A 230686-nucleotide genomic window follows, 5' to 3' on the forward strand; every position below is an offset into this window, starting at 1 on the left:
CTGCCGTATAGGCAATGGCATCGATCTCGGTTGCCACACAACCGGCCTCATCCAGCACCTGGCGGATCAATGGCAGCATGCGCTTGACGTGATCGCGGCTGGCAAGCTCCGGCACCACGCCGCCATAGGCGCGATGCAGGTCGATCTGACTGAACAGTGCATCGGCCAAAAGCCCGCGTTCACTGTCGTATAGTGCGACTCCGGTTTCGTCGCAGGAGGTTTCAAGTCCCAGTACTAGCATGGGTTTGCGCCTTGTAGAGGCTGAATTCGAAGGCGCGCATAATAGTCGCCACTCCCCCTCCCGACTAGCGGTTTTCGATCAGAGGCTTTGCATTCCGGGCAATGAGGGGTTAACATCCGCAACCCTTAAAAACCGACGACCTCAGCCGCGAATTTTTTGCGACGAGAACGTTGATTCCCGGTAATGAAAGAAGGTAGCTCTGGATGCCAGCCGTCAAAGTAAAAGAGAACGAACCCTTCGACGTAGCTCTGCGTCGTTTCAAGCGCTCCTGCGAAAAAGCCGGTGTTCTGGCTGAAGTTCGTAGCCGCGAATTTTATGAGAAGCCAACTTCTGAGCGTAAGCGCAAAGCAGCAGCCGCTGTTAAGCGTCACGCTAAGAAAGTTCAGCGCGAACAGCGCCGCGCCGTTCGTCTGTACTAATACACAGACGTTCGTAGCAAGCTTCTGCCAAGCCCGGCCCTCAGCCGGGCTGTTGGCATTTGCGGATATCGCTTGATGCTTCACCGTCGACGCCGCACACGCGACCGAGACACTGCTTCACACGTCAGGGCTGGCTCTTTTGCCAGCGGTGCACGTCTCTTCTGACGAGCCTAACAAGGCTACTGACGAGCACACCTATTCTTCAAACAGACGATCAACCGTGTCGGCTGTGCCCATCGATGCGTTTCCGAGGCTGCCATTGGCCAAGACCGGACGCCCGGGCAACATTTCCATGCCGAAGACTGATCAGAAACTACCCTCAGTGAATATTCGGCAGATACACTTCCTGATGACCCATGCAGACGATGATGATCGAGCCCCCTATACGTGCGCTTGAACACCTCACGGGTCCTCATTTACACGCAGTGATGACGAGAACGCCATGGCCGGGCTGATTCCCCAGAGCTTTATTGACGACCTTCTGAACCGCACCGACATCGTCGATGTTGTCAGCTCACGCGTACAGCTGAAAAAAGCCGGCAAAAACTACACCGCCTGCTGCCCGTTCCATAAAGAAAAAACCCCATCCTTCAGCGTCAGCCCCGACAAGCAGTTCTATTACTGCTTCGGTTGCGGGGCGGGCGGGAATGCCCTGGGTTTCCTGATGGACCACGACAACCTGGACTTCCCCCAGGCTGTCGAGGACTTGGCTAAAGCCGCAGGAATGGAAGTGCCCCGCGAAGAAAGTGGCCGCCCGCACAAACCCCGGCAACCCACCGATTCGCCGCTGTACCCGCTGCTTACCGCTGCCGCCGACTTTTACCGCCAGGCACTCAAGAGCCATCCGCAGCGCAAGGCCGCTGTCGACTACCTCAAAGGCCGCGGCCTCACCGGCGAAATCGCTCGGGACTTCGGTCTCGGCTTCGCTCCGCCGGGCTGGGACAATCTGTATAAACACCTTAGCAACGACACCCTCCAGCAAAAGGCCATGATCGACGCCGGCCTGCTGGTGGAAAACGCCGAGACCGGCAAGCGCTATGACCGCTTCCGCGACCGCGTGATGTTCCCGATCCGCGACAGCCGTGGCCGCATCATCGCCTTTGGCGGCCGCGTGCTTGGTGATGACAAACCCAAGTACCTGAACTCCCCGGAGACCCCGGTGTTTCACAAAGGCCAGGAACTCTACGGCCTGTTCGAAGCGCGCAAGAACAACCGCAACCTCGACGAAATCATCGTGGTTGAGGGTTATATGGACGTGATCGCCCTGGCCCAACAAGGCCTGCGCAACGCGGTCGCGACCCTCGGCACCGCCACCAGCGAAGAACATCTGAAGCGCCTGTTCCGTGTCGTGCCCAGCGTGCTGTTTTGCTTCGACGGCGACCAGGCTGGCCGCAACGCCGCCTGGCGCGCGCTCGAAGCCACGCTGTCGAGCCTGCAGGATGGGCGTCGCGCACGCTTCCTGTTCCTGCCCGAAGGCGAAGACCCGGACACGCTGGTGCGCTCGGAAGGTACCGATGCGTTCCGTGCACGCATCAATCAACATGCACAGCCGCTGGCGGATTATTTTTTCCAGCAACTGACCGAAGAAGCCGACCCGCGCTCCCTGGAGGGCAAGGCCCATATGGCCACCCTTGCGGCGCCGCTGATCGACAAAGTCCCCGGCGCCAATTTGCGCACACTGATGCGCCAGCGCCTGCTGGAGATCACCGGTCTGAGCGGTGAAGCCGTCAGCCAGCTGGTGCACAGCGCCCCGCAAGAGGCGCCGCCAGCCTACGACCCCGGCATGGATTACGACGCCATGCCGGACTATGCCGACTTCCACCAACCTCAAGAGGCCTTCGCGCCCCAGCAGGAATGGACGCCAAAGAAGCCCGGCGCAGGTGGCAAGAAGTGGGATAAAAAGCCGTGGAGCAAAAGCGGCAAGCGCGGTGATCGCGATGAAGCCTACGCGCCACGCACGCCCGTAGCGGTGGAAGCCCCCACACTGATTGCACTGCGCACACTGATTCACCACCCACAATTGGCCGGCAAGGTTGAAAGTGCCGACCACTTTGCCAACGAGAGCAATACCTATGCTCAGGTGCTTATTGCACTAATCGAAGCCGTGCAGAAAAACCCTAAGCTAAACTCAATCCAGTTGATGGCTCGCTGGCATGGCACGGAACAGGGCCGTTTATTGCGGGCACTGGCGGAAAAGGAGTGGCTAATTGACGGCGACAACCTTGAACAACAGTTTTTAGACACCATTAATAGGTTATCCGCGGGTCAACACACTCAGACCCTCGACGAACTTATCAAGAGAGCAAGGCAGCCGGGATTATCGGCTGAAGAGCAAATTCAGATAGCAAAACAGATGCGCGACCTCTTAAAACAGAATGTTTACGCATCAAACCCGACCTCAGCTGGCGTGTGAGGTCATAGCTCGGGTATAATCCTCGGCTTGTTTTTTGCCCGCCAAGACCTTCAGTGGATAGGGTGTTATGTCCGGAAAAGCGCAACAGCAGTCTCGTATCAAAGAGTTGATACTTCTTGGTCGTGAGCAGGGTTACCTGACTTACGCGGAGGTCAACGACCACCTGCCTGAGGATATTTCAGATCCTGAGCAGGTGGAAGACATCATCCGCATGATTAACGACATGGGGATCAACGTATTCGAAACTGCGCCAGATAAGGATTCCCTTATGCTGGCCGACGCCGATACCGACGAAGCCGCCGCTGAAGAAGCTGCCGCCGCGTTGGCTGCGGTGGAGACCGATATCGGTCGCACGACAGACCCGGTGCGCATGTATATGCGCGAAATGGGTACCGTCGAGCTGCTGACACGCGAAGGCGAGATCGAAATCGCCAAGCGTATCGAAGAGGGCATCCGTGAAGTGATGGGCGCCATTGCGCACTTCCCTGGCACGGTTGACCACATTCTCTCCGAGTACACTCGCGTCACCACCGAAGGTGGCCGCCTGTCTGACGTCCTGAGCGGTTATATCGACCCGGACGACGGCATTGCGCCGCCTGCCGCCGAAGTACCGCCGCCTGTTGATGCGAAAGCCGCAAAAGCGGACGACGACTCCGACGACGACGAAGCTGAAAGCAGCGACGACGAAGAAGAAGCCGAAAGCGGTCCAGACCCGGTCATCGCGGCCCAGCGCTTCGGTGCGGTTTCCGATCAAATGGAAATCACCCGCAAGGCCCTGAAGAAGCACGGTCGTGGCAACAAGCAGGCGATTGCCGAGCTGGTGGCCCTGGCTGAGCTGTTCATGCCGATCAAGCTGGTGCCCAAGCAATTCGAAGGCCTGGTTGAGCGTGTTCGCAGCGCCCTTGAGCGTCTGCGTGCACAAGAGCGTGCGATCATGCAGCTCTGTGTGCGTGATGCGCGCATGCCGCGTACCGATTTCCTGCGCCAGTTCCCGGGCAACGAAGTTGACGAAAGCTGGAGCGACGCACTGGCCAAGGGCAAGGCGAAATACGCCGAAGCCATCGGTCGCCTGCAGCCCGATATCATCCGTTGCCAGCAGAAGCTGACCGCGCTTGAGACCGAAACCGGCCTGACCATTGCAGAAATCAAAGACATCAACCGTCGTATGTCGATCGGTGAGGCCAAGGCCCGCCGCGCGAAGAAAGAGATGGTTGAAGCGAACTTGCGTCTGGTGATCTCCATCGCCAAGAAGTACACCAACCGTGGCCTGCAATTCCTTGATCTGATCCAGGAAGGCAACATCGGCTTAATGAAGGCGGTGGACAAGTTCGAATACCGTCGCGGCTACAAGTTCTCGACTTATGCCACCTGGTGGATCCGTCAGGCGATCACTCGCTCGATCGCCGACCAGGCCCGCACCATCCGTATTCCGGTGCACATGATCGAGACCATCAACAAGCTCAACCGCATTTCCCGGCAGATGTTGCAGGAAATGGGTCGCGAACCGACCCCGGAAGAGCTGGGCGAACGCATGGAAATGCCTGAGGATAAAATCCGCAAGGTATTGAAGATCGCTAAAGAGCCGATCTCCATGGAAACGCCGATTGGTGATGACGAAGACTCCCATCTGGGTGACTTCATCGAAGACTCGACCATGCAGTCGCCAATCGATGTCGCCACTGTTGAGAGCTTGAAAGAAGCGACTCGCGACGTACTGTCCGGCCTCACTGCCCGTGAAGCCAAGGTACTGCGCATGCGTTTCGGCATCGACATGAATACCGACCACACCCTTGAGGAAGTCGGTAAGCAGTTTGACGTGACCCGTGAGCGGATCCGTCAGATCGAAGCCAAGGCGCTGCGCAAGTTGCGCCACCCGACGCGAAGCGAGCATCTGCGCTCCTTCCTCGACGAGTGATACCAGAACCCCCGGCCCAGGCCGGGGGTTTTGCTTTCTACCGATTGCTTTGCACAGATTAACTGCCGCGCACCACCCCGCCCTCGCAATGCCCGTCTACACTCGAGACATTCCCCGTGCCATAACGAGACCGTTATGCCCAGATTGCCGACCGTGATACTGCTGTCGCTGCTGACCTGGACCGCAACGGCTGGCGCGTTGACTCTTACGGATGATGAGCGTAGCTGGTTGGCGGACCATCAGGAGCTGCGCCTAGGCGTGGATGCGTCTTGGCCACCTTTTGAATATCGCGATGAAAATGGCCGATATCAGGGCTTGGCAGCCGATTACGTACGCCTGCTCCAGGACCGCCTGGGTGTGCGTATCAAACTGATCGAACCGGTTAACTGGACTGCGGTGCTTGAACAAGCCCGCAATAATCAGCTCGACCTGCTGCCTGGCATCATGTCCACCCCCGAACGCCAAAACTTCCTGGCGTTCACACGCCCCTATCTCGACTTTCCCATCGTCATCCTGGCCCATGAAGGCGGCGCGAAACCACGCAGCCTCAAGGATCTGTACGGGCTTAAAATTGCCGTGGTGGAAAACTACGCGCCCCATGAATTGCTCCGCACCCACCATCCGGACCTGAATCTGGTCGCCCTGCCCAACGTCAGTTCGACGCTGCAAGCCCTGGCCACCGATGAAGTGGATGCCGTGGTCGGCGACCTCGCCTCCAGCGTCTGGAGCCTGCGCCAACTCAAGCTCGACGGTTTATACGTCAGCGGCGAAACGCCCTACCGCTACCAACTGGCGATGGGTGTCCCGCGGGATGAAAAAATCCTGGTGGGCATCCTGGACAAAGTCCTCGCCGACCTCAGCTCAGCCGAAACGGATGCAATCCAGCAACATTGGGTCGGCAGCTTCACCGATCACCGCACCTTCTGGGCTGACTTGCTCACGTACGGCCTGCCAGCGGTGCTGCTATTGAGTACGGTGCTGGCCATCGTTATTCGGATCAATCGCCGGCTCAGTTCGGAAATTTCTCGCCGGGTCGCCCTTGAACAAGAACTGCGAAGCAGCGAGTACCACTATCGCGGCTTGGTGGAGAGCTTGTCCGCCATCGCCTGGGAAGCAAGCATCAGCGATTTCACCTACAGCTACGTGTCGCCCCATGCCGAAGACCTGCTCGGTTATCCCCGCGCCCATTGGCTGATTCCAGGCTTCTGGCGCAACATCATCCACCCCGCCGACCTGACCCGCGCCGAGGCCTATTGCTATCGGGAAACTCGTGCCAACCGTGATCACAGCATTGATTACCGGGTCATCACCGCTGATGGCCGCTGCCTGTGGGTACGTGACATTGTCAGCCTGATCGAACACGGCCACGAGCCAGTACTGCGCGGCCTGATGATCGACATCAGCGAAGCCAAGCGCACCGAGGAAGCCCTGCAACTGTCCGAGCAGAAATTTGCCTCGGTGTTTCAGCAGTGCCCAGACATCCTGGTGATTGCCCAGTTGTCTGATGGCTGCCTGCTGGAGGTCAACAAGGCATTCGAGGACCAGATTGGGCTGCGCGCCGACGAGGTGGTAGGCAAAACCGCCTCAGATCTGAATATATGGGGCATTCAGGGCGTCGGTCCGGATTTGCTGCAGCGGGTACAGACCACCAGTATCCGTAACCTGGAAATGTCCTTTCTGCGCAGCAATGGTCAGGCATTTACCGGGCTGATCTCAGCTGAGCCGTTCCAACTCGATACCACTGAAGCCCTGGTGGTGGTGGTGCGCGATATCACCGAGCTCAAGGAAACCCAACAGCAGCTGCAAACCTCCGAAGAGAAATTCGCCAAGGCATTCCATGCTTCCCCCGACGGTTTACTACTGAGTCGCCAAAGAGATGGCCTGCTGATTGAAGTGAACGAAGGTTTCAGCCACCTGACCGGTTTCACCAGCGCCTCCTCACTTGACCAATCAACCCTGGACCTAGGCATCTGGGTCGACCTCAACGAACGCAAACACATGCTGGAGTTGATGCAGCGCGACGGCTTTGTCCGCGATTTCATCTGTCATATCCGTCGTGCCGACGGCCAGATTCGCCTGTGCGAAGTGTCCAGCCGCCCACTGCCGATTGGCGACGAAGATTGCATGCTGACCATCGCCCGGGACATCACCGAACGCCAGTTGATGCAGGAAAAACTGCAGCAGGCCGCCACGGTGTTCGAAAGCACCGCCGAAGGCGTCTTGATCACCGACACACGGCAGAACATCAGCGCCGTCAACCGCGCCTTCACTGAGATAACCGGCTACAGCGAGGTTGAAGCCCTTGGCCATACCCCGCGCCTGCTCGCCTCCGGCCTGCATGACAGCGCGTTCTATGCGGCGATGTGGCACCAGTTGACGGCCCACGGTCATTGGCAAGGAGAGATCTCCAACCGCCGCAAGAACGGCGAGGTGTATCCGAGCTGGCTGACCATCAGCGCCGTGCGTAACCGCGAGCAATTGGTCACCCACTTCGTTGCCGTGTTCGCCGACATCTCCAGCCTCAAGCTGGCCCAGGCACGCCTGGATTATCAGGCCCACCACGACCCATTGACCGGCCTGCCCAACCGCACCCTGTTTGAAAACCGGCTGCAGGCCGCACTCAACGGCCAGCAGGAAAGTGGTAAACAGGGCGCGGTGTTGTTTCTCGACCTTGATCGCTTCAAACACATCAACGACAGCCTCGGCCACCCGGTCGGCGACCTGCTGCTCAAAGACATCGCCGTACGCCTCAAGGAGCAGTTGCGGGACGTAGACACCGTTGCTCGCTTGGGCGGCGACGAATTCATTATCCTGTTGCCCGGCTTGCAACAGGCCAGCGACGCCCAGCACTTGGCGAACAAACTGCTCGACTGTTTTACCCCGCCATTCCAAGCCGGCGAGCATGAGTTTTTTATCAGCGCCAGTATCGGCACCAGCCTGTATCCGCAAGACGGTACCGACGTCGCCACCCTGGTCAAAAATGCCGACGCCGCAATGTATCGCTCCAAGGCCAAGGGGCGTAACCGGGTCGAGCGCTATACCCGCGACCTGACTGCCCAAGCCAATGAACGCGTAGCGCTGGAGCACGAACTGCGCCGCGCCATCGAACGTGAAGAATTGAGCCTGTATTACCAACCCAAGCGCAACCTGGTCACCCAACAACTGATCGGCGCCGAAGCCTTGATCCGCTGGCACCACCCGACTCTGGGCGACGTCCCGCCCGAACACTTTATCGCCTTGGCCGAAGAGAACGGCATGATTCTGCAAATCGGCGACTGGGTACTGGAACAGGCCTGCCGGCAGCTGCACGCCTGGCAAGCGGCTTTCGAGGATTTCGGCCCCCTGTCGGTCAACCTCGCAGGCGCGCAACTGCGTCACCCCAACCTGCTGTCACGCATCGAACAACTGCTGCACGATTACCGCCTCGAACCCGGCTGCCTGCAACTGGAAATCACCGAAAACTTCATCATGAGCCAAGCCGAAGAAGCGCTCGCGGTGTTGCACCAACTCAAGCGCCTGGGCGTCCAATTGGCGATCGATGATTTCGGCACCGGCTACTCGTCCCTCAGCTACCTCAAGCGCCTGCCCCTGGACTTCCTCAAAATCGACCAATCCTTCGTGCGCGGCTTGCCCGACGACCCTCACGATGCAGCCATCGTGCGCGCCATCATCGCCCTCGGCCACAGCATGCAATTCACCATCATCGCCGAAGGCGTGGAGACTCCGGCGCAACAAGCATTCCTCGCAAGCGAGGGGTGTGAACAGATGCAAGGCTACATCGTCAGCCTGCCCCTGCCGCCGGAGCTTTTTGCCGCCAGCTTCCTTCGTACACGGCACAAGGATTTTTCGGATGGCACAGTGAACAAACCATCGCTATAATCCGCGACCTACTGAGGGCCTATAGCTCAGTTGGTTAGAGCAGGGGACTCATAATCCCTTGGTCGTAGGTTCGAGTCCTACTGGGCCCACCACACAAAAAAAGCCGCGCATTGCGCGGCTTTTGCGTATCTGGCATCACGGTTCTTTCAGCCAGGCCAAGCCTGTACCATGCTTGCTCATTGCCCCCGCACTGGAGCCCCCCCTTGCCCGCCCTAGACGAAATCGACCGCCAACTGATCGCCGCCCTGCAGCTCAACGCCCGTGAAAGCGTGGCCATGCTCGCCAGGCAGTTGGGCATCGCGCGCACCACCGTCACGTCGCGTCTGGCCCGCCTGGAGAAAACCCAGGTCATCACCGGTTACGGCGTGCGCCTGGGCCAGCGCGTTGCGGATGGGGGGTTGCAAGCTTATGTGGGCATTACCGTGCAACCCCGTTCGGGCAAAGAGGTGTTGCGCAGGCTGAGCGCCATGGCGCAAGTGCAGCAGTTGTGCGCGGTAAGTGGAGAGTTCGATTACGTGGCTTGGCTGCGCACCGATTCGCCAGAGCAACTGGACCAATTGCTGGACCAGATCGGCAGTGTTGACGGCGTGGAAAAAACCACCACCTCGATCATCCTCAGTAACAAATTGGATCGCGGACAACCAATCTGATCACTACCTTCGTCATATTGACTAAAACCAGTACAATCCGACGACACATTGCGTCTTATTAACGAGCGCAACGCTCCCTAAACTGGCTGCCATCTTTTCCTATACTCAACGGGCCCTCCTCCCGCCGAGCCGTCAGTAAGGTCAGCCATGAGCATTCCGTCCAGCACCCTCAGCAAGCCCAATCGCCACCCGGGCGACGGTAAGAAACCCATCACCATTTTCGGCCCGGACTTCCCGTTTGCCTTTGATGACTGGATCGAACACCCCGCCGGGCTGGGCAGTATTCCTGCGGCCAATCATGGCGCCGAAGTGGCGATCGTCGGCGCCGGGATCGCGGGCCTGGTTGCGGCCTACGAGCTGATGAAACTCGGGCTCAAGCCCGTTGTGTATGAAGCCTCGAAGATGGGTGGCCGCTTGCGCTCGCAGGCCTTTGAAGGCGCCGAAGGCATCATCGCCGAGTTGGGCGGCATGCGGTTCCCGGTATCGTCCACGGCGTTCTACCATTACGTGGACAAACTTGGACTGGAGACCAAGCCCTTTCCCAACCCGCTGACACCGGCGTCCGGCAGCACCGTGATCGATCTGGAAGGCCAGACTCACTATGCGCAAAAACTCTCCGATTTACCGGCACTGTTCCAGGAAGTCGCCGATGCCTGGGCCGACGCCTTGGAGGCCGGTTCGCAGTTCGGCGATATCCAGCAGGCAATCCGCGACCGCGACGTGCCACGGCTCAAGGAACTGTGGAACAAGCTCGTGCCGCTGTGGGATGACCGTACCTTCTACGACTTCGTCGCCACCTCCAAAGCCTTCGCCAAATTGTCCTTCCACCACCGCGAGGTGTTTGGCCAGGTCGGTTTCGGCACCGGCGGTTGGGACTCTGACTTTCCCAACTCCATGCTGGAAATCTTCCGTGTGGTAATGACCAACTGCGATGATCATCAACACCTGATCGTCGGTGGCGTGGCACAAGTGCCCATGGGCATCTGGCGCCATGTGCCAGAGCGCTGCGCCCATTGGCCGGCCGGCACCAGCCTGAGCTCGTTGCATAGAGGCGCACCACGGGCAGGCGTGAAGCGCATTGCCCACGCCGCCGATGGCCGCTTCGCCGTTACCGACAACTATGGCGACACCCGTGAATACGCAGCGGTGCTGACCACCTGCCAAAGCTGGTTGCTGACCACTCAGATCGAATGCGACGAAACCCTGTTCTCACAAAAAATGTGGATGGCCCTGGATCGCACTCGCTACATGCAGTCATCGAAAACCTTCGTGATGGTTGATCGCCCATTCTGGAAAGACAAAGACCCGCAAACCGGCCGCGACCTGATGAGCATGACCCTCACCGACCGCCTGACCCGGGGCACCTACCTGTTCGATAACGGTGACGACAAGCCGGGGGTGATCTGCCTGTCCTACTCGTGGATGAGCGACGCACTGAAGATGCTGCCCCAGCCTATCGACAAGCGGGTGAAACTGGCCCTCGATGCGCTGAAGAAGATCTACCCCAACGTTGATATCAAGGCGCGCATCATCGGCGACCCGATCACCGTGTCCTGGGAGGCCGATCCGCATTTCCTCGGGGCCTTCAAAGGCGCCTTGCCCGGTCACTATCGCTATAACCAGCGGATGTATGCGCACTTCATGCAGAAGGATATGCCCGCCGAACAACGCGGGATCTTCATCGCGGGTGATGATGTATCGTGGACGCCCGCCTGGGTCGAAGGCGCGGTACAAACCTCGCTCAACGCGGTATGGGGCATCATGAATCACTTCGGTGGCAGCACCCACCCGGAGAACCCAGGCCCAGGCGACGTATTCGATGAAATAGGGCCAATCGCCCTGGCAGAATAAGGAGTTAAGCATGCGTGTCGCCCTGTACCAATGCCCGCCGCTGCCGCTGGATGTGGCCGCTAACCTGCAGCGCCTGCATCAACTGGCCCATGAGGCACACGGCGCCGATGTGCTGGTGCTGCCAGAGATGTTTCTCAGCGGCTATAACATTGGCGCCGAAGCCGTTGGCGCACTGGCAGAGGCACAGGATGGGCCATCGGCGCAGGCGATTGCCGAACTGGCGCAAAGTGCCGGGCTGGCGATCCTGTATGGCTACCCGGAGCGGGCCGAAGACGGCCAGGTCTACAACGCCGTGCAGTTGATCGACGCCCAGGGCAAGCGCCTGTGCAACTACCGCAAGACCCACTTGTTTGGCGATCTTGACCACTCAATGTTCAGCGCCGGCCCCGATGATTTCCCGGTGGTGGAATTGAACGGGTGGAAGGTGGGCATGCTGATTTGCTACGACCTGGAGTTTCCGGAAAACACCCGGCGCCTGGCCCTCGCCGGTGCCGAACTGATTCTGGTGCCCACCGCTAATATGGTGCCGTTCGACTTCGTTGCCGACGTCACCGTGCGGGCGCGAGCCTTTGAAAACCAATGCTTCGTGGCCTATGCCAACTATTGCGGGCACGAAGGCGAGATTCACTACTGCGGGCAAAGCAGCATTGCCGCGCCGGACGGCCAGCGAATTGCCCAGGCCGGCCTGGATGAAGCCTTGATCGTCGGCACCCTGGATCGCCAATCTATTGTCGACGCCCGCGCCGCCAACCACTACCTGCAAGACCGTCGCGCCGAACTCTACGGCGCACTGCACAAGCCCTGACCCATTGGGTTTGCTAGCATAGGCACTTCCCACGCCTCGGAAGTGCCCATGCCTGCGCCGGTTCACCCTCATCCCCTTCACCTGACTCTCGCTAATGGCCTGCGGGTTTGCCTGCGCCATGCGCCACGCTTGAAGCGCTGCGCCGCCGTTTTACACGTGGCTGCCGGCAGCCATGACGTGCCATTGGCCTGGCCTGGCCTGGCGCATTTTCTTGAGCACTTGTTGTTTCTCGGTACCGAGCGTTTTCCAGCTGGCGAAGGGCTGATGGCCTACGTGCAGCGCCACGGTGGGCAGGTCAACGCCAGCACCCGTGAGCGCACCACCGAGTTCTTCTTTGAACTGCCGGTGCCGGTTTTTGCAGACGGGCTGGCGCGTTTGGCGGATATGCTGGCTCACCCGCGCCTGGCCCTCGACGATCAACAACGTGAACGCGAAGTGCTGGAGGCGGAGTTCATCGCCTGGTCCCAGGATGCCAAGGCCCAACAGCAAGTGGCGCTGCTGCAAGGCTTGGCGGCGGATCATCCCCTGCGCGGTTTTCATGCCGGCAACCGCGACAGCCTGCCGGTGGAAAGCGACGACTTTCAGCATGCCTTGCGAGGGTTCCATACACGCTTTTATCAAAGCGGGCAGATGACCCTGAGCCTCGCCGGTCCACAATCGCTGGCCGACCTGCAGGCCTTGGCCCAGCAGTTCAGTGACCAACTGACGCCCGGCCCATTGCACCCGCAGGCCGCTCCACCGGCCTTGATGCATGGCCCGGCGCGCCGTTATCAGCACGTCGCCGGCCAACACCTGCATCAGGTCATTACGTGTAACGCGCCACGGGAAGCGCTGGCGTTTCTCTGCACCTGGCTCAACGCCTCGGCCCCCGGCGGGTTGCTCGCTGAACTGCAAGCGCGACGACTGGCCACCGCGCTGCAGGCGTCCGTGCTGTACCAATTCGCGGATCAAGCCGTGCTGGATATAGACTTCACCCTCGCCAGCGAACGCGAACCGGCTACGCAGATTGAAGAGTTGCTGCACGACTGGCTGGGTTTCTTCGCACACAGCGACTGGACAGCGTTACGCGAAGAGTTCGCCTTGCTCAATGCTCGCCAGCAACAGGTCCAAGGCGCCCTGGCGTTGGCGCGCAACGATGCCCAAGACCTGTCGGAACAAGGCGTCGTAGCCCTCAAGGCCATACTCGATTCACTGCACCTGCCCGCCTCCCGGCACCCTTGGCAACTGCCGCCCAATAACCCCTTGCTTCGTGCGCCCGCCAAGGAAGAACGCGCTGGCCTGATTCGTGGCCAAACCAGCGCCCACCGTGGCTTGCGCACCTTTGCCCAGGATCGCTCACGGGGCCGACGGGAGCTGTCAGCGTTGACCTTCAGCCAGGCGTTGGCGGATGACACTGGCGAAGGCGCGCTGTACCTGCACTGGCGGTTTGACTCGGCGGTACCCAGCGGGCTGGAAAGTCTGTTGCGGCCGTTGCGCGAGCAGGCACGCCAGGCCGGCGTCGAGTTGTCTTGCGAAACCTGCGCCACGGATTGGCAGGTGAAGATGCACGGCCTCCACGAGCCCATGCCGGCGGTGCTCGAAGCGTTGGCGCGGTGTCTGAGTGACTCGGATGAACCTTTGCCACCGACCGCTCCCGTGCCGATGATCGCCATCCGGGAACTGCTCAAGGCGTTGCCCGCTTGCTGCGCGGGTGTTCAGCCCCAGCCTCAGGAGACGACAGCATCATGGGCTACCGCGCGCTGGCAGGCGCTGGGCGCAGGCCTGCCCCCCGCCTGTGAAGCCGCGATCAAAGCCGCAGCGGCCCGGTTGCCTGGGCAACCGGCAACTATGCCTTTCACACTTAAGGCCCTTGACGGACAAAAGCGCTGGCACGCAGTCAGCACCGAATCCAGCGAAGCAGCGCTACTACTATTTTGCCCAACGCCGACTCAATCTCTCGCCGATGAAGCCCACTGGCGGTTGCTCGGGCACGTGCTCCAGGGGCCGTTCTACCAGCGTTTGAGAGTCGAACTGCAAATCGGCTACGCCGTGTTCAGCGGCATCCGACAGATCAACGGCCAAACCGGCCTGCTGTTTGGGGTGCAATCGCCGAGCGCCTCCCTGGACGGCATCGTCCAACAGTTGCAGGCCTTCCTGGGGCAACTGCCGTCGTTGATCGAACGCAGCCCCGACTTGGGTAACCAGGCCCTCGCACAGCAGTTCGCGGCCCAGACGCTGCCCATCAACGAAGCTGCCGACTTGCTGTGGCATGCGCACCTGGCAGGTCATTCGTCGGGTTATCTGGATCAGCTTCAACAGTTGATCCAAGCGTGCACACGCGAGGATGTGCAGCGCGCCGCGCAACAACTCAATGACGCGGCAGGCGGCTGGCAATGCGTGGCCAACGGGCCGCGTATCAGCGACGACTGGCAAGCAGCGCCGTGATCATTGCCAACCCTGCAACAGGCTTTCTCCACCGAGACAGCGCTAACTTGAATAAAATTGCGTAACATTGCGCAGCAATATCTGAACATCTCCAACAGGAGGTGGACTATATGTATTACTTGGTAGTGAACGTCCCATCCCTTGATAGGAGTAAGAATATGACCTGGTCCAAACCTGCTTACACTGATCTGCGTATTGGTTTCGAAGTCACCATGTACTTCGCCAGCCGTTGATTGGCTGAGTGATACAACGCCTCGGTTCGCCCGGGGCGTTTTTGTTTTGAGCTGTGCTTGATGGAGCGATCATGTTTGTCCAGATTCTAGGTTCCGCCGCCGGCGGTGGCTTCCCTCAGTGGAACTGCAACTGCGTGAACTGCGCAGGTTTTCGCGATGGCAGCCTGCGGGCCCACGCGCGTACCCAGTCGTCCATCGCGATCTCCGACGATGGCGTGAATTGGGTGCTCTGCAATGCCTCGCCGGATATCCGCGCGCAACTCCAGGGCTTTGCGCCCATGCAACCGGGCCGCGCCCTGCGCGATACCGGCATCAGCGCAATCATCCTGATGGACAGCCAGATCGACCACACCACTGGCCTGCTGAGCCTGCGCGAAGGCTGCCCGCACCAGGTGTGGTGCACCGACATGGTCCACGAAGACCTGAGCACCGGTTTCCCGTTGTTCACCATGCTGACCCACTGGAACGGTGGCCTGGCCTGGAACCGCATCGAGTTGGACGCCAGCTTCACCATCCCGGCCTGCCCCAACCTGCGCTTCACCCCGCTGCCGTTGCGCAGCGCCGCACCGCCCTATTCGCCGCACCGTTTCGACCCGCACCCCGGTGACAACATTGGCCTGATCGTCGAAGACCTGCGCACCGGCGGCAAATTGTTCTACGCCCCGGGCCTGGGCAAGGTCGACGCACCGCTGCTGGACATCATGGCCGGCAGTGACTGCCTGCTGGTGGACGGCACGATGTGGGACGACGATGAAATGCAACGCCGTGGCGTCGGCACCCGCACCGGGCGTGAGATGGGCCACCTGGCACAGAACGGCCCCGGCGGCATGCTTGAAGTGCTCGAGCAACTGCCCAAACAGCGCAAAGTGCTTATCCACATCAACAACACCAACCCGATCCTCGATGAAGACTCCCCCGAGCGAGCGGAGCTGGTGCGGCGCAATGTCGAAGTGGCTTACGACGGCATGAGCATTGAATTGTAGGAGCGATCGAAATGACCGACACACCGTTGAGCAAGGCTGAGTTCGAAGCCGCCCTGCGCGCCAAGGGCGCCTTCTACCATATCCATCACCCCTACCATGTGGCGATGTACGAAGGCCGCGCCAGCCGTGAGCAGATCCAGGGCTGGGTCGCCAATCGCTTCTACTATCAAGTGAATATCCCGCTGAAAGACGCGGCGATCCTGGCCAACTGCCCAGACCGTGAAATCCGTCGCGAATGGATCCAGCGCCTGCTCGACCACGACGGCGCGCCCGGTGAAGACGGCGGTATCGAAGCCTGGCTGCGCCTGGGCCAGGCTGTGGGCCTGGACCCCGACCAACTGCGTTCCCAAGAGTTGGTGCTGCCCGGCGTACGCTTCGCCGTGGACGCCTATGTCAACTTCGCCCGCCGCGCCAGCTGGCAGGAAGCCGCCAGCAGCTCGCTGACCGAGCTGTTCGCGCCGCAAATCCACCAGTCGCGCCTCGACAGTTGGCCGCAGCACTACCCGTGGATCGACCCGGCCGGTTACGAGTACTTCCGCACCCGCCTGGGCCAGGCCCGGCGCGATGTGGAACACGGCTTGGCGATCACCCTGCAGCACTACACCACCCGCGAGGGGCAGGAGCGCATGCTGGACATTCTCCAGTTCAAACTGGACATCCTCTGGAGCATGCTGGACGCCATGAGCATGGCCTACGAACTCAAACGCCCGCCGTATCACAGCGTGACCGAACAGCGGGTATGGCATAAAGGGATTACCCTATGAGCTTTGATCGCAGCAAAAAACCGACCTGGCGCCAGGGCTATCGCTACCAGTACGAGCCTGCACAGAAAGGCCACGTGTTGCTCTACCCCGAAGGCATGATCAAGCTCAACGACAGCGCCGCATTGATCGGCGGCCTGATCGACGGCGAGCGCGACGTGGCGGCCATCATTGCCGAGCTGGACAAGCAGTTCCCCGGCGTACCGGAGCTGGGTGACGACATCGAGCAATTCATGGAGGTCGCCCGTGCTGAGCACTGGATCACCCTTGCCTGAAAAACCCGCCATCGGCCTACCGCTGTGGCTGCTGGCCGAGCTGACCTATCGCTGCCCGTTGCAGTGCCCGTATTGCTCCAACCCGCTGGATTTCGCCGAGCAGGGCAAGGAGTTGAGCACCGAACAATGGATCAAGGTATTTCGCGAAGCCCGTGAAATGGGTGCTGCGCAGCTGGGGTTTTCCGGCGGTGAGCCGCTGGTGCGCCAGGACTTGGCCGAACTGATCGGCGAGGCTCGCAAGCTGGGTTTCTACACCAACCTGATCACCTCTGGCATCGGCCTCACCGAACAAAAAATCAGCGACTTCAAGAAAGCCGGTCTGGACCATATCCAGATCAGCTTCCAGGCCAGTGACGAACAGGTGAACAACCTGCTGGCCGGCTCCAAAAAAGCCTTCGCGCAAAAACTGGAAATGGCCCGAGCCGTGAAAGCCCACGGCTACCCGATGGTGCTGAACTTCGTCACCCATCGGCACAATATCGACAAGATCGACCGCATCATCGAGCTGTGCATTGCGCTGGAAGCTGATTTCGTCGAGCTCGCCACTTGCCAGTTCTACGGCTGGGCACAGCTCAATCGCGTGGGTTTGCTGCCCACCCGCGAGCAATTGGTGCGCGCCGAACGCATCACCAATGAGTACCGCGCCAAACTGGAAGCCGAAGGCCACCCGTGCAAGCTGATCTTCGTGACACCGGATTATTACGAGGAGCGCCCCAAAGCGTGCATGAACGGCTGGGGCAGCATCTTCCTGACAGTCACACCCGACGGCACCGCCCTGCCTTGTCACGGCGCAAGGCAAATGCCCGTGCAGTTTCCCAATGTGCGCGACCACAGCATGCAGCACATCTGGTACGACTCGTTTGGCTTCAATCGCTTTCGTGGCTACGACTGGATGCCCGAGCCGTGCCGATCATGCGACGAAAAAGAAAAGGATTTCGGCGGCTGCCGTTGCCAGGCCTTCATGCTCACCGGTGACGCCAGCAACGCCGACCCGGTATGCAGCAAATCCGAGCAGCACGGCATCATCCTTCAGGCGCGGGAAGAAGCCGAACAGGCCACCCAGACCATCGAGCAACTGGCCTTTCGCAATGAGCGCAACTCAAGGCTCATTGCAAAAGGCTGAGCGCCTCAACGCTTGGCGATGATGTACACCGCGTGGATGATGCCCGGGAAGTAACCGCACAGGGTCAGCAGGATATTCAGCCAGAAGGCACCGCCGAAACCTACTTGTAGGAACACACCCAATGGCGGCAGCAGAATGGCGATGATGATACGAATGATGTCCATGGGTCAGCTCCAGAAAATCGGCTCGTGTGAGCCGTGTAGCTAATCGACCTTGGCGGTTCGTGAGGGTTCAGTGGATTCTGGCATTGGGCCATCTCAGGCCAGAATCTGCAGGCCATGTTTTTGCACGATACTCAATAACTTGAGCGCCATGCCACTGGGCCGCTTCTCTCCCGACTCCCATTTTTTGACGGTAGACGCGCTGGTGTTCAGGTAGCGGGCGAACACAGGTTGGCTGACATGGCTGCTTTCACGTAGTTGCTTGATCTGTTCGGCAGGGATTTGGTCTGGCATGGATAAGCACGCCTCATCATATTCTCGCAGAGTGGTTTTGCTGATGGCGCCGACAGCATGAAGTGCCTTGGCTGACTGGTGAATGGACTCAAACGCCTCGCTTTTATACTTCTTGGTCATGATGTATCTCCACAAACTCCTTGAGATCCAGCATTTGCTGAATCTGTGCTTCGTTTAACCTTTCATAAGTTTTGGCCAGTGATCGAAACCAAACAAGTTCGCTCTGCGTAATGTTGCCTTGATCCTTCTTCGCGAACAGCAACTGATAAACCCAATAGTGCCTACCCTTGGCCAATATGATTGAACGATGTCGATTTTGATTGAGGCGTTTTTTCCAGACACCACCGCCCAGATTATCTGCCTGCCCCCTCAGTATTTCGCCAAACGCCTCCCTCAACTCCGAATCGCAGATCCAGGCTTTGTTGGCCGCCTCGGCAAATCGCCGTGTTTTAAACAACCTGAGCTTCATGGAGGTCCCTTCCCAAAAACATACCACCCAGTGGTATAGATTAAAAGTCGAGCACACTGTGCCCCATCGGCGGTCCTTGCCGACGTCCGCTAAGAAACCACTGTTCCCAGGGAGGCTCAATCAACGTTTTCACACCAGAAATTACCCAGACAAAAAAAACGCCCCCAGCCAAAAGAATCAGGCTGGAGGCGCCGCGTATGCCGCGAGACGGTTCAGGAAACTGGGGTCAAACGGCGATGCCCTTGCGGCATTGCACTTGAGCGGTGCGCACCCGAGAAAAGGCGCGGGCAAGCCGCAGCAGCATTTCGTCGATGTGGGTTTTGCTGATGTTCAGCGCAGGGGTAAAGCGCAGGCAGTCAGGTTGTGAGGCAGTGAGAATCAGGCCTTCGTGCAGCGCGGCCTTGACCACTGCTGCGGCGCAATCGTCCGACAGTGTCAGGCCCCAAAGCAGCCCGTTGCCGCGCAAGGGCCCATGGTCGTAACGGTAGGCCAGCCGGGCAAGGCCTTCTGCCAGGTACAAGCCAGATTCACGTAGGTGCTCGAGAAAGCCGTTCTCCAATAGAGCGTCGAGTACGGCGATACCCGCAGATGCCATCAGTGCATTGCCGTGATGTGTACCGTCCAGCTCGCCCGGTTCGAAGCAACAGGCATTACCACGCGCCACCAGCGCCGCCAAGGGCACACCGCCGCCCAGGCCTTTGCCCAGGGCAATGATGTCGGCGCGCACGCCGTATTGCTGTTCGGCGAGCAGGCTGCCGCAGCGGCCGATACCGGTTTGCACTTCGTCGAAGATCAGCAGGATCCCGAGCTCACGACACAGGCGTTCGACGCCTTTGAGGTAATGTTCTGTCGCAGGGACGACACCGCCGCCGCTTTGTATCGGCTCCAGCATGATGGCGACGGTCTGCGCATCGACCGCTGCATGCAGGGCCGGCAGATCGTTAAACGGCACCTGGCTGAAACCTGGCAGCTGCGGTTCGAACCGGTTTTCGCAGGCCATGGCCGACGCCGACATCGCCCCAAGGCTCCGGCCGTGGCAGCCATTGCTTACCGTGAGGATGTGGTAAGCGCCGCCACGATGCAGCTGGCCCCACTTGCGTGCCAACTTGATGGCCGCTTCACAGGCTTCGGCACCCGTGTTGAGCAAGTAGGCCTGATCACTGCCGGTGTGGTGGCACAGACGGTCGACGAGGTCCAGTTGCGCGCGGTTGTGCAAACCCAGGCCAGGGTTGATCACGGTATGCATCTGTTCGGCAATGGCGTCGCGCACGGCCTGAGGACTGTGGCCCAGGCTGTTGGCGCCGCCGCCTTGACTGAAATCCAGATAGGCGCGGTCGTCAGCGTCCGAAAGCCAGGAGCCCTGCCCCTGCACAAACACCTGGGGCGGGCGCGCCACAGTGGGCATCAGGCACTGGCTGGAAACCTCTGCACGCGGGGCATGCACAAGCAGGTCATCCAGACTCGGCGCGAAGCGACGGAACAAGTTCACACTTCACCTCCGTTGGCAACCTGACCTTGGTCGATGCCGCCTGCCAATAAGGCCTTCAGATTTTTTGCGTTGCCTATGTAAACGCTATCAACAAAAACGCTGTTCATTGTCCGATCCGGCCCTGTAAGCCCTGCGAATAGGCGCTAGACTAGGCGCCTCGGGGGCCAGCGGCCATTTCGATTTTCCAGCTTTTTCGATAAGCAAACCTTATGGATTTCAAGCAGCTGCGTTATTTCGTCGCGGTGTATGAGGAAGGCCATGTAGGCCGTGCCGCGGAGCGTCTGTCGATCTCCCAGCCAGCGTTGTCGCAACAGATTCGCCAACTGGAACAGAACCTTGATGTAAGTCTGTTCGAACGTAGCAGCAAGCGTCTGCTGCCAACGCTGGCGGCGCACACTTTATACAACCACGCGTTGCCGCTCATTGATGGGATGCAGCAAGCCGTGGAGGCACTGCGCAACTTCAAGGGCCAGGCCATGCGCACCCTGGCCATCGGCGTGCTGCAAACCGTGCACACCAGCCTGGTACCGCAGATGCTTGAGCGCGTGCGCAAGGCCCAGCCCCATCTGGTGGTGCAGATCTACGAGCTGACCGGGCTTGAGATTGAGCGGCGGTTGCTCAATGGCTCACTCGATATCGGCATCAGCTACCTGCCACCCCGTCAGCCGGGCCTGCACGGCGTGTTGCTGTATGAAGACGAGCTGAAGGTGGTGATACCCGAAGATCATCCGTTGCGCGAGTTCAAGAAAGTCTCGCTCAAACAAGCCGCCGAATTACCGATGTTGCTGCTGGGGGAAGAGTTTCAGGTTCGGCAGATCTGGCAAGGCCAACTGTCCAACCTCGGGCGGCGTCCGCAAGTGCAGGCGGAACTCAATACCATGGTGGGCATTCTCGACAGCCTGCCTCACACCCGTTTGGCGACCGTGCTGCCTGGGCGGTCCCAGGATGAACACAACAGCAAGGCGCTGCTGTGGAAACCCTTGAGCGAGCCCAGGGTACCGCTGAAAGTAGGATTGGTATGCCGCGATGTGCAACGCCAGCAGGCGACGGTGGCGTTGCTGCGCACCCTGCTGGAAGACGTGATGAATGCCCCGTCGACAACCGCCTGACTTTTTCGCGGGCAAAAGAAAACCCCGCCGAAGCGGGGCTTTGCAGACTGTTTCCCTGACATCCATTTCACTCCGCCGTCCTGGCAGAATCCTACGTGTCCGTGTTGTTGCTTTGCGCTTCCTGCGCGACGTCCATGTGAAGTAGATTAGCCGTGGATCCAATGTGGCGATAGAGGACGATTAGCAGCACGTCATGTAAGAGAATGCTTACACGCCCTCCTCGCCCTTAAAACAGGGCTTCATCCATCAGGAACAGTGATTCGCTGCCGGCTTTTACCGATGCACTCAACGAGTGGATACGCGGCAACAGTCGGGCAAAGTAGAAACGCGCAGTTCCCAGTTTGCTGGCGTAGAAATCCTCTTCGCCTTCTTTGCCCAACGCCGCCTTGGCCATGCGCGCCCACATATAGGCATAGGCCATGTAGCCGAACGCATGCAGGTATTCCACCGAGGCCGCACCGATTTCATTGGCATTGCTCTTGGCGCGGTCCAGCACCCAGGCCGTCAACTCATCCAGGTTATCCACTGCCGCACTTAGCGGTTTGGTGAATTCGGCCAACTCAGGGCCCGATGCGGCGATGAACTGGCGGATCTCATCAGCGAACAAGGTATAGAACGCACCGCCGCTGCCAACGATCTTGCGGCCCATCAGATCCAGGGCCTGAATGCCGTTGGTGCCTTCGTAGATCTGAGTGATGCGCACGTCACGCACCAATTGCTCCTGGCCCCACTCGCGGATGTAACCGTGGCCACCAAACACCTGCTGGCCAAGTACGGTGGTTTCCAGGCCCAGGTCGGTGAGGAACGCCTTGGCCACCGGCGTCAGCAACGCCACCAGGTTATCGGCACGCTCGCGCGCCTGGGCATCGTCGCTGAACTTGGCGATGTCCAACTGCGTCGCCACGTAGGTGGAGAACGCCCGGCCGCCTTCGTTCGCCGCCTTCATGGTCAGCAACATGCGGCGGACATCCGGATGCACGATGATCGGGTCTGCCGGCTTGTCCTTGGCCTGCGCGCCCAGCGGGGAACGGCTCTGCAGACGGTCGCGGGCATATTCAATCGCGTTCTGATAGGACCGCTCACCCGACGCCAAGCCCTGAATGCCAACACCCAGGCGCTCATAGTTCATCATGGTGAACATCGCCGCCAAGCCACGGTTGGGCTCACCGACCAGGTAACCCACGGCTTCGTCGAAGTTCATCACACAGGTAGCGGAGGCCTGGATGCCCATCTTGTGTTCAATGGAGCCGCAATTTACCGGGTTACGCGCGCCCAGGCTGCCATCGGCATTTACCAGGAACTTCGGCACCAGAAACAGCGAGATGCCCTTGGGCCCGGCCGGTGCGTCCGGCAGTTTGGCCAGCACCAGGTGGATGATATTTTCGGTGAGGTCGTGCTCGCCACCGGTGATGAAGATCTTGGTGCCGCTGACCTTGTAGGAGCCGTCCGCCTGAGGCTCGGCCTTGGTGCGGATCATCCCCAGGTCGGTACCGGCATGGGCTTCCGTCAGGCACATGGAACCGGCCCACTCACCGGAATACATCTTCGGCAGGTAGGTGGCCTTGAGTTCTTCACTGGCGTGGGTGTTGATCGATACACAGGCGCCGGAGGTCAACATCGGGTACAGGCCGAAAGCCAGGCTCGACGAGTTGATCATCTCTTCAACCTGCGCCGACACGGCCTTGGGCATACCCATGCCGCCGTAGGTCGGGTCGCCGCCCACACCGACCCAGCCGCCTTCGGCGTAGGTGCTGTAGGCCTGGGGGAAACCGTCGGGAGTCGTCACGGCGCCGTCCGCCCAGTGGCAGCCTTGCTCATCGCCGCCGCGGCTGAGCGGGGCAATGGATTTGGCGGTGACCTTGCCCGCCTCTTCCAAAATCGCCTCGACGGTTTCGGCGTCAACGCTGTCTGCCAATGCCGGTAACTGGGCCCAAGTATCAGCGACCTCAAACACTTCGTTGAGGACGAAGCGCATATCACGCAACGGCGCTTTGTAATCAGCCATGGCAAACCTCGTGAGAACGTGAAAAGTAATTCGATAGGATCGGTTTTACAGACCCCGAGTGTACCCGAACAACTTTTCAGACACATAGGGTCCATTCGTGACCATTAAGTATTTATAAGTCACATACAAACCATTGTGGGAACGGGCTTGCTCGCTCCCACATTTTGACCCCGAGCAATCAGTGACCTCTAAAGTGCAAAGGCCTGCGCCGGTAAGCTCATCAGGCATTCGCTCCCCGCCTCCACCGCAGCACGGTGCATGGACGTACGCGGCAACAAGCGCTTGAAATAAAAGTCGCAGGTCGCAAGCTTCGCCTGGGCAAACCCTTCGTCATCCTGCGCGTGCGCCGCGATCGCCATGCGCAGCCACAGGTAGGCAAGGATGATGTAACCGCTGTACATCAGGTAATCCATCGCCGCCGCGCCCACTTCGTCAGGGTTTTTCATCGCTGCCGTGCCGACCTTCAGGGTCAGTTCGCCCCATTGCTGGTTCAGTTCATTGAGTTGCGCCACATGGGCCTTGAGTTGCGCATGCTCGGCATTGACCGCGCAGAACTTATGCACAATCTTGGTAAACCCACGCAGCAACTTGCCCTGGCTGCCCAGGACCTTGCGCCCAAGCAGGTCGAGGGCCTGGATGCCGTTGGTGCCTTCATAGATCGGCGCAATCCGTGCGTCACGGGCCAGTTGCTCCATGCCCCACTCTCGAATATAGCCATGGCCACCGAATACCTGCATGCCGTGGTTGGTCACCTCCAGGCCGGTTTCGGTCATGAAGGCTTTACAGATCGGCGTGAGGAAGGCTAACAGGTCCTCGGCTTCCTGGCGTTGGCCAGCGTCGCGGCCCAGGTGCGCGGTATCGAGCAGTTGCGCGGTGAAATAGGTCAACGCGCGGTTGCCCTCGTTGAAGGCTTTCATGGTCAGCAGCATGCGGCGTACATCGGCGTGTACGATGATCGGGTCGGCAGCTTTCTCCGGAGCCTTGGCGCCGGTGAGCGAACGCATTTGCAGGCGGTCGTTGGCATATTTGATCGCGCCCTGGAAGCTCGCCTCGCCGTTGCACAGGCCCTGCATGCCGGTGCCCAGGCGTGCGTGGTTCATCATGGTGAACATGCAGTTGAGGCCCTTGTTCGCCTCGCCAATCAAATAGCCTTTGGCGCCATCGAAATTCAACACGCAGGTGGCCGAGGCCTTGATGCCCATCTTGTGTTCGATGGAGCCGCAGTGCACCGCATTGCGCTCGCCGGAGTCGGCATGGAACTTGGGCACGATAAACAACGAAATGCCCTTGGTGCCCGCCGGCGCATCCGGCAGTTTGGCCAGCACCAGGTGGATGATATTGGCGCTCATGTCGTGCTCGCCGGCCGAGATGAAGATCTTGCTGCCGGTGACCGCGTAACTGCCGTCTGCCTGCGGTACGGCGCGGGTCTTGATCAAGCCCAGGTCGGTGCCGCAGTGGGCTTCGGTCAGGCACATGGTACCGGTCCATTCGCCGGCGGTGAGTTTGCTCAGGTAAGTGGCTTTCTGTTCGTCGGTGCCGTGGGCGTGGATGGCGGACATCGCACCGTGGGTCAGGCCAGGGTACATGCCCCAGGAGGTGTTGCTGGAACCGATCATCTCGCTCAGCACCAGGCCCAGGGAATGGGGCAGGCCCTGGCCGCCGTAGGCTGGGTCTGCCGCCACGCCGTGCCAGCCGCCTTCCACATACTGGGCAAAGGCTTGCTTGAAGCCTTTGGGCGTGGTCACCACGCCATTATCGAAATGGCAGCCCTCTTCATCGCCGCTGCGATTGAGCGGCGCGAGTACGTTTTCGCAGAACCTGGCGCCTTCTTCGAGGATCGCACTGACCATGTCCGGGCTGGCATCCGTGGCGCCCAGGGCCGCGTAGTGGCCGTGGAAATCGAATACGTTGTCGATCAGAAAGCGCATGTCGCGCAGGGGAGCTTTGTACTCAGGCATGGCAATGTCTCCGGCAGCAGATAGGGTTAACCTACTGCCGGCCATGGCCGTGGACAATCACTGTAGCGCTGCTGAATACAGCGCCATTACTCAACCGGCAGCACTCTCCATGCGCACCGCGCCACGGCGGGTTTGCCCGGCTGCGACCACACAGTTACGCCCCGCGCCCTTGGCGGTGTAAAGCGCCTGGTCGGCGGATTTGAGCACCTCGTCGGGGCTGCGTTGCTCGGCCTGGCGCTCGGCCACGCCGATGCTTACCGTCACCGACACGCTGGACGCGCCGCTGCCCGCACGGCGCTGGCGGCCTTGATGATCGTCCTGGGGGCGGTCCGGGTTGCGCAACTTGATGTCGTAGCTGGCGATGATCTCGCGGATCTCCTCCAGGTGCGGCATGCACTCATCCAGGGTCTTGCCGGCAAACACCACGGCAAACTCTTCACCGCCGTAACGGTAGGCCCGCCCGCCTCCATTGACCTTGGACAACTTGCTCGCCACCAGGCGCAGCACCTGGTCGCCCACGTCGTGGCCGTGGGTGTCATTGAAACGCTTGAAGTGATCGACGTCGCTCATCGCCAGCACATAGTTGCGACCTAGCCGCTGCATGCGCTCGTTGAGGGCACGGCGCCCCGGCAAGCCGGTGAGTTCATCACGGAACGCCATTTGATACGCCTCGTGCGCCACGCCCGCAGCGATCATCAGCATCACTTGGCTGCACATGATGTTGAGGGTGAACGGCAGGATGAAAGTTTGCGGCAACATCCAGAACATGCCCAGCAGCCCCACCAGTTGTGCGGCGTGCAGCGGGCGCGGCTGGTACCAGTATTGAGCGGCCAGGGTGAGAAAGCCGATCAGGAACATTGGGTACGAGAGTTGGATCAGGCTCATCCAGGCGCCATGCAGCAGCGGCCAGCGAATCTCCGCTAGCCAGCCCAGCAAGGCCTGGGGGAAGCTTTGTTCCAGGGCCAGCGCCACACTGCCCACCGCCAGCAGCACCGCGCAGCGGGCGACGAAGTCACGAAACAGATGGGTTTTTTCCTGCCACAGCGCATAAATGCTGAACAGCAAGGGCAACAGCAGGCAACACAGGTGGAACACCACCGCAGCGTCTTCACGCACGCGGCCATTGTCGCGGTAGAAGTCGGTCTGGGTGTCCAGCAGGAAATAGGCGACGTACACCGTGACCATCAGGAACAGTTCACGTTGGCGTCGATACACCGCGCAGTAAGCGCCACCGAGCAGCAGAACCAGGGTGGGCAGTACGTTGAACAGCGAGGTGAAGAAGACGCTGAGGTCCTTGACGTACGCAGCCGAGAGCCCGGCCAGCAACAGCAGCAGCGACGGTAGGAAATGGCTGAAACGTACAGCGGACACGCGTGACAAGGGTAAAACTCCGACCCGCAAACAAATAATGGCACTGTGCTTCTAGGCGGTCAGTTAAGCACAACCGACCGGGCATGTATCACATTGCCATCACTGTAACGGCAGCTCATCGCAATCCCTGAGTGCATTGCTGTGGTTTTTTAGACTCGCGCCTACACACGTACAAAAAAACCGCCGCGTCCCGAAGGAGGCGGCGGTTTTCAGAAGAACCCGGTAAGGCTTAGTAAGCCAGGCCGAAGTCTTCTTCTTTCATGTCCATCAGGTTGTTGGCGCCCGACAGCATGGTTGCCACGTGGGTGCGGGTACGCGGCAGGATGCGCTGGAAGTAGAAGCGCGCAGTCTGCAACTTGGCGGTGTAGAACGCCTCTTCGCTGGTGCCAGCGGCCAGTTTCTCGGCGGCCAGGCGTGCCATGTCGGCCCAGAAGTACGCCAGGCACGCGTAGCCGGAGTACATCAGGTAGTCCACCGAAGCAGCACCGACTTCTTCACGGTCTTTCATCGCGGCCATGCCGACCTTCATGGTCAACTCGCCCCACTCTTTATTCAGTGCCGCCAGCGGTGCCACGAACTCGTTAACCGCTTCGTTGCCTTCGTTGGCCTGGCAGAACTTGTGCACGATCTTGGTGAAACCCTTGAGCGCTTCGCCTTGGGTCATCAGCACTTTACGGCCGAGCAAGTCCAGCGCCTGGATACCGGTGGTGCCCTCGTACAGCATCGAAATGCGGCTGTCGCGAACGTTCTGCTCCATGCCCCACTCAGCGATAAAGCCGTGGCCACCGTAGATCTGCACGCCATGGTTGGCCGATTCAAAACCGACTTCGGTCATGAATGCCTTGGCGATCGGGGTCATGAAGGCCAGCAGGGCATCTGCCTGTTTCTTGGCTTCGTCGTCGGTACCGTACTTGACGATGTCCACTTGCTTGGCAGTGAAGTACACCATCGCACGGTTACCTTCGGCGAAGGCTTTCATGGTCAGCAGCATGCGGCGTACGTCAGGGTGCACGATGATCGGGTCAGCAGCTTTATCTGGCGCTTTCGGGCCGGTCAGGGAGCGCATTTGCAGGCGATCACGCGCATATTTCAAGCCGCCCTGGAAGCCGATCTCGGCGTGAGCCAGGCCTTGCAGCGCGGTGCCCAGCCGAGCGGTGTTCATAAAGGTGAACATGCAGTTCAGGCCTTTGTTCGCCGGGCCGATCAGGAAACCGGTGGCCGCGTCGAAGTTCATCACGCAGGTGGCGTTGCCGTGGATGCCCATCTTGTGTTCCAGGGAGCCACAGGTGACCGCGTTGCGCTCGCCCACCGAGCCATCGGCGTTGGGCAGGAACTTGGGCACGATAAACAGCGAGATGCCTTTGGTGCCAGCCGGTGCATCCGGCAGGCGGGCCAGTACGATGTGGACGATGTTGTCGGCCATGTCGTGTTCACCGGCCGAGATGAAGATCTTGGTACCGGAGACTTTGTAGGAACCGTCAGCCTGAGGCTCGGCCTTGGTGCGCAGCATGCCCAGGTCGGTGCCGCAGTGTGGCTCGGTCAGGCACATGGTGCCGGTCCATTCGCCCGACACCAGCTTGGTCAGGTAAGCGTCTTGCTGCTCGGGAGTGCCGTGCTCGGAAATGGTATTCATCGCGCCATGGGACAGGCCAGGGTACATGCCCCACGACCAGTTGGCTTCGCCGACCATTTCACTCACAGCCAGGCCCAGGGATTCCGGCAGGCCTTGGCCACCGTGCTCCACGTCGTGGGCCAGGCTTGGCCAGCCGCCTTCGACGAATTGTTTGTAGGCCTCTTTGAAACCCGCAGGGGTCTTAACGCCTGACTCACTCCAGGTACACCCTTCGATGTCGCCCACGCGGTTCAACGGTGCCAGTACTTGCTCACAGAACTTGGCGCCTTCTTCGAGGATGGCGTCGACCATGTCCGGGGTAGCGTCCTGGCAAGCCGGCAGGCTCTGATAGTGCGCTTCATAACCGAGCAGTTCGTCACGAACGAAGCGAATATCACGCAAGGGGGCCTTGTAGTCAGGCATAGCGATAAACCTCTGCTGATGTAACTGGGATGAACAACCGCGTGGATTTGTTATGGCGGTCAAACAGGTGTTTGAAACATACGTTTACCACCCAGGGTTGTCAAGCGTCGGCCAGATGCCGTTTGTCTTGACGCAGGTCAGCCAGGCACGACAAGGCCTGCGGCGGGATGCCTCATGATTTAAAGAAAGCAGAATGTCGCGGAACGACTGTGGGAGCTGGCTTGCCTGCGATGCAGACGCCAGGGTGTATCAGGCAGTACGCGTTGATGCTATCGCAGGCAAGCCAGCTCCCACAGAGAGGAGCGGGCAAGCGATAGAGAAGTTAAGCGTAGGTATCGATCAAGGTACCGAGCATTTCGTCCGAAGCCTTGGCGACTTTCGCCCCCAGCTCGACTTGAAACTTGCCCTGGGCCATTTCCACCATGTTGCTCGCCGAGTTGGACGCTTGGGCGCGGTCATTGGCTTGCAGACGGTCGCTTTGCGCGGCCGATGGCTGGGTGGTTCCGGCGCTGGCAATCTTGCCGGCCGCCTGGTCGACGCGGTTCTGCCCGGTCTGAATAGTGCTCAGGCCCGAATAAAACGCGCTGCTTCCAGAGATGTCCATGGCGTAAGCCTGCCTTTAGAGAATCGTGAAGCCCGATTGAACCAGACATCCTGGCAAAAGGCCCGTCAAAAACACTAATGGCATATTGCCTTAGTGATAGCCAAAATCAGTCAAGCAGGTCCAGTTCCAAGTACTCCGCCACAGCGGCAGCCCCGGCGTGCTTGAGTTTAGGCACTCGCCCCAGGCAAGGCGCGGGCAGGCGCTCAGCCAGGGTGGCGAGGTTTTCTTCCAGACGAGAGGTCTTGGGGTCGATGATATTTGCCACCCAGCCCGCCAGCGGCAAGCCATCCCGTGCGATGGCTTCGGCGGTGAGCAACGCGTGGCTGATGCACCCAAGGCGCACGCCTACCACCAGGATCACCGGCAGCTTGAGCGCCATGGCCAGGTCCGACAGGTTGGCCTGGTCGGCCAAGGGCACGCGCCAACCGCCTGCCCCTTCGATCAAGGTGAAGTCCGCGCCCCGTGCCAAGATCTGCTGCATCGGTTTGAGCAGCGATTGCACCGTGAGCCCGACGCCCGCCTCGCGCGCCGCCAGATGCGGCGCGATCGCTGGCTCGAAGGCCACCGGGTTGACCTCGGCATAACTGAGCGGCACGGAACACTCGGCCAGCAACGCCAACGCATCGGCATTGCGCAGGCCCTGGGCCGTCAGTTGGCAGCCCGACGCCACCGGCTTTCCGGCGGCCGTGCTTTTGCCGCAAAGCCTGGCCGCATGCAACAGGCCGGCGGCGATGGTGGTCTTGCCAACATCGGTGTCTGTACCGGTGATGAAGTAAGCGGCGCTCATAACGGTTTCTCCAGTACGGCATACACCACCTGGTACGTGGCGGGCAGGCCCTGGGCCTGGCGGAACTGCTCGTAGGCCTCTACCAGCGCGACAATCCGCGCACGGCCTGTCAACCCTCCCGGGCGGCCTGGGTTGAGGTTATGGGCGCCCAGTGCCTTGAGTTCATGGGTCAGGCTGCGCACATCCGGGTAATGCAATACGTGGGGCTTTCGCTCCAGGCTGATCACGCGCAAACCACTGGCCGCACACAGTTGCTGATAAGCCTCGAAGGTGCGGAAGCGATTGACGTGGACCAGGCCGTCCGCCGCCCGCCAACTCTCGCGCAACTCATCCAGGGTGCCTACGCACAGGCTGGCAAAGGCCAGCACGCCACCTGGTCGCAGCACACGCGTGGCTTCACTGAGTACCGCATCAAAATGGGCACACCACTGCACCGCGAGGCTGGAGAAGAACAGCTCGAAGCTGTCAGCTGCAAGCGGCAAGCGTTCTGCATCGCCGGCTATAAAGTGCGCAGCGCCACCCAGCGGACGCGCGTGGTTGAGCATGCCCTCGGCAATATCCAACGCCACACCTTGGCTGCCGGGCAAACGCTTGCCCAATACGCGGCTGAAGTAACCCGTGCCACAGCCCATGTCCAGCCAACGCCGGGGCACCAGGCCGTGCGGCAAGCGGCTGAGCAGTTCATGCCCGACCGCACGCTGCAACTCGGCCACGCTGTCGTAACTGGCCGCCGCACGGGAGAACGAGGCTGCGACCTGGCGCTTGTCCGGCAAGCCCCCAGGCAAGGGCGGGTGGGATAGGTCAGTCATCGACACACTCATGCAAAAAAGCCTGGATAGCCCCGGCTACTCCGTGAGGGTCTTCCAGAAGAAACGCGTGACCGGCCTGTTCAATCAGGCCGATTTCTACATCGGGGAGCAAGGCCAGCAGATCACTGGCGGCTTCGGCAGGCACCAACCCGTCCAGGCCGGCAAACAGGTGCAACTGCGGCCCGCGAAAAGCCTGCAAGGCCGCCCGCGTATCCAGTTGGGCCAGCAGCTCCAGGCCGGGCATCAAGACGCTGGGGGAGGTATTCGGCGCACCGCTGACCAACAACCGCGACAAGCCGCGCGGGTCTTCGGCACCCTTGGCGCACAACAGGCCAAAACGCTTGAGCGTGACCTGGGAGTCGGCGTGGCAGCCGGCCAGAAATGCATCGAAGGTTTCAGCAGGCATCCCATGGGGCCAGCCGTCATGGGCGACGAAACACGGGTTGCTCGCCAGGGTCAGCAAGCCGCAGCACCGCTCGCCACGGCGCGCCGCCAACTCGGACGCGAGCATGCCGCCCAGCGACCAGCCCCCGAGCCAGACATTGTCCGGCAGCGTCGCATCGAGTTCATCGAGCCACTCACCGAGTTCGCTGGCTTGCAGCGCCGGCAAGGGTTCGATCTGTACCTGCAAATGCTCGTTCAGGCCGTGCAGCGCAGCGGCCAACGGTTCCAGCGGGGACACACCCAGTCCCCAGCCCGGCAGCAATATCAGTCGATTACGCATGGCCGGGCTCCGAGGCGTCTAACAAGCGAAAACACGCTTGCAACCCATCTAACAATAGCTGCACCTGCGCCTCGCTGTGGGCCGCCGTCAATGTCACCCGTAGACGGGCACTGCCGGCGGGCACGGTCGGTGGGCGAATGGCAGTCACCATCAGGCCACGCTCGCGCAGCATCTGCGACAGGCGCAGTGCCCGGGCGCTGTCGCCAATCAGGATCGGTTGGATCGGCGTAAAGCTGTCCATCAAGCCCAGGCCGATCTGCTCGGCGCCATGACGGAACTGGCGGATCAACGCGTTGAGGTGCTCGCGTCGCCAATGTTCGCTGCGCAGCAGTTCCAGGCTTTTGAGGGTGGCGCAGGCCAGTGCCGGTGGTTGGCTGGTGGTGTAGATATACGGGCGGGCGAATTGGATCAGGCTCTCGATCAAGTCCTCACTGCCGGCCACGAAGGCCCCGGCGGTGCCGAACGCTTTGCCCAAGGTGCCAACCAGCACGGGCACGTCGTCCTGGCTCAAGCCGAAATGCTCGACGATACCGCCGCCATTGGCGCCCAGCGGGCCGAAGCCATGGGCGTCATCCACCATCAGCCAGGCACCTTTGGCCCGGGTTTCACGGGCCAGCGCGGGCAGGTCGGCGAGGTCGCCATCCATGCTGAACACACCGTCGGTGACCACCAAGGTATTGCCGGTGGCTTTCTCCAGGCGCTTGGCCAGGCTGCCTGCGTCGTTATGCAGGTAGCGGTTGAAACGCGCACCGGACAGCAAACCAGCATCCAGCAAGGACGCGTGGTTAAGCCGGTCTTCCAATACCGTATCGCCCTGCCCCACCAGCGCCGTGACCGCGCCGAGGTTGGCCATGTAGCCGGTGGTGAACAGCAAGGCACGCGGGCGACCGGTCAAGTCAGCCAGAGCTTCTTCCAGCTCATGGTGCGGTGTGGCGTGGCCCACCACCAAATGCGAAGCGCCACCGCCCACGCCCCAGCGGGACGCACCGGCGCGCCAGGCTTCGATCACTTGCGGGTGATTGGCAAGGCCCAGGTAATCGTTATTGCAGAAGGCCAACAACGGTTGCCCGTCCACCACCACATGCGGGCCTTGGGGGCTCTGCAGCAAGGGGCGCTGGCGGTAAAGATGGTCGGCACGGCGAACAGCGAGGCGCGCGGCGAGATCGAAAGACATGCTGGCCTCGATTTAACAGGTTCAACTCAATCCACTGGAGGAGCTGGAATGCATTCCAAAGGTGGTTACACCACAGCGTTGTAGAACTGCTCGCTGCTCTTTTGCTCCACCAACGCCTGCTCGATCGCCGCCTGGTGCACTTCATCGGCATGCTCTTCACGGGCTTCGGGCAGGATGCCCAGGCGTGCGAAGAGTTGCATGTCCTTGTCAGCCTGGGGGTTAGCGGTGGTCAGCAGTTTGTCGCCGTAGAAGATCGAGTTGGCGCCGGCAAAAAACGCCAGGGCCTGCATCTGCTCGTTCATGGCTTCGCGGCCGGCCGACAGGCGCACATGGGACTGCGGCATCAGGATGCGCGCCACCGCCAGCATACGGATGAAATCGAAGGGGTCGATGTCATCGGCGTTTTCCAACGGCGTGCCCGCTACCTTCACCAGCATGTTGATCGGCACCGACTCCGGATGCTCCGGCAGGTTGGCCAGTTGGATCAGCAAGTTGGCACGGTCGTCGAGGGACTCGCCCATGCCGAGGATACCGCCCGAGCAGATCTTCATCCCCGAATCACGCACATAGGCCAGGGTTTGCAGGCGCTCGCTGTAGGTGCGGGTGGTGATGATCGAGCCGTAGAACTCCGGCGAGGTGTCGAGGTTGTGGTTGTAGTAGTCAAGGCCGGCCTGGGCCAGCGCTTCGGTCTGGTCCTGGTCGAGGCGTCCGAGGGTCATGCAGGTTTCCAGGCCCATGGCCTTCACGCCTTTGACCATTTCCAGCACGTAGGGCATGTCTTTGGCCGACGGATGTTTCCATGCCGCACCCATGCAGAAACGCGTCGAACCGATGGCCTTGGCACGAGCGGCCTCCTCGAGGACCTTCTGCACCTCCATCAACTTCTCTTTTTCCAGGCCAGTGTTGTAGTGGCCCGACTGCGGACAATATTTGCAATCTTCCGGGCAGGCGCCGGTCTTGATCGACAGCAGGGTCGAGACCTGCACGCGGTTGGCGTCGAAATGCGCGCGGTGCACGGTCTGCGCCTGGAACAAAAGGTCGTTGAAGGGCTGCACGAACAGGGCTTTGACTTCAGCTAAAGACCAATCGTGACGCAGGGTGGCAGAGGTGCTGGCGCTCATGGGCGATTCCTTGATTATGCTTTGGCAAGCGCTGTGGGAAGGGCAATACCCACAGGCACGACACGGATGCTCGGCATATTTAAGGAAGATTCATGCACTGTCAACCTGAGCACAAACACCAAGTTTACATCTGGTTAAAAAGCATACAGACCTGTTTGATTTGCGATGAGTGCACCGACTCGGCCGAGGCCGTGTGCAACGCCTGCGAAACAGAATTGCCATGGCTGATGGAACAATGCGAGCGCTGCGCACTGCCCTTGCCCATGGATGGGTTGATCTGCGGCCAGTGCCAAAAACAGCCTCCGGCCTTTCACCAAGTGATCGCGCCATGGACCTATAGCTTTCCAGTGGACACCCTGATCAGCCGCTTCAAGCATCAGGCGCGTTGGCCGCTGGGGCATCTGTTGGCGCGCCTGCTGGGGCAGCACTTGCAGCATCGCTTCGATAACGCCGAACTGGAGCGCCCCGACTGCCTGCTGCCCGTGCCCATGGCGCGTAAACGCCTGCGCGAACGCGGCTTTAATCAAGCGTTGATGCTGGCCCGCTGGCTCAGTCACGCCTTCGACATTCCCTTTGATGAGCATGCGCTGTTGCGCCCCCATGAAACCGTGGCGCAGCAAGACCTCGATGCCAAGACCCGCAAACGCAACCTGCTCAACGCCTTCGCACTGGCCCCCGGCATCGGAGTTGCCGGGCAACATGTGGCGCTGGTAGACGACGTCCTCACCACCGGCGCCACCGCCCACAGCCTTGCGCGCTTGTTGATAAATGCCGGCGCACGCCAGGTGGACGTGTATTGCCTGGCCCGTACGCCCAAACCCGGCAGCTGACTTGACTCCCCTGCGCCAGCGCGGCAACGTCGGCGCATCTCACCCAAGCGTATCTGCCATGTCTGTGCCCAGCCCTCTCAGCCAACACATCATCCGCCGCCCCCAGCGTATTGCCTTGCTGGGGCATATCGCCGAGCAGGGCTCCATCACCCGTGCGGCCAAGAGTGCCGGGTTGAGTTACAAGGCCGCCTGGGACGCCATTGATGAGCTGAACAACCTGGCGCAAAAACCGCTGGTGCAACGCAGCGTCGGTGGCAAGGGCGGTGGCGGCGCCAAACTGACTCAGGAAGGCGAACGGGTCCTGCGCCTCTATCAGCGCCTGCAACTGCTTCAGGCCGAGATCCTTGGCTCGGACGAAGCGGCCAGCGACTTCAACCTGCTGGGCCGCTTGATGCTGCGCACCAGCGCGCGCAACCAATTGCACGGCCAGGTCAGCACCATAGAGAGCCATGGCCACAACGACATGATCCGCCTGCAATTGGCCGGCGGCCTGCACCTCGACGCACAGATCACCCACGACAGCACCCTGCGCCTGGAACTGCAGACCGGCGTGGAAGTAGTGGCCCTGATCAAGGCCGGGTGGCTTGAATTACTGGTGGACGGGCAAGCTGAAACACTTGGACACAATTGCCTGGAAGGCAGGATCGAGACCATTCTCGCCGCCGAAGACGGCCCCAGCGAGGTGCGTATTGCCCTGCCCAACGGCCAAGTGTTGTGCGCGCTGGCGCCGCCCGTCGCGCTCAAGGCCATTGATGCAGCGCAAGGCCAGCCGATCCGCGTGCAGTTTGCACCCAGCCATGTATTGCTTGGCACCCCGGTGTAACGGGCGCGCGTCTTCAAGCTGCAACAATTCGGTCACAAGCGCTGCTTAAGGTGTTTGCAAAAACCTTAAGGAGCCTGTGATGAGCCTATTAGAAGAAAACCAAGCCACCGACCTTGAACAGATGGTGGGCCTGACCCGCCGTCGCTTTATCGGCGCAGGCGCCCTGTGCGGCGCTGCGATGTTCCTCGGCGGTAACCTGCTGAGCCGCAGCGCCCTGGCCGTGAATGCCGCTTCCGCCAGCCCGCTGCTGGGGTTCACCAGCATCGCCGCCGCCACCAGCGACACCATCACCCTGCCACCGGGCTACAGTGCTTCGGTGTTGATCAGTTGGGGCCAGCCCCTGCACAAGAACGCCCCGGCTTTCGACCCGTCCGGCCATGGCACCGCCAAGGCTCAGGAACAACAGTTCGGCGACAACAACGACGGCATGAGCCTGTTTCCATTCCCCGGTGACGACAACCGCGCGCTGATGGCGATCAACAACGAATACACCAACTATCGCTACCTCTACGCCCACGGCGGCGCGCCACAATCGGCCGAAGACGTGCGCAAGGCCCTGGCCAGCGAAGGCGTGTCGGTGATCGAAGTACGCCGCAAGGGCGACACCTGGCAATTCGTCCAGGATTCACGCTACAACCGGCGCATCCACGGCAATTCGCCGATCCGTTTGAGTGGCCCTGCCGCCGGCCATGACTGGCTGAAAACCACCGCCGACAAGAGCGGCAAAAAAGTCCTCGGCACGTTCCAGAACTGCGCCAACGGCAAGACGCCGTGGGGCACCTACCTGACCTGCGAAGAAAACTTCACCGACTGCTTCGGCAGCAGCAACCCGCAGCAAACCTTCGACGCAGGGCAGAAGCGCTACGGCGTGGTGGCCGCCAGCAAGGACATCAACTGGCATCAGCACGACCCGCGCTTTGATATGGCCAAGAACCCCAACGAACTCAATCGCCATGGTTGGGTGGTGGAAATCGACCCGTTCGATCCGCAATCCACCCCGGTAAAACGCACGGCCTTGGGCCGCTTCAAGCACGAGAACGCGGCCCTCGCCGAAACCCGTGACGGCCGCGCCGTGGTGTACATGGGCGACGATGAACGCGGTGAATTCATCTACAAGTTCATCAGCCGCGATCAGATCAACCACAACAACCCGAAGGCCAACAAAGACCTGCTCGACCACGGCACCTTGTACGTGGCGATCTTCGACGCGGGCGACGGCAACGCCGACCATCCCAAGGGCAAAGGCCAGTGGGTCGAACTCACCCATGGCAAAAACGGCATTGACGCCAGCAGCGGTTTCGCTAACCAGGCCGAGGTGCTGATTCATGCGCGCCTGGCCGCCAGCGTGGTGAAAGCCACACGCATGGACCGCCCGGAATGGATCGTGGTCAGCCCTACCGATGGCCAGGTCTATTGCACCCTGACCAACAACGCCAAGCGCGGCGAAGAGGGCCAGCCGGCGGGCGGCCCCAACCCACGGGAGAAAAACGTCTACGGCCAGATCCTGCGCTGGAAAGCCGACGCCGATAACCACGGTGCCACGGACTTCACCTGGGACCTGTTCGTGGTGGCCGGCAACCCCGGCGTGCATGCCGGTAACCCCAAGGGCGGCTCGTCCAACATCAACCCGCAAAACATGTTCAACAGCCCCGACGGCCTGGGCTTCGACAAAGCCGGGCGCCTGTGGATCCTGACCGATGGCGACTACAGCAACGCCGGCGACTTTGCGGGCATGGGCAATAACCAGATGCTGTGCGCCGACCCGAGCACGGGTGAAATCCGTCGCTTCATGGTGGGGCCGGTGGCGTGTGAAGTGACGGGGATCAGCTTTTCGCCGGACCAGAAAACCTTGTTCGTGGGCATTCAGCACCCAGGGGAAACCGGTGGTTCGACCTGGCCGGAACACCTGCCCAATGGCAAACCCCGGTCTTCGGTGATGGCGATTCGGCGGGATGATGGCGGGATCGTAGGCGCCTGATAGACCGCTATCGCAGGCAAGCCAGCACCCACATTTCGATGTGTAAATACATGCCAGTGTGGGAGCTGGCTTGCCTGCGAAGGCGTCCGCACAGCCACCGGCTATCTATGCTGTTACCATACCCGGCCGGACGCGGCGCCCTGCTGCGCGCAGGAGTTCGCATGGCCCACCCGTTTGAAACACTCACCCCAGACCTGGTGCTCGACGCCGTCGAAAGCATCGGTTTCCTCAGCGACGCGCGGGTTCTGGCGCTCAACAGCTACGAAAACCGCGTGTACCAAGTGGGCATCGAAGACGCCGAACCGCTGATCGCCAAGTTCTATCGCCCCCAGCGCTGGACCAACGAGGCGATCCTGGAAGAACACCGCTTCACCTTCGAACTGGCCGAGTGCGATGTACCGGTGGTCGCCCCCTTGGTCCACAACGGCGAGAGCCTGTTCGAACATGCAGGTTTCCGCTTCACCCTGTTCCCCCGCCGTGGCGGCCGCGCGCCGGAGCCGGGCAACCTCGATCAGCTTTACCGGCTCGGGCAACTGCTGGGGCGTTTGCACGCGGTGGGCTCCACCCGCCCGTTCGAACACCGCGAAGCCCTGGGGGTGAAGAATTTCGGTCACGACTCCCTCACCACCTTGCTTGAAGGCAACTTCATTCCCAAAAGCCTGTTGCCGGCCTACGAGTCCGTGGCCCGCGACTTGCTCAAGCGTGTGGAAGAGGTTTACAAGGCCACGCCGCACAAGAACATCCGTATGCACGGTGACTGCCACCCCGGCAACATGATGTGCCGCGACGAGATGTTCCATATCGTCGACCTGGATGACTGCCGCATGGGCCCAGCGGTGCAAGACCTGTGGATGATGCTGGCTGGTGACCGCCAGGAATGCCTCGGCCAGCTCTCGGAGCTGATGGACGGCTATCAGGAATTCCACGACTTCGACCCGCGCGAACTGGCGCTGATCGAGCCGCTGCGCGCCCTGCGCTTGATGCACTACAGTGCCTGGCTCGCACGACGCTGGGACGACCCGGCGTTTCCCCATAGCTTTCCGTGGTTTGGCAGCGAACGGTATTGGGGTGACCAGGTGCTGGCGTTGCGCGAGCAACTGTCGGCGCTCAATGAAGAACCGCTGAAGCTCTTCTGACCTGGCCCTGCCTCCTGTGGGAGCTGGCTGTCCATGCTCGCCCCCACGCTCTGCGTGGGCGCGCATCCTGTGACGCTCCGCGTCACGATTTAAGAGCAGACGCAGAGCGTCCAAGGCGGCGTTACCACGCAGAGCGTGGGAACGAGCGTTGTCTGACAAATATCCTTACAATTGCACTTTGTTAGCTGCCTGAGCAAGGATTCTGCAATGCAAGCCGCCAACCCCCGCAAGGGGTACATCCTGGGCCTGAGCGCCTATGTCATCTGGGGTCTGTTCCCGCTCTACTTCAAAGCCATCGCCAGCGTGCCCGCCGCCGAGATCATCGTGCACCGCGTGTTGTGGTCGGCCCTGTTCGGTGGGCTGTTGCTGATGGTGTGGAAACATCCCGGCTGGTTTCGCGAACTGCGCGACAACCCCAAGCGCCTGGCGATCCTGGCCCTCAGCGGTTCGTTGATCGCCGCTAACTGGCTGACCTATGTGTGGTCGGTGAACACCGGGCGCATGCTTGAAGCGAGCCTGGGTTACTACATCAACCCGCTGGTGAATGTACTGCTGGGCATGCTGATCCTCGGCGAGCGCTTGCGCCGTTTGCAATGGGTAGCGGTGGGGTTGGCAGCGATAGGTGTGGCGCAGCAGGTGTGGCAAGTCGGTAGCCTGCCGTGGGTGTCGCTGGCGCTGGCGCTGACGTTCGGCTTCTACGGTTTGATCCGCAAGCAGGCGCCGGTCAAGGCGCTGCCAGGGCTGGTGGTGGAAACCTGGATGCTGGTACCCGTTGCCGTCGCCTGGTTGTTGTTCAACCCGACCGCCCACAGCGCGCAACTGGCGTTCTGGAGCACCTCAGAGGCCTGGTGGCTGGTGGCCGCAGGCCCGGTGACGCTGATTCCCCTGGTGTGCTTCAACGCCGCTGCACGGCATTTGCCCTACACCGCCCTGGGCTTTTTGCAGTATGTGGCGCCGACGCTGGTGTTGCTCGAAGCCGTGCTGTTGTTCGGTGAACACCTGGCGCCGAGCACCTTGGTCGCCTTCGCCTTTATCTGGGCCGGGTTGGTGGTGTACAGCCTGGATGCCTGGCTGACCGTGCGTAAACGCTGATCAAATAACGTACAAACCTCTACAAGCCACGGCTTTCGTGGCTTGTAGCGTTCGACCCCAAGGTTATCCACAACCTGATCCCCGCCATTTGTGCACAAGCCCTTGAAACTGCTCGTTTTTTGCTCAACTTGCGCAGAAGGCCGGCGGACGTGGCCTGGCGTCGGGTCTCTACAGGTTATCCACAGGCCCATGCAAGATTTCCCTGCATAACCTTGCGGATCGTTATTCCTCCTGACGCAACTCCACCATCAAGTCATCGGCCAAGGTTTCCAAAGCCTCTTGCAGGGTTTCCAGCGAAAGCGTGGCCGGCACTTGCAACAACGCCTCGGCGTTGAACAGCGGGTCACCGCTCATGGGCGCCGGGCGCACATCGGTGCTCAGGCGTTCCAGGTTGACGCCCTGCTGGCTCAGCAGCGCGGTGATCTCACGCACGATGCCCGAGCGGTCATTGCCCACCAGGGTCATCAGGATCGGCTTGGACGCCGATGCCTGGCCGCTGCTGCCCTCACCCACCAACACGCGAATGCCATGGGTGGATAAATCCTCCAATGCCCCCACCAATGCCTGGCGCTGCTCGCTCGGCACGCTGACCCGCAGGATCCCGGCAAACTGCCCGGCCATGTGCGCCATGCGGCTTTCCAGCCAGTTACCACCATGACTGGCAATGTTCTGCGCGATGCGTTCAACCAGGCCGGGTTTGTCGGCGGCGATAATAGTGAGTACAAGATGGTCCATGGCGCAGTCCCTCGGTTGGTTGATCCTCGATTATAGACATGCCGCGTTTATCCAGAAGGGACGCGTGATCGTCAACGTCCATCGCAGGCAAGCCAGCTCCCCCAGACAAATCGTGTACCATTTTTATATTTATCTGGAACAATCCAATAGTTTTTTGAGAACATCTGGTTCTCCGCTGTGACCGTACGACCAAAGTGGGTCGCTAAACGACGTATTTAGTCTAATTTTCACAACCGCAAGTCATCATGTAGTATGCCCAACCGTGCACTACATAATGAAAATCTGATAAAGCGCATAAGCTCCGCAGAGTGAGGCAAGCAATGACTGAACACGTTCAAGTCGGTGGCCTGCAGGTCGCCAAAGTCCTGTTCGACTTCGTGAACAACGAAGCCATTCCCGGTACCGGCATCACTGCCGACCAGTTCTGGGCCGGTGCCGACAAGGTCATCCATGACCTGGCCCCGAAGAACAAAGCCCTACTCGCCAAACGCGACGACTTCCAGGCGCGGATCGATACCTGGCACCAGACCCACGCCGGCCAGGCCCATGACCCGGTGGCCTACAAAGCCTTCCTGCAAGACATCGGCTACCTGTTGCCAGAAGCCGCAGACTTTGAGGCCTCGACCCAAAACGTCGATGATGAGATCGCACGCATGGCCGGCCCACAGCTGGTCGTGCCGGTGATGAACGCCCGCTTCGCCCTCAATGCCTCGAATGCGCGCTGGGGCTCGCTGTACGACGCGCTCTATGGCACCGACGCCATCAGCGAAGCCAACGGCGCCGAGAAGGGCAAGGGCTATAACAAAGTGCGTGGCGACAAGGTCATTGCCTTCGCCCGCGCTTTCCTCGACGAGGCCGCACCGCTCAGCGCCGGCAGCCATGTCGATTCCACCGGCTACAAAATCGTCGATGGCAAGCTGATCGTCAGCCTCAAAGGCGGCAGCAACAGCGGCCTGCGTGACGATGCCCAGTTGATCGGTTTCCAGGGCCCTGCGGCCGAGCCGATTGCGATCCTGCTCAAGCACAATGGCCTGCACTTCGAAATCCAGATCGACGCCAGCACCCCAGTCGGCCAAACCGACGCCGCAGGCGTCAAAGACGTGCTGATGGAAGCCGCGCTGACCACCATCATGGACTGCGAAGACTCTGTGGCCGCCGTCGACGCCGATGACAAAGTGGTGATCTACCGCAACTGGCTCGGCCTGATGAAGGGCGACCTGGCCGAAGAAGTGGCCAAGGGCGGCCAGACCTTCACCCGCACCATGAACCCTGACCGCGTCTACACCGGCGTGGATGGCAGCGACGTGACCCTGCACGGCCGTTCGCTGTTGTTCGTGCGCAACGTTGGCCACTTGATGACCATCGACGCGATCCTCGATAAAGACGGCAACGAAGTACCCGAAGGCATCCTCGACGGCCTGATCACCAGCCTGGCGGCGATCCACAGCCTCAACGGCAACAACACCCGCAAGAACAGCCGCACCGGTTCTGTGTACATCGTGAAACCGAAGATGCACGGCCCGGAAGAAGCCGCGTTCACCAACGAACTGTTCGGTCGCATCGAAGAGGTGCTGAACCTGGCGCGCAATACCCTCAAGGTCGGGATCATGGACGAGGAGCGCCGCACCACGGTCAACCTCAAGGCCTGCATCAAGGCGGCCAGCGAGCGTGTGGTGTTTATCAACACCGGTTTCCTCGACCGTACCGGCGATGAAATCCACACCTCCATGGAAGCCGGCGCGATGGTGCGCAAGGCGGCCATGAAGGCGGAAAAATGGATCGGCGCCTATGAGAACTGGAACGTCGATATCGGCCTGAGCACCGGCCTGCAAGGGCGTGCACAAATCGGTAAAGGCATGTGGGCCATGCCCGACCTGATGGCTTTGATGCTTGAGCAGAAAATCGCCCACCCGTTGGCCGGTGCCAACACCGCCTGGGTACCGTCGCCGACCGCTGCGGCCCTGCATGCGTTGCACTACCACAAGGTTGATGTGTTTGCCCGCCAGGCCGAACTGGCCAAGCGCGAGCGCGCTTCGGTGGACGATATCCTCACCATTCCTCTGGCCAGCAACACCGATTGGTCCGAAGAAGAGATCCGCAACGAACTGGACAACAACGCCCAGGGCATCCTCGGCTATGTGGTGCGTTGGATCGACCAGGGTGTGGGCTGCTCCAAGGTGCCGGACATCAACGATGTCGGCCTGATGGAAGACCGCGCCACCCTGCGCATTTCCAGCCAGCACATCGCCAACTGGCTGCGCCACGGCATCGTCAACGAAGCTCAAGTGATGGACAGCCTCAAGCGCATGGCGCCGGTGGTGGACCGCCAGAATGCCGGGGATGCGTTGTACCGCCCACTGGCTCCGGACTTCGACAGCAACATCGCGTTCCAGGCAGCGGTGGAGTTGGTGATTGAAGGGACCAAGCAGCCCAATGGCTATACCGAGCCGGTGTTGCATCGCAGGCGTCGGGAGTTCAAGGCCAAGAACGGCCTGTAATGGAAAAAAGCCCTGATCGAAGATCGGGGCTTTTTTATCAGGTGTGTCAGTTAGACCGCGTTGCCTGAATCGCAGGCAAGCCAGCTCCCACAGGGGGATGCATTTCAAATGTGGGAGCCGGGCTTGCCCGCGAAGAGGCCAGGCCAGTCACCCCACACTCAGGGCACCATCCCCAACTCCCGCTTTACCAACTTCGCCAACTTCACGCTATCAATCGGCTTGAGCAAGAAATCCACCACGCTCAAATGCATCGCATCAATCACATCCGGCGCTTCCGCGTCTCCAGACATGATGATGATCGGCAACGCCGCACGGGTGGACTCACGCACCTGGCGGATCAATTCCAGGCCATTGCTGGGCGCCATGCGCAGGTCGGTGATCAGCAAACCGATGGAACTGCTCGTCTTCAACAAATCCCACGCAGCCTCGCCACTTTCGGCAGTCATGCAGCGAATACCATCGAGCCCAAGGATTTCCGCCAGCAATTCACGCGCGTCCTTGTCGTCGTCCACGATCAAAACGCGTTGGGGGGGTAAATCGGGCTCCAGCATCACGGCGCTCAGCGCCTCGCGCTCGGCATCACTCAAAATATCGTGGTCGGACATACGTTTCTCAGCAGTTCTCATCAATCTCCCAGCACACTCGTCAGACATCTGCGGAAGGGCGAACAATGTGCACTTCGTCGGAAAGTTTGCCTAGTGGGCTTTCTACGGGTTTTGGACGATTGTCATGTAAGGTTTTTCCCTAGTTTTGCGCGGTATTCCTCGACCTAGACTTACGTCCAATGGGCACCCACTGCGCAGGAGTCGACCATGCAGCACGATAACGACAAAAACACTGCGGTCACTGTTATGAGTAAAGCTGATGCATTCGCACAGGCGGGTAAAACCGCTGTGTTGCAGAACATCCACGGCACCCTGCAATTCCTGCAACGCTTCCCGCCGTTCAACCAGATGGAACAGGCGCACCTGGCTTTCCTGGTGGAACAGTGCCAACTGCGTTTCTACGGCCCCGGCGACAGCATCCTCAAACCGTCGGGCGGCCCGGTCGAGCACTTTTATATCGTCAAGCAGGGGCGGGTCGTGGGTGAGCGGCCAGACTCGGCAGACACCACCTTTGAAATCGCCACCGGCGAATGCTTCCCCCTCGCCGCCTTGCTGGGTGAGCGCGCGACCCGTACAGAACACAAAGCCGCTGAAGACACCTTTTGCCTGCAATTGAACAAACCGGCCTTTATCAAGCTGTTCGCCCTGTCCAGCCCGTTTCGTGATTTCGCCTTGCGCGGGGTCAGCAGCCTGCTCGACCAGGTCAACCAGCAGGTACAGCAAAAAGCCGTGGAAACCCTCGGCACCCAATATTCCTTGAATACCCGCCTGGGTGAATTGGCCATGCGCCACCCGGTCACCTGCAGCCCGCACACACCGTTGCGCGAAGCGGTGACCTTGATGCACGAACAGCAAGTCGGCAGCATTGTGATCGTCAACGAACACAAGGCGCCCCTGGGCATCTTCACCCTGCGCGATCTGCGCCAGGTGGTCGCCGATGGCACCAGCGACTTCAGCCAGAGCATTGCCGGGCACATGACCCAGGCGCCGTTTTACTTGAGCCCGGAGCACAGCGCGTTCGACGCGGCCATCGCCATGACCGAACGGCATATCGCCCATGTGTGTCTGGTGCAAGACCAGCGCCTGTGTGGCGTGGTCTCCGAGCGTGACTTGTTTTCCTTGCAGCGTGTGGACCTGGTGCACCTGGCCCGCACCATCCGCAACGCGCCCCGGGTGGAAAACCTGGTGGCGATTCGCGGTGAAATCGGCCAGTTGGTAGAGCGCATGCTCGCCCATGGCGCCTCATCCACCCAGATCACCCATATCATTACGCTGCTCAACGACCACACCGTGTGCCGGGTGATCGAGCTGACCCTCGCGGAAAAAGGCGACCCCGGCGTGCCCTTCAGTTGGCTGTGTTTTGGCAGCGAAGGCCGCCGCGAACAAACGCTGTACACCGACCAGGACAACGGCATCCTGTTCGAGGCCAAGGACGCCGTCGAAGCCGCCGAAAGGCGTGAGCGCTTGCTACCGCTGGCGCAGCACATCAACCAAAGCCTGGCGCTGTGCGGCTTCAGCCTGTGCAAGGGCAATATCATGGCCGGCAACCCCGAGCTGTGCTTGTCCCGCGTGGAGTGGGCGCGGCGCTTCGGCGCGTTCATTCGTGAGGCGACGCCGGAAAACCTGCTGGGCTCAAGCATCTATTTTGACTTGCGCGTGGTGTGGGGCGAAGAGCGCGGTTGCGAGCAACTGCGCCAGGGCATTCTCGATCAGGTGGCGGATAACCGCTTGTTCCAACGCATGCTGGCCGAAAACGCGCTACTACGACGCCCGCCGGTAGGGCGTTTCCGCGAGTTCGTGCTGACCCGCAAAAATGGCGAAAAAGCCACCCTCGACCTCAAGGTGCAGGGCCTTACGCCTTTTGTAGACGGCGCGCGCCTGTTGGCCCTGGCCAATGGCATCCACGCCAACAACACCCTGGAACGCCTGCGCCAGTTGGTGGACAAGGCCGTGATCGAACCCCTGGATGGCGCCGCCTATGAAGAGGCCTACCACTTTATCCAGCAGACCCGCATGCAGCAGCACCAATTGCAGACCCGCGAGAACTTGCCCTATTCCAACCGCGTCGACCCCGACAGCCTCAACCACCTGGACCGGCGCATCCTGCGTGAGTCCCTGCGCCAGGCCCAACGCCTGCAAAGCAGCCTGAGCTTGCGGTATCAGCTGTGAGTTTGTTTGGCTGGCTGCGCGCCAAAAAGCCCGGGCTCAACCCCGCGCAACAGCAGCGCCTGGAGCAGTTACCCAAGCCCGCCGAACTGGGCAACGGCCCATTGCGCAGCCAGCGCTGGGTAGTGGTGGACCTGGAAACCAGCGGCCTGAACCTTCACCGCGACCAGGTGCTGTCCATCGGCGCCGTGGTCATCGAAGACGGTGCGGTGGATTTCTCCCAACTGTTCGAACGCACCCTGCAGCGCACCGACACCAAGCTCAGCCCCAGTGTGCTGATCCACGGGCTGGGGCCCAGTGCAATTGCCGCCGGCAGCGACCCGGCCGAGGCGTTGCTGGATTTCATGGCGTTCGTGGGCGACAGCCCTCTGCTGGCTTTTCATGCGCCGTTTGATCAACACATGCTGTGCCGGGCGCTCAAGGACAGCCTGGGGTATCGCCTGGCCCATCCATTCCTGGATGTGGCAGACCTGGCTCCGCTGTTGTGCCCTGAGGCGCATATCCGCGAGGCCGGGCTGGATGATTGGCTCAACCACTTCAGGCTACAGGCTGGCGAACGCCACCATGCCAGCGCCGATGCACTGGCGACGGCAGAGCTGATGCTGATCCTGTTCAGCCGTGCGCGGCAGCAACAGATAGACACGCCCCAGACGCTGCAAGAGCGTTTGGCCCAATGGAAACGGCGCAAACAGTCCCCTTCCCTTTAACGCTTCGCGCCCGACGCGGAGCATCGCGGGATGCATTCCCACGCCGAGCGTGGGAACGATCACCCGACAGACGCCAATTGCGCCCACCCCACGCCTCTGCGACAATCGCGAATAATTCTCGTTAGTTTAAACCTCTTGTTTATTCGGTGATGCCTTGTCGTCGGTCCAGACCCCACGCAGTGAGCTTGTTGGTGCGTTATATCGCGACCACCGTGGCTGGCTGTTGGCTTGGCTGCGACGCAACGTGGGGTGCCCAAGCCGCGCCGAAGACCTGAGCCAGGACACCTTCATGCGCCTGCTGGGCCGTGACGAGTTGCGCGAGCCCCGCGAACCGCGGGCGTTCCTGGTGGCCATCGCCAAGGGTTTGCTGTTCGACTATTTCCGACGTGCGGCCCTGGAACAGGCCTACCTCACCGAATTGATGCTGATCCCGGAAAGCGAACAGCCTTCGCCGGAAGCCCAGCAACTGATCCTCGAAGACCTCAAGGCCATCGACCGCCTGCTCGGCAAACTGTCGAGCAAGGCCCGCGCCGCGTTCCTCTATAACCGCCTCGACGGCCTGGGCCATGCCGAAATCGCCCAGCGCCTGGGCGTGTCGGTGCCCCGCGTGCGCCAATACCTGGCCCAGGGCATTCGCCAGTGCTACATCGCACTGTATGGCGAGCCGTCGTGACCGCGATCGGCTCCAAACCGGTGTCGTCGCGCGTGCTGGATGCCGCGATTGCCTGGCAACTGTCCCTCGACTCGGGCGACGGCAGCGCGGTGGAACAGGAAGAGTTCAGCAAGTGGCTGGCCAGTGATGAGGAACACGCCCGCGCCTGGCGCCAGTTGGGCATGCTCGACCAGCGTTTCAGCGTGGCCTCGGGCCCGGCTCGGGCGGCGCTGCTGCAGTCGCGCCACGGCATTCGCCAGCGCGTGCGCAAACTGGGCCGGGGCCTGGCCAGTATCGTGCTGGTGTGCGGCCTGGCGCTGTTTGCCGGTGAGCGTTACGTGCCTATTCACTATTGGCTGGCCGACCAGCGCACCGCCACCGGTGAACAGCGCACGCTGAAGCTGGCGGACGGCACGCGGATCAACCTCAACACCCACAGCGCCATTGATGTGCGCTTCGACGAAACACGCCGCTTGATCGTGTTGCAGGCAGGCGAAATTCTCGTCGAAACCGGCCACGACGATTCACGCCCTTTCTACGTGCAAACCCGCGACGGCAGCCTGCGGGCGCTGGGTACTCGGTTTATCGTCAAGCGCGAAGACGACGCTACGCGCCTGAGTGTGTTGCAGTCAGCCGTGGCCGCCCAGCCCGAGGCGTTGCACCACGAACAGGTGTTCAAGGCGGGCCAGCAGGTGCTGATGCGCAGCGACGGCCTTGGCCCGTTGCTGGCCGTCACCCCGGCCGCCGATGCCTGGACGCGCGGCATGCTGGTAGTGGACAACGCTCGGCTGGGGGATGTGATCGAGGAGTTGGCGCGCTATCGCACCGGCTACCTGGGGGTGGATAACAACGTGGCCGACCTGCGCATCACCGGCAGTTTCCCGCTGCATGACACCACGTTGGCATTAAATGCGCTGTTGCCGACTTTGCCGGTGCAGATCGAGCAGCACACGACGTGGTGGGTGACCGTCAAGGGTAAGCCTTAGGTCCTGCAGCGCCTGGGCGATTGCTATCGCAGGCAAGCCAGCTCCCACATTTCGAATTGCGAACACCTTCAACTGTGGGAGCTGGCTTGCCTGCGATGAGGCCCTCAAGCACACCTGCGAAAAATATTTTCACTCACCCCTATCACTTTTCGATTCTCGCTCGGCACCTAGGCAATTGAGAAATATTTCCATTCAGGAGCCGCCCTTATGTCCCGCACGCTAGACACCTTGTTGCGCCCCAGCCTGTTAGCCATGGCGATCGCCCTCAGCGCCCCGCTCGCCAGCACCCCGCTGATCGCCGCCGAACAAGCCTCCAGCGTGCGCGCCTATAACCTGCCCGCTGCGCCCCTGGCCACCACCCTGAACCAGATCGCCAGCCAGGCCGGCCTGGCGCTGACCCTCAACCCCGCACTCGCCGCCGGCAAGACCTCGGCACCGGTCAAAGGCCAGTTCGATGCGCAGGGCGCGTTGCGGGAAGCCTTGCGGGGGACGGGGTTGCAGTTGGAGCAGAGCAGTGCGGGCACTTACACCCTGATGCCGGTCCCGGAGGGCGTCGTTGCCTTGCCGACCACCAACATCACCGGCCAAGGCAGCTATGAAAGCGCTTGGGGGCCGGTGGAAGGATATGTAGCAAAGCGCACCGCCGCCGGCACCAAAACCGATACTGCGCTGGTCGAGGCACCACGCTCGATCTCGGTAGCCACCCGCGAGCAAATGCAGGACCGTAACGTGCAGAACCTCGACGATGCAGTCAAATACATGCCCGGTATTGTGTCTGCCAGCTACGGCAGCGACACCCGTTACGACTGGATGCGCGTACGCGGCTTCGAGCCGACGCAATTCCTCGATGGCCTGCCACTGCCCCGTGGCGTGTACGCCAACCCAAAAGCCGAAACCTGGAACCTCGACCGCCTCGCCCTGCTGCGCGGTCCGGCCTCGTCAGTCTATGGCCAGACCCCTCCGGGCGGCCTGCTGGATATGGTCAGCCGCCGCCCCAGCGCTGAATCGAGCCACGCCATCCAGATGCAATACGGCAGTGACAACCACCGCCAGATCAATTTCGAAAGCACTGGCAAGATCGATGATGAGGGCCAGTTTCTCTACAGCGTTGGCGGCGTGGTGCGCGATGCCGGTACCCAGGTCGATCACATCGACAACAAGCGGTACAACATCGCACCGAGCTTGACCTGGAATATCGACACCGATACCAAGTTGACCTTGCTGTCGCAGTTCACCCGCGACGATACCGGGGCGACCAGCCAGTTCCTGCCGATAGTCGGCACCAAGATCAAGTCGCCACTGGGTGACGTTTCGCATCATAAAAACCTGGGCGATCCGGACTACGAGTTCTACGACCGTACCTATTACGCACTCGGCTACGCATTCGAGCACCGCTTCAACGATACCTGGCAGTTCAAACAGAATCTGCGTTACACCAAATCAGAATTGTCGTTCCAACAATTGACCGTGGGCGCCTTTGCCTGGGCACCGGTCGACGCCGAAGGCAATATGGACCGTTCTTCGACCAACGTGGACGAGAACATCGGACAATTGGCGGTAGATAACAACTTTCAGGCCGACTTCTCCACCGGCGACGTCACCCACACCCTTCTACTCGGGCTTGACCACCAGCGTACCGATACCTCGTACCTGTCGATTTACGGACAGGCCGGACGAGTCAACATCTTCAACCCGGTCAACACCACGCCAGTTGAACGCCCCGCACGCTCCGGCGCTTTCTACGACTACAATCAGAAAACCGTCCAGACCGGCCTCTACGTCCAAGACCAGATGGCTCTTGATAACTGGCGCTTGACCCTGGGTGGCCGTGAAGACTGGGTGCACCAAGGCACTACGTACCTCAACAAAAACGACGCGACCAATACTGACCGCAGCAAGAATTTCAGCGGTAACGCGGCACTGAGCTATGTGTTCGACTCGGGCTTCGTACCGTATATCTCCTACGCCGAATCTTTCCAGCCGGCGAGCAACGCCAGCGCCTCTCCTACAGAATCCTATAAGCCCACCGAAGGCAAGCAGTGGGAATTGGGGATCAAGTACCAACCGCCGGGTTCGAACACGCTACTCAGTGCCGCGCTGTATGACCTGACCCAGAAGAACGTTCTGGTCAGCAGCTTCCAGTCCGGTGGTGTTTCTGTCACCGACCAGACCGGCGTAGTGAAAGTCAAAGGCCTGGAGCTGGAAGCCGTATCTGATGTGACCGAAAACCTCAAAGTGATCGCTGCCTACACGTTGGCCAAATCCGAAGTGCAAAAAGGCGAGTTCAAAGGCAACCGCCTGCAACTGATGCCTAACCAACAAGCGTCCTTGTGGACCGACTACACCTGGCACACCGGCGCGCTCGACGGTTTCGGTATCGGCTTCGGCGCCCGCTACACCGGCAACACCTACGGCGACCAGGCCAATACCTGGGCCGGCAAGGCCAACGCCTACACCGTCTTCGACGGCGCGCTGCACTATGACCTCGGCCGCCTGGACAACAGCCTCAAGGGCGCGTCGGTGAAAGTGAACGCGACCAACCTGTTCAACAAGGACTACATTTCCACCTGTGATGGCTCCTATTGCTACTTCGGCGACCAACGCAGCGTCGTCGCCAGCGCCACCTACCAGTGGTAATCAGCTGAGTTAACCACCAGGCCGCCCAACAGGGCGGCTTTGGTGCATCTGAAGGCTAGACAATGAAAAGCAAAACCATCCGCCGCTGGTCCTTCATCCACACCTGGACCAGCCTGATCTGCACCGTATTCCTGCTGCTGCTCGCCCTCACCGGCCTGCCGTTGGTGTTTCACCACGAGATCGACCACCTGCTGGGCAATGAACCCGAACTGGCGCAGATGCCTGCCGATACGCCCCGGCTCAACCTTGAGCAGCTTGTGGCTAAAGCCCAGGCCCATCGCCCCGGCGACGCCATGCAGTACCTTGCCTGGGACGAAGACGACAAGAACGGTGTGATCGCGATCATGGCCGCCACAGCCGGTACCGAGCCGAATTCGTCGCACACCTTCATGCTCGACGCCCGCACTGGCCAAGCAGTGGAAACCCCCGCAGCCAATGGCGGGCTGACCCTGTTCCTGCTGCGCCTGCATGTGGATATATTTGCCGGGTTGCCGGGCAAGTTGTTGCTGGCGTTCATGGGCCTTCTGTTTGTGCTGGCGATTATCTCGGGCACGGTGTTGTACCTGCCGTTCATGCGTCGCTTGAAGTTCGCCACGGTGCGCCAGGACAAGTCCACTCGCCTGCGCTGGCTCGACCTGCACAACCTGATCGGCGTGGTCACTTTGACCTGGGCGTTGGTGGTGGGGGTAACCGGCGTGATCAGCGCCTGCGCCGACCTGATCATCGCCGCCTGGCGCCAGGACAGCCTCAGCGCCATGATCGAACCTTACAAGAACGCCCCGCCGCTGACCCAACGCGCGCCCGCCACCGAGTTGTTGAGCATTGCCGCCAAGGCCGCTCCGGGTATGGAGCCAGACTTTATCGCCTTCCCCGGCACGCGTTTTTCCAGCGAACATCACTACGCCGTGTTCATGAAGGGCAGCACCCACCTGACCTCCCATTTGCTGACCCCGGTGCTGATCGACGCCAGCACCCTGGCCGTCACCGCCATCGCCGAACGGCCGTGGTACATGGATGCCATGGGCATGTCCCAACCCCTGCATTTCGGTGATTACGGCGGCATGCCAATGAAGGTCCTGTGGGCGGTGCTGGATGTGTTGACCATCATCGTGCTGGTGAGCGGCATTTACTTATGGATCGTACGGCGCAAGGCGGCCAAGGTATGAAGCCGCGGCAGTCGAATGTCTGGAAGGTCTTTGCCATACCGCTGGGGATCGGCCTGCTCAGTGCTGCCGGGTTGTTTGCGGCGTTGCTGGGCGATGGGTGGTGGGATTCGTTGAGTTGGATCGGGCTCGGGATACCGGCAATGATGGGGGTATGGGGGTTGGTTAAGCGGCGCGCCTGAGGTCGCTATCGCAGGCAGGCCAGCTCCCACATTCTGACCTGTGAACACAGTCCAATGTGGGAGCTGGCTTGCCTGCGATGAGGCCCGCAAAAACAACGCGGCCCCTCGCCAGGCACCGCACAACCCTCTAGGCTAGCCACACTTCACCTCGAGGAATGCCCATGTCCGCCCCCAGCATGACCTTGTTCCACAACCCCGCTTCGCCCTTCGTGCGTAAAGTGCGCGTGCTGCTGATCGAGACCGGCCAGCAGGATCGTGTGGCCCTGCACGCGTGCCTGCCCACTCCGGTCAACCCGGATGCCGAAGTGCTGCAAGGCAACCCCGTGGGCAAGATCCCGGCCCTGCGCCTGGCCGACGGCTCGGTATTGCACGACAGCCGGGTGATTCTCGATTACCTCGACCACCAGCATGTCGGCAACCCGCTGATCCCCCGCGACGGCTCGGCCCGCTGGCGGCGCCTGACCCTGGCCTCGATGGCTGACGGCATCATGGATGCCGCCGTGCTGGTACGTTACGAGACCGCCATGCGTCCGCCAGAAAAACACTGGGCTCCCTGGCTGGATGAACAGCGCAACAAGATCCGCCGCGCCCTCGCCGAGCTGGAGCGGGACGCCATTGCCGAACTGGCCAGCCACTTCGACGTCGCCGCCATCAGCGTGGCCTGTGCCCTGGGCTATATCGACTTTCGCCACCCGGATATTCAGTGGCGCTCGGACACTCCCAAGCTCGCCGCCTGGTACGCCGAAGTCAGCCAGCGGGCTTCGATGCAGCAGACCCAACCCCCGGTTTGACCAGCCCCCTGTAGGAGCGAGCTTGCTCGCGAAAATCGTCAACGATAACGCAGGTCATCTGGTTAAACGCGGGGTCCTTGCGTTCTTCGCGAGCAAGCTCGCTCCTACAGTGAGAGGCGGTGTGATTGAGGAAGTTGACCATCCTCGCTTTCATCCGCTGATCTTCGCGCAGCCCGATCATTGCACTTCCCCCACCTTACGCTTGCCCACCCCATACCAATCCAGTTTGCGCGTCAGCACCATCACCGTACCCAGCAGGCCAAACAGCAGCAGCGAGCCCATCAACAGTGCGTAATCCTCGGCACTGAGCAAGCCGTACAGCAAGCCATACAACGCCGCCAACCCTGCCGAAAACCCCAGGCCGTGGGCGACGCTGCGCAGCACATGGCACACGTAGAAGCCGATCAACACCACACAGGCGCTGGCCGATATCAGATAGGCCAGGGCAAAGCCCAGATGCTCGGACAACGACAACAGCAACAGATAGAAGAACGCCAGCGCCACGCCCACCAAGGCGTACTGAATCGGGTGCACCGCCAGACTCTTGAGCACTTCGAACAGAAAGAAACCAGCGAAGGTCAGGGCGATAAACAACAGCGCGTATTTGATCGCCCGGTCGCTCTTGAGGTATTGGTCTACCGGGTCGATGAAATTCACCCCGAAGCTGCGGTTGTTGAAGTCGTCACAACCCTGCCCGTCCAGGCAGTTCTGCAGGGCTTGTTCCAGGTTGGTGGAGAAGAAGGACGTCTGCCAGTTGGCGCTGAAGCCTTGGTCGGTAACTTCACGCTGAGCCGGCAGGAAGTTGCCGATAAAACTCGGGTGCGGCCAGTTGGACGCCAGTGATACCTGGCTGGTCTTGCCCACGGGCACCACTTGCAGTTGTTCGGTGCCTTGCAGGCGCAGGTCGAAGGCGAAGTCCAGCACGGCCGCTTTCTTGCCGTCTTGCGCAGGCAACGTCACATGTACGCCCTCACCCAGCCAGTCCACTTGCGAACCCGGCGAGAACTCCAGGCGCTGATCGCCCAGTTCCAGCTTCAACGCGTTTTCAATACCACGAATATCGCTGATCCCCACCGCCAGAAACGCCGGCTCAAAGCGGTAGTCGGCAAAGTCTTCGGTGATCCCCAACTGCGCCGGCAACTCGAAACGCCCGCTGATACGGTTGTCGGCATGGAACAGCCGCGCCTGGTAAATGCCGCGCGCACGCAGTTCGGTTTGCACTTTGCCGTCGAGCTCAAAACGGTCCGGCAGGAAATACAGACGACCGCGTTCTTCACGGGTTTCTTCGTAGCGCTTGTTGAGCTTCTCATTGAGCTTCCACTCGCGCACCGTCTTGCGAAACGGCACCACCATCACCGGCCCGGTGAGGCGCTGGGCAAAGCTTGAGCTGCGGGCAATGTCCATCAGTACGCCGTCGCGCAGTTGCTGACGGTCGCTGATGATGCCGTTGATCATCAACAATGGAATCAGCAACAGCAGGATCAGCAGCGCAATCGCGCCCAATTTGAAAAGCAGGTTGCGGTTCATGGGTCTCTCCCTGTTTTGAAGGGGAGAGTCTGCCCAGTCGGTATGGGGGATTTATGTGGGCAATGTGGAGACTGTGTGGAGATGCAGTACCGCTTGCACGCCGCCCGGTACGTTGCCGATCTGCAACGAGCCGCCGTGCAGCTTCATCACCTCCTCGACAAAGTTGAGCCCCAGGCCCGTACTTTTGCGCCCGCTGGCCGGGCGCGGCAGCGAGTAGAAACGCTCGCTCAGGCGCGGCAAGGCGTAGTCGGGAATCGCCTGCGCCTGGTTGAACAGGCTGACCTGCACCTCGTGATGCCGCACCAGCGCGCTGAACCTCAGCGTGCCGCCGGGTGGGGTGAAATCCAGAGCGTTGTCGAGCAGGTTGCCCAGGGCCTGGCGCAGCAGGAAAGGTTCGCCAAATACCCGCACATCGGGAGCGATGGCCTGCTCGACGTGCAAGCCGGCGCCTTCGACCCGCGCACATTGAGCCTTCAACACATCCTCAACCAGGGCTGCCAAAGAAATGCTCGACTGCTCTTCCAGACCTTGGCGCTGTTCCACCTGGGCCAGGTTCAACAGGCGCTCGATCAGCTGTTGCAGGCGCGCACTTTCGCTGTCGATATTGCCGACAAACCGCTGCTGCTGCTCACGGCTCATGTCGCCCTGCAACAGCTCCGCCGCACCTCGAATCGCCGCCAGCGGGCTCTTCAATTCATGGGTCAGCGTATGCACGTAGCGCTCTACGTAAGCCTTGCCTTCCAGCTGCGTGCGCATGTGTTCCACGGCGGTGGATAACTGCTTGAGCTCGCCGCCGCGATAATGCGGCAACTCGGCGCGGCGGCCCTCGCTCACGGCTTCGGCATAGGCGGTAAGGCGTCTGAGGGCCGCCGTCAGCCACCACGACAATAGCGCGCCCAACAGCAGCCCGAGGGTGACCAGCCCGGCGCCGTACCACAGCAGGCGCCGCTCGGTGCGATCCACGTAGGGTTGCAACGAGCTGTTGGGCTTGGCTACGGTGACCACGCCGATGATCTGCCCGTTGTCACGAATCGGCGCCCCCACGTGCATCACCGATGAGGTGGGGTCGTCTGCGTCGCTGCGGGTGGAGCGCGCACCGTATTCGCCGCGCAGGGTCAGGTACACGTCGTTCCATTTCGAATAGTCCTGGCCGACTGCTTCACCGCTGGAGTCGAGCAATACCCTGCCTGTGGCGTCGGTCACGTAGATGCGATGGTTGACCTGGTTTTTCGGCAGGCCCCAGATCGTCGCTCCTGGCTGGCGACTGCCATAAGCCTTGAGCAATTCGGGCCAATGGCTCTGGCCGAGGGTGCCGTTTTTAACGTCTGCACGCAGGATTTCAGCCAGCAGGTTGGCGGTGTCCACTAATGTTTCTTCGGTGGACTGGCGCACGCCGGGGCGGATTTCCTTCATCACGGTGTTGAGCACGAAGTAGCCGGTCAGGCCGATAAACAGCGCATACACCAGGAAAATCCGCAGCCCAAGGCGCATCAGCTGTGGCTCGGGCTGTAGCTATAGCCAAGGCCACGATGGGTCTGGATCGGCTCGGCATCCGCCGCCACACTCCTGAGCTTGCTGCGCAGGCTCTTGATATGGCTATCGATATTGCGCTCATAACCGGCATCAAAGGGTACGCCCACCGCATCCAGCAGTTGTTCGCGGCTGAACACGCGCTCGGGTTGGTCCAGCAGACTTTGCAGCAGGCGGAACTCATGACGCGTGAGGCTCAAGGGTTGGCCACGATAGAGAATCTGCATGCGTTCCAGATCCACTTGGAACAGGGTTGGCGCCACACCCGGGCCGACCCGCTTGAGTATCGCCCTGACCCGCGCCGCCACTTCCCGCGGGCTGAAAGGCTTGACCACATAATCGTCGGCACCGATCTCCAACCCCACCACCCGGTCGATCTCGGCATCCCGCGCACTGAGGAACATCACCGGCACTTCACTGAAGCGGCGCAATTGCTTGCAGGTTTCAAAGCCGGTGATGTCCGGCAGGCCGATGTCGAGGATGATCAGGTCAGCCGGGGTCTGGCGCTGATGGTCCAGCGCCGCCTGGCCGAGCGTCAGCCAGGTGGTGGTGAAGCCCTCGCCTTGCAGGGCAAAGATCAGCGTGTCGGCTATCGCCGCTTCGTCTTCGACAATCAGGATGTGCGGCATGGGTTCGATCAGCAGTCCGGTTTGTCGGCAGTGTAGCGACGTGCCGGGTTTACCGCAGCGCCAAATTCACGCAAGGCCTTGGCGCCGATCAGCAGCGGGTAGTTGAAGCTGCTGCGGTCGGTGAGGTTGACCTCGACGGTGCGCTTGACGTCGCCCAGGCACATCTCCAGATCGATCACCGGGCGCTTGGCCACGCTGGCTTCGTCCTTGTCATCGTCTTCGTCGGCGCGGCTCTTGATCTTGCTGATGCGCGACACCTTGTGCTCATAGACCTTGTTACCCGCGTCTTCACCGCCGAGGCGGAAGCGCACCCAGTCATCGCCGTCGCGCTGAAAGGTTTCGATGTCGCGCGCCGACAGCGAGGCGGTCAGCGCGCCGGTGTCCATCTTGGCCTTGAACGTCTGGCCGATCTCCGGCAACTGGATGTATTCGTAGCGACCGTAGAGCGTGGGCTCGGCCGCCATGACAGGGACGGCAACCAGAGCGAACGCAGCAAGGAGTAATTTCACGGCAGGATTTCCTCGAAAGAAGTGGGCGGAGTCTAGACCGCAAACACGGCACTTAGTTGGCTGAGCGAGCATATCGCGCACAGTGTGAAACATTCGTGCGGCATTTTGCGATTTGGCCTCTAGACTCACCTTGCTTATCATGGCCCGCCCACAGAATTCCAAGAGTTGCTTATGCGCCGCCTGCTCACCGGCTGTCTGGTTACACTGCTGCTGTTAGTCAACACGCTGATCCTGATCGGCCCCTTGATGGTCTTCGCCCTGCTCAAGCTGGTGGCGCCAGGGCGCTCGCGTGACTATGCCTCATGGGCGGTGATGTGGATCGCCGAAACCTGGGCCGAGATCGACAAGCTGATCTTCGCCGCGTGCATCCCCACCCAATGGGATATTCGCGGTGGCGAAGACCTGCGCGGCGATACCTCTTACCTGGTGATCAGCAACCACCAATCCTGGGTCGATATTCCCGCGCTGATCCAGGCATTGAACCGGCGCACGCCGTTCTTCAAGTTCTTCCTGAAAAAAGAACTGATCTGGGTGCCCTTCCTCGGCCTGGCCTGGTGGGCGCTGGATTACCCCTTCATGAAGCGCTACACCAAGGCATTCCTGGCCAAGCACCCGGAGCTGGCGGGGCAGGATCTGAAAATCACCAAAGAGGCCTGCGAGCTGTTCAAGCGCCAGCCGGTGACGGTGGTCAATTACCTGGAAGGCACGCGGTTCAGCGAGGCCAAGCGTGCGCAGCAAAGTTCACCCTTTACTCGACTACTCAAGCCCAAGGCAGGCGGCGTGGCGTTTGTGCTGGCAGCAATGGGTGAACAGCTGGACGCGGTACTCGACGTGACCGTGGCCTACCCACAACAAAAGATTCCAGGGTTCTGGGACCTGATCAGCGGCGCGGTGCCGAAGGTGATCGTGGATATCCGCACCCGCGAGCTGGACCCGGCGTTGTGGCAAGGGGATTACGAGAACGATCCGGCGTTTCGCCAGACCCTCCAGAACTGGGTCAACCAGCTCTGGAGGGAAAAGGACCGTCGAATTCACGAACTGCTGGAAAACAGTGGGGAGCAACGATGACCGCCTGGCCCCGCAAGATGCTACGAAACCTGACTATAGACAGCGGAAAGCGTGCTTTCGGGCAAGGCCGTTGAACAGAGCTGTCGCTGACCAAGCATTATCAATTCCACCCAGCACAATAGAACGAAGCCCAGGCGACAGATCTTCGTCATTTTTTTTGAAGCGACTCGCCGATGCTGTGTAGCTGTCAGAGTGAATCCCCATCTCTTCCAGGCGCGAGCGCAACGCTTGATCATCAGCGCCACTGCGTGAAAGAGGAGGCGGACTGAAATAGTTTTTGATGTCTGGAGTTTGTGTCCCGTTGATATTCAAAACGCCACCACTCATAGGTCATTAATGAAACCTTCCAAGGTCGTCGTAAACGAGACCTTGGAAGGTACCTTTATTGTGGTGTCTTGCTTCTTACGGTTCCCTACAACCTTGTGATATTTACCGGTATGACATTTCAGTCTTGCTCGTTATAAAAACGACCTTTGCGCAGGTAACTAGCTACCGGTTCCCCAGGCTTGAGCCAATTTGCCCAATACGGAGCTGCTGGCGCCCTCGCCGCCGAGGTATTTCAGGATTACCGGGGCAAACTGGCCGATCATGCCGCTGTCCATGCCCAAGGCGCTGAAGGCGGTGTTCAAGTCATTGGTGCTTTTCACATTGCCCAATAGGCCGTCCAGGCCGCTGGTCTTGCTGCCGCCGGTTTGGCCGAGCATCCCGCTCAGGGCACCGAGGCTGCCCAATGCGTTATTACCTGACAACTTGTCGAGACCCGGCACAGTGCTGCTCAACTGCGAGAAGTCGTTGCCGCTGAGTTTGTTCTTGGCCAGGCCCAGCATGGCGCCCGTGCCGCCCACCGCTTGCTCGGGGGTGATGTTCAGTTGCGAGGTCAAGGCCGTCAGCAGGTCGGCCGTCTCCGACGTAGGCGCGGCGGCAGCGGCCTTGTTGTTGCCACCCTGCATGCCGGAAATGGCGTTGGCTGCATCGCCAAGGCTGAAACCTGCTGCGAACACCGGGCCAGCGGCCACGGTCAACAGGCAGGACAGGGCAAAACCGCGTGAAATCTTCATCGAAACAACCTCTGGGTATAGGGGTAAAAGCAGGCGTTGGACTGGGTAACCCGTCGGTTGTTCCGGAGCCCCTCAGGAACCCATCGAGGATAAGCGGGTCCATGAACTGACTATAGAATTTGTCGAGAAGAGACTTATGACTGCGATCCAACCCCCAGTGATTGAGCACAAGCCTGCGTTCTGGAGCCGCCCTCGCCTGTTCATCGGCGCCTGCGTGGTGGTGGTTGCCGGTATCGGCGGCGCGCTCTACACCCAGGACAGCGTCAAATCCGCGGCGACATTGGTGACCACGACCCAACAGCCGGCCGCACAGATCATGGCCCACAAGGACTACCTGGAAGTAGAACCGATTGCCTCCACGGCACCAGCACCGGACCAGAGCCTTGAACTCTGGGCGATTCCCAAAGACGGCACACCGGTGTCCCTTGGACTGTTGCCGGAGGATGGCAAAGGCATCATCGGCCTGAACCCACGCCAACAGGAAACCATCAGCAAGCCGGTGGAATTGATGGTGAGCTCGGAAACCAAGGGTGGTTCGGTGAGCAAGCAGCCAACAGGCCCGACCGTCTACCAGGGTGCATTGGCCACTCGCTGATCGGGCCGCACACTCGTTTCAAACTGTGGGAGCGGGCTTGCCCGCGATTGCGGTGGGTCAGCGACATAGATGTCGACTGATTAGCCGCTATCGCGGGCAAGTCCGCTCCCACATTGGCTCATCAGTGCGTTGAAAATTGGCTCCAGGCAACGAATAAGGGCGACCCATGGGTCGCCCTTTTCATTTGGCCAATGCTTATGCAGCGCTGAACAACTTGTGCGGATCAATCACAAACTTCTTCGGCACACCCGCATCGAACTCGCCATACCCGCGTGGCGCATCATCCAGGCTGATCACCTGCACACCGACGATTTCGGCGATGTTGATACGGTCCCACATGATCGCCTGCATCAGTTGACGGTTGTACTTCATCACGGGCGTCTGCCCGGTATGGAAGCTGTGGGATTTAGCCCAGCCCAGACCAAAGCGGATGCTCAGGCTGCCCATTTTCGCGGCGGCATCGACCGCACCTGGATCTTCAGTCACGTACAGACCTGGGATACCGATCTTGCCCGCCACGCGCACCACGCCCATCAGCGAGTTGAGCACCGTGGCCGGGGCTTCGGCCTTGACGCCGTCGTGGCCGTGGCCGCGTGCTTCAAAGCCCACGCAGTCCACGGCGCAGTCCACCTCCGGCTCGCCGAGCAACGCGGCGATCTGTTCGTGCAGCGGGGTGTCAGTGGACAGGTCGACCACTTCAAAACCCTGGGCCTTGGCGTGGGCCAGACGGATCGAGTTGACGTCGCCGATGATCACCACCGCTGCACCCAGCAAGCGAGCGGAGGCGGCAGCCGCCAGACCCACCGGGCCGGCACCGGCGATATAGACAGTGCTGCCTGGGCCGACGCCGGCAGTAACAGCGCCGTGGTAGCCGGTGGGCAGGATGTCGGAGAGGCAGGTCAGGTCACGGATTTTCTCCATGGCCTTGTCGCGATCCGGCAGTTTCAGCAGGTTGAAGTCGGCGTACGGCACCAGCACGTACTCGGCCTGGCCACCGGTCCAGTCGCCCATGTCGACGTAGCCATAGGCACCACCGGCACGGGCCGGGTTGACGGTCAGGCACACGCCGGTGTGTTGTTCCTTGCACGAGCGGCAGCGCCCGCAAGCAACGTTGAACGGCACGGAGACCAGGTCACCGATTTTCAGGTTCTCTACGTCGCTGCCCTTCTCGATCACTTCACCGGTGATTTCATGCCCCAGCACCAGGCCGGTCTGGGCCGTGGTGCGGCCGCGCACCATGTGTTGGTCGGAGCCGCAGATGTTGGTGGAGACCACGCGCAGGATGACGCCGTGCTCAATCTTCCTGCCGCGCGGGTCCTGCATTTTGGGATAGTCGATTTTCTGTACTTCGACCTTGCCGTTGCCGAGATACACGACACCACGATTACCAGACATGCTTTCACCTCGCTGTTGTTTTTATGGAACTGCGTTGCCCTTGGGGCAGCGCGTTAAGTGCTCGGGTACAGATGCTGTTTCTTGTGTTGCTTGTAAGGGCCTCATCGCAGGCAAGCCAGCTCCCACCGTGGATCGGGTTCACACATCCAGGAATGTGGGAGCTGGCTTGCCTGCGACAGCGATCTAGAGAACGACGGTGCGATTGGCATTCAGGAACACCCGCCGCTCGATGTGATACCCCACCGCTCGCGCCAATGTGAGCCCTTCGATATCCCGCCCCTTGGCAATCAAATCTTCGGGATAGTGGCTGTGATCTACCACCTCCACGCCTTGGGCGATGATCGGCCCTTCATCCAGATCGTTGTTGATGTAATGCGCCGTTGCGCCCACCAATTTCACGCCCTTGTTGTACGCCTGGTGATAGGGCTTGGCGCCCTTGAAGCCCGGCAGCAACGAGTGGTGAATGTTGATGGCCCTGCCGTCCAGCTTGCGGCACAGCTCTGGTGACAGCACTTGCATGTAGCGCGCAAGGATGACCAATTCGGCGCCGGTGTCTTCAATCACCTGCCACACCTGACGTTCCTGGGACGGTTTATCGTTGGGGTCCAGTGGGAAATGGTAGTAGGGAATCTGGTGCCAGTCGGCCAACGGTTTGAGATCAGGGTGGTTGGACACCACCGCGACCACGTCCATCGACAATTGGCCGATGCGCTGGCGGTACAGCAGGTCGTTCAGGCAGTGATCGGCCTTGGAGACCATGATCACCACTTTGGGCCGGTAGTTCGGCGCCGTCAGTTCGAAGATCATGCCAAACGCTTCACCACGGGTCGCCAGACCTGCGCGAAAGGCTTGCTCGTCGAAACCGTCGGGCTGGCGGAACTCCACACGAATGAAAAACCGGCCAGAAAGGCGGTCATCGAACGAATGGTGCTCGGTGACGTAACAGCCCTGCTCGAACAGGTAGCGGGTGACCGCGTCCACCGTGCCGAGCACGCTGGGGCAGTCGGCGGTCAAAATCCATGTATCGGGTGCGCGGCTCATGGGTCACTCCTCAGGCTGATCGTTCCCACGCTTTGCGTGGGAATGCCGCCATGGACGCTCTGCGTCCGCTTTTGGGACGCGGGGCGTCCCGGTATGCATTCCCACGCGGAGCGTGGGAATGATCATCATGCGACAACGCTCAGGCCGAACTCAGCCGAGGCATCCTGCAACCACAACCACCAGTAATCCGAGAAGCTGCGACGGATCAGCAGTTCCCAGGTGTCTTCAGCCGTATGACGGATCACCAGTTGCGACTTGGCGAACACCGTACCCACGGCTTTGCCAACCGGAAAGTTGTTGGGGTGTACGTCGTAGCTGGTGGACTTCATCAGCACATCGCGCACGTTAGGGCCGCTCAGTTCAAGAATCTGCTGGCCGCCGCTGACGTTGACGATCTGAATATGCAGGTCGCCCAGGGCGGCACGCAGGTTCTGTTCGGCGGCGAATTCTTCACCGCTCGGCACGATCAACAGCCACTCGTCCGGGCCGAGCCACTGAAGGCTGGTTTCACCTTTGAAGACCACACTCAACGGGCCGGGCAGTTCAATGCCGACGGCCTTGTGTACGCCAGCGGCGAAGGCGGCGTCGTGGCCATCGCCACGGATAGTCAGGTGGCCGAGGAGTTTCTTTTCACGCACGGTCACGCCGGCATTCTTGCGGCCCTTGCCGACCAGGCTGGCGAGGTCGGCATGGTGCAGCGACGGCTCGGCCTTGGCGCCGGTGGTGGGGCGTTGTTGGTAAACATTGGCTGCTGTCATAAAGCACCTGTTCTGAATTCTGTTGATCGTTCCCACGCTCTGCGTGGGAATGCCGCCATGGACGCTCTGCGTCCGCCCTTGGGGCGCAGAGCGCCCCGGAATGCATTCCCACGCGGAGCGTGGGAACGATCAGGTGTCAGACGTTCTGCCGATCACCTTTGGGGTCAAAGAACACCGAAGACACAATCTCGGCTTCGATCACGCTGCCATCCGCTTGCGGCGAGAACACTCGCTCACCGATGCGCTTCAAGCCGCCCTTCACCACACCCATGGCAAACGAATAGCCCAGGGAGTTATGCGCATAACTTGAGGTAACGTGACCCACCATCTTCATCGGAATCGTCTGCTTCGGATCGAACACCAACTGCGCGCCTTCCGGCAGCCACACGTTCGGGTCGATCGGCTTGAGCCCCACCAACTGCTTGCGCTCTTCACGCACGCAGTCTTCACGGTTCATCCCGCGCCAGCCGATCCACGAGAACGGCTTGGTCCGGCCAACGCACCAGCCCATGTTCAGGTCGTCCGGGGTCATCGAGCCGTCGGTGTCTTGCCCGACGATGATGAAGCCCTTCTCGGCGCGCAGTACGTGCATGGTCTCGGTGCCGTACGGGGTCAGGTTGTACTGTTTGCCGGCCTCGACGATTTTTTCCAGCACGCCCATGGCGTAGTCGGCCTGCACGTTGACCTCATACGACAACTCACCGGTAAACGAGATACGGAACACCCGTGCCGGCACGCCACCCACAAGGCCTTCCTTCCAGGTCATGAACGGGAAGCCGTCCTTGTCCAGGTCGATGTCGGTGACTTCACTGAGCAGCTTGCGGCTGTTGGGGCCCGACAGGGTCATGGTTGCCCAATGGTCGGTGACCGAGGTGAAGTACACCTTGAGGTCCGGCCATTCGGTCTGCTGGTAGATTTCCAGCCACTGCAGCACGCGGGCGGCGCCGCCGGTGGTGGTGGTCATCAGGAAGTGGTTGTCGGCCAGACAGGCAGTGACGCCGTCGTCGAAGACCATGCCGTCTTCCTTGCACATCAGGCCGTAGCGCGCCTTGCCCACGTCGAGCTTGGTCCAGGCGTTGGTGTAGATACGGTTGAGGAACTCGCGGGCATCCGGGCCCTGAATGTCAATCTTGCCGAGGGTGGACGCGTCCAGCAGGCCGACGCTGTCACGCACCGCCAGGCATTCGCGCTTCACCGCGGCGTGCAGGTCTTCACCGTTGCGTGGGAAATACCATGGGCGTTTCCACTGGCCGACGTCCTCAAACTCGGCGCCGTTCTTCACGTGCCAGGCCTGCAGGGCGGTGTAGCGTACCGGCTCGAAGATATGCCCACAGTGACGGCCCGCTACGGCGCCGAACGTCACCGGCGTGTAGTTGGGACGGAACATGGTGGTGCCCATCTGCGGGATAGTCACGTTCAACGAACGGGCCGCGATGGCCAGGCCGTTGACGTTACCCAGCTTGCCCTGGTCGGTGCCGAAGCCCAGCGCGGTGTAGCGTTTGACGTGTTCCACCGACTCGAAACCTTCGCGGGTCGCGAGTTCGATGGCGGCCGCGGTGACGTCATTCTGAAGGTCGACAAATTGCTTCGGCGCCCGTGCAGTGGCTTTTTCGTGGGGCACCTGGAACAGCGCCAGGGTCGGTTCTTCCAGACGGCTCAAGGCTTTTGGCAGCGTGCCTTCAACCGGGGCAAAACCGGCTTCGCTGGCTGCACGCACGCCGCCTTCAAAGCCATCGGCGAGGGAATCGCCAAGGCCGTAGACACCGTTGATGCCGCCCACGCACACGCGTTTTTGCGGTGCTTCGCCGGGTACAAACCCGAGGATATCTTCACGCCAGGTCGGTTTGCCGCCCAGGTGCGAGGCCAGGTGCACCACCGGGCTGTAACCGCCGGAGCTGGCGACCAGGTCGCAGTCCAGCCACTCGCCGGGGCTGGTGACTTTGTGCGCCTTGACGTCGATGGCTGCCACACGGGCACCGGTCACGTGCTTACTGCCACGGGCCTCGATCACGGCGCTGCCGGTGAGGATGCGAATGCCTTTGGCGCGAGCTTCTTCAACCAGAGCCCCGCGTGGGTTGTGGCGCGCATCGGCCACCGCGACAACGGTGAGGCCCGCATCGAACCAATCCAGCGCAACGCGGTAGGCATGATCGTTGTTGGTCGACAGCAGCAGCTTTTTACCCGGTGCCACGCCGTAGCGACGCACGTAGGTAGACACCGCACCCGAGAGCATATTGCCCGGCACATCGTTGTTGCCGTACACCAGCGGACGCTCGCACGCACCGGTGGCCAGCACCACACGCTTGGCGCGTACGCGGTGAATACGCTGACGCACCACGCCAATCGGCGCACGGTCACCGAGATGGTCGGTGAGACGCTCGTGAATGGTCAGGAAGTTATGGTCGTGGTAACCGTTGACGGTGGCGCGGGGCAGCAGCACCACGTCCGGCAGGGCTTTCAATTCGGCAATGACGCCGGCAACCCATTCAGTGGCGGGCTTGCCGTCGAGGCTTTCGCGGGAATCGAGCAGCGAACCACCGAACTCTTCCTGCTCGTCGGCGATGATCACCCGAGCACCGCTGCGCGCAGCGGCCAGCGCAGCCGCAAGGCCCGCAGGGCCTGCGCCCACGACCAGCACGTCGCAATGACGGTTGAAGTTGTCGTAGGTGTCCGGGTCGTTCTCGGTGGGCGAGCGACCAAGGCCCGCCGCCTTGCGGATGTACTTCTCGTAGGTCATCCAGAACGATTGCGGGTACATGAACGTTTTGTAGTAGAAACCCGGCGGCATCAGCTTACCGCCGACCTTGCCGAGAATCCCCATCATGTCGTTGTTCACGCTCGGCCAGCCGTTGGTGCTGGTGGCGACCAAGCCCTGGTACAGCGCCTGTTGGGTGGCGCGCACGTTGGGGATCTGAGTGGCTTCGGTGGCGCCGATCTGCAGCACCGCGTTCGGCTCTTCGGCGCCGGCGGCAAAGATGCCCCGTGGGCGCGAATACTTGAAGCTGCGGCCAATGATGTCGACACCGTTGGCCAGCAGGGCGGCAGCCAGGGTGTCGCCTTCAAAGCCCTTGTAGCTCTGACCGTTGAACGCAAACGTCAGGACTTTATTACGGTCGATGCGGCCACCGTTGGACAGGCGATTGATCTGGCTCATACCTTCTCTCCAGAGGCCTTGGCGGTGAACTGAGGCTTCTCACCGATCTTGTAGGTTTCAAGAATTTCGTAGGTCACAGTGTCGCGGGTGGCGTTGAAATACTGGCGGCAACCGGCGGCATGGATCCACAGTTCGTGGTGCAGGCCGCGCGGGTTATCGCGAAAGAACATGTAGTCGCCCCACTGCTCGTCGGTGCAGGCATTCGGGTCCAGCGGGCGCGGGATGTGCGCTTGGCCGGACGCGTGGAATTCCTCTTCGGAGCGCAGTTCGCCACAGTGAGGACAGAAGATATGCAACATAGGGAATTTCTCCTGTTAGTGGGCGACGGCCGCAGCGCCGTGTTCGTCGATCAACGCACCGTTGTGGAAACGGTCGATGGAAAAAGGTGCGGCCAGTGGGTGCATTTCACCCTTGGCCAGGCTGGCGGCAAACACGTTGCCTGAGCCTGGGGTGGCCTTGAAGCCGCCCGTACCCCAACCGCAGTTGAAGAACATGTTCGGTACCGGGGTCTTGGAGATGATCGGGCAGGCATCCGGCGTGGTGTCGACGATGCCGCCCCACTGGCGGTTCATGCGCACCCGTGACAGCACCGGGAACATCTCGACGATGGCCTGGATGGTGTGCTCGATCACCGGGTACGAACCGCGCTGGCCGTAACCGTTGTAGCCGTCGATACCGGCGCCGATCACCAGGTCGCCCTTGTCGGATTGGCTGATGTAACCGTGCACGGCGTTAGACATGATCACGCTGTCGATAATCGGCTTGATCGGCTCCGACACCAGGGCTTGCAGCGGGTGGGATTCGATCGGCAGGCGGAAGCCCGCCAGCGAAGCCATGTGCCCGGAATTACCGGCAGTCACCACACCGACACGCTTGGCGCCGATAAAGCCCTTGTTGGTTTCCACGCCGATGCACACGCCGTTTTCCTTGCGGAACCCGATCACTTCGGTCTGCTGGATCAGGTCCACGCCCAAGGCATCGGCAGCACGGGCAAAGCCCCAGGCCACGGCATCGTGACGGGCCACGCCGCCGCGACGTTGCACGGTGGCGCCGAGCACCGGGTAGCGGGTGTTCTTCGAGCAATCCAGGTACGGAATCTCGTCGGCCACTTGCTGGGCATTCAGCAGCTCGCCGTCCACACCGTTGAGGCGGTTGGCACTCACGCGGCGCTCGGAATCACGGATGTCCTGCAGGGTGTGGCACAGGTTGTACACGCCACGCTGGGAGAACATCACGTTGTAGTTCAGGTCCTGGGACAAACCTTCCCAGAGTTTCATAGCGTGTTCGTACAGGTGCGCCGACTCGTCCCACAGGTAGTTGGAACGCACGATGGTGGTGTTGCGCGCGGTGTTACCGCCGCCCAGCCAGCCTTTCTCGACCACCGCCACGTTGGTGATGCCGTGTTCCTTGGCCAGGTAGTAGGCGGTCGCCAGACCATGCCCGCCGCCGCCGACGATCACTACGTCGTAGACCTTTTTAGGGGTCGGCGTGCGCCACATCTTCTGCCAGTTTTCGTGATGGCTGAGGGAGTGCTTGAAGAGGCCGAAGCCTGAGTAGCGTTGCATAGTCATTACTCCAAAACCGCGCTCAGCGATAAACCGGGAAATCAGCGCACAGGGCAGACACGTGCTTGGCCACGTTGGCCTCGACATCGGCGTCGCCGAGGTTGTCGAGGATGTCGCAGATCCAGCCGGCCAGCTCTACGCATTGCGGCACTTTGAAGCCACGGGTGGTCACCGCCGGGGTGCCGATGCGCAGGCCCGAGGTCACGAACGGCGACTGCGGGTCATTGGGCACCGCGTTTTTGTTGACGGTGATGTGGGCGCGACCCAGAGCGGCATCCGCCTCTTTGCCGGTGAGGCCTTGGCGGATCAGGCTGACCAGGAACAGGTGGTTGTCGGTGCCGCCGGAGACCACATCGTAGCCACGCTTGATGAACACTTCGGCCATGGCCTGAGCGTTATCGATCACTTGCTGCTGGTAAGCCTTGAAGCCGGGCTCCAGCGCTTCCTTGAAGCACACGGCCTTGCCAGCGATCACGTGCATCAGCGGGCCGCCCTGGGCGCCGGGGAATACCGCAGCGTTGAGTTTCTTTTCGATTTCTTCGTTGGCCTTGGCCAGGATCAGGCCGCCCCGTGGACCGCGCAGGGTTTTGTGGGTGGTGGTGGTGACCACGTCGGCGTAAGGCAGCGGGTTCGGGTACAGGCCAGCGGCAACCAGGCCGGCAACGTGGGCCATGTCGACGAACAGCAGCGCGCCTACCTTGTCGGCGATCTGACGAAAGCGTGGGAAATCCAGGGTCTTGGAGTAGGCCGAGAAACCCGCCACCACCATCTTCGGCTTGTGCTCGACCGCCAGGCGCTCGACTTCGTCGTAGTCGATCAGGCCGGTGTCGGTGTTGATGCCGTACTGCACCGCGTTATACAGCTTGCCCGAGGATGACACTTTGGCGCCGTGGGTCAGGTGACCGCCGTGGGCCAGGCTCATGCCCAGGATGGTGTCGCCGGCATTGATCAGCGCCAGGTACACGGCGCTGTTGGCGGAGGAACCGGAGTGCGGTTGCACGTTGGCGTAATCGGCACCGAACAGCTGCTTGGCGCGCTCGATGGCCAGGGCTTCGACCTTGTCCACATGCTCGCAGCCGCCGTAGTAGCGCTTGCCCGGGTAGCCTTCGGCGTATTTGTTGGTAAGGCCACTGCCTTGAGCTTCCATCACGCGCTTGCTGGTGTAGTTCTCCGACGCGATCAGCTCGATATGATCTTCCTGGCGCTGCTCCTCGGCATTCATCGCCGCCAGCAGTGCGTCGTCATATCCCTGGATCTGGTCTTGTTTGCTGAACATCGCGTCTCTCCCAGCCTTTCGTATTGTTGAGGCCCTCGCAGGGCCCTTTGATGCGATGGTAGGGCTGGCGCGTGCGGGCCAAATGCCTGCGCACGCCACGCAAAGGTGCGTTTACGACATGGACTCAAGAATGTGCAAACGCTTGTGTGCGAGCTGGCTTGCCTGCGATGGTATCGCTGCGGTGCAACTGGCAGACCAAGGTGTGTGCATCGCAGGCAAGCCAGCTCCCACAGGGGTTAGGCGATGATCTGGCGGATGAGTAGCAGCAGCAAGAAATGCAGTGGATATAAGGCATAGGCCCAACGCCGCATCGCTGGTGGCGAGACATTTTTGGCATGTCGCAACAAGACCAAACCCACCCATGGCGCAATCAGGCATGTTGCCAACCCCAACAGCGCCACCGGTGTGCCGCTATTCAGCAAAATCTGCCATTGGTTGGCGGCAACACAAACCAAGCCTGGAAGCACACTGAAATACCAAGGGCGACTGAACACCAGCAACATCGCCACAGGCAGCAACACACCGAAAAAACCGAACATCAAATGTGTCGCAAACGCCCCCGCGATACTGAGCGCTAACAGCGCTAATCCTCGATCAAAAAGCGCCTTTTGCTGCCAACCTCGGGCAACCAGCAAACCTAACACCAAAGTCGGCAGCACATTCAACGTATCGGCGTCCTCGATAAATAGCCGATATGGCACTTCGCTGATCACGCTGAACAACAGCAACCAACCCAAGTAGCGCCAATGGCCGGTCACTGGGACGTAACGGACACGATGCACATTGGCCGCAATCGCCAGGCAAAACCATGGAAACGCCAGACGCCCCGGCACGTATAGCCCATCCAGGCTCAGCCCCACATAGCGCAGATGATCGAGCACCATACTCAACAGCGCCAGCCACTTGAGCAGATCCAAAGCGCCATCTCGGACAGGTCCGACAGGCAAGGTGTGAGTACCGTGCATAATTCCCCAACGACTTTGCATTTACAGTGCGTGCGTGCCCCCGGCAATCTTGGGTAAAGTGCGCACCAACATCGACCACAGGAACGGGCCATGACCGACAAGAGCCAACAATTTGCCAGCGACAACTATTCCGGCATCTGCCCGGAAGCCTGGGCCGCCATGGAACAAGCCAACCAGGGCCATCAACGCGCCTACGGCGATGATGAATGGACCCACCGCGCCGCCGACGGTTTCCGCAATCTGTTCGAGACCGACTGCGAGGTGTTCTTCGCCTTCAACGGTACGGCTGCCAACTCCCTGGCGCTGTCCTCGTTGTGCCAGAGCTACCATAGCGTGATTTGCTCGGAAACCGCCCACGTCGAAACCGACGAATGCGGCGCGCCGGAGTTTTTCTCCAACGGCTCCAAACTGCTGGTTGCCCGTACCGAGAACGGCAAGCTGACCCCGGAGTCGATCCGCGAAATCGCCCTCAAGCGCCAGGATATCCATTATCCCAAGCCGCGCGTCGTGACCCTGACCCAGGCCACCGAAGTCGGCAGCGTGTACACCCCGGAAGAAATCCGCGCCATCAGCGCCACCTGCAAGGAACTGGGACTGAACCTGCACATGGACGGCGCACGCTTCGCCAATGCCTGTGCATTCCTGGGCTGCTCACCGGCCGACCTGACCTGGAAAGCCGGCGTCGACGTGCTGTGCTTTGGTGGTACCAAAAACGGCATGGCGGTAGGTGAAGCCATCCTGTTCTTCAATCACAAACTGGCTGAAGACTTTGACTACCGCTGCAAACAGGCCGGTCAGCTGGCGTCGAAAATGCGCTTCCTTTCTGCGCCATGGGTGGGCCTGCTGGAAAATGACGCGTGGCTCAAGCATGCACGCCACGCCAACCATTGCGCGCAATTGCTGAGCAGCCTGGTGTCGGATATTCCCGGCGTGGAATTGATGTTCCCGGTACAGGCCAACGGCGTGTTCCTGCAACTCTCGGAACCCGCGATTGCAGCGCTGACCGCCAAGGGCTGGCGCTTCTACACCTTCATCGGCAAAGGCGGTGCGCGCTTCATGTGTGCGTGGGATACCGAGGAAGAGCGTGTGAGGGAATTGGCTGCCGATATTCGGGAAGTAATGAACGCTTAACGTACGAATTCGGCCAGTTGGTACTGGCCGATTGCCGAGACTGTTTTTTGATATTTCCGACCGCTACGTAGCTCGCTTTCATTGTCTAGCCTCTTGTTACCCGCAAGGAAAACGCAGCGATAACTGCCGCCTTTCGGGTTTCATCGCCAGCCGAATAATCGGCCGCAAAGGCCCATCAATGGAGAGTTTTATCATGGAATATCAAAGTAATGGCAACACACTGCAAAGCGGCGGCGGCACTAGCACCACGGTCATAGACTGGGACGAGTTCAGGAAACACGCCAAGATCGGGGACACCATTCAGGAGCCCTCAAGGACGTTGACCATCTACGACAAAGCCTACGAATTGACAAACTCAGGCCAGCACTTCGTTGTTCATATCTATGCCCAATAACTGTTAACGCCTAAGCGCCGCGTCGCAGATTCATGGCCTGCGACGCGACGCTGAATCATGATCGTTCCCGCGCTCCGCGTGGGAATGCCTCCTCGGACGCTCCGCGTCCACCCGAAATCAAGGATGAACACGTGGGCAGAAGCCGCTATGTCATCACCGAACCCGAAAAACCCCACTTCCTCACCTGCACTGTCATGGAATGGCTCCCCCTCTTCACCTGCAACTACCTGGTGGACCATCTTCTGGATTGCTGGCGATATCAACAAAGCAACCACGCTTTAAACTTGTTTGGTTACGTCATCCTGGAAAATCACTTGCACTTTATTGCTCAAGCGCCAGATCTGGGAAAGTGCGTCAGCCAATTCAAATCCTTCACCGCCCGAACCATCATTGACGACCTGCAAAGCAAAGGCGCGGAGCGGGTATTGCAGCGCCTGCGTTTCTGCAAGCGTGCACACAAGACAGATCGTGTTTATCAACTGTGGCAGGAAGGTTCACATGCGGAGTTGGTTTACAGCGAGGCAGTCATGCGCCAGAAGCTTGATTACATCCATCACAACCCCATAAAGCGGGGCTATGTGGACCTGGCTGAACACTGGCGTTACTCCAGCGCGCGCAACTATGCAGGTATGCCAGGCCTGATCGACATCCAACCTTGGCTCTGAAGATCCGCGTGCCCCTTCATTTGCGACGGGACGCGGAGCGTCCTGGGAGGCGTTACCACGCAGAGCGTGGGAACGAGCATGTGCCTGCTGCCGGGAAGATCGTTCCCGCGCTCCGCGTGGGAATGCAGCCCGTGACGCTCCGCGTCACCCCTCAACTGCGGCGGGACGCGGAGCGTCCCAGGTGGCGTTACCACGCAGAGCGTGGGAACGAGCATGTGCCTGCTGCCGGGAAGATCGTTCCCGCGCTCCGCGTGGGAATGCAGCCCGTGACGCTCCGCGTCACACCCTCAATGCGGCCGGACGCGCAGCGTCCTGGGCGGCGTTACCACGCAGAGCGTTGGGAACGAGTATGTGCCTGCTGCCGGGAAGATCGTTCCCGCGCTCCGCGTGGGAATGCAGCCCGTGACGCTCCGCGTCACCCCTCAACTGCGGCGGGACGCGGAGCGTCCCAGGTGGCGTTACCACGCAGAGCGTGGGAACGAGCATGTGCCTGCTGCCGGGAAGATCGTTCCCGCGCTCCGCGTGGGAATGCAGCCCTTGACGCTCCGCGTCACACCCTCAACGCGCCCGGACGCGGAGCGTCCGGGCGGCGTTACCACGCAGAGCGTGGGAACGAGCATGTGCCTGCTGCCGGGAAGATCGTTCCCGCGCTCCGCGTGGGAATGCAGTCCCGTGACGCTCCGCGTCACACCCTCAACGCGGCCGGACGCGGAGCGTCCTGGGCGGCGTTACCACGCAGAGCGTTGGGAACGAGCAGATCAGAATTCGATGCGTACATCACCCTTCGGCACACTGCAGCACGACAGGATGTAGCCTTCAGCCTCGTCTTCTTCGGTAATCCCGCCGTTGTGCTCCATCTCCACTTCGCCGCCCAGTTTCATCACCTTGCACGTACCGCAGATGCCCATGCCGCAGGCCTTGGGGATCAGCAGGCCGAGCTTGGCCGCTGCGGCATGCACCGTTTCCCCCGGTGCCACACGAATGCTTTTGCCGGACGCGATAAATTCCACTTGATGCAGGTCTGCCAGGTCGATCTCCGGCGCATCCGCCGCTTGCTCGGCCTGCTCCACCGCATCGGCACGGGCTTCGGGCGGCGTCGCGCCAAACGATTCCTCGTGATAACGGGTCATGTCGAAACCGGCAACTTCCAGCAAACGCTTCACCGCGTTCATGTACGGCGTAGGGCCGCAGCAGAACACTTCGCGCTCCAGGAAGTCCGGCACCATCAGCTCCAGCATCTTGTGGTTCAGATAGCCGCGATACCCGGCCCAGGGTTCGCCCAGGCCGTGTTTTTCGCAAATCAGGTGCAGGCTGAAGTTGTCGATCCGCGACGCCATGTGCTCCAGCTCGCGGTGATAGATGATGTCCTTGGGCGAGCGGGCGCTGTGGATAAACGTCATGTCGACGTTCGCGTTGGTGTCGTAAAACCAGCGCGCCATGGACATCACCGGCGTGATCCCAACGCCACCGCTGAGGTACAGCACTTTCGGGCTTGGGAAGTCGATGGCATTGAACAGCCCGACCGGGCCGTGCACCGCCAACTCCTGGCCTTCGTGCAAAGTGTCGTGCAGCCAATTGGAAACCCGGCCGCCCGGTACGCGCTTGATGGTCACCGAGAAGCTGTAAGGCACCGACGGTGAGCTGGAAATGGTGTACGAACGCATGATCGGCTGGCCTTCGATTTCCAGCTCCAGGGTGACGAATTGCCCCGGCTTGAAAAAGAACAGGATCGGCTGATCGGCCATAAAACAGAAGGTGCGCACATCCCAGGTTTCCTGGATGACTTTGACGCAGCGGACGATGTGCCGACCATTGGCCCAGGTCTGGGTGGTTACCGGATTCAGGAAATTATTGGACATGTTGTTCTCCACCGCCGACGTCGGCCTTATGGTGGCGATTCTGCGTAACGCGAGAACCACCCATTTACCTATCTGCGACATTCACATACTTACGGCGACCAGCCCCCAAAGACAGGGGCTTGCGCGTCGGGATCAGATTGGGCCATGTCGCCCATGGATAAGGTTCGACGTTACGCCGGGCCCACACTCGCTCCCAACAAAGACGCGTTCTTTACGCCTTGCACAGCACCAACCGTAGCCACTATTCGCCGGCCACACAGAATGGCCATGAGGACACACACGATGGACGTCACCGCAACCTTAAGCTTGGGCGATCCGCTGGAACCCGCACGCAAGGCCACCGCGCAAATGCTGCAAGAGCGCGAGCGCACTTTTTCGCTGCCGCAGCCGTTCTACTCTGATGAGCGGCTGTTCGATATCGACATGCAGGAGATCTTCCAGAAAGAGTGGTTGATCGCCGGCATGACCTGCGAAATTCCTACCAAGGGCAACTACCTGACCCTGCAAGTGGGCAAGAACCCAATCATCGTGATCCGGGGTGCCGACGGTGTGGTGCATGCGTTTCACAACGTGTGCCGCCACCGTGGTTCGCGCTTGTGCACCAGCGAAAAGGGCAAGGTCGCCAAGCTGGTTTGCCACTACCACCAGTGGACCTACGAGCTGGACGGCCGCCTGCTGTTCGCCGGCACCGAGATGGGCGCCGATTTCGACATGAAGCAGTACGGTTTGAAGCCGGTGAACGTGAAGACCGCTGGCGGCTATATTTTTATCAGCCTGGCCGAAAACCCGCCGGCCATCGATGACTTCCTGTCGACGCTCAGCCATTACATGGAGCCCTACGACATGGAGAACACCAAGGTGGCGATCCAGACCACCTTGTTCGAAAAAGCCAACTGGAAGCTGGTGCTGGAAAACAACCGCGAGTGCTACCACTGCAACGCCTCGCACCCGGAACTGCTGAAAACCCTGCTGGAATGGGACGACGTTACCGACCCACGTGCCGACCAGGCGTTCAAGGACCACGTGAGCGCCTGCGCCGCCGCCTGGGATGCCGAGAAGATCCCTTACGCCCACGCCAGCTTCGGCCTGCGTAACCGGATTGTGCGCATGCCGCTACTCAAGGGCACCGTGTCGATGACCCTGGATGGCAAACAAGGTTGTGCCAAGCTCATGGGCCGCATCAAGAACCCGGACCTGGGCTCGATGCGCATCCTGCACCTGCCACACTCCTGGAACCACTGCATGGGCGACCACATCATTGTGTTCACCGTGTGGCCCATCAGCGCCCAGGAAACCATGGTTACCACCAAGTGGATCGTGCACAAGGACGCCGTGGAAGGCGTGGACTACGACGTGGAACGCATGCGCCAGGTGTGGGATGCCACCAACGACCAGGACCGCCGCCTGGCCGAAGAAAACCAGCGCGGGATCAACTCCACCGCTTACCAACCCGGCCCGTACTCCAAGACCTATGAGTTTGGCGTGGTGAATTTTGTGGATTGGTACAGCGAGCGCATGCTGAGCAACCTGGGTGCGGCGCCGGCGCCTTATCTTAAAGGCGTAGCTGCTCACGAATAACGCTTGTTTGGGAGCGGGCTTACCCGCGATGGCATGGTGTCTGTCAAAGTCTGTATTGGCTGATAGACCGCTATCGCAGGCAAGCCAGCTCCCACATTTGGACAGATAAGCTGTTCAAAATTCGATCAGCTCCGACACAGCCCTTTACCACCCTGCCCTCCAGCCTTTACCCAACAACTTATCCACAAAGCCACCCACAGCAATTGTGGGCAATTGCGTCGTGGACGAAAATTAAATCAAGAAAATCCGTGACTTATTCAAACTTCCGGGTTTCAGCTCAAGCTGATCATTTATTGATCAAACCTCCAAGAGCCTTGTTTGGCGTGGCTTGCAGCGGTAAGCGAACACCTTATCCACAGATGCGCCAACAGACTTTGGGGGCAACTTTGTCTGGGCTGTGGAAAACCACCTAAAGTCGCTATTTCCGCGGGTCATGAGACGTTTTAAGGGTTAAATACAGTGTTTTGGTGATTTTTTAACCAACCCTCTGTAGGCCTCGTATTACCTGGCCTACCACGGATAGCGAACATCTTATCCACAGATCCGCCAACAGACTTTGGGGGCAAGTTATAAAATCCGCTTAGCTTTATCCACAGCAAAACCCTAGAGAAAACCGCCACTTAGCCTGATCATTTTTCAGCCAATAGCGCACAGGCCTTTAAATACGTGCCCTGCGGACAAACACAAACACCTTATCCACAGGCACGTGCACAGCGATTGTGGGTAATTGCCCGCTTGTCCGTTCCTTGTGCGGAAACGCTCAAATTTAAACTTCATCTACACTCTTTCTTGCAGTTATATCCATTGGCCCAGGTGAGTACAGAAGTCCTTGGCGCAAAAGAGGAGATAGACCGGTGACGTGGCAGGGCAATCCCAGCCATCACCGCGCCAAAGGTTTTACGCTGATTGAATTACTACTGACGCTGGCCTCACTGGCCACGCTTTCGACAGTGGCTTATCCGCTGACGGCGCTGATGGGTCAACACATTCGGGAACTCGACTTGCAGCGTTCGCTGCGAGAAATTCGCTATGCCATCGATGCTTACAAAACGCTAACAACACACTGAGCGTTCCAGCAGTTCGGAACTTGTTTGTCTGAATTGAAGGACTAGAGCATGAATAATTTACAGCAACATACGAACGTTCTCATCAAGTGGCTGCTGGCAGCGGTGCTTCTGGCCCCCCTGTTGGTCATGGCACACGGTGCCGTCGATGAGCCAGTATCACGCCAGGTTCATTGCAAAGCGCTTCCAGATTTCTGGTCGGGAAACCCCAGCGATCAAGGATGCGCGGCGTTAGCCAAAACAAGCGGGCAGTATCCGGGCCAGCAATGGAATGAAGTTGCCCATTTAATTGCTGCCCCGGGGTATAACGACCCGGAAATCGTTAAAAAAGCAGTTCCAGATGGGCAGCTATGTTCAGCAGGTGACAAGAAGAAAGACGGCCTTAACTTGGTGTCAAATGATTGGTACCGGACGGACGTCACGCCTCACGACGGTAAAATGAACGTTCGCATCATCGGTACGGCCCCTCACGTCCCCAGTTTTGCAAAGGTATTCCTGACAAAACCTGGCTTTGATCCGACCACAGCACCGCTGACCTGGAATGATTTGGTCCTTATCCATACCGAGCAACTGACAGTCGCTCAAACCGACTGGGGCACCAGGCCGCCTGCCATTTCGTCTTCGGGGTACTTCAGATTTCCAGTGCCTATCCCTGCAGAACAATTCGGCAACGCGACCCTCTTCGTGCAATGGCAACGAATTGACCCGGCCGGGGAAGGATTCTACAACTGCAGTGATATCAATATTATCGGGGCAGGCGTTCCCGAGCGGTGGTTTGATCTGGGGCAATTCATCGATGCCGTCATGAAAGACCTCACCCCAGGAAACGCCGTTCACTTCCGTATTCTGGACAACACGCCACAAGCGAAAGAGGTCGTAGACATTACCCTGCCCATTGACGCAAACAATCTGGACGCGAAGATATGGGGCCCGCAACTGGCCAATCAAATCCCTTCAAGCATCGCCAAAGTAGGGGAAAAAGACGGCAATGACATTGTGTTCAACACGGCTGATCCGCAGGTCAATTCGGTATTCGTACAGGTCAAGGGTTACTCCAAGGCCATGGCGATAGTCGAAGCGGGCGGTGGGGAATACCCCGCGTACGTGCCGAACAAGAGCCCCCCTTACAAGCCAGGTGACGTTGTATCTAACAAGGGCGCCAATTATGTGTGCAAACCCTACCCAAATAGCGGCTGGTGCTCGCAATCACCCAGCTATTACGAACCTGGTGTAGGCAGCCAATGGAACGATGCGTGGGATAAGAAAGACTGAGAAGTAAAATGTCTGTTGCGAGACAAACGCTGTGGTGTATACAGCGTTTGCCTCGCTATCTTTTCAGAAGAGCTTAGCGAACCACGCCTTCCTCTATCAGCAACTTGAGAATCGCCTGCGCGCCCTCTTCGGCGCTGACGCCCTTGAGCACCTGCCCCCCACCCCCACTGGCCTTGGCTGTGGCAGCTTTCATACGATCGGCGCCGCTCTTGGCCTTGATCACCTTGAGGCGCTTGGGCCGCGGTTTGGCCGGTTGCAGCAGTGCGTCTGTGAATAACTCATCCTGTTCAATCTTGACGTCATGGGCTGCCAACTCACCCCGTTGCGCCGGGCCGTAGGCGCTCTGGCGTGGTTTGGGCGCGGCGTTATCCACAGTGGCAAGAAACGGCAGGCGCACCTTCAAGCGCCGCCGCTGGCCGCGAGGCAGCGCCTGCAGCACCAGGGCTACGCCGGCGTCGATGGACTCCACCTGCGCCAGCCCCACAATCAGCGGCCAGCCCAGTTGTTCGGCCAACAGGAACGGCAGCATCCCCGAACCTTCGCCGGTTTCTGCCTGGCTTCCGGTCAGTACCACTTGGGCGCCCGCGTCGCGCAGATACTCGCTGAGCACCGGCAACGCATCGGCGCCCGCCGGCTGTTCGAGTACCTGCAGTTGCGGCAGGCCCATGCCCAGGTAGCTGCGCAGGGTCGGCTCGCTGACATCACCCGCGTGCAGCACCTGCAACTTATCCCCAGCCAGTTGCAGCCCCAACTCTACCGCGCGAGCGTCCTGCTCGGCACGGCGTGGGCGCCCGGAGGTGGGGTGAGCGCCGATGGACACCAGACTGAATACAGTGTTGGTCATGGTCATATCCTCAGGCTGCATCGCGCTTGGCGCCGTTGCGGTAGGTCTCGACCGCCGCGATCAAGGCGTGCAGTATCGCGGCGCTTTCGCCGATCACCGACAGGTCGGCACGCTTGATCATGTCGCACCCTGGGTCGAGGTTGATCGCCACCACCTTGTCGCAGGCACCGATGCCTTGCAGGTGCTGGATCGCCCCGGAAATCCCGACGGCCACGTACACCCGCGCAGTGACCCAGGTGCCGCTGGCGCCGACCTGGCGATCGCGCGCCATGAAGCCATCGTCCACTGCCACCCGCGAGGCGCCTTCGGTGGCGCCCAGGGCCGCGGCGGTCTGGTGGAATAGCGCCCAGTCCTTTACGCCGTTGCCACCGGAGAAAATGAACTCTGCCTCGGCCATCGGAATCGCGGCCGGGTCGACCGCCACCGCGCCGAGATCTTCGATACGCGGCAAACTGCGCGCCAGGCCTGTGGATAACTCCACGGGCAAGACTTCGTGGCGGGTTTCGCTGACCGGATCGGCACATTCGGCGGCGGCGAGGATCAGACGGGGCAACGGTCGCGCCAGGTCTTCCTGGCCGGCACCGGCACGGCCGATGCACTCCTCGCCCTTGATCTGCCACACCCGCGTCGCCGGGCGTTCCTTGAGGCTGGCGGCAAAGCGTCGCCCCAGTTCGCCACCACCGCTGCGGCTATCTGGCAGCAACCAGTTGCGCGGGCTGAATTGGTTATCCACAGCGCGCAGGCCCTGCACCCGTTGCTCCGGTGCATAACCCTCGAACTCATGCCCCTCCAGCACCAGCAGACGGTCGACGCCGGCCGTGGCAAAGGCGCTTTCCTTGTGTTCACCGAATACCACCGCCAATACCGCGCCGTCACTGCCAGCCAACTGGCGCGCCAGGCCAAGCAGGTCACGGTCGTGGCTGCTCAGACGGCCACCGACCATGTCCGGCACCACGTTGATGTAGAACGCCGGGGTCGGCACCTGATGCAGCGGCAATTGCACTTGCACTGCCGCGCTGCGCTTGGCCGCGCCGCCCTGCTGGGCACCGCTGCGGTCGATGCGCTTGATGCCGTTGGGCCCGATAAAACCGACACCATGCACGTTTTTGCGAATGATACCGTTGGGCCCCATCCAGCTGTGTTGCACCGGCTGCATCGCCGCGTGCAACGGGTGCAGGCGGTTACGGGCGATCCATTCGGCCCGGGGGTCGCGGCGGATAATATCGCTCATCAGTGCACCTCCGCAGGTTCACGCTTGAGGGGGACTTTGGCCGGCGCGGCGTCTTCAAGCAACGCGTCGGCTACCAGTTCGGCGATGTCTTTGATCAACGGGCGCGGTTCGACCACGCCTTCAAGCATCGCGGTGCATTGCGGGCAGCCCACGGCCACCAGTTCGGCACCGGTCTCGCGGATGTCGTCCATGCGCATATCGGGGATACGTTGCTTGCCGGGGATGTCTGTGATCGGCGCGCCGCCACCGCCACCGCAGCAGCGTGAACGGAAGCCCGAGCGTTGCATTTCCTTGACCTCGATACCCAACGCCCGCAGCACTTGGCGCGGCGCCTCGTATTCACCGTTGTAGCGGCCCAGGTAGCAGGGGTCGTGGTAGGTCACGCTGTTGCCTTTGTGCTGGCCCAGGTTCAGCGCGCCCTCGCCAATCAGCTCGGCCATGAAGGTGCTGTGGTGCTGCACCCGGTAGTTGCCGTTGAAGGCACCGTATTCGTTTTTCAGCACATGGAAACTATGCGGGTCGCAGGTGACGATGCGCTTGAAGCTGTACTTGGCCAGGGTCTGAATATTGCGCGTGGCCAGCAGCTGGAATGTCGCCTCATCGCCGAGGCGCCGCGCCACGTCACCGCTGTCGCGTTCTTCCAGGCCAAGCACGGCGAAGTCGACCTTGGCGGCCTTGAGCACTTTGACGAAGGCGCGCAGGGTACGTTGGTTACGCATGTCGAAGGCGCCATCGCCGACCCAGAACAGCACATCGCAACTGCCTTTGTCGCTGAGCAACGGCAAGTTCAGGTCTGCCGCCCAGTTCAGACGACCACCGGGTGCGAAACCGCCGGGGTTGTCGGTAGCGATCAGGTTTTCTAGGACTTCGGCGCCCTTGTTCGGCGTGGCGCCTTTCTCCAGGGTGAGGTGGCGACGCATGTCGACGATGGCGTCTACGTGCTCGATCATCATCGGGCACTCTTCCACGCAAGCGCGACAGGTGGTGCACGACCACAGGGTCTCGGCGTCCACCAGGCCGTTGACGATCGGCTGGTGCGGGTTGCCGCCGTGTTCGCCCACCGGTTTGCCGGGGTACGGGCTGCCGGCGAACTTGGCATCGGTGCCACCGGCCAAGCCGACCACCATGTCCTGGATCAGCTTTTTCGGGTTCAGTGGCTGGCCGGCGGCAAACGCCGGGCATGCTGCTTCGCACTTGCCGCACTGCACGCAGGCGTCGAAGCCGAGCAGTTGGTTCCAGGTGAAGTCCTTGGGTTTTTCTACGCCCAGCGGCGCGGTTTTATCACTGAGGTCCAGCGGCTTCAGACCGGTGGAGCGGCCACCGCCAAAGCGCTCGGCGCGACGGTGCCAGGCCAGGTGCAGGGCACCGGCGAAGGCGTGTTTCATCGGCCCGCCCCAAGTCATGCCGAAGAACATTTCGGACACGCCCCACAGCACGCCCACGCTCAGCAAAGCCGCGAGCAGCCAGCCGCCGAAATCGGCGGGCAGAATCCCGGCCACCGGCAAGGTCACCAGGAAGAAGCTCACCGAGAACGCCATCAGGCTTTTCGGCAGGCGCATCCACGGGCCTTTGGACAAGCGGGCAGGCGGATTGCGGCGGCGCAGGTACATGAAGATCGCGCCGACAAACATCAATGTCGATGCCAGCAGCAGCGCATAGCCAAGAATGCGGCTCTGCAGGCCGAAGCCGTGCACCAGGATCGCCAGCAGCGCCGACAGCACAAAGCCGAGCGCCGTGGCTACGTGGGTGTTGGCGATGTATTTGTCACGGGCGACCACGTGGTGCAGGTCGACCATGTAGCGCTTGGGCATGGCCAAAAGGCCGCCCAGCAGGTCGACTTTGGACGAGCGGCCACGGCGCCACATGTTCACCCGGCGCAAGGCGCCGAGGACGGCGAGGCCCAGGGCGGCAAACAAGAGAATAGGCAGCAAGGTATTCAACATGGTGAAGCTCCCACAGACCACACAGGTCTTGCATGAGGGCCGGATCAATGTGGGAGCTGGCTTGCCTGCGATGGCATCGACTCGGTCTCACTCAAGACCGAGTCGCCTGCATCGCGGGCAAGCCCGGCTCCCACACTGGTCAGCTCCACATTCAGACCGGGTCCACTTTCGGCTTAGAAATCCTTGCACAAGCGCAGGGCGTCATAGATGGCGGCGTGGGTGTTGCGCTGGGCCACACAGTCACCAATGCGGAACAGCAAGTACCCCTCGCCCGCCTCGCTCAAGCATGGCTGCGGCTTGATCGCAAACAGCGCTTCAACGTCGATCTGGCCCTTGTTGCGCGAACCTTCCTTGAGCCCGTAATAAATGGCCTCGTCCGGACGCACGCCGTTCTCCACCACCACCTGGTCGACCACCCGCTCCTCTTTGGCGCCGGTGTATTCGTTTTCCAGCACGGCCACCAGCTTGTCGCCCTCGCGGTAGACCTTTTCCAGCATCATGTCGCCGGTCATGATCACTTCCTTGGGGTACATGCTGCGGTAGTACGTGGGGAACGACGTACCGCCGATTGCCACGCCTGGCTTGATGTCGTCGGTGACGATCTCCACCTGGCTGCCTTTGTCGGCCAGGAAGTCGGCCACCGACATCCCGGTGAATTCACAGATGGTGTCGTACACCAGCACGTTCTTGCCCGGCGCAACCTTGCCGTCGAGCACGTCCCAACTGCTCACTACCAAGCCTTCGGCGGCGCCCCAGTGTTCGTTCTGCTCGATGAACGGGTGCCCGCCCACCGCCAGCACCACCACGTCCGGACGCACGTCCAGGATGGTCTCGGCATCGGCTGCAACACCCAGGCGCAGGTCGACTTTCAAACGCGCCAGCTCCAGTTGATACCAACGAGTGATACCGGCGATCTGGTCACGTTGCGGCGCTTTCGATGCCGTGGTGATTTGCCCGCCGATAAACTCCTTTTTCTCGAACAGCGTCACGTCGTGGCCACGTTCAGCCGCCACGCGCGCGGCTTCCATCCCGGCCGGGCCGGCCCCCACCACAACCACCTTGCGCTTGGGCCCGGTGGACTTCTCGATGATGTGCGGCACGCCCATGTATTCACGGGAGGTCGCAGCGTTCTGGATGCACAGCACATCCAGGCCCTGGTACTGGCGGTCGATGCAGTAGTTGGCGCCCACGCACTGCTTGATCTGGTCGATCTGGCCCATCTTGATCTTGGCGATCAGGTGCGGGTCGGCGATGTGCGCACGGGTCATGCCGACCATGTCCACATAGCCGCCCTCCAGAATACGCGTGGCCTGGTTCGGGTCCTTGATGTTCTGCGCGTGCAGCACCGGAACCTTGACCACTTCCTTGATGCCGGCCGCCAGGTGCAGGAACGGTTCCGGCGGGTAGCTCATGTTCGGGATGACGTTGGCCAGGGTGTTGTGGGTGTCGCAACCCGAGCCCACCACGCCGATGAAATCGAGCATGCCGGTGTCGTCGTAATACTTGGCGATTTGCTTCATGTCCTCGTGGGACAAGCCGTCCGGGTGGAACTCGTCGCCGCACAGGCGCATGCCCACGCAGAAGTCATCCCCCACTTCGGCACGCACGGCCTTCAACACTTCCAGGCCGAACTTCATGCGGCCCTCGAAGCTGCCGCCCCATTCGTCGGTACGCTTGTTGACCCGCGGGCTCCAGAACTGGTCGATCATGTGCTGGTGCACAGCCGACAACTCCACCCCGTCCAGGCCACCGGCCTTGGCCCGACGAGCAGCCTGGGCGTAGTTGCCAATCACACGCCAGATTTCTTCCGGCTCGATGGTCTTGCAGGTGGCACGGTGCACCGGCTCACGCACGCCGGACGGCGACATCAGGGTCGGCCAGTTGAAGCCGTCCCAACGCGAACGCCGGCCCATGTGGGTAATCTGGATCATAATCTTGGCGCCATGCTTGTGCATGGCATCGGCCAGGTTCTGGAAGTGCGGGATGATGCGGTCGGTGGACAGGTTCACCGACGCCCACCATTCCTGCGGGCTGTCGATGGCCACCCCGGAGGAGCCACCGCAGATCGCCAGGCCAATACCGCCCTTGGCTTTCTCTTCGTAGTACTTCACATAGCGGTCGGTGGTCATGCCGCCGTCGGTGGCATACACCTCGGCATGCGCAGTGCTGAGCACGCGGTTGCGGATGGTCAGTTTGCCGATCTGGATCGGCTGGAACATTGCTTCGAAAGCCATGGCACGGTCCTCGGCTTACAACGGTTTGACGGTGAACAGGCCATCGTCGTGGCCCTCTTCGGAGCCTCCGTAGACTTGTTCGGCGACAGTGCGGATCTTGCTGCCACGGGCCTCAAGAATCTGGTCCATGGCGCCGGCAAACCAGCCAGTGAACATGTAGTCCACCTTGCGGCCGACCTTGCCGTACACGTAGACGAACGCCGAGTGTTCCAGCTTGACGCTAGCGGTGCCTTTATCCAGGTCGATGTCCTGGATCTTGAACAGGCCCCAGCCGCGTTGCGACAGGCGCTTCATGTAGTGCTCGAACACCGCGACGCCTTCCAGGCCGTGGCACTCAGCTTCTTTTTCACACCAGTGCCAGGCGGATTTGTAGCCGGCCTTGTAGAGGATCTCGGCGTAGGCATCAGCGCCCAGCACTTCTTCGATACCCATGTGGTTGTTGACGAAGAAGTGGCGTGGCACATACAGCATTGGCAGGGCGTCGGAGGTCCAGACACCGGTTTCGCTGTCGACTTCAATTGGCAATTGCGGGGCGATCTTGGCCATGGAAACTTAACTCCAGAAAATTCGTTTTGATGCCCGCCACGCGGATGGCGGCGGGTGAAGGATTAAGCGAGCAGTGGCTTATTCGCCCCAGACGTCTTTCAAGACGTTGACCCAGTTCTCACCCATGATCTTGCGCACCACGCGCTCGCTGTGGCCGCGCTTGAGCAGGGTCTCGGTGAGGTTGGGGAACTCGCCCACGGTGCGGATGCCCAGCGGGTTGATGATCTTGCCGAAGCTGGTCAGGCGGCGGGCGTAGCCCTTGTCATGGGTGAGCATTTCGAAGAAATCCTGGCCATGGCCCTGGGTGAAGTCGGTGCCAATGCCGATGGCGTCTTCACCGACGATATTCATGGTGTATTCGATGGCTTCGGCGTAGTCGTCGATGGTCGAATCGATGCCCTTGGCCAGGAACGGCGCAAACATGGTCACGCCGACAAAACCGCCATGGTCGGCGATGAACTTCAGCTCTTCATCGGACTTGTTGCGCGGGTGCTCTTTAAGCCCGGACGGCAGGCAGTGCGAGTAGCACACTGGCTTTTTCGATTCGAGGATGACCTCTTCGCTGGTCTTGGAGCCCACGTGGGACAGGTCGCACATGATGCCGACGCGGTTCATCTCGCCGACAATCTCACGACCGAAACCCGACAGGCCGCCATCGCGCTCATAGCAACCGGTGCCCACCAGATTCTGGGTGTTGTAGCACATCTGCACCACGCCAACGCCGAGCTGCTTGAAGATCTCGACATAGCCGAGCTGGTCCTCAAATGCATGGGCATTCTGGAAACCGAAGATGATGCCAGTCTTGCCCTGCTCCTTGGCGCGGCGGATGTCAGCGGTGGTTTTCACCGGGATCACCAGGTCGCTGTTCTCACGGATCAGGGTCTGGCTGGCAACGATGTTATTGATCGTGGCCTGGAAGCCTTCCCACACCGACACCGTGCAGTTGGCGGCGGTGAGGCCACCTTTGCGCATGTCTTCGAACAGGTCGCGGTTCCACTTGGCAATAATCAGACCGTCGATAACGATGCTGTCGGCGTGCAACTCGGCTGGGCTCATCAGGCGTCCCCTTATTGGCGATTCATGCGCCGAATCGTCTGCCGGCGCTTTGGGGCCAGCATATGCCCAGGCACCGACGGAGCCGGGTGCAAAAACGACAGGGGAATTGCCGAAAGCGTCAATCCACGACAAAGGCTATGCAGACATGCCTGACTGGCGGCTGTTCTTTGTCTGACGCTTGAGCCAGAATTGCGCATCACGTGATATGAGACGGCGCAATGAAATCGATTTTCCTGGCTTTGGCACTCATCGCAACCACCGCCCACGCGGCCGAAGACACCGACAGCACGCCGTGCGACGGCATCGAGAACGACCAGCAAACCCTGGAATGCGCCACCTATAACAAAACCACCGCCGAGCAATTGCTCAAGGATAACTATCAGGGGTTGCTGGAGCGCATGGGTTCGACCTACGGCAGCGACAAGACCAAACTGGCGGACATTACCGCCCGTCTGAAGGACGCGCAGCAAAAGTGGGAAAAACTGCGGGATGCCGATTGTGCGGTGGACACCTTCCCGGCAGTCACCGGCACCAAGGCCTATGCGATTGCGCACAACGACTGCCTGGCGCGGATGAGTGATGAGCGGTCGGAGTTTTTGGAGTCGATTGGGCAGGAGTAAACACCCTTCACGCGACCAGGCCGCGCAAAGGGCTGCGCCACGCTCAAGCCATGAAAGGTGACTTGAACGGCCTTTTGGTCAAGGGTGAGGCTGGCTCGTAGGCATACCCCAGCGCGGTGATATCCATCACCTCACGGATACGACGAGTCCAGGGTTTGATCACATCATCGTAATTATGCCCGGTGGGGCCATCCTGCATCGGGCAGTAATGAGGCGCCAGTGCGGGCTTATCCAGCATCATTTGCGCCTGCCAGTCGGCCCAGATTTTGTCGATGAAACAATGATGCAGAAAAAATACTGGATCTTCGGGCGAGGTCATCGCCAGCATGTTGCCGCCAATCCATAAATGGACGCGGTTGTGCAATTGAGAACCAGGGGTGGTGACTTGCGGGTCGCCCTTCTGAGTGATCCAGCCTTCGAGTCGGTTTCTAAAGCCTCTATTGAACGGACTCGACGTGTAGTTCGGCTCGTCATACAGCTCTTCATTCATTGCCATCTGCAAGTCCGCGGCCGTCGGCAGCGAGTTGACCAAACGTGAGAACTGGCGCTTTAACCCCGCCCCCGGCAGCCCATCTTCCGGATAGGCAGGCACAGGCCAATTGCCGTATCGGTACGCGAAGGGTCCATCCTGCACCCTGAATTCATCGGCAGCGTCACCGTCCCCCCCCAGCAGGCTTTGCTCCCACACCGGCGAATTCGTCGGGTCTGCCGCGTCCAATGTCCAATCCCAGTAAGGCAGCGTGATACCGGGCGTGATGGCCTGAAGGTCGGCTTCCAACTGCAACAACATTTCACGATGCCAGGGTAAAAAAGCCGGCCCCAAGTGGGCGCCATTACGATAGTCGGGATCTTGGGGTTCATCAGGGTGAACGGTAGGTACCATCACTGCGTGATGCCAATGCACATACTTGTCGTATCCGCCATTACCCTTAAGGGCCAACAGCGTATTGGTAAACGCTAGCCGTTCAGGCCCGCTCAGTTTTCGAATTTCCTTGCGAATATTCATTGCCCGCCCCCCTCGTCGCAAAAACATGGGACCGCGTGCCGGCCCCTGCTGCGAATCTAGTTGGGGAACCCATCAAGATCTACTGTCAGATCTGACAGTATCAGCCCTATCTCCGACGGATGGTCAGCTCCTCTCGAACGAACCGAGCCTGTTACCATCCGTGCCCTCTTTTCCTGCTCAAGGCAACGCCATGATTATTTGCGGCATCGAAATCAAAGGCAGCGAAGCCATCATCGCCCTCGCCGCCCTGGACAACCAGGCGCTGACCCACGTCGCCCTGGCGACCAAGAAAATCGCCCTCGACGATGACGATGAAGCGGCCAACGTCAAAGCCTTCGCCGCTCAGGTGAAAGCGTTTGTGCAGGACAACGCCATCACTCGCATCGCCATCAAGAAGCGCAGCAAAAAAGGTGAATTCGCCGGTGGCCCAACGACGTTCAAGATTGAAGGGGTGCTTCAACTGCTGGAGGGGGTGGAGGTGACGCTGTTGTCGCCGCAGACCATCAATGCGCAGAACAAAAAGCACACCTTTGATCTGCCAGCGACGCTTAACAAGTATCAGCATGAAGCCTACAAGGCGGCATGCTCGGCCCTGGTAAAGAAATAAACCACCTCCGCTCTCTTTAGAAGCCGGCCTTTTAGCGCGGTGTAAGGCTCTTGTGTTGCAGCCAATCACCGAAGGTGTTGTCCTCCAGGGCATAGCCGCCTCGGCTCGACTTCCACACCAGTTCCTTGTCGCGCAGGGCATCGATGCAGGCTTGGATGGTCTGGGTACCCGGCACCACGTCGCTACCCATCTTTTCCAGCGCCTTGCTGACCGCCGTGAGGGTGCTATCGGTGAATGGCGCGAAGGGTTCGTTGTTTTGAGAACGCTCCACCATCACCTCCAGCACGGCGCGCTGCGGGATGGTCAGGGCGTTCCAGGCGCTTTCGAACTCGGTCCATACACCCGCGCGCAGCAGTTCTGCGCGACTGTGCAGCAGTTGGCCAAGATTGCTCGCCTCGCCCAACTCCAATGCGACTTCACCGATGATCGTGCGCAACATCTCGGGACGCCGACCTACCCGCTCAAACGCCTCATCAATATCAGCCGCGTTGAATTGGTTGTTCTGGGCCAGGTGCGCGTTGAGGTGCACGGTGTAGGCCTGGGTGAACGCTTTGCCCAACAGCGGAAACGGCGTGATGCTGGAACCGAAGAATGGCTGGCTTTTACCCAATACCAAATGGGCGAGTTTGTCGCGATTGGATCCGGTAAACACCAGGCGCAAACCGCTGCCCTCCTCGTCACGGCCTTGGTTGAGCTGATCCCGGGCAGCCTTCAACGCGAACATCGCATTGATACCTGACTCGGTGGTTATTGCGTGCTGTGCTTCGTCAATCACCAGTACAACGGGTTTTTCTGCAGCCCTATGGAGCAATTCCAACGCTTGGGTCAGCGTCGCACCGACAGGCAATTGTGGCTTGGTAAAGTCCCAGGAAAGCGTACGCAGAAAGCTTAGTTTCTCGATGCCAATGTTCTTTGCCAGTTTGCGAATGCCCTTTTCAAACGGCACCAACGCCCCCGCAATGGCACTCGCGATCAGCTCGGCGGGGTCTTTTTCCTTGTCGGCCCACAGGTCGACATACACCGCCAGCCAGCCCCGCAGCTGACATTCCGGAATCAGGTCTTCGCGCAGAAAAGTGCTTTTGCCCGTGCGTCGGGGCGCCGCGAGAAACAGACCGGAGGTGAAATCCTGAATACCGGCCCCCACCAGGCCATCGGCAATACTGCTTGCCAGGGTGGGGCGGCGAAACACAAAGCCGCTGTGCTTGGACATGGTTTTATACTCAATTATGTAAATGACTATAAATTATAGCCAAGAGTATAATTGACTATAATTGTCCGTTAAACCACCTCCCGTCGCCGATCCTCCCGCGGGCATTTGGCAAACCTTGCGCGATAGCTCCTGGTGAAATACGACGGTGACTCAAACCCGCACGCAATACTCACTTCCAGCACGCTCATGTCGCTCTGGCGCAGCAGTTTTCGGGCTTTTTCCAGGCGCAGGCCCAGGTAGAAATTACTGGGGGTGTCATTCAGGTGCAGGCGAAACAGCCGCTCCAGTTGGCGTCGGGTGACCTTGATCGTTTCGGCCAGGGCCAAGGTGCTCAGGGGCGGTTCGGTGTGCTGTTCCATTTCGCCGATCACCTGCACCAGTTTCTTGTTATTGATGCCGTAGCGCGTGGCGATCTGCATGCGCTGGTGGTCCTTGCGAGGGCGGATGCGGCCAAGTACGAATTGCTCGGAAACCTGGATCGCCAGCTCCGGGCCATGGGCCTGGGCGATGAGATCGAGCATCAAGTCGATGGACGCGGTGCCGCCGGCGCAGGTGATGCGGCGCCGGTCGATTTCGAACAGTTCCTGGGTCACGCTCAGGTGCGGATAGGCCTCCTTGAAGGCGTCGATGGCTTCCCAGTGCAAGGTCAGGCGGTGGCCGTCAAGCAGGCCCGCCTCGGCCAGCACGCAGGCGCCGGTGTCGATGGCACCAAGAGTCACACTCTCATGGTCGAGGCGGCGCAGCCAATGCTCCAGGGCGGGCGTGGCGAACTGCAGGGGTTCGAAGCCGGCCACCACCAGTAAAGTCGCGCCTTTTTTCAATGGTTCAAGCGCGGCGTCGGCGTTGACCGACATGCCGTTGCTCGCCAGTACCGCGCCGCCATCGGCACTCAAGATGTGCCAGCGGTACAGCTCGCCGCGAAAGCGATTGGCCACGCGCAACGGTTCCAGCGCGGAGATAAAACCGAGGGCCGAGAACCCCGGCATCAGCAAGAAATAGACATCCTGGAACATGGTGGCGCTCTCGTCGGACGGGCAGCGTGGTCACTGTGATACGCCAGTTCAACCGGCCATTCAAGAGCACAGGTCGCTGCAGTGCAAGAGCGGGTCGCCGCCGTGCGCTTTGCGGGGCGCCAAGCTGCGTAACGTGATCCCACGGCGCACAAAGACGCCGGCACCCACAATAACGACCTGCCGAGGGCTCCACCCATGAACCGACTGATCAGCCGCTGCGCACTCGCACTCAGCGCCAGCGCCATCTTGAGTAACACCGTCATGGCAGCGGACGCCGCTTCTTGCCAGAACGTGCGCATGGGCGTGGTGAACTGGACTGACGTCATCGCCACCAGCGCCATGGCTCAAGTACTGCTCGACGGCCTGGGCTACAAAACCAAACAAACCAGCGCGTCCCAGCAAATCATCTTTGCCGGTATACGTGATCAGCGCCTGGACCTGTTCCTTGGCTACTGGAACCCGCTGATGACCCAGACCATCACACCGTTCGTCGACGCCAAGCAAGTCAAGGTCCTCGAAAAACCCAGCCTGCAAGACGCCCGCGCCACCCTGGCAGTACCCACCTACCTGGCGGACAAGGGCCTGAAAACCTTTGCCGACATCGCCAAGTTCGAGAAAGAGCTGGGCGGCAAGATTTATGGCATCGAGCCGGGCTCGGGCGCCAATACGCAGATCAAGGCGATGATCGCCAAGAACCAGTTCGGCCTGGGCAAGTTCCAGTTGGTGGAGTCCAGCGAAGCCGGCATGTTGGCGGCCGTGGACCGTGCCGTGCGCCGCAAGGAAGCCGTGGTGTTCTTTGGTTGGGCGCCGCACCCGATGAACGTCAATGTGGCGATGACTTACCTCACCGGCAGCGAAGATGCCCTGGGCCCGAACGAAGGCATGGCCACCGTATGGACCGTGACCGCGCCGGCCTACGCCGAGCAGTGCCCCAACGTGCATAAGTTGCTGACCAACCTGACGTTCACCGCCGCCGACGAGAGCCGCATGATGCAACCGCTGCTGGATCACAAGGACGCCATCGAGTCCGCCAAGCAGTGGCTCAAGGATCACCCACAAGACCAGGCGCGCTGGCTGGAGGGTGTGACCACCTTCGACGGCAAGCCGGCTGCTGCCAACCTGCAACTGACCCGCAAATAACCCTATTTGGACCACCGTGTCGCAGCCGCTCCAGGCCGCGACACGGCGCCCTGCGCCTTGAAATCACCCGCCTGTAAGGAACCGCATCATGAACCACGACGTCATCATCACCTGCGCACTCACCGGTGCTGGCGACACGACCGCCAGAAGCCCCCACGTGCCGGTCACACCCAAACAAATCGCCGCCGCTGCCGTGAAGGCCGCCAAGGCCGGCGCCACGGTCGTGCATTGCCACGTACGCGACCCCGAGACCGGCAAGTTCAGTCGCGACGTCGCGCTGTACCGCGAAGTGATGGAGCGCATCCGCGAGGCCGACATCGACATCATCGTCAACCTCACCGCCGGCATGGGTGGCGACCTGGAGATCGGTGGCGGCGAGAATCCCATGGAGTTCGGGCCCAATACCGACCTGGTCGGCCCGCTGACCCGCCTGGCCCATGTTGAAGAACTGCTGCCGGAAATCTGCACCCTGGACTGCGGCACGCTGAACTTCGGCGATGGCGACACCATTTACGTGTCCACCCCGGCGCAACTGCGGGCTGGCGCCAGACGTATCCAGGAATTGGGCGTAAAGGCTGAGCTGGAAATTTTCGATACCGGCCACCTGTGGTTCGCCAAGCAGATGATCAAGGAAGGACTGCTGGATAACCCGCTGTTCCAACTGTGCCTGGGCATTCCCTGGGGCGCACCGGCCGACACCACCACCATGAAAGCCATGGTCGACAACCTGCCCGCCGACGCGGTGTGGGCAGGGTTCGGGATTGGTCGCATGCAAATGCCAATGGCCGCGCAAGCCGTGCTGTTGGGGGGCAACGTACGGGTGGGCCTGGAGGATAACCTGTGGCTGGACAAGGGCGTGCTCGCCACCAATGGCCAACTGGTGGAACGCGCCAGTGAAATTCTCAGCCGGTTGGGCGCACGGGTCCTGACCCCAGCCGAAGGCCGCATCAAGATGGGCCTGACCCCACGCGGCTAACACAGACACCACACAACCCTGTGGGAGCAAGCCCGGCTCCCACAAGGAATTACCAAACTTTTCAGGAGTGTCGCCATGCGCTTTATCACCGAAATCAAAACCTTTGCTGCGTTGGGCAGCGGTGTCATCGGCAGCGGCTGGGTATCCCGTGCTCTTGCCCATGGCCTGGATGTAGTGGCCTGGGACCCCGCCCCCGGTGCCGAGGCGGCCTTGCGTAAACGCGTCGCCAACGCCTGGGGCGCCCTTGAACAACAGGGCCTGGCGCCCGGCGCCTCCCAGGACCGCCTGCGCTTTGTCGCTACCATCGAAGACTGCGTAAAAGACGCCGACTTCATCCAGGAAAGCGCTCCCGAACGCCTGGAGTTGAAGCTGCAATTGCACAGCCAGATCAGCGCCGCGGCCAAGCCAAATGCCTTGATTGGTTCGAGCACCTCCGGGCTATTGCCCAGCGAGTTCTATGAGGGCTCTACCCACCCGGAACGCTGCGTGGTCGGCCACCCCTTTAACCCGGTCTACCTGTTGCCGTTGGTAGAGGTAGTGGGCGGTAAAAACACCGCGCCAGAGGCGATCCAGGCAGCAATCAGCGTGTATGAATCCCTCGGCATGCGCCCGCTGCATGTACGCAAGGAAGTGCCTGGGTTTATTGCTGACCGCCTGCTGGAAGCGCTGTGGCGAGAGGCGCTGCACCTGGTCAATGACGGGGTGGCGACCACCGGCGAAATCGACGATGCCATTCGTTTTGGTGCCGGGTTGCGCTGGTCGTTCATGGGCACCTTCCTCACTTACACGCTGGCGGGCGGCGATGCTGGCATGCGCCACTTCATGGCCCAGTTCGGCCCGGCGTTGCAGTTGCCGTGGACTTATCTACCGGCGCCTGAATTGACTGAAAAGCTGATTGATGATGTGGTCGATGGCACCGCTGAGCAGTTGGGTAACCGCAGCATCTCGGCGCTGGAGCGCTATCGTGATGACTGCCTGCTGGCGGTGCTGGAAGCCGTAAAAACAACCAAGGCCAAGCACGGCATGAGCTTCGCCGAATAACCCTGTGGGAGCTGGCTTGCCTGCGATGGCGGTGGCCTCACCCTTGCTATCGCAGGCAAGCCAGCTCCCACATTTGACCGCATACCAAATTGGATTCATGCCATGCCCGCACTGACCACCTACACCACCAAAATCCTGCCCGACTGGGTTGACTACAACGGCCATCTGCGTGACGCGTTCTACCTGCTGATCTTCAGCTACGCCACCGATGCGCTGATGGACACCCTGGGGCTGGACAGCGAAAACCGCGAAGCCAGCGGCCACTCGCTGTTCACCCTGGAGTTGCACCTGAACTATCTGCATGAGGTAAAGCTCGGCGCCGAGGTTGAGGTGCATACCCAACTGATCGCCCACGACGCCAAGCGCCTGCACCTCTATCACAGCCTGCACCTTGTGGGCGAAGAGCGCGAGTTGGCGGGTAACGAACAGATGCTGCTGCATGTCGATCTGGCCGGGCCGCAGTCGGCGCCGTTTGCCGGCGCGACCCTGGAAAAACTCATCGCTCTCAGCCAGGCACACGCCGATCTACCCCGGCCAGCCCTGCTCGGCCGGGTGATCGGGCTGCCCGCGCAAAAAAAAGCCCCGATCCAGCCGTGACGGGATCGGGGCAGAGTGCTTTGTGTGAGCCGTGCATTTCGAGGGTGACCAAACCTTCAAGCTGCGTGCCTGGGTTCAGTGTGCCCGTTACGGGCCGGGTCAAGCACCTCGAAAACGACCTGTTCATAGCCATCCGAGCCATCGGTGGATTCTGCCCTTGCCGCCAGTCCTGGGGCCTACCAGAATCCAAGTCAATTCCCGCTCTTTACACCAGGATGACCGTCATGATGCACGCGGATTTGATTGACCAGGATGACCTGCTGAGCCAACTGCGCTCACTGGGTTTTGACGTGTCCAGCGGCGCTACCGCCGAGCAGGCTTGCGAATGTGCGGTGCGCGGGTTGAGCGAAGCGCGGGCCAAGGCGCTCAAGGGCATGGTGGAACAGATGTACAGCGGCAGCGCGACGATTTTGCCGGCGGTGAGGCAGGCGATCGACAAGCAGTTGCTGCCGGCGCTGATGCAGTTCAAACAGAACTCTGGCGCCTGAAATACCGCTATCGCAGGCAAGCCAGCTGCCACAGGGGAACGCATTCCAAGGTGGGAGCTGGCTTGCCTGCGATGCAGACGGCTCGGTCTAGAGCCTTACACTGGCAAAGGTCGACTCATTGCGCGCCTGGCTCAACGCCGACATCGGCCCCGACAACGGTGACAACACCAGTGCCGGCGGAATCGGCATCATCGCCACTTGCTGGGTGGTGTTGGAGCCTACGCGTTCATCCCGTGGCGGAATGCCGAAGTATTCGCGGTAGCACTTGGAAAAGTGCGGCGTGGACACAAACCCGCACACCGACGCGACTTCGATGATCGACATGGGGGTCTGCTTGAGCAGTTGCCGTGCACGAATCAGGCGCAGCTTGAGGTAATAACGCGACGGCGAGCAGTGCAGGTATTTCTGGAACAGCCGCTCCAACTGCCGGCGCGACACGGCGACATACACCGCCAGTTCGTCCAGGTCGATCGGCTCTTCGAGGTTGGCTTCCATCAGCGCGACGATTTCTTGCAGCTTCGGCTGGTTGGTGCCAAGCATGTGCTTGAGCGGCACACGCTGGTGATCCTGTTCGTTGCGGATGCGTTCGTACACGAACATCTCGGAGATGGCGGCCGACAATTCACGGCCGTGGTCGCGGCTGATCAGGTGCAACATCATGTCCAGGGGCGCGGTGCCACCGGAGCTGGTGAAGCGGTTGCGATCGAGGGTGAACAGACGCGTGCTCATGGCCACCCGCGGGAAGGCTTCCTGCATCGACGCCAGGCATTCCCAGTGCACGCTGCAATCAAAGCCATCGAGCAAGCCGGCGCAGGCCAGGGCCCAGCTGCCGGTGCACACCGCGCCAAGGCGACGAGACTGGCGTGCCTGGCTTTGCAGCCACGACACATGTTCACGGGTGACGGTGCGCTGGATACCGACGCCGCCGCACACGATGACCGTGTCCAGGACGGGGGCTTTGTGCATGGAGGCATCGGGTGTGATTTGCAGGCCATCACTGGCCCACACCTGGTTGCCGTCGACACTCAGGGTTGTCCAGCGATACAGCTCGCGGCCGGACAGCTGGTTGGCCATGCGCAGTGGCTCCACGGCTGACGCCAGGGAAATCAGCGTGAAATTGTCCAGCAGCAAAAAGCCGATGGATTGAGGCGCACGGTTCTGGGGTTGGGCCCCGGAGTTGGTCGACGTCATCGCGGTATCTCCTCACATCACACAAAGCGGGTGGTGGCCTCAGGCGAGGCTCTTGTTATTGCACTCGTCCTGGAAAGGCGAGGCTTTGAAATTGATAGAGCAAATGCCATGCCTAAAATTGAATGGCTATTCAAGAACTCCTGAAAACGACCTGTTTATGCGTCTATATGAGCCCACGCGTGAAGTGCGGGATATGACGCATAACGGGCGAGGTTCAAGGGGGGTGAGCAGATCGGTAGCACTTGTGGGAAGGCGCTTTGCGGGCGTAGGAGAAGTCTGTCACCCAAAGCACATCAGGCGTGTGATCGTGGAGGAATTCGTTCGGAAGCTACTTATCTATTTGCGACGCGCTAAAAGGTGGCGATTTTGGCTGGGGTGTTCACTTTGTGAGCAATGGTGCTCCTCTGTTCAGCTCGTTCCCACGCTCTGCGTGGGCATGCATCCTGTGACGCTCTGCGTCACCCATGGGCGGAGCGTCCGGGGCGGCATTCCCACGCGGAGCGTGGGAACGATCATGTCACTGACTCAACATTCAACCGCACTCACCGCCAACCCACCGCGTGATGTCTCTTTGTACTTGTCATGCATATCGGCCCCGGTATCACGCATGGTGCGAATCACCCGGTCCAACGAGATGAAGTGCTGGCCATCGCCCCGCAACGCCATTTGCGCCGCATTGATCGCCTTCACCGCCGCAATTGCATTGCGCTCGATACACGGCACTTGCACCAGGCCGCCCACCGGGTCGCAGGTCAGGCCGAGGTTATGTTCCAGGCCGATTTCGGCGGCGTTGCACAGTTGCTCCGGCGTGGCGCCGAGGATTTCAGCCAACCCGGCTGCTGCCATGGCGCACGCGGAACCGACCTCGCCCTGGCAACCGACTTCGGCACCGGAAATCGAGGCGTTCTTTTTACACAGGATGCCCACCGCCGCCGCGCCCAGCAGGTAGTCGACCACGTTGGCTTCGGTGACTTCTTCGCTGAACTTCATAAAGTAGTGCAGCACCGCCGGGATGATTCCCGCCGCGCCGTTGGTCGGCGCCGTGACCATGCGCCCACCGGCGGCGTTTTCTTCGTTGACCGCCAGGGCGAACAGGTTGACCCATTCCATGGCGCTCAAGGTCGAGCCGATCACATTGGGCTTGTTCAGCTCCTGCAAGCTGCGGTGTAACTTGGCAGCGCGACGGCGCACGTTCAAGCCGCCGGGCAGGATACCTTCGTGCTTGAGGCCCTGCTCCACGCAATCTTGCATGGCGCGCCAGAGTTTCATCAGGCCGCTGCGGATTTCTTCTTCGCTGCGCCAGGTTTTTTCATTCGCCAGCATCAGTTCGGCAACGCGCAGGTTGTGGGTCTTGCACAGCTGCAACAGCTCCACGGCACTGGAAAAATCATAGGGCAGCTCGGTACGGTCCATGTCCGCCACACCGCTTTGGGCCTGGGCTTCATCCACCACGAAACCGCCACCCACCGAGTAATAGGTGTCGCGGTGCAGCTCGCCGTTTTCGCCAAACACCACCAGGGTCATGGCGTTGGGATGGAACGGCAGGTTTTCGTCGAGCAAGCGCATGTCCCGCGCCCACACAAAGGGCACCGGCAAACGCCCGTCCAGCAGCAGCGTGTCGGTTTCGCGCAGGGTGTGAATGCGGGCGCCGATTTGCGTGGGGTCGATTGCGTCTGGCCATTCGCCCATCAGGCCCATGATGGTGGCGGTGTCGCTGCCGTGGCCGATGCCGGTGGCCGACAGCGAGCCGTACAGTTGCACTTCGACACGCTGCACCTGTTCCAGCCACCCACGCTCACGCAACCCTTGAACGAACAATGCCGCGGCGCGCATGGGCCCCACGGTGTGCGAACTCGAAGGCCCGATGCCGATCTTGAACAGGTCGAAAACGCTGATAGCCATTAACGTGAAACTCCTCGATAAGCACGGGCCGGGCTTGAACGAGGTGCTACGCTCAGATCGCCCAGATGGCGGCATCATCAAGCTTTTATTCGTCATCACGGCGTCTCACACCGACGCACTCATGCTCACCAGCGGCGCTCGCGTGCGAACGCCAGTTTTGGCCGTTTTTTGCGGTGCAGACGGGTAAAAACAGCAGTTTTACCTTAGGAAAAACCTGTAAGCGACGTCATCGGTACTGGATGCGACCCTCCCTGTACTGGATACGACGCCCCCTGTAGGCGTCAGATTTTCACTGGTACATGATCAGTCTCGACTCGTTTGCAAGGCACCGCGCCAGAGCTGTTGTCGCACGCTCCAACCGCAACACTTATAAAGCGCGGCGAATGCCGCCAGAAAAGACACAGGAGTCTACCCACATGAAAGGTTCACCCTCGTTGTTGTTGGCCGCCATGCTGAGTCTGCCAGTCGTGGCATACGCCGCAGAACCGGAACAGTGCAAGACCGTCAACTTCTCCGATGTCGGCTGGACCGACATCACCGTCACCACCGCGACCACCAGCGAGATCCTCAAGGGCCTGGGCTACAAGCCGCGCACCACGATGATTTCGGTACCTGTGACTTACAAGTCCCTGGCCGACGGCAAGAACATGGACATTTTCCTCGGCAACTGGATGCCGACCATGGAAAACGACATCAAGCAGTACCGTGATGCCGGCACCGTGGAAACCGTGCGCGCCAACCTGGAGAACGCCAAGTACACCCTGGCGGTCCCAGAGGCGCTGTATGAGAAGGGCCTGAAAGACTTCGCCGACATCGCCAAATTCAAGGATGAGCTGGGCGGCAAGATCTACGGCATCGAGCCGGGCAACGATGGCAACCGCACCATCCAGACACTGATCGACAAAGATGCCTTCGGCCTGAAAACCGCCGGCTTCAAAGTGGTCGAATCCAGCGAAGCCGGCATGCTCTCCCAGGTTGAACGCGCTTCCAAGCGCAACCAGGCCATCGTGTTCCTCGGCTGGGAACCGCACCCGATGAACACCCGCTTCAAGATGAAGTACCTGACCGGTGGTGACGACTCGTTCGGCCCCAATTACGGCCAGGCCACCATCTACACCAACACCCGCAAAGGCTACACCCAGGAATGCAGCAACGTCGGCCAGTTGCTGAAAAACCTGGTGTTCACCCTCGACATGGAAAGCACCCTGATGGGGAACGTCCTGGACGACAAGATGAAGGCCGACGCTGCCGCCAAGGCCTGGTTGCAGAAGAACCCGCAAGTGCTCGACACCTGGCTCGCCGGTGTCACCACCGTTGATGGCAAACCAGGGCTCGATGCCGTTAAAGCTTACCTCGCCAAATAGCACCCGCTGACCCCAGGCCGGTGCGCTGGCCTGGGATGTTTTCCCCTTCGCATGTGGACATTCACTACCATGCTGACTGAACAGAAAATCCCACTAGGCCAGTACATCGCTGCCTTCGTCGACTGGTTGACCCAACACGGTGCCAACTACTTCGACGCAATCGCATCGACACTGGAAACGATGATCCACGGCGTGACGTTTGCGCTGACCTGGTTCAATCCACTGGCATTGATCGGTCTGATTGCGCTGCTGGCTCACTTTATTCAACGTAAATGGGGACTGACTGTTTTTGTCATCGCCTCCTTCCTGCTGATCCTCAACCTGGGGTACTGGCAGGAAACCATGGAAACCCTCGCACAGGTGCTGTTCGCCACCCTGGTCTGCGTGGTCATCGGTGTGCCGCTGGGCATTGTTGCCGCGCATAAACCAATGTTCTACACCATGATGCGGCCGGTACTCGATCTGATGCAGACCGTGCCGACCTTCGTCTACCTCATCCCTACCCTGACCCTCTTCGGGCTGGGTGTGGTGCCTGGGTTGATTTCCACGGTGGTGTTCGCGATTGCCGCGCCGATCCGCCTGACCTACCTGGGTATCCGCGACGTCCCGCAAGAATTGATGGACGCCGGCAAGGCCTTTGGCTGCTCGCGCCGCCAGTTGCTCTCGCGCATTGAACTGCCCCACGCCATGCCGAGCATCGCCGCCGGCATTACCCAATGCATCATGCTGTCGTTGTCGATGGTGGTGATCGCGGCCCTGGTAGGCGCCGACGGCCTCGGCAAGCCGGTGGTCAACGCACTCAACACCGCCGATATTGCCCTGGGCTTTGAAGCGGGCCTGGCCATTGTGTTGCTCGCCATCATGCTCGACCGTATCTGCAAACAACCCGACGCTAAAGTAGGGGGTGATGCATGAGCATTATCCGATTCGACAAAGTCGACGTGATCTTTTCCAAAGACCCACGCGAAGCGCTCAAGCTGCTGGACCAGGGCATGAGCCGTAACGAAATCCTGAAGAAGACCGGGCAGATCGTCGGCGTCGAGAACGCCAGCCTGGATATCGAGAAAGGCGAGATCTGTGTGCTGATGGGCCTCTCGGGCTCAGGCAAATCCAGTTTGCTGCGCTGCATCAACGGCCTCAATACCGTCAGCCGTGGCCAGCTGTTTGTGGAGCATGAAGGGCGTCAGATCGACATCGCCTCCTGCACCCCCGCCGAGCTGAAAATGATGCGCACCAAACGCATCGCCATGGTGTTCCAGAAGTTCGCCCTGATGCCTTGGTTGACGGTGCGCGAGAACATCAGCTTCGGCCTGGAAATGCAGGGCCGACCGGAGAAAGAACGGCGCACGCTGGTGGACGAGAAACTCGAACTGGTGGGCCTGAGCCAATGGCGCAACAAGAAGCCCGACGAGTTGTCCGGTGGCATGCAGCAGCGCGTCGGCCTGGCCCGCGCCCTGGCGATGGACGCCGATATCCTGCTGATGGACGAACCCTTCTCGGCCCTCGACCCGCTGATCCGCCAAGGCTTGCAAGATGAACTGCTGGAACTGCAACGCAAGTTGAGCAAGACCATCGTGTTCGTCAGCCACGACCTGGATGAAGCGCTGAAACTGGGCAGCCGTATCGCGATCATGAAAGACGGCAAGATCATCCAGTACAGCGTGCCGGAAGAAATCGTACTGAACCCGGCAGACGACTATGTGCGCACCTTCGTCGCCCATACCAACCCGCTGAACGTGCTGTGCGGACGTAGCCTGATGCGCACGCTGGACAACTGCAAGCGCGTGAACGGTTCGGTGTGTCTTGATCCGGGTGGCGACTCCTGGCTGGACCTGGCCGAAGGCAACACCATCCAGGGCGCACGCCAGAATGGCGTGGCGATGAACCTGCAAAACTGGGCGCCAGGGCAGGCCGTGGAAGGCTTGGGCCGCGTACCGACGCTGGTGGACTCGAACATCGGTATGCGCGATGCACTGCAGATTCGCTACCAGACAGGCAACAAGCTGGTGCTGCACGACAACAACAAGGTGGTGGGGATACTGGGGGACAGTGAGCTCTACCATGCCCTCTTAGGCAAGAACTTGGGCTAAGGCTCCAACTGAAGGAATGCGGTCAATGTGGGAGCTGGCTTGCCTGCGATAGCTATGTTGGATTCACCCTTGCTATCGCAGGCAAGCCAGCTCCCCCATTCGACCGTATTCAATGCTTGCAACAGCGGCGCCAGTGAGGGCGCCGCCAGCTCAACTATCAGCTATAGACCCGGCCAAGGAGCTGCCGATGGCTTTCAAACTGATCGAGCACATCCCGGGTGATCTGTTCCTGGGTGAAGCCCATCAGGTCATACTCCTGCGGCCCGTTGTGCAGGTACACCTCGGCACGGTAGTAACGGGTGCGCTCTTCCTCAGGCAGGTCAGCCGGCGCCGCCGAGTAGCCATCCAGGCTCACTTCGTAGACAAACGGGTTACCCTCGTCCATCTCGATCCGCACGCCGATGCAGCGTTTGGATTTGCCCAGCAGGGTCTGCACTTCCAGGCCCTGATCACGCAACGCACTCGCGGCTTCTTCCAACGCCGGCGTTACGTGCTTGTCCATAAAGCGCTGCACGGTGGCCTGGCTCGGTTGCAGGTCCAGGGCGCTCAAGCGCTCGCTGAAACCACGACGCCCGCGTTCAGCCAATTGCGCCTGCTCCTGTTCGATGGCCACGTCCTGGCGCATGGCCTTGTGCAAACCGAACATAAAGAACACCAGCACCACCGAGAACGGCAGCCCCGCCAGCACCACCATGGTTTGCATGGCTTCGAAGTTACCGGCAAACAGCAGACCGATGGTCACCAGGGTGATCACCGCCGACCAGAAGATACGCAACCAGTGCGGCGCATCTTCATCCACGTTGCCGCCCTTGCAGGACAGGTTGGCCATCATCACCGCGCCGGAATCCGCCGGGGTCAGGAACAGCACAAAGCCCACGAAGATCGACACGCCGATCACCACTTTCGACGCCGGGTAATGCTCAAGCAGTTGGTAGATGGCCATGGACGGTTGTTCCAGCGCCGTCTTGCCCAACTCCACCGCCCCATGGTTCAACACCAGGTCCAGGGCCGAGTTGCCGAAGATCGACAGCCACGCCAGGGTAAAGCCCAGCGGGATCAGCAATACGCCAGCCACCAGCTCGCGCACGGTACGACCACGGGAAATACGCGCGATGAACATGCCCACAAATGGCGCCCAGGAAATCCACCAGGCCCAGTAGAACAGAGTCCACAGACCCATCCAGCGTTCGGTCTTGGCACCGTCGCCTTCGTACACATACAGGTCGAAGGTTTTCAGCACGATACCGTTGAGGTAATCACCGGTGTTCTGCACCAGGCCATTGAGCAGGTGCAAGGTAGGGCCGAACAACAGCACGAAGATCAGCAAACCGCTGAACAGCACGATGTTGAGGTTGGACAGGCGGCGAATACCGTTTTCCACACCCGACACGGCGGCAATGGTCGCCACGGTGCTCATCACGATGATCACGATCAGCAGGTTGGTATTGCTGTGCTCCATGCCGAACAGGTTTTCCAGCCCCGACGACACCTGCATCGAGCCGATCCCCAGGTTGGTCACCAGCCCCAGCAGGGTCACGAACATGCCGAAACCGTCTACCGCGTGGCCGGCCGCGCCCTTCACCCAACGCTCGCCCACCAGCGGGTACAGCGCCGAACGCAGTGCCAGCGGTTGGTTGTGACGGTACGCAAAGTACGCCACGGCCAGGCCGACCAGCGCATAGATCGCCCAGCCGTGCAGGCCCCAATGCAGGAAGGTCAGTTGCAGCGCCTGGCGTGCCGCGCCATTGCTGGCGGCAGCGCCTTCGGGCGGGTTGAAGTAGTGGTCCAACGGCTCGGACGCACCGAAATACAACAGCGAGATGCCGATACCGGACGAGAACAACATGCCGGCCCAGGCGCCATAGCTGAAGTCTGGGGTATCGTCCTTCGCACCCAGCTTAAGTTTCCCATAGGACGAAAACGCCAGGCCGACCACAAACACCAGGTAGGCGGCGATGACCACCATGTAGTACCAGCCAAAGCTTTTCGACAGCCAGGCCTGTGCGACACCGAGCAGGCGCCCGGCCTCCTGCGGGGCGACGATCAGAATGGCGGTCAACAACAAAATCAGCGCGGTGGAGGTGTAGAACACCCAACCGTTGACCCGGACCTTTTCCGGTGGGGTCTTTATAAGAGAGGCAGAACTCATGGCGCAGATGCTCCAGGCAGTGCGAGAGAGAAACACAAGGCAACGGTTATCCCGGGACATCGATTTTTCGGCAGTCGACGGACGGGTGTTATAAAGACACCCCAAAATTCTTGAGCCCGCCTAAGCGGTGATCAGGCTCTGAAGTGGCCTGTTTCAAGGGTTTTTGCAGGTGTCGAAGGTTGCGGCTCGCAGGTAGGAAACATCTGTAGGCAGCGACCATTTGTCGCAGATCTTATTCTTTGTTGATTGAACGTTCAATCAAAACAAAATAGACTGGCCCTCAAGCCGACGGACGTGGATCGCCCATCGGCAGGCCTAAGGAGAGGTGCTACATGCCCAAGGTCGGTATGCAACCCATACGCCGCCAGCAGTTGATCGAAGCCACGTTGACGGCCATCGATCGGGTCGGGATGGGAGATGCCAGCATTGCGCTGATCGCCCGTCTGGCCGGCGTCTCGAACGGCATCATCAGCCACTACTTTCAGGACAAGAACGGCCTGATCGCAGCGACGATGCGCTACCTGATGAATGCGCTGATCGAGAACGTGCAAGAACGCAGGCGTGCCTTGAAGGATGACAGCCCACGGGCGCACCTTCAGGTGATCATCGAAGGCAACTTCGACGCCAGCCAGGTCAACGGCCCGGCAATGAAAACCTGGCTGGCCTTCTGGGCCACCAGCATGCACCACCCGTCATTGCACAGGTTGCAGCGGATCAACGATCAACGTCTGTATTCCAACCTGTGCTGCCAGTTCCGCCGAGTGCTGCCGCTGCCGCACGCACGCAAAGCAGCCCGAGGCCTGGCGGCCCTGATCGACGGTTTGTGGTTGCGCGGCGCCCTGTCGGGAGACGCTTTCGACACGGAGCAGGCGCAACGGATCGCTTACGAATACATGGATTTCCAATTGGCCAAGCAGGTGAGTTAGAGCACACATAACCGCTCAACCCCTGAACGTCCGCCGCTCAGTGTTGCCACACCCCCATGGCCCACTGTTCGGCGGGTAACGCCAACCACTTATGCACTTGCGAGGACTTTATGGCCCGTTTCGACCTGCAAAAACTCTACATTGACGGCGGCTACAGCGACGCTGGCAGCGATGCCACCTTCGAAGCCATCAACCCGGCTAACGGTGAAGTTCTCGCCCAAGTGCAACGCGCCACCAAAGATGACGTTGAACGTGCCGTGGTCAGCGCTGAAAAAGGCCAGAAAATCTGGGCCGCCATGACCGCCATGGAGCGTTCGCGCATCCTGCGTCGTGCCGTGGACATCCTGCGCGAGCGCAACGATGAACTGGCCGCCCTGGAAACCCTGGACACCGGTAAAGCCTTCTCGGAAACCAAGTACGTCGACATCGTCACCGGCGCTGACGTGCTGGAATACTACGCCGGCCTGGTGCCAGCCATCGAAGGTGAGCAGATCCCACTGCGCGACACTTCCTTCGTCTACACCCGCCGCGAGCCACTGGGCGTAGTCGCCGGTATCGGCGCGTGGAACTACCCGATCCAGATCGCCCTGTGGAAATCCGCACCGGCCCTGGCCGCCGGTAACGCGATGATCTTCAAGCCAAGCGAAGTCACCTCGCTGACCACTCTGAAACTGGCCGAGATCTACACCGAGGCTGGCGTTCCAGCGGGCGTGTTCAACGTACTGACCGGCAGCGGCCGTGAAGTCGGCACCTGGCTGACCGAGCACCCACGCATCGAAAAAGTCTCCTTCACCGGCGGCACCGACACCGGCAAGAAAGTCATGGCCAGCGCGTCGAGTTCCTCGCTCAAGGACGTGACCATGGAGCTGGGCGGCAAGTCCCCGCTGATCATTTTCGACGATGCCGACCTCGACCGCGCCGCCGACACCGCCATGATGGCCAACTTCTACAGCTCCGGTCAGGTCTGCACCAACGGCACCCGCGTGTTCGTGCCCAAGCACCTGCAAGCCGCGTTCGAAGCCAAGATCGTTGAGCGTGTGGCGCGTATTCGCATCGGCAACCCGGAAGACGAAAACACCAACTTCGGCCCGCTGGTCAGCTTCGCCCACATGGAAAGCGTGCTGGGCTACATCGCCAAAGGCAAAGAGCAAGGCGCCCGCCTGCTGTGCGGCGGCGACCGCCTGACCGAGGGTGACTTCGCCAAAGGCGCCTTCGTGGCTCCGACCGTGTTCACCGACTGCACCGATGACATGGTGATCGTGCGTGAAGAAATCTTCGGCCCGGTGATGAGCATCCTCACCTACGAAACCGAAGAAGAAGTGATCCGCCGCGCCAACGACACCGACTTCGGCCTGGCCGCTGGCCTGGTCACCAAGGACCTGAACCGCGCCCACCGCGTGATTCATCAACTGGAAGCCGGTATCTGCTGGATCAACGCCTGGGGCGAGTCCGACGCGAAGATGCCGGTTGGCGGCTACAAGCAGTCGGGCGTGGGCCGTGAGAACGGCATCAGCTCGCTGAACAACTTCACCCGCATCAAATCGGTACAGGTTGAATTGGGCGATTACGCCTCGGTGTTCTAACACCCGAGCCTTGTATTGCCCGTGAGGCCATCGCGGCGGTGCGACGACTCGACAAGCCCGGCTCCCACATTTGTTCTGTGTGAACCCGATCAAATGTGGGAGCTGGTTTGCCTGCGATCGAGTGCTAAGCACTCGCCAGACCTGACCACACTTCAAAGAGGGTACATTCATGTCCCAAGAATACGATTACATCATTGTGGGTGCCGGCTCTGCCGGTAACACCCTGGCGACCCGTCTGACCGAAGACGAAGGCGTCACCGTTTTGCTGCTGGAAGCCGGTGGCCCCGACTACCGCCTCGACTTCCGCACCCAGATGCCAGCCGCCCTGGCCTTCCCGCTGCAAGGCCGCCGCTACAACTGGGCCTACGAAACCGATCCAGAGCCACACATGGACGGCCGCCGGATGGAATGCGGGCGCGGCAAGGGCCTGGGTGGCTCTTCCCTGATCAACGGCATGTGCTACATCCGCGGCAACGCCATGGACTACGACAACTGGTCGAAGCTGCCGGGCCTGGAAGACTGGACCTACCTGGACTGCCTGCCGTATTTCTGCAAAGCCGAAACCCGCGACATCGGCCCCAACGATTGGCACGGTGGCGACGGCCCGGTCAGCGTGACCACGCCGAAAGCGGGCAACAACCCGCTGTTCCACGCCATGGTTGAAGCGGGCGTACAGGCCGGTTACCCACGTACCGAAGACTTGAACGGCTACCAGCAAGAAGGCTTCGGCCCGATGGACCGTACCGTCACGCCGAACGGCCGTCGCGCCAGCACCGCACGCGGTTACCTGGACACGGCAAAAAAGCGTTCGACCCTGACCATCGTCACCCATGCCCTCACTGACAAAGTGTTGTTCGAAGGCAAGCGTGCGGTCGGTGTGCGTTACCTGATCGGCGCCGCCGAAGAGCGTGTTGAAGCCCGTGCGCGCAAAGAAGTGCTGGTGTGCAGCGGCGCAATCGCTTCGCCGCAACTGCTGCAACGCTCCGGTGTCGGCCCGGCCAAACTGCTGGAAAGCCTCGATATCCCGGTGGTCCACGACCTGCCGGGCGTGGGTGAAAACCTGCAGGACCACCTTGAGCTGTACCTGCAATACGCGTGCACCCAGCCAGTGTCGCTGTACCCGTCGCTGCTCTGGTACAACCAGCCGGCAATTGGTGCCGAATGGCTGTTCAACGGCACCGGCATCGGCGCCAGCAACCAGTTCGAAGCGGGCGGTTTCATTCGTACCCGCGAAGAGTTCGAGTGGCCGAACATCCAGTACCACTTCCTGCCGGTGGCGATTAACTACAACGGCAGCAACGGTGTGAAAGAGCACGGTTTCCAGGCGCACATGGGCTCCATGCGTTCGCCAAGCCGTGGCCGTATCCAGCTGAAGTCGAAGAACCCACGGGACTACCCGAGCATCCTCTTCAACTACATGGCCACCGAGCAGGACTGGCAGGAGTTCCGCGACGGCATCCGCCTGACCCGTGAAATCATGCAGCAGCCGGCACTGGACCCGTACCGTGGCCGCGAAATCAGCCCGGGTATCGAAGTGCAAACCGATGAGCAGTTGGACAAGTTCATCCGCGAGCACGCCGAGACCGCGTTCCACCCGTCCTGCTCGTGCAAGATGGGCACCGACGAGATGGCCGTAGTCGATGGCGAAGGCCGCGTACATGGTATGCAGGGCTTGCGGGTGGTCGATGCCTCGATCATGCCGATCATCACCACCGGCAACCTGAACGCGCCAACGATCATGATCGCCGAGAAAATCGCCGACAAGATCCGTGGCCGCAAGCCGCTGCCGCGCAGCACTGCGGATTACTACGTGGCAGGCGATGCGCCGGTGCGTGGCAAGCCGTTGCGTGAAGTGGGGCCGTTGGCGCAGTAACTCCAGCACCGCGGCGCCTGCATCGCAGGCAAGCCAGCTCCCACAGTTGACCGAGTTCGCCTGAACAACTCGGTCAACTGTGGGAGCCGGGCTTGCCCGCGATGAGGCCCGACCAGACACCGCAAAATTACCCGCCGACACTTTCCTTGATGATCGTTCCCACGCTCCGCGTGGGAACGCATCCTGTGATGCTCTGCGTCACGCCCTTCAAGAGCGGACGCAGAGCGTCCAGGGTGGCATTCCCACGCAGAGCGTGGGAACGATCACACAACAAAACCTTCCTTGATCAGCTCCTCGCCCAGGCCTACTCTGTTTGCCTGCCCGCGCCGAGCCGCCCACAAGGAAGGCCCCATGTTCGAACACCACGCCACGCTCAAGAAACACTTCGGTGCCCTGCGCACCACCGCCGAATTTTTCTCCCTGCGCTACGTGCGCGAATCCGGCCAGTACCTGTCGGTACGCAAGAACGTCGCCGAGCCGCCTCACCTGGGCCATGATGAAGGCGCCATGCTCACCGTGCGTCTCAACGGCGTGGAAGCCTACGCCGCGACCAACGATATTTCCCTTGCCGGTCTGCAGGCCGCCCTTGAGCGCGCTGAACAACAAGCCAGGCTTATCAAGCCCCACGCCCTGCTCGACCTGCACCAGCAACCGGTGTCCAGCGACGTCGCCGACTACCTGTCGCCCGACCTCGACCAGCCCTTCCCGTCCCTGAGCGACTGCTACCAATTGCTCGGCGATGAGTCCGCCGCCGTGCCCAAGGATGAGCGCCTGGTGAGCTGGGAAGTCAGCCTGGGGACCACGCGGGTTGAACAGATCTACCTCAACAGCGCCGGCGCCCAATTGCGTCAGGCCCAGCGCTTTGTCTTTCCGGGCCTGAGTGTGACCGCCTTCGACGGCAACGACAGCCAGACCCGTACCCTGGGCGGTACCAACTTCGGCCAGCAAGGCAGTGCCGGGGTGATCCAGCGTTTTGGCCTAGTGGGCGCCGCCCGCAAGGTGGCCGACGAAGCCCTGCAATTGCTGCTCGCACCGAATACGCCCCACGGCCCCCGTGACCTGCTGCTGATGCCCGACCAGATGATCCTGCAGATCCACGAGTCCATCGGCCATCCGCTGGAGCTGGATCGCATCCTCGGTGACGAGCGCAATTACGCCGGCACCAGTTTTGTGAAAGCCAGCGATTTCGGCCACCTGCAATATGGCTCGCCGCTGCTCAACGTCACCTTCGACCCGGACATCCCCGAACAGCTTGCCAGCTACGCTCATGACGACGACGGCACGCCTGCCAGCAAGCAATTTCTGATTCGCGAGGGCCTGCTGCTCAAACCCTTGGGCGGGGCCTTATCGCAATTTCGCGCCAACCTGCCAGGCGTCGCCAACAGCCGCGCTTGCGGCTGGAACCGTGCACCCATCGACCGCATGGCCAACCTGAATATCGAGCCTGGGGATAAAAGCCTCGCGCAATTGGTGGGCGGCATTGAGAGCGGCATCCTGATGTCGACCAACCGCTCGTGGTCCATCGACGATGCGCGCAACAAGTTCCAGTTCGGCTGCGAGTGGGGCCAGTTAATCGAAAACGGCGAGCTCAAAGGCGTGGTGAAGAACCCCAACTACCGGGCGATTTCCGCGCAGTTCTGGCGCAAGCTCAGCGCGGTGGGCGACGCCAGCACCTTCAAGGTCTTGGGCACGCCGAACTGCGGCAAGGGCGAACCCAACCAGGTGATCCGTGTCGGCCATGCGTCGCCGGCCTGTGTATTCAGCAATGTGGATGTATTTGGGGGCGATGCCTGATGAACCATTTCAAGGCACTGGTGGACTGGCTCAAGCAGGCGGTCACCGATCAAGAACACTTTCAACTCGGCTACGCGGATGAAGCGTCCGAGTTCGTGCGCTTCAACCACGCGCAGGTACGCCAGGCCGGGCAGGTACAACAGGCCAGCCTGAACCTCAAGCTGATCAACGATGGGCGCCACGCCGACCTGGGTATCACCCTGTCCGGCGAGGCGCAGCTGGATCGCCAGCGCCTGGCGAATGGCCTGCAACAACTGCGCGAAACCTTGCCGCTGTTGCCGCCTGACCCGTACCTGCTGCTGAACCCCGACGCCTGGCACAACCATAACGAACAGCTGCGCCCGCTGCCGGAACTGGCCCAAGTGCTGGACGATATCAGCCGGGCCGCCGATGGCGTGGACCTGGTTGGCTTCTACGCCGCCGGCCCGATCAGCCGCGGTTTCGCCAGCTCATCGGGGGCGTTCGGCTGGCACCGGGCTAACAGCTTCAATTTCGACTTCAGCCTGTTCCACGCCAATGGCGAAGCGGTAAAAGCCAGCTACGCCGGGCACACCTGGAACAGCGTCGAATTCGCCGCCCGTTTCCAACAGGCCCGTGAGCAACTGGCGTTTCTCGGTCGCCCGCTCCACACCCTGGCACCCGGCCAATACCGCGCCTACCTGGCGCCGGCAGCGCTGGAAGAAATCATCAGCATCATCACCTGGGGTGGTTTTTCGGCCCAGGCCATCGCGAGCAAAGGCAGTTCGTTGCAACGCCTGTACGCGGGTGATCAGTCACTGAGCCCGCTGGTGACGGTGGATGAGCAGATCAGCGGCTCCCTGAGCCAGGCGTTTTCCACTGAAGGCTACCCGCGCAAGGATGTCACCCTGATCAACGCAGGCAAGGCCGAGGGCCAGTTGATCAACTCTCGCAGCGCCGCCGAATACGGCTTGAGCACCAACGGCGCCAGCAGCGACGAGTCGCCCAGCGCCTTGCAAATGGCCGCAGGCAACCTGGCCCAGGCCGATATTCTCAAGCAGTTGGGCACAGGGCTGTATATCAGCAACCTCTGGTACCTGAACTACTCCGACCTGCCGGCAGCGCGCCTGACCGGCATGACGCGCTTTGCGACCTTCTGGGTGGAGAATGGCGAAATCAAGGCACCGGTCAGCACCATGCGCTTTGATGACAGTGTTTACAGCCTGCTTGGCTCACAGCTTGAAGCGTTGACCACTGATCGAGAACTGCTGCTGTCGCCCAGTACCTACAGCCAGCGTAATACTGCCTCCAATCTATTGCCGGGAGCCTTGATCAAGCGTTTGACCCTGACCTTATAAATCTTGCCACCCGCCCACGTGCCTGCACGTGATGCATGACCTTGCCTGGACTGGGCAAGCTGGAGTCTTGAGATGAACCATGGAAGTTTCGTCATAGAAAAACTGTTCAAGCAATACAACGTTCACGTGGAGCAACTGGGTAACGACCCACATAGAAAAACCGTACTGATGGTCAATGGCGCGTTATCCACCACGCGCTCCTTTGCCCGTACCAGCAAATGCCTGGCCGAGCACTTCAATGTGCTGCTGTTCGACTTGCCCTTCTCTGGCTTGTCACGCGAGCACAACACCGAACTCGACCTGGTCACCAAGGACGACGAGGTGCAAATCCTGCGTGCCTTGGTGGATCGCTTTGAGGTCAACCATCTAGTCTCGGCCTCCTGGGGCGGCATCTCCACGCTGTTGACCCTGGCGCATAACCCGCCCTCCATCGAAAGCTCGGTGGTGATGGCGCTGGCGCCCAACCTCAACCAGGCGATGCTGGAGTATGTCGAGCGTGTGCGTGTGCTGATCGAGGCCGATGACAAGTCGGCGGTCGGCCATCTGCTCAACGAAACGGTTGGCAAATACCTGTCGCCGCGCCTCAAGCGCAACAACCATCGGCACCTGTCGACCATGGCCACCACCGAGTACCGCCAGGCGCGCTTTCATATCCATCAAGTGTTGGCCTTGGGTGATGGCAATTACCTGCCGGCGCTCAAGCAGATTGAAACACCGGTGCACTTTCTCAACGGCGCACTGGACGAATACACGCCGGCCGACGAGGCCCAGCTGTTCAAACACTACGTAGGCCGCAGCAGCTTTGCGGTGGCCGAACACACCGGCCATCTGCTCGACCTGGAGTCCCGCGAATCCGCGCTGGCAGTGCATCGGGCGTTGCTGGATTTCCTGGTGGGCGAACATGTGACACTGTCAGATATAGACGAACCGCCAGTGGGAAAAGGCGCGACGGATGGCGCATAATCGCCGACACATAGCCTGCTAATTAAAAGGGATCCCATGCCGAATCGTGCCCCTCTCGATGCCAAGACCGCCCGCTGGCTCCCCTGGGTGGTAGCGATTGCCTTCTTCATGCAGTCGCTGGACGGGACGATTCTCAACACCGCGCTACCGGCCATGGCGCAGGACCTCGCGGAAAACCCGCTGCGCATGCAAGGGGTGGTGATCGCCTACATGCTCACCGTTGCCTTGCTGATTCCGGCGTCGGGCTGGATCGCTGACCGCTTTGGCACCAAGAAGATTTTCTTTGGCGCGATCATGCTGTTCAGCATCGGGTCGCTGCTGTGTGCGCTGTCCAGTAGCTTGAGCATGCTGGTGGGCGCACGGGTGATCCAGGGCCTGGGCGGTGCGCTGATGCTGCCGGTCGGGCGGCTGGTGGTACTACGGGCTTATCCACGCTCCGAGCTGGTGCGGATCATGGGCTTCATCACAATTCCAGGCCTGCTCGGCCCCTTGCTTGGCCCGACAATGGGCGGCTGGATGGTGCAATACCTGACCTGGCACTGGATCTTCCTGATCAACCTGCCGGTGGGCATGATCGGCTGCTACGCCGTGTGGAAATTCATCCCCGACCTGCGCGGCAGCGAGCGCACGCGCTTCGACGGCCTGGGCTTTCTGCTGTTCGGCGCGGCGATGGTGTTGATCACCATCGCCATGGAAGGCCTGGGCGAACTGCACCTGCCGCATCTGCGCGTGATATTGCTGCTGTTCGGCGGGTTCGCCTGCCTGGCGGCGTACTGGCTGCGCGCCGGGCACATCGACAACCCGCTGTTCTCGCCGGTGCTGTTCAAGACGCGCACCTTTGCCGTGGGGATCCTCGGCAACCTGTTTGCGCGCCTGGGCAGCGGCGCACTGCCGTTCCTGGTGCCGCTGCTGTTACAAGTGGCGCTGGGCTATTCGCCGTCAGAAGCCGGCATGAGCATGCTGCCGCTGGCGGCGGCGGCAATGTTCGCCAAATCCATCGCGCGCCCGCTTATCGAGCGCCTCGGCTACCGCATCGTCCTGACCGGCAACACCCTGGCCCTGGGCCTGATGCTGGCGAGCATGGGCCTGGTCAGCGAACAAACGCCCTACCCGCTGCTGTTGGCCATGCTGGCGGTACTGGGGGCCATCAACTCCCTGCAATTTACCGCGATGAACACCGTCACCCTGATCGACCTCGACGACGCCCAGGCCAGCAGCGGCAACAGCTTGCTGTCGGTGGTGGCGCAGCTGTCCCTCAGCCTCGGCGTGGCCTGTGCCGGCGCGTTGCTTGGCGGGTTTACTGCCGAGGCCGGCAATGACGGTGTGGAAAGTGTCCTCGGCGCGTTCCAGCTGACCTTCCTCACCGTGGGCATCATGGCGATGCTGGCGGCGGCGATCTTCCTGCAACTGTCGCCTAAAGACGGCAAACGGGTGGTCAGCCGCGAGCACGATATCGAGCACTAACGGGCGTCTCGTCGAGAACTTGCGAGGAAAATCCCACGAGACTGGTACACTGCGCGACATTTTGTTTTGCAGAGCCAGTCCCGTGACTACCATCGCCACCGCTTTTAATACTTTGCCCCTGTCCGCCGCCATGCTGGCTAACCTCGACTCGCTGGGTTACGTCGAGATGACGCAGATCCAGGCGCAAAGCTTGCCGGTGATCCTCAAAGGGCTGGACCTCATTGCCCAGGCCAAGACCGGCAGCGGCAAGACTGCCGCATTCGGCATCGGCCTGCTGAACCCGATCAACCCGCGCTACTTCGGTTGCCAGGCGCTGGTGATGTGCCCGACCCGTGAGCTGGCCGACCAGGTCGCCAAGGAAATCCGCCGCCTGGCCCGTGCCGAAGACAACATCAAGGTACTGACCCTGTGCGGCGGCGTGTCCCTCGGCCCGCAGATCGCCTCCCTGGAGCATGGCGCCCACGTTATTGTCGGCACCCCGGGACGCATCCAGCAGCACCTGCGTAAAGGTTCTCTGGTGCTGGACGGCTTGAACACCCTGATTCTCGACGAAGCCGACCGCATGCTCGACATGGGCTTCTACGACGCCATCGAAGACATCATCAGCAAGACCCCACCGCGCCGCCAGACCCTGCTGTTCTCGGCCACCTACCCGGTGAGCATCAAGCAACTGGCCTCCAAGTTCATGCGTGCGCCTCAGCAAGTGAAAGCCGAAGCGTTCCACTCCGACGACCAGATCGAACAACGCTTCTACGAGATCTCCCCGGAAGAGCGCATGGACGCCGTGACCAAGGTGCTGGCGCACTTCCGCCCGGCCTCCTGCGTGGCGTTCTGCTTTACCAAGCAGCAAGTGCAGGAAACCGTCGACCACCTGACGTCCAAGGGCATTTCCGCTGTTGGCCTGCATGGTGACCTGGAACAGCGCGACCGTGACCAGGTACTGGCGATGTTTGCCAACCGCAGCACCTCGGTGCTGGTGGCCACCGACGTCGCCGCCCGTGGCCTGGACATCGACGCCCTGGACATGGTGATCAACGTCGAACTGGCCCGCGACTCGGAAATTCACATCCACCGTGTAGGCCGTACCGGCCGTGCCGGTGAGACCGGCATCGCCATCAGCCTGGTGGCGCCGTCCGAAGCCCACCGCGCCCAGGCCATCGAGCAACTGCAGAAGTCGCCGCTGAACTGGGACCAACTGGACAACCTCAAGCCGCAAAGCGGTGGCCCGCTGTTGCCGCAGATGAGCACCCTGTGCATCGCTGCCGGGCGTAAGGACAAGGTTCGCCCAGGCGACATCCTCGGCGCATTGACCGGTGAAGCCGGCATTCCGGGTGCCCAGGTCGGCAAGATCGCTATCTTTGATTTCCAGGCCTTCGTGGCCGTGGAACGCGGCATCGCCAAGCAGGCGTTGCAGCGTTTGAATGACGGCAAGATCAAAGGCCGTTCGCTGCGCGTGCGCATTTTGTAATAACACCGAGTTCCCATTACAGGAACCGAATGAATGTGGGAGCTGGCTTGCCTGCGATAGCGACGGTGAATCCACTACCGCTATCGCAGGCAAGCCAGCTCCCACAGGGTTGATGGCATTTCAAATCAATAGTTTTGTGAGGACATGGCTGTGCGCTCGACCGAAGTTGTGATCATTGGCGCCGGCGCCGCAGGCTTGATGTGCGCGCTGACCGCCGCCGGGCGTGGGCGCAAGGTGATGTTGATCGACCACGCCAACAAGGCCGGCAAGAAAATCCTGATGTCCGGTGGCGGCCGCTGCAACTTCACCAACATGTACACCGAGCCGGCCAACTTCCTCTCGCACAACGCGCACTTCTGCAAATCGGCCCTGGCCCGTTATACACAGTGGGATTTTATCGGGCTGGTGGCCAAGCACGGCGTGCCGTACCACGAGAAGAAACTCGGCCAGCTGTTCTGCGACAACAAGTCCAGCGACATCCTCGGCATGCTGCTCGACGAGTGCATCCAGACCGGCGTGAGCCTGCACCTGGACACCTCCATCGAGGCAATCGCCAAGCTCGAAAGCGGCTATCAACTGCAAACCACCCTGGGTGAACTGCGCTGTGAATCCCTGGTGATCGCCACGGGCGGTTTGTCGATCCCGACGCTGGGCGCCACCGGTTTCGGTTACCAAGTGGCCAGGCAATTCGGCCATGAACTGCTGCCGACCCGCGCCGGGCTCGTGCCGTTCACCATCACCAACCAGCTCAAGGAGTTGTGCGGCGAGCTGTCCGGCACCTCGGTCGACTGCCTGGTGAGCTGCAACGGCCAGAGTTTTCGCGAGAACATCCTGTTCACCCATCGCGGCCTGAGCGGGCCGGCGATCTTGCAGATTTCCTCGTATTGGCACCCCGGCGACACGGTGGAAATCAACCTGCTGCCCGACCACGACGCCCATGCCTGGCTGCAACAGCAACAGGCCGAACACCCCAACAGCGAGTTGAAAACCCTGCTGGGCGAGATCTTCACCAAGAAGATGGCCAACCTGCTGGCCCAAAGCTGGTTCGAATCCAAGCCGATGAAGCAGTACACCCACGCTGAAATGGCCGATATCGCGCAAAAGCTGGGGAGCTGGCAACTGGTACCGGCCGGCACCGAGGGTTATCGCACCGCCGAGGTAACATTGGGCGGGGTGGATACGCGGGAAGTGTCGTCCAAGACCATGGAATCGCTGAAAAGCCCCGGCCTGTACTTTATCGGCGAAGTGCTGGATGTGACCGGCCACCTGGGCGGGTTCAATTTCCAGTGGGCCTGGGCCTCGGGTTACGCGGCCGCGCAATACGCCTGACCTTCATCTTGAAATGCAATCCCACAGGGGTTTTGCAGTGATCCTGAAAATTTTGCTGTCCGATTTGATCGCCACGCTTGCCGTGGCGTCATTACTGGCTCAATTTAGCGACAACGTCCCGGAAGACTCCAGACTTCATGTCATCGACCTCGTTCAAGCAGTCCATGCGGCGCCTGTGGGCGCTGGATAAATTCAGCTACAGCGTACGGGTGTTCATCGCCCTCACCGGCAGCATGGCATTGTGTTGGTACCAGGATGAAATGACGCTGCTGATCCCGCTGTTCCTGGGGATTATCGCCAGCGCCCTGGCCGAGACCGATGACAGCTGGCAAGGCCGTCTCAATGCGCTGGCGGTGACACTGGTGTGTTTCAGCATCGCCGCGCTGTCGGTAGAACTGCTGTTCCCCTACCCCTGGATATTTGCCGTCGCCCTGGCCGTGGCCAGTTTCGGCCTGACCATGCTCGGCGCACTGGGCGAACGCTATGGCGCGATTGCCTCGGCCACCTTGATTCTGTCGGTCTACACCATGATCGGCGTGGACCAGCGCGGCGGCGCCGTCACGGATTTCTGGCATGAGCCGCTGCTGCTGGTCGCCGGTGCCGCCTGGTACGGCGTGCTGTCCGTGCTGTGGCAGGCGCTGTTTTCCAACCAGCCGGTGCAGCAGAGCCTGGCGCGGTTGTTCCGCGAGCTGGGGCGTTACCTCAAGCTCAAGTCATCGTTGTTCGAACCGATCCGGCAGTTGGATGTGGAAGCGCGACGCTTGGAATTGGCCCAGCAAAATGGCCGAGTAGTGGCTGCACTGAATGCCGCGAAGGAAATCATCCTGCACCGCGTCGGCAATGGCCGACCGGGCTCGAAGGTCAGCCGCTACCTGAAACTGTACTTCCTGGCCCAGGACATCCACGAGCGCGCCAGTTCCTCCCACTACCCCTACAACGCCCTCACTGAAGCCTTCTTCCATAGCGATGTGCTGTTTCGCTGCCAGCGCTTGCTGCGCCAGCAAGGCAAGGCCTGCCAGACCCTGGCTGAGTCGATCCAACTGCGCCAACCGTTCATCTATGACGACAGCTTTGCCCAAGCCCTGGGCGACCTCAACGCGTCCCTGGAGCACCTGCGCATCCAGAGCAACCCGGCCTGGCGTGGCCTGCTGCGCTCCTTGCGCGCCCTGGCGGCCAACCTGTCCACCCTCGACCGCCTGCTGGGCGACGCCAGCAACCCCGATGCCCTGGCGGACGCCACCGACAGTAACCTGCTGGACCGCGCCCCGCGCAACCTCAAGGAAATGTGGACGCGCCTGCGCACCCAACTGACGCCCACCTCGCTGCTGTTTCGCCACGCCCTGCGCCTGTCCCTGGCGTTGACCGTCGGCTACGCCACCCTGCACGCCATTCACGCGTCTCAGGGCTACTGGATCATCCTCACCACCCTGTTCGTGTGCCAACCTAGCTACGGCGCCACCCGGCGCAAACTCGGCCAGCGGATCATCGGCACCGCCATCGGCCTCACCGTGGCCTGGGCGCTGTTTGATCTGTTCCCCAACCCAGTGGTGCAGTCGATGTTCGCTATCGCCGCGGGCCTGGTGTTCTTTATCAACCGCACCACCCGCTACACCCTGGCAACGGCGGCGATCACCCTGATGGTGCTGTTCTGCTTCAACCAGGTGGGCGATGGCTACGGGCTGTTCCTGCCGCGCCTGTTCGATACCTTGCTCGGCAGCCTGATCGCGGGCCTGGCGGTGTTCCTGTTTTTGCCGGACTGGCAAGGCCGACGCTTGAACAAAGTGCTGGCCAACACCCTGACCTGCAACAGCATCTACCTGCGCCAGATCATGCAGCAATACGCCGCCGGCAAGAGTGACGACCTGGCTTACCGCCTGGCCCGCCGCAACGCCCACAACGCCGATGCCGCGTTGTCCACCACCCTGGCGAATATGCTGATGGAGCCGGGGCACTTCCGTAAGGAAGCCGACGTGGGCTTCCGCTTCCTGGTGCTGTCTCACACCTTGCTCAGCTACTTATCCGGATTGGGTGCACACCGCGATACTCAGCTACCGACCGACGTACGCGAGCACTTGATCGAAGGCGCGGGCAACAGCCTGGCGACGAGCATCGATGAGATCGCCACCGGCCTGGCCAATAAACAGCCGATTGCGATCCAGAGTGATGCCGAGGAAGGGTTGGCGGCCGAGCTGGAGCAAATGCCCGATGAGATCGATGAGGCGCAGCGGTTGGTGCAGACGCAGTTGGCGTTGATTTGCCGGCAGTTGGGGCCGTTGCGTACGTTGGCGGCGCATCTGATCAAGGAGACCGGCGCGGCTTAGACCGCTATCGCAGGCAAGCCAGCTCCCACATTTGACCGAGTTCCAATATAAGAAGGCGGGCAAAATGTGGGAGCCGGGCTGGCCCGGGATGAGGCCCGCAAGCACGCTACATCCCATGCGCCTTCATCAAGCGCGCATAACTGCCATCAGCCTTCATCCTGGCAATCTCCCGATCAAAGCTGGCAACGATTTGCGCATGCTCGGGGTTCTTCAAACTGACCAGAATATGCAGGCTGTTCTCGCTCAACGGCTTGCCCACAAACGCCACGGCATTGCGCACCCGCGGCGACTCCCGAGCCAGGTAATAGCGCGCTACGTATTCGTCTTCCAGCGTCAACCGCACACGCCGCGCCGCGAGCATGCGCACCGCCATGGCGAAGTTGTGCACCGGTACTTTCTGTAGCTGGGTGTCTTGATCGAACGCAGCCGAGTAAGCGTAACCGCGTACCACGGCGATGGTCTCGTCGTGCAGTCGGGCCAGGTTCTGATAAACGATGTCATCGTCGCTGCGCTTGAGAAAGCGCACACGGTTAAGCAGGTACTCAGCAGAAAATTGGCCAAACTGCGTGCGGGCCTCGTCGTACCAGGCGTTGATCAGCACATCGTAGCGCCCATCGCCCACGCCCTTGAGCGCACGAGCCCAAGGCACCTGTTCAAAATCACTCGCGTACCCCGCACGAGCCAGGGCCGTGCTGACGATATCCGTGGCCAAGCCGCCATTGATCAAGGTGGCATCGGTGAATGGCGGCCAGCCATCCGCCACCAGACGCAGACGCTGTGCCAGCACTGGTTGGGCCAGTAGCAGCACTGCGATCAAAGCAACGGCACGAGTCAATCGCGGCATGCTCAAAGTCCTTGGCGGGCAGGCGGTGGCCTGATAACAGTAGCTCATCAATAAGCTTGCATTGCAGATTACACAAAGAAGCCAACGGCGCACGCACTGAATGATGGCAAATTGACGCCATTCACACATTTGTCAATTTTAGACAGCGGCGCCCGTCACGCTTACTATCCAGGCACGTCTTTATAAGAGCACACATCATGACGGTTGATTGGGTTTGCAAACATCACGACGACTTGGGCAAGGACCAGCTGTATGCCGTCCTGCGCTTGCGCAGCGAGGTATTCGTCGTCGAGCAGAAATGCGCGTATCAGGACATCGACGGGCAGGACCTGGCGGGGGACACCCACCACCTGATGGCCTGGAATGATAACGAGCTGGTGGCTTACCTGCGGCTGCTGGACCCGGAGACCCAGGGCGGCGATGTGGTGATTGGCCGCGTAATCGTTTCGCCAGCGGCACGGGGCACCGGGCTGGGGCATCAAATGCTGGAAGAGGCGCTTGAGCGTATTGAGGATATCTGGCCGCAAACGCCGATTTTTCTCTCGGCCCAGGCGCACTTGCAGGGGTATTACGGGCGGTATGGGTTTGTGGTGGCGGGTGAGGAATATCTGGAGGACGATATTCCACATATTGGTATGCGGCGCCTCTGAGGGCGCCATCGCAGGCAAGCCAGCTCCCACATTGGAACGCATTCAACTGTGGGAGCCGGGCTTGCCCGCGATAGCGTCAGTCCTGCCAAAGCCGACCTTCAGGGATAGCCCAACACCTGCTTGATCGACGCCAGATTAGCCTCGATCCACCCCCGATCAATCGCCCCCCAATCCCGAATCCGATAGCGCCCGGCATGGTGACGCGCACCGTCCTCCTGCTCGAACTCACACACAATATCCAGGTCGGCCAACGCCGCAATGGTGTCTTGGGCGGTACGCCGAGGCATGCCGGTGGCCTCGGTCAGCGCCGGGACGCTGCTGGCCAGTTGGCTGTCGATCAAGTACGCCACGTACAGGCGGCGGTAGAAGCTGCTTTTGGTCTTGCTCACATCCATGGTCAGTCGCCTTGGGGTTAGGGCTTGCCCTGCAAATCGCGCCAGGTGAGGTACACACGCAGGTCGAACTCCACCTGATGGTAGCCCGGCATCATGTATTGACAGAGTTTATAGAACGCCTTGTTGTGGTCCGACTCCTTGAAGTGCGCCAACTCGTGTACCACGATCATGCGCAGAAACTCCGGAGCCGCCTCCTTGAACAGCGAAGCGATGCGAATCTCTTTCTTGGATTTGAGATTACCGCCCTGCACCCGGGAAATCGTGGTGTGCAAACCCAAGGCACGATGGGTCAGGTCCAGGCGGTTGTCGAACAGCACCTTGTCGATAGACGGCGCGTTACGCAGGTGCTCCTGCTTCAAGGCCAGGGCATAGGCGTACAGGGCCTTGTCGCTCTGCACCCCATGGCGTTCGGGGTAGCGCTGTTCCAGGTAAGCCCCCAACTGGTCCTTGGCGATCAGTTGGCGCACTTGCTCCTGGAGCGCGGCGGGATAGGCCTGGAGGTATTTCAACGCGGTCATGGGCTCTGCAACGCAATTGGGACGGGCGCCAGTGTAGCGAATTCAAAGCGCGCGAGGGTAAGACCAGCCGGCAACGTCTTCGGCCATCAACGGCAGCGCCGCCCACGGCCCCTGGATATACGCGCAGCCATTGGCCTTTAGCCACTGTGTTTGCTCAAGGGTCTCCACGCCTTCGGCGATCACCAGCACACCAAAATGCTCACACAGTTGGATGATGCTGCGCGCCATCGCCCCATCCCGCGCCGAGCCAGGCAGGCGCGCCACTAATTGAGGGTCAAGCTTGAGGGTATCGAATGCCAGGTCGCGCAAATGGGCCAGGGAGCACTGGCCGCAGCCAAAGTCGTCCAGGGCAATCCGCACCCCGATCCGGCGCAGTAACTGGAGTTGCTTGGTAGACTCGGCAAGATTACTCATCAAGCAGTCCTCGCCGATTTCCACCTCCAGTTGCCGCCCCTCTAACCCATGCCGTTCCAGCATCTGCTGCAGTTGGTTGGCCAGGTTGGGCATGTTGAACTGGCTGCTGCTCAGGCTCACGCTCAACACCAGTTCGGGGTCGAAGGTGGCTTGCCAGGCCTGGCGCTGGGCAGCGACTTGCTGGTAGATCCAGGCACTCAACTGGTTGATCAACCGCGCCTCTTCCAGCAGCGGCAAGAACAGGCCCGGCGGCACATCGCCGACGCTGGGATGCTGCCAACGCAACAGCGCTTCGACGCCGCGCAAACGCCCGTCTTCCAGGCAAACCTGAGGCTGGTACACCAAGGTGAAGTCCTTGTTGGCAATGGCGGTACGCACACTGTCTTCCAGCATCAACCGCGAGCGGGCGCGGCCGTTCATTTCCTGGTCGTAGTAACGATACTGCTGACGGCCGGCGCGCTTGGCTTCGTACATGGCAATATCCGCCGCCCGCAGCAGGCCGCTCAAGTCCGAGCCGCAATCCGGGAAGGTCGCGATGCCGATACTGACCCCAAGCATCACCTCCAGCCCATCGACCTGCTGGCACACAGAAACCCGCTCGATGAGCTTTTCCGCGATCTTCGCCGCCTGTTCGGGAAACTCCAGCTCCAGCAACGCGGTGAACTCATCCCCGCCCATGCGCCCCAGAATGTCGTAGGAACGCAGGCACGCCTGCATTTGCTCCGAAACCCAACGCAGCACGCGATCCCCGGCGTCATGGCCCAACGTATCGTTGACCCGCTTGAAGCCATCCAGGTCCAGGTACAGCAATACCAGCGCCTGCTCGCTCCGTTCGCTGCGCAGCAACGTATTCTCCATCGCCTGATGGAAACCGCGCCGGTTCAGCAGCCCGGTCAACGGGTCGGTCACGGCCTGGAACTCCAGTTGCTGGTGCAGATGCCGTACTTCGGACATGTCCAGCACCGTCACCACCATCGCCTTCTGCTCCACAGGCAAGGGCGCGCAGGACAACGCTACCGGCACCTGCTGGCCCCGACCGGTGCGCAAAATGGCGTCGTGTTGGCGCCACGTCTCGCCCCGGCGATACGCCTCGTACATGGGGAAGCCCAACCAGGCTGGCACATGGGGCTTTTGCAGGAAACTGAGGAAACTCTCGCCCTGCAACTCAGCCATCGTCGCATTCAACAGCCGGGAAATGGCCGGGTTGGCGTACTCGATCACACTGTTTTCGCTCACCACTAAAATGCCCTCGGCGGCGTTATCCAGCACGGAGGCATTAAAAGCGCGGGCCAACTCCAGGTCATGGCTCAGGCGCTGCAAGGCACGGCGATTGCGCTGGTGCTCGAGCAACGCCTGCACCTTGGGCTTGAGGATGTGCGGGTCAAAGGGCTTGAACAGATAGTCGATCGCCCCACTGGCGTAGCCTTCAAGCACCGCGTCGGGCGAATGGGCGGTGGCGGTCAGAAAGATAATCGGCGTCATGCGCGTGCGCTGGCTGCCCCGCATCAGGCGCGCGACCTCAAAGCCGTCCATGCCCGGCATGCGCACGTCCAGCAGCACCAAGTCGACGTCATGGGCCAGCAGTAACTCCAAGGCTTCCAGGCCAGACGCAGCAGTGATCACCCGCCAGTCGTCACGCTGCAACAGCGCACGCATGCTGACGAGGTTTTCCGGGTAGTCATCGACCACCAACAGAACCGAAATTGCATCGTCGTGTTGCGGAGCGCCATCCATGCTACGTCTCTTCCTTAGGGAGCTGCACCGGTCACTTTTGCTACCAAGGCCGGATAAACACTGAGGGCTCACTCTAGCCGCGCGGCCAAAAAAGCAGAAGTGACGTGGGTGCCCTCATTGTGCCAAAGACCAGGAAGCCGACTAACGGTAAGGCCCTGTAGCCCGCGGTTCACGGGCAACATGGCTTTTTGGCATTCCTCTGACGCCAATAAATTGCCAGCAATTGTTTAACAATCTCACCCGCACCGCCTATAAAGAACCTGGAAGGCCCTTTGGGCCAATGCCTACACCCTCTGTAAAAAGGCCAACACCATGATCGACCTTTCCACCTGGAACCTGAGCATCCCGGTCGGCTCCCCACCCACGACCATTGAAACGCCAAGGCTGATGAGCGGCTTCAACGATCAATACTTCCAGGCCGAAGGCAGCGATGTGCAGTTCTGGACGCCTGTGACGGGCTCGCGAACCGAAAATGCCATCTACCCACGCAGCGAATTGCGTGAAACCTACGCCGACGGCCGCCTGCGTAACTGGACCTACCCCGAAGCCGACAACTTCCTGCGCGCCACCCTCACCGTCAACCAGGTGCCCTCCTCCGGCAAGATCGTGATCGGCCAGATCCACGCCTACGACAGCCAGAAACCGTTGATCAAGCTGGAGTACCAATTCAAGGAGAAAACCCAGACCGGCAACATCGTCGCCAAAGTGCGCATGCGCCCGGACGAAGCCGAAAGCCAGGTGATCATCGTCGCCTCCAATGTGCCACTGCAGAAGAGCTTCACCTACGTGATCAACCTCAACAAAGCCGGGCTGCTGAGCGTGTATGCCGCCGACAGTGAGTGGAATGAACGCATAGGCGCGGCCTGGGGTGACAAGCCGTTGTACTTCAAGGCGGGGGTGTACGTGCAGGACAATTCGGGCGACACCAATGAGGGCGCGCGGGTGACGTTTGCGAAGTTGGATATTGATCATGAGTGAATCGTCCCGTGAGACACCGGATTTTTCCCAGATAAATCCAAAGCTTTAAACACACCGCCGCCCCCTGTGGGAGCCGGGCTTGCCCGCGATGGCGGCACATCAGCCACTATCCTAGGCGCCTGACACACCGCCATCGCGGGCAAGCCCGGCTCCCACATTGACCGTGCATCGGCTTCAAGGTCGGGTGTGAGTCCTACAGCACCGTTGCGGCCAGCCACATCGCCGCTTATAGTTCGCCCCGTCGCTGGCATTGATCGGCGATAGGGTTTCGCAGCCCTAACGATACGTGTGTAACCAAGCATCATGAATACAACGATGAGCGCTTCGGCGCCCGTCGTCTGTTTAATGGTGGCTGTGTGTGGGAGACCTTCGGGTCTGCCGGGTTCCTCGTATCCTCGGTCTGCGAACCTGCACACAGCTACCACCCACTTCGTTTCGCAGCGAATGGCGGTAGTCCTTTTCAGATACGAGGAATATTTGCCATGACCCAACAGCTTCCACCCCGCCGCTTTAGCCCCTGCACAGAAACCGCCACCGACTACCCCGTGCTGCTGATCGACAGCGAAGCCCCACTGCTCGACCTCCACGCCTGCCTGCGCGAACACCTCAACGCCGCTCTGGAACACCTCAACCTGATGGCTTGCTCCAGCCTGCCGGATTTTGCCGAGCGCGACCTGAACAACATGGCCAATACCGCACGCATTCTGGTGCAGGACGTGAGTGATGTGTTTCGGGTCATTGAACACCGTGGATTCGATACATCACCGCCGAGCTGATCGAAACCCGGACACAAAAAACCCGCATTTCTGCGGGTTTTCTTTAGGCGACGAAAGATTGGAAAATCCCCCGCCCCTACTTCTGAACAGGCAATGTGAACTTGGCAGGCCCCTTTGAGTTCATCAGCTTAAAAGCACAGTCCGTGACTTTACTATTTGTACACTCTTTATTCTCATTCCAACCAGAACCGTTAGCCACGGGAGGCAATACAAACCGCTTCGACAACCTCAAATAATCGTCCTTGCCTTTCCCGCTGTAATTGCAGATTACGTAGTGATAAGGCAATTTCGTTTCGCTGTCTGTCCCTTGCCTGATCGCTGCGCCCAGAAACTTGACCCCCTCAGCCCCAGAATAATCGTCAACGAGCCGTTCGCCACTCCATTGCTGCTCTTGCTCTCCAGCTGAAAACTGAATACTCACAACCTTGATAGTTGAAGAATCTGGGCAAGATAACTGGGCCGCCTGTGCATTACCTATCAGCATCAATGCACCCGTCGCCGCAAAAAACTGAAGCCACTTAAGAGTTGAATGTGACATAGCGTATTCCCCTTCCTGGATGAGTGAGCCAAGCATGCGCAAGAGGGTTAACTGGCGATACTGTCAACATTGACAGGTTTTAATACAACTTAGAAATAAGCAACGCAAATGTAATTGCTTCAACTCGATTGCGCCTTCCTTCCTTTATGAAGACAAATGCATTAACACTGTTTTCTGCTGCTAGGCATGGTACTGCCCAATTTTCCGTACCATAACGTTCAGCGAGGTACAACAAATAGGTCGTTCTCGCTCAATCGCAATATTTCGAGGTCTATTTTTACATCTGCCGCCATTTACTTTCAATTCCAAAACAGTATAAGACACTGTCATATTTCACAGGTGCCATACAGACCAACTCTCTATAGCCTTACAAAAACGGCACAACAAAAAATGCGCCGTTTTAAGCTAATCCTTTATCAAACGTTATAGGGAATTTTATCATGACAATGCCTAACCCAATGGGAACCTATGCCGGACAAACAGTCGCCAACAAGGCTGATCGTTACTTGACCATCACAAGTGCCGACAGCCATACCGGTGAAGTAACCGCACTCTACCATGACGGAGCCAGTGCCAATTGGCTCAGCGGAACCTATAAGTTTGCGAATGCTGAAAGGGGAGGACCAGCGAGGTTCGATTTGGCCAGTAACGCAGGCGAGCAAACGTCTTACAAATTTGTACTGGTTTCAAATCCAGTGGATATTTCCACTCCATTCAATACGTTAACTGGAGATTTCTGGGTGCATGGCGGCAGTTATCGCGTAGACTTGAAAAGGACTCTTAATTGATCTCAAACGATGAGGGTGACACAAAAAGATTAGCGGCTCAGCGACACCCTCTTTTATGTCTAACAAAAAAGCCCGCATCGCTGCGGGCTTTTTATTAACACTTGAGGCTCAGTTCACCTTAGCGTTCAACTCACCTTTCAAATACCGCTGGTACATCGCTTCCAGTGAGATCGGCTTGATCTTAGAAGCATTACCCGCCGTACCAAACGCTTCATAACGTGCGATACACACATCACGCATCGCCGTCACGGTGGCGCCGAAGAATTTACGCGGGTCGAACTCGCTCGGGTTGGTGGCCATCAGGCGACGCATCGCACCGGTGGAGGCCAGGCGCAGGTCGGTGTCGATGTTGACCTTGCGCACGCCGTACTTGATGCCTTCGACGATTTCTTCAACCGGTACGCCGTAGGTTTCTTTGATGTCGCCGCCATACTGGTTGATGATCGCCAGCCACTCTTGCGGTACCGAGGAAGAACCGTGCATCACCAGGTGGGTGTTGGGGATGCGCTTGTGGATTTCCTTGATGCGGTCGATGGCCAGCACGTCGCCGGTAGGCGGCTTGGTGAACTTGTAGGCGCCGTGGCTGGTGCCGATGGCGATGGCGAGGGCGTCGACCTGGGTCTTCTTGACGAAGTCGGCCGCTTCTTCCGGGTCGGTCAGCATCTGGCTGTGATCCAGCACGCCTTCGGCGCCGATGCCGTCTTCCTCGCCGGCCATGCCGGTTTCAAGCGAACCCAGGCAGCCCAGCTCGCCTTCAACCGAAACGCCGCAGGCGTGGGCCATGGCCACGGTTTGTTGGGTCACGCGTACGTTGTACTCGTAGTCGGTTGGGGTTTTGCCGTCTTCACCGAGGGAGCCGTCCATCATCACCGAGCTGAAGCCCAGTTGGATCGAGCGCTGGCACACGTCAGGGCTGGTACCGTGGTCCTGGTGCATGCACACCGGGATGTGCGGGAATTCTTCGATGGCAGCAAGGATCAGGTGACGCAGGAACGGGGCGCCAGCGTATTTGCGCGCACCGGCCGAAGCCTGGACGATCACTGGGGAGTCGGTCTTGTCAGCGGCTTCCATGATGGCGCGCATCTGCTCAAGGTTGTTGACGTTAAAGGCTGGGACGCCGTAGCCGAACTCGGCTGCGTGGTCCAGCATTTGACGCATGCTGATAAGTGCCATTGTGTTGTCTCTCCCGGTCGAGGGTCGTTAATCGTGCAAGCCTGCCGTAGCGGCGGCTGCTATTCAAGTTATTGCAGATCAAGGGGTTGAGCCTTGTGCTGCTGAATCGTTATTGCTGTTGGGTTCAGTTGGCTTTGCAGCCGCGCCCAATCAAATCATCCGTCGCTACCCAGTAAACCAGGCCTTCCTCACCTTTGGTGTGAAACGCCAACTGGCCGTCGCTGTACAGCACGCCGGAGGCGGCTACCTCTTGCTTGAGCCGATAAACCTGGTCCGAACCGCCGAGGCGTACATCCACTTCGGAACGGGCCTTGTTGGCAAAGCGCCAGTTGACCTCGGCCTTGCTGTCGCAGGTCCAGGTGGTCCATTTGTCGGCTGGCTCTGCCTTGTTGAACAGGTTCATGCTGCTGCAGCCGGCCAACAGGGCCAGAGCTGCCAGGGCGAAAACGCCTTTCATTGCCAATCCTCGCAGGGAGGCCTATGGGCCGCCGTTGCTGTCGGTTAGTGGATCAGACCCGTCATGGGCAACCCTGTTCCTGACCGTTGGGCGCGGAGTCGTATTTCTCCAGCCGTTCGTTGCCGATGCGCTTGTTGATCACCGGCATGGTCTCGGCTTGCCAGTCAGCCTGGTAACAGCTTTTTCTCAACGGTGCCTTGGCGTTATCCGCCTCCGGCGCCGCGCTGGGTGTGCTGCCGCAGCCGGCCAACAGGCCCGCTGCGATCACCAGTGCCAACGACTTGATCATGGGAACGCTCCTTTTCCTGATCACGCGAGCCTTAACCTTTGGCTCGGGTTTCCAGCACTTCCACAGCTGGCAACACCTTGCCCTCGACGAACTCGAGGAAAGCGCCACCACCGGTAGAAATGTAGGAGATCTGATCAGCCACACCATATTTATCGATTGCCGCCAGGGTATCGCCACCGCCAGCGATGGAGAACGCCGAGCTTTCAGCGATCGCCTTAGCCAGCACTTTGGTGCCGTTGCCGAATTGGTCGAACTCGAATACGCCCACCGGGCCATTCCACAGGATAGTCTGGGATGCCTTGAGCAGCTCGGCGAAGTTGGCTGCCGTTTGCGGGCCGATGTCCAGGATCATGTCGTCGTCGGCCACGTCAGCGATGAGCTTGACGGTCGCCGCGGCGCTTTCCGCGAATTCCTTCGCAACCACCACGTCCACCGGCAACGGCACGCTGACCTTGAAAGCGATGGCGCGGGCGGTGTCGAGCAGGTCTGGCTCGTACAGGGACTTGCCCACCGGGTGGCCGGCAGCAGCCAGGAAGGTGTTGGCAATGCCGCCGCCGACGATCAGTTGGTTGCAGATCTGGCTCAGGCTGTTGAGCACGTCCAGCTTGGTGGACACCTTGGAGCCGGCAACAATGGCCGCCATCGGTTGGGCCGGAGCGCCCAGGGCCTTGCCCAGCGCATCCAGCTCGGCAGCCAACAACGGGCCCGCCGCGGCGACCTTGGCGAACTTGGCCACGCCGTGGGTCGAACCTTCGGCGCGGTGGGCGGTGCCGAACGCGTCCATCACAAACACGTCGCACAGGGCGGCGTATTGCTGGGCCAGTTCGTCGCTGTTCTTTTTCTCGCCCTTGTTGAAGCGCACGTTTTCGAACAGCACGATATCGCCGGCTTTCACGTCCACGCCGCCCAGGTAGTCTGCGACCAATGGCACGTCACGGCCCAGGGCCTTGCTCAGGTACTCGGCGACCGGCTTGAGGCTGTTTTCGGCAGAGAACTCACCTTCGGTCGGGCGACCCAGGTGGGAGCAGACCATCACGGCCGCGCCTTTTTCCAGGGCCAGCTTGATGGTCGGCAGCGAGGCCAGGATTCGCGCATCGCTGGTGACAACACCGTCCTTGACGGGGACGTTGAGGTCTTCGCGGATCAGTACGCGCTTACCTTGCAGATCGAGGTCGGTCATCTTCAACACGGTCATGGGTCGCAGTTCCTGAATTACTGTTGAGGTTGTTTAGAAGCGATGTGCAGATAGTGTTCGGCAACATCCAGCATGCGGTTGGCAAAGCCCCATTCGTTGTCGAACCAGGCCAGAATGTTCACAAGCCTGGGGCCGGAAACGCGGGTCTGGCTGGCATCGACAATCGCCGAATGCGGGTCATGGTTGAAATCGCAACTGGCGTGGGGCAGCTCGGTGTAGGCCAACAGACCTTTGAGCGGGCCGCTGGTGGCGGCGTCGCGCAGGATCCGGTTGACTTCGGCCGCGTCAGTGTCACTGACGGTTTGCATGGTGATATCCAGGCAAGACACATTCACCGTCGGCACCCGTACGGCTTTGGCCTGGATTCGCCCGGCAAGTTCCGGCAGCAGTCGCTCGATGCCACGCGCCAGGCCGGTGGACACCGGAATCACTGACTGGAACGCCGAACGCGTGCGCCGCAGGTCTTCGTGGTGATAGGCGTCGATGACCGGCTGGTCGTTCATCGCCGAGTGAATCGTGGTGATCGACACGTAATCCAGGCCGATCGCCTGGTCCAGCAGGCGCAGCAACGGCACGCTGCAGTTGGTGGTACACGACGCGTTGGACACCAGCAGCTCATCGCCGGTCAGGCAGTCCTGGTTGATGCCGTAGACGATGGTGGCGTCGACATCCGCCTCGCTGGCCATCGGCTGGGAAAACAGCACACGCGGTGCGCCGGCGTCGAGAAAACGCTGGCCATCGGCACGGGTGTGATAAACACCGGAGCATTCCAGCACCAGGTCGACGCCCAGTGCTTTCCAGTCGATGCCTTCGGGGGTGGCACTGCGCAACACTTGCACGCAGTTGCCATTGATATGCAGACAATCGCCTTCAACCCGCACTTCGCCAGGGAAACGGCCGTGGGTGGAGTCAAAGCGTGTCAGGTATTCGATGCTGGCCATGTCGGCCAGATCGTTGATCGCAACAATTTCAAACCCGGCCGCCGCCCCTCGCTCGAACAGAGCACGCAAGACGCAACGACCAATGCGGCCGTAGCCGTTGAGTGCAACTTTGTAGGGACGCGGTTGGGGCATGGGGTTCTCGATCAAGGTTAGTTCAGTGATGAATGTACTGGCGCCATCGCGGGCAAGCCCGCTCCCACAGTGGACCGCGATCCAAATGTGGGAGCGGGCTTGCCCGCGATGGCGCCAGTACAGACAACGCAGACTGACTTAGTCTTCCAGCAACTCTTCAGCCTGACCCAGGATGTTTTCCAGGGTGAAACCGAACTCTTCGAACAAGGCTGGCGCCGGTGCCGACTCACCGTAGGTGGTCATGCCGATCACGCGGCCTTCCAGGCCCACGTATTTGTACCAGTAGTCAGCGTGAGCCGCTTCGATGGCGATACGCGCACTGACCTGCAACGGCAATACCGATTGCTTGTAGCCGGCGTCCTGGGCTTCGAACACGCTGGTGCAGGGCATGGACACAACGCGCACGTTACGGCCCTGGGCAGTCAGCTTGTCGTAGGCCTGAACGGTCAGGCCCACTTCGGAACCGGTGGAGATCAGGATCAGCTCCGGCTCGCCGATGCAGTCCTTGAGCACATAACCGCCACGGCTGATGTCGGCGATCTGCGCGTCGGTACGCACCTGGTGCTGCAGGTTCTGACGCGAGAAGATCAGCGCCGAAGGGCCGTCCTTGCGCTCGATGGCGTGCTTCCAGGCCACAGCGGATTCCACCGCGTCGGCTGGGCGCCAGCAATCGAGGTTCGGCGTGGTACGCAGGCTGGTCAGTTGCTCGACCGGCTGGTGCGTCGGGCCGTCTTCGCCCAGGCCGATGGAGTCGTGGGTGTAGACGTGGATCACGCGCTTCTTCATCAGCGCCGCCATACGTACGGCGTTACGTGCGTATTCCATGAACATCAGGAAGGTCGCGCCGTAAGGCACCAGGCCACCGTGCAGGGACACGCCGTTCATGATGGCGCTCATGCCGAACTCGCGCACGCCGTAGTACATGTAGTTGCCGCTGGCGTCTTCGGCAGAGACACCTTTGCACCCCTTCCACAGGGTCAAGTTGGAACCGGCCAGGTCAGCCGAACCGCCGAGGAACTCAGGCAGCAACGGGCCAAAGGCGTTCAGGGTGTTCTGGCTGGCTTTACGGCTGGCGATGGTCTCGCCCTTGGCCGCGACTTCAGCGATGTAGGCCGAGGCCTTTTCCGAGAAGTCGGCAGGCAGGTCACCGGCCAGGCGGCGTACCAGCTCGTTGGCCAATTCCGGGAATTCGGCGGAGTACGCAGCGAAACGCTGGTCCCACTCGGATTCAGCCGCCAGGCCTTTTTCCTTGGCATCCCATTCGGCGTAGATATCGGCCGGGATTTCGAACGGGCCGTGGTTCCACTTCAGTGCTTCGCGGGTCAGGGCGATTTCCGCGTCACCCAGCGGGGCGCCGTGGCAGTCTTCTTTACCCTGCTTGTTCGGCGAGCCGAAACCGATGGTGGTCTTGCAGCAGATCAGGGTTGGCTGCGCGCTCTTGCGAGCGGTGTCGATGGCGGTCTTGATCTCTTCCGGATCGTGGCCGTCGACATTGCGGATCACCTGCCAGTTGTAGGCTTCGAAACGCTTAGGCGTGTCGTCAGTGAACCAGCCTTCGACTTCACCGTCGATGGAGATGCCGTTGTCATCGTAGAAGGCAATCAGCTTGCCCAGGCCCAGGGTACCGGCCAGGGAGGCGACTTCGTGGGAAATGCCTTCCATCATGCAGCCATCACCCAGGAATACGTAGGTGTGGTGGTCAACGATGTCGTGGCCAGGGCGGTTGAACTGCGCGCCCAGGACTTTTTCCGCCAGGGCGAAACCAACCGCATTGGCCAGGCCTTGGCCCAGGGGGCCGGTGGTGGTTTCCACGCCTGGGGTGTAGCCGAATTCCGGGTGGCCCGGGGTACGGCTGTGCAGCTGACGGAAGCTCTTGAGGTCGTCAATGGTGACATCGTAGCCGGTCAGGTGCAGCAGCGAATAAATCAGCATCGAGCCGTGGCCGTTGGACAGCACAAAGCGGTCACGGTCGGCGAACGACGGGTTGCTCGGGTTGTGTTTCAGGTAGTCACGCCAAAGTACCTCGGCGATATCCGCCATGCCCATCGGGGCACCGGGATGGCCGCTGTTGGCTTTTTGCACGGCATCCATGCTGAGGGCACGAATGGCGTTGGCACGCTCACGACGGCTGGGCATCGCTGATCTCCTGGAGTTTGCTTATAAAGAAACGGAAAAAAGGACCGGCATTTTCCCTCAGCCACCGCCTGCGGGCAATGACAGATAGTTACTTGTGGGCGTTTTTCCTGTGCTTTGGGCACCAATCCCTTGCAGAAACCTTTAACCGGTTCGTCTAAAGGTTATAGCGATGGCTTATAACCGCCACTTATCGATCAATATCAAAACTTTTTGATATTGGCCTTGCGGGGATTTACACCCGTCACTAGACTGCTGGCCTTATGAACCTACCCGTGCCCTCCCTGCGTCCTGATGACGGCGATGAACTGGCTGCCTTGTGCAAGGCCGCTGGCGATCCCTTGCGCTTGAACGTACTGCGCGCACTGGCCAACGATTCTTTCGGGGTACTGGAGCTGGCGCAGATCTTCGCCATCGGCCAGTCCGGCATGAGCCACCATTTGAAGGTGCTGGCCCAGGCCGACCTGGTGGCTACCCGTCGCGAAGGCAATGCGATTTTCTACCGGCGTGCCCTGCCCCATACCGAACTGCTTGGCGGCAAATTGCACGCTGCCCTGCTCGACGAAGTGGATAACTTGTGCCTGCCCGGCGATGTGCAATCGCGCATCGGCCAGGTGCACGGACAACGCGCCGCCGCCAGCCAGGATTTTTTCTCACGGGTGGCCGACAAGTTTCGCGCCCAGCAGGATCTGATCGCCGGCTTGGCCCAGTACCGCGAAAGCGTACTGGCGCTGCTGGACAAGCTGAGCTTCAGTGAAGAGGCCACGGCCTTGGAAGTCGGCCCTGGCGACGGCGGTTTCCTGCCCGAACTGGCGCGTCGCTTCGAGCAGGTCACCGCGCTGGATAACAGCCCGGCGATGCTTGAACTGGCGCGCCAACTCTGTGAGCGCGAAGCCTTGGGCAATGTGCGCCTGCAGTTGGCCGACGCCCTGAGTGACACCGGCCTGCGAGCCGATTGCGTGGTGCTGAACATGGTCTTGCACCATTTCGCCGCCCCGGCAGAAGCTCTCAAGCAAATGGCCGGGTTGCTGCACCCCGGCGGTAGCCTGCTGGTTACGGATTTATGCAGCCACAACCAGAATTGGGCCAAGGAGGCCTGCGGTGATCTCTGGCTGGGTTTTGAACAGGACGATCTGGCCCGTTGGGCCACCGCTGCGGGACTCGTTCCCGGGGAAAGCCTCTATGTAGGTTTACGTAATGGTTTCCAGATTCAGGTCCGCCATTTTCAGCGACCGGCTGGCGACACTCACCATCGGTAAATATCAGGAAAACATCGAGATGAGCGAATACTCCCTTTTCACCTCCGAGTCCGTGTCTGAAGGGCATCCGGACAAAATCGCCGACCAGATTTCTGATGCGGTGCTGGACGCTATCATCGCTGAAGACAAGTTCGCCCGTGTGGCGTGCGAGACGCTGGTGAAAACGGGCGTGGCGATCATCGCCGGCGAAGTTACCACCACTGCCTGGGTCGACCTGGAGCAGATCGTGCGTGACGTGATCACCGACATTGGCTACAACAGCTCCGACGTCGGCTTTGACGGCGCAACCTGCGGCGTGATGAACATCATCGGCAAGCAGTCCCCAGACATCAACCAGGGCGTTGACCGGGCCAAACCTGAAGACCAGGGCGCCGGCGACCAGGGCCTGATGTTCGGCTACGCCAGCAACGAAACCGACGTACTGATGCCCGCGCCGATCACCTTCTCGCACCAGCTGGTACAACGCCAGGCCGAGGCGCGCAAATCCGGCGTACTGCCATGGCTGCGCCCGGACGCCAAGTCCCAGGTGACCTGCCGCTACGAAGGCGGCAAAGTGGTGGGCATCGACGCCGTCGTACTGTCGACCCAGCACAACCCGGATGTGTCCTACGCCGACCTGCGTGAAGGCGTGATGGAACTGATCGTCAAGCACGTGTTGCCTGCCGAGCTGCTGACCAAGGACACCCAGTTCCACATCAACCCGACCGGCCAGTTCATCATCGGTGGCCCCGTGGGCGACTGCGGCCTGACCGGCCGCAAGATCATCGTCGACAGCTACGGCGGCATGGCCCGTCACGGCGGTGGTGCATTCTCCGGCAAGGACCCGTCCAAGGTTGACCGCTCTGCGGCTTACGCCGGTCGTTATGTGGCCAAGAACATCGTGGCTGCCGGCCTGGCCGAGCGCTGCGAAATCCAGGTTTCCTACGCCATTGGCGTCGCCCAGCCTACGTCGATCTCGCTGAACACCTTCGGCACCGGCAAGATCAGCGATGACAAGATCGTCAAACTGGTGCGTGAGATCTTCGACCTGCGCCCTTACGCGATCACCACCATGCTCGACCTGCTGCACCCGATGTACCAGGAAACCGCAGCCTACGGCCACTTCGGCCGCACCCCGGCGCAGAAGACTGTGGGTGATGACACCTTCAGTACCTTCACCTGGGAAAAAACCGACCGCGCCAACGACCTGCGTACCGCCGCCGGCCTGTAATCGTTCGCGGTAAATAGAGCCCCGCCAGGTCTGCCTGGCGGGGCTTTTTGTTGCCTGCAGGGCCTCTTCGGGCTTTTTTGGATCCAAGGCTTGCAGGCAAAATGATGGCCCACTAGAATCCGCGCCCTCTCGGGCCCTTCACCTTATTTGGATATTGCACTGCGCCCGCCCGGGATGGATAAGCGCGCAGGCAATCGAACATTGAGGTTTTCATGCGCATTTCCACGCTCGCCCCTGCCGCCCTTCTGCTAAGCCTGTTCACCCTGTCGGCCCAGGCCGCTGACCTGAACGCGCTGAGCGGCGCCCTGAGTGCCCAGCTCGGTGGCGGCAACGCCGGCGACTGCCAGCAGCAACCCAAAGACCTGCAAGCCAAGATCGACGCGGCCAATGCCAAGAACGATCTGTTGAAAGTGCGGGCATATGAGGCTGCGCTGGAGCAGGTCAACAAAGCTTGCAACAAACTCGCCGACAGCCAGGCAAAAGTCGACGCCAAGCAGCAAAAACAGCAGGCCAAGGCTGAAAACAACGACGCTGTGAAGGCCTTGGGCGGCCTGTTCAAGTAAACAGAAATACCCGGTAAAAAGCCCCGCTCGGTCGGGGCTTTTTTGTGGGCGCGTGGATCACTTAGGCTGGGCGCCCTTTTCGAGCAAGGATGCTCATGATGCACGTATTACTGGCTGCTCTCATAAGCGCCCTGCCAGCCTGGGCCTGGGCCGAAGCCTGTCCGGATAACGTTCACTTGCAGTTGGAAACCCTGTCCAGGCAAATCCAGCAGTGGGACGACAGCTACCATCGGCAGGGCCAATCCCTGATCAGCGATGAACTCTACGACCAGGCCCGCAAGCGCCTCGCGCATTGGCAAGAATGCGCCCGCCAGCAGCCCCCCAAGGCTGATAACCCGCTAGCCAGTGCGCGCGGCACCCTACGTCACCCGGTCGCGCACACCGGTCTGCAAAAGCTGCCGGGCGAGCCTGCCGTCAGTGACTGGCTTAGCACACGCCAGGATGTATGGGTCCAACCCAAGGTCGATGGCGTCGCGGTGACCCTGGTGTATCGCCAGGGCCGCTTGCACCAGCTCATCAGTCGGGGCGACGGCCTGCTGGGGCACGACTGGTCAGCCTCCGCCGCCAAGATCCCCGGCATTGTCCAACAGTTGCCCGACGCCGTTGACGTGGTGCTGCAAGGCGAACTCTATTGGCGCCTCAATCACCATGTGCAAGCGCTCAAGGGCGGGCTCAATGCACGCAGTAAAGTGGCTGGCCTGATGAACCGTCGCCAATTGAGCGACGCCGAGGAGGCAGGGATCGGCCTGTTCGTCTGGGCATGGCCCGACGGCCCGAAGGACTTCACCGAACGCCTGGCCACCCTGGCGCGCTGGGGGTTTAGCGACAGCCAGCAGTACAGCCAACCCGTCGCTTCCATTAGCGAAGCTGCGCATTGGCGCACGCACTGGTACAACGCGGCATTGCCTTTCGCCAGCGATGGCGTGGTGCTGCACCAGGCTGCGCGAGCGCCCGCCGAGCGCTGGCAAGCCAGTGCGCCGTATTGGTCGGTTGCCTGGAAGTACCCTGCCATCAAGGCCCTGGCCCTGGTACGCAATGTCCACTTCAGGGTGGGGCGCACCGGGCGCATTACTCCAATCCTCGAGCTAGAACCCGTGCGGCTGGATGATCGGCAGATCAGCCGGGTCAGTGCCAGCTCCCTGAAACGCTGGCAAGCCCTGGATATCCGCCCCGGCGATCATGTGTCGATCAGCCTGGCGGGCCAGGTGATACCGCGACTGGACGAGGTGATCCTGCGCAACGAGACGCGCGTGGACCTGAAGGTACCCGACCCTCAAGACTTCCACGCTTTGAGCTGCTGGCAACTGGACCCCGGCTGCGAAGATCAGTTGCTCGCCCGCCTCACCTGGCTGAGCGGCAAACACGGCCTGGCCTTACCCCATATGGGCCGTGAAACCTGGAACGTATTGATTCAGGCCGGTCTAATCGCAGGCTTTCTCGATTGGTTGACCCTGGATGCGGCCGAGCTTGCTACCATTGAGGGCTTAGGCGAGCGGACCCGTGCGCGGGTGCTCGACAGTATTCAAAGCGCCCGGCAACGCCCTTTTTTACAATGGCTCCGCGCCTTGGGCATACCGCCAGCGGCGCGCAACAACCTGGAAGGTAACTGGCAGACGCTGGTCGCCAAAGACCCCCAAGCCTGGCTGGCCTCAGACGGCATTGGCCCGGGACGCGCGGCGCAACTCAGCGCTTTTTTTCGCGACCCGCAGGTACAAGCCTTGGCTGAAACATTACGCGTAGCCGGGATAGATGGGTTTTGAACACCCCCGGCCACCTGATTGCGAACTTGGAGCTTTATATGAAATTTCTCGCCCCCTTTGCCTTGCTGACCGTCGCAAGCTTCATGGCCACGCCGCTGTTGGCCGCCGAAGACGTACAACCCCTCACCGGCTGCGCCGCCAAGCGCCAGGCCATCAGCAGCCAGATCGAACAGGCCAAGGCCCACGGTAACCGCGCCCAGCAGGCCGGTCTGGAAAAGGCCTTGGACGAAGTCACTACCCACTGCACCGATGCCGGCTTGAAGAAAGAACGTGAAAACAAGGTGCTCGACGCCAAGCACGAAGTCAGCCGCCGTCAGGCCGACCTCGACAAGGCTATGAAAAAAGGCGACCCGGACAAGATCAACAAGCGTAAGGAGAAGCTGGCCGACTCGCGCAAAGAGCTGCAAGACGCGGTGGAAGAACTTGATCAGTAAAACCGGTCAATGATCGCGGAACTGTTTATGGCAGGCGCTGCAGGCATCTTCAACTTTTTGCACCGCAGGTTGCAGGCTGCTGGCCTTGTAGGGCTGCACTTGGCTGGCGATCACCAATTCACCGGTGGCCGCCTCAAGATCGCGGGCCAATTGTTGGAACTGCGCCTGTTTTTGCCACACATCATCTTTGGCACTGGTGTGGTCTTCTTCGCGCACGCTCGGGAAATGCTTCCACGGCTCATGGGACAACGCATCCAGTTTGACCGCACCCTCGGCGAACTTGGCGCCGTCAAATGGGATACGCCCGCGCAGCATCCCGCCCAGGTCTTCACCAGTCTTGAGCATCTGCTTGAAGATCGCCTTGCGCTGGCCCAGGGGGGAATTGGGATCAACACCGCCACAGGCAGACACTGCCAGGCAGGCCAGCAATACAACGGTCAATTTTTTTAACATCATCATGGCTTCAAGGTCACGGGAAACGGCGGCCAGTATCCTCGCACCGCCCGCAAAGACCAATAGCCCTATTAATAATAAGGGTTGCCCTAATGCAGTGAAGCACGGGCAATCGTTTCAGGAATTGCTTGCATGAATGTCACCTTCAAACCCTGGGGCCGGCGCCTGGCGTGGGCTCTGCCAATGTTCGCGCTACTGGCCGGCTGCGATGCCGGTAAAGACGCCGGCAAAGAAGCTGCCCAGGAACCCACCAAACCTCACGCCGTTGCCACCTACGTGAGCGCACCGTGGGAAGCCTTGCCGAGCGTTTCCGACAGCGACTTGCTCGCCGGCTTCGAATCCTGGCGCAGCGCCTGCCAGCGCCTCAAGGCCGACCCGATCTGGGGCCCGACCTGCGCGGCAGCGACCAGCGTTCCGGGCGATGCCGTGGCGGTTCGTGGCTTTCTCAAGGAACACCTGGATGTCTTCGGCCTGCGTTCGGCGGACAACACGCCAAACGGCTTGATCACAGGTTATTACGAGCCGGTCTACCCCGGCAGCCTGACCAAGACCGCCACCGCCCACGTGCCGGTATACGGCGTGCCGGACGACCTGATCATCGTCAACCTCGACAGCATCTACCCGGAACTCAAGGGCAAGCGCCTGCGCGGGCGCCTGGAAGGTCGTGTGCTCAAGCCGTATGACGACGCCAGCACCCTCAACAGCCAAGGCTCCACCGCCAAGCCGATCGCCTGGCTGACCGACCCGATGGACCTGCAATTTCTGCAGATCCAGGGCTCGGGGCGTATTCAACTGGCCGGTGGGCGCCAACTGCGTGTGGGTTACGGCGACCAGAACGGCTACCCGTACCGCCCCATAGGCCGTTGGCTGGTGGAACAAGGCGAACTGAAAAAAGAAGACGTGACCATGGCCGCCATCAGCGCCTGGGCCAAGGCCCACCCGCAGCGCATTCCAGAACTGTTGGCGAGCAACCCCAGCTACGTATTCTTCAGCGCCCGCCCCGACAGTAACGAAGGCCCGCGCGGTTCGCTGAACGTGCCATTGACCGCCGGCTACAGCGTGGCGGTGGATCGCAAGGTGATTCCGCTGGGCAGCCTGTTGTGGTTGTCGACCACCAAGCCGGACGGCACGCCACTGGCACGCCCGGTCGCCGCGCAGGACACCGGCGGCGCAATCACCGGCGAAGTGCGCGCAGATCTGTTCTGGGGCACAGGCAATGCCGCAGGCGAGTTGGCGGGAAATATGAAACAGCAAGGGCAGATCTGGATGCTGTGGCCCAAAGGCGCGGCGTTGCCCCAGGTGCCGGATGCGCCTGCCGGCACCTGAAAAAGGCTGATAATCAATGTGAGAGGGGCGTGCCCTGAACCCAGTCAGCTATCGCAAATCCCCTGTGGGAGCGGGCTTGCCCGCGAAGGCGGCGTGTCAGTCACTGCATCTGTTACTGCACGACCGCTTTCGCAGGCAAGCCAGCTCCCACATTTAATTGATCAACAGCAGGGCTTGCTCCCTCCCGCATAGCGACGGCGTCATCCCTCAGATCGAGACGAAGAAGAAACTCGCAATCAACGCCATACCCACGGCCCACACCAGCGAACGCAAGATCGCCCAGTCCGCCAGGTAGCAAATGATGTACAGCAGGCGGCTGGTGATAAACAGCACTGCCAGCACGTTGATCGTCACCAGTTCGGCGTTGCCGGCCAGGTGCGCAATGATGACGGCGGCGGCAAACGCCGGGGTCACTTCGAAACTGTTGAGTTGCGCGCTATGAGCACGCTTGGCGACGCCTTCCAGGCTCTCGAGGAAGGCACGCGGGTCGTGGTTATCCCGTGGCCCGAACTTGCCTGTACTGAACTTGGCCACACCGGTGCAGATGTACGGCAGAAAGATTGCGATCAACACACACCATAAAGCGACTGTCATCACCGATTCCTTTTAGTTTTATCCGACGGTTAGAGTTTCATCACCAACATGCCAATCAACACCAACCCACAGGCTATGAGCCGTGGACGGCCAAAAGGTTCTTTCAAGTAACGCATACCGAACAGCACCACCAGAATCACACTGACTTCGCGCAGCGCGGCGGCTTCGGCAATCGAGCCCAACTGCATGGCCCAAAGTACCAAAGCGTAGCTCAACAACACGCATAACCCCACGCTCAACCCCAACCGCCACTGGGTGCGCCAGAACAGGCTGAAGGCTGCACGCTTGCGCACCAGCGCCAGCAGCGGAAACGGCCAGGCGCTGATCAGCGTCAACCACACCAGGTAATCCAGCGGGTGCGACCAGCGCCGCAACGCCTGCCCGTCCAAAAAGGTATAACAGCCAATGCACAGGCCGATCAGCAACACCACGGGTAGCATCGACCAGGGCAACCGGTCACCGCCGCCGCCCTGCCACAACAGGCACACCATACCGAACGGGATCAGCAGAATCCCCAGGATTTGCTGGGTACTCAGCACTTCGCCGGCAAACACCAGGGTCAGCACCAGCACCACCAGCGGCGACAAACCGCGCATCAACGGATATACCAGGCCCAGGTCACCCACCCGATAGGCCTGGATCAACAAATAGCGATAGAGCAATTCAAACAGCGCCGAGGCAACGAGCCACGGCCAGAGTTCCAGAGGCGGCAAAGACACGAACCCCACCGCCAATACCACGAACAGCAGCGCCACACTGTCCATGCAAGCGATGACTAAAAGGCGCTCGCCACTGAACTTGATCAAGGTGTTCCACGTCGCATGCAACAGCGCCGCTACCAGCACCAGGGCTGTCGCTACCACCAGAACCTCCTTAATTGATACGTCATGTAACAGCACCTGTTTATACTAAACCCCGATTCGACGCACCCCGTGCGCCTATATTTCCCTGCTCCAAGGACCCCGGATGCTTGAACTTGTCGCCGCTTTCATCTGCCTCACCACCCTGCTCACTTATGTGAACTTCCGTTTTATCGGCCTGCCGCCCACCATCGGCGTGATGGTCACCGCACTGCTGTTCTCGCTGATCCTGCAAGGCCTGAGCGTGCTCGGCTACCCAGGCTTAGAGGAACGCGTCCAACAGCTGATCGGCCAGATCGACTTCGGCGATTTGCTGATGAACTGGATGCTGTCGTTCCTGCTGTTCGCCGGCGCCTTGCACGTCAACTTGAACGACTTGCGCAGCTACCGCTGGCCCATCGGCCTGCTGGCAACCTTTGGCGTGTTGATCGCCACCGTGGTGATCGGCAGTCTGGCGTACTACATCTTCGCCCTGTTTGGCTGGCACGTGAGCTTCCTTTACTGCTTGCTGTTCGGCGCGCTGATTTCCCCCACCGACCCCATTGCGGTGCTCGGCGTGCTGCGGACCGCCAATGCCTCCAAACCGCTGAAAACCACCATCGTCGGCGAGTCGCTGTTCAATGACGGCACCGCCGTGGTGGTGTTTACCGTGCTGCTGGGCATCGCGCAGTTGGGTGAAACACCCACCGTGGGCGCCACGGCCATGCTGTTTGCCCACGAAGCCATTGGCGGCGTGCTGTTTGGCGGGCTGATCGGCTACCTCGTGTACCTGATGATCAAGAGCATCGAACAGCACCAGATCGAAGTCATGCTGACCCTCGCCCTGGTGATCGGCGGCTCGGCCATGGCTTCGGAGCTGCATGTGTCCGCACCGATTGCGATGGTGGTCGCGGGGCTGATCATCGGTAACCTGGGACGCAAGCTGGCGATGAACGACATGACGCGTCGCTACCTGGATGGTTTCTGGGAACTGCTTGATGACATGCTCAACGCCTTGCTGTTTGCACTGATCGGCATGGAGCTGCTGCTATTGCCATTCAACTGGCTGCACGTGTTCGCGGCCAGCCTGCTGGCGGTGGCGATCCTGCTCTCGCGCCTGCTGACCGTGGCCCCGGCGATCCTGTTGCTGCGCCGTTGGCGCTCGGTACCACGCGGCACTATCCGCATCCTCACCTGGGGCGGCCTGCGCGGCGGCGTCTCGGTGGCATTGGCCCTGGCCCTGCCCCTGGGCCCTGAGCGTGACTTGTTGCTGAGCATCACCTATATCGTGGTGCTGTCTTCGATCCTGTTGCAGGGGTTGACGATCGGTCGCGTTGTCAGCCGCGTTACTGGGCCGCAGTAACCGCGCCGCGCAACACTTCAAGTAGGTGCCGCATCGCCAGTGGACGGCGCGGTGTCGAGCCGTACATGACTACCAGCTCGCGCGCATAGCACTGCGGGTTGCCGGCCGGTAACACACTGATGCCGTTGGAGGGCATGCCCGCCCACTGCGGCACCAGCGAAACCCCCATCCCTTGGGCGACCAGCATCAGGATAGTTTCCAGCGCATCCAGCTCACATAGCACCTCTGGGTCGAAGGACTGTTCATCCAGAAAGCGCTGGGCAATCTGACCGCCCCAGGAGCGTGCGTCATAGCGGATGAATGGGCGTTCACGTAACAAGGCAGCCAGCGCCTGCGCACCCCACTGGGCGGGCGCAACCAGAATCAAGGGTTCGGCACGCAGCAAGGCCATCGACAAGGCTTTGGGCGGTTGAAACGGCGGCCGTACCAGTATCGCCGCATCCAACTCCTGGTTGAGTAACTTCTCATAAAGGCTTCTGGAGTCGCCGGGTGTGATCTTCAGCCTCAGCTTGGGTGCTGACATTGTCAGACGCTCGATCACCCCCGGCAAGACGCCGGTCAGCGCCGTGGAAATGGCCCCGATTTTAATTTCCCCCGATAACTCGTCCTGGCTCAGATGCTCCTGCAGCTGGCGCGCCTGTTCAATAACTGCCTGGATTCTGGGCAAGAGCAGCAAGCATTGATCCGAAGGCCAAGCGGCATGTGCCGTGCGCATGAGCAGCGTACAACCCAGCGTGCGCTCAAGCGCCTTGACCCGCAGGCTGATCGCCGCGGCACTACGATTTTCACGGCGCGCAGCGGCGGCTATCGACCCGGTTTCAATGACAGCGACCAGGCTCCTCAGGAATCGAACGTCCATAAGTTTTCCTTTCGCTCAGACCAAGGCAAACCCGTTTTACCCTGGCGGCATCGCCTGTTTAACCTGACAGTTCCCCATCTGGAGAACCAGCCATGAACAGACCCTTTCACGCTGCATACCATGTTTATGACTTAGACGAGGCGCGCATTTTTTATCGAGATGTTTTGGGTTGCACCGAGGGCCGGTGCAGCGAGACCTGGATCGACTTCGACTTTTTCGGCAATCAACTTTCACTGCACCTCGGTACGCCCTTCCCAACCACACGCACCGGCCTGGTCGGTGAGCACCAGGTACTGATGCCGCACCTGGGCGTGGTGCTGCCACTTGATGAGTGGCTGACGCTTGCCGAGCGCCTCACCCGCCTGGGCACGCGCTTCGAGATTCCACCCGTGACCCGCTTTGCCGGCGAACCGGGCGAGCAGCGCACGATGTTTTTTCTCGACCCCAGCGGCATCCCCATCGAAGTGAAAGGGTTCAAGCACTTCGAAGGGTTGTTCGCCCAGTAAATCCCTGACAATCACAACAATAAGGGACACCCCCATGACCACTAGAAAACCCACCAGTCTTATCACTCGCATCATGATCGGCCTGGCTGCCGGGATAATCGTCGGCCTCCTGCTCAATCAATTCCCCGAGCAAAAAACCTGGTTCATCGACAATCTGCTGCAACCGGCTGGCGACCTGTTTATCAAGCTGATGAAGATGATCGTCGTTCCCCTGGTATTTGCCTGCATGACCGTCGGCATCGCCGGCATGGGCAACCCGTCTGCCCTGGGTCGCGTCGGCCTGAAGACCTTCGTGTACTTCTTCACCATCACCAGCATTGCCATCGTCTTCGGGCTGTTGGTTGGCAATGTGGTGCAGCCCGGCTCGGGCGCCGAATTCGGCAGCACGCTGCAGGCACCGGCGACGGGACTGGCCTCCAGTGGCACCCCACAGAACCTGGGCCAGGTACTGCTGGCGATCGTGCCGGATAACATCGTCCTGGCCATGTCACAGGGCAAACTGCTGTCGGTGCTGTTCTTCGCGATCCTGTTCGGTTGTGCCTTGTCGTTGTTGCCCGAGGAGCGCAAAGCGCCCTTGATCAATGTGATGCAAAGCGTCTCCGACACCATGTTCAAAGTCACCCATCTGGTCATGCATTACTCGCCGATAGGTATTTTCGGCCTGATCGCGGTCACCGTCGCCAGCTTTGGCCTCAGTGCGTTGTTGCCGCTGGCCAAACTGATCGGCACGACCTATGTCGCGGTGCTCTTATTTGCCCTGTGTGTATTGGGTGCAGTGGCACGCTTGGCCGGCGTCGGCTTTTTTCACCTGGTGCGGGAAATACGCAGTGAACTGCTGCTGGCCTTCAGCAGTGCCGCCTCGGCGACGGTCATGCCTCAACTGATCGAGAAGATGGAGCGCTATGGCGCGCCACGGCCCATTACCAGCATGGTGATCCCACTGGGGTACTCGTTCAATCTGGATGGTGCATCGCTGTTTGCCGCACTCGGCACGCTGTTCATCGCCCAAGCGTATGGCATCGACTTGAGCCTGGCGGATCAAGGCATGCTGGTCTTGATCATGGTGCTGACATCAAAGGGCGCGGCGGGCGTGCCAGGCTTCATGTTTATCATCCTGACCGCGACGTTGACCGCGGCCGGGCTTCCCGTGGAGGGTGTGGCGATCATCGCGGGCATCTATCGTCTGATGGATATGCCCGTCACAGCACTGAATGTACTGGGCAACGCATTGGCCCCGCTGGTAATTGCTCGCTGGGAAGGTCAGCTCAAGGCACCCGACAGCACGCTGGCCTGCGAACCTCCCAGCGTGCCCTTCAAGGCCTGACGCGTCAGCCAGGGTAATGTCAGACTTTGCCCTTATCCTGACGGGGCTTCGCCTGTGTGTGAGATTGAGCAACAGCAGGCACGGACGCCTCGCTGCGAACCTGCGCATGGCTGATCAACGCAAAGATGAAACTACCGCCGATGATGTTGCCGGCCAGAGTCGGCCCGGCGAAGACCAGCCAGAAATCCTTCCACGGCAACTCGCCGGCAAACACCAGGTAGGACACTTCCGCTGAACCGACGACGATATGGGTGAAGTCGCCCAGTGCCATGAAGTAGGTGATCAGGATGATAATCCACAGCTTGGCACTCTCCATCGACGGAATCATCCAGACCATGGTGGCGATCATCCAACCGGAGACGATGCCCTTGGCGAACATCTGCGCGGGGTCGTTCTCCATGACCTTGCGCCCGATCTCGAGGAAGGCCAGGTCGGTCTTGGTATCGAAGATCGGTAGGTGCAGCATCACGTAGGCCACCAGCAAGGTGCCGCACAGGTTGCCCACCAGCACCACCGTCCACAGCCGTAACAAGCGCCCGGCGTTGGCCAGAGTCGGTTTGCTCATCACCGGCAGCACGGCGGTCAGGGTGTTTTCGGTAAACAACTGCTGACGAGCAAGAATCACCGCGAGAAAGCCTGCGCAATAGCCAAAGCTGGCAATGACCTTGAATTCATCACCGTCCGGCAGGCGTGAATTGAGCAGGCCCATGCCCATTAGCGACAAGCCCATGGTCAGGCCAGCGGCCAGCGCCGACCACCACAACGCTGCCACACTGCGCTCTAGCTCCTGATCGCCCTGGGTGCGGATAATTTCGTGTAATACAGCCGCGCGAGGCGGCTGGTTCTCGTCAACGTTTTGCTGCTCTTCCTGCGACAGGTTGGGGGTCTTGCCGTCTGCTTGAGTGGCCATGATGTACCTGAGTCCAAGGGGTGCCTGTAGCTACGACACGCCGCGACGATGGCTGTTCAGTGGCACCGCAACTAAACCGGAATACGCCAGGCCTTGGCCTGCTCCACGGTGGTAGAGCTGAAGGGTTTACTCCAGGGTTTATTGCGCGCCCGGTAATGTTTGACGATGCCATCAAGCACACGGTTGAACTCCGCTGGCGTCGTCGCCTCGCCCAAATCCCGCACCGCACGTTGCAATAACTCAACGTTGGCAGCCGGTTGGCCAGGACGATATAGCGAGGGGTAAATGACTTCGCGGATAAAATTCTCTGCCTTCACGCCGATATCGCGTTTTTGCATTTCCGCGACGGCGCTGGTCAACACTTTGGACAGGCCTGAGCCATTGTTCGACGCCTGCTTGGTGCCCACCTGCAGCAGTTGCTGGAAATTACGCTGGCCTGGCGCATTCAGGCGCTTGCCCAGCCACTCGATATCCTCGGGTCTACGGGCGAGCGCATCCAGATTGCGCAGCGCCGAGGCTAATTTCGGCGTGATCACCAGCGACGTGCTGGTTTGATTCGCCTCGGCAATCGCAGTGTCCAACGCCTGTAACGCCTGCTGTGTGTCTTTGCGAAAGCGCAACGCCTCGGCGCCGGCCGCATCGTTTTGCAGGTCAACTTGCACGCTGGCGAGCATTTGATCATCCATCGCCATCACGGCATCGTTCAGCGAGGGGAACTCATGGCGCTCACGCTCCAGCTCACGCTGTTGCAGATGCCCTGACACCGCCTGGCGAGCCTGGGCCTGCAAATGCTGTTTCTGCTCGGGGGTCATGGTGAAGTTGACGGTACCACCGAGCAGGCCGCGAAAGTCGCCTTTGTCCGAGTTCAGCGGCAACGTGACCGTTTGTTCCGAGAACGCCTGGAGCCGGTCATTCTGGTAGCTTTCAGCGGCGGTGTGTGGCGTGCCGGTGAACGTGTCGGCCAGAAAGCTGAAAAAACCACCGCTCCTGGGCGGCGCTGATGCCTTGTCAGACTCGAACTTGACGATCAGCGCTTCGTCCTTGCCCAGGGGGCTTTCCGGGAACGAGCGCTCGATGACACCTGGCGCAGGGGTATTGAGCAGCAACCCGCCGTCCTGAAACGCCGTGACCTGCGACGCCGCCTGGAACCCGTGACCCTGCTCGGTGGGGCTCTTGAACAGCCCAGGCAGGGCGCCCGAAATAAGAGCGGCGCGGCCGATATCCATATCCGGTGTCAGGTTGGCATTGAACACCACCAACTGCGGGCGGCCATCGAACATGCCCGTGCCGGTGATGTTCAATTGCTTGATCGCCGGAATATGCCGGCTCAACACTTCCAAGTCGCGAAAAGTCGCCCCACCACCAGCGCTGAGCCGTTCGGCAATTGCTGTAACTTCCGGGGGGCGGTTGGCTGGGGGCATACCGGCGATATGGGCGAGAATCGATTGACGCGATTCGTTGCGGATCAAGTCCTCCAGCGGCTGCCCCTCGGTTTGTAGGCGCGGCAGCAACGTCAGCAGCAGTTGAGAGATATTTCCAACCGGCCCGGGCAGACTTCTGACGAGCTTGCCGAGCTCGGAACTGGCTTCCTGCAACCAAGCCGTGACCGGGTCTTTGCTGTTGAGCAAGCGGGGCAGGTCTAGGTTATTCGACAGTTGCGTAAAGGCCTTGGCATCCATGCCGCTGGCGAGCAGTGCTGCGCAAATCGCACCGGCAGATGAGCCGGAAACCACTTTTACGCCTTTGAGTTTGTCGGCCTCTTCAAGCGCTTGCACCATGCCTGGAAAGGCGATGCCCTTGGCGCCACCACCACTGAGCACCAGGTGAGCGGGCGGCGGCGGTGACACCACCACCTCCACACGCCCATCGCTGTGACGATAAATACTCAGGTTGCGCTCGCCCACACCTTTGACCAAGGGCACCTTGGCGCCCTGGTCGCTGATTTGCGGCGATGGGGGGTGATTCTCTACAACAGAACTGGAGACTTTCATACACAAGGCTCTCTCTACAGGATGTAGGCCTGAGTGATGAGAGAGCCTCAGATAGATCCACGCGGAATGATTTGGTAAAGCAAATCAGGCCGCAGGGTTGTTACTCGGGAAGACTGTCGTCCTTGAACTGGTCCTTCACGTACTTGATTTCGGTACGGCCGTGGGGCGCCGGCAAACCGTCTTCGCCCAGGTTGACGAAGACCATTTTTTCCACGGTCAGGATGCTTTTGCGCGTGATCTTGTTGCGCACTTCACAGGTCAGGGTGATGGAGGTGCGGCCGAACTCGGTGGCAGTGATGCCCAGTTCGATGATGTCGCCCTGGCGTGAAGCGCTGACAAAGTTGATTTCCGAGATGTACTTGGTGACCACGCGCTGGTTGCCGAGCTGGACAATCGCGTAGATGGCCGCTTCTTCGTCGATCCAGCGCAGCAAGCTACCGCCGAACAGAGTGCCGTTGGGGTTGAGGTCTTCGGGTTTTACCCATTTGCGGGTGTGGAAGTTCATGGTCACTCCAAAGCGTCTTGCGAAATGATGGGCAACATCATGGCAGAGCCCAGGCCCAAGCTCTATGAGCCATTGCCTATCAACCCCATGCGCGATCTTCATTGCCACCGACAGAAAGGCTTGGGAAGTGCCACATACACGGCTATAATCGCCTCCGTTTCAAAACGGTCATCTTCGATTGATACCGTTCTCCCGCCACCTGTCCGAGGGGCGCTGCAGCAGGTTAAACCTGTCAGGCTCGGATGGGGCGTTGTCCGGCCTGGTTGCCTTGGCCTGATACTAAACGCACAACGGCGCCCATTCGCACACTACGAATGGAGGCTCTCTATGAGCGCTGTAATGACGCCTGCTGATTTCAATGACTACAAAGTCGCCGATATGTCCCTCGCTGCCTGGGGCCGTCGCGAAACCTTTATCGCCGAATCCGAAATGCCGGCCCTGATGGGCCTGCGTCGCAAGTACGCCGCTGAGCAGCCGCTCAAGGGCGCCAAGATTCTCGGCTGCATCCACATGACCATCCAGACTGCCGTGCTGATCGAAACCCTGGTTGCCCTGGGTGCCGAAGTGCGTTGGTCGTCGTGCAACATCTTCTCGACTCAGGACCAGGCCGCTGCCGCTATCGCTGCTGCCGGTATCCCGGTATTCGCCTGGAAAGGCGAGACTGAAGAAGAGTACGAGTGGTGCCTGGAGCAAACCATCCTCAAAGATGGCGCGCCTTGGGATGCCAACATGATCCTGGACGACGGCGGCGACCTCACCGAGTTGCTGCACAAGAAATACCCGCAGATCCTCGACCGCGTCCACGGCGTGACCGAAGAGACCACCACCGGCGTACACCGCCTGCTGGACATGCTGGCCAAGGGCGAGCTGAAAATCCCGGCCATCAACGTCAACGACTCGGTGACCAAGAGCAAGAACGACAACAAGTACGGCTGCCGTCACAGCCTGAACGATGCGATCAAGCGCGGCACCGACCACCTGCTGTCGGGCAAGCAAGCCCTGGTGATCGGCTACGGTGACGTGGGCAAGGGTTCGTCCCAGTCCCTGCGTCAGGAAGGCATGATCGTCAAGGTCTCCGAAGTTGACCCGATCTGCGCCATGCAAGCCTGCATGGACGGTTTCGAAGTGGTTTCGCCGTTCATCAACGGCCAGAACGACGGCACCTCCGCCTGCATCGACGCAGCCCTGCTGGGCAAGATCGACCTGATCGTCACCACCACCGGTAACGTGAATGTGTGCGATGCGAACATGCTCAAGGCCCTGAAGAAGCGCGCCGTTGTCTGCAACATCGGCCACTTCGACAATGAAATCGACACCGCTTTCATGCGTAAGAACTGGGCATGGGAAGAAGTGAAGCCGCAGGTACACAAGGTTCACCGTACCGGCGCTGGTGATTTCGACCCACAGAACGACGACTACCTGATCCTGCTGGCCGAAGGCCGCCTGGTGAACCTGGGCAACGCCACTGGTCACCCAAGCCGCATCATGGATGGCTCGTTCGCCAACCAGGTGCTGGCGCAGATCTTCCTGTTCGAACAGAAGTACGCCGACCTGTCGCCCGCCCAGAAAGCCGAGCGCCTGACCGTGGAAGTACTGCCCAAGAAACTCGACGAAGAAGTGGCCCTGGAAATGGTCCGCGGCTTCGGCGGCGTCGTGACTCAACTGACCAAGACCCAGGCCGACTACATCGGCGTGACGGTTGAAGGTCCGTTCAAGCCGCACGCTTACCGCTACTGATCGGCCTTGCTGGCGCCGGTTCTTCTGTGGGAGCCGGGCTTGCCCGCGATGCAGACGCCTCGGTGTTCCAGTAACACCGAGCTGATGCTATCGCAGGCAAGCCAGCTCCCACAGAAAGCCAGGCACCCGCATCGATTGCGTATGCCTTCCAGGCTTTCGAGTTTCCAAGGGTATTACCATGTCCCAAGACCGTCGCTACAGCTTCGAGTTCTTCCCGACCAAGACCGATGCTGGACATGAAAAACTGATGGCCACTGCCAAGCAGTTGGCCAGCTTCAACCCTGACTTCTTCTCCTGCACCTACGGCGCTGGCGGTTCGACCCGTGATCGCACGATCAACACCGTGTTGCAGCTGGAAAGTGAAGTCAAAGTTCCCGCCGCTCCGCATCTGTCCTGCGTGGGCGACAGCAAGGCCGACCTGCGTAGCCTGCTGACCCAATACAAAGCCGCCGGCATCAAGCGCATCGTTGCCCTGCGTGGCGACCTGCCATCGGGTATGGGCATGGCCAGCGGTGAGCTGCGCTACGCCAACGACCTGGTGAGCTTCATCCGCGAAGAAAGTGGCGATCACTTCCATGTCGAAGTAGCCGCTTACCCGGAGATGCACCCCCAGGCGCGCAATTTCGAAGACGATTTGCAGAATTTCGTGCGCAAGGCCAATGCCGGTGCCGACAGCGCAATCACCCAGTATTTCTTCAACGCCGACAGCTACTTCTACTTTGTCGAGCGAGTACGGGCGATGGGCGTGAACATCCCAATCGTGCCGGGCATCATGCCGATCACCAATTACAGCAAGTTGGCGCGCTTCTCCGACGCCTGCGGCGCCGAGATCCCACGCTGGGTGCGCAAGCAACTGGAAGCCTATGGCGATGACGTCAAAAGCATCCAGGCGTTCGGCGAGCAGGTTATCACCGAGATGTGTGAGCAATTGTTGCAAGGTGGTGCGCCAGGGTTGCATTTCTATACCCTGAACCAGGCTGAACCCAGCCTTGCCATCTGGAACAACCTCAAGCTGCCACGTTAACGCTTGACCGGTTGTACCAAGGCCCTCGTTCTGACGAGGGCCTTTGTCGTTTTACGTTACCCACGGAACCCCGCAGTCCATGAATACAGTGCCCCCGACGTCCCGCCCGCAACTGGTTTACCTGGTCTTCGGCGCCGACACCTACCATCAGGAAGCGGTATTCAGCATCGCCAGCGCACTGGCGTTCCTGCAGGACACACCGGATGCGAACATCGACATCCAGGTATTCAGCGACAACCCCGAGCCCTATCGCTTGCTGCCGGTGCGCGTGCGCCCACTGGACGAAGCCACCCGCAAACGCTGGAGCGAGCCCCACGGTTATCACTTTCGCACCAAGCACGTGGTGCTGCGCCAAGTCCTGCAAGAATCCCCCGTGGCGCTGCTGATCGACACTGACACCTTCTTCCATCATTCGCCCATGGCCCTGTTCGAACGCGTAGAGCCCGGCACCCTGCTGTGCAACGCCTTTTACACCAAGTACGGCGACAACCACGAAAGCATCCTCTACACCGCCCTGCGTCAGCGCCTGCTGGACATGGGCGTGGCCGACGATGACATGATGACCCTCAACTCCGGCGTCATGGGCCTGACCCAACAGGATGCGCACATCCTCGACCGCTCCATCGAGTTGATGGATGAACTGTTCCCCCATGCCCAAGGCGCCTACACCCTGGAAGAGTTCTGCCTGTCGATCGCCGCCTACCGTACCGTAAAGGTGCGCGAGTGCCCGGACCTGATCCACCATTACTGGAGCCGCAAACAGCTGTTCCGGGCCAAGGTCAAGGCGTGGATCGCCAAGCACGCGAGCGCCCCCACCAGTGCGCAGGCCCTGGCCGATACGCGTCAGGTCTCCTCGCACCTGCCGCGCCCGCCGCGTTTGCAACGCTTGATGTACAAGCTGATCACCCTGCTGCTGCCCAAGCACCAGCAACAATTCATCCGCGAAATCCTTTACGGCTGCTACGAACACGAAAACGAGTTCGACCAGGCCTGCGGTCCGGTCTGGTGGGACAAGGCCCGACAAAACCAGGAAGAACGCCAGAAGCGCCCGCTTGATGCACACCAGTTGGAACACTGGTTTGCCAACCCCCTGGTGCGCCTGATTCTGGGCGAGCGCCGCGCCGCGATCCACGAACACCTGCTGAACGCTCCCGCGAAGTAAGACCGCCCGCCAATGCGCGTGCCAGAGCTTCTCTTTCTTCGGGGAGCGTCGTAACCTCAGGCTATGCCCGTCCTCTTCAAGCTGTTGACCGCTGTGTTTTTTTCTTGCCTGAGCCTAGCCGCTCATGGCGAGAAACTGCGCATTGTCACCGAACCCTGGGCGCCCTATGTCTACGAAGACAACGGCACCATGGCCGGCCTGGATTATGAAACCACAGTGATCGTGTTCCAGCGCCTGGGGGTGGAGGTGCAATGGCAGTTCCTGCCCTGGAAGCGCTGCCTGGCGATGCTCGACCAGGGCCACGCCGACGGCGCGCTGGATATCTTTCACAGCCAGGAGCGCGACGCGTTGCTGCTCTATCCCAGCGAGCCGTTGTCGGAAGTCGAATTCGTTTTGTTCTATGCCAACGAACGCCCTCACCCCGCCGCCACGCTCGACGACCTGCGCGGCCTGACGGTTGGCGTTTCCCCGGGCTACCTGTATGGCGACGCGTTCAGTGAGGCCAACACCTTCCAGCGCGAACCCGCCCCCAGCCATGAAGCCAACTTTGGCAAACTCATGCTGGGGCGCGTCGATATGGTGGTGACTGACCGGCGCGTGGGGCACCACGTGCTCAAGGCCCTGGGCCTGGAAGGTAAAGTCAGCCAGGCATCGGTGGTGGTCAGCCGCCAGCAGCAATTTCTTGCGGTACGCCGTGGCGCAGGCATGGACCTGCTGGTGCAACGCTTTGCCGCCGAGCTCAAGCGCTTCAAGCAAGAGCCCGCCTATGCCACATTGAGCGCCAAATATGGGCGGATGCACGAGCAAACAGCCCCCATACCAGCCCCCGAACACGCCGTTGAGCAGCAGGAAAGCAGCGCGCGGTGATTGCTCTGTTATACTGCGGCCTTTCCGCCAGGCTTACGCCCGGCCGCTCGGGTCTTGAAAACGGCACCCAACCCAGCTACTGCGCAGCTTTGCAGCCCGCGCGAGCCGATGGAGTGCCCGCCAGACACAGCAGGACCGGACGGGGTTGCGCTCCCCTAAGCGCCATTCACGCCCGGCAAGATTATCCCTTTGGGCCAAGCCCTAACTAAAACAGGATTACTCATGTCCTTTGCTTCCCTCGGTCTCTCCGAGGCTTTAGTCCGCGCCATCGAGGCAGCGGGCTATACCGAGCCTACTCCGGTGCAACAGCGGGCCATTCCCGCCGTGTTGCAAGGTCGCGACCTGATGGTTGCGGCTCAGACAGGTACTGGTAAAACCGGCGGTTTCGCCCTCCCGATCCTGGAGCGGTTGTTTCCCAACGGTCACCCGGACAAATCCCAACGTCACGGCCCGCGCCAACCGCGCGTACTGGTCCTGACCCCAACCCGCGAACTCGCAGCCCAAGTGCACGACAGCTTCAAGCTGTATGCCCGCGACTTGAAGTTCGTCAGCGCCTGCATCTTCGGCGGCGTCGGCATGAACCCACAGGTTCAGGCCATGTCCCGTGGTGTCGACGTGCTCGTAGCCTGCCCGGGTCGCTTGCTCGACCTGTGCGGCCAAGGCAGCGTCGATTTGTCCCACGTGGAAATCCTCGTGCTGGACGAAGCCGACCGCATGCTCGACATGGGCTTTGTCCATGACGTGAAAAAAGTCCTCGCCCGCCTACCGGCCAAACGGCAGAACCTGCTGTTCTCGGCAACGTTCTCCCAGGACATCACCGCCCTGGCCGGCAAGCTGCTGCATAACCCGGAACGCATCGAAGTCACGCCGCCGAACACCACGGTCGAGCGTATCGAGCAACGCGTGTTCCGCCTGGCCGCCAGCCACAAGCGCTCGCTGCTGGCGCACCTGATCACCCACGGCGCGTGGGAACAGGTGCTGGTGTTCACCCGTACCAAGCACGGCGCCAACCGCCTGGCAGAGTACCTGGACAAGCACGGCCTCACCGCCGTCGCCATCCACGGCAACAAGAGCCAGAACGCACGCACCAAAGCCCTGGCCGACTTCAAGGCCGGCAGCGTGCGTATCCTGGTGGCCACCGATATCGCCGCACGCGGCCTGGATATCGACCAGTTGCCACACGTGGTCAACTTCGAGCTGCCAAACGTCGATGAAGACTATGTGCACCGTATCGGCCGTACCGGCCGTGCCGGTCGTTCGGGCGAGGCCATTTCGTTGGTCGCGCCGGATGAAGAAAAGCTGCTGAAAAGCATCGAACGCATGACCAAGCAGAAAATCGCCGATGGCGACCTGATGGGCTTTGATGCCAGCGCCGTGGAGGCCGAGAAGCCAGAAGCGCGCGAGCGTCCAGACGTGCGCAACCCGCGCAACCCACGTGGTCCGAAGGGCGATGGCCCGAACGGCGGCGGTGGTGGCGGTGGTCGTCGCGACAAAGGCAAGGACAAGGGCAAGGAAAAAACCGCGAGCAGCAGCCGTGGCGAACGCCCGGCCCGTGAGCAGAAGCCCCGTGAAGGCACCCCGGCCCGCGAACAGCGCCAGCCGAGCCAGCCACCACGCGCCGCGGCCGACCGCGCCCCGGACGAGTTCCTTGACGACGATATCGATAACTTCGGTAACCGCGTCGACTACGTGCCCCAGGCCAAACCGGCCCAGGGCCGTGGCCGTCGTCCAGGGGCTCCTGCCCAGGGCGCAGGCGCTCCACGTAGCGGCCAGCCACAGGGCGGTCGCCAGAACGCCCCGCGCAACAGCAGCGGCGGCACCACTGGCACCCCGCCTGCCAAGCGCAGCGGCCCGCGTAATGGCGCACCGCGTGACGGCCAGGCCCGTCGCGAAGATTCACGCAGCAACAACCGCCGCCCTGCCCGTGACGATCAGCCTCGCTCGTCCGAGCCTGCAGTACAAAACCCACGGGGTGGTCCGGCGCCGAAGATCATCCACAAGGAGTCGAAAGCGGATCGCTTCCCGACACCTGAGCAGTTGGATCAACTGCCAGGCCGCCCTCGTGGTGAGAAACCAGCGCTGCTGACTCGCAACCGCGAAGCATAAAAAAAACCCGTATCGTGAGATACGGGTTTTTTTTTGCCTGTAGGAGCTAGCTCGCGAAGGTCGTCAACGATAACGCGGGCATCCTGGTTTAACGCGGTGTCCTTGCGGCCTTCGCGAGCAAGCTCGCTCCTACATACGAAGCATTACTTCGCTTTCACACCTTCAAACGTGATGTACAACTGCACGTTGTCAGACTGTGGACCTACGTCCATGCCGTCCTTGTTGAATTCCTTGCGGCTGATGTTGGTGGTGCCTTCGAAGCCGGCACGGTAGCCGCCCCATGGATCCTTGCCTTCGCCCAGGAACGTGGCTTTGACCAGGATCGGCTTGGTCACGCCGTGGAAGGTCAGGTCCCCGGTCACATCAGCAGTCAGCTTGCCATCAGCATTTTTGCCAGTTGGCTTGACGCTGGTGGAAACGAACTTGGCATCAGGGAATTTGCCCGACTCCAGGAAGTCCTTGCTGTTGACGTGCTTGTCGCGCTCGGCGTGGTTGGAGAACACGCTGGCAGTACGCACGTTGACTTCAATCTTGGCGTCTTCGGGCTTGGCGGCGTCAAAGCTGAACTTGCCATCCAGGTCCTTGAAGGTACCGGTGATGTAGCTGTAGCCCAGGTGGCTGATTTTGAAATCGACGAAGGCGTGCTGGCCTTCCTTGTCGATCACGTAGTCAGCGGCCATCGCCGAACCTGCGGACAGCAGGGCAGAACCGATTGCCAGCGCAGCGAGTGTTTTTTTCAACATGCTTTCTATTCCTTGTGAGTCGAGGTTGAACATCAGGCTTTGCGTCCCAGCATTCGCGCAAGGGTCGCATCACGATCGATAAAATGGTGTTTCAGGGCCGCCACGCCGTGCAAGCCGGCGAAGACCACCAACACCCAGGCCAGGTACAGGTGCACCCAACCCGCGGTATCTGCCTGGTCCGGTAGACCGGAAACCACGGCAGGAATTTCAAACAGGCCAAACACCGGGATACCGACACCGTCTGCGGTGGAAATCAGGTAACCGGCAATCATCACGGCAAACAGCCCGACATAAAGGAACGCGTGCCCAAACGCGGCGCCGATCCGCGTCATGCGGCTATAGCTGGCCAGTGGTGGCGGCGGCGGGCTGACCAGGCGCCAGACGATCCGCACCAGCATGATGGCGAACAGCGTGATGCCAATGCTCTTGTGCAAGTCGGGCGCATCTTTGCGCCAGGCGCTGTAGTAATCGAGACCGACCATCCACAAGCCCAGGGCAAATAAACCGAACACCACCAGGGCTACGCCCCAGTGCAGAACCATGCTGACCCAACCATAGCGGGCCGGCGAATTACGTAGCTGCATGTACTTAATCCCGTAAGAACTGTGCCCAAGACTAGCGCTTTACCTATCGAATTAAAGCGGAAAATTTTGCTTTGAAATATCGAGAAATACGATAAAGAGGCTAGGCATCATAAATTAACAAGGGATTAAGACTATCCCTGGGAAACGTGACAGACCGTCCTGCATTTACTGCGAATTTCCCCACAATGGCTTGTGACCCGAGCCACCATTGCATAGGCTTGCGCGATTGTTTCGCCTGTGCCCGCCGCAGGACCGCTTCGAGGAGATCACCGATGGGCTTGAACAACCAGTGGATGCAACGCGACCTCGCGGTGCTGTGGCATCCCTGCACCCAGATGAAAGACCACCAGCAACTGCCGCTGGTGCCCATCAAGCGCGGTGAAGGCGTATGGCTGGAAGACTTCGAAGGCAAGCGCTACCTCGATGCCGTCAGTTCCTGGTGGGTCAACGTATTCGGCCACGCCAACCCACGGATCAACCAGCGTATCAAGGATCAGGTCGATCAGCTGGAGCACGTGATCCTCGCTGGTTTCAGCCATCAACCGGTGATCGAGTTGTCCGAACGCCTGGTCGCGATGACGCCCGAAGGGCTGACCCGCTGCTTCTACGCCGATAACGGTTCGTCATGCATCGAAGTGGCGCTGAAGATGAGCTTCCACTACTGGCTCAACCGCGGCCAGCCGAACAAAAAGCGCTTCGTCACCCTCACCAACAGCTACCACGGCGAAACCATCGCCGCGATGTCGGTGGGCGACGTGCCGCTGTTTACCGAGACCTACAAGGCGCTGCTGCTCGACACGATCAAGGTGCCGAGCCCGGACTGCTACCTGCGCCCCGAAGGCATGAGCTGGGAAGAACACTCGCGCACCATGTTCCTGGCCATGGAACAGACCCTGGCCGAGCATCACGACAGCGTTGCCGCCGTGATTGTCGAGCCGCTGATCCAAGGCGCCGGTGGCATGCGCATGTACCACCCGGTGTACCTCAAGCTGCTGCGCGAAGCCTGCGACCGCTACGGCGTGCACCTGATCCACGACGAAATCGCCGTGGGCTTTGGCCGCACCGGCAGTATGTTTGCCTGTGAACAAGCCGGCATCCGCCCGGACTTCCTGTGCTTGTCCAAGGCCCTTACCGGCGGTTACCTGCCGCTGGCCGCGGTGGTTACCACGGAAGACGTCTACAGCGCGTTCTACGATGACTACCCCACACTGCGCGCCTTCCTGCACTCCCACAGCTACACCGGCAACCCGCTGGCCTGTGCGGCGGCGTTGGCAACGCTGGATATCTTTGAAGAAGACAACGTCATCGAGAACAACAAGGCCCTGGCCCAGCGCATGGCGACCGCCACCGCGCACCTGGTGGACCATCCTCACGTGTCGGAAGTGCGCCAGACCGGCATGGTGCTGGCTATCGAGATGGTGCAGGACAAAGCCACCAAGGCCGCCTACCCGTGGCAGGAGCGCCGTGGCCTGAAGGTCTTCGAGCACGCGCTGGAGCGCGGTGCGCTGCTGCGGCCGTTGGGCAGCGTGGTGTATTTCCTGCCGCCTTATGTAATTACCCCCGAGCAGATCGACTTTCTGGCCGAGGTGGCCAGCGAGGGGATCGATATCGCCACCAACAGCAAGGTCAGTGTGGCGGTGCCGAAAGATTTCCATCCAGGCTTCCGTGATCCGGGTTGATTGCCTAAATCCTTGTAGGAGCGAGCTTGCTCGCGAAGGCATTCCAGGCGCGCCGCTGCGCCTACATAAACTTCTTCAGAGAACAGAAATGAGACTGTCCCGCTTTTTCACCGACACCCCGCTGAGCCTCGGCGATCACGAACTACCCGAAGCCCAGGCGCATTACATCAGCCGTGTGTTGCGCATGGGTGAAGGCGATGCCGTGCAACTGTTCGACGGCTCTGGCCAGGAGTTTAGTGGCACCTTGCTGGAAGTCGGTAAAAAACGCGTCACCGTGCAACTCACCGATAGCTTTGCCGGCCAAGCCGAATCGCCCCTGCATATTCACCTCGGCCAGGGCCTGTCCCGGGGCGAGCGCATGGACTGGGCGATCCAGAAGGCCACTGAATTGGGCGTCAACGCGATCACACCGATCTTCAGCGACCGCTGCGAGGTACGCCTCAAGGACGAACGCGCCGACAAGCGCTTGCTGCACTGGCGCCAGGTGGCAATCAGCGCGTGCGAGCAATGTGGGCGCTCAACGGTGCCGGTGATTCACCCTCCGCTCTTGCTGGCAGACTGGCTCAAGCAAACCGAGGCGGACTTGAAGCTGGTGCTGCACCCGGTGGCAGAGCCGATGATCAGCCACGCCAAGCCATCGAGCCTGGCGTTCTTGATCGGTCCCGAAGGGGGGCTCACCGATAATGAAGTCGCGACCGCCCAAGACGCCGGCTACCACGCCGCTCGCCTCGGCCCGCGGGTGTTGCGTACCGAGACCGCCCCCGTCGTCGCACTCTCCGTCGCCCAACAACTCTGGGGCGACTTCTAACCTCCCCTGTAAACCCAATCAACTGTGGGAGCTGGCTTGCCTGCGATAGCGGTGTTTCAGGCAGTTAACTTACAACTGACAGACCGCTATCGCAGGCAAGCCAGCTCCTACAGTTTTATCGGGTTACCCAAGGCTTACTCCACTGGGTCACTCACCGGCTTGGCGATGATCGCTTTCAACTCGCTGGTCATCGGGAACTCCAGGTTCAAGCCCTTGGGCGGAATCGGCTGCTCGAACCAGCGCTGGTAAATCCCGTTGATCTCTCCCGAGCGGTACAGCTCGCCCAGGGTTTCGTTGACCACCGCGAGAAACTGCGGGTCATCCTTGCGCACCATGCAGCTGTAGATCTCCCGCGACTGCTCCTCGCCGACCACCACCCAGTGATGCGGGTCCTTGGCCTTGGCACGCTCGCCGTAGAGCAACGCGTCGTCCATATAGAACGCTACGGCCCGGCCAGTCTCGAGCATCTTGAACGCTTCGCCATGGTCCTTGGCGCTGATCACGAACATATTGGCTTTGTGTTCAGCGTTATAACTTTTGAGGAAGCGCTCATTGGTGGTGCCGGCAGTGGTCACCACATTTTTGCCCGCTAGGTCGGCAAAGCCTTTGATCCCGCTGTCCTTGGCCGTCAGCAACTGGCCTTTTACGTAGATAAACCCGTAGGAGAATGCCACCTGCTTCTGCCGCTCAGCCGTCACGCCAGTGGAGCCGCACTCCAGGTCGACAGTGCCGTTCTGCACCAGCGGGATGCGGGTTTGGGACGTCACCAGGTTGTATTTCACCTTGAGGTCGCCCACTGAGGTTTTCTGCTGGATACGCTCGACAATCTTGTTTGCCAGGTCCACCGAGTAGCCCATCGGTTTACCACTGCTATCCCCCACGTAGGAAAACGGCACCGACGCATCGCGGTAGCCCAGGGTGATGGACTTGGCGCTGGCGATCTTGCTCAAAGTGCCCGCCAGCGGCGCTTCGCTTGCATGCGCCTGCGCGCCCCACAAAAAGCCCAGGGTGCAGCCGGTCAACAGGATCTTTTTCATTGTTATTCTCCGTTGGTCTTTGAGGTTATTTACGTACTGCAATCACGCTGATTTCCACCAGCACACTCGGCCGCGCCAGCTCTGCTTGCAAGGTAGTGCGCGTGGGCGCCATGCCTGGCGAGAGCCATGCGGACCAGACATCATTCATCGGTGCAAAACCGGCACCGATGTCCTTCAGGTAAATCGTGGCGTTGAGTAAGTGATCCTTATCGCTGCCCGCCTCGGCCAACAGCGCGTCGATCCTGGCCAGCACTTGCCGGGTCTGAGTAGCCACATCCAGGCCGTCGCCCGGTACCTGGCCCGAAAGGAACACCAGGTCCTTGAACGTCACGGCGCCGCTGAGTCGTTCGTTGCTATTGATTCGGGTAATGGTCATGGCTGCATCCTCAAGCGGCGCGGGGCGTCAGGCCCTGCATATCAATGGAAGGGGGGCGCTGGTCGATCAGCTCGGCCAGCAGTTGGCCGCTGCCGCAGGCCAGGGTGAAGCCCAGTGCGCCATGCCCCAGGTTCAGCCACAGGTTGCGGTAGGCGCTGGCACCGATCAATGGCACGCCCGTCGGTGTTGCCGGGCGCATACCGGCCCATTCGACCGCCTGGGCGTAGTCACCGGCCAAAGGAAACGTTTCCAGCGCCTGACGCTTTATCAACGCCAGGCGCTTGGGCTCAAGACGCGCATCAAAGCCGACAATATCCACCATGGCCGCGATCCGCAGTTGCTCACCTATGCGTGCATAGACGATCTTGCGGTCGTAGTCGGTGATGCTTACGTTCGGTGCTTTGTGCTGCTCGCCGATCGGCACGCTCAGGCTGTAGCCCTTGAGCGGATACAGCGCCAGCGACAAGCGCGGCAATGCCAGCTCGGCACTGCGATGCCCGGCAGCCAATACCAGTTGATCGACCGGCATCACTTCATGGCCCAACTCGATGGCCTGCACCGCACCGTCGGCGTGACGAACCCCGGTAACCTTGCGCCCCAGCAAAAATGTGCAACGCCCGGACGCTTCCAACCTGGCGGCCAGGCGTTGGCAAAAGGCATGACAGTCCGCAACTTCTTCACTGGGCGTATAGATGCCTCCGACAAAATCCCGCGCCGCCAAGGAAGGTTCCAGGCGTTGGCAGTCGGCCATCGACAGTACCTGCTGCTGCAGGATGTCTGTGACGTTGGCGCGCGCACGCTCAAAGGTCCCGGCATTACGGAAGGTCACCAGCTTGCCGTTGCACCGCCAGTCGAAGCCGTCCAGCCGATCGTCGACACGCCATTGCTGCAAGGTGCCTTGGCTCAGGCTCGCCAGCCGCAGCAAGTGGGCAGCGTTGCGCTTGTTCACCGAGCCCCGGCATGCGCCGACGAATGCAGTCATCCAGCGCCATTGCCGGGGGTCGAGGCGAGGGCGCAGTTTGAGCGGAGAGTCCCCACGCAACAGCCACCCCATCGCCTGCAGCGGCACGCCCGCGTCGGCCAGCGGTGCAACATAGCGATAGGACAGCTGCCCACCGTTGGCGAAACTGGTTTCGCTCCCCAGGGTGTCACGGGCGTCTATCACCGTGACCTCGTGGCCTGCCCGCACCAGTGCGTAAGCACTGGCCAGGCCGATGACCCCACCACCGATGATGCAAACCTGCCTCGCCATCCCAGCCCCCGACCGTTGATTAACTGAAGGCCAAGCGTAGGCGCAGGTGACAGGCCACCGACAATGAATAAAGATGGGTCACCTATAAACAAAGGTTATGGACCTGCCATGCGCTTGCGTCATATCGAAATCTTCCAGGCCATTCGCCAGACTGGCTCGATCAGTGCCGCCGCGCAGTTGCTGCACGTCTCGCAACCGGCGGTGACCAAAGTGTTGCAGCACGCCGAACTGCAGCTGGGCTTTGCGCTGTTTCTGCGTGTACGCGGCAAATTGCAACCCACGCCGGAAGCCCTGGCGCTGGAACGCGAAGTCGAGAAAGTCACCGAGAGCTTGCAAGGTGTACGGCGCCTGGCCAAGAGCCTGCGCCGCGCCCCAGGGCAAAGCGTACGCATTGGTGCGATACCCGCGCTGGCCTTGTCGCTGCTGCCTCCAGCGATTCTGGAATGGAAGCGCGAATACCCCGACATGGCTTGCGAGCTGTCCAGCGACCATAGCCGTGAGCTGGTCCAGAAGCTGTTAATGCGCGAAATCGACCTGGCGCTGACCCTCAATTTTTCCGGCCATCCGGGGTTGACCACACAGGTGCTGGCCAATGGCGTGCTGGTTGCATTGGCGTCCAAGGGCTATTGGTCGGCGGCTGAAATCAACCGGCCATTGCCACTGAGCGAACTGGCGGGCGCGCCATTGATCGGGCTCTCCAGTGCCGATCCGCTGGCGACCAAGCTGGACAGCTACCTGGAGAACGTTGATCCACCGCCACGGGTGACCATCTCGGTGCAAACCTATTCCCTGGCCCGGGCGATGGTAGAGTCCGGCGCCGGCTTGACGGTGATCGACCCCTTTACCGCCCTCGGCGCATCGACGGCAACCACCTGTATCCGCACCCTCACGCCCCCCCTGCCGATCACCCTCTACGCCCTGACCCGCGGCGATGAGCCACCGCCGCATATGCTGGCCAAGCTGCTGCAGATTTTCGGCAATCGTGCCCGTGAGTTGCTCGAGCGCCTTTAAAGAGCAGCCACCAGCATTCACAGCACGTAATGCATGATCGCCACAAAATGCAGGAGGCTGCCGCCAATCACAAACAAATGCCAGATGCCATGGGAATGACGCAGGCGATCCTCCAAGGCAAAAAAGATGATGCCCACGGTGTACAACACCCCACCCGCGGCCAACCAGATAAACCCTGCCGTGCCCAGCGCCGCGATCAGCGGCTTGACCGCCACCAGCACGATCCAGCCCATTACCGCGTAGATCACGATGGACAGAATCCGCGCCTCCGAGCGCGGCTTGATCTCTTGCAGGATGCCAATCACCGCCAGCCCCCACACGATCCCGAACAGCGTCCAGCCCCACGGCCCGCGCAGGCTTACCAGGCAGAACGGTGTGTAGCTGCCGGCGATCAACAGGTAGATCGAGAAGTGATCGACCTTCTGCATGATCTCTTTTCGCCGCCCCCGCACGCTGTGGTACACCGTCGACGCGCTGTACAGCACCATCAGGGTAAAGCCATAAATCGCCACGCTGACGATTTTCCAGGGACTGCCGTCCAGGCTTGCCACTACCAACATCCATACGGCGCCAATACACGCCGCGACTGCACCGAGCAAATGGCTCCAGGCGTTGAACCGTTCCCCGTGATACATCTATCGTTGACCTCCCCTCACCGTTGACGACTGTCGGCAAGCCTCCAGCCTTGCGTATCAGAGTGCAAGCGGCGTGTGACGTTCCAGCGACGAGGGCCGCGTTTGCAGGCACAATCGAGCGCAATCGAACAAGAGCCCAAGGCCATGCTGATCGACGAAGAATTCACCCTCAAGAAGCTGGAGATCTTCCTGGCGTTCATGCGCACCGGCAACCTGGCCCGCGCGGCCGCCGAGTTGCAAACCAGCAATGTCAGCGTGCACCGCGCCATTCACTCCCTGGAAAGTGCCCTGCGCTGCCCGCTGTTCAAACACGAGGGGCGCAACCTCACCCCGCTGGAAAGCGCCTACGTGCTCGAAGAGCGTGCGCAAAAACTGGTGGCCGACGTGGTCGACAGCGTGCGCCTGACCCGCGAAGCCGCCGGGTTCTCGGCCGAACGCTTCAAGCTCGGCTCGCTGTATTCGCTGACGGTCAAGACCGTGCCGCAGTTGATCATGGGTCTGAAAATCAGGCGCAGCGAACTCAATATCGACCTGATCCTGGGCTCCAACTTCGACCTGCTCTACAAGCTCAAGAACATGGAGGTCGATGCGATCCTCATCTCCCTGGACGATCACGCCACCGATTCGGATTGTGAGCAGATCGCGCTGTTCAGCGATGACATCTTCCTTGCCACGCCGGCCGACTCCCCCTTGGACCGCAATCAGGAAATCGACCTGGCCGATGTACGGGATGCCACCTTCATCACCCTCACCCAGGGCTTCGCCACCCATCAGGACGGCAACCGGGTGTTTAAACAGGCAGGGTTCGAACCGAAGGTGGCGATGCAGGTAAACGACATCTTCACCTTGCTGAGCATGGTCAGCTCGGGAGTGGGTTATGCACTGCTGCCGGGGCGAATTGCAGCGGTGTATGAGAACCGCGTGAAGCTGATACCGCTGCAACCCAGGTATCGGTTGCAGCAGCAGATCGGTGTGGTGTTTTTGAAAGCCAAGGAGCGCGACCCGAACCTGCTGGCGTTGTTGGCAGAGTGTCGGATGTATGCCAATCGCCAGGTTTGAGGCCGCCATCGCAGGCAAGCCAGCTCCCACAGGTGATCTCGGTCCCCTGTGGGAGCTGGCTTGCCTGCGATGAGGCCCGACCTGTCAGCCCACCAACCCACGCATCAGCAAAAACAACAACGACGGCCCCAACAAACACCCCAGCGCCGTATAGAACGCCGCCGTCAGACACCCATAAGGCACCAGCTTCGGATCAGTCGCCGCCAGGCCGCCCGCCACACCGCTGGAGGTGCCCATCAAGCCACCGAAGATCACCGCGCTGCGTGGGTTGTTCAGCCCGATCAGCGGCGCTACGAACGGCGTCATCACCATCACCAGAATGGCCTTGATCAACCCCGCGGCAATGGACAGCGCCATCACCTCGGAGCTGGCCCCAATCGCCGCACCGGTCACCGGGCCGACGATATAGGTCACGGCCCCGGCACCGATGGTGGTGAGGCTCACCGCATCGGTGTACCCGAACGCCATCGCCACCCCGACCCCGGCAACGAACGACGAGCCCACGCCGACAAACAGCGCCAGTACACCCACGTAGCCGGCGCGTTTGAGCTCATCGACACTCACGCCAAACGCCGTGGCGACAATGGCAAAGTCGCGCAGCATCGCACCGCCCAGCAGGCCGATGCCCGACAACAGTGGAATATCCACCACGCCCTTGGAACCACCGGTAAACGCACCGCCCACATACGACAGCGCCAACCCCAGTAGAATGGCAATGGCCGAACCATGCAGGCGGCCCTTGGTGAAGGTATCGGAGATCCAATAAGACACCCACATGGTCAGACCGATCACGGCGAAACCACTGATCAAGCCGTAGCCGGTGATCACTTTCATCATCGATTCGTACATGGCGATCACCCGGCTTCTTTGGTGGGAACAGGAGCAACCGGCTCGCGGTTACCGATACGCACCAGCACGGGCACCAGGGCAAAGCCGAGCACCACGGCGAGGGTCCCGGCCAGAATCGCCATAGGCCCACCGCTGATGGCGCCATACACGTTTTGCTGGGCAGCCATCGCCACCACAATCGGGATATACACCGCCGCCCAGAAACTCACGCCTTGCTCTGACTTGCCGGTAAACAGGCCGCGTTTGCTCAGGTAGCTGCCCAGGCCGATCAACAGCAGCATGGCAATACCCACCCCGCCGACGTTGGCCGGGATACCCAACAGCTTGCCCAGCAGTTCACCCACCAACAGCCCTGCCAACGTGCAGAACGCCAAAAAAGCCACACCGTAGATAATCATGGTTGTTGTCCTCAAAGTGCTCGTTCGAAATTGTTGTTTTTGTGCTTCGAAAGCCTTGGGTACTGCGTTATCGGTGGCGGCGCTCCTCCTCTTGCAGCAGGGCCTGCAAGGTGTCCAGGCGGGCGCCTTCGCAGGCGATCACCGTGCCTTGTTCAAAAACACGGCGTGACAGACCGGTGAGCACCGCGCCCGGAGGCAGTTCGATTTGCAGGCGCACACCGCGCTCGTAGGCGCTCTGCACCGTGCCGCGCCAATCGACAACGCGGCACATATTGAAGGCCAGGTCGTCACGCAGTTGTTCGGGGTTGTGGATAGGTCGCGCGCGGGTGCTGCTCAGGTAAGTGATGCGCGGCGCCTTGAGTGGGACGAAGGCTTGGAACAGAGCCTGGGCGGGTTGCTCCAGCAACGGGCAGTGAGACGGCACGCTGACCGCCAAGCGCTTGGCGACACCGTTGCCTTTGATGCGCTCGGCAACCCGCTTCATCCCCTCGTTGCTGCCGGCGATGACGGTCTGGTTATCGGCATTGATATTGGCCAGGTACACCGGCGTTTGCGCGTTGTGGATATCCGCCAGCAGCGCTTCGACGCTGGACAGATCAGGGCCGATCAGCGCGGTCATGCCATAGCCCTGTGGATAAGCCTGCTGCATCAACTCGCCACGCAGGCTGACCAGTTTTATCGCATCAGCAAAACCCAGGGAGCCGGCGATCACCGCAGCCGGGTAGGCGCCGATGGACAGGCCCGCCACATAATCCGGCGTGCACGCCAATTGCCGGGCATGGGCCACGCCGGCGATCAACAGGCACAGTTGCACAGCCCGCGTCGATTCCAGCGCCTGCGCCGAGTCGAGCAGACGAACGTCTTCACCCAGGGCATCACTGGCCTCTTGCAGAATGTCGGCCGGCAACCCCTGGAGCATGCCGCTGCGTTGGGCGCCCTGCCCCGGAAACACCAGAAGACTGCTCATGTCACGGTCTGCCAAGGGTCGAGCACAAGGTGCGCACCGCTGACGGTCTTGAGCAGTACACGGCGTGCGGGCCCGGCCCATTCGCGCAAGGCGACGGCGCCGAACGGGGTTTGCAGTTGCAGGTCGACGGCGCAGGGCGCGGTGTCCAGGATCGCCAACAACGCTTGCGCCTCGCTACGACCTAAAGGATTGGGCGTGCACAGAATCAAATCCAGGTCACTGCTGGCATGCAGCGCTTCAATGCCACTGGCCAATTCAAACCCGGCACTGCCGCTGACGCCCCAGTCTTGCTGCGCCAGCACCGGCCGCAGTTGATCGAGGGCCCGCAGCGCCGGTAAATCCCGTGGTGAGACCGCCGCTCGCAAAGCTTGCGGCGCCACCCGCCGTTGCACCGCCGCCACGGGCATCTGGGCGGCAAAACGCTGCTCACGCAAACGCCCACGCACACCGACCGCCACATGGCCCGGCTCGGCGATGGCACGCCGCACCACCACCGGATGCCCGGCACGGATCGCGTCCCGCACCCAGACCGGGGCTTCCGCAGGCAGATGCGCCAGGGTCATGCCCCAGAGCAAATCGTGGGCGTTCACCATTGCTCCCGCAACAGCTGGCGCACATGGCTGGAGGCGGCTCGGTTGGTGGCGCCGAGGCGTGAACTCAAGTCGGTACTGCCGATATCCTTGACCGCCTGCACCAGGCAATCGCTGACCCGCGCCACGTCATCCGCCGTGGGTTGTTCAATCTGGGTGACTGACAACGTCTCCCACAGCAATCCCAGGCTGGCATAGCTGTCGATGTCATAGGCCATCGGCGGCACGCTGGCGGCCAGGGTTTCCAATTCTTCGACGCTGCGCAAGGTCACCCGGGCGGCCGAGGCTTTGCCCATGGCATGCACCATCACGCCGGGGTCGCGCAGGGCAATCAGGCGATTGGCCTGGTAGCCGTGGGCGAGGAACGCGCCCGACATGGCCTTGCCCACCAGCAGGGCGATCACCGGGTGGCCGGCAAGCCGAGCGCGAGCGTAGCTGTCAGCCGCGGCGGCCAGGGCCTGATGAATGCCAAGGGCCTCTTCGCGACGGCCATAAGCTTGGCTGGGTACGTCGACGATAGCGATGATAGGACGCTTGTCACCCCGGGCGATGGCTTCGTCCACCGCCTTGGCCAAGCCCCAGCCTTCCAGCAGGCCGACTTCGCCATTGCGGGCGCGGGGGAAGCGGTTGTGCGGGTCGGGAACCACGGCGATATAGCGCACCGCCTGTTCACCCAATACTCCATCCGCCACTTTCAATGAGCCCGGCAAACCTTCCACCGGCGTTGCGTTGGCGCTCAACGCGTTGAACCACTGCAAGCCTCTCATGAGCGTTCTCCCTCATACAGCGCGCGAACAGTGGCCGGCTCGATTTGCGCGCTCGCGTCCAGTTCGGCCAGGCGTGCCAGGTAAAAATCAGCGCGCCAGCTGCGTGGTTGTGCGGGTATACCTTGCTGCAACAGTGTGCTGACGGTCTGCTGGATCTGCGCCACATCGTCCGCCACATAACGGTCGGCCAAGCCGCTGTTGAAGCGTTGCTCGCCACCGGTAAGGCTCCAGATAAAGGGGCGGTCGCGGGAGTCGTATTCCTCCAGGCCCGCCTCCTGCTCGATCACCTGGGGGCCATTCAAGCCCAGGCGTGCTTCGCGAGTGACCACCAGGTAGCTGCACAAGCCAGCCGCGATGGACATGCCCCCAAAGCAACCGACACTGCCGGCCACCACACCGATCACTGGCTGGTACTGGCGCAGGTCGACAATCGCCGCGTGAATGTCGGCAATGGCAGCCAGGCCCAGGTTGGCTTCCTGCAAGCGCACGCCGCCCGTTTCCAGCAGTAGCACCGCGCAGGTGGGGATGCCGTTGCGGTTGTCTTCGGCGGCCAGCTCCAAGGCGCCCGCGATTTTCGCACCGCCAACTTCACCCAGGCTGCCGCCCTGGAAATTACCTTCGATCGCGGCAATCACCACAGGCTTGGCGCCGATGCTGCCCTTGGCGATCACCACACCGTCATCGGCCTGGGACACCACGCCTTGGCGGCTGAGCCACGGCGACATGACCCGCTGGAACGGGTCGATCAACTCGCGGAAGGTGCCTGCATCCAACAGCGCCTTGGCGCGCTGGCGGGCACCGAGTTCCACAAAGCTGTGTTTAGCGAGTAGGTCAGTCATGGCCGATCTCCTCGAAACCTTGCTCCAGGCGCAAGCGCACCACACCGGGTGTGGCACCGAAGTCGTGGATATCAATGTTCAGGGCCGGTGGCGTCTGCTCCTGGAAGATGCGTTCGAACAGGTGCTGCCAGCGTTGCTGCGCGCCATTGACCGAGGTTTGCACCTGGATGGTCAAGGTGCCGGGCGTGCCCGGCTCCAGCAGCACTTCCAGGTCGCCCGAGCCGACGCAACCCACCAGCGCACGGCCTTTGGGAGGCTGCCCGGCGGGGAATTCAAAGGACAAGGTTTCCATCACAACGCTCCGTCGAGGCGGTCGATAAACAGGCAGGCGGCCAACAGGTCGGCGGCGCCACCGGGGGAGGCATTCAAGGCCAGCAGTTGCAGGTCCAGCTCATGCAGTTGGCGGCGTCCGGCCAGGGTTGCGCTGCCACCGGCGTCGAGCACGGCCTGGGCGCCCTGTTGCATGGTGGCCAGGCCTTCGGTACCGGCGCGGTAGAGCACGCAGGTGTCTGCCAGGTCCGTCATGATCGCCAGCAAAGCATCCAGGCGGGCGTTCTGCTCACCGGCGTTTTCGCGGCGGCTCTTGTGCAGTTGCGGCAGGCCGCGTTGAATCACCGAAGGGAAGCCGAGCTGGGCTTCTTCACGGGCACCGCGTGCGCCGTAGCGCTGCGCAACCTGGGCCCCATGGCTCATGGGCTGCGGGGCGAAGCGGTCGTTGAGCAGGGCCAGCTTGGCGGCGGTCAGGGTTATGGTGCGGGGCTCCAGGGCCACCGCAGCGGTGAGCAACCCCAGCGCCCAGATCGCACCGCGATGGGTGTTCACGCCCTGGGTAGTGGCGAGCATGGCCTGCTCGCCTTCCCGGCCAATACGCCCGAGCGCCTCGCGCAGGGGCAGGCCGACTTCGCCGATGTCGAGCGCGGCCTCGGCCATTTCCTTGAACATCGGCCACAGCGACAGCGCCGAGGCGTGCATCAGCCCCAGGTGCAAATCGCTGTGGGCGCCGTTGCCGCGCCGGTCTACCAGAGCGGGTTTGGGCGACAAATCCGCTTCGTCGATCAGCGCATCCACGGCCATATCCGCCAGGCGATCGGCCAGGCTCAGTTCATGCTGTTTGAGCGCGCGCATTTACCAGCTCCTGAATTTGGCGGGCGGGTTGTAGAGGCCACCAGACCAGTCCACCAGGTCGGCCACGCTCTTGGCGGCCAACAACTCGCGGGTGGCGTCGGTGCGGCGAATACCCAAATCTTCGGGCAAGGCAATCAAGCCTTCGCGGCGCATACGCGCAGTGTCCTTGGGGTTGTGGCGCATACCGATGGCGGTCACCCCGGCGACGGCGGCGATCATTGCCTGGCGTTCTTCCAGGGAGCGCGCCTTGTACAGGTAGGCGATGCCTTCTTCGGTGAGCAAGTGGGTGACGTCGTCGCCGTAGATCATGATGGGCGCCAGGGGCATGCCGCTTTTGCGGGCCACTTCCACTGCGTCCAAGGTGTCGACAAAGGTCGGTTTGCCGCCTTCCTGGAAGGTCTCGACCATTTGCACCACGAGTTTTTTGCCGCGTTCAAGCAAGGCCTCAGGCGCATCGTCGTGGCGCATATCCAGCCAGGCCGGTGTGCCATGACGGCGGCCCCGTGGGTCGTGGCCCATGTTTGGCGCGCCACCGAAACCGGCGAGGCGGCCACGGGTCACGGTGCTGGAATGCCCGTCGCCATCCACTTGCAGGGTGGCGCCGATAAACAGGTCCACGGCGTATTGGCCGGCGAGTTGGCAGAACATGCGGTTGGAGCGCATGGAGCCATCGCGGCCGGTGAAGAACACATCCGGGCGTGCGGCAATGTAGTTTTCCATGCCCAGTTCGGTGCCGAAGCAATGCACACTCTCCACCCAACCGCTTTCAATCGCCGGGATCAATGTGGGGTGCGGGTTGAGTGTCCAGTTGCGGCAGATCTTGCCTTTCAGACCCAGGGATTCGCCGTAGGTGGGCAGGATCAATTCGATGGCAGCAGTGTTGAAGCCGATGCCATGGTTGAGCGACTGCACATTGTGTTTTTCGTAGATGCCACGGATCGCCATCATCGCCATCAACACATGCACCGGCTTGATATGGCGCGGGTCGCGGGTGAACAGCGGCTCGATGTAGAACGGCTTGTCGGCCACCACCACGAAATCCACCCAACTGGCGGGAATGTCGACGCGAGGCAAGTCGGTAACGTCGTCCACCAACTGGTTGACCTGCACGATGACGATGCCATCGCTGAAGGCAGCGGGTTCGATCAGCGCCGGGGTGTCTTCGGTGCTGGCGCCGGTGTAGATATTGCCGGCGCGGTCAGCCATGAAGCCGGCAGAAAGCACCACGTTGGGGATCAGGTCCACCACCAGCCGGGCGTAAAGTTCGATGTAGGTGTGGATCGCGCCGATTTCCAGCAGGCCGTCTTCCAGCAACTGGCTGATGCGCAGGGATTGGGTGCCGGCGAAGGAGAAATCGAGCTTGCGAGCGATGCCCTTTTCAAACAGGTCCAAGTGCTCGGAACGCCCGACGCTGGGCATGATCATGTGCAAATCGTGGAGCTTGGCCGGGTCGGCCTTGGCCAGGGAGCGCGAAAGGAAGTCGGCCTGCTTCTGGTTGTTGCCCTCCAGCACCACGCGGTCGCCGGGAAGGATCAAGGCTTCAAGGGCCTCGACGATCTTGTCACTGGGCAACACCGCCCCGTCTGCATACTGTTTGACCAGCCCGAGCCGCCGCTGCTTCTCGTCGCGCCGCCGCGTCCAGCGCGAGTCGGGGGTGATGGTTGTTGTCATGGTCGCTCCACGGGGGGTTGCTGTCGTGGGGCTAACCTTAGGAGTGAAGCGCAAAGGCATCAATCAAGCTGGAGGACGAACCGTTACGCCTGGAGTAACGAAGATCAAACTGTGGGAGCTGGCTTGCCTGCGATAGCTGTAGGTCAGCTACTGAGATGTTGACTGACAGGCCGCTATCGCAGGCAAGCCAGCTCCCACATGGTTCGGTGGTGTTGGTTAGATAGCGGTCCCTGATTGGGGCCGTTTCAAGAAGCTGGGGACGGGCTGACTTGCTCCAATGCGCTATCGATCAGCAACTGCCCCAACTCGGCCATTTGCTGGATCCCCAGCATGATGGCGCGCTGGGAAGTGTCCAGGTCGAAGGCCAGGTTGCAGGTGAGCGCATTGAGCGAGGACAGGGTTTCGCTGGCATTGACCAGCAGGGTTTCGTTGTCTTGGTGGGGGTTTACGGTGAAAAGGGGTGGATTGGGCGTAGGTTTGACCATGACTTACAGCTCCGATATGTGATGGAGCTACCCTCTTCCGCTTGCACGCGACTCAAGGTGGCAGCTGTACGCAGGTGTGCAAGACCGGGCATATCGGACCCCGGCAGACTCCGAAGAATCTCCCACGCACAGCCGCCATAACGAGTACAGCAGGCATAAAAAACGCCCGTTGAATGGCTATGGGCGTTGGTGCGCCGACATGTAACCGGACCTGCACGTCCGTGTCAGCGTTTTTTGCGATGACGGGACGAAGACTAGGCGTGCGGACCTCTCACCACTAGTTCATGCACGGCCCAAAATCTTGCAGGAAAAATCCGAAGCCTTTTATGTCGAAGGGCATGCAGGAAGTTTCATACAGCGTTTTGGGGTTGTTGCTTGGAACTGGTCCTTCTAGCCTTCACGGTTGAATGCCCATAGTCGAAGGACGCACCAACATGCCGATGCACAACCCACCTCACCCAGGTGAAATTTTACTTGAGGACGTTATCCCAGCCTTGGGTATCACCATTACCGAGATGGCGCGACGCCTTGGTTTCGCCCGTGAGACTTTTTCAAGGATCCTGCATGGCCACGCCCCGGTCAGCCCGGACCTTGCCGTTCGGTTGGAACGGGCTGGCGTGAGTAAAGCCCAGTTATGGTTGTCGATGCAAAGTGCCTACGACTTATGGCAGGCCGAGCATCGGGAGCAGCCAGTGATTGAACGGTTTGCGCGGATTGATTGAAACCTGGAAATGAGCGCAGCTCAGTGTGGGAGCTGGCTTGCCTGCGATGGCGGTGGGTCAGTGCTTGATGCAGTGACAGAAACACCGCTATCGCAGGCAAGCCAGCTCCCACAGTAGATCTTCATAGGGCTCAGGATCAGGCCAGGCCGGACTCTACCAGCAGCGCTTCAAGCCCCATCAAGTCCGGCACCTTCGCCACCTGCTCGCCCACTTGCACCGCCGCCAGTTCCAGCGGGCACAGGGGCACGTCCACGTAGCTCAATTCGCTATCGAGCTTGTACGAACGGGGAATACCCTGGATCACTAGAGCAATGAACTTCAAGGTCGGCCGCCCGCCCAGTGCATTCAACACCACGATGCGTGAGCGTTCGCCCGTCATGCTGGCTTCGCCGCAGGCCGCTTCAAAGCTGATCAGCGGAATCTGTCGATCGCGCCACGTGACCTGCCGCAGGTACCACGGCGGCGCGTCACTGGCCGGTTCGCCGCGCTGAAAGTCGATCAGTTCGGCGACGGCAACGTTGGGCAACACCAGGTGGCGGTCGGCCAGGGGCAGTAGCAGGCCGGTGAGTTGGCTGGTGCGGTGTTCAAGCATGGGACTTGCTCCAATAGGCGATGCTCTCCAGCAGCACCGACTCTTGGTACGGCTTGCCGAGGTAGTCGTTGACGCCAATGGCCATGGCGCGGTCGCGGTGTTTCTGGCCGGTGCGTGAGGTGATCATGATGATCGGCAAGCGCATCAGGCGTGGGTCGTTACGTATCTGAATGGCCACTTCGAAGCCGTCCATGCGCGGCATTTCGATGTCGAGCAGCATCAGGTCCGGGGTGTGTTCTTCCAGGATGGCGAGGGCGTCGATACCGTCCTTGGCGGTGAGCACGTTCATGCCGTTGCGCTCCAGCAGGCGGCTGGTGACTTTGCGCACGGTGACCGAGTCGTCCACCACCAGCACCAGCAGCGGGCGTTTTTTCAGTGGGTCGTTGAGGATCAGCGGCGCATCCACCGCCTGGGCCGGCAAGGCCGGTTGCCGAGCGCGGATGTGCGCCAGCAGGTCGATGATCAGCACCACATGGCCGTCGCCCAGGATGGTCGCGCCGGTCACGCCCTGCACCCCGGAGAATTGCGGCCCCAAGCCCTTGACCACGATCTCGCGGGTACCGGCCATGGCATCCACGTGCACCGCCACGCGGCGTTCATTGCAATGCACCAGCAGCACCGGCACAGGCTGGTACTGGCCCAGCAGTTTCGGGCGGCTGGCGGTGTGCAGCAGGTCGCCGAGGTAGAACAACTCGTAGCGCTGGCCGCCATATTCATAGTGCGCCGGGTCTTGCTGGTAGTGCCCCGCCAACTCGTGGGGCAGCACGCGCACCAGGCCTTCGATGGTGTTGAGGGGGATCGCGTATTGGTCGTCCGCGCAGTGCACCATCAGCGCACGATTGACCGACACGGTAAACGGCAGGCGAATGCGAAAATGCACGCCCATGCCCGGCGTCGAGTCGATCACCATGGAGCCGCCGAGCTGGCGCACTTCTTCATGCACCACGTCCATGCCCACGCCGCGCCCGGAAATCTGGGTGATTTTTTCGGCGGTGGAAAAGCCCGGCTGCAGGATGAACTGCAACACGTCACGGTCGCTGATCTCTTGATGGGGCGCGAGCAGGCCGCGCTTGATCGCCTTGCGTCGCACCGCTTCGAGGGGCACGCCGGCGCCGTCGTCGCGCATGTCGAAGACGATGTCGCCGCCTTCGTGGGTCAGATCCAGGGTGATGCGGCCCTTCTCCGGTTTGCCCGCCGCCAGCCGCACTTCGCGCGACTCCAGGCCGTGGTCGACGGCGTTGCGCAGCATATGCTCCAAGGGTGCCGCCATGCGCTCCAGCACATTGCGGTCCATCTCGCCTTCGGCATTGCCGACGATAAACTCCACGTCCTTGCCCAACTCGCCCGCCACTTGCCGCACGATGCGCTTGAGGCGTGGCAACATGCGCTCGAAAGGCACCATGCGCGTGCGCATCAGGCCTTCCTGCAACTCGGTGTTGATACGCGCCTGTTGCTGCAGCAGGTTGTGGGCATCCTGGTTGCGGCGCTCAAGGGTGTCCTTGAGGTCGAGCAGGTCGGAGGCAGATTCGGACAGCGCACGGGCCAGCTGTTGCAGCTGCGAATGGCGGTCCATTTCCAGCGGATCGAACTCTTCGTAGCCCAGGCGTTCGGCCTCGGCTTGCTGGCGGCTCAGGAGGCGGCCCTGGGTTTCGCTGTCGAGCCGGCGCAGCTGGTCGCGCATGCGCTCGATGGTGGTTTCCATCTCACTCAAGGCAATGCGCGCATCCTTGACTTGCTGCTCGATCCGCCCACGGAAGATCGAGGTTTCGCCGGCGAGGTTGACCAGGTCATCGAGCAAGTCGGCAGAGATTTTCACCATGTCGGCAGCCGGATCGGTGACCGCTTCGGCCTTGCCAGCCGGCAGCGCCACCGGTGTGACCGGCTCATCACTGGGGTGCACCAGGCTCTTGATGCGCTCGATGAGTTTATCCACCGAACCCACCGGCAGACCCTCGGCCACGGCGTCGATCATCTGCGCCAGGCGGTCATGGCAGCCTTGCAGCAGTGCGAACAACTCAGGGGTCGGCGCGAGCAAACCGGCGGACAGCCCTTCGTAAAGAAATTCCAGCTCATGGGCCAGATCGCCGATTGGCCCGATCTCGACCATGCGCGCACCGCCCTTGAGGGTGTGCAGGTCCCGCAGCAGGGTTTCCACTTCCTGGCGATTGCCCGGCTCGCCCTGCCAGCGCACTAACGCGCTGCCTGAGCTGTCGAGGATATCGGTGGCTTCTTCGAGGAAGATATCCAGCAATTCCGGGTCGGCACCCGAGGCGGCTGCCACCGCAGCCGGCGCTGCCGGGCTGCTGGCCTGGCGCAACTCCCGCAACCTTTCGACCAGCTCGGCGCCGTCACTCAAGGGTTGCTGCTGTTGCAGTTCGTCCAACTGTTGGGCCAAGCGTTCGTGGCTGGCCATCAGTGCCTGGGACAGCTCCACGGAATAACTGTAGCGGCGATCCACCAGCCCCTCATAAACGCATTCGAGCTCATGGGCCAAGTCGCCCACCGGGTCGATTTCGGCCATGCGTGCGCCGCCCTTGAGGGTGTGCAGGTCCCGCTGCAACGAGGACAAGGGCGCGGCGTTTTCGGGTTCCAGCAACCAGCGCTTGAGCGACTGCCCGGCGCTGTCGAGGATGTCTACGGCCTCTTCAAGAAAGATCTCGACTATCTCGTCGTCCATCGCGGTGGCGTGATCCAACTGCGCAGTAGCCGCGCCCAACTCGGAGATACTCAGGGCGCGGCTGCCGTCGCTTTTGATCAGGCCCGTGGCGGACGGGTCCAAGGCTTCGTCCAGCAACTCGCGCAACGCCTGCAGCCGTGCGGGCGCGGGGCTGATTTCCTGGCCGGCGGCCAACTGGTCGAGCATGTTGATCAGCGCGTCGTGGGCCTGTTCAGCCTCGTGGAAGAACCGGGCGCTGACCGCCAGGCTGCTTTCTTCTACCGCGCCATACAGGTCGAGCAAGGCCTCGCACAACGCGTCGATAGGGTGCAGGTCGGCAAGGTGAGCGCCCTCGCCCAACGTAGTCAGCTCGTCCAGCAATGCCGTGAGCTCCTGACGGTCGCCGGGGTGCTGCTGCCAGCGGCGCAGCAGGCTTTCGGCGTCGAGCAGGATGTCCATGCCCTGGGCCAGGAAGTTGGTGATCAAGTGCGGGTCACGCTTGACGCGCAGGCCGGTCGTGGGCGCGTCGAGCAAGGCGGCAAGTTGATGCTCCAGCAGGTGTTGGGTGCGGCTGATCACGCTGGCCGCACCGTGGATCGGTGCCAGGGGATTGTTGTCCAGGTCACGCACCCCGCGCTGGAACAGCCCCTGTGCCTCAAGCAACAACGCCACTTCGTCCTTGTCCAGCGGCAGGCGGTGGGCCTTGTACTCACGGGTGAGGTGATCCAGCGGGCGCGCCAGCTCGGCGATGGGCAACACGCCAGCCATGTAGGCGCTGCCCTTGAGGGTGTGCAAGGCGCGTTGCAGTTCATCGCTGACCTGCAGCGGCACCTGCTCGGCGGCCTGTTGCAGGAAGTGGCCGAGGCTGTCCAGATGGCCCTGGGCTTCGTTGCGGAAGATCTCCAGCAGCATTGGGTCATGGGGCTCGGTGGTCGACGTTGCAGCGCCACTGGCCAGGGCATGGGCACGGGCGGCCAAGGCGTCGGCTTCATCGCGCTGGCGTTGATCGTCGCTGGCAAAATCGGCGATCAGCTCCGGCAGCAGGGCCACGGTCTCATCCAACACCTGCTGCACCTCAGGGCCAAGGACTAAGCTGCGTTCCAGCACGCGATTGAGCAGGTTCTCCACGGCCCAGGCCAGCTCGGCCAGCACCAGGGCGCGCACCATGCGGCCGCTACCGTTGAGGGTATGGAAGGCGCGGCGCATTTCGCCCTGGGCGGCTTTGTCCGCGCTGTCGGGCAGGTAGCGATGCAACACGTCGAGGACTTCATCGGTTTCTTCAAGGAAGACTTCGCGCAATTCATCGTCAATCGGTTCTTCGCCGGCCGGCGGCGGCAACAGGCTGCCTGGACGCTGCAAGGCCGGAGGGTTGAGACGTGATGCAGGGCTGGCCAAGGCATCGAATTGGGATTGGTTTGATACGGCCTCGGAGGACAGTGCCCCCTCGGGCGCGACCAGGGCCTGACGCCAGGGTTTTTCCACCGGCAGGTAGCCCAATGTATTCAAGCCCTGGGTGGCCAACTCCAGCACTTTTTCCCCTGCCGCGTCAGGGTCTTGAAGCATGCGTTCGAGGTAGTACTCCAGGCTACTGACCACCTCGGCAAAATGCGCCAGTTGTGTCGCCGAAGGGGCGGCTTCATTGACCATCAACTGCTCATCGACGTAGTCGGTGCAACCGCGCATCAGGCTCGCCGCACGCGGCAAGGGAATCATCGCCAGGGCACCACGTACCTGGCTCAGCAGCTCGGGCAAGGACTCCAGGCGCTGACGATCCCAATCAGCCTCAATGCAGTCGATCACCAGTTCCTTGGCTTGGCGCAGGCACTGGCACGACTCACGAATCACCAACTGATGGATCTGGGTCAGGTCGGTGGTGGGCAAGCGGCTGTCTTCACGGCTTTGCGGTTCGACGGTGCCGATCATCCCGGCCAACGTCGCTTCGACATACAACAACGCGCCGGCCACATCCATCAACACCGCGTCATTGGGTTCGCGCTGCCCCTGGACCAGGCTCAACACCACAGCGAGTTGGTCGATGATCACTTTGCGCGGCTGGCCGAAACCCAGTACCGCAAGGGTATCGGCGATCTGCCGCAGCGGCGCCAGCAAGGGGTCGAGGTCCTGGGTGTGCTGGCGATCACTGCGCACGAACAGATCCAGGCGCTCCTTGACCCGCACCAGCTCCTCACACAACGCGCCGAGCACCGAGCCCATGGCATTGCGATCCGGCCCGGCCAGCCGTGCACGTTCAGCGTCGACCACGGCGCTGTCGGGCAAGGCTTCGTCCAAGCCGTAGCGTTCCTTCAGGCTTTGCATGCGCGGCGTCGGCCGGGTGACTTTGGCGACGTAGAACAGCAGGCTCTTGAGCAAGTCGTCCGGCGCCGGCTGGTTGATGCCATTGATGCCTTGAACCAGCAAGCGCTTGAGTTGCTTGTCGCTGGCCTTGAGCAGGCTGCGCAGCGCCGGGCTGTTGGCGACCACGCCGGTGAGCATGCCTTCGACCAGCGCCGAGGTGACCTGCCACAACGGCAGCAGCGGCGCACCCTGGCACAGCGCTTCAAGGCGTGCGAACACCCGCGCCATGTCTTCCAGGTTGCTGGGGCCGTGGTCTTCACGCAGCAACCCGGCGAGGGCTTGTTGCAGCAGGTGGCGCCATTGGCGCAACTGCTCATGCAGATCCGGCGTGGCCCGTTGGGCCAGGGCTTGCTCAGGCAACGGCTCGATCGACAGCAGTTGCGGGCTGAACAGGCTGGTTTCCGATAGCAGGCTTTCACCACGGGCGCTGCGCAGGTCGTTGAGCAGCGGCAGCACCACCAGTGGCAGGTCGCGGCGGGCACTGTGCACGCGGTCGAGGTACAGCGGCAATTGGCCGAGGGCTTGTTGCAGCAGGCGGATACTTTCATCGCGCTGGCCGACGTGCCCGGCCTGGAGCGCAAGGGCCAGTTCTTCGATCTCTTCGGCCAGCAGCGCCGCGCCGTAGAACTCGACCATTTGCAGCGCGCCATGCACCTGGTGGATACCGGCCAGGCATTGGTTGAGGGCGTCGTCGTCAAGGGTTTCAACGTACGCGTCCAGCGCCGACCGGGCCTGTTTCAGGGTTTCGGCAATATCGCCCTTGACCCATTCGAGGGCCACGTAGTCGTGCCGATCAACCATAACTGCTCCGCTTAGAATTCATGAGTTGCTGGTATCTCACAAACAATGGAGATCCGATGTGGGAGCTGGCTTGCCTGCGATAGCGGTGGGTCAGCACTATATCTGTATCTGACAGACCGCTATCGCAGGCAAGCCAGCTCCCACAGTTGGACTGTGGTGTTCTTCAGGTCGTATTTCAATCATCGACCTGCTTGGGCGGCGGCAAGGTGAAACCCGATACTGACCTGCGCAACTGGCTGGCCATCTTCGCCAGGTTACCAATGCTTTCGGCGGTGGCGGTGGAACCCGACGACGTCTGGGTGGTGATCTGCTGGATCACGTTCATGGTCAGGGAAATCTGCCCCGCCGATGAGGTCTGTTGCTGCGCCGCGTTGGAAATACTCTGGATCAGCGCCGCCAGGGTTTTGGACACGCCTTCGATCTCTTCCAGCGCCACCCCGGCGTCCTGGGCCAGGCGCGCGCCGCGCACCACTTCCGTGGTGGTCTGTTCCATGGAGATCACCGCTTCGTTGGTGTCGGCCTGGATGGTGCGCACCAGGGTTTCGATCTGCCGGGTGGCCGCCGAGGAGCGTTCGGCCAACCGTTGCACTTCATCGGCCACCACCGCAAAACCGCGCCCGGCGTCACCGGCCATGCTGGCCTGGATCGCGGCATTGAGGGCGAGGATATTGGTCTGGTCGGCGATATCGTCGATCAGGCTGATGATGTCGCCAATTTCCTGGGACGACTCGCCCAAACGCTTGATGCGCTTGGCGGTGTCCTGGATCTGCTCGCGAATGTTGTCCATGCCGTGGATGGTGTTGTGCACCACCTCGTTGCCTTTGTTGGCGATCTCTACCGAACGTTCAGCTACCGCCGAGGATTCGGCCGCGTTGGCCGATACCTGGTCAATGGACTGCGCCATCTGGTTGATCGCCGTGGACGCTTCGGCAATCTGCTGGGCCTGATGCTCCGATGCCTGGGCCAGGTGCATGGCGGTGGCCTGGGTGTCCTGCACCGCACCGGCGACCTGCCCGGCAGTGAGGTTGATGGTGGCGACCAGGTCGCGCAGTTGGTCCACGGAATAGTTGATGGAGTCTGCGATGGTGCCAGTGAAGTCTTCGGTGACCGAGGCGGTGACGGTAAGGTCGCCGTCGGCCAGGTCTTCGATTTCATCCAGCAGGCGCATGATCGCGTTCTGGTTGCGCTCGTTCTTCTGCGCGGTTTCATGCAGTTGGCGGTTGGTCTCGCGCACCATGACCAGGCCGATCAGGATGATCGAGGCCAGCGCCAGCAAGCCCAGCACGTAACCACCGATGGTGTCGAAGCTGCGCCCGCTGGCGAGGTTTTCAAAACCCGTGGCCAGGTGCGAGGCTTCATCGAGCAAGGTTTGCGACAGGTTGAAAATATTGCTCGCCGAGGCGCGCACCTGGAACAACTGTGGCGAGGTCTCGAGAATTTCATCCACGGAGCCGGAGACAAATTCGAACAGCTCGGCGATGTCCGCCAGCCGCGCACGGGCGTCCGGGTCTTCGACCTGGGTGATACGCAGGCCCGGGTTGCCGTTGAGCATGCCATTGAGCACCACGCCAAAACGGTTGGCATCGCGGCCAAAGGCATCGGCGGCCTGCACGGCGGTTTCATCCCCCGCCAGCACCGTGTTGACCGCCCCCAGGATACGTTCGGCCAGCAGCGACTGGCGTTGGGCCAAGGCAACTTGGCTGGCCGGGGCGCCGCGTTGCAGCAGGATATCCACGACCTTTTCCGACTCGATCTGCAGTTGCGGCACGGTTTCGGCCAGGGTCGCCGCCACCTGGTGCAACGACAATACGGTCTGCTCGCTGGCCAGGATGGCGTCGGTGTTTTTGAGCAGCGCCTCCCAGTCGGTCTGCACCGCCCGCATTTCGGCGCGCACCGCACTGGGCGCCGCCGGCAAGCCAGTTTGCGGGTCACCTTTTTTCAGGTAACCCCAGCGCTGGGCAAAATCGTTGCGCGCATCGCCCAGCAGCTTGAACGCCGCCGCTTTCCCGGCAGCGGCCTCGGTGGCGTTCTTGGCGATGCGCTGGGACAGCACGCGCAGCTCACCGGCGTGGCCGATGTACTGTTTATCGTAGGTGGACTGGGTGTTGAGGTACGCGAAGTTGGCGAACAGCAACATGATGAACACGATCAAGGCGATAAACAGCACGATGATCTGCGAACGGCTGCGCGAAGCGGCCTGAGGTTTGGGCGTGGTAGCGGTACTCATGCGGCAACATCCATGAAGCCAGGGGCCTGGGCCAGGGCGAAGGGGCTGAAGACTTGCCATTGCGGCTCGCCGTCGAACTGGCCCTGGATAAACGGGGCGCTCGAGGCGGTGCTCGCCACCCAGGCGTCCAATGGGAAATGCTGCATGCCTACCACCTCGTCTACCAGCAGCCCGACAAACAGGTCGTTGAACTCCACCACCAGCACCCGCCGTTGCTTGCGCGCCCTGGACAACTCAAGGCCCAGGAAACCGCCCAGGTCCATCACCGGCAGCAAGCGCCCGCGCAGGTTGGCCACGCCCTTGACCCAGGGTTTGACCCCCGGCATCAAGGTGCAGCGCGGCTCATGCAACACCTCCGCGACTTCGCCCATGGGCGCCACGTAGGCGTTTGGCCCGACGCGGAAGGCGATGCCGCTCCAGCGTTGCAGGCGCGTTTCCTGGGACGGCAGGTCCGCGGCCAGCAAGCGGCAGCGGCGGTCGATGTCCAGCAACAGCTCAAAGGCGGTTTGCGACTCGGTCATGATCGCAAGCCTTAGCCGGCCAGCACCTTGTTCAGGGTGGCAATCAGGGTCTCTTCATCCACAGGCTTGGTCAGGTAATCCTTGGCGCCCTGGCGTGCGCCCCAGATCTTGTCGGTTTCCTGGTCCTTGGTGGTGATGATGATAATCGGGATACCGTTGGTTTCTGGCTCCTTGGACAACTGGCGCGTGGCCTGGAAGCCGTTGAGGCCGGGCATCACGATATCCATCAACACCGCGTCGGGCTTTTCCTGGCGGGCCAGGGCCACGCCGTCCGCGCCGTTTTCGGCCTTGAGCACCTGGTGGCCATGCTTTTCCAGCATGCCGGTGAGTTTGTACATTTCAGTCGGCGAATCGTCGACGATCAGAACACGTGCCATGGTTTTCCCCGCTACATTGGTCGGCGCCGGCCCTCGTGAGGCGGCGTCAGTGTGCTTGTTCTACTGCGGCGAACCCAGGCACATAGGCCTTGATCGCCCCCAGCAGTTCTTCCTTGCTGAAAGGCTTGGTCAAAAATTGATCGACACCCACGATGCGCCCCTTGGCCTTGTCGAACAGGCCGTCCTTGGAGGACAGCATGATCACCGGGATCGACTTGAACGCCGGGTTGTTCTTCACCAGGGCGCAGGTCTGGTAGCCATCCAGGCGCGGCATCATGATGTCGACAAAGATAATGTGCGGGTGATGATCGACAATACGAGCCAGGGCGTCGAAACCGTCGATCGCCGTGATGACCTCGCACCCCATGTTCTTCAACAGCGTCTCGGCGGTGCGGCGGATCGTTTTCGAATCGTCGATCACCATCACCTTCAAGGCGTTGGAATGCTGTTCCATATCTGCTCTACCATCGCCACAGCGAATCGGTTTTCGGTGTGTACTGCCTGATGTTGCACAGGATGAACGCCGCAAGCCTTGGAATTCAAGGGCTGCTGCGCCGTGCCAGCCTTTTTAGCACAGTCTCCAAGCGCAATCTATCGAGGCACCCACCCAGTGGTTTTTCCTTGACCCACAACAGCCGCAGCGCCACTCTGACGCCACTTTTATGCGCCCCAATTTGCTAGAGGAAATCCCCCATGAGCGTTCGCGTCGGCATTGTCATGGACCCTATCGCCAGCATTTCCTATAAAAAGGACAGTTCGCTGGCCATGCTCCTGGCCGCCCAGGCCCGCGGCTGGACCTTGTTCTATATGGAGCAGCGCGACCTTTACCAGGGTGAAGGCGAGGCCCGCGCACGCATGCGCCCGCTGCAGGTGTTCGCCAACCCCGAGAAGTGGTTCGAGCTTTCTGACGAAATCGACAGCCCCCTTAGCGACCTCGACGTGATCCTGATGCGCAAGGATCCGCCGTTCGACATGGAATTTGTGTACTCCACCTACCTGCTGGAGCAAGCCGAACGGGCCGGCGTGTTGATCGTCAACAAGCCGCAAAGCCTGCGTGACTGCAATGAAAAGCTGTTCGCCACCCTGTTCCCGCAGTGCACACCACCGACCGTGGTCAGCCGCCGCGCCGATGTACTGCGTGAATTCGCCGCCAAGCATGGCGACGTGATCCTCAAGCCGCTGGACGGCATGGGCGGCACCTCGATCTTCCGTCACCGCGCCGGCGACCCGAACCTGTCGGTGATCCTCGAAACCCTGACCGCCCTGGGCACCCAGCAGATCATGGGCCAGGCCTACCTGCCGGCGATCAAGGACGGTGACAAGCGCATCCTGATGATCGACGGCGAGCCGGTGGATTACTGCCTGGCGCGCATCCCGGCAGCCGGCGAGACCCGTGGCAACCTGGCCGCCGGTGGTCGCGGTGAAGCGCGGCCGTTGTCGGACAAGGACCGCTGGATCGCCGCTCAAGTCGGTCCGACCCTGCGGGAAAAAGGCCTGCTGTTTGTCGGACTGGACGTAATTGGTGAGAACCTCACTGAAATCAACGTCACCAGCCCGACCTGTATTCGCGAGATCGACAATGCATTTGGTACGAACATCGGCGAAATGCTGATGGCCGCCATTGAGCGCAAGCTAAAAGCCAAGTGACATAGAACAGCCGGACACATACCAACATTGCGTTATCATGCGCCACCTGTGAAACGCGCGATGTTGGTTTTCTTGTCATGACACTCCCGTCCGATCTGCCCCCCGAATTCACCCATAGCGGCGTGCGCCCGGCTGATCGTCTCGGTTTTACCCTGTTTCTCGCTGCGCTGATTCACCTCGCCCTGCTCCTGGGCGTGGGGTTCACCCTGGTGGAACCCAAGCAGATCACCAAGACCCTGGAAATCACACTTGCTACGTTCAAGAGCGAAAAGAAGCCCGAAAAGGCTGACTTTCTCGCCCAGGAAAACCAGCAAGGCAGCGGCACCCTCGACAAGAAAGCCGTGCCCAAGACCACCGAAGTGGCGCCCTTCCACGACAACCAGGTCAAGAAGGTCACCCCACCGCCGGCGCCAAAGCCCGAGGTCAAGCAGGCCACGCCCAAGGCTGCGGTAGCCACCGTCGCGCCCAAGCCGCAAAAAGCCCCGACCCAGCGCGAAAAGGCCAAGACCGAACCCAAGCCCGAGCCAGTGAAACCTGCGCCGACGTTCGACAGTTCGACGCTGTCCGACGAAATTTCCAGCCTCGAAGCCGAACTGGCCCATGAACAACAGCTGTATGCCAAGCGCCCGCGCATCTACCGCCTGAACGCGGCCTCGACCATGCGCGACAAAGGCGCCTGGTATAAGGACGAGTGGCGCAAGAAGGTCGAACGCATCGGCAACCTCAACTACCCGGACGAGGCACGGCGCCAGCAGATTTATGGCAACTTGCGCTTGCTGGTGTCGATCAACCGTGACGGCTCGCTGTATGAAGTGCAGGTGCTGGAGTCCTCCGGCCAGCCGCTGCTGGACCAGGCCGCGCAACGCATCGTGCGCCTGGCCGCGCCCTTTGCGCCGTTCAGCGGCGACTTGAACGACGTGGACCGCCTGGAAATCATCCGCACCTGGCGGTTCGCCAAGGGCGACCGGTTGTCCAGCAACTGATCGCACAGATCGTTCCCACGCTCCGCGTGGGAACGATCAGCGACCAGGCTCGCGCCCGCACTTGTCAGTTCGTCCCTCCAACGCCACACTAGCGGACATGAAAAACGTCAGCCCGACTTACCTCAAGCACCAATTCCTGATCGCCATGCCCCATATGGCCGACCCGAACTTTGCGCAGACCTTGACCTACATCGTCGAGCACACGGCCAATGGTGCCATGGGGTTGGTGGTCAACCGCCCGCAGGAGCTGAACCTGGCCGATATCCTTGAGCAACTGCGCCCGGAAATCGACCCGCCAGCGCGCTGCCAGGGCGTACCGATCTACTTCGGCGGGCCGGTGCAGACCGATCGCGGTTTTGTACTGCACCCCACCGGGCCGACGTTCCAGGCCACGGTAGACCTTGATGGGGTGTCACTGTCCACATCCCAGGATGTGCTGTTCGCCATCGCCGACGGCATCGGCCCCGAGCAGAGTGTGATCACCCTGGGCTACGCCGGTTGGGAAGCCGGGCAACTGGAGGCCGAACTGGCCAGCAATGCCTGGCTGACCTGCCCGTTCGACGCTGATATTTTGTTCAACACCGCCAGCGAATTGCGCCTGGAAGCGGCAGCAGCCAAGCTGCGGGTCAACCTCAGCCTGCTGACCAGCCAGGCGGGGCACGCCTGATGGCTTTGCGTCTGATCCTCGGTTTTGACTACGGCACCAAACAGATCGGCGTAGCGGTTGGCCAGGTCATCACCGGCCAGGCCCGCGAGCTGTGCACCCTCAAGGCCCAGAATGGCGTGCCGGACTGGAACCAGGTCGAAGCCCTGATTAAAGAGTGGAAGCCTGACGCGGTGGTGGTCGGCCTGCCCCTGAACATGGATGGCACCCCCAGTGACATGTGCCTGCGCGCCGAGAAGTTCGCGCGCCGCCTCAATGGCCGCTACAACCTGCCGTTCTATACCCACGACGAACGCCTCACCACCTTCGAAGCCAAGGGAGAGCGCCGCGACCGTGGCGGGCAAAAGGGCAGTTACCGCGACAACCCGGTAGACGCTATCGCCGCGGCCTTGCTGTTGCAGGGCTGGCTGGATGAAAACACCGCTTTATTTGAATCCTGACCCGCCGCGATCCTGTAGGAGCGGGCTTGCCCGCGAAGAACGTTAACGATACCGCGAGAAGGCTGGATGAACGCGGTGCCCATGAGTTTTTCGCGAGCAAGCTCGCTCCTACACACTTGATAAGGAGCCACTATGAGCTTGCCGAACCCTGCCGAACTGATCAGCCAGATGGCGATACGCCTCAAGGCGCACCTGGAACACCGTGCCATCGGCGAACCGCGTTTTATCGGCATACGCACCGGTGGCGTGTGGGTAGCCCAGGCATTGCTGGAAGCACTGGGCAGCGATTCGCCTCTGGGCACCCTGGACGTGTCCTTCTACCGCGACGACTTCAGCCAGAACGGCCTGCATCCACAAGTGCGCCCATCGGCCCTGCCCTTCGAGATCGAAGGCCAGCACCTGGTATTGATCGACGACGTGCTGATGAGCGGCCGCACCATCCGCGCCGCCATGAACGAATTGTTCGACTATGGCCGCCCTGCCAGCGTGACCCTGGTGTGCCTGCTGGACCTGGATGCTGGCGAACTGCCGATCAGCCCGGACGTCGTGGGTGCAACCCTGTCGCTTGCACCCCAGCAGCGGGTAAAATTGTCCGGTCCTACGCCGCTCGAACTCGAACTGCAAGACCTTGCCCTTTAAACCGCCTTGTAAAGAGTCCCCGCGATGACGCCTCTAGATGCCAAGCGCCCGCTGCAGCTCAATGCTCAGGGCCAGTTGCAACACTTCTTGTCCCTCGACGGTTTGCCCCGCGAACTGCTCACCGAAATCCTCGACACCGCCGACTCGTTCCTGGAAGTCGGTGGCCGGGCAGTGAAGAAAGTCCCGCTGTTGCGCGGCAAAACCATCTGCAACGTGTTCTTCGAGAACTCCACCCGCACCCGCACCACCTTTGAACTGGCGGCCCAGCGGCTGTCGGCCGATGTGATCACGCTGAACGTGTCCACCTCGTCGGCGAGCAAGGGCGAAACCCTGCTCGATACCTTGCGCAACCTGGAAGCCATGGCCGCCGACATGTTCGTGGTACGCCACGGCGACTCCGGCGCTGCGCATTTCATCGCCGAGCATGTGTGCCCGAACGTGGCGATCATCAATGGCGGCGACGGCCGTCACGCGCACCCGACCCAGGGCATGCTCGACATGCTCACCATTCGTCGGCACAAGGGCAGCTTTGAAAACCTCTCGGTAGCCATCGTCGGCGACATCCTGCATTCGCGGGTGGCACGTTCGAACATGCTGGCTCTCAAGGCCCTGGGTTGCCCGGATATCCGCGTGATCGCGCCCAAGACCCTATTGCCCATCGGCATCGAACAGTATGGCGTGAAGGTCTACACCGACATGGCCGAAGGCCTCAAGGATGTGGACGTGGTGATCATGCTGCGCCTGCAACGCGAGCGCATGGCCGGGGGCTTGTTGCCCAGCGAAGGTGAGTTCTACCGCCTGTTCGGCCTGACCACCGCACGCCTGGCCAAGGCCAAGCCGGATGCCATCGTGATGCACCCGGGGCCAATCAACCGCGGCGTGGAAATTGAGTCGGCGGTGGCCGACGGCCCACAATCGGTGATTCTCAACCAAGTGACCTACGGCATCGCCGTGCGCATGGCCGTGCTGTCCATGGCCATGAGCGGACAAACCGCGCAACGTCAATTCGAGCAGGAGCAGGCCCAGTGAAGCTCAGCATTCTCGGCGCCCGAGTCATCGACCCGGCCAGCGGCCTGGACCAAGTTACCGATCTACACCTGGACGCCGGCAAGATCGTCGCCATCGGCGCCGCCCCCGCCGGCTTCAACGCCGGCCAGAGCATTGACGCCAAGGGCCTGGTGGCCGCACCTGGGCTGGTGGACTTGAATGTCGCCCTGCGTGAACCGGGCTACAGTCGCAAAGGCAACATCGCCAGCGAAACCCAGGCCGCGGCAGCCGGTGGCGTGACCAGCCTGTGTTGCCCGCCCAATACCAAGCCGGTACTGGACACTTCTGCTGTGACCGAGCTGATCCTCGACCGCGCCCGCGAAGCCGGCAATTGCAAAGTGTTTCCCATTGGCGCCTTGAGCAAGGGCCTGGATGGCGAACAACTCGCCGAATTGATCGCCCTGCGTGACGCCGGTTGCGTGGCCTTCGGCAATGGCCTGGAAAGCTTTCGCAGCACGCGCACCTTGTGCCGCGCCCTGGAATACGCGGCCACGTTCGACTTGACGGTGATCTTCCATTCCCAAGACCGCGACCTGGCCGAAGGCGGCCTGGCCCATGAAGGCGCAGTGGCGAGCTTCCTCGGCCTGCCGGGCATTCCGGAAACCGCAGAAACCGTGGCCCTCGCCCGTGACCTGTTGCTGGTGGAACAAAGCGGCGTGCGTGCGCATTTCAGCCAGTTGACCAGCGCCCGGGGCGTGGCTCTGATCGCCCAGGCCCAGGCCCGTGGCTTGCGGGTAACTGCGGATGTCGCCCTGTACCAGCTGATCCTGACGGATGAGGCGCTGATCGACTTCTCCAGCCTTTACCACGTACAGCCCCCGCTGCGCACCAAGGCAGACCGTGACGGTTTGCGTGCGGCGGTGAAGTCGGGTGTGGTGTCGGCGATTTCCAGCCATCACCAACCTCACGAGCGAGACGCCAAGCTGGCACCGTTTGGCGCGACCGAGCCGGGCATCAGCAGCGTGGAGTTGTTGCTGCCATTGGCGATGACGCTGGTGGAAGACGGCTTGCTGGACTTGCCGACACTACTGTCGCGCCTGAGCGCCGGCCCGGCCGAGGCCCTGCGCTTGCCAGCGGGCCAGTTGGCGGTGGGTTCACCGGCGGACCTGGTGCTGTTCGACCTGGCAAGCTCGACGGTGGCTGGTGAGCGTTGGTTGTCCAAGGGCGAAAACTGCCCGTTCATCGGCCACAGCCTGCCGGCGACGGTGCGGTACACCTTGATGGATGGGCGGATCAGCTACCAGGCTTGACGCGCAAGCTCGTTCCCACGCTCTGCGTGGGAACGATCAGTGCTCAGCGCCCGCTGTTGCGCTCGGCATTGCGGATCGAGATCTGCGTGTTCAGCGTCCAGAAGTCATAGAGCACCCCGATCAGGAACAAACCGCCGGTCAGCAGGTAGATCAGGCCGGTGATCCATTTGCCCTGATACATACGGTGCACACCAAACACCCCCAGGAACGCCAACAGAATCCAGGCCACGTTGTATTCAATGGGCCCAGCGGTAAAACGCAGGTCGGCTTCACGGTCCATGGCCGGGATCAGGAACAAGTCGATCAGCCAGCCAATACCCAGCAAGCCGAAGGTGAAAAACCAGATCGTACCGGTCACCGGCTTGCCGTAATAGAAGCGATGAGCCCCGGTAAAACCGAAAATCCACAGTAGGTAACCAATCGCCTTACTGTGGGTGTCGTGCTGCTGACCAACCTGTTGATAGGTGTTCATGAAGGACCTCTTTTGCGTCGATAGATAAATTTTTTCATTTTCTTTGTGACTTTTTTACGGGCGCCCGACGTACGGTAAATGGTATCTTCCTGCCCTCAAAGCCTTGTACCGCCTGCCTTGTGTAGGACAATTGCGGCGAATCGTCGCGTTTTTCCTGAATTTGACCCCAAGGTTCAGTCGACAAACGGCCTGAGAACAGCACAAAAAGCTGTTATAAAGTTGCGCGCAAACCCATAAGAGCCACGCCTAATGCGACCATTTTTCAAGACATGGCTAACCATTTGCCTATTAATGCCACTGGCCGCCCACGCCACCAATCGTGAGCAACGACTTCCGAACGTTAACGGTTTCACCCCTAAAGTCCATAGCACGCCCAGCACTGCCAAAGCGGCAAAGCCGACCGTCAGCCGCCCGACTCAACTGAGCAAGGCCCACGGCAAAGTGCTTTCCACCCAGCTGGCCGTGAACACCAAGCAAAGCAGCAACGTCTTGAGCCGTGCCGTCAACGTGCTCGGTACACCTTATCGTTGGGGCGGCAGCAGCCCAAGTAAAGGGTTCGACTGCAGCGGGCTGGTGAAATATGCATTTAACGATGTAAAAGCGGTGGACCTGCCACGCACCTCCAACGCCATGGCGGCCGGCCATGGGTTGAAGGTTGACCGCAAAGACCTGAAGCCGGGCGATCTGTTGTTCTTCAAGTTGAAGAGCCGCCAGGTGAACCACGTTGCCATCTACCTGGGCAATGACCGCTTTATTCACGCACCGCGCCGTGGCAAGTCGGTGAGCATCGACACGCTGAAAAAGCCGTTCTGGGACAAGAACTACGTGATTGCCAAGCGGGTACTGCCTAAAGAGCAGAACAGCAACCTGCGGATCGTGCAGCGCTAAGCCAGGCACCACTGAAGCTCCCCCTTTGAAATGCAATCAAATGTGGGAGCTGGCTTGCCTGCGATGACGGTGTGTCAGTTGGCAGACAGAGTGCCTGACAGTCCGCTATCGCAGGCAAGCCAGCTCCCACATTGTGTATCTGTGCGTTTTAGATATCTGCCGGCACCCTCGCCTTCTCCCGCGCCTCTTCCCGACTGACCAGGCCCGCGCCCACCAACGCCTTCAAACTCATATCCAGGGTCTTCATCCCCAACGCCCCACCGGTCTGAATTGCCGAAACCATCTGCGCCACCTTGTCCTCACGGATCAAGTTACGAATCGCCGGCGTACCCAGCATGATTTCATGGGCGGCCACACGCCCACCGCCCACCTTCTTCACCAACACCTGAGAGACCACCGCCTGCAACGACTCCGACAGCATCGAGCGGACCATGGCCTTTTCCCCGGCCGGGAAGACGTCCACCAGCCGGTCTATCGTCTTTGCCGCCGACGAGGTGTGCAGAGTGCCGAACACCAGGTGCCCGGTCTCTGCCGCCGTCAGCGCAAGGCGGATGGTTTCCAGATCGCGCAATTCACCCACCAGGATCACATCCGGGTCTTCTCGCAGGGCTGAACGCAGGGCCACCGAGAAACTGTGGGTGTCACGATGCACCTGGCGCTGGTTGACCAGCGCCAGTTTCGGCCTGTGGATAAACTCGATGGGGTCTTCCAGCGTGAGGATATGCTGGCGTCGATGCCGGTTGAGGTCGTCGATCATCGCCGCCAGGGTCGTGGACTTGCCCGAGCCGGTGGGCCCGGTCACGAGCACCAGGCCGCGAGGAAGGCGGGCGATACGCTGGAACACCTCGCCCAATCCCAGCGCCTCCAGGCTCTGGACCTCAGTCGCAATAGCCCGGAACACTGCACCCACGCCGCGATCCTGGCGGAACACGTTCGCCCGGAACCGGGCGACGCCTGGCAATTCGAAGGCAAAATCCGTTTCAAGAGATGTTTCGAAATCCTTTTGTTGATGTTTATTCAGCAACGGGCTCAATAAGTCGACCACTTGGGTAGCGTCCAGCGCTGGCCCATCCAGCGGCCAAACCTCGCCATCAATGCGCAGCATCGGTGCCAGGCCGGCTGACAGATGCAGGTCTGAGGCGCCTCGGCTTACGCTGGCCGTCAGCAATTGCGTGATATCCATAGGGCTTTCCATTTCCAGTAGAATGCCGCGGACTCCATATCCACGGGCGCATCTTGAATGTCGACGATAGCAGACAACATCGGCCTGGTTAGCCAGCGCATCCGCGCCGCAGCCGACGCCGTGCAACGTGACGCAAGCAGCATCCACCTGCTGGCCGTGAGCAAGACCAAACCCGCGCAGGCAGTGCGCGAAGCCTATGCCGCCGGGCTGCGCGACTTTGGTGAAAACTACCTGCAGGAAGCCCTGGGCAAACAGGCGGAATTAACCGACCTGCCCTTGAGTTGGCACTTCATCGGCCCCATTCAATCGAACAAGACTCGCGCCATCGCCGAGCACTTCGCTTGGGTGCATTCCGTGGACCGCCTGAAAATCGCACAACGCCTGTCCGAACAACGCCCGGCCGACCTGCCGCCGCTCAATATCTGCATTCAGGTCAATGTCAGTGGCGAAGCCAGCAAGTCCGGCTGCACACCCGCCGACCTGCCGGCCCTGGCCACGGCGATCAGCGCCCTGCCGCGCTTGAAGCTGCGGGGCTTGATGGCGATTCCCGAGCCGACTGAAGATCGGGCAGAGCAGGATGCGGCGTTTGCCACGGTGCGCGACCTGCAAGCCAGCTTGAACCTGGCGCTGGACACACTTTCCATGGGCATGAGCCACGACCTTGAGTCGGCCATTGCCCAAGGCGCCACCTGGGTGCGGATCGGTACCGCGCTGTTTGGCGCCCGCGACTACGGCCAGCCGTGAAATGGCTGACATCCCTCGAAAATAAGGACCTGTCATGAGCAACACGCGTATTGCCTTTATCGGCGCCGGTAACATGGCGGCCAGCCTGATCGGTGGCCTGCGGGCCAAGGGCCTGGACGCCGAGCAGATCCGCGCCAGCGACCCGGGCGCCGAGACCCGCGAGCGCGTCAGCGCCGAACACGGCATCCAGACCTTCGCTGATAATGCCGAGGCCATCCACGGCGTCGATGTGATCGTGCTGGCGGTCAAGCCCCAGGCCATGAAGGCTGTGTGCGAGAGCCTGCGCCCGAGTCTGCAACCTCACCAACTGGTGGTGTCGATTGCCGCTGGCATCACCTGCGCCAGCATGACCAACTGGCTCGGCGCCCAGCCCATCGTGCGCTGCATGCCCAACACCCCGGCGCTGCTGCGCCAGGGCGTCAGCGGTTTGTATGCCACCGGCGAAGTCACCGCGCAGCAACGTGACCAGGCCCAGGAACTGCTGTCTGCGGTGGGCCTCGCCGTGTGGCTGGAGCAGGAACAGCAACTGGATGCGGTTACCGCCGTTTCCGGTAGTGGCCCGGCCTACTTCTTCCTGCTGATCGAGGCCATGACCGCCGCCGGTGTCAAGCTGGGCCTGCCCCACGACGTGGCCGAGCAACTGGCGGAGCAAACCGCCCTGGGCGCCGCGAAAATGGCGGTCGGCAGCGAGGTGGATGCCGCCGAACTGCGCCGTCGCGTCACCTCGCCCGGTGGCACCACACAAGCGGCTATCGAGTCGTTCCAGGCCGGGGGCTTTGAAGCCCTGGTGGAAACAGCACTGGGTGCCGCCGCACATCGTTCAGCCGAGATGGCTGAGCAACTGGGCAAATAGTCGTCCCTTACCAAGGTAATCAAACATGCTCGGAATCAATGACGCTGCCATTTTCATCATCCAGACCCTGGGCAGCTTGTACCTGCTGATCGTGCTGATGCGCTTTATCCTGCAACTGGTGCGTGCAAACTTCTACAACCCGCTGTGCCAGTTCGTGGTGAAGGCCACCCAACCACTGCTCAAGCCGCTGCGCCGAGTGATCCCGAGCCTGTTCGGCCTGGACATGTCGTCGCTGGTGCTGGCGTTGCTGCTGCAAATCCTGCTGTTCGTGGTGATCCTGATGCTCAATGGCTACCAGGCCTTCACCGTCCTGCTGTTGCCATGGGGCCTGATCGGGATTTTCTCGCTGTTCCTGAAGATCATTTTCTGGTCGATGATCATCAGCGTGATCCTCTCCTGGGTCGCACCGGGCAGCCGTAGCCCAGGTGCCGAATTGGTGGCTCAGATCACCGAGCCCGTGCTGGCACCCTTCCGTCGCCTGATTCCGAACCTGGGTGGCCTGGATATCTCGCCGATCTTCGCGTTTATCGTGATTCAGTTGCTGCAAAGCTGGGTGATTCCGCGCCTGGCCTACTTTGCTTACATGCCAAAAGAGTTGTTTGGCCTGATCTGAATGCCGTAGCCCCTATGGGAGTTGGCTTGTGTGGGAGCTGGCTTGTCTGCGATAGCATGGCTTGTGCTGATCATTCCCACGCTCTGCGTGGGAATGCAGCCCGTGACGCTCCGCGTCACCAGGGCAGGACGCAGAACGTCCCAAGAGGCATTCCCACGCGGAGCGTGGGAACGATCACGCTAACCCCCGACCATTGCTTGCCGCTAGGGTCCCCGCTCTTTAGACTTACGCCTCATTTAAACGAGAGCAGGGTCGATGCCAGCTGCCTTCCCCCCCGATTCTGTTGGACTGGTCGTGCCACAAGTGGCGCATTTCAGCGAACCCCTGGCCCTGGCCTGCGGCCGTTCGTTGCCAGCCTACGACCTGATCTACGAAACCTATGGCCAACTGAACGCCACGGCGAACAACGCCGTGCTGATCTGCCATGCCTTATCCGGCCATCATCACGCCGCCGGCTTCCATAGCGTTGACGACCGCAAGCCCGGCTGGTGGGACAGTTGCATCGGCCCCGGCAAGCCCATCGACACCAATAAGTTCTTTGTGGTCAGCCTGAACAACCTCGGCGGCTGCAACGGCTCCACCGGCCCCAGCAGCCTCAACCCGGAAACTGGCAAACCGTTCGGCGCCGACTTCCCAGTGCTGACCGTGGAAGACTGGGTGCACAGCCAGGCACGCCTGGCCGACCTGCTGGGCATCAGCCAGTGGGCCGCCGTGATTGGCGGCAGCCTGGGCGGCATGCAGGCCCTGCAATGGACCATCACCTATCCGGACCGCGTGCGTCATTGCCTGGCCATCGCCTCGGCGCCCAAGTTGTCGGCGCAGAACATCGCCTTCAACGAAGTGGCGCGCCAGGCGATCCTCACCGACCCCGAGTTCCACGGCGGTTCGTTCCAGGAAGCGGGCGTGATCCCCAAGCGCGGCCTGATGCTGGCGCGGATGGTCGGCCACATTACCTACCTGTCCGACGATTCCATGGGCGAGAAATTCGGCCGAGGCCTCAAGAGCGAGAAGCTCAACTACGACTTCCACAGCGTCGAGTTCCAGGTGGAAAGCTACCTGCGTTATCAGGGCGAGGAATTCTCGGGGCGCTTTGACGCCAACACCTACCTACTGATGACCAAGGCTCTGGACTACTTCGACCCGGCCGCCAACCACGATGACGACCTGGCAAAAACCTTCGAGCACGCCACGGCCAAGTTCTGCGTGATGTCGTTCACCACCGACTGGCGCTTTTCGCCAGCGCGCTCCCGTGAGCTGGTGGATGCCCTGATGGCCGCCAAGAAAGACGTCTGCTACCTGGAGATCGATGCACCGCAAGGCCACGACGCCTTCCTGATTCCGATCCCACGCTACCTGCAGGCGTTCAGTAACTACATGAACCGTATTTCGCTTGTGAGAACGCCATGAGAGCCGACCTGGAAATCATCCAAGACTGGATCCCCGCCGGCAGCCGCGTGCTCGACCTGGGCTGCGGCGACGGCGAACTGCTGAGCTGGCTGCGCGACCACAAGCAAGTCACCGGCTACGGCCTGGAAAACGACCCGGACAACATCGCCCAGTGCGTGGCCAAGGGCATCAACGTGATCGAGCAGGACCTGGACAAGGGCTTGGGCAACTTTGCCAGCAACAGCTTCGATATCGTGGTGATGACCCAAGCCCTGCAAGCGGTGCACTACCCGGACCGCATCCTCGACGAAATGCTGCGCGTGGGCCGCCAATGCATCATCACCTTTCCCAACTTTGGCCACTGGCGCTGCCGCTGGTACCTGGCCACCAAGGGGCGCATGCCGGTCTCCGACTTCCTGCCGTACACCTGGTACAACACGCCGAACATCCACTTCTGCACCTTCGAAGACTTCGAAGCCCTGTGTGGCGAGCGTGAAGCCAAGGTGATCAACCGCCTTGCCGTCGATCAACAGCACCGCCACGGCTGGGCGAGTAAGCTATGGCCCAACCTGTTGGGCGAAATTGGTATCTACCGGGTCAGCAGCCCTGGCCTGACCGACCACAAAGTTGCCGTCTAATCATCTTCAAGAGGGACGTTCATGAGTCGTTTGGCTATTTTTCTATTGACCGCATGCCTGGGCGCCAGCGCCATGGCCGCCGACGCTATCGACGCTAATCGCAAAAAAGACTTCGGCGATATCACCGTTCATTACAACACCTTCACTTCAAGCTTCCTGCCCGCTGAGACCGCCCAAAAAGTCGGTGTGGTGCGCAGCAAGGAGAAGGGGTTGATCAACGTGACCGTGATCAAGGGCGTAAGCCCGGTGGCCGCGCAAGTCACTGGCACGGTCAAGGATTTGGGCGGCAAGAGCGAGATCCTGACGTTCAAGCAGATCGAAGAGAAAAGCGGCATCAGCTACCTCGCGCCCTACTCGGTGACCCAGCGGGAATACAAGACGTTTACCATCAACGTTGAAACCGGCGGCAAGGCCCACGGTTTCCAATTCAACCAAGAACTGTTCCCGGCCGAATGATGAACCTTACCCAACTCGTACTCGCCAGCCACAACGCCGGCAAACTCAAAGAACTGCAAGCCATGCTCGGTGAGTCTGTGCACCTGCGTTCGATTGGCGAGTTCAGCCAGGTCGAACCGGAAGAGACCGGCCTGTCGTTCGTCGAGAATGCCATCCTCAAGGCCCGCAATGCTGCGCGTATCTCTGGCCTGCCGGCCCTGGCGGATGATTCGGGCCTGGCCGTGGACTTCCTCGGCGGCGCCCCTGGCATCTACTCCGCCCGTTACGCCGACGGCAAGGGCGACGCAGCCAACAACGCCAAGCTGCTCGACGCCCTCAAGGACGTGCCGGAGGCCGAGCGTGGTGCGCAGTTCGTCTGCGTGCTGGCCCTGGTGCGGCATGCCGATGACCCGTTGCCGATTCTGTGCGAAGGCCTGTGGCACGGGCGCATCCTGCAAGCCGCCAGCGGTGAGCATGGGTTTGGCTATGACCCGCTGTTCTGGGTGCCGGAGCGCAATGTCTCCAGCGCCGAACTGAGCCCGGCCGACAAGAACCAGATCAGCCACCGCGCCCGCGCCATGGCGTTGCTGCGCCAGCGCCTGGGCTTGAAATGACCCAGAACACCTCTGCGCAGCCGCTGATCCACGGTGGCGCGCAAACACCACGGGCGGCCCTGCCCCATCTGCCGCCCCTGGCGCTGTACATCCATATCCCGTGGTGCGTGCGCAAATGCCCGTATTGCGACTTCAACTCCCACACCGCCAGCAAAGTGCTGCCGGAAGAAGAGTACGTGGACGCCCTGCTGGCCGACCTGGACCAAGACCTGCACGCCGTGTATGGCCGTAAACTGAGTTCGATCTTCTTTGGCGGCGGCACGCCCAGCCTGTTCAGCGCTGCTGCACTGGGCCGCCTGCTCAAGGGCGTTCAAACGCGTATCCCGTTTACCGACGATATCGAGATCACCCTGGAAGCCAACCCCGGTACGTTCGAACAAGAGAAGTTCGTGGCGTACCGCAAACTGGGGATCAATCGCCTGTCCATCGGCATCCAGAGCTTCCAGCAAGAGAAGCTCGAAGCCCTGGGCCGCATCCACAATGGCGATGAAGCCGTGCGCGCAGCCGGCATGGCGCGCCAGGCCGGGTTCGATAACTTCAACCTGGATTTGATGCACGGCTTGCCCAACCAGTCCCTGGAGGACGCCTTGGGCGACCTGCGCCAGGCCATTGCACTCAAGCCCACGCACCTGTCCTGGTACCAACTGACCCTGGAACCCAACACCGTGTTCTGGAACCAGCCACCCGCGCTGCCGGAAGACGACACGCTGTGGGATATCCAGGAAGCCGGCCAGGCACTGCTCGCCGAACACGGTTACGCACAATATGAAGTCTCGGCCTACGCCCAACCGGGGCGGCCGGCGCGGCATAACCTCAATTACTGGAGCTTTGGCGACTTTATCGGCATAGGCGCCGGCGCCCACGGCAAGCTCAGCCACCCGGACGGGCGCATCATCCGCACCTGGAAAACCCGTGCACCAAAGGACTACCTCAACCCGGCCAAAAGCTTCCAGGCCGGCGCGAAAGAACTGACCAACGATGAACTGCCGTTCGAGTTCCTGATGAACGCGCTGCGCCTCACCGAAGGGGTTGATGCCAAGCTCTACGCCGAGCGCACCGGCCTCGATCTGGCGAGCCTCGATGAAGGCCGCCGCGACGCAGAACAAAGTAGATTAATGCAGGTCGAACCGTCACGCCTGGCGGCCACCGACCGCGGGCAACTCTTTCTCAATGACCTGTTGCAGAAGTTTTTGAGCTGATAGCTCTTAAGGAAATCGAATGGATCTGGTACTCGACCTGCTCGCCACCGTATCCCGCTGGAGCCGTAGCAACCTGTCGGAAATCTCGTTGGCCCTTGTGGGCTGTTTGCTGGTGCTGTTCGGCGCCGACATCAAGGGCTGGGTCGAAGCACGCCTGGGCAGCATCGCCGGCGCCTTGCGCGTACCCTTGATGGCCCTGCTGTGCCTGATCGGCAGTGGTGCGGCGTTGATCTACGCTACGCCGTGGATTGTGCGGGGATTGAGCCAGTTCAATAACTACAGCCTGGCGCCGGTGTTGATCGTGGTGCTGGTGTTGATTGGCGTGGTAGCAGACCGCCGCTGACCCAGCAGGCACTACAAAACACATGTGGGAGCTGGCTTGCCTGCGATACAGACACCTCGGTGTATCAGTGATACCGAGGTGATGTTATCGCAGGCAAGCCAGCTCCCACATTTGATTGCGTTTCAAGCTGATGACTGTTTAAGCCAGCTTCTCGAACTTCAAATCCCACACCCCATGCCCCAACCGCTCGCCACGGCGTTCGAACTTGGTGATCGGCCGCTCGGCCGGGCGTGGCACGCATTTGCCGTCTTCGGCCAGGTTGCGGTAGCCGGGGGCGACGTTCATCACTTCCAGCATGTATTCCGCGTACGGTTCCCAGTCGGTGGCCATGTGCAGGATGCCGCCCACTTTCAGCTTGCTGCGCACCAGTTCCGCGAAGGACGCCTGGACGATGCGGCGCTTGTGGTGACGGGCCTTGTGCCATGGGTCGGGGAAGAACAGCATCAGGCGGTCGAGGCTGTTGTCGGCGATGCAGCGGTTGAGCACTTCAATCGCATCGCAGTCGTAGACCCGCAGGTTTTTCAGGCCTTGGGTCAGCACACCGTTGAGCAGTGCGCCGACGCCTGGGCGGTGCACTTCCACACCGATGAAATCCTGCTCCGGCGCGGCTGCGGCCATTTCCAGCAGGGAATGGCCCATGCCGAAACCGATTTCCAGGGAGCGCGGGGCCGAACGGCCGAACACTTGGTCATAGTCCACCGGCGCATCGGCCAGGGGCAGTACGAACAGCGGCGTGCCCTGTTCCAGGCCCTTTTGCTGGCCTTCGGTCATGCGGCCGGCGCGCATCACAAAACTCTTGATGCGGCGGTGCTTGGACTCGTCGCCCTCTTCTACGGTGTTCGGCGTTTCGTTTGATTCAGTCATCAATAGCTCTTACTTGATCAGACCATCCAGCGGCGAAGAGGCGCTGGCATAGAGTTTTTTCGGCATGCGCCCGGCGAGGTAGGCCAGGCGGCCCGCGACGATGGCGTGGTTCATGGCTTGGGCCATCATGATTGGTTGCTGGGCATGGGCAATGGCCGAGTTCATCAGCACCGCGTCGCAGCCCAGTTCCATGGCGATGGTCGCGTCGGAGGCAGTGCCCACACCCGCATCCACCAATACCGGGATCTTGGCTTCTTCGAGGATGATTTGCAGGTTATACGGATTGCAGATGCCCAGGCCGGAACCGATCAGACCAGCCAGCGGCATCACCGCGATGCAGCCGATTTCTGCCAACTGACGGGCGATGATCGGGTCATCGCTGGTGTAGACCATCACGTCGAAGCCTTCCTTGACCAAGGTCTCGGCGGCCTTGAGGGTTTCGATCACATTGGGGAACAGGGTTTTCTGGTCGGCCAGCACTTCCAGCTTCACCAGGTTGTGGCCGTCGAGCAGCTCACGGGCCAGGCGGCAGGTGCGCACGGCTTCGATGGCGTCGTAGCAGCCAGCAGTGTTTGGCAAAAAGGTGTAGCGCTCCGGCGAGAGCACTTCGAGCAAGTTCGGCTCGCCCTCGATCTGGCCGAGGTTGGTGCGGCGTACGGCGAAGGTGACGATCTCGGCACCCGAGGCTTCGATGGCCAGGCGGGTTTCTTCCATGTCGCGGTACTTGCCGGTGCCGACCAGCAGACGGGACTGGTAGGTACGACCGGCCAGGACGAAAGGCTTGTCGCTACGAACGATGCTCATGGGAAATCCTCTGGTTGGATGAGGTTCTGCAGAATGCGTTGCGGCCGTGGCGGGCTAGCCGCCGCCGATGGCGTGGACCACTTCGATCTGGTCACCTTCGGTGAGCACAGTCTCGGCGTGCTGGCTACGCGGGACGATATCCAGGTTGAGCTCCACTGCGACGCGACGCCCGGTCAGGTCCAGACGGGTCAGCAGGGCCGCAACGGTTTCGCCGTCGGGCAGTTCAAAGGGTTCGCCGTTCAACTGAATGCGCATGCCACGGGCCGCCATCGTTTTTAGGGGCCCGCATTCTAGCGCGATTGGAACCTGAAGGTCAGCTCCAAGCGTCAAGCGGTCAAAGCTGCAAACGCCACGCCGCCAGGCCCAGGAAGAACCAGCCGAGCAGGAACGCCAGCCCGCCAAACGGCGTGATGATCCCCAGTTTACTGATGCCGGTCATCGTCAGCACATACAGGCTGCCCGAGAACAGCAGGATACCGACGGTAAACGAAATACCCGCCCAGGTGACCAACCGGCCCGGAATATGCGCCGCCAGCAAGGCCATGCCGAACAGTGCCAGGGCATGCACCAACTGGTAGGTCACGCCGGTATGGAAGATCGCCAGGTAGTCGGCGCTCAGGCGGTTTTTCAGGCCGTGGGCGGCGAAAGCGCCCAGCGCAACGCCGGTAAAGCCGAAAAAGGCAGCCAGCATCAGAAAGCTACGCAGCATGGGGAACTCCAGTCAGACTCATCGGGCAGGGTCTGTATAATGGCCCGCTCAACGGGTTCGGCCAAGCCATCTCTATGCTGCGTGTCCTCTTCAAACGCTTTCTCAACGTCGTGAAATGGTTTGCCATCGGCAGTGTGTTGCTGGTGCTGCTGTTTCGTGTGGTACCGCCACCGTTCACTGCGCTGATGGTGGAGCGCAAGGTCGAGTCCTGGGTCGACGGCGAACCCATTGACCTGCAACGCAGCTGGGTACCGTGGGACGAAATCTCCGATGATCTCAAAGTCGCGGTGATGGCCGGTGAAGACCAGCGTTTCCCGCAACATTGGGGTTTTGATTTCGGCGCGATCCAGGCGGCGATCCTGCACAACGAGCGTGGCGGCTCGATTCGCGGCGCCAGCACCCTGAGCCAGCAGGTGTCGAAAAACCTGTTCCTGTGGGCCGGCCGCAGCTATTTGCGCAAAGGCCTGGAGGCGTGGTTTACCGGTTTGATCGAAGTGTTATGGCCCAAGCAGCGGATTCTTGAGGTGTACCTCAACAGCGTGGAATGGGATGAAGGTGTGTTTGGCGTAGAAGCGGCGGCGCGGCACCATTTTGGCGTGAGTGCCAAAGGGCTTTCGCGGCAGCAGGCCAGTTACCTGGCGGCGGTGTTGCCCAATCCACGGGTGTGGAGTGCCAGTCATCCGACCGCCTATGTGGCACGGCGAGCGGCGTGGATTCGCCAGCAGATGAGCCAGTTGGGTGGGGAGGGTTACCTGGTGGAGCTGCACAACTCTCGAAAGGCACCCTGGTCCGACTGACACAATACGAGACCTGTGGGAGCTGGCTTGCCTGCGATAGCGGTGGGTCAGTAACCCATGCTTCATCTGACACGGCCTCATCGCAGGCAAGCCAGCTCCCACATTAAACCGAGTTGTACTTGAGACTTTTCGAACACATACAAAAATGCCCCGATCTTTCGACCGGGGCATTTTTTGTTCGCTGCGTTTTAAGCGGCGATCGACAACTTCAGCTTGTTCATCGCGCTTTTCTCAAGCTGACGAATCCGTTCTGCCGACACGTTGTACTTTTGCGCCAGGTCGTGCAGCGTGGCTTTTTCTTCTGCCAGCCAACGCTGGTAGAGGATGTCACGGCTGCGGTCGTCCAGCACTTCCAGCGCTTCGTGCAGGTTGTGGTTGGAGTTGTCGCTCCAGTCGGCGTCCTCCAGTTGACGCGCCGGATCGTACCGGTGGTCTTCCAGATAGTTGGCCGGCGATTGGAAGGCGCTGTCGTCATCCGCTTCGGCGGCTGGGTCGAAGGCCATGTCATGGCCGGTCAGGCGGCTTTCCATCTCGCGCACTTCACGGGGCTCCACACCGAGGCTTTCGGCCACGCGGTGGACTTCTTCGTTGTTCAGCCACGCCAGGCGTTTTTTCTGGCTGCGCAGGTTGAAGAACAGCTTGCGCTGGGCCTTGGTGGTGGCCACTTTCACGATGCGCCAGTTGCGCAGGATGAACTCGTGGATTTCCGCCTTGATCCAGTGCACGGCAAACGACACCAGGCGCACGCCCATTTCAGGGTTGAAACGCTTCACAGCCTTCATCAGGCCTACGTTGCCTTCCTGAATCAGGTCGGCCTGGGCCAGACCATAGCCGCTATAGCTACGGGCGATATGTACGACAAAACGCAGGTGGGCGAGCACCATCTGCCGAGCCGCCCCCAAATCCTGCTCATAGTAGAGACTCTCGGCCAGTTCACGCTCCTGCTCGGGCGTCAGCAATGGAATGCTGTTGACCGTGTGCACATAGGCTTCCAGGTTCGCACCCGGGACCAAGGCATAAGCAGGTTGCAAAGAAGTGGTCATACGAAAAAACCTCCGACTCACATAACTCGTGCAGTTCAGCACTGCGAAAATTGACCTGGGAACCGTAGGACAAGTTCCCTAAACCGCTGATACGGTCAATACAAACGAAACCACATTAATCTGGCATTAACTACTTCGGCGCCAGTTCACGTAAATGCCGTGCCACCGCAATCCACGCACCGATATACCCCAACAACACCGCGCCAAGCAAGAGACTCAGACCATCGGCTACCGGCACACCGGCCAACGCGAAATCACTGCCGTAGAGCCCCGCCAGGCCGACAACCGCGTCGTTCAACCAATCCAGGCCAAACGCCAGTACGCCCCAGGACAAGATCCCCGCACCCAGGCCATACAGCGCGCCCATGTACAGGAAAGGCCGACGCACATAGCTGTCTGTGCCGCCCACCAGTTTAATCACTTCTATCTCGGTGCGACGGTTTTCAATATGAAGACGAATGGTATTACCTATCACCAAAAGTAATGCAGACACTAATAACACCGTCAGGCCGAACACAAAGCGGTCGCCCAGCTTGAGGATCGCGGCCAGGCGCTCTACCCAGACTAGATCAAGTTGGGCCTGTTGCACCTTCGGCATCTCTGCGAGTTTTTGTCGCAGGGCTTCCAGCGCCGGCTTGTCGACCTCGTTCGGCGTTACCAGCACCACGCCCGGCAGCGGGTTCTGCGGCAGCTCCTTGAGCGCCTCGCCCAGGCCCGATTGCTGCTGGAACTCTTCAAGGGCCTGGTCGCGGCTGATGTACTCGGCCTCGGCTACCCCCGGGATGTTCTTGATGTCGTCACGCAGCGCTTCGCCTTCCTTGCTGCTGGTGTCCAGGTTCAGGTACAGCGAAATCTGCGCCGCCCGCTGCCAGGAACCGCCCAGGCGCTCCACATTATTAAGCAACAGCGACAAGCCCATCGGCAGGCTCAAGGCCACCGCCATCACCAGGCAAGTGAAAAAACTACCGATCGGCTGTTTGCCCAGGCGCCGCAGGCTGTCCAGCAGGCTGGCGCGGTGGCTTTCGATCCAGGCGTGCACCAGGGTGCCGAAGTCCGGGCCGTCGTCTTCGTCGTGTTTTTTCTTTTTCGGTTGCGGGTCGGCCGGCTTCGGAGCCACCCGTTCGGATACTTTAGGGCTGCGTGTAGCACTCATACGCCAGCCTCCCCGTCGCCGATCAGGCGGCCGCGTTGCAGGGTCAGCATGCGATGGCGCATACGCGCAATCAAGGCCAGGTCGTGGCTGGCGATCAAGACGCTGGTGCCCAGGCGGTTGATGTCTTCGAACACCCCCATGATCTCGGCCGCCAGGCGCGGGTCGAGGTTACCGGTGGGCTCGTCCGCCAGCAGCAAAGCCGGGCGATGGACGATGGCGCGGGCGATACCGACACGCTGTTGCTGGCCGGTGGACAGGTCGCCGGGGAAGAGGTCGGTCTTGTCCGACAAGGCCACGCGTTCCAGGGCCGAGTCCACGCGTTTGACGATCTCGGCCTTGGACAGCCCGAGGATCTGCAACGGCAGGGCCACGTTGTTGAACACCGTACGGTCGAACAGCAACTGGTGGTTCTGGAACACCACGCCGATCTGGCGGCGCAGGAATGGAATTTGCGCATTGCTGATAGTGGCCAGGTCCTGGCCCGCCAGCAGCAACTTGCCGGTAGTCGGGCGTTCCATGGCCAGCAGCAGGCGCAACAGCGTACTTTTGCCTGCGCCCGAATGGCCGGTGACAAACAAGAATTCGCCGCGACGCACTCGAAAGCTCAGCTCATGCAAGCCCACATGCCCGTTGGCATAGCGTTTACCGACCTGTTCGAATCGAATCATGAACGCTCCCGCTCGGCAAACAGTGCCTGTACAAAGGGTTCGGCTTCAAAGGTGCGCAGGTCGTCGATGCCTTCACCGACGCCGATATAGCGAATCGGCAACCCGAACTGTTTGGCCAGGGCGAAAATCACACCGCCCTTGGCCGTGCCGTCGAGCTTAGTCAATGCCAAGCCGGTCAGCTGCACCGTCTGGTTGAATTGCTTGGCCTGGCTGATGGCGTTCTGGCCAGTACCGGCGTCGAGCACCAGCAGGACTTCATGGGGTGCATCGGCGTCGAGCTTGCCGATCACGCGGCGCACTTTCTTCAGTTCTTCCATCAAGTTGTCTTTGGTGTGCAGGCGACCGGCGGTGTCGGCGATCAGCACGTCAATGTTACGGGCCTTGGCGGCCTGCACGGCATCGAAGATCACCGAAGCCGAGTCGGCGCCGGTGTGCTGGGCGATCACCGGGATCTTGTTGCGCTCGCCCCACACCTGCAACTGCTCGACGGCGGCGGCACGGAAGGTGTCACCGGCGGCGAGCATGACTTTCTTGCCTTCACCTTGCAGCTTCTTGGCCAGCTTGCCGATGGTGGTGGTCTTACCAGCGCCATTAACCCCTACAACGAGGATGACGAACGGCTTTTTCGGCGTGATCACCAGCGGCGCTTCAACCGGTTTGAGCATGGCGGCCAGCTCAGCCTGCAGGGATTTGTACAGCGCATCGGCGTCGGTCAACTGCTTGCGCGCGACCTTCTGCGTCAGGCTCTGGATGATCACGGCGGTGGCTTCGACGCCCACGTCGGCGGTGAGCAGGCGGGTCTCGATGTCTTCGAGCAGCTCGTCATCAATGACTTTCTTGCCCAGGAACAGGCTGGCCATGCCTTCGCCAATACTGGCGCTGGTCTTGCTCAGGCCCTGCTTGAGGCGTGCAAAGAATCCGGTTTTGCTGGTTTCGGTGGTGGCGACGACAGGCTCTGGCTCGATAACGGCAGGTGCAGCGACAACCGGTGCAGGCACTTCAACGACGGGCGGTATTTCAGCCACAGCCTCTACCGGCGCCGGCTCAACCACTGCAGGAATCGGCGGCACGACGTGCTCGGCCTGAACATCCTCAACCAATGCCACGGGTTCTTCGGCCACCGGCAGCTCTAACCAGGGCTTGTGCTCAGGCTCAGGTTCCGGCTCGGCGTCAACGACCGGCTGCAACACCGGCTCAGCCATCGGTAACACCACCGGAACTGGCGTCTCGGCAACCGGTTCGGCTTCTATTACGGGTTCAGGGGTCGGTTCAGCGTGAACCTGTGGCTGTTCGACGACGGTTTCCTGCGGCTTTTTGCGCAGCCATCCGAACAGGCCTTTCTTCTCGCCAGCCGCAGCTGGGGTCTTCTTGTCGTCGTTGGAACCAAACATGGAGACGGCTATCTCAAGGTAGCGACGCGCCACAGGGCGCGCCGGTAAATAAAATTCGATGCGTAACAGACTGTTTTTTAGCCAGCTCGTTCATGCGCAACATTTTGTAAGGCCTAAATAGGGCCTTCACAAGACAGCCGCAGTGGCCGTCCTTAAGTCGGACCAGTATCCTAGCACCTCCTCGCCCGCCGACGCTAAGACCAAGCGGGCAGCCCAACAGGTTTAAAAACGAATGAATGCTCTAGCCCGCCGCGCCGCAGGCCTGCTGTTCAGCACAGTTTGTCTGCCTCTCTCAGCTTTGGCTGCCGATCCACAACCCACCCATGAATTCACCCTCGATAACGGCCTTAAAGTGGTCGTGCGCGAAGATCATCGCGCGCCGGTGGTGGTTTCCCAGGTCTGGTACAAGGTTGGCTCAAGCTACGAAACCCCGGGCCAGACCGGTTTGTCCCACGCCCTGGAACACATGATGTTCAAGGGCAGCGCCAAGGTCGGCCCCGGCGAAGCCTCGCTGATCCTGCGCGACCTGGGCGCCGAAGAAAATGCGTTCACCAGCGACGACTACACCGCGTATTACCAGGTATTGGCCCGTGACCGCCTGGGCGTGGCCTTTGAGCTGGAAGCCGACCGCATGGCCAGCCTGCGCCTGCCGGCCGACGAGTTCAGCCGTGAAATCGAGGTAATCAAAGAAGAACGCCGCCTGCGCACCGACGATAACCCCATGTCCAAGGCGTTCGAGCGCTTCAAGGCCATGGCGTTCCCGGCCAGTGGCTACCACACGCCGACCATTGGCTGGATGGCCGACCTGGACCGCATGAAGGTCGAGGAACTGCGCCACTGGTACCAATCCTGGTACGTGCCGAACAACGCCACCCTGGTGGTGGTCGGCGACGTGACCCCGGACGAGGTGAAAAACCTCGCCCAACGTTACTTCGGCCCGATCCCCAAGCGTGACGTGCCGCCGGCAAAAATCCCGATGGAACTGGCCGAGCCCGGCGAGCGCCTGCTGACCCTGCACGTGCAGACCCAACTTCCGAGTGTGATCCTGGGCTTCAACGTGCCCGGCCTGGCCACCGCTGAAGACAAACGTTCGGTGCAGGCCCTGCGCCTGATCTCGGCCCTGCTGGACGGCGGCTACAGTGCACGGATCTCCGAGCAACTGGAACGCGGTGAGGAACTGGTGTCCGCGGCTTCCACCAACTACGACGCCTACACCCGTGGCGACAGCCTGTTTACCCTCTCGGCCACGCCGAACCAGCAGAAGAAGAAAACCGTGGCCCAGGCCGAAGCCGGCCTGTGGCGCCTGCTCGATGAGTTGAAGGCCAAGCCGCCGACCGCCGAAGAACTGGAGCGCATCCGTGCCCAGGTGATTGCCGGCCTGGTGTACCAGCGTGATTCCATCACCAGCCAGGCCACGGCCATCGGCTCCCTGGAAACGGTCGGCCTGTCCTGGAAACTCATGGACACCGAGCTTGCCGACCTGCAAAGCGTGACCCCGGAAGACATCCAGAAGGCCGCACGCACTTATTTCACCCGCGAACGTCTGAGCGTCGCCCATGTTTTGCCTGAGGAGACCGCTCATGAGTGATCGCAAAAACAGCCGCCTGATCCTGCCCGGCCTGATCGCCGTCACCCTGATGGCGGCCAGCGCCGTTTACTTCTTGCGCCCCAGCGAGTCGGTCGCCAGCCAGGCCCTGGACAAGGCTCAAACGGCCAGCACCCTGCAATCCCTGGCGGAACTGGATGGCAAGGCACCGACCAACCGCAAGCTCGACGTACAAACCTGGACCACCACCGAAGGCGCCAAGGTGCTGTTCGTCGAAGCCCATGAACTGCCGATGTTCGACATGCGCCTGCTGTTCGCCGCCGGCAGCAGCCAGGATGGCGACGTGCCAGGCCTGGCACTGATGACCAACGCCATGCTCAACGAAGGCGTGCCGGGCAAGGATGTCAGCCAGATCGCCAGCGGGTTCGAAGGCCTGGGGGCCGACTTTGGCAACGGCGCCTACCGCGACATGGCGCTGGTGACCCTGCGCAGCCTGAGCGACAGCGCCAAGCGCGACGCCGCCCTGTCACTGTTCAACCAGGTGATCGGCCAGCCGACATTCCCGGCAGACTCGCTGGCACGCATCAAGAACCAGATCCTGGCCGGTTTCGAGTACCAGAAGCAGAACCCCGGCAAACTGGCGAGCATCGAGCTGTTCAAGCGCCTGTACGGCGACCACCCTTACGCCCACCCGAGCGAAGGCACCCCCGAGAGCGTGCCGAAGATTACCCTGGCGCAGTTGCAGGCGTTCCACGCCAAGGCCTATGCGGCGGGTAACGCGGTAATTGCAGTAGTGGGCGACCTGACCCGCGCCGAAGCCGAAGCCATGACGGCCAAGGTGTCCGCCTCGCTGCCCAAGGGCCCGGCGATGGCCAAGATCGCCCAGCCGACCGAGCCAAAAGCCGGCCTGAGCCGTATCGAGTTCCCGTCCAAGCAAACCCACCTGCTGTTTGCGCAGTTGGGCATCGACCGTGCCGACCCGGATTACGCAGCCTTGTCCCTGGGTAACCAGATCCTCGGCGGCGGTGGCTTCGGCACTCGCTTGATGAGCGAAGTGCGTGAAAAGCGCGGCCTGACCTACGGCGTGTATTCCGGTTTCTCACCGATGCAGGTGCGCGGCCCGTTCATGATCAACCTGCAGACCCGCGCCGAAATGAGCGGTGGCACCTTGCGCCTGGTGGAGGACGTATTGGCTGACTACCTCAAGACCGGCCCGACGCAAAAGGAACTGGATGACGCCAAGCGCGAGCTGGCCGGCAGCTTCCCGCTGTCCACCGCAAGCAACGCCGATATCGTCGGGCAGTTGGGCGCCATGGGTTTCTACAACCTGCCGCTGAGCTATCTGGAAGATTTCATGAAACAATCCCAGGCCCTGACCGTCGATCAGGTCAAGGCTGCAATGAACAAACACTTGAGCGCCGACAAGATGGTCATCGTGACCGCCGGCCCGACGATTGCGCAAAAGCCACTACCGCCCCCCACTGATAAACCTGCCGAGCAGCCGCTCGGGGTTCCGGAGCATTAATGGCCAGTTCATCTCGCCCGAAAAAACCTGTCCACAACGTGCATAACGGTGTGGGCCAACTGCGCATCATTGGCGGTGAATGGGGCAGCCGCAAGCTGAGCTTCCCCGACGTTGTGGGCCTGCGCCCGACGCCTGATCGCGTGCGTGAAACCCTGTTCAACTGGCTCGCGCCGTACATAGGCGGGGCCAAAGTGCTGGACCCGTTCGCCGGCAGCGGCGCGCTGTTCCTGGAGGCGCTGTCCCGTGGCGCGGCCCAGGGCCAGGCGCTGGACGCCAGCAATGTGGCGGTGTCCAGCCTCAAGGAGCACCTGGGCACGCTGCGTTGCACCACCGGCCAGGTGCAGACGGCCGACGCGCTGCGCTACCTGGAAACCCAGGCGGCGACTGAATACGATGTAGTGTTCCTCGACCCACCGTTCAACCAGAACCTGCTACCGGCCGTCTGCACTCTGCTGGAAGAACGCCAGTGGCTGGCACCGGATGCCTGGATCTACACTGAGAGCGAGACCGCGCCCTCCACGCTCGGCCTGCCAAGTGGCTGGCGCCTGCACCGGGAGCAGAAGTCCGGGCGGGTGTATTACGCGTTGTGGCATCGTTTGGTCGAAAACGCCGCTTAACCTGTGGCTGGGGAGCTTGCCACGGCGAGCTCACTGGCTACCGAGAGTTTCATGACCCCCTCTTCCGATTTATTCAAACCCGCCTTCGGCCTCGGCAACCCCCACTTGCAGACACTGTGGGGGCCGCTGTGGCGGCCGACCACCCACATCGAGCGTCAGCGTGAGCGCCTGTGGCTGGAGGATGGCGACTTCCTCGATCTCGACTGGCATGGCCCCCATGACGTGCAAGCGCCCTTGGTGCTGGTGCTGCATGGGCTGACCGGTTCGTCCAATTCACCCTATGTGGCCGGCCTGCAAAAAGTCCTCGCGGCCCAAGGCTGGGCCAGTGCCGCGTTGAACTGGCGCGGCTGCTCGGGCGAGCCCAACCTGCTGGCTCGCAGTTATCACTCCGGCGCCAGCGAAGACCTGGCGGCGGCGATTGCTCATCTGCGCGCCAAGCGGCCGTTGGCGCCCTTGTATGCGGTGGGTTATTCCCTGGGTGGCAACGTGTTGCTCAAGCATTTGGGGGAAACCGGCGAGGCTTCAGGGCTGCAGGGCGCGGCGGCGGTGTCGGTGCCGTTTCGCCTGGATCAATGCGCGGATCGCATTGGGCTGGGGTTCTCGCGGGTGTATCAGAAGCACTTCATGCGCGAGATGCTGGCGTATATCCGCGTCAAGCAACGCCAATTCCTGCAGGACGGTCGTGAGGATGGGCTCAAAACCCTCGAGGCCCTTGGCTCCCTGGAAAAGATGCGCACGTTCTGGGACTTCGACGGGCGGGTAACCGCGCCGCTGCACGGTTTCTTGAGTGCCGAGGATTACTATCGCCGCGCTTCCAGTCGCTATTACCTGGGCGGTATCCGCACGCCGACGCTGATTATCCAGGCGGCTGATGATCCGTTTGTGTTTGCGCACAGCTTGCCTGACGCCAGTGAGCTGTCGGCCTGCACCGAGTTCGAGTTGCTGGCCAAGGGCGGGCATGTGGGGTTTGTGGAGGGTTCGCTGAAGCGTCCTGGTTACTATCTGGAGCGCCGGATCCCGCAATGGCTCCAGACCCAATACGGTCAATAGTGTGGGAGCTGGCTTGCCTGCGATAGCGGTGGGCCAGCCAACGTTGAGGTGGCTGACACTCTGCTATCGCAGGCAAGCCAGCTCCCACACCTTCATGAAGTGCTCACACCTATCGTTTAGTCGCCCTTCGCAATTTCCCGGGCTGGATCGGTAATCCACTCACTCCACGACCCCGCATACAACTTGCCCAACGGGTACCCCGCCAGGCTCAACGCAAACAGGTTATGGCACGCCGTCACCCCAGACCCGCAATACGCCACCAGCTCCTGAGCCGGGCGCCCTTGCAACTGCGCGGCAAAGCGTTGCTTGAGCTGATCAGCCGGCAAGAAACGACCATCACTGCCCAGGTTTTCACTGAACGCCGCACATTGCGCACCAGGGATATGCCCGGCAATCGGATCGATGGGCTCCACTTCGCCACGAAAGCGCGGCTGGGCGCGGGCGTCGATCAAGGTCAGGCCAGGTTGGCCCAGGCGTTTTTGCAGGTGTTCGGCATCCAGCAACAGACGATTATCCGGCGTACCGTCGAAGGTACCTGGCGCAACCACAGGCGCGTCCAGGCTCAAGGGGAAACCGGCGGCATGCCAGGCCTTGAGGCCACCATCCAGAATAAACACGCCATCACGCTTGCCCAGCCAGGCCAGCAGCCACCAGGCACGGGCGGCGTAGGCACCGGGGCCGTCGTCATACAGCACCACATCGGTGTCGGCACTGATGCCCCAGGCCCGCAGTTGCCTGGCGAACGTGTCCGCCGCCGGCAAAGGATGACGACCGGTCACGCCCTTGGTCACCGGGCCGCTCAGGTGGCGCTCAAGGTCGGCGTATTGCGCGCCCTCGATATGCCCTTCGGCGTAACTGCACAAGCCGTAGTCCGGGTCTTCCAGGGCAAAGCGGCAATCCAGGATCACCCACCCGCTCGACTGTTGGCGCTCGGCCAATTGCGGGGGGCTGATCAGTTGGGCAAGCGGCATGACTGACTCCTGTGCATACAAAGGGGAAAGGTCTTACTTCACTTCTTCCAGTGCCTGATTCAACGGCACGTAAAACTCTTTGAACAAGGCGTCCACCGCCTCTTTAGCCTGTGGCGTAACGAACCCCGCCTCCAGCACCAGCACCTGGTACACCCCGCGCTTGATCGCCTCGGCGCTCAGGTGGGTGGATTTTTCATTGGTGGTACACAAAAAACGCACCCACGAGGTAAGGATGATCCACGCATTCAGGGTCAGGGCTTCGGTTTGCACCGGGTCCATATTGAGAATGCCGGCATCGACAAAGCCTTGGTAGATCGCGCCGCCCTGGATCAGGCAACGCTGGGAAAACCGCCGGTAGCCAGTCGCCAGTTCCGGGTCGCTCTCCAGCAGGTGTTCGAGGTCGCGGTGCAGGAAGCGATAACGCCACATGCCGGCCAATACGGCTTGCAGATAAAAGCGTTTATCCTCCACCACCATCGTGCGTCCCTGTGGTGGGCGCAGGAAACTGTCTACCAGCGCTTCATATTCGCGGAACAGCACGGCGATGATCGCCTGCTTGTTAGGGAAGTGGTAGTACAAGTTGCCCGGGGAAATTTCCATGTAGGCGGCAATGTGGTTGGTACTGACACTGCGCTCGCCCTGCTGGTTAAAAAGCTCCAGGCTGGTTTGCACAATGCGCTCGCTGGTCTTTACTCGTGGTGCCATAGGGGATCAGCTTCTATACACGGGATGGGGCATCTTACGGCCTAACCCGGCCAGGATAAATCTGGATGTTACTGCAATGTTATTTGACAATTTAGAGCAATGACTCTAAAAATCCAGGCAGACCAATAACAATCGGTGCCGCGCCATGTCTGCCAACGTTGCCTACCTGCAAGATTCCCAGGCGCTGGATCAGCTCCAGAACCTGTTCAACGCCCAACGCCGCGCCTTCGTCGCCAACCCGATGCCGCCGGCCGGGCAGCGCCAGCAATGGCTCAAGGCTTTGCGGGATCTGCTGAGCGACGAACGCCAGGCGCTGATCAATGCGATCAGCCAGGACTTCAGCCATCGCAGCGCCGACGAAACCCTGTTTGCCGAATTGATGCCTAGCCTGCATGGCATTCACTACGCGAGCAAACACCTCAAGGGCTGGATGAAACCTTCCCGCCGCGCTGTAGGCATTGCCTTCCAGCCCGCCTCAGCCAAAGTCATTTACCAGCCATTGGGCGTCGTCGGCGTCATCGTGCCGTGGAACTACCCGCTATACCTGGCCATCGGCCCGTTGGTGGGGGCATTGGCGGCCGGTAACCGAGTGATGCTCAAGCTCAGTGAGTCCACGCCGGCCACCGGTGAGTTGCTCAAGGCGTTGCTGGCCAAGATCTTCCCCGAGGATCTGGTGTGCGTCGTGCTGGGCGAAGCTGACGTGGGCATGGCGTTTTCCAAGTTGCGCTTCGATCACCTGCTGTTCACCGGCGCTACCAGCATAGGCAAGCACGTGATGCGTGCGGCGGCCGAAAACCTCACGCCGGTGACTCTGGAGCTAGGCGGCAAATCGCCAGCCATTGTCTCGGCCGATGTGCCACTCAAGGACGCCGCCGAACGCATCGCCTTCGGCAAAACCTTGAACGCCGGGCAAACCTGCGTGGCGCCAGATTATGTGCTAGTACCCGAAGATCGCGTGGAAGGCTTTGTCGAGGCCTATTCCAAAGCCGTGCGCGGGTTTTATCCGACGCTGGTCGACAACCCGGACTACACCGCCATCATCAACGAGCGCCAACTGGCCCGGCTCAATGCCTACGCCAAGGACGCCACCGACAAAGGCGCCACCTTGATCCCGCTGTACGAGCAGGGCCAGGCGCGGCGAATGGTCCACAGCCTGCTGTTGAATGTCAGCGACGACATGACCGTGATGCAGGACGAAATCTTCGGCCCGCTCCTGCCCATCGTGCCGTATCGCGGCCTTGACCAAGCCTTTGCCTACATCAACCAGCGACCTCGACCACTGGCCTTGTATTACTTCGGCTACAACAAAGGCGAACAAGCGCGGGTGCTCCACGAAACCCACTCCGGTGGCGTGTGCCTGAACGACACCTTGCTGCACGTCGCTCAGGACGATATGCCGTTCGGTGGCATCGGCCCGTCAGGCATGGGCCATTACCACGGTCACGAAGGTTTCCTGACGTTCAGCAAGGCCAAGGGTGTGCTGATCAAACAGCGCCTGAACGCAGCGAAGTTGATCTACCCGCCTTATGGCAAGTCGATCCAGAAGCTGATCCAGAAGCTGTTTATCCGCTGATAACCGCCACCTTCGGGACTATAAAAACAATGAACCCCAGCCTGACTGATTCACCCGCGCTGTCACGGCGCGGCGTCTTGAAAATCGGCCTGTGTGCCAGCGCCTTCCTCGCCACCGCCGGGTTGGGCGCCAGCCTCAGCGGTTGCTCCAGCAGTACGCCGGCCAGCCGCTTTGCGATGCTGCGCACCAGCGACTTGCCATTCTTGCGGGCGGTAATCCCGGTGCTGCTGGAAGGCGCGGCCAGTGCCGAACAAGTGCTTGCCGGTATTGAGGGCACCCTGAAAAAGCTCGATTACAGCCTGCAGCACTTGTCCCCCGAGATGTTCAAGCTCACCCAGCAATTATTCGACGTACTGGGCATGGGCATTACCCGCGGCCCGCTGACCGGTATCTGGGGCAGTTGGGAAAACGCCAGCAGCGAACAGATCCGCAATTTCCTGCACCGCTGGGAAAACAGTTACCTGAACCTTTTGCGCATGGGCCAGGGCTCGTTGCTCAAGCTAGTGATCATGGCCTGGTACTTCCGGCCCGAGTCCTGGGCCCATTGCGGCTACCCCGGCCCGCCCAAGATCTAGCCTGGGCCATCCCCCAAGATTGCATCTTCCTACAAGAATAAGAGAGCACACCTATGCCCGTACCCGATCTGTTCCGCGACGGCCTGGCCCGTGGCTGGAAAACCCACAATGGCGCCGCCCTGGATAACGACCTGACCCTGGAAGCGGATGTCGCCATCATCGGCAGCGGCGCCGGGGGCGGTACCACGGCTGAAATCCTCAGCGCCGCCGGCTACAAAGTGTTGCTGATCGAAGAAGGCCCGCTCAAGACCAGTAGTGATTTCAAACTGCTGGAAGACGAAGCCTACGCCAGCCTTTACCAGGAAGGCATCGGGCGGATGAGTAAGGACGGCGCTATCACCATCCTGCAGGGCCGGGCTGTGGGCGGTACCACCTTGATCAACTGGACCTCCAGCTTTCGCACCCCTGACGCTACCCTCGCGCATTGGGCCAGCGAATATGCGGTCAAAGGCCACAGCAGCGCCGAAATGGCGCCCTGGTTCGAAAAAATGGAGCAGCGCCTGGGCATCGCGCCGTGGGCGCTGCCGCCGAATGCCAACAACGATGTGATCCGCAAAGGCTGCGAAAAGCTCGGCTACAGCTGGCATGTGATCCCGCGCAATGTGCGCGGTTGCTTCAACCTGGGGTATTGCGGCATGGGCTGCCCGGTCAACGCCAAGCAGTCAATGCTGGTGACCACCATCCCGTCCACTCTGGAAAAAGGTGGCGAACTGCTTTACCTGGCCCGCGCCGAACGGCTGAAATACAGCGGCGACACCATCAGCAGCCTCGAATGCGTGGCCATGGACGAACGCTGCGTAGCGCCCACCGGGCGCAAGATCAGCGTGAAAGCCAAGCACTATGTGCTGGCGGGCGGCGGCATCAACAGCCCGGCCCTGCTGATGCGCTCCGACGTGCCCGACCCACACTCGCGGCTGGGCAAGCGCACCTTCCTGCACCTGGTCAACTTCTCCGCCGGGCTGTTCGACGAGGTGATCAACCCCTTCTACGGTGCGCCGCAATCCATCTACTCCGACCACTTCCAATGGCAGGACGGCACTACCGGCAAAATGTCCTACAAACTGGAAGCACCGCCCCTGCATCCAGGCCTGGCGAGCACCCTGTTTGGTGGCTATGGCAACCAGAACGCCCTGGACATGAACCAATTACCCCACACTCACGCCATGCTCGCCCTGCTGCGCGACGGCTTTCACCCCGACAGCCCAGGCGGCACGGTGGAGTTACGCGGTGACGGCACCCCAGTGCTCGACTATCAGGTCTCGCCCTACGCCTGGGACGGCCTGCGCCGGGCCTTCCACAGCATGGCCGAGATTCAGTTCGCGGCGGGGGCCAAATCGGTCAAGCCCCTGCATCACGACGCGCGCTTTGTGAACAACTTGGCCGAAGCCCGCAGCGTGATCGACGGTCTGAACCTGGAACTGCATCGCACCACCCTGGGCAGCGCCCACGTGATGGGCGGTTGCGCCATGGGTGAAGACCCAAAAAATGCCGTTGCCGACAGCCTGGGTCGCCATCATCAGTTGCGCAACCTGTCGATCCACGATGGCTCGCTGTTCCCCACCAGCATTGGCGCCAACCCGCAATTGTCGGTGTACGGACTGACCGCGCAACTGGCGAGCGCATTGGCCGAACGTCTGAAAACGGCATGAAAAGACAGGGTATTCACGGTATCTATCTACATAAGTCGACTTGGCCCACCGGTAATGCTGCGATACCATCCGGTTCCCCAACGGACTCCGCCAGGACGACGCGATGAACCGAGTGTTGTACCCAGGTACCTTCGACCCGATTACCAAAGGCCATGGCGATCTGGTCGAACGCGCCTCTCGCCTGTTCGACCATGTGATCATCGCGGTCGCGGCCAGCCCCAAGAAAAACCCGCTGTTTCCCCTGGAACAACGTGTGGAGCTGGCGCAAGAGGTCACCAAGCACCTGCCGAATGTGGAAGTAGTGGGCTTTTCGACATTGCTGGCGCATTTCGCCAAGGAGCAGAACGCCAATGTGTTCCTGCGTGGCCTGCGTGCGGTGTCGGACTTCGAATACGAATTCCAGCTGGCCAACATGAACCGCCAATTGGCGCCGGACGTGGAAAGCCTGTTCCTGACGCCGTCGGAGCGTTATTCGTTCATTTCCTCGACGTTGGTTCGTGAAATCGCCGCTTTGGGCGGAGATATCACCAAGTTCGTGCATCCAGCCGTGGCCGATGCGCTGACGCTGCGCTTCAAGAAGTAAGGCTGCTCGGTCGGTGCCTGCTCGCACTGCGGGCGCCAATGCGGCACAATTGCGCGCATTAGTTTTCAGATGCCTTGGCAGAGTGCCCTGGCAGGAGTTTCCATGTCCCTGATCATCACCGACGATTGCATCAACTGCGACGTCTGCGAACCCGAGTGCCCGAACGCCGCCATTTCCCAGGGCGAAGAGATCTACGTGATCGACCCTAACCTGTGCACCCAGTGCGTCGGTCACTACGACGAACCGCAGTGCCAGCAGGTATGCCCGGTGGATTGCATTCCGCTGGACGAGGCACACCCTGAGACGGAAGAGCAGTTGATGGAGAAGTACCGCAAGATTACCGGTAAGGCCTAAACCTCTTCATTGCCCCTAAGGGCCTCATCGCAGGCAAGCCAGCTCCCACACTTGGATATATGAATACATTCAAATGTGGGAGCTGGCTTGCCTGCGATAGCAATATCAGCCTTCACCCAGCAATCAGCTCTGACACCTGGGGCAAAACACACTCGCCCGCTGCCCCAGCACCACATTGCGCAGCTCAGTGCCGCAGACCTTGCATGCCTCGCCGCCCCGGCCATACACGAACAGTTCCTGCTGGAAATACCCCGGCTGCCCATCGCCGCCGATAAAGTCCCGCAACGTGGTGCCGCCCCGCTCGATGGCAGCAGCCAGCACCCGCTTGATTTCAATCGCCAGCTTCAGATAACGCCCGCGTGAAATACCCCCGGCGGCGCGGCGTGGGTCAATCCCAGCTGCAAACAGCGCCTCGGTCGCATAGATATTGCCCACGCCCACCACCACCGCGTTGTCCATGATGAACGGCTTCACCGCCATGGACTTACCGCGAGACAGCTGGAACAAGCGCTCGCCATCAAACAGGTCGGTCAACGGCTCCGGCCCCAGCCGCATCAGCAGCTCATGGTTGTGCGGGTCGTGGCTCCAGAGCATCGCACCGAAGCGCCGCGGGTCGGTGTAGCGCAGGGCCATGCCCGATTCCAGCTCGATATCCACGTGCTCATGCTTGGCCGCGGGCATGCCGACTTCCACCAGGCGCAAGTTGCCCGACATGCCCAGGTGGCTGATCAAGGTGCCCACTTCGGCATTGATCAACAGGTATTTGGCCCGGCGCTCCACCAGCACGATGCGCTGCCCTGACAGGCGCACATCCAGGTCTTCCGGAATCGGCCAGCGCAGGCGCCGCTCACGCACTACCACGCGGCTGACGCGCTGGCCTTCCAGGTGCGGGGCAATGCCGCGTCGGGTGGTTTCGACTTCTGGTAACTCGGGCATATGTACCTCTTGAATGACGGGTCAGTGCGCGCCCAGTTCGCGGATCGACAACTTCAGGCTCTCGAAGTCGTAGTCCGACAGGCCCACGTAATCCAGCACCAGATGGCCAATGGCGTTCCACTCATGATCCACTGGCTGATTGCCCAGTACGCGATAGGACGAACAGATATGCTCAGCCATCTTCAAAATGGCCAGCAGGTTCTTGAGCTGTGGGTTGCGCGACGTCTCATCGCTGAAAATCGCCAGGGCGTTATGGTGATTGGCGATGGCGTCGGTGACATGCTCCGGCAGGCGCCAGGACTTGGCGGTGTAGTAGCCGACTACCGCATGGTTGGTGTGGAACGCTTTGTTTTCGGTGTCGACCACGCGGCAATCCGGGGCGGCATTGGCGTAGGCCTCTTCCAGCACCGCCATGTAATTGGGAAAGCGCTTGAGCATCAGCGGCACGCCACAATCATGGAACAGGCCCAAGGCATAGGCTTCGTCCACGGCCTGGGAACCGGTGCGCTTGGCCAGGGTGAGGCAGGTCATGGCCACATCCTGGGCGGTGTCCCAGAAGCGGTTGAGGGTGACGATGGTGTCGTCGCACATCTCACCCTTGATCGACTGCGCGTTGATCAAATTGATGATCGAACGGCTGCCCAGCAGGTTCACCGCACGCTGGATCGAAGCGATTTTGTTGCTCAGGCCGTAATACGGCGAATTGACGATCTTGAGCAGCGCGCCGGACAAGCCCGGGTCCTGGGAGATCAACCTTGCAATCACTTCCAGGTCCGGATCGGGCATGTACTGCTCCATCTGCAAATCCACCATGATTTGCGGTTGAGGCGGCACGCTGATGCCTTGCAGGGCCTGTTGGATCTGCTCGGGGGAAAGCTCTTGGGACATAAGTACACACTCTGGGCTAGGCGCGAATTCTACCCCTTATGCCGATGTGGCCGACACCCAAAAACCCAAGTGAAACCCGATTGAATGTGGGAGCTGGCTTGCCTGCGATAGCATCACCACCGTACGTCTGATACACCGCGCCGCCCGCATCGCAGGCAAGCCAGCTCCCACATGAAAGAGTGCGCAAAGGGTATACTCCCGCTCTTTTTTCCGGAGCGACGTCATGTCCCTGCCAAGCCTGCGTCTCAAAGCCAACGCCGATCGTCGTTTGCGCAACGGCCACCTGTGGGTCTACAGCAACGAAATCGACGTGGCCGCCACCCCACTCCACGGCTTCCAGGCAGGCGACCAGGCTATCCTGGAAGCGGCCGGCGGCAAGACCCTGGGCATCGTGGCCATGAGCCCGAACAACCTGATCTGCGCCCGCCTGCTGTCGCGCGACATCAAGTTGCCGCTGGACAAGTCGCTGCTGGTGCACCGCCTCAACGTCGCGCTGTCCCTGCGTGACCGCCTGTTCGACAAGCCGTTCTACCGCCTGGTCTACGGTGATTCCGACCTGCTGCCGGGCCTGGTGGTCGACCGTTTCGGCGACATCCTGGTGGTACAGATCGCCTCGGCGACCATGGAAGCGCATAAAGAAGATGTGATCGCCGCGCTGACCCAAGTGCTCAAGCCCAGCGGCATCCTGTTCAAGAACGACTCCGCCGCGCGCGACGCCGAAGGCCTCAACCGCTACGTCGAAACCGTATTCGGCCTGGTGCCGGAGTGGGTGGCGCTGGAAGAGAACGGCGTCAAGTTCGAAGCCCCGGTGATCCAGGGCCAGAAAACCGGCTGGTTCTACGACCACCGCATGAACCGCGCCCGCCTGGCCCCGTATGCCAAGGGCAAGCGTGTACTGGACCTGTACAGCTACATCGGCGGCTGGGGCGTGCAAGCTGCAGCCTTTGGCGCCAGTGAAGTGTTCTGCGTCGACGCTTCGGCCTTCGCCCTCGACGGCGTAGAGCGCAACGCCGCGCTGAACGGCTTTGCCGAGAAGATGACCTGCATCGAAGGCGACGTCTTTGAGGCGTTGAAAGAACTGAAAGCCAGCGAAGAGCGCTTCGACGTGATCGTCGCCGACCCACCGGCCTTCATCAAGCGCAAAAAAGACATGAAAAACGGCGAAGGCGCCTACCGCCGCCTCAACGAGCAAGCCATGCGCCTGCTCAGCAAAGACGGCATCCTCGTCAGCGCCTCGTGCTCCATGCACCTGCCGGAAGACGACCTGCAAAACATCCTGCTCACCAGCGCCCGCCATCTGGACCGCAACATCCAGATGCTCGAACGCGGCGGCCAAGGCCCGGACCACCCGGTGCATCCGGCGATTGTCGAGACGCGCTACATCAAGAGCATTACCTGCCGGTTGCTACCCAATAGCTGATACTGTTCCCCTGTAGGGACTTGCGGGTTCCTACAGGTTTTTAGGAAATGTCGTACTGCCCCAGGCTTTGACTTTCCGTAGCGCAGACTCGATCCTCGCCCCTCTCATGGAACCGAGGCTCGCGCATGTCGAAGGCAATTACACAGGCTGAAAAACCGCTCTTGGTTTTCTGGCTGATGACCATGACTTTGCTGGGCGTCTTCCCCCTTGACGTCGTACTGCCCTCCTTTCCCGCCCTGGCTGAACACTTCCATACCTCGACCACCCATATCGCTCGATCCGTCAGCCTGTTCGCCATTGGATTTTCCTGCTCAATGCTGCTGATCGGCCCGCTGTCCGACAGAATCGGTCGCAAGAAGCTACTCCTGGCCAGTATGGTAGTAGCCATCCTGGGTGCAGTCGGGTGTCTGGCCGCCAGAAACACGCCCCAATTCCTGTTCTTTCGAGTCATTCAGGCCATAGGCTGCGGTGGTTTCATACTGTCCCAAGCGCTGGTGCAGGACCTTTTTTTCGGCAGGGAACAGGAGCGGTTGCGCATAGCAATGGCCACGGCCGGAGGCATTTTCATCTCGATTTCCCCAGTGCTGGGCGCATGGCTGCAATTGCACTGGGGATGGAAAGCCAGCTTCTACGCGTTTATCGCCCTCTGTGCCGCAACGTGGTTTATGGCTCACCGATTACTGCATGGCGGCTTCCCTCCAACCGCGCCAAGCGAGCGGGGTATTTTCAGGGCCTACGCCAAGGTTTTCGCCAACAGACATTTCGCCAGCTACGCCACGATCTCCGCGATCACCTTCGCCTGTCATTTCTCATTCATCGTTGTGTCACCGCTCATTTTCATGGACCAGTTAAAGCTGTCACCCCATGAGTACTCATTGACCTTGCTTCTCTACGGCGCCGCCTACGTAGTGGGAGGCCTCTGTGCCGGCGTCCTGCACAAACGGCTGGCGGCGGCTACCCAGATGGCAGTCGGGCTGGTTCTGATCGCTATCTCTGGCGTAGTCATGCTGCTGTTGGCCTACCTGTTCGGCTTATCAACCCCGACAGTGTTGGTGCCCATGCTGCTCTGCACGGCGGGCACCACCATCACCCGGCCCATTTCCAACTCCAAGGCCATGAGCCTGTTTCCAGACAATGCGGGAGCCGCAGCTTCCGCCGTTGCGGCAGCGCTGTTCATTGCTGGCGGCTGTATCAGTGCATTTATCAGCACCTTTACCCACCAGTTGAGTACTGCGCTTGGCTTGTGTTTTCTGATCCTGAGCCTTGCCGCCCTTGCGTTGAACTCATGGGCACGGCGGCGCCCGCACGTCCTGTAGCGGCTAACTTCAAGGTTGCGCCCATTCCCTCCAGCCGCCAGCGGTGTAGAATCGGCCCTATTCATCGCCAGTCATCCCCCGGCGGGTTTATGAGCTCGAGGCCCAAGCACGCGGCGATCCCGCGACGCGAGTGGCAACTTCCGGACACACGGCCATTTTCTGAGTGTTCCAGTCGTCAATTAGAAGCTCACTCCCCTTTAGTACTTGATTAGCCGCCCGGAGTGCTCCAATGCCTGATTACCGCTCGAAAACATCCACCCACGGCCGCAACATGGCCGGCGCGCGCGCGCTGTGGCGTGCCACGGGGATGAAAGATGACGACTTCAAGAAGCCGATCATCGCGATTGCCAACTCGTTCACCCAGTTCGTGCCGGGCCATGTCCATCTCAAGGACCTGGGCCAACTGGTCGCCCGCGAGATCGAACGCGCCGGTGGCGTGGCTAAAGAATTCAACACCATCGCCGTGGACGACGGCATCGCCATGGGCCATGACGGCATGCTGTATTCCCTGCCGAGCCGCGAGATCATCGCTGACTCCGTGGAGTACATGGTCAACGCCCACTGCGCCGACGCCATTGTGTGCATCTCCAACTGCGACAAGATCACCCCCGGCATGTTGATGGCTGCCTTGCGCCTGAACATCCCGGTGATCTTCGTCTCCGGCGGGCCGATGGAAGCCGGCAAGACCAAACTCGCCTCCCACGGCCTCGACCTCGTCGACGCCATGGTAATCGCCGCCGATTCCAGCGCTTCTGACGAGAAGGTCGCCGAATACGAGCGCAGCGCCTGCCCGACCTGCGGTTCGTGCTCCGGCATGTTCACCGCCAACTCGATGAACTGCCTGGTGGAAGCCCTGGGCCTCGCCTTGCCGGGCAACGGTTCCACATTGGCCACTCACAGCGACCGCGAGCAGTTGTTCCTGCAGGCCGGCCGTACCATCGTCGAGCTGTGCAAGCGCTACTACGGCGAGAACGATGAGTCGGTGTTGCCGCGCAATATCGCCAACTTCAAGGCGTTCGAAAACGCCATGACCCTGGACATCGCCATGGGCGGTTCCACCAACACCATTCTGCATTTGCTGGCTGCCGCCCAGGAAGCCGAGATCGACTTTGACCTGCGCGACATCGACCGCCTGTCCCGTCACGTGCCACAGCTGTGCAAGGTCGCGCCGAACATCCAGAAGTACCACATGGAAGACGTGCACCGCGCCGGCGGGATCTTCTCAATCCTCGGCTCCCTGGCCCGTGGCGGCCTGCTGCACACCGACCTGCCAACCGTGCACAGCAAGTCCATCGCCGAAGGCATCGCCAAATGGGACATCACCCAGACTGACGACGAAGCCGTGCACACCTTCTTCAAGGCCGGCCCGGCCGGTATCCCCACCCAGACCGCGTTCAGCCAGTCGACCCGCTGGGACACCCTGGACGACGACCGTGAAAACGGCTGCATCCGCAGTGTCGAGCACGCCTACTCGCAAGAAGGCGGCCTGGCCGTGCTGTACGGCAACATCGCCCTCGACGGCTGTGTGGTGAAAACGGCAGGTGTGGATGAATCCATCCACGTTTTCGAAGGCCGCGCCAAGATCTACGAAAGCCAGGACAGCTCGGTACGCGGCATCCTCGCGGACGAAGTCAAGGAAGGCGATATCGTGATCATCCGCTACGAAGGCCCTAAAGGCGGCCCGGGTATGCAGGAGATGCTTTACCCCACGTCCTATCTGAAATCCAAAGGCCTGGGCAAAGCCTGCGCCCTGCTGACCGACGGCCGTTTCTCCGGCGGCACGTCGGGCCTGTCCATCGGCCACGCTTCCCCGGAAGCCGCTGCCGGCGGCGCGATTGGCCTGGTGCAGGATGGCGACAAGGTGCTGATCGACATTCCGAACCGCTCGATCAACCTGTTGATCAGCGATGAAGAACTGGCAGCACGCCGGGTTGAGCAGGACAAGAAAGGCTGGAAGCCGGTGGAGAAGCGCCCGCGCAAAGTCACCACCGCGTTGAAGGCCTACGCGTTGTTGGCCACCAGCGCCGACAAGGGTGCGGTGCGCAACAAAGCCATGCTCGACGGCCTGTAAGCCCCGCGCATAAAAAAGCCCCGCCAGGTGCGGGGCTTTTTTTGTCTGCAGAAATTCCCCAAGACATTGGAGATCAAATGTGGGAGCTGGCTTGCCTGCGATTGCATCACCTCGGAGTACATGAAGTACCGAGGTGTCTGCATCGCAGGCAAGCCAGCTCCCACAGTGACTGCACTTCGACTTAAGGCTCTTTACTGAATCTCCTCCGGTTTCACGATCACCCAGTTCTTGTCCGCCGTCACCGGCAACCCTTCCTTGGCTTGCGCCGCCGCGTGCTTGGCGATCATGCCGTTGAGTTGGGTCATGTACTTGTCTTTGCGGTTGATCCACAGGTGGATGCCGCCCTTGGCCACGTCCACATCGTGGAACAGCATGTAGCCATCGCTGGTCGGTGTGTCACCGCCGACAATCACTGGTTTTTTCCATTCGTCGATGTAGGTGAGGATCGCCGCGTGCTTACCGGCCATCCAGGTCGCCGGGGTCCACAGGTAGGGAGTCAGTTCCAGGCCGAGGTTGCTCTTCTCGTCATACTTGCCGGCAGTGATCTGTTTGCGTGCGGTGGTCAGCTCGCCGGTCTTGCGGTCCTTGAGCATCGTGGTCACGCCGATGACGTTCTCGGGTTTGACGTTGTAGCCGTACTTCGGATCAGCCGCGACCATGCGCACCAGCTCCTCGGACGCGGCGGTCATCACATAGACCTCGATGCCGTTTTCCATCAGTTTGTTGTACAGCTCGGCCTGGCCGGTGAAGACTTTCGGCGGCTGTACCTCGGATTTTTTCACCACGTCGCCTTCGAAATAGCTGACCGGCACGGGCTTGCCGGAGGCCATCAGCTCGTCGACCTGCACTTTGAGCTCCTTGAGGGTAAAGCCGGAAAAAATCTGCGCAACCCAGGGGTAGCAGACCATGTCGTCGACTTCGCACAGGCGATAGTAGTAGCTGAACAGACTTTCCTTATGGTCGGCGGTGTCTTTGAAGGGGATAAGCTTGAGCGAAGGGTCCATGGTTTCGCGGGTGATCAGGCCCTTGTTTTCCATGAACGGCAGCAGCGACTCTTCAAGGTCATAGCGGTAGCTGGTGTTGTCCATGTCGAACACCGCGTAGTTACCCTTGTTGGCATTGGCGGCGATCATTTCGTTGAGTTGTTTGGCGGCAGGTGCCGGCCAGTGTTTCAACTCGGTGGCGGCAAACGCCTGGCTGGCGAGCCCGAGGCAAAAGGCGGCGGATACCAATAGTTTCGGCGCGAGCTTCATAGGCGTTGTCTCCCTCAAGTGAAAGACATCGACGCTAACAAATCCGTATGACAGTTATCGCCCGAGCGCGACCGCTGACGTCGCGATTGCGCCAAGGGCATACGCCTGGGCGTCAAACGCTTATTCCAAAAACGACAGTCGCCATTCCATATTGGTATTAAATCAATATATTTCAAGCTGTTAGGCTTCCCGGTTCGCAATCGCAGGCTCACGCGATTGGCTGCCTTCTCAACGGAGCTTCAATGAATCTGCCCCTGATTCTCAATTTATTGGTGTTCGTGGCCCTGTTGCTGGGCCTGGCACAAACTCGCCGTACTAACTGGAGCCTGGCCAAGAAGGTGCTGTTCGCCCTGGTGCTGGGCGTGCTGTTCGGCGCGGCGTTGCACACGATCTATGGCGACGGCAACCCGGTGCTCAAAGCCTCCATCGGCTGGTTTGACCTGGTCGGCAACGGCTATGTGCAGCTGCTGCAAATGATCGTGATCCCGCTGGTGTTCGCCTCGATCCTCAGTGCCGTGGCGCGCCTGCACAACGCCTCGTCCCTGGGCAAGATCAGCTTCCTGACCATCGGCACGCTGCTGTTCACCACGGCCATCGCGGCGCTGATCGGCATCGGCCTGACCAACCTGTTCGGCCTCACCGCCGAAGGCCTGGTGGCCGGCACCCAGGAAATGGCGCGCCTGCAAGTGATCCAGAGTGATTACGCTGGCAAGGTTGCCGACCTGAATATCCCGCAGTTGCTGCTGTCGTTCGTGCCGGCCAACCCGTTCGCCGACCTGGCCCGGGCCAAGCCGACGTCGATCATCAGCGTGGTGATTTTCGCCGCGTTCCTTGGAGTTGCCGCGCTGCAACTGCTCAAGGACGACGTGGAAAAAGGCCAGAAAGTCCTTAACGCCATCGACACCCTGCAAGCCTGGGTGATGCGCCTGGTGCGCCTGGTGATGAAGCTGACCCCCTACGGCGTGCTGGCGCTGATGACCAAAGTGGTCGCTGGTTCCAACCTGCAAGACATCATCAAGCTGGGCAGTTTCGTGGTGGTGTCGTACCTGGCCCTGGGCCTGATGTTCGTGGTGCATGGCCTGCTGCTGTCCCTGGCCGGGATCAACCCGCTACGCTTCTTCCGCAAGGTGTGGCCGGTACTGACCTTTGCCTTTACCAGCCGCTCCAGCGCTGCAAGCATCCCGCTGAGCATTGAAGCGCAGACCCGTCGCCTGGGCATTCCGCAATCCATCGCCGGTTTCGCCGCCTCGTTTGGCGCGACCATCGGCCAGAACGGTTGCGCCGGTCTTTACCCTGCCATGTTGGCGGTGATGGTCGCGCCGACCGTGGGCATCAACCCGCTGGACCCGCTGTGGATCGCAACCCTGGTAGCCATTGTGACCTTGAGTTCGGCGGGCGTTGCCGGCGTAGGCGGCGGTGCGACCTTTGCCGCGCTGATCGTGCTGCCCGCCATGGGCTTGCCGGTGTCACTGGTGGCGCTGTTGATTTCCGTGGAACCGCTGATCGACATGGGCCGCACGGCGTTGAACGTCAATGGTTCGATGACGGCGGGGGCGATTACCAGCCAGATCATGGGGCAGACGGATAAGGCCTTGCTGGATGCCGATGAGCATGCCGAGTTAGCGCAGGTCTGATAGACCGCTATAGCAGGCAAGCCAGCTCCCACATTTGAATGTATTCACACATCAAACTGTGGGCGCTGGCTTGCCTGCGATGCTTTTAGGCTTTTTCCCACACTTCGAAGTTGTAGGCCGGCTTATCACCTTCAGCCGGATTCTCGACATTCGACACCAGCTTCCACTGGTTCATATCAAACTCTGGAAACCACGCGTCCCCTTCCGGGCTCAGCGCCACGCGGGTCAGGTACAAGCGATCGGCCTGTTCCAGCCCCTGCGCATACAACTGCGCGCCGCCGATCAGCATCAGCTCGTCCACGCCTTGCGCCTTGGCCCACTCCTCAGCCCGCTCTACCGCTGCGTCCAGTGACGGAAACACTTGCGCACCTTCCAGCACAAGATCGGTCTGACGGCTGACCACCAGGTTCAAGCGCCCCGGCAGCGGTCGGCCCAGGGAGTCCCAGGTCTTGCGCCCCATGATGATCGGCTTGCCGAGCGTGGTGGCCTTGAAATATTTGAAATCCCCCGGCAAATGCCAGGGCATGCTGTTGTCGACGCCGATCACACGGTTTTCACCGAGGGCTGCGATCAGGCTTAAAGGGAGTGTTTTTTTCATGGCGACGAGAATACCAGAGCGGCGAGCCAGCGGTTATGCTCCAACCTCATCAACTCGACAGGACGGCGCGTGACTGCACTGAACCCGCTGCACAGACTTTGGCTGACAGAAACCGTGCGCCTGCGCGAAGAACACGCCGGCCCCCTGGAAGACCTGGAAGCCAACCGCCTGGCCCGCACCGCCGGGGGCGACCTGCCCTCGCGCATCCAGCAGCGTGCGCTGCACCTGGCCGAGCGCGATGGTCTGGCCGCCGCGCTCAGCCGCTGGCTGCAAGGCGCACGCCTGGCCCTGGTGTTACTGGCGGTGGTCGCCGTCATCAGTGGCGCCGGTTTGGCGTTCGCCGCGCTGGGCAATGGCCTGGCCCCGGTGAATGTGTTTTGGGCCTTGGGCAGCCTGCTCGGCCTGAACCTGATCTTGCTGATCAGTTGGGCCCTGGGCCTGCTGTTTGCCGGTGAACACAGCGCCAGCCTTGGCCGGCTGTGGTTGTGGCTCAGCGAGAAACTGGCGCGTGACGCCAAGGCCGCGCAACTGGCCCCAGCATTGTTGCTGTTGCTGCAACGGCAAAAACTCAATCGCTGGGCGGTGGGTGTGCTGGTCAACAGCTTGTGGTTGCTGGCCTTGCTCAGCGCCCTGGTGATCCTGCTGACCCTGCTCGCCACCCGCCGCTACGGGTTTGTGTGGGAAACCACCATTCTCGGCGCCGATACCTTTGTCGCCGTGACCCAGGCCCTTGGCACACTCCCGGCGCTGCTCGGTTTCAATGTGCCCACCGTGGAGATGATCCGCGCCAGCGGCGACTCCGCGCTGAATATCGAAAGCGCCCGCCAGGCCTGGGCGGCCTGGCTGGTGGGCGTGTTGCTGGTCTACGGCCTGCTGCCGCGGTTGATCCTTGCCTTGCTGTGCCTGTGGCGATGGAAACGCGGGCGCGCAGCGTTGCGCCTGGACCTCAACCTGCCCGGCTACGCCCAACTGCGCGAACGCCTGATGCCCAGCAGCGAGCGCCTGGGGGTCAACGATGTGGCGCCCGAACACCTGCACCCGATCAGCGGCGGCGCAAGTGAGCTGCAGAGTGATGGCGCCTTGCTGGTCGCCATCGAACTCGACGACCAACACCCTTGGCCCCCCAAACTGCCTGCCAACGTCAAGAACGCCGGCATCCTCGACAGCCGCGAATCACGCAACAAACTGCTGGAGCAACTCAGCCGTTTCCCACCCGCGCGCCTGGCCATCGCCTGTGACCCGCGCCGCTCGCCCGACCGTGGCAGCCTGGCGCTGATCGCCGAGCTGGCACGCAGCGCCACCGACACCCGCGTATGGCTGCTGCAGGCACCACCGGGCCAGGCGCTGGACGCCGAGCGCCTGGGCGACTGGCATGCCGCGTTGCAACAGCTTGAAGTGTCGTTTGCCGATTGTGCGCCGCTGAGCTGGCTGGAGACCGGTCATGACTAAACCGCTGAAACTCGCCGTGGTCGGCCATACCAACGTGGGCAAAACCTCACTGCTGCGCACCCTCACCCGCGATGTCGGCTTTGGCGAAGTGTCCCATCGCCCCAGTACCACGCGACATGTGGAAGGTGCGCGCCTATCGGTAGATGGCGAAGCCTTGCTGGAGCTGTACGACACCCCCGGCCTGGAAGACGCCATCGCCCTGCTCGATTACCTGGAGCGCCTCGACCGCCCCGGCGAACGCCTGGATGGCCCTGCGCGGCTGGCGCGTTTCCTGGAAGGCAGCGAGGCGCGCCAGCGTTTCGAACAGGAAGCCAAGGTGTTGCGCCAGTTGCTGGCCTCCGATGCCGGCCTGTACGTGATCGACGCTCGCGAGCCGGTGCTGGCCAAGTACCGTGACGAGCTGCAAGTGCTGGCCAGTTGTGGCAAACCGTTGTTGCCGGTGCTCAACTTTGTCAGCAGCAGCGACCACCGCGAACCGGACTGGCGCGAAGCCCTGGCCCGCCTCGGCCTGCATGCGCTGGTGCGTTTCGACAGCGTGGCACCGCCCGAAGACGGCGAACGCCGGCTGTATGAAAGCCTGGCCCTGCTGCTGGAAAACTCACGGCCGCAGTTGGAACGCCTGATCCTCGATCAAGAAGCCCAGCGCCAGGCTCGCCAGCAAAGCGCCGCCCGCTTGATCGCCGAACTGTTGATCGACTGCGCGGCCTGCCGTCGCAGTGTCCTCACCGAAGATGAACAGCAAGCCATCGGCGATCTGCGCAAAGCGGTGCGCCAACGGGAACAAAAGTGTGTTGATGCCCTGCTCAAGCTGTACGGCTTTCGCCCACAGGACGCGGCGGCCAGCGACCTGCCGCTACTGGATGGGCGCTGGGGCGACGACCTGTTCAACCCCGAAACCCTCAAGCAACTGGGCGTGCGGGTGGGTGGCGGGATCGCCGCCGGCGCAGCCGCCGGTGCGGGCGTGGACCTCCTGGTCGGCGGCCTGACGCTGGGCGCTGCTGCCCTGGCGGGCGCGATTGCCGGCGGTGCGCTGCAAACCGCGCGCAGCTACGGCAGCCGCCTGATGGGCAAGATCAAGGGCCAACGCGAACTCACCGTCGATGACAGCGTGCTGCGCCTGCTCGCCCTGCGCCAGCGCCAGTTGCTCAAGGCCCTGAACCTGCGCGGTCATGCGGCAATGCACAGCATCAAGGTCGACACACCCCAGGACAAAACCTGGCGCGAGGGCAAACTGCCCGACGCCTTGAACAAGGCCCGCGCCTATCCGCAATGGTCGTCCCTCAATCCCCACGCCAAACTAAGCCAGGCCGAGCGTCAAGAACAGGTCGAAGCCCTTGCCATGCGCCTCGACGAGACCTAAGCAGTCATCAGCACCTGCCGGGCCTTGGCCTTAAGCACCTCAAGGTCCAGCACCGGCACCTGCATTTGCTTGGCCTGCTCGTCCCAGTGGCGCATACGCAAGCTCACGGCATACAACGGGTCTTGCTCAAAGGTCCGAGCCTCTTCTGCGCTCATGACGCCGCCTTGGTAAGCCAGAGTGCGACGGCTGGCTTCGCTCAAGCGGGCGAAATAGTCCGGTTGGCTGAAGGTCAGGTAACGCTTGGCTTGGACGTGGTATTCCACCAGCCTGGCCAGGCGTTCGCTGAAGCCTGCCCGGCGCAGGTAATCGGCGCCCAGCCGCTCGTGGCTGACCACGCCATAACCGCCCATGTTCGCGCCGCCCTGGCCGCAGAGATGGCCGATGTCGTGGAAAAACGCCGCCAGCACCACCTCGTCGTCAAAACCTTCGGCCATGGCCAATTGCGCGGCCTGGGACATGTGCTCGATTTGCGACACCGGCTCGCCGATGTAGTCAGCCGTGCCATGTTGCTCGTACAAGCCAAACACCTGGGCAGTCGCCTGTTCCGGGCTCATCGCGTCGCGCCCCACAGTGTGCTGATATTACGCTCGGCCATCGCCGGCCCCACGCTCATCCCTACGCCGGTGTGCATCAAGGCAGCGCTGACGCCAGGTGCCGCCTGCACAAACGAAAACGGCCCAGGCCCGCGGGAACCGTAGACGCCCTGCCAGCGCTCCACCACTTGGACCTTGCAACCCAGGGTCTGTTGCGCCAGTTCGATCAGCCAGTCATCCACCTGCTCGGCGTTGAAGGGCGACGGATCGCTGTCGTAATGGTGGGAGTCACCGATGATCAACTCGCCATGGGGCGTAGGGCTGATCAACAGGTGAATGCCGTGCTCGTGCAGGTACGG

The 230686-nt window shown here is 61.0% G+C and carries 214 protein-coding genes, 1 tRNA gene, 1 pseudogene and 1 riboswitch (2 of these 217 cut by a window edge); of the genes and pseudogenes, 114 read left to right on the forward strand and 102 right to left on the reverse strand.

Going from position 1 to position 230686, the window contains the following annotated elements; translation table 11 throughout:
- On the reverse strand, positions 1-241 hold the beginning of the coding sequence (tsaD, locus tag AB4P90_RS26850; protein ID WP_003194748.1) for a tRNA (adenosine(37)-N6)-threonylcarbamoyltransferase complex transferase subunit TsaD. The gene continues 785 nt to the left of window position 1, outside the view; 241 of the gene's 1026 nt are visible here — the first part of the coding sequence; its start codon is at positions 239-241; the stop codon falls past the left edge of the window.
- Between the two features lie 203 nt (positions 242-444).
- Here tsaD and rpsU point away from each other — a divergent pair, with 203 nt between their 5' ends.
- The 14 genes from rpsU to pqqE all read left to right on the forward strand — a co-directional run bounded on the left by rpsU (position 445) and on the right by pqqE (position 17972).
- Positions 445-660 (forward strand): 30S ribosomal protein S21, encoded by a 216-nt coding sequence (gene rpsU / locus AB4P90_RS26855; RefSeq protein ID WP_002551877.1) that lies wholly within the window; start codon positions 445-447, stop codon positions 658-660.
- Between the two features lie 442 nt (positions 661-1102).
- Positions 1103-3073 carry a DNA primase gene (gene dnaG, locus AB4P90_RS26860; protein ID WP_395605496.1) on the forward strand — a complete coding sequence of 657 codons (1971 nt, stop codon included), beginning with the start codon at positions 1103-1105 and terminating at the stop codon, positions 3071-3073.
- Positions 3074-3140: 67 nt separating this feature from the next.
- Positions 3141-4988 (forward strand): RNA polymerase sigma factor RpoD, encoded by a 1848-nt coding sequence (rpoD, locus tag AB4P90_RS26865; RefSeq protein ID WP_020302171.1) that lies wholly within the window; start codon positions 3141-3143, stop codon positions 4986-4988.
- A 135-nt stretch (positions 4989-5123) separates the two neighbouring features.
- Complete coding sequence (locus AB4P90_RS26870) at positions 5124-8867, forward strand: bifunctional diguanylate cyclase/phosphodiesterase (RefSeq protein WP_020302170.1); 3744 nt, start codon at positions 5124-5126, stop codon at positions 8865-8867.
- Positions 8868-8882: 15 nt separating this feature from the next.
- Positions 8883-8959, forward strand: a tRNA-Ile gene (locus tag AB4P90_RS26875).
- A 111-nt stretch (positions 8960-9070) separates the two neighbouring features.
- Positions 9071-9517 (forward strand): Lrp/AsnC family transcriptional regulator, encoded by a 447-nt coding sequence (locus AB4P90_RS26880; RefSeq protein WP_003194755.1) that lies wholly within the window; start codon positions 9071-9073, stop codon positions 9515-9517.
- A 147-nt stretch (positions 9518-9664) separates the two neighbouring features.
- Positions 9665-11368: an NAD(P)/FAD-dependent oxidoreductase gene (locus tag AB4P90_RS26885; protein ID WP_014720191.1), complete on the forward strand. Its 1704-nt coding sequence runs from the start codon at positions 9665-9667 to the stop codon at positions 11366-11368.
- Between the two features lie 10 nt (positions 11369-11378).
- Positions 11379-12173, forward strand: coding sequence for a carbon-nitrogen hydrolase family protein (locus AB4P90_RS26890; RefSeq protein WP_019817399.1), 795 nt, complete (start codon positions 11379-11381; stop codon positions 12171-12173).
- Between the two features lie 48 nt (positions 12174-12221).
- Complete coding sequence (gene pqqF, locus AB4P90_RS26895) at positions 12222-14597, forward strand: pyrroloquinoline quinone biosynthesis protein PqqF (RefSeq protein ID WP_395605497.1); 2376 nt, start codon at positions 12222-12224, stop codon at positions 14595-14597.
- 158 nt (positions 14598-14755) lie between these two features.
- The gene (pqqA, locus tag AB4P90_RS26900) at positions 14756-14830 is read left to right on the forward strand and encodes a pyrroloquinoline quinone precursor peptide PqqA (RefSeq protein WP_003194766.1); all 75 of its coding nucleotides are present in this window, start codon (positions 14756-14758) and stop codon (positions 14828-14830) included.
- 71 nt (positions 14831-14901) lie between these two features.
- Positions 14902-15813, forward strand: coding sequence for a pyrroloquinoline quinone biosynthesis protein PqqB (pqqB, locus tag AB4P90_RS26905; protein WP_014720194.1), 912 nt, complete (start codon positions 14902-14904; stop codon positions 15811-15813).
- A gap of 11 nt (positions 15814-15824) precedes the next feature.
- Positions 15825-16577 carry a pyrroloquinoline-quinone synthase PqqC gene (pqqC, locus tag AB4P90_RS26910; RefSeq protein ID WP_019817401.1) on the forward strand — a complete coding sequence of 251 codons (753 nt, stop codon included), beginning with the start codon at positions 15825-15827 and terminating at the stop codon, positions 16575-16577.
- Complete coding sequence (gene pqqD, locus AB4P90_RS26915; protein WP_003194772.1) at positions 16574-16849, forward strand: pyrroloquinoline quinone biosynthesis peptide chaperone PqqD; 276 nt, start codon at positions 16574-16576, stop codon at positions 16847-16849. The genes pqqC and pqqD overlap by 4 nt, the downstream gene beginning before the upstream one ends.
- Complete coding sequence (gene pqqE / locus AB4P90_RS26920) at positions 16842-17972, forward strand: pyrroloquinoline quinone biosynthesis protein PqqE (RefSeq protein WP_019817403.1); 1131 nt, start codon at positions 16842-16844, stop codon at positions 17970-17972. The genes pqqD and pqqE overlap by 8 nt, the downstream gene beginning before the upstream one ends.
- Before the next feature lie 5 nt (positions 17973-17977).
- Here the strand turns inward: pqqE and AB4P90_RS26925 are convergent, their stop codons facing one another.
- The 4 genes from AB4P90_RS26925 to AB4P90_RS26940 all read right to left on the reverse strand — a co-directional run bounded on the left by AB4P90_RS26925 (position 17978) and on the right by AB4P90_RS26940 (position 20385).
- Positions 17978-18136 carry a YqaE/Pmp3 family membrane protein gene (locus tag AB4P90_RS26925; RefSeq protein WP_003194776.1) on the reverse strand — a complete coding sequence of 53 codons (159 nt, stop codon included), beginning with the start codon at positions 18134-18136 and terminating at the stop codon, positions 17978-17980.
- A 93-nt stretch (positions 18137-18229) separates the two neighbouring features.
- Complete coding sequence (locus AB4P90_RS26930; protein WP_014720197.1) at positions 18230-18547, reverse strand: DNA-binding transcriptional regulator; 318 nt, start codon at positions 18545-18547, stop codon at positions 18230-18232.
- A complete protein-coding gene (locus tag AB4P90_RS26935; RefSeq protein ID WP_073451740.1) occupies positions 18531-18896 on the reverse strand; it encodes a type II toxin-antitoxin system RelE/ParE family toxin in 366 nt (121 codons plus the stop codon). The genes AB4P90_RS26930 and AB4P90_RS26935 overlap by 17 nt, the downstream gene beginning before the upstream one ends.
- Before the next feature lie 226 nt (positions 18897-19122).
- Positions 19123-20385, reverse strand: coding sequence for an aspartate aminotransferase family protein (locus AB4P90_RS26940; protein ID WP_014720199.1), 1263 nt, complete (start codon positions 20383-20385; stop codon positions 19123-19125).
- A gap of 209 nt (positions 20386-20594) precedes the next feature.
- On the opposite strand from AB4P90_RS26940, the gene AB4P90_RS26945 reads away from it, so the two are divergent.
- Positions 20595-21494: a LysR family transcriptional regulator gene (locus AB4P90_RS26945; protein WP_014720200.1), complete on the forward strand. Its 900-nt coding sequence runs from the start codon at positions 20595-20597 to the stop codon at positions 21492-21494.
- Between the two features lie 226 nt (positions 21495-21720).
- Here AB4P90_RS26945 and AB4P90_RS26950 read toward each other — a convergent pair whose 3' ends face one another.
- From AB4P90_RS26950 to bioB, 10 genes are all read right to left on the reverse strand, one after another.
- Positions 21721-23499: an acyl-CoA dehydrogenase C-terminal domain-containing protein gene (locus tag AB4P90_RS26950; protein ID WP_069868798.1), complete on the reverse strand. Its 1779-nt coding sequence runs from the start codon at positions 23497-23499 to the stop codon at positions 21721-21723.
- Positions 23500-23687: 188 nt separating this feature from the next.
- On the reverse strand, positions 23688-25457 hold the full coding sequence (locus AB4P90_RS26955; RefSeq protein ID WP_395605498.1) for an acyl-CoA dehydrogenase C-terminal domain-containing protein: 1770 nt from the start codon (positions 25455-25457) through the stop codon (positions 23688-23690).
- Between the two features lie 90 nt (positions 25458-25547).
- Positions 25548-26837 (reverse strand): diguanylate cyclase, encoded by a 1290-nt coding sequence (locus AB4P90_RS26960; RefSeq protein WP_019817409.1) that lies wholly within the window; start codon positions 26835-26837, stop codon positions 25548-25550.
- A gap of 220 nt (positions 26838-27057) precedes the next feature.
- Positions 27058-28863: a phenylacyl-CoA dehydrogenase gene (locus tag AB4P90_RS26965; protein WP_003194790.1), complete on the reverse strand. Its 1806-nt coding sequence runs from the start codon at positions 28861-28863 to the stop codon at positions 27058-27060.
- A 322-nt stretch (positions 28864-29185) separates the two neighbouring features.
- Positions 29186-29467, reverse strand: coding sequence for a hypothetical protein (locus AB4P90_RS26970; RefSeq protein WP_003194792.1), 282 nt, complete (start codon positions 29465-29467; stop codon positions 29186-29188).
- A gap of 106 nt (positions 29468-29573) precedes the next feature.
- Positions 29574-30254, reverse strand: coding sequence for a dethiobiotin synthase (gene bioD / locus AB4P90_RS26975; RefSeq protein ID WP_014720205.1), 681 nt, complete (start codon positions 30252-30254; stop codon positions 29574-29576).
- Positions 30251-31063, reverse strand: coding sequence for a malonyl-ACP O-methyltransferase BioC (bioC, locus tag AB4P90_RS26980; protein ID WP_137271057.1), 813 nt, complete (start codon positions 31061-31063; stop codon positions 30251-30253). Before bioC ends, bioD begins: the two co-directional genes overlap by 4 nt.
- Positions 31056-31787: an alpha/beta fold hydrolase gene (locus AB4P90_RS26985; protein ID WP_137271058.1), complete on the reverse strand. Its 732-nt coding sequence runs from the start codon at positions 31785-31787 to the stop codon at positions 31056-31058. Before AB4P90_RS26985 ends, bioC begins: the two co-directional genes overlap by 8 nt.
- The gene (gene bioF, locus AB4P90_RS26990) at positions 31780-32961 is read right to left on the reverse strand and encodes an 8-amino-7-oxononanoate synthase (protein WP_014720208.1); all 1182 of its coding nucleotides are present in this window, start codon (positions 32959-32961) and stop codon (positions 31780-31782) included. The genes AB4P90_RS26985 and bioF overlap by 8 nt, the downstream gene beginning before the upstream one ends.
- A gap of 65 nt (positions 32962-33026) precedes the next feature.
- Positions 33027-34082 carry a biotin synthase BioB gene (bioB, locus tag AB4P90_RS26995; protein ID WP_014720209.1) on the reverse strand — a complete coding sequence of 352 codons (1056 nt, stop codon included), beginning with the start codon at positions 34080-34082 and terminating at the stop codon, positions 33027-33029.
- Between the two features lie 92 nt (positions 34083-34174).
- Between bioB and AB4P90_RS27000 the strand changes: the two genes are divergently transcribed.
- From AB4P90_RS27000 to rarD, 5 genes are all read left to right on the forward strand, one after another.
- Entirely contained in the window at positions 34175-34912 is a 738-nt protein-coding gene (locus AB4P90_RS27000) for a ComF family protein (protein ID WP_073451751.1), read from the forward strand.
- Between the two features lie 58 nt (positions 34913-34970).
- Positions 34971-35735: a TOBE domain-containing protein gene (locus tag AB4P90_RS27005; protein ID WP_069868804.1), complete on the forward strand. Its 765-nt coding sequence runs from the start codon at positions 34971-34973 to the stop codon at positions 35733-35735.
- Between the two features lie 79 nt (positions 35736-35814).
- Positions 35815-37713 carry a PhoX family phosphatase gene (locus tag AB4P90_RS27010; RefSeq protein ID WP_166405717.1) on the forward strand — a complete coding sequence of 633 codons (1899 nt, stop codon included), beginning with the start codon at positions 35815-35817 and terminating at the stop codon, positions 37711-37713.
- A 161-nt stretch (positions 37714-37874) separates the two neighbouring features.
- Positions 37875-38849: a serine/threonine protein kinase gene (locus AB4P90_RS27015; RefSeq protein ID WP_003194811.1), complete on the forward strand. Its 975-nt coding sequence runs from the start codon at positions 37875-37877 to the stop codon at positions 38847-38849.
- A gap of 207 nt (positions 38850-39056) precedes the next feature.
- Positions 39057-39941, forward strand: a complete 885-nt coding sequence (gene rarD / locus AB4P90_RS27020; RefSeq protein WP_166405718.1) for an EamA family transporter RarD — start codon at positions 39057-39059, stop codon at positions 39939-39941.
- A gap of 222 nt (positions 39942-40163) precedes the next feature.
- On the opposite strand, the gene AB4P90_RS27025 is transcribed toward rarD, so the two are convergent.
- Positions 40164-40676, reverse strand: coding sequence for a glycine cleavage system protein R (locus AB4P90_RS27025; protein WP_003194815.1), 513 nt, complete (start codon positions 40674-40676; stop codon positions 40164-40166).
- 320 nt (positions 40677-40996) lie between these two features.
- Here AB4P90_RS27025 and AB4P90_RS27030 point away from each other — a divergent pair, with 320 nt between their 5' ends.
- Positions 40997-43174, forward strand: coding sequence for a malate synthase G (locus AB4P90_RS27030; protein ID WP_019817415.1), 2178 nt, complete (start codon positions 40997-40999; stop codon positions 43172-43174).
- A 158-nt stretch (positions 43175-43332) separates the two neighbouring features.
- On the opposite strand, the gene AB4P90_RS27035 is transcribed toward AB4P90_RS27030, so the two are convergent.
- Positions 43333-43779: a response regulator gene (locus tag AB4P90_RS27035; RefSeq protein WP_019817416.1), complete on the reverse strand. Its 447-nt coding sequence runs from the start codon at positions 43777-43779 to the stop codon at positions 43333-43335.
- A gap of 246 nt (positions 43780-44025) precedes the next feature.
- Between AB4P90_RS27035 and AB4P90_RS27040 the strand changes: the two genes are divergently transcribed.
- The 9 genes and pseudogenes from AB4P90_RS27040 to AB4P90_RS27080 form a co-directional block, all read left to right on the forward strand.
- A complete protein-coding gene (locus AB4P90_RS27040) occupies positions 44026-45948 on the forward strand; it encodes a putative nucleotidyltransferase substrate binding domain-containing protein (protein ID WP_072435443.1) in 1923 nt (640 codons plus the stop codon).
- Complete coding sequence (locus AB4P90_RS27045; RefSeq protein ID WP_069868806.1) at positions 45945-46652, forward strand: PolC-type DNA polymerase III; 708 nt, start codon at positions 45945-45947, stop codon at positions 46650-46652. The genes AB4P90_RS27040 and AB4P90_RS27045 overlap by 4 nt, the downstream gene beginning before the upstream one ends.
- 154 nt (positions 46653-46806) lie before the next feature.
- A complete protein-coding gene (locus AB4P90_RS27050) occupies positions 46807-47325 on the forward strand; it encodes an RNA polymerase sigma factor (RefSeq protein ID WP_019817419.1) in 519 nt (172 codons plus the stop codon).
- On the forward strand, positions 47322-48290 hold the full coding sequence (locus tag AB4P90_RS27055) for a FecR domain-containing protein (RefSeq protein ID WP_395605499.1): 969 nt from the start codon (positions 47322-47324) through the stop codon (positions 48288-48290). Before AB4P90_RS27050 ends, AB4P90_RS27055 begins: the two co-directional genes overlap by 4 nt.
- 207 nt (positions 48291-48497) lie before the next feature.
- A complete protein-coding gene (locus tag AB4P90_RS27060; protein WP_395605500.1) occupies positions 48498-50927 on the forward strand; it encodes a TonB-dependent siderophore receptor in 2430 nt (809 codons plus the stop codon).
- 62 nt (positions 50928-50989) lie between these two features.
- On the forward strand, positions 50990-52093 hold the full coding sequence (locus AB4P90_RS27065; RefSeq protein WP_395605501.1) for a PepSY-associated TM helix domain-containing protein: 1104 nt from the start codon (positions 50990-50992) through the stop codon (positions 52091-52093).
- Entirely contained in the window at positions 52090-52272 is a 183-nt protein-coding gene (locus AB4P90_RS27070) for a hypothetical protein (protein ID WP_014720221.1), read from the forward strand. The genes AB4P90_RS27065 and AB4P90_RS27070 overlap by 4 nt, the downstream gene beginning before the upstream one ends.
- 161 nt (positions 52273-52433) lie before the next feature.
- Positions 52434-53063 carry a glutathione S-transferase gene (locus AB4P90_RS27075; RefSeq protein WP_020302151.1) on the forward strand — a complete coding sequence of 210 codons (630 nt, stop codon included), beginning with the start codon at positions 52434-52436 and terminating at the stop codon, positions 53061-53063.
- A gap of 22 nt (positions 53064-53085) precedes the next feature.
- Positions 53086-53175: pseudogene (locus AB4P90_RS27080) on the forward strand (outer membrane lipoprotein carrier protein LolA); the annotation flags it as partial.
- 65 nt (positions 53176-53240) lie between these two features.
- Here AB4P90_RS27080 and creD read toward each other — a convergent pair.
- Genes creD through AB4P90_RS27100 form a run of 4 tightly spaced genes read right to left on the reverse strand, consistent with a single transcriptional unit; the run spans position 53241 to position 57258 of the window.
- Complete coding sequence (creD, locus tag AB4P90_RS27085; protein ID WP_014720223.1) at positions 53241-54590, reverse strand: cell envelope integrity protein CreD; 1350 nt, start codon at positions 54588-54590, stop codon at positions 53241-53243.
- A 51-nt stretch (positions 54591-54641) separates the two neighbouring features.
- The gene (creC, locus tag AB4P90_RS27090) at positions 54642-56081 is read right to left on the reverse strand and encodes a two-component system sensor histidine kinase CreC (RefSeq protein WP_038451771.1); all 1440 of its coding nucleotides are present in this window, start codon (positions 56079-56081) and stop codon (positions 54642-54644) included.
- Positions 56081-56749: a two-component system response regulator CreB gene (creB, locus tag AB4P90_RS27095; protein ID WP_014720225.1), complete on the reverse strand. Its 669-nt coding sequence runs from the start codon at positions 56747-56749 to the stop codon at positions 56081-56083. The genes creC and creB overlap by 1 nt, the downstream gene beginning before the upstream one ends.
- A gap of 8 nt (positions 56750-56757) precedes the next feature.
- Positions 56758-57258 (reverse strand): ATP-dependent zinc protease, encoded by a 501-nt coding sequence (locus AB4P90_RS27100; RefSeq protein ID WP_014720226.1) that lies wholly within the window; start codon positions 57256-57258, stop codon positions 56758-56760.
- Between the two features lie 171 nt (positions 57259-57429).
- Here AB4P90_RS27100 and AB4P90_RS27105 point away from each other — a divergent pair, with 171 nt between their 5' ends.
- Positions 57430-58326, forward strand: a complete 897-nt coding sequence (locus AB4P90_RS27105; protein ID WP_014720227.1) for an acyltransferase — start codon at positions 57430-57432, stop codon at positions 58324-58326.
- A 33-nt stretch (positions 58327-58359) separates the two neighbouring features.
- On the opposite strand, the gene AB4P90_RS27110 is transcribed toward AB4P90_RS27105, so the two are convergent.
- Together AB4P90_RS27110 and AB4P90_RS27115 are read right to left on the reverse strand one after the other, a co-directional pair.
- A complete protein-coding gene (locus AB4P90_RS27110; RefSeq protein ID WP_130175537.1) occupies positions 58360-58638 on the reverse strand; it encodes a hypothetical protein in 279 nt (92 codons plus the stop codon).
- Between the two features lie 173 nt (positions 58639-58811).
- Positions 58812-59384, reverse strand: a complete 573-nt coding sequence (locus AB4P90_RS27115) for a DUF2780 domain-containing protein (RefSeq protein WP_020302147.1) — start codon at positions 59382-59384, stop codon at positions 58812-58814.
- 136 nt (positions 59385-59520) lie between these two features.
- Between AB4P90_RS27115 and AB4P90_RS27120 the strand changes: the two genes are divergently transcribed.
- On the forward strand, positions 59521-59979 hold the full coding sequence (locus tag AB4P90_RS27120) for an anti-sigma factor domain-containing protein (protein ID WP_019817428.1): 459 nt from the start codon (positions 59521-59523) through the stop codon (positions 59977-59979).
- 195 nt (positions 59980-60174) lie between these two features.
- Here AB4P90_RS27120 and fdhA read toward each other — a convergent pair whose 3' ends face one another.
- The 8 genes from fdhA to AB4P90_RS27160 form a co-directional block, all read right to left on the reverse strand.
- Positions 60175-61374 (reverse strand): formaldehyde dehydrogenase, glutathione-independent, encoded by a 1200-nt coding sequence (fdhA, locus tag AB4P90_RS27125; protein WP_014720230.1) that lies wholly within the window; start codon positions 61372-61374, stop codon positions 60175-60177.
- Positions 61375-61557: 183 nt separating this feature from the next.
- Entirely contained in the window at positions 61558-62415 is an 858-nt protein-coding gene (purU, locus tag AB4P90_RS27130) for a formyltetrahydrofolate deformylase (protein ID WP_395605502.1), read from the reverse strand.
- Between the two features lie 125 nt (positions 62416-62540).
- Positions 62541-63173: a sarcosine oxidase subunit gamma gene (locus tag AB4P90_RS27135; protein ID WP_395605503.1), complete on the reverse strand. Its 633-nt coding sequence runs from the start codon at positions 63171-63173 to the stop codon at positions 62541-62543.
- Between the two features lie 136 nt (positions 63174-63309).
- Complete coding sequence (locus AB4P90_RS27140) at positions 63310-66327, reverse strand: sarcosine oxidase subunit alpha (protein WP_395605504.1); 3018 nt, start codon at positions 66325-66327, stop codon at positions 63310-63312.
- Positions 66324-66626, reverse strand: a complete 303-nt coding sequence (locus AB4P90_RS27145) for a sarcosine oxidase subunit delta (RefSeq protein ID WP_003194855.1) — start codon at positions 66624-66626, stop codon at positions 66324-66326. Before AB4P90_RS27145 ends, AB4P90_RS27140 begins: the two co-directional genes overlap by 4 nt.
- Positions 66627-66641: 15 nt before the next feature.
- Entirely contained in the window at positions 66642-67892 is a 1251-nt protein-coding gene (locus tag AB4P90_RS27150; RefSeq protein WP_003176546.1) for a sarcosine oxidase subunit beta, read from the reverse strand.
- A gap of 22 nt (positions 67893-67914) precedes the next feature.
- Entirely contained in the window at positions 67915-69168 is a 1254-nt protein-coding gene (gene glyA, locus AB4P90_RS27155; protein WP_003194857.1) for a serine hydroxymethyltransferase, read from the reverse strand.
- 236 nt (positions 69169-69404) lie between these two features.
- Positions 69405-70133 (reverse strand): TraX family protein, encoded by a 729-nt coding sequence (locus AB4P90_RS27160; RefSeq protein WP_014720234.1) that lies wholly within the window; start codon positions 70131-70133, stop codon positions 69405-69407.
- Between the two features lie 90 nt (positions 70134-70223).
- Here AB4P90_RS27160 and AB4P90_RS27165 point away from each other — a divergent pair, with 90 nt between their 5' ends.
- The 3 genes from AB4P90_RS27165 (at position 70224) to AB4P90_RS27175 (ending at position 72323) form a co-directional block, all read left to right on the forward strand.
- Positions 70224-71264, forward strand: coding sequence for a low specificity L-threonine aldolase (locus tag AB4P90_RS27165; RefSeq protein ID WP_014720235.1), 1041 nt, complete (start codon positions 70224-70226; stop codon positions 71262-71264).
- Between the two features lie 193 nt (positions 71265-71457).
- The gene (locus tag AB4P90_RS27170; protein WP_014720236.1) at positions 71458-71658 is read left to right on the forward strand and encodes a hypothetical protein; all 201 of its coding nucleotides are present in this window, start codon (positions 71458-71460) and stop codon (positions 71656-71658) included.
- 131 nt (positions 71659-71789) lie between these two features.
- On the forward strand, positions 71790-72323 hold the full coding sequence (locus tag AB4P90_RS27175) for a hypothetical protein (protein ID WP_020302143.1): 534 nt from the start codon (positions 71790-71792) through the stop codon (positions 72321-72323).
- A gap of 758 nt (positions 72324-73081) precedes the next feature.
- On the opposite strand, the gene gbcB is transcribed toward AB4P90_RS27175, so the two are convergent.
- Positions 73082-74182: a glycine-betaine demethylase subunit GbcB gene (gene gbcB, locus AB4P90_RS27180; RefSeq protein WP_014720237.1), complete on the reverse strand. Its 1101-nt coding sequence runs from the start codon at positions 74180-74182 to the stop codon at positions 73082-73084.
- 282 nt (positions 74183-74464) lie between these two features.
- Here gbcB and gbcA point away from each other — a divergent pair, with 282 nt between their 5' ends.
- From gbcA to AB4P90_RS27195, 3 genes are all read left to right on the forward strand, one after another.
- The gene (gene gbcA, locus AB4P90_RS27185) at positions 74465-75760 is read left to right on the forward strand and encodes a glycine-betaine demethylase subunit GbcA (protein WP_103452202.1); all 1296 of its coding nucleotides are present in this window, start codon (positions 74465-74467) and stop codon (positions 75758-75760) included.
- A gap of 854 nt (positions 75761-76614) precedes the next feature.
- Positions 76615-76827: a prepilin-type N-terminal cleavage/methylation domain-containing protein gene (locus AB4P90_RS27190; RefSeq protein WP_019817447.1), complete on the forward strand. Its 213-nt coding sequence runs from the start codon at positions 76615-76617 to the stop codon at positions 76825-76827.
- A 48-nt stretch (positions 76828-76875) separates the two neighbouring features.
- Positions 76876-78096, forward strand: coding sequence for a lytic polysaccharide monooxygenase (locus tag AB4P90_RS27195; protein WP_395605505.1), 1221 nt, complete (start codon positions 76876-76878; stop codon positions 78094-78096).
- 73 nt (positions 78097-78169) lie between these two features.
- Here the strand turns inward: AB4P90_RS27195 and AB4P90_RS27200 are convergent, their stop codons facing one another.
- From AB4P90_RS27200 to AB4P90_RS27225, 6 genes are all read right to left on the reverse strand, one after another.
- Positions 78170-78946, reverse strand: a complete 777-nt coding sequence (locus AB4P90_RS27200; RefSeq protein ID WP_395606114.1) for an electron transfer flavoprotein subunit beta — start codon at positions 78944-78946, stop codon at positions 78170-78172.
- Between the two features lie 4 nt (positions 78947-78950).
- Entirely contained in the window at positions 78951-80171 is a 1221-nt protein-coding gene (locus AB4P90_RS27205; protein ID WP_395605506.1) for an electron transfer flavoprotein subunit alpha/FixB family protein, read from the reverse strand.
- On the reverse strand, positions 80171-82114 hold the full coding sequence (gene dgcB, locus AB4P90_RS27210; protein ID WP_019817451.1) for a dimethylglycine demethylation protein DgcB: 1944 nt from the start codon (positions 82112-82114) through the stop codon (positions 80171-80173). Before dgcB ends, AB4P90_RS27205 begins: the two co-directional genes overlap by 1 nt.
- 173 nt (positions 82115-82287) lie before the next feature.
- Entirely contained in the window at positions 82288-84348 is a 2061-nt protein-coding gene (gene dgcA / locus AB4P90_RS27215; RefSeq protein WP_395605507.1) for a dimethylglycine demethylation protein DgcA, read from the reverse strand.
- Positions 84349-84363: 15 nt separating this feature from the next.
- Positions 84364-84894: a DUF5943 domain-containing protein gene (locus AB4P90_RS27220; RefSeq protein WP_005792152.1), complete on the reverse strand. Its 531-nt coding sequence runs from the start codon at positions 84892-84894 to the stop codon at positions 84364-84366.
- 78 nt (positions 84895-84972) lie between these two features.
- Positions 84973-85950: a dipeptidase gene (locus tag AB4P90_RS27225; protein WP_014720245.1), complete on the reverse strand. Its 978-nt coding sequence runs from the start codon at positions 85948-85950 to the stop codon at positions 84973-84975.
- A 218-nt stretch (positions 85951-86168) separates the two neighbouring features.
- Between AB4P90_RS27225 and AB4P90_RS27230 the strand changes: the two genes are divergently transcribed.
- Complete coding sequence (locus AB4P90_RS27230; protein ID WP_014720247.1) at positions 86169-86570, forward strand: lysozyme inhibitor LprI family protein; 402 nt, start codon at positions 86169-86171, stop codon at positions 86568-86570.
- Positions 86571-86613: 43 nt separating this feature from the next.
- On the opposite strand, the gene AB4P90_RS27235 is transcribed toward AB4P90_RS27230, so the two are convergent.
- Positions 86614-87576: a tyrosinase family protein gene (locus tag AB4P90_RS27235; protein ID WP_032902308.1), complete on the reverse strand. Its 963-nt coding sequence runs from the start codon at positions 87574-87576 to the stop codon at positions 86614-86616.
- 190 nt (positions 87577-87766) lie between these two features.
- On the opposite strand from AB4P90_RS27235, the gene AB4P90_RS27240 reads away from it, so the two are divergent.
- Positions 87767-88183: a DUF3010 family protein gene (locus tag AB4P90_RS27240; protein ID WP_014720249.1), complete on the forward strand. Its 417-nt coding sequence runs from the start codon at positions 87767-87769 to the stop codon at positions 88181-88183.
- Positions 88184-88214: 31 nt separating this feature from the next.
- Here AB4P90_RS27240 and AB4P90_RS27245 read toward each other — a convergent pair whose 3' ends face one another.
- Positions 88215-89393, reverse strand: coding sequence for an ATP-binding protein (locus AB4P90_RS27245; RefSeq protein WP_014720250.1), 1179 nt, complete (start codon positions 89391-89393; stop codon positions 88215-88217).
- Positions 89394-89461: 68 nt separating this feature from the next.
- Positions 89462-90406, reverse strand: a complete 945-nt coding sequence (locus tag AB4P90_RS27250) for a GlxA family transcriptional regulator (RefSeq protein WP_032902306.1) — start codon at positions 90404-90406, stop codon at positions 89462-89464.
- Positions 90407-90601: 195 nt separating this feature from the next.
- Between AB4P90_RS27250 and AB4P90_RS27255 the strand changes: the two genes are divergently transcribed.
- The 5 genes from AB4P90_RS27255 to AB4P90_RS27275 all read left to right on the forward strand — a co-directional run bounded on the left by AB4P90_RS27255 (position 90602) and on the right by AB4P90_RS27275 (position 94648).
- The gene (locus AB4P90_RS27255; RefSeq protein ID WP_032902304.1) at positions 90602-91546 is read left to right on the forward strand and encodes a choline ABC transporter substrate-binding protein; all 945 of its coding nucleotides are present in this window, start codon (positions 90602-90604) and stop codon (positions 91544-91546) included.
- Between the two features lie 88 nt (positions 91547-91634).
- Entirely contained in the window at positions 91635-92522 is an 888-nt protein-coding gene (locus tag AB4P90_RS27260) for a 3-keto-5-aminohexanoate cleavage protein (protein WP_395605508.1), read from the forward strand.
- Positions 92523-92597: 75 nt separating this feature from the next.
- A complete protein-coding gene (locus tag AB4P90_RS27265) occupies positions 92598-93563 on the forward strand; it encodes an L-carnitine dehydrogenase (protein ID WP_014720254.1) in 966 nt (321 codons plus the stop codon).
- Between the two features lie 102 nt (positions 93564-93665).
- On the forward strand, positions 93666-94160 hold the full coding sequence (locus AB4P90_RS27270; protein WP_014720255.1) for a thioesterase family protein: 495 nt from the start codon (positions 93666-93668) through the stop codon (positions 94158-94160).
- A gap of 224 nt (positions 94161-94384) precedes the next feature.
- The gene (locus AB4P90_RS27275; protein WP_014720256.1) at positions 94385-94648 is read left to right on the forward strand and encodes a hypothetical protein; all 264 of its coding nucleotides are present in this window, start codon (positions 94385-94387) and stop codon (positions 94646-94648) included.
- Positions 94649-94735: 87 nt separating this feature from the next.
- On the opposite strand, the gene AB4P90_RS27280 is transcribed toward AB4P90_RS27275, so the two are convergent.
- Positions 94736-95839: a GlxA family transcriptional regulator gene (locus AB4P90_RS27280; RefSeq protein WP_003194907.1), complete on the reverse strand. Its 1104-nt coding sequence runs from the start codon at positions 95837-95839 to the stop codon at positions 94736-94738.
- Positions 95840-96364: 525 nt separating this feature from the next.
- Positions 96365-97741: an L-serine ammonia-lyase gene (locus tag AB4P90_RS27285; RefSeq protein WP_014720257.1), complete on the reverse strand. Its 1377-nt coding sequence runs from the start codon at positions 97739-97741 to the stop codon at positions 96365-96367.
- Between the two features lie 416 nt (positions 97742-98157).
- On the opposite strand from AB4P90_RS27285, the gene AB4P90_RS27290 reads away from it, so the two are divergent.
- The 3 genes from AB4P90_RS27290 to choV all read left to right on the forward strand — a co-directional run bounded on the left by AB4P90_RS27290 (position 98158) and on the right by choV (position 101195).
- Positions 98158-99105 carry a choline ABC transporter substrate-binding protein gene (locus AB4P90_RS27290; RefSeq protein WP_019817457.1) on the forward strand — a complete coding sequence of 316 codons (948 nt, stop codon included), beginning with the start codon at positions 98158-98160 and terminating at the stop codon, positions 99103-99105.
- Between the two features lie 69 nt (positions 99106-99174).
- The gene (choW, locus tag AB4P90_RS27295; protein ID WP_003194913.1) at positions 99175-100020 is read left to right on the forward strand and encodes a choline ABC transporter permease subunit; all 846 of its coding nucleotides are present in this window, start codon (positions 99175-99177) and stop codon (positions 100018-100020) included.
- The gene (gene choV, locus AB4P90_RS27300) at positions 100017-101195 is read left to right on the forward strand and encodes a choline ABC transporter ATP-binding protein (RefSeq protein ID WP_014720259.1); all 1179 of its coding nucleotides are present in this window, start codon (positions 100017-100019) and stop codon (positions 101193-101195) included. Before choW ends, choV begins: the two co-directional genes overlap by 4 nt.
- Positions 101196-101352: 157 nt before the next feature.
- Here choV and AB4P90_RS27305 read toward each other — a convergent pair whose 3' ends face one another.
- The gene (locus AB4P90_RS27305; protein ID WP_224796996.1) at positions 101353-103287 is read right to left on the reverse strand and encodes a BCCT family transporter; all 1935 of its coding nucleotides are present in this window, start codon (positions 103285-103287) and stop codon (positions 101353-101355) included.
- A gap of 389 nt (positions 103288-103676) precedes the next feature.
- On the opposite strand from AB4P90_RS27305, the gene betI reads away from it, so the two are divergent.
- The 10 genes from betI to yccS all read left to right on the forward strand — a co-directional run bounded on the left by betI (position 103677) and on the right by yccS (position 118381).
- A complete protein-coding gene (betI, locus tag AB4P90_RS27310) occupies positions 103677-104270 on the forward strand; it encodes a transcriptional regulator BetI (protein ID WP_003194919.1) in 594 nt (197 codons plus the stop codon).
- Positions 104271-104380: 110 nt separating this feature from the next.
- Complete coding sequence (gene betB / locus AB4P90_RS27315) at positions 104381-105853, forward strand: betaine-aldehyde dehydrogenase (protein ID WP_014720261.1); 1473 nt, start codon at positions 104381-104383, stop codon at positions 105851-105853.
- Positions 105854-106022: 169 nt separating this feature from the next.
- Positions 106023-107726: a choline dehydrogenase gene (gene betA, locus AB4P90_RS27320; RefSeq protein WP_395605509.1), complete on the forward strand. Its 1704-nt coding sequence runs from the start codon at positions 106023-106025 to the stop codon at positions 107724-107726.
- A 351-nt stretch (positions 107727-108077) separates the two neighbouring features.
- A complete protein-coding gene (locus tag AB4P90_RS27325) occupies positions 108078-109520 on the forward strand; it encodes a TldD/PmbA family protein (protein ID WP_019817459.1) in 1443 nt (480 codons plus the stop codon).
- Positions 109520-110836, forward strand: a complete 1317-nt coding sequence (locus AB4P90_RS27330) for a TldD/PmbA family protein (RefSeq protein ID WP_395605510.1) — start codon at positions 109520-109522, stop codon at positions 110834-110836. The genes AB4P90_RS27325 and AB4P90_RS27330 overlap by 1 nt, the downstream gene beginning before the upstream one ends.
- Before the next feature lie 72 nt (positions 110837-110908).
- Positions 110909-111799, forward strand: coding sequence for an alpha/beta fold hydrolase (locus AB4P90_RS27335; RefSeq protein WP_058410799.1), 891 nt, complete (start codon positions 110909-110911; stop codon positions 111797-111799).
- Positions 111800-111835: 36 nt separating this feature from the next.
- Entirely contained in the window at positions 111836-113263 is a 1428-nt protein-coding gene (gene mdtD / locus AB4P90_RS27340) for a multidrug transporter subunit MdtD (protein ID WP_014720266.1), read from the forward strand.
- A 130-nt stretch (positions 113264-113393) separates the two neighbouring features.
- Positions 113394-114731, forward strand: a complete 1338-nt coding sequence (gene dbpA, locus AB4P90_RS27345) for an ATP-dependent RNA helicase DbpA (protein WP_229999345.1) — start codon at positions 113394-113396, stop codon at positions 114729-114731.
- A gap of 150 nt (positions 114732-114881) precedes the next feature.
- Positions 114882-116060, forward strand: a complete 1179-nt coding sequence (locus AB4P90_RS27350) for an NAD(P)/FAD-dependent oxidoreductase (RefSeq protein ID WP_102665931.1) — start codon at positions 114882-114884, stop codon at positions 116058-116060.
- Between the two features lie 137 nt (positions 116061-116197).
- Positions 116198-118381, forward strand: a complete 2184-nt coding sequence (yccS, locus tag AB4P90_RS27355) for a YccS family putative transporter (protein WP_019817463.1) — start codon at positions 116198-116200, stop codon at positions 118379-118381.
- A gap of 106 nt (positions 118382-118487) precedes the next feature.
- Here yccS and AB4P90_RS27360 read toward each other — a convergent pair whose 3' ends face one another.
- Positions 118488-119225, reverse strand: a complete 738-nt coding sequence (locus tag AB4P90_RS27360; RefSeq protein ID WP_014720270.1) for an ABC transporter substrate-binding protein — start codon at positions 119223-119225, stop codon at positions 118488-118490.
- A 197-nt stretch (positions 119226-119422) separates the two neighbouring features.
- Between AB4P90_RS27360 and AB4P90_RS27365 the strand changes: the two genes are divergently transcribed.
- A complete protein-coding gene (locus tag AB4P90_RS27365; protein WP_014720271.1) occupies positions 119423-119875 on the forward strand; it encodes a GNAT family N-acetyltransferase in 453 nt (150 codons plus the stop codon).
- 98 nt (positions 119876-119973) lie between these two features.
- On the opposite strand, the gene AB4P90_RS27370 is transcribed toward AB4P90_RS27365, so the two are convergent.
- From AB4P90_RS27370 to AB4P90_RS27380, 3 genes are read right to left on the reverse strand one after another with little or no spacing between them, the layout of a single operon-like run.
- The gene (locus AB4P90_RS27370; RefSeq protein WP_014720272.1) at positions 119974-120270 is read right to left on the reverse strand and encodes a helix-turn-helix domain-containing protein; all 297 of its coding nucleotides are present in this window, start codon (positions 120268-120270) and stop codon (positions 119974-119976) included.
- Positions 120271-120287: 17 nt separating this feature from the next.
- Positions 120288-120788, reverse strand: a complete 501-nt coding sequence (locus AB4P90_RS27375) for a M48 family metallopeptidase (RefSeq protein WP_014720273.1) — start codon at positions 120786-120788, stop codon at positions 120288-120290.
- Between the two features lie 42 nt (positions 120789-120830).
- On the reverse strand, positions 120831-122936 hold the full coding sequence (locus tag AB4P90_RS27380) for a bifunctional diguanylate cyclase/phosphodiesterase (protein ID WP_014720274.1): 2106 nt from the start codon (positions 122934-122936) through the stop codon (positions 120831-120833).
- Positions 122937-123248: 312 nt separating this feature from the next.
- Between AB4P90_RS27380 and AB4P90_RS27385 the strand changes: the two genes are divergently transcribed.
- Together AB4P90_RS27385 and AB4P90_RS27390 are read left to right on the forward strand one after the other, a co-directional pair.
- Positions 123249-123914 carry a polysaccharide lyase family 7 protein gene (locus AB4P90_RS27385; protein WP_014720275.1) on the forward strand — a complete coding sequence of 222 codons (666 nt, stop codon included), beginning with the start codon at positions 123249-123251 and terminating at the stop codon, positions 123912-123914.
- Positions 123915-124396: 482 nt separating this feature from the next.
- Positions 124397-124690 carry a fructose-bisphosphate aldolase gene (locus AB4P90_RS27390; protein WP_395605511.1) on the forward strand — a complete coding sequence of 98 codons (294 nt, stop codon included), beginning with the start codon at positions 124397-124399 and terminating at the stop codon, positions 124688-124690.
- Between the two features lie 76 nt (positions 124691-124766).
- Here the strand turns inward: AB4P90_RS27390 and AB4P90_RS27395 are convergent, their stop codons facing one another.
- A complete protein-coding gene (locus tag AB4P90_RS27395; protein WP_019817467.1) occupies positions 124767-125228 on the reverse strand; it encodes a DUF3757 domain-containing protein in 462 nt (153 codons plus the stop codon).
- A 440-nt stretch (positions 125229-125668) separates the two neighbouring features.
- Here AB4P90_RS27395 and AB4P90_RS27400 point away from each other — a divergent pair, with 440 nt between their 5' ends.
- On the forward strand, positions 125669-126016 hold the full coding sequence (locus AB4P90_RS27400; protein ID WP_139271876.1) for a hypothetical protein: 348 nt from the start codon (positions 125669-125671) through the stop codon (positions 126014-126016).
- A 108-nt stretch (positions 126017-126124) separates the two neighbouring features.
- Here AB4P90_RS27400 and fba read toward each other — a convergent pair whose 3' ends face one another.
- The 6 genes from fba to tkt form a co-directional block, all read right to left on the reverse strand.
- The gene (gene fba, locus AB4P90_RS27405) at positions 126125-127189 is read right to left on the reverse strand and encodes a class II fructose-bisphosphate aldolase (RefSeq protein WP_003177554.1); all 1065 of its coding nucleotides are present in this window, start codon (positions 127187-127189) and stop codon (positions 126125-126127) included.
- A 124-nt stretch (positions 127190-127313) separates the two neighbouring features.
- Positions 127314-127646: an MliC family protein gene (locus AB4P90_RS27410; protein WP_069868815.1), complete on the reverse strand. Its 333-nt coding sequence runs from the start codon at positions 127644-127646 to the stop codon at positions 127314-127316.
- Between the two features lie 61 nt (positions 127647-127707).
- Positions 127708-127935: a hypothetical protein gene (locus AB4P90_RS27415; RefSeq protein WP_003194953.1), complete on the reverse strand. Its 228-nt coding sequence runs from the start codon at positions 127933-127935 to the stop codon at positions 127708-127710.
- A gap of 31 nt (positions 127936-127966) precedes the next feature.
- The gene (locus AB4P90_RS27420; RefSeq protein WP_122300965.1) at positions 127967-129130 is read right to left on the reverse strand and encodes a phosphoglycerate kinase; all 1164 of its coding nucleotides are present in this window, start codon (positions 129128-129130) and stop codon (positions 127967-127969) included.
- Positions 129131-129147: 17 nt separating this feature from the next.
- Positions 129148-130203: an erythrose-4-phosphate dehydrogenase gene (gene epd, locus AB4P90_RS27425; RefSeq protein ID WP_003194958.1), complete on the reverse strand. Its 1056-nt coding sequence runs from the start codon at positions 130201-130203 to the stop codon at positions 129148-129150.
- A 138-nt stretch (positions 130204-130341) separates the two neighbouring features.
- Positions 130342-132339 carry a transketolase gene (tkt, locus tag AB4P90_RS27430; RefSeq protein ID WP_014720280.1) on the reverse strand — a complete coding sequence of 666 codons (1998 nt, stop codon included), beginning with the start codon at positions 132337-132339 and terminating at the stop codon, positions 130342-130344.
- Positions 132340-132599: 260 nt separating this feature from the next.
- Between tkt and AB4P90_RS27435 the strand changes: the two genes are divergently transcribed.
- The 5 genes from AB4P90_RS27435 to AB4P90_RS27455 all read left to right on the forward strand — a co-directional run bounded on the left by AB4P90_RS27435 (position 132600) and on the right by AB4P90_RS27455 (position 137562).
- The gene (locus tag AB4P90_RS27435) at positions 132600-133595 is read left to right on the forward strand and encodes a metalloregulator ArsR/SmtB family transcription factor (protein WP_003194962.1); all 996 of its coding nucleotides are present in this window, start codon (positions 132600-132602) and stop codon (positions 133593-133595) included.
- Between the two features lie 19 nt (positions 133596-133614).
- The gene (metK, locus tag AB4P90_RS27440; protein ID WP_003194964.1) at positions 133615-134805 is read left to right on the forward strand and encodes a methionine adenosyltransferase; all 1191 of its coding nucleotides are present in this window, start codon (positions 133615-133617) and stop codon (positions 134803-134805) included.
- A gap of 212 nt (positions 134806-135017) precedes the next feature.
- The gene (locus AB4P90_RS27445) at positions 135018-135368 is read left to right on the forward strand and encodes a DUF1090 family protein (protein ID WP_014720281.1); all 351 of its coding nucleotides are present in this window, start codon (positions 135018-135020) and stop codon (positions 135366-135368) included.
- Between the two features lie 95 nt (positions 135369-135463).
- Positions 135464-137128, forward strand: a complete 1665-nt coding sequence (gene ligB / locus AB4P90_RS27450; RefSeq protein WP_395605512.1) for an NAD-dependent DNA ligase LigB — start codon at positions 135464-135466, stop codon at positions 137126-137128.
- 38 nt (positions 137129-137166) lie between these two features.
- Positions 137167-137562 (forward strand): DUF1090 domain-containing protein, encoded by a 396-nt coding sequence (locus AB4P90_RS27455; protein WP_014720283.1) that lies wholly within the window; start codon positions 137167-137169, stop codon positions 137560-137562.
- Positions 137563-137568: 6 nt separating this feature from the next.
- Here the strand turns inward: AB4P90_RS27455 and AB4P90_RS27460 are convergent, their stop codons facing one another.
- On the reverse strand, positions 137569-138018 hold the full coding sequence (locus AB4P90_RS27460; RefSeq protein ID WP_019817443.1) for a cytochrome c: 450 nt from the start codon (positions 138016-138018) through the stop codon (positions 137569-137571).
- Positions 138019-138147: 129 nt separating this feature from the next.
- Between AB4P90_RS27460 and AB4P90_RS27465 the strand changes: the two genes are divergently transcribed.
- The gene (locus AB4P90_RS27465) at positions 138148-139341 is read left to right on the forward strand and encodes a murein transglycosylase A (RefSeq protein WP_133633518.1); all 1194 of its coding nucleotides are present in this window, start codon (positions 138148-138150) and stop codon (positions 139339-139341) included.
- A gap of 207 nt (positions 139342-139548) precedes the next feature.
- Here the strand turns inward: AB4P90_RS27465 and AB4P90_RS27470 are convergent, their stop codons facing one another.
- The gene (locus AB4P90_RS27470; RefSeq protein ID WP_014720286.1) at positions 139549-139935 is read right to left on the reverse strand and encodes an MAPEG family protein; all 387 of its coding nucleotides are present in this window, start codon (positions 139933-139935) and stop codon (positions 139549-139551) included.
- Between the two features lie 29 nt (positions 139936-139964).
- Positions 139965-140798, reverse strand: coding sequence for an EamA family transporter (locus tag AB4P90_RS27475; protein ID WP_014720287.1), 834 nt, complete (start codon positions 140796-140798; stop codon positions 139965-139967).
- A 103-nt stretch (positions 140799-140901) separates the two neighbouring features.
- Here AB4P90_RS27475 and AB4P90_RS27480 point away from each other — a divergent pair, with 103 nt between their 5' ends.
- Positions 140902-142137, forward strand: coding sequence for a sodium:proton antiporter (locus AB4P90_RS27480; protein ID WP_014720288.1), 1236 nt, complete (start codon positions 140902-140904; stop codon positions 142135-142137).
- Here AB4P90_RS27480 and AB4P90_RS27485 read toward each other — a convergent pair.
- Positions 142121-142996, reverse strand: coding sequence for a LysR substrate-binding domain-containing protein (locus tag AB4P90_RS27485; RefSeq protein ID WP_014720289.1), 876 nt, complete (start codon positions 142994-142996; stop codon positions 142121-142123). The two genes, AB4P90_RS27480 and AB4P90_RS27485, sit on opposite strands and share 17 nt — an antisense overlap.
- Before the next feature lie 92 nt (positions 142997-143088).
- On the opposite strand from AB4P90_RS27485, the gene AB4P90_RS27490 reads away from it, so the two are divergent.
- Both AB4P90_RS27490 and AB4P90_RS27495 read left to right on the forward strand, forming a co-directional pair.
- On the forward strand, positions 143089-143502 hold the full coding sequence (locus AB4P90_RS27490) for a VOC family protein (RefSeq protein WP_395605513.1): 414 nt from the start codon (positions 143089-143091) through the stop codon (positions 143500-143502).
- A 34-nt stretch (positions 143503-143536) separates the two neighbouring features.
- Entirely contained in the window at positions 143537-144826 is a 1290-nt protein-coding gene (locus AB4P90_RS27495; protein ID WP_230957531.1) for a cation:dicarboxylate symporter family transporter, read from the forward strand.
- Between the two features lie 19 nt (positions 144827-144845).
- Here the strand turns inward: AB4P90_RS27495 and AB4P90_RS27500 are convergent, their stop codons facing one another.
- The 3 genes from AB4P90_RS27500 to AB4P90_RS27510 all read right to left on the reverse strand — a co-directional run bounded on the left by AB4P90_RS27500 (position 144846) and on the right by AB4P90_RS27510 (position 148232).
- Entirely contained in the window at positions 144846-145736 is an 891-nt protein-coding gene (locus AB4P90_RS27500) for a formate/nitrite transporter family protein (protein WP_395605514.1), read from the reverse strand.
- A 71-nt stretch (positions 145737-145807) separates the two neighbouring features.
- Complete coding sequence (locus AB4P90_RS27505; protein ID WP_395605515.1) at positions 145808-147727, reverse strand: patatin-like phospholipase family protein; 1920 nt, start codon at positions 147725-147727, stop codon at positions 145808-145810.
- Positions 147728-147827: 100 nt separating this feature from the next.
- Positions 147828-148232 carry an acyl-CoA thioesterase gene (locus tag AB4P90_RS27510; protein ID WP_003194988.1) on the reverse strand — a complete coding sequence of 135 codons (405 nt, stop codon included), beginning with the start codon at positions 148230-148232 and terminating at the stop codon, positions 147828-147830.
- Positions 148233-148431: 199 nt separating this feature from the next.
- Positions 148432-148538: riboswitch (S-adenosyl-L-homocysteine riboswitch) on the forward strand.
- 21 nt (positions 148539-148559) lie between these two features.
- On the opposite strand from AB4P90_RS27510, the gene ahcY reads away from it, so the two are divergent.
- The 5 genes from ahcY (at position 148560) to AB4P90_RS27535 (ending at position 155128) form a co-directional block, all read left to right on the forward strand.
- Complete coding sequence (gene ahcY / locus AB4P90_RS27515) at positions 148560-149969, forward strand: adenosylhomocysteinase (protein ID WP_003194990.1); 1410 nt, start codon at positions 148560-148562, stop codon at positions 149967-149969.
- Between the two features lie 178 nt (positions 149970-150147).
- Complete coding sequence (gene metF / locus AB4P90_RS27520) at positions 150148-150993, forward strand: methylenetetrahydrofolate reductase [NAD(P)H] (protein WP_014720294.1); 846 nt, start codon at positions 150148-150150, stop codon at positions 150991-150993.
- 79 nt (positions 150994-151072) lie between these two features.
- On the forward strand, positions 151073-152155 hold the full coding sequence (locus AB4P90_RS27525; protein ID WP_019817436.1) for a hypothetical protein: 1083 nt from the start codon (positions 151073-151075) through the stop codon (positions 152153-152155).
- 63 nt (positions 152156-152218) lie between these two features.
- The gene (locus tag AB4P90_RS27530) at positions 152219-153022 is read left to right on the forward strand and encodes an ABC transporter substrate-binding protein (RefSeq protein ID WP_014720296.1); all 804 of its coding nucleotides are present in this window, start codon (positions 152219-152221) and stop codon (positions 153020-153022) included.
- 222 nt (positions 153023-153244) lie between these two features.
- The gene (locus tag AB4P90_RS27535; protein ID WP_014720297.1) at positions 153245-155128 is read left to right on the forward strand and encodes a DEAD/DEAH box helicase; all 1884 of its coding nucleotides are present in this window, start codon (positions 153245-153247) and stop codon (positions 155126-155128) included.
- 143 nt (positions 155129-155271) lie between these two features.
- On the opposite strand, the gene AB4P90_RS27540 is transcribed toward AB4P90_RS27535, so the two are convergent.
- A complete protein-coding gene (locus AB4P90_RS27540; RefSeq protein WP_014720298.1) occupies positions 155272-155871 on the reverse strand; it encodes a YceI family protein in 600 nt (199 codons plus the stop codon).
- 32 nt (positions 155872-155903) lie between these two features.
- Complete coding sequence (locus AB4P90_RS27545) at positions 155904-156455, reverse strand: cytochrome b (protein WP_014720299.1); 552 nt, start codon at positions 156453-156455, stop codon at positions 155904-155906.
- A 272-nt stretch (positions 156456-156727) separates the two neighbouring features.
- Between AB4P90_RS27545 and AB4P90_RS27550 the strand changes: the two genes are divergently transcribed.
- Positions 156728-158134, forward strand: coding sequence for an adenosylmethionine--8-amino-7-oxononanoate transaminase (locus AB4P90_RS27550; RefSeq protein WP_130174972.1), 1407 nt, complete (start codon positions 156728-156730; stop codon positions 158132-158134).
- An 88-nt stretch (positions 158135-158222) separates the two neighbouring features.
- The gene (locus AB4P90_RS27555; RefSeq protein WP_014720301.1) at positions 158223-158942 is read left to right on the forward strand and encodes a 16S rRNA (uracil(1498)-N(3))-methyltransferase; all 720 of its coding nucleotides are present in this window, start codon (positions 158223-158225) and stop codon (positions 158940-158942) included.
- 134 nt (positions 158943-159076) lie between these two features.
- On the opposite strand, the gene AB4P90_RS27560 is transcribed toward AB4P90_RS27555, so the two are convergent.
- The 3 genes from AB4P90_RS27560 to AB4P90_RS27570 are packed head-to-tail and all read right to left on the reverse strand — an operon-like array spanning position 159077 to position 161607.
- A complete protein-coding gene (locus tag AB4P90_RS27560; RefSeq protein WP_395605516.1) occupies positions 159077-159979 on the reverse strand; it encodes a transporter substrate-binding domain-containing protein in 903 nt (300 codons plus the stop codon).
- Positions 159980-160004: 25 nt separating this feature from the next.
- A complete protein-coding gene (locus AB4P90_RS27565) occupies positions 160005-160355 on the reverse strand; it encodes a RidA family protein (protein WP_014720303.1) in 351 nt (116 codons plus the stop codon).
- 10 nt (positions 160356-160365) lie between these two features.
- The gene (locus AB4P90_RS27570) at positions 160366-161607 is read right to left on the reverse strand and encodes a D-amino acid dehydrogenase (RefSeq protein ID WP_395605517.1); all 1242 of its coding nucleotides are present in this window, start codon (positions 161605-161607) and stop codon (positions 160366-160368) included.
- 108 nt (positions 161608-161715) lie between these two features.
- On the opposite strand from AB4P90_RS27570, the gene AB4P90_RS27575 reads away from it, so the two are divergent.
- Positions 161716-162618 (forward strand): LysR family transcriptional regulator, encoded by a 903-nt coding sequence (locus AB4P90_RS27575; RefSeq protein ID WP_058410812.1) that lies wholly within the window; start codon positions 161716-161718, stop codon positions 162616-162618.
- A gap of 17 nt (positions 162619-162635) precedes the next feature.
- On the opposite strand, the gene AB4P90_RS27580 is transcribed toward AB4P90_RS27575, so the two are convergent.
- Entirely contained in the window at positions 162636-163253 is a 618-nt protein-coding gene (locus AB4P90_RS27580) for a hemolysin III family protein (protein ID WP_020301905.1), read from the reverse strand.
- A 144-nt stretch (positions 163254-163397) separates the two neighbouring features.
- Between AB4P90_RS27580 and AB4P90_RS27585 the strand changes: the two genes are divergently transcribed.
- Positions 163398-164312 carry a LysR substrate-binding domain-containing protein gene (locus AB4P90_RS27585; protein ID WP_019817740.1) on the forward strand — a complete coding sequence of 305 codons (915 nt, stop codon included), beginning with the start codon at positions 163398-163400 and terminating at the stop codon, positions 164310-164312.
- Between the two features lie 84 nt (positions 164313-164396).
- Here the strand turns inward: AB4P90_RS27585 and madM are convergent, their stop codons facing one another.
- From madM to AB4P90_RS27635, 10 genes are all read right to left on the reverse strand, one after another.
- Positions 164397-165161: a malonate transporter subunit MadM gene (gene madM, locus AB4P90_RS27590; protein ID WP_003195023.1), complete on the reverse strand. Its 765-nt coding sequence runs from the start codon at positions 165159-165161 to the stop codon at positions 164397-164399.
- Positions 165162-165166: 5 nt separating this feature from the next.
- Positions 165167-165559, reverse strand: coding sequence for a malonate transporter subunit MadL (madL, locus tag AB4P90_RS27595; protein ID WP_019817741.1), 393 nt, complete (start codon positions 165557-165559; stop codon positions 165167-165169).
- Positions 165560-165626: 67 nt separating this feature from the next.
- Positions 165627-166526, reverse strand: coding sequence for a malonate decarboxylase subunit epsilon (gene mdcH / locus AB4P90_RS27600; RefSeq protein ID WP_058410813.1), 900 nt, complete (start codon positions 166524-166526; stop codon positions 165627-165629).
- On the reverse strand, positions 166523-167119 hold the full coding sequence (locus tag AB4P90_RS27605; RefSeq protein ID WP_168223889.1) for a malonate decarboxylase holo-ACP synthase: 597 nt from the start codon (positions 167117-167119) through the stop codon (positions 166523-166525). Before AB4P90_RS27605 ends, mdcH begins: the two co-directional genes overlap by 4 nt.
- A complete protein-coding gene (gene mdcE / locus AB4P90_RS27610) occupies positions 167113-167883 on the reverse strand; it encodes a biotin-independent malonate decarboxylase subunit gamma (RefSeq protein WP_032902290.1) in 771 nt (256 codons plus the stop codon). The genes AB4P90_RS27605 and mdcE overlap by 7 nt, the downstream gene beginning before the upstream one ends.
- Positions 167880-168722 (reverse strand): biotin-independent malonate decarboxylase subunit beta, encoded by an 843-nt coding sequence (locus AB4P90_RS27615; RefSeq protein WP_395605518.1) that lies wholly within the window; start codon positions 168720-168722, stop codon positions 167880-167882. Before AB4P90_RS27615 ends, mdcE begins: the two co-directional genes overlap by 4 nt.
- On the reverse strand, positions 168715-169014 hold the full coding sequence (locus AB4P90_RS27620; RefSeq protein ID WP_014720312.1) for a malonate decarboxylase subunit delta: 300 nt from the start codon (positions 169012-169014) through the stop codon (positions 168715-168717). The genes AB4P90_RS27615 and AB4P90_RS27620 overlap by 8 nt, the downstream gene beginning before the upstream one ends.
- Positions 169014-169847: a triphosphoribosyl-dephospho-CoA synthase gene (locus AB4P90_RS27625; RefSeq protein WP_395605519.1), complete on the reverse strand. Its 834-nt coding sequence runs from the start codon at positions 169845-169847 to the stop codon at positions 169014-169016. The genes AB4P90_RS27620 and AB4P90_RS27625 overlap by 1 nt, the downstream gene beginning before the upstream one ends.
- A complete protein-coding gene (mdcA, locus tag AB4P90_RS27630; RefSeq protein WP_019817746.1) occupies positions 169848-171518 on the reverse strand; it encodes a malonate decarboxylase subunit alpha in 1671 nt (556 codons plus the stop codon).
- Positions 171519-171763: 245 nt separating this feature from the next.
- A complete protein-coding gene (locus tag AB4P90_RS27635) occupies positions 171764-172003 on the reverse strand; it encodes a DUF6124 family protein (RefSeq protein WP_019817747.1) in 240 nt (79 codons plus the stop codon).
- A 434-nt stretch (positions 172004-172437) separates the two neighbouring features.
- On the opposite strand from AB4P90_RS27635, the gene AB4P90_RS27640 reads away from it, so the two are divergent.
- Positions 172438-172725, forward strand: coding sequence for a HigA family addiction module antitoxin (locus tag AB4P90_RS27640; RefSeq protein ID WP_005792245.1), 288 nt, complete (start codon positions 172438-172440; stop codon positions 172723-172725).
- A 136-nt stretch (positions 172726-172861) separates the two neighbouring features.
- Here the strand turns inward: AB4P90_RS27640 and AB4P90_RS27645 are convergent, their stop codons facing one another.
- From AB4P90_RS27645 to pilG, 6 genes are all read right to left on the reverse strand, one after another.
- Positions 172862-173317 (reverse strand): chemotaxis protein CheW, encoded by a 456-nt coding sequence (locus tag AB4P90_RS27645; RefSeq protein WP_003195048.1) that lies wholly within the window; start codon positions 173315-173317, stop codon positions 172862-172864.
- Positions 173310-179129: an Hpt domain-containing protein gene (locus AB4P90_RS27650; RefSeq protein ID WP_395605520.1), complete on the reverse strand. Its 5820-nt coding sequence runs from the start codon at positions 179127-179129 to the stop codon at positions 173310-173312. The genes AB4P90_RS27645 and AB4P90_RS27650 overlap by 8 nt, the downstream gene beginning before the upstream one ends.
- A gap of 175 nt (positions 179130-179304) precedes the next feature.
- The gene (locus AB4P90_RS27655) at positions 179305-181356 is read right to left on the reverse strand and encodes a methyl-accepting chemotaxis protein (protein ID WP_014720318.1); all 2052 of its coding nucleotides are present in this window, start codon (positions 181354-181356) and stop codon (positions 179305-179307) included.
- On the reverse strand, positions 181353-181877 hold the full coding sequence (locus tag AB4P90_RS27660) for a chemotaxis protein CheW (RefSeq protein ID WP_020301917.1): 525 nt from the start codon (positions 181875-181877) through the stop codon (positions 181353-181355). Before AB4P90_RS27660 ends, AB4P90_RS27655 begins: the two co-directional genes overlap by 4 nt.
- 11 nt (positions 181878-181888) lie before the next feature.
- Positions 181889-182254 carry a twitching motility response regulator PilH gene (gene pilH / locus AB4P90_RS27665; protein ID WP_014720320.1) on the reverse strand — a complete coding sequence of 122 codons (366 nt, stop codon included), beginning with the start codon at positions 182252-182254 and terminating at the stop codon, positions 181889-181891.
- Between the two features lie 46 nt (positions 182255-182300).
- On the reverse strand, positions 182301-182708 hold the full coding sequence (gene pilG / locus AB4P90_RS27670) for a twitching motility response regulator PilG (RefSeq protein WP_014720321.1): 408 nt from the start codon (positions 182706-182708) through the stop codon (positions 182301-182303).
- A 239-nt stretch (positions 182709-182947) separates the two neighbouring features.
- Between pilG and gshB the strand changes: the two genes are divergently transcribed.
- From gshB to AB4P90_RS27705, 7 genes are all read left to right on the forward strand, one after another.
- Positions 182948-183901, forward strand: coding sequence for a glutathione synthase (gene gshB, locus AB4P90_RS27675; RefSeq protein ID WP_020301918.1), 954 nt, complete (start codon positions 182948-182950; stop codon positions 183899-183901).
- A 77-nt stretch (positions 183902-183978) separates the two neighbouring features.
- Positions 183979-184884, forward strand: a complete 906-nt coding sequence (locus tag AB4P90_RS27680; protein ID WP_014720322.1) for an energy transducer TonB — start codon at positions 183979-183981, stop codon at positions 184882-184884.
- 97 nt (positions 184885-184981) lie between these two features.
- Positions 184982-185551, forward strand: a complete 570-nt coding sequence (locus AB4P90_RS27685) for a YqgE/AlgH family protein (RefSeq protein ID WP_019817750.1) — start codon at positions 184982-184984, stop codon at positions 185549-185551.
- Positions 185551-185988 carry a Holliday junction resolvase RuvX gene (gene ruvX, locus AB4P90_RS27690; RefSeq protein ID WP_003195067.1) on the forward strand — a complete coding sequence of 146 codons (438 nt, stop codon included), beginning with the start codon at positions 185551-185553 and terminating at the stop codon, positions 185986-185988. Before AB4P90_RS27685 ends, ruvX begins: the two co-directional genes overlap by 1 nt.
- Positions 185989-186120: 132 nt before the next feature.
- Positions 186121-186627, forward strand: coding sequence for a bifunctional pyr operon transcriptional regulator/uracil phosphoribosyltransferase PyrR (gene pyrR / locus AB4P90_RS27695; RefSeq protein WP_014720324.1), 507 nt, complete (start codon positions 186121-186123; stop codon positions 186625-186627).
- A 24-nt stretch (positions 186628-186651) separates the two neighbouring features.
- Positions 186652-187656, forward strand: a complete 1005-nt coding sequence (locus AB4P90_RS27700) for an aspartate carbamoyltransferase catalytic subunit (RefSeq protein ID WP_014720325.1) — start codon at positions 186652-186654, stop codon at positions 187654-187656.
- Complete coding sequence (locus AB4P90_RS27705) at positions 187653-188924, forward strand: dihydroorotase (RefSeq protein WP_014720326.1); 1272 nt, start codon at positions 187653-187655, stop codon at positions 188922-188924. The genes AB4P90_RS27700 and AB4P90_RS27705 overlap by 4 nt, the downstream gene beginning before the upstream one ends.
- A 43-nt stretch (positions 188925-188967) precedes the next feature.
- Here the strand turns inward: AB4P90_RS27705 and AB4P90_RS27710 are convergent, their stop codons facing one another.
- A complete protein-coding gene (locus AB4P90_RS27710; protein WP_020301920.1) occupies positions 188968-189396 on the reverse strand; it encodes a TM2 domain-containing protein in 429 nt (142 codons plus the stop codon).
- A 249-nt stretch (positions 189397-189645) separates the two neighbouring features.
- Here AB4P90_RS27710 and AB4P90_RS27715 point away from each other — a divergent pair, with 249 nt between their 5' ends.
- Entirely contained in the window at positions 189646-190284 is a 639-nt protein-coding gene (locus tag AB4P90_RS27715) for a C40 family peptidase (RefSeq protein WP_003195078.1), read from the forward strand.
- A gap of 148 nt (positions 190285-190432) precedes the next feature.
- On the opposite strand, the gene AB4P90_RS27720 is transcribed toward AB4P90_RS27715, so the two are convergent.
- Positions 190433-191467 carry a type IV pilus twitching motility protein PilT gene (locus AB4P90_RS27720; protein WP_014720327.1) on the reverse strand — a complete coding sequence of 345 codons (1035 nt, stop codon included), beginning with the start codon at positions 191465-191467 and terminating at the stop codon, positions 190433-190435.
- A 57-nt stretch (positions 191468-191524) separates the two neighbouring features.
- On the opposite strand from AB4P90_RS27720, the gene AB4P90_RS27725 reads away from it, so the two are divergent.
- The 9 genes from AB4P90_RS27725 to AB4P90_RS27765 all read left to right on the forward strand — a co-directional run bounded on the left by AB4P90_RS27725 (position 191525) and on the right by AB4P90_RS27765 (position 198292).
- Positions 191525-192211, forward strand: coding sequence for a YggS family pyridoxal phosphate-dependent enzyme (locus tag AB4P90_RS27725; protein ID WP_032894716.1), 687 nt, complete (start codon positions 191525-191527; stop codon positions 192209-192211).
- A 34-nt stretch (positions 192212-192245) separates the two neighbouring features.
- Positions 192246-193064, forward strand: coding sequence for a pyrroline-5-carboxylate reductase (proC, locus tag AB4P90_RS27730; protein ID WP_014720329.1), 819 nt, complete (start codon positions 192246-192248; stop codon positions 193062-193064).
- A gap of 25 nt (positions 193065-193089) precedes the next feature.
- Entirely contained in the window at positions 193090-193677 is a 588-nt protein-coding gene (locus AB4P90_RS27735; protein WP_003195087.1) for a YggT family protein, read from the forward strand.
- 255 nt (positions 193678-193932) lie between these two features.
- Positions 193933-195084 carry a homoserine O-acetyltransferase gene (locus tag AB4P90_RS27740; protein WP_200599503.1) on the forward strand — a complete coding sequence of 384 codons (1152 nt, stop codon included), beginning with the start codon at positions 193933-193935 and terminating at the stop codon, positions 195082-195084.
- Entirely contained in the window at positions 195081-195701 is a 621-nt protein-coding gene (metW, locus tag AB4P90_RS27745; protein ID WP_003195091.1) for a methionine biosynthesis protein MetW, read from the forward strand. Before AB4P90_RS27740 ends, metW begins: the two co-directional genes overlap by 4 nt.
- Positions 195702-195722: 21 nt before the next feature.
- Positions 195723-196157, forward strand: coding sequence for a DUF4426 domain-containing protein (locus tag AB4P90_RS27750; RefSeq protein ID WP_014720331.1), 435 nt, complete (start codon positions 195723-195725; stop codon positions 196155-196157).
- Positions 196154-196750, forward strand: a complete 597-nt coding sequence (rdgB, locus tag AB4P90_RS27755) for an RdgB/HAM1 family non-canonical purine NTP pyrophosphatase (RefSeq protein ID WP_003195095.1) — start codon at positions 196154-196156, stop codon at positions 196748-196750. Before AB4P90_RS27750 ends, rdgB begins: the two co-directional genes overlap by 4 nt.
- Positions 196747-197949 carry a radical SAM family heme chaperone HemW gene (gene hemW / locus AB4P90_RS27760; RefSeq protein WP_395605521.1) on the forward strand — a complete coding sequence of 401 codons (1203 nt, stop codon included), beginning with the start codon at positions 196747-196749 and terminating at the stop codon, positions 197947-197949. The genes rdgB and hemW overlap by 4 nt, the downstream gene beginning before the upstream one ends.
- A gap of 19 nt (positions 197950-197968) precedes the next feature.
- Positions 197969-198292 carry a DUF3392 domain-containing protein gene (locus AB4P90_RS27765; RefSeq protein WP_003195099.1) on the forward strand — a complete coding sequence of 108 codons (324 nt, stop codon included), beginning with the start codon at positions 197969-197971 and terminating at the stop codon, positions 198290-198292.
- Positions 198293-198430: 138 nt separating this feature from the next.
- Here the strand turns inward: AB4P90_RS27765 and trmB are convergent, their stop codons facing one another.
- The 4 genes from trmB to AB4P90_RS27785 all read right to left on the reverse strand — a co-directional run bounded on the left by trmB (position 198431) and on the right by AB4P90_RS27785 (position 200669).
- Positions 198431-199156: a tRNA (guanosine(46)-N7)-methyltransferase TrmB gene (gene trmB, locus AB4P90_RS27770; protein WP_003195101.1), complete on the reverse strand. Its 726-nt coding sequence runs from the start codon at positions 199154-199156 to the stop codon at positions 198431-198433.
- Positions 199157-199165: 9 nt separating this feature from the next.
- A complete protein-coding gene (locus AB4P90_RS27775) occupies positions 199166-199960 on the reverse strand; it encodes a thiazole synthase (RefSeq protein ID WP_014720334.1) in 795 nt (264 codons plus the stop codon).
- Positions 199961-200014: 54 nt separating this feature from the next.
- A complete protein-coding gene (gene thiS, locus AB4P90_RS27780) occupies positions 200015-200215 on the reverse strand; it encodes a sulfur carrier protein ThiS (protein ID WP_019817757.1) in 201 nt (66 codons plus the stop codon).
- A 79-nt stretch (positions 200216-200294) separates the two neighbouring features.
- Entirely contained in the window at positions 200295-200669 is a 375-nt protein-coding gene (locus AB4P90_RS27785) for a DUF423 domain-containing protein (protein ID WP_236465906.1), read from the reverse strand.
- Positions 200670-200743: 74 nt separating this feature from the next.
- On the opposite strand from AB4P90_RS27785, the gene mtgA reads away from it, so the two are divergent.
- A complete protein-coding gene (gene mtgA, locus AB4P90_RS27790) occupies positions 200744-201466 on the forward strand; it encodes a monofunctional biosynthetic peptidoglycan transglycosylase (protein WP_395605522.1) in 723 nt (240 codons plus the stop codon).
- Positions 201467-201654: 188 nt separating this feature from the next.
- Here mtgA and rpoH read toward each other — a convergent pair whose 3' ends face one another.
- The 4 genes from rpoH to ftsY form a co-directional block, all read right to left on the reverse strand.
- Positions 201655-202509, reverse strand: coding sequence for an RNA polymerase sigma factor RpoH (gene rpoH, locus AB4P90_RS27795; protein WP_003176698.1), 855 nt, complete (start codon positions 202507-202509; stop codon positions 201655-201657).
- A gap of 130 nt (positions 202510-202639) precedes the next feature.
- Positions 202640-203662, reverse strand: a complete 1023-nt coding sequence (gene ftsX, locus AB4P90_RS27800; RefSeq protein ID WP_003195111.1) for a permease-like cell division protein FtsX — start codon at positions 203660-203662, stop codon at positions 202640-202642.
- Positions 203659-204330 carry a cell division ATP-binding protein FtsE gene (gene ftsE, locus AB4P90_RS27805; RefSeq protein WP_003195112.1) on the reverse strand — a complete coding sequence of 224 codons (672 nt, stop codon included), beginning with the start codon at positions 204328-204330 and terminating at the stop codon, positions 203659-203661. Before ftsE ends, ftsX begins: the two co-directional genes overlap by 4 nt.
- Positions 204327-205721 carry a signal recognition particle-docking protein FtsY gene (ftsY, locus tag AB4P90_RS27810; RefSeq protein ID WP_395605523.1) on the reverse strand — a complete coding sequence of 465 codons (1395 nt, stop codon included), beginning with the start codon at positions 205719-205721 and terminating at the stop codon, positions 204327-204329. The genes ftsE and ftsY overlap by 4 nt, the downstream gene beginning before the upstream one ends.
- Before the next feature lie 232 nt (positions 205722-205953).
- Between ftsY and AB4P90_RS27815 the strand changes: the two genes are divergently transcribed.
- From AB4P90_RS27815 to AB4P90_RS27830, 4 genes are read left to right on the forward strand one after another with little or no spacing between them, the layout of a single operon-like run.
- Positions 205954-207309: a pitrilysin family protein gene (locus AB4P90_RS27815; RefSeq protein WP_014720340.1), complete on the forward strand. Its 1356-nt coding sequence runs from the start codon at positions 205954-205956 to the stop codon at positions 207307-207309.
- Positions 207302-208792 (forward strand): pitrilysin family protein, encoded by a 1491-nt coding sequence (locus AB4P90_RS27820; RefSeq protein WP_019817760.1) that lies wholly within the window; start codon positions 207302-207304, stop codon positions 208790-208792. Before AB4P90_RS27815 ends, AB4P90_RS27820 begins: the two co-directional genes overlap by 8 nt.
- The gene (gene rsmD / locus AB4P90_RS27825) at positions 208792-209409 is read left to right on the forward strand and encodes a 16S rRNA (guanine(966)-N(2))-methyltransferase RsmD (protein WP_014720342.1); all 618 of its coding nucleotides are present in this window, start codon (positions 208792-208794) and stop codon (positions 209407-209409) included. Before AB4P90_RS27820 ends, rsmD begins: the two co-directional genes overlap by 1 nt.
- Positions 209410-209460: 51 nt before the next feature.
- Positions 209461-210459 carry a hydrolase gene (locus tag AB4P90_RS27830; RefSeq protein ID WP_103452452.1) on the forward strand — a complete coding sequence of 333 codons (999 nt, stop codon included), beginning with the start codon at positions 209461-209463 and terminating at the stop codon, positions 210457-210459.
- Positions 210460-210575: 116 nt separating this feature from the next.
- Here the strand turns inward: AB4P90_RS27830 and AB4P90_RS27835 are convergent, their stop codons facing one another.
- Both AB4P90_RS27835 and AB4P90_RS27840 read right to left on the reverse strand, forming a co-directional pair.
- Positions 210576-211430, reverse strand: coding sequence for a sulfurtransferase (locus AB4P90_RS27835; RefSeq protein ID WP_019817762.1), 855 nt, complete (start codon positions 211428-211430; stop codon positions 210576-210578).
- Positions 211431-211463: 33 nt separating this feature from the next.
- Positions 211464-212135, reverse strand: a complete 672-nt coding sequence (locus tag AB4P90_RS27840; RefSeq protein ID WP_395605524.1) for a TetR/AcrR family transcriptional regulator — start codon at positions 212133-212135, stop codon at positions 211464-211466.
- Between the two features lie 145 nt (positions 212136-212280).
- Here AB4P90_RS27840 and AB4P90_RS27845 point away from each other — a divergent pair, with 145 nt between their 5' ends.
- From AB4P90_RS27845 to AB4P90_RS27865, 5 genes are all read left to right on the forward strand, one after another.
- Entirely contained in the window at positions 212281-213708 is a 1428-nt protein-coding gene (locus AB4P90_RS27845; protein ID WP_395605525.1) for a coniferyl aldehyde dehydrogenase, read from the forward strand.
- Between the two features lie 29 nt (positions 213709-213737).
- Positions 213738-214283, forward strand: coding sequence for a twin-arginine translocation pathway signal protein (locus AB4P90_RS27850; RefSeq protein ID WP_395605526.1), 546 nt, complete (start codon positions 213738-213740; stop codon positions 214281-214283).
- Positions 214284-214336: 53 nt separating this feature from the next.
- Positions 214337-215932, forward strand: a complete 1596-nt coding sequence (locus AB4P90_RS27855) for a GMC family oxidoreductase (protein ID WP_200599495.1) — start codon at positions 214337-214339, stop codon at positions 215930-215932.
- 103 nt (positions 215933-216035) lie between these two features.
- The gene (coaD, locus tag AB4P90_RS27860; protein WP_003195136.1) at positions 216036-216515 is read left to right on the forward strand and encodes a pantetheine-phosphate adenylyltransferase; all 480 of its coding nucleotides are present in this window, start codon (positions 216036-216038) and stop codon (positions 216513-216515) included.
- Between the two features lie 102 nt (positions 216516-216617).
- Complete coding sequence (locus tag AB4P90_RS27865) at positions 216618-216869, forward strand: YfhL family 4Fe-4S dicluster ferredoxin (protein ID WP_003195146.1); 252 nt, start codon at positions 216618-216620, stop codon at positions 216867-216869.
- A 123-nt stretch (positions 216870-216992) separates the two neighbouring features.
- On the opposite strand, the gene mutM is transcribed toward AB4P90_RS27865, so the two are convergent.
- Both mutM and AB4P90_RS27875 read right to left on the reverse strand, forming a co-directional pair.
- Entirely contained in the window at positions 216993-217805 is an 813-nt protein-coding gene (gene mutM / locus AB4P90_RS27870) for a bifunctional DNA-formamidopyrimidine glycosylase/DNA-(apurinic or apyrimidinic site) lyase (protein ID WP_014720348.1), read from the reverse strand.
- A gap of 21 nt (positions 217806-217826) precedes the next feature.
- Positions 217827-218639, reverse strand: a complete 813-nt coding sequence (locus tag AB4P90_RS27875; RefSeq protein WP_172832678.1) for an HDOD domain-containing protein — start codon at positions 218637-218639, stop codon at positions 217827-217829.
- Between the two features lie 277 nt (positions 218640-218916).
- On the opposite strand from AB4P90_RS27875, the gene AB4P90_RS27880 reads away from it, so the two are divergent.
- From AB4P90_RS27880 to ilvD, 3 genes are all read left to right on the forward strand, one after another.
- Entirely contained in the window at positions 218917-220113 is a 1197-nt protein-coding gene (locus AB4P90_RS27880; RefSeq protein ID WP_005792302.1) for a class I SAM-dependent rRNA methyltransferase, read from the forward strand.
- Between the two features lie 125 nt (positions 220114-220238).
- A complete protein-coding gene (locus AB4P90_RS27885) occupies positions 220239-221429 on the forward strand; it encodes an MFS transporter (protein ID WP_019817765.1) in 1191 nt (396 codons plus the stop codon).
- Between the two features lie 229 nt (positions 221430-221658).
- The gene (gene ilvD / locus AB4P90_RS27890; protein WP_003195159.1) at positions 221659-223500 is read left to right on the forward strand and encodes a dihydroxy-acid dehydratase; all 1842 of its coding nucleotides are present in this window, start codon (positions 221659-221661) and stop codon (positions 223498-223500) included.
- A gap of 191 nt (positions 223501-223691) precedes the next feature.
- On the opposite strand, the gene AB4P90_RS27895 is transcribed toward ilvD, so the two are convergent.
- The gene (locus tag AB4P90_RS27895; RefSeq protein WP_014720351.1) at positions 223692-224753 is read right to left on the reverse strand and encodes a hypothetical protein; all 1062 of its coding nucleotides are present in this window, start codon (positions 224751-224753) and stop codon (positions 223692-223694) included.
- A gap of 242 nt (positions 224754-224995) precedes the next feature.
- Between AB4P90_RS27895 and AB4P90_RS27900 the strand changes: the two genes are divergently transcribed.
- Positions 224996-226387 (forward strand): L-cystine transporter, encoded by a 1392-nt coding sequence (locus tag AB4P90_RS27900; RefSeq protein WP_014720352.1) that lies wholly within the window; start codon positions 224996-224998, stop codon positions 226385-226387.
- A gap of 85 nt (positions 226388-226472) precedes the next feature.
- Here the strand turns inward: AB4P90_RS27900 and AB4P90_RS27905 are convergent, their stop codons facing one another.
- Complete coding sequence (locus tag AB4P90_RS27905; RefSeq protein ID WP_019817767.1) at positions 226473-226985, reverse strand: dihydrofolate reductase; 513 nt, start codon at positions 226983-226985, stop codon at positions 226473-226475.
- Between the two features lie 69 nt (positions 226986-227054).
- On the opposite strand from AB4P90_RS27905, the gene AB4P90_RS27910 reads away from it, so the two are divergent.
- Both AB4P90_RS27910 and AB4P90_RS27915 read left to right on the forward strand, forming a co-directional pair.
- Positions 227055-228434, forward strand: coding sequence for a DUF2868 domain-containing protein (locus AB4P90_RS27910; RefSeq protein WP_395605527.1), 1380 nt, complete (start codon positions 227055-227057; stop codon positions 228432-228434).
- Positions 228427-229794 carry a DUF3482 domain-containing protein gene (locus AB4P90_RS27915; RefSeq protein ID WP_019817769.1) on the forward strand — a complete coding sequence of 456 codons (1368 nt, stop codon included), beginning with the start codon at positions 228427-228429 and terminating at the stop codon, positions 229792-229794. The genes AB4P90_RS27910 and AB4P90_RS27915 overlap by 8 nt, the downstream gene beginning before the upstream one ends.
- Here AB4P90_RS27915 and AB4P90_RS27920 read toward each other — a convergent pair.
- Together AB4P90_RS27920 and AB4P90_RS27925 are read right to left on the reverse strand one after the other, a co-directional pair.
- Positions 229791-230348: a phosphonate degradation HD-domain oxygenase gene (locus AB4P90_RS27920; protein ID WP_019817770.1), complete on the reverse strand. Its 558-nt coding sequence runs from the start codon at positions 230346-230348 to the stop codon at positions 229791-229793. The two genes, AB4P90_RS27915 and AB4P90_RS27920, sit on opposite strands and share 4 nt — an antisense overlap.
- Positions 230345-230686, reverse strand: the final stretch of a protein-coding gene (locus tag AB4P90_RS27925; protein ID WP_019817771.1) for a TIGR03364 family FAD-dependent oxidoreductase. The gene runs 789 nt beyond the window's last position; 342 of the gene's 1131 nt are visible here — the last part of the coding sequence; its start codon lies beyond the right edge, outside the window; the stop codon is at positions 230345-230347. Before AB4P90_RS27925 ends, AB4P90_RS27920 begins: the two co-directional genes overlap by 4 nt.

The sequence above is a fragment of the Pseudomonas sp. B16120 genome (genome assembly GCF_044218845.1).
Lineage (GTDB): Bacteria > Pseudomonadota > Gammaproteobacteria > Pseudomonadales > Pseudomonadaceae > Aquipseudomonas > Aquipseudomonas paracarnis.

Coding starts and splice junctions, on each gene's coding strand:
- rpsU (WP_002551877.1), top strand. CDS start 445: ATGCCAGCCGTCAAAGTAAAAGAGAACGAACCCTTCGACGTAGCTCTG.
- dnaG (WP_395605496.1), top strand. CDS start 1,103: ATGGCCGGGCTGATTCCCCAGAGCTTTATTGACGACCTTCTGAACCGC.
- rpoD (WP_020302171.1), top strand. CDS start 3,141: ATGTCCGGAAAAGCGCAACAGCAGTCTCGTATCAAAGAGTTGATACTT.
- AB4P90_RS26870 (WP_020302170.1), top strand. CDS start 5,124: ATGCCCAGATTGCCGACCGTGATACTGCTGTCGCTGCTGACCTGGACC.
- AB4P90_RS26885 (WP_014720191.1), top strand. CDS start 9,665: ATGAGCATTCCGTCCAGCACCCTCAGCAAGCCCAATCGCCACCCGGGC.
- AB4P90_RS26890 (WP_019817399.1), top strand. CDS start 11,379: ATGCGTGTCGCCCTGTACCAATGCCCGCCGCTGCCGCTGGATGTGGCC.
- pqqF (WP_395605497.1), top strand. CDS start 12,222: ATGCCTGCGCCGGTTCACCCTCATCCCCTTCACCTGACTCTCGCTAAT.
- pqqB (WP_014720194.1), top strand. CDS start 14,902: ATGTTTGTCCAGATTCTAGGTTCCGCCGCCGGCGGTGGCTTCCCTCAG.
- pqqC (WP_019817401.1), top strand. CDS start 15,825: ATGACCGACACACCGTTGAGCAAGGCTGAGTTCGAAGCCGCCCTGCGC.
- pqqD (WP_003194772.1), top strand. CDS start 16,574: ATGAGCTTTGATCGCAGCAAAAAACCGACCTGGCGCCAGGGCTATCGC.
- AB4P90_RS26925 (WP_003194776.1), bottom strand. CDS start 18,136: ATGGACATCATTCGTATCATCATCGCCATTCTGCTGCCGCCATTGGGT.
- AB4P90_RS26930 (WP_014720197.1), bottom strand. CDS start 18,547: ATGACCAAGAAGTATAAAAGCGAGGCGTTTGAGTCCATTCACCAGTCA.
- AB4P90_RS26935 (WP_073451740.1), bottom strand. CDS start 18,896: ATGAAGCTCAGGTTGTTTAAAACACGGCGATTTGCCGAGGCGGCCAAC.
- AB4P90_RS26945 (WP_014720200.1), top strand. CDS start 20,595: ATGGATTTCAAGCAGCTGCGTTATTTCGTCGCGGTGTATGAGGAAGGC.
- AB4P90_RS26950 (WP_069868798.1), bottom strand. CDS start 23,499: ATGGCTGATTACAAAGCGCCGTTGCGTGATATGCGCTTCGTCCTCAAC.
- AB4P90_RS26955 (WP_395605498.1), bottom strand. CDS start 25,457: ATGCCTGAGTACAAAGCTCCCCTGCGCGACATGCGCTTTCTGATCGAC.
- AB4P90_RS26965 (WP_003194790.1), bottom strand. CDS start 28,863: ATGCCTGACTACAAGGCCCCCTTGCGTGATATTCGCTTCGTTCGTGAC.
- AB4P90_RS26970 (WP_003194792.1), bottom strand. CDS start 29,467: ATGGACATCTCTGGAAGCAGCGCGTTTTATTCGGGCCTGAGCACTATT.
- bioD (WP_014720205.1), bottom strand. CDS start 30,254: ATGAGCGCCGCTTACTTCATCACCGGTACAGACACCGATGTTGGCAAG.
- bioC (WP_137271057.1), bottom strand. CDS start 31,063: ATGACTGACCTATCCCACCCGCCCTTGCCTGGGGGCTTGCCGGACAAG.
- AB4P90_RS26985 (WP_137271058.1), bottom strand. CDS start 31,787: ATGCGTAATCGACTGATATTGCTGCCGGGCTGGGGACTGGGTGTGTCC.
- bioF (WP_014720208.1), bottom strand. CDS start 32,961: ATGTCTTTCGATCTCGCCGCGCGCCTCGCTGTTCGCCGTGCCGACCAT.
- bioB (WP_014720209.1), bottom strand. CDS start 34,082: ATGAGCGCCAGCACCTCTGCCACCCTGCGTCACGATTGGTCTTTAGCT.
- AB4P90_RS27000 (WP_073451751.1), top strand. CDS start 34,175: ATGCACTGTCAACCTGAGCACAAACACCAAGTTTACATCTGGTTAAAA.
- AB4P90_RS27005 (WP_069868804.1), top strand. CDS start 34,971: ATGTCTGTGCCCAGCCCTCTCAGCCAACACATCATCCGCCGCCCCCAG.
- AB4P90_RS27010 (WP_166405717.1), top strand. CDS start 35,815: ATGAGCCTATTAGAAGAAAACCAAGCCACCGACCTTGAACAGATGGTG.
- AB4P90_RS27015 (WP_003194811.1), top strand. CDS start 37,875: ATGGCCCACCCGTTTGAAACACTCACCCCAGACCTGGTGCTCGACGCC.
- rarD (WP_166405718.1), top strand. CDS start 39,057: ATGCAAGCCGCCAACCCCCGCAAGGGGTACATCCTGGGCCTGAGCGCC.
- AB4P90_RS27025 (WP_003194815.1), bottom strand. CDS start 40,676: ATGGACCATCTTGTACTCACTATTATCGCCGCCGACAAACCCGGCCTG.
- AB4P90_RS27030 (WP_019817415.1), top strand. CDS start 40,997: ATGACTGAACACGTTCAAGTCGGTGGCCTGCAGGTCGCCAAAGTCCTG.
- AB4P90_RS27035 (WP_019817416.1), bottom strand. CDS start 43,779: ATGTCCGACCACGATATTTTGAGTGATGCCGAGCGCGAGGCGCTGAGC.
- AB4P90_RS27040 (WP_072435443.1), top strand. CDS start 44,026: ATGAGTAAAGCTGATGCATTCGCACAGGCGGGTAAAACCGCTGTGTTG.
- AB4P90_RS27060 (WP_395605500.1), top strand. CDS start 48,498: ATGTCCCGCACGCTAGACACCTTGTTGCGCCCCAGCCTGTTAGCCATG.
- AB4P90_RS27065 (WP_395605501.1), top strand. CDS start 50,990: ATGAAAAGCAAAACCATCCGCCGCTGGTCCTTCATCCACACCTGGACC.
- AB4P90_RS27070 (WP_014720221.1), top strand. CDS start 52,090: ATGAAGCCGCGGCAGTCGAATGTCTGGAAGGTCTTTGCCATACCGCTG.
- AB4P90_RS27075 (WP_020302151.1), top strand. CDS start 52,434: ATGTCCGCCCCCAGCATGACCTTGTTCCACAACCCCGCTTCGCCCTTC.
- creD (WP_014720223.1), bottom strand. CDS start 54,590: ATGAACCGCAACCTGCTTTTCAAATTGGGCGCGATTGCGCTGCTGATC.
- creC (WP_038451771.1), bottom strand. CDS start 56,081: ATGCGCCTTGGGCTGCGGATTTTCCTGGTGTATGCGCTGTTTATCGGC.
- creB (WP_014720225.1), bottom strand. CDS start 56,749: ATGCCGCACATCCTGATTGTCGAAGACGAAGCGGCGATAGCCGACACG.
- AB4P90_RS27105 (WP_014720227.1), top strand. CDS start 57,430: ATGCGCCGCCTGCTCACCGGCTGTCTGGTTACACTGCTGCTGTTAGTC.
- AB4P90_RS27115 (WP_020302147.1), bottom strand. CDS start 59,384: ATGAAGATTTCACGCGGTTTTGCCCTGTCCTGCCTGTTGACCGTGGCC.
- AB4P90_RS27120 (WP_019817428.1), top strand. CDS start 59,521: ATGACTGCGATCCAACCCCCAGTGATTGAGCACAAGCCTGCGTTCTGG.
- fdhA (WP_014720230.1), bottom strand. CDS start 61,374: ATGTCTGGTAATCGTGGTGTCGTGTATCTCGGCAACGGCAAGGTCGAA.
- purU (WP_395605502.1), bottom strand. CDS start 62,415: ATGAGCCGCGCACCCGATACATGGATTTTGACCGCCGACTGCCCCAGC.
- AB4P90_RS27135 (WP_395605503.1), bottom strand. CDS start 63,173: ATGACAGCAGCCAATGTTTACCAACAACGCCCCACCACCGGCGCCAAG.
- AB4P90_RS27140 (WP_395605504.1), bottom strand. CDS start 66,327: ATGAGCCAGATCAATCGCCTGTCCAACGGTGGCCGCATCGACCGTAAT.
- AB4P90_RS27145 (WP_003194855.1), bottom strand. CDS start 66,626: ATGTTGCATATCTTCTGTCCTCACTGTGGCGAACTGCGCTCCGAAGAG.
- AB4P90_RS27150 (WP_003176546.1), bottom strand. CDS start 67,892: ATGCAACGCTACTCAGGCTTCGGCCTCTTCAAGCACTCCCTCAGCCAT.
- glyA (WP_003194857.1), bottom strand. CDS start 69,168: ATGTTCAGCAAACAAGACCAGATCCAGGGATATGACGACGCACTGCTG.
- AB4P90_RS27160 (WP_014720234.1), bottom strand. CDS start 70,133: ATGCACGGTACTCACACCTTGCCTGTCGGACCTGTCCGAGATGGCGCT.
- AB4P90_RS27165 (WP_014720235.1), top strand. CDS start 70,224: ATGACCGACAAGAGCCAACAATTTGCCAGCGACAACTATTCCGGCATC.
- AB4P90_RS27170 (WP_014720236.1), top strand. CDS start 71,458: ATGGAATATCAAAGTAATGGCAACACACTGCAAAGCGGCGGCGGCACT.
- gbcB (WP_014720237.1), bottom strand. CDS start 74,182: ATGTCCAATAATTTCCTGAATCCGGTAACCACCCAGACCTGGGCCAAT.
- gbcA (WP_103452202.1), top strand. CDS start 74,465: ATGGACGTCACCGCAACCTTAAGCTTGGGCGATCCGCTGGAACCCGCA.
- AB4P90_RS27195 (WP_395605505.1), top strand. CDS start 76,876: ATGAATAATTTACAGCAACATACGAACGTTCTCATCAAGTGGCTGCTG.
- AB4P90_RS27200 (WP_395606114.1), bottom strand. CDS start 78,946: ATGACCATGACCAACACTGTATTCAGTCTGGTGTCCATCGGCGCTCAC.
- AB4P90_RS27205 (WP_395605506.1), bottom strand. CDS start 80,171: ATGAGCGATATTATCCGCCGCGACCCCCGGGCCGAATGGATCGCCCGT.
- dgcB (WP_019817451.1), bottom strand. CDS start 82,114: ATGTTGAATACCTTGCTGCCTATTCTCTTGTTTGCCGCCCTGGGCCTC.
- dgcA (WP_395605507.1), bottom strand. CDS start 84,348: ATGGCTTTCGAAGCAATGTTCCAGCCGATCCAGATCGGCAAACTGACC.
- AB4P90_RS27220 (WP_005792152.1), bottom strand. CDS start 84,894: ATGGCCAAGATCGCCCCGCAATTGCCAATTGAAGTCGACAGCGAAACC.
- AB4P90_RS27225 (WP_014720245.1), bottom strand. CDS start 85,950: ATGAGCCCAGCCGAGTTGCACGCCGACAGCATCGTTATCGACGGTCTG.
- AB4P90_RS27230 (WP_014720247.1), top strand. CDS start 86,169: ATGAAATCGATTTTCCTGGCTTTGGCACTCATCGCAACCACCGCCCAC.
- AB4P90_RS27235 (WP_032902308.1), bottom strand. CDS start 87,576: ATGAATATTCGCAAGGAAATTCGAAAACTGAGCGGGCCTGAACGGCTA.
- AB4P90_RS27240 (WP_014720249.1), top strand. CDS start 87,767: ATGATTATTTGCGGCATCGAAATCAAAGGCAGCGAAGCCATCATCGCC.
- AB4P90_RS27245 (WP_014720250.1), bottom strand. CDS start 89,393: ATGTCCAAGCACAGCGGCTTTGTGTTTCGCCGCCCCACCCTGGCAAGC.
- AB4P90_RS27250 (WP_032902306.1), bottom strand. CDS start 90,406: ATGTTCCAGGATGTCTATTTCTTGCTGATGCCGGGGTTCTCGGCCCTC.
- AB4P90_RS27255 (WP_032902304.1), top strand. CDS start 90,602: ATGAACCGACTGATCAGCCGCTGCGCACTCGCACTCAGCGCCAGCGCC.
- AB4P90_RS27260 (WP_395605508.1), top strand. CDS start 91,635: ATGAACCACGACGTCATCATCACCTGCGCACTCACCGGTGCTGGCGAC.
- AB4P90_RS27265 (WP_014720254.1), top strand. CDS start 92,598: ATGCGCTTTATCACCGAAATCAAAACCTTTGCTGCGTTGGGCAGCGGT.
- AB4P90_RS27270 (WP_014720255.1), top strand. CDS start 93,666: ATGCCCGCACTGACCACCTACACCACCAAAATCCTGCCCGACTGGGTT.
- AB4P90_RS27275 (WP_014720256.1), top strand. CDS start 94,385: ATGATGCACGCGGATTTGATTGACCAGGATGACCTGCTGAGCCAACTG.
- AB4P90_RS27280 (WP_003194907.1), bottom strand. CDS start 95,839: ATGACGTCGACCAACTCCGGGGCCCAACCCCAGAACCGTGCGCCTCAA.
- AB4P90_RS27285 (WP_014720257.1), bottom strand. CDS start 97,741: ATGGCTATCAGCGTTTTCGACCTGTTCAAGATCGGCATCGGGCCTTCG.
- AB4P90_RS27290 (WP_019817457.1), top strand. CDS start 98,158: ATGAAAGGTTCACCCTCGTTGTTGTTGGCCGCCATGCTGAGTCTGCCA.
- choW (WP_003194913.1), top strand. CDS start 99,175: ATGCTGACTGAACAGAAAATCCCACTAGGCCAGTACATCGCTGCCTTC.
- choV (WP_014720259.1), top strand. CDS start 100,017: ATGAGCATTATCCGATTCGACAAAGTCGACGTGATCTTTTCCAAAGAC.
- betI (WP_003194919.1), top strand. CDS start 103,677: ATGCCCAAGGTCGGTATGCAACCCATACGCCGCCAGCAGTTGATCGAA.
- betB (WP_014720261.1), top strand. CDS start 104,381: ATGGCCCGTTTCGACCTGCAAAAACTCTACATTGACGGCGGCTACAGC.
- betA (WP_395605509.1), top strand. CDS start 106,023: ATGTCCCAAGAATACGATTACATCATTGTGGGTGCCGGCTCTGCCGGT.
- AB4P90_RS27325 (WP_019817459.1), top strand. CDS start 108,078: ATGTTCGAACACCACGCCACGCTCAAGAAACACTTCGGTGCCCTGCGC.
- AB4P90_RS27330 (WP_395605510.1), top strand. CDS start 109,520: ATGAACCATTTCAAGGCACTGGTGGACTGGCTCAAGCAGGCGGTCACC.
- AB4P90_RS27335 (WP_058410799.1), top strand. CDS start 110,909: ATGAACCATGGAAGTTTCGTCATAGAAAAACTGTTCAAGCAATACAAC.
- mdtD (WP_014720266.1), top strand. CDS start 111,836: ATGCCGAATCGTGCCCCTCTCGATGCCAAGACCGCCCGCTGGCTCCCC.
- dbpA (WP_229999345.1), top strand. CDS start 113,394: ATGCTGGCTAACCTCGACTCGCTGGGTTACGTCGAGATGACGCAGATC.
- yccS (WP_019817463.1), top strand. CDS start 116,198: ATGTCATCGACCTCGTTCAAGCAGTCCATGCGGCGCCTGTGGGCGCTG.
- AB4P90_RS27360 (WP_014720270.1), bottom strand. CDS start 119,225: ATGCCGCGATTGACTCGTGCCGTTGCTTTGATCGCAGTGCTGCTACTG.
- AB4P90_RS27365 (WP_014720271.1), top strand. CDS start 119,423: ATGACGGTTGATTGGGTTTGCAAACATCACGACGACTTGGGCAAGGAC.
- AB4P90_RS27370 (WP_014720272.1), bottom strand. CDS start 120,270: ATGGATGTGAGCAAGACCAAAAGCAGCTTCTACCGCCGCCTGTACGTG.
- AB4P90_RS27375 (WP_014720273.1), bottom strand. CDS start 120,788: ATGACCGCGTTGAAATACCTCCAGGCCTATCCCGCCGCGCTCCAGGAG.
- AB4P90_RS27380 (WP_014720274.1), bottom strand. CDS start 122,936: ATGGATGGCGCTCCGCAACACGACGATGCAATTTCGGTTCTGTTGGTG.
- AB4P90_RS27385 (WP_014720275.1), top strand. CDS start 123,249: ATGATCGACCTTTCCACCTGGAACCTGAGCATCCCGGTCGGCTCCCCA.
- AB4P90_RS27390 (WP_395605511.1), top strand. CDS start 124,397: ATGACCCAACAGCTTCCACCCCGCCGCTTTAGCCCCTGCACAGAAACC.
- AB4P90_RS27395 (WP_019817467.1), bottom strand. CDS start 125,228: ATGTCACATTCAACTCTTAAGTGGCTTCAGTTTTTTGCGGCGACGGGT.
- AB4P90_RS27400 (WP_139271876.1), top strand. CDS start 125,669: ATGACAATGCCTAACCCAATGGGAACCTATGCCGGACAAACAGTCGCC.
- fba (WP_003177554.1), bottom strand. CDS start 127,189: ATGGCACTTATCAGCATGCGTCAAATGCTGGACCACGCAGCCGAGTTC.
- AB4P90_RS27410 (WP_069868815.1), bottom strand. CDS start 127,646: ATGAAAGGCGTTTTCGCCCTGGCAGCTCTGGCCCTGTTGGCCGGCTGC.
- AB4P90_RS27415 (WP_003194953.1), bottom strand. CDS start 127,935: ATGATCAAGTCGTTGGCACTGGTGATCGCAGCGGGCCTGTTGGCCGGC.
- AB4P90_RS27420 (WP_122300965.1), bottom strand. CDS start 129,130: ATGACCGTGTTGAAGATGACCGACCTCGATCTGCAAGGTAAGCGCGTA.
- epd (WP_003194958.1), bottom strand. CDS start 130,203: ATGCCCCAACCGCGTCCCTACAAAGTTGCACTCAACGGCTACGGCCGC.
- tkt (WP_014720280.1), bottom strand. CDS start 132,339: ATGCCCAGCCGTCGTGAGCGTGCCAACGCCATTCGTGCCCTCAGCATG.
- AB4P90_RS27435 (WP_003194962.1), top strand. CDS start 132,600: ATGAACCTACCCGTGCCCTCCCTGCGTCCTGATGACGGCGATGAACTG.
- metK (WP_003194964.1), top strand. CDS start 133,615: ATGAGCGAATACTCCCTTTTCACCTCCGAGTCCGTGTCTGAAGGGCAT.
- AB4P90_RS27445 (WP_014720281.1), top strand. CDS start 135,018: ATGCGCATTTCCACGCTCGCCCCTGCCGCCCTTCTGCTAAGCCTGTTC.
- ligB (WP_395605512.1), top strand. CDS start 135,464: ATGATGCACGTATTACTGGCTGCTCTCATAAGCGCCCTGCCAGCCTGG.
- AB4P90_RS27455 (WP_014720283.1), top strand. CDS start 137,167: ATGAAATTTCTCGCCCCCTTTGCCTTGCTGACCGTCGCAAGCTTCATG.
- AB4P90_RS27460 (WP_019817443.1), bottom strand. CDS start 138,018: ATGATGTTAAAAAAATTGACCGTTGTATTGCTGGCCTGCCTGGCAGTG.
- AB4P90_RS27465 (WP_133633518.1), top strand. CDS start 138,148: ATGAATGTCACCTTCAAACCCTGGGGCCGGCGCCTGGCGTGGGCTCTG.
- AB4P90_RS27470 (WP_014720286.1), bottom strand. CDS start 139,935: ATGACAGTCGCTTTATGGTGTGTGTTGATCGCAATCTTTCTGCCGTAC.
- AB4P90_RS27480 (WP_014720288.1), top strand. CDS start 140,902: ATGCTTGAACTTGTCGCCGCTTTCATCTGCCTCACCACCCTGCTCACT.
- AB4P90_RS27485 (WP_014720289.1), bottom strand. CDS start 142,996: ATGGACGTTCGATTCCTGAGGAGCCTGGTCGCTGTCATTGAAACCGGG.
- AB4P90_RS27490 (WP_395605513.1), top strand. CDS start 143,089: ATGAACAGACCCTTTCACGCTGCATACCATGTTTATGACTTAGACGAG.
- AB4P90_RS27495 (WP_230957531.1), top strand. CDS start 143,537: ATGACCACTAGAAAACCCACCAGTCTTATCACTCGCATCATGATCGGC.
- AB4P90_RS27500 (WP_395605514.1), bottom strand. CDS start 145,736: ATGGCCACTCAAGCAGACGGCAAGACCCCCAACCTGTCGCAGGAAGAG.
- AB4P90_RS27505 (WP_395605515.1), bottom strand. CDS start 147,727: ATGAAAGTCTCCAGTTCTGTTGTAGAGAATCACCCCCCATCGCCGCAA.
- AB4P90_RS27510 (WP_003194988.1), bottom strand. CDS start 148,232: ATGAACTTCCACACCCGCAAATGGGTAAAACCCGAAGACCTCAACCCC.
- ahcY (WP_003194990.1), top strand. CDS start 148,560: ATGAGCGCTGTAATGACGCCTGCTGATTTCAATGACTACAAAGTCGCC.
- metF (WP_014720294.1), top strand. CDS start 150,148: ATGTCCCAAGACCGTCGCTACAGCTTCGAGTTCTTCCCGACCAAGACC.
- AB4P90_RS27525 (WP_019817436.1), top strand. CDS start 151,073: ATGAATACAGTGCCCCCGACGTCCCGCCCGCAACTGGTTTACCTGGTC.
- AB4P90_RS27530 (WP_014720296.1), top strand. CDS start 152,219: ATGCCCGTCCTCTTCAAGCTGTTGACCGCTGTGTTTTTTTCTTGCCTG.
- AB4P90_RS27535 (WP_014720297.1), top strand. CDS start 153,245: ATGTCCTTTGCTTCCCTCGGTCTCTCCGAGGCTTTAGTCCGCGCCATC.
- AB4P90_RS27540 (WP_014720298.1), bottom strand. CDS start 155,871: ATGTTGAAAAAAACACTCGCTGCGCTGGCAATCGGTTCTGCCCTGCTG.
- AB4P90_RS27545 (WP_014720299.1), bottom strand. CDS start 156,455: ATGCAGCTACGTAATTCGCCGGCCCGCTATGGTTGGGTCAGCATGGTT.
- AB4P90_RS27550 (WP_130174972.1), top strand. CDS start 156,728: ATGGGCTTGAACAACCAGTGGATGCAACGCGACCTCGCGGTGCTGTGG.
- AB4P90_RS27555 (WP_014720301.1), top strand. CDS start 158,223: ATGAGACTGTCCCGCTTTTTCACCGACACCCCGCTGAGCCTCGGCGAT.
- AB4P90_RS27560 (WP_395605516.1), bottom strand. CDS start 159,979: ATGAAAAAGATCCTGTTGACCGGCTGCACCCTGGGCTTTTTGTGGGGC.
- AB4P90_RS27565 (WP_014720303.1), bottom strand. CDS start 160,355: ATGACCATTACCCGAATCAATAGCAACGAACGACTCAGCGGCGCCGTG.
- AB4P90_RS27570 (WP_395605517.1), bottom strand. CDS start 161,607: ATGGCGAGGCAGGTTTGCATCATCGGTGGTGGGGTCATCGGCCTGGCC.
- AB4P90_RS27575 (WP_058410812.1), top strand. CDS start 161,716: ATGCGCTTGCGTCATATCGAAATCTTCCAGGCCATTCGCCAGACTGGC.
- AB4P90_RS27580 (WP_020301905.1), bottom strand. CDS start 163,253: ATGTATCACGGGGAACGGTTCAACGCCTGGAGCCATTTGCTCGGTGCA.
- AB4P90_RS27585 (WP_019817740.1), top strand. CDS start 163,398: ATGCTGATCGACGAAGAATTCACCCTCAAGAAGCTGGAGATCTTCCTG.
- madM (WP_003195023.1), bottom strand. CDS start 165,161: ATGTACGAATCGATGATGAAAGTGATCACCGGCTACGGCTTGATCAGT.
- madL (WP_019817741.1), bottom strand. CDS start 165,559: ATGATTATCTACGGTGTGGCTTTTTTGGCGTTCTGCACGTTGGCAGGG.
- mdcH (WP_058410813.1), bottom strand. CDS start 166,526: ATGAGCAGTCTTCTGGTGTTTCCGGGGCAGGGCGCCCAACGCAGCGGC.
- AB4P90_RS27605 (WP_168223889.1), bottom strand. CDS start 167,119: ATGGTGAACGCCCACGATTTGCTCTGGGGCATGACCCTGGCGCATCTG.
- mdcE (WP_032902290.1), bottom strand. CDS start 167,883: ATGAGAGGCTTGCAGTGGTTCAACGCGTTGAGCGCCAACGCAACGCCG.
- AB4P90_RS27615 (WP_395605518.1), bottom strand. CDS start 168,722: ATGACTGACCTACTCGCTAAACACAGCTTTGTGGAACTCGGTGCCCGC.
- AB4P90_RS27620 (WP_014720312.1), bottom strand. CDS start 169,014: ATGGAAACCTTGTCCTTTGAATTCCCCGCCGGGCAGCCTCCCAAAGGC.
- AB4P90_RS27625 (WP_395605519.1), bottom strand. CDS start 169,847: ATGCGCGCGCTCAAACAGCATGAACTGAGCCTGGCCGATCGCCTGGCG.
- mdcA (WP_019817746.1), bottom strand. CDS start 171,518: ATGACAACAACCATCACCCCCGACTCGCGCTGGACGCGGCGGCGCGAC.
- AB4P90_RS27635 (WP_019817747.1), bottom strand. CDS start 172,003: ATGGTCAAACCTACGCCCAATCCACCCCTTTTCACCGTAAACCCCCAC.
- AB4P90_RS27640 (WP_005792245.1), top strand. CDS start 172,438: ATGCCGATGCACAACCCACCTCACCCAGGTGAAATTTTACTTGAGGAC.
- AB4P90_RS27645 (WP_003195048.1), bottom strand. CDS start 173,317: ATGCTTGAACACCGCACCAGCCAACTCACCGGCCTGCTACTGCCCCTG.
- AB4P90_RS27650 (WP_395605520.1), bottom strand. CDS start 179,129: ATGGTTGATCGGCACGACTACGTGGCCCTCGAATGGGTCAAGGGCGAT.
- AB4P90_RS27655 (WP_014720318.1), bottom strand. CDS start 181,356: ATGAGTACCGCTACCACGCCCAAACCTCAGGCCGCTTCGCGCAGCCGT.
- AB4P90_RS27660 (WP_020301917.1), bottom strand. CDS start 181,877: ATGACCGAGTCGCAAACCGCCTTTGAGCTGTTGCTGGACATCGACCGC.
- pilH (WP_014720320.1), bottom strand. CDS start 182,254: ATGGCACGTGTTCTGATCGTCGACGATTCGCCGACTGAAATGTACAAA.
- pilG (WP_014720321.1), bottom strand. CDS start 182,708: ATGGAACAGCATTCCAACGCCTTGAAGGTGATGGTGATCGACGATTCG.
- gshB (WP_020301918.1), top strand. CDS start 182,948: ATGAGCGTTCGCGTCGGCATTGTCATGGACCCTATCGCCAGCATTTCC.
- AB4P90_RS27680 (WP_014720322.1), top strand. CDS start 183,979: ATGACACTCCCGTCCGATCTGCCCCCCGAATTCACCCATAGCGGCGTG.
- AB4P90_RS27685 (WP_019817750.1), top strand. CDS start 184,982: ATGAAAAACGTCAGCCCGACTTACCTCAAGCACCAATTCCTGATCGCC.
- ruvX (WP_003195067.1), top strand. CDS start 185,551: ATGGCTTTGCGTCTGATCCTCGGTTTTGACTACGGCACCAAACAGATC.
- pyrR (WP_014720324.1), top strand. CDS start 186,121: ATGAGCTTGCCGAACCCTGCCGAACTGATCAGCCAGATGGCGATACGC.
- AB4P90_RS27700 (WP_014720325.1), top strand. CDS start 186,652: ATGACGCCTCTAGATGCCAAGCGCCCGCTGCAGCTCAATGCTCAGGGC.
- AB4P90_RS27710 (WP_020301920.1), bottom strand. CDS start 189,396: ATGAACACCTATCAACAGGTTGGTCAGCAGCACGACACCCACAGTAAG.
- AB4P90_RS27715 (WP_003195078.1), top strand. CDS start 189,646: ATGCGACCATTTTTCAAGACATGGCTAACCATTTGCCTATTAATGCCA.
- AB4P90_RS27720 (WP_014720327.1), bottom strand. CDS start 191,467: ATGGATATCACGCAATTGCTGACGGCCAGCGTAAGCCGAGGCGCCTCA.
- AB4P90_RS27725 (WP_032894716.1), top strand. CDS start 191,525: ATGTCGACGATAGCAGACAACATCGGCCTGGTTAGCCAGCGCATCCGC.
- proC (WP_014720329.1), top strand. CDS start 192,246: ATGAGCAACACGCGTATTGCCTTTATCGGCGCCGGTAACATGGCGGCC.
- AB4P90_RS27735 (WP_003195087.1), top strand. CDS start 193,090: ATGCTCGGAATCAATGACGCTGCCATTTTCATCATCCAGACCCTGGGC.
- AB4P90_RS27740 (WP_200599503.1), top strand. CDS start 193,933: ATGCCAGCTGCCTTCCCCCCCGATTCTGTTGGACTGGTCGTGCCACAA.
- metW (WP_003195091.1), top strand. CDS start 195,081: ATGAGAGCCGACCTGGAAATCATCCAAGACTGGATCCCCGCCGGCAGC.
- AB4P90_RS27750 (WP_014720331.1), top strand. CDS start 195,723: ATGAGTCGTTTGGCTATTTTTCTATTGACCGCATGCCTGGGCGCCAGC.
- rdgB (WP_003195095.1), top strand. CDS start 196,154: ATGATGAACCTTACCCAACTCGTACTCGCCAGCCACAACGCCGGCAAA.
- hemW (WP_395605521.1), top strand. CDS start 196,747: ATGACCCAGAACACCTCTGCGCAGCCGCTGATCCACGGTGGCGCGCAA.
- AB4P90_RS27765 (WP_003195099.1), top strand. CDS start 197,969: ATGGATCTGGTACTCGACCTGCTCGCCACCGTATCCCGCTGGAGCCGT.
- trmB (WP_003195101.1), bottom strand. CDS start 199,156: ATGACTGAATCAAACGAAACGCCGAACACCGTAGAAGAGGGCGACGAG.
- AB4P90_RS27775 (WP_014720334.1), bottom strand. CDS start 199,960: ATGAGCATCGTTCGTAGCGACAAGCCTTTCGTCCTGGCCGGTCGTACC.
- thiS (WP_019817757.1), bottom strand. CDS start 200,215: ATGCGCATTCAGTTGAACGGCGAACCCTTTGAACTGCCCGACGGCGAA.
- AB4P90_RS27785 (WP_236465906.1), bottom strand. CDS start 200,669: ATGCTGCGTAGCTTTCTGATGCTGGCTGCCTTTTTCGGCTTTACCGGC.
- mtgA (WP_395605522.1), top strand. CDS start 200,744: ATGCTGCGTGTCCTCTTCAAACGCTTTCTCAACGTCGTGAAATGGTTT.
- rpoH (WP_003176698.1), bottom strand. CDS start 202,509: ATGACCACTTCTTTGCAACCTGCTTATGCCTTGGTCCCGGGTGCGAAC.
- ftsX (WP_003195111.1), bottom strand. CDS start 203,662: ATGAGTGCTACACGCAGCCCTAAAGTATCCGAACGGGTGGCTCCGAAG.
- ftsE (WP_003195112.1), bottom strand. CDS start 204,330: ATGATTCGATTCGAACAGGTCGGTAAACGCTATGCCAACGGGCATGTG.
- ftsY (WP_395605523.1), bottom strand. CDS start 205,721: ATGTTTGGTTCCAACGACGACAAGAAGACCCCAGCTGCGGCTGGCGAG.
- AB4P90_RS27815 (WP_014720340.1), top strand. CDS start 205,954: ATGAATGCTCTAGCCCGCCGCGCCGCAGGCCTGCTGTTCAGCACAGTT.
- AB4P90_RS27820 (WP_019817760.1), top strand. CDS start 207,302: ATGAGTGATCGCAAAAACAGCCGCCTGATCCTGCCCGGCCTGATCGCC.
- rsmD (WP_014720342.1), top strand. CDS start 208,792: ATGGCCAGTTCATCTCGCCCGAAAAAACCTGTCCACAACGTGCATAAC.
- AB4P90_RS27830 (WP_103452452.1), top strand. CDS start 209,461: ATGACCCCCTCTTCCGATTTATTCAAACCCGCCTTCGGCCTCGGCAAC.
- AB4P90_RS27835 (WP_019817762.1), bottom strand. CDS start 211,430: ATGCCGCTTGCCCAACTGATCAGCCCCCCGCAATTGGCCGAGCGCCAA.
- AB4P90_RS27840 (WP_395605524.1), bottom strand. CDS start 212,135: ATGGCACCACGAGTAAAGACCAGCGAGCGCATTGTGCAAACCAGCCTG.
- AB4P90_RS27845 (WP_395605525.1), top strand. CDS start 212,281: ATGTCTGCCAACGTTGCCTACCTGCAAGATTCCCAGGCGCTGGATCAG.
- AB4P90_RS27850 (WP_395605526.1), top strand. CDS start 213,738: ATGAACCCCAGCCTGACTGATTCACCCGCGCTGTCACGGCGCGGCGTC.
- AB4P90_RS27855 (WP_200599495.1), top strand. CDS start 214,337: ATGCCCGTACCCGATCTGTTCCGCGACGGCCTGGCCCGTGGCTGGAAA.
- coaD (WP_003195136.1), top strand. CDS start 216,036: ATGAACCGAGTGTTGTACCCAGGTACCTTCGACCCGATTACCAAAGGC.
- AB4P90_RS27865 (WP_003195146.1), top strand. CDS start 216,618: ATGTCCCTGATCATCACCGACGATTGCATCAACTGCGACGTCTGCGAA.
- mutM (WP_014720348.1), bottom strand. CDS start 217,805: ATGCCCGAGTTACCAGAAGTCGAAACCACCCGACGCGGCATTGCCCCG.
- AB4P90_RS27880 (WP_005792302.1), top strand. CDS start 218,917: ATGTCCCTGCCAAGCCTGCGTCTCAAAGCCAACGCCGATCGTCGTTTG.
- AB4P90_RS27885 (WP_019817765.1), top strand. CDS start 220,239: ATGTCGAAGGCAATTACACAGGCTGAAAAACCGCTCTTGGTTTTCTGG.
- ilvD (WP_003195159.1), top strand. CDS start 221,659: ATGCCTGATTACCGCTCGAAAACATCCACCCACGGCCGCAACATGGCC.
- AB4P90_RS27895 (WP_014720351.1), bottom strand. CDS start 224,753: ATGAAGCTCGCGCCGAAACTATTGGTATCCGCCGCCTTTTGCCTCGGG.
- AB4P90_RS27900 (WP_014720352.1), top strand. CDS start 224,996: ATGAATCTGCCCCTGATTCTCAATTTATTGGTGTTCGTGGCCCTGTTG.
- AB4P90_RS27905 (WP_019817767.1), bottom strand. CDS start 226,985: ATGAAAAAAACACTCCCTTTAAGCCTGATCGCAGCCCTCGGTGAAAAC.
- AB4P90_RS27915 (WP_019817769.1), top strand. CDS start 228,427: ATGACTAAACCGCTGAAACTCGCCGTGGTCGGCCATACCAACGTGGGC.
- AB4P90_RS27920 (WP_019817770.1), bottom strand. CDS start 230,348: ATGAGCCCGGAACAGGCGACTGCCCAGGTGTTTGGCTTGTACGAGCAA.